A 230,686-nucleotide genomic window follows, 5' to 3' on the forward strand; every position below is an offset into this window, starting at 1 on the left:
TATGACGGCTCTGTCCGCAGTGGATGCGCAATGCCGTAAGGAAAACGCTGGCACTTGCTAAGCGTCACACTGATAGAACAAACCCTTCGGCGGCTATGGGTCAATTTGGCCGCCGAGGTTTTGTCAGCTTGAAATAGCATTCCCTACAAGGCATTCTGTCCGCATCGATTAGGTGTTTATATTACGGGGAGGGTGATATGAGCTTTTCTGAGGCGACGGGACGTCGTATTGATCGGCTGCTGGGCGAGTATGGCGAAAGCCATCAAAATCATCAAAACAAAGCAATCCATTGGGTGTGTGTGCCGGTTATATTCTGGACTGTAACGGCTCTGTTTTGGTCTATCCCGACACCTGTTGGCATGGCAGAGATTTCGCCATGGCTCAACTGGTGTACGCTGGCATTGGGCCTGAGCGTGCTTTATTACCTATCTTTATCATTCACACTTGCGATTGGTATGGCAGTGTTTTCTGCTGTTATGGTCTGGGTTAATGTGACCTATCAGCAGTTAGGGTTTGGGATACCGCTCTGGCAAACTGCACTGGTAATCTTTGTTATGGCATGGGTTGGCCAATTTATCGGCCATCATATTGAAGGGAAAAAACCATCCTTTTTCAAGGATGTGCAGTTCCTTTTGGTTGGACCTGCTTGGCTAATACATTTTATTTACAAAAAAATTGGCATTCCATATTAAAAATTAAAACGCAGTCGTCAAGGCTGTGTTTTTTCTGGGTTGATGTAAACATCACCAATTTCACGAAGGTCCATGCGGCGCAAGTCTGGATGAGAGAGTGGGTCTGCGCAATAAGGTTTTGAATTACCTGTAGATTTTGGTTTGTGAGATGACTTGCCATTCAGCAGGCCCATCAGAAGAGATTTCATTGTCATTTCCTTTGGTTTTGATGAGGCGACAATGCGCCATTTGCTTTAAGAGTGCTATCTGGAATAACTAAACCCCAGTTTAGAATTACTTCTCGGAACCGTACTCGATGAAAAATCTCAGTCAGGTAAGTCTGGCAGGCCTACGTGTTGTTGAAGCTGTGGGCCGTTTGGGCTCACTCAAAAACGCATCAGAAGAGCTAGGTATCACGAGTGGTGCCATTAGCCAGCAATTGCACAAAACAGAGGATCAGTTGGGTCGTCCGCTCTTTTTGAGGGAGCCCGGTGGTTTAAAGTTGACAAACCTTGGAGAGGAAATCTGCAGGGGATTATCGCTTGGCCTCAAACAGATATCACAAGCTGTTGCGCTGGCCGATCGGGATAGAGAAGAAAGCCTGTTCCTCTCAGTTGCGCCGCTTCTGGCAGAAAAATGGTTGGTCTGGCGGTTAAAAAGCTTCATGGAGGCGAACCCGGATATCAATCTGAGGCTGGATGCCAACGACCAACTGATAAACCTCAACCATTCTGACGCGGATGCTTGCGTGCGGGTTCATAAAAGAGCGCCTGAAGATGTTTATTCTGAACGTCTCTGTGAGCATTTTATTTACCCGGTGTGCTCTCCAGAGGTCGCAAGTCGCCTTAAAGACCCGCAGGATCTACTGAGTGAAGGCGTCATTCGCGATTATAACTCCTATTATAAATGGAGCGATTGGTTGGCCCCATTCGGGCTTAAGGAAAGCCAACTGCCTAAAGGCCACGGGTTCTCAAATGCATCGCTTTGCATGGATGCGGCCATTGCCGGGCACGGTGTCTTTTTGGGGTGGGATACATTGGTCGCAAATGCAGTGAAACAAGGCCAACTGGTCATTCCGTTCAAGCATCGTTGCTCAACTGGCCGCTTCTATTGGTTCATCTGTCGGGAAGGTGCGCTGCGCAATCAAAGCGTTAGAAAACTTAGAGATTGGCTGAAAGAAGAAATCGCTCAAACAGCCGTTGAGTATGAAAATCTCTGACGTCGTGAATTCAAAAAGCCCGGCCACTCTAAAGAGCACCGGGCTTTAAAATTTCTATAAGGCTGGATTAACCTGAGATTTTGGAGAAATCAGCAACCTGATGAACCGCTGCGCGGATTTCAGAGAGGATCTTCAGGCGGTTCTCACGAACTTCAGCCTTTTCCGCATTCACATGAATGTTCTCAAAGAAGCCATCCACTGGGCCGCGTAGTTTCGCCAAAGCACCCATTGCACTACCGTAATCCGCAGCTTCAACAAGTGGCTTGATCTCAATTAAAACATCATTCAGAGCGCTGACAAGGTCTTTTTCGGCCTGTTCTTCCAGCAGAGCAGCGTCAGGTTTGCCTTCAAAGGCTTTGCCGTCTTTCTTCTCTTCCGCACGCAAAATGTTTGCAGCACGCTTGTAACCAGCCAGAAGGTTTGCTCCATCTTCAGAGCCAAGCAGAGCAGTCAAAGCTTCAGCCTGTTTCACGATCAACAGTAGATCATCCTGACCGCCAACAGCCAGTACGGCATCAATCATATCATGACGCACGCCTTTGTCTTTCAAGACGACCTTCAGACGCTCCGCAAAGAAGCTCATCAGATCATCGATAAGACCGACTTCCAATGAGGTCTCAGGAATCTTGTCTGAAACATTGGCCAGAACAACATCAGCAGCCTTGGAGACCATGGCAAATATGTCTTTAACAACACTTTCGCCAGCTTCACCCTTGCCAATGAATGGCAAGTCAGACAGGGCGCTCTCACCACGGGCAGCTGCAATGTCAGCAAGGTTACGGCGCAGGCTTTGAACAAGTACATCACGCAATGGCAAGCGTAAATTGTTGTCTAAAATGAGCCGGATCACACCAAGGGCAGCACGGCGCAGTGCAAATGGATCTTTAGAGCCGGTTGGCTTCTCGTCAATCGCCCAGAACCCAGCAAGAATGTCCAGCTTGTCAGCAAGAGCAACAGCGATGGAAACAGGTGCACTTGGAACATCATCGGATGCGCCTGCTGGCTTGTAGTGGTCTTCAATCGCCTGAGCAACAGCAGGTTCTTCACCCTGCGCTTCAGCATAGTAACGACCCATTAGCCCCTGAAGTTCAGTGAACTCAAAGACCATTGCTGAGACGAGATCAGCTTTTGCCAGATGAGCGGCACGTTTGGTCTGCTCAACATCAGCACCAACAAGTGGCGCGATTTCGGCAGCCAAGCGTTCCAGACGTTCAACGCGAGCGGCAACAGTACCCAGCTTCTCATGGAACACGATGTTCTGAAGCTTGGAAACGTTGCTTTCCAGCTGGGTTTTGAGATCAGTTTCCCAGAAGAATTTCGCATCGGAAAGGCGTGCGGAAACAACCTTCTCGTTACCGGCTATGATCGTGCTACCGCCGTCTTTGGCAACGATGTTTGCTGTCAGCGCAAACTTGTTGGAAAGGCTGGAGTTGGCAGGATCACGCAACACAAAGTTTTTCTGGTTCACTTTAATCGTGAGCTGAATGACTTCGTCCGGCAGCTTTAGGAAGCTTTCGTCGTAAGAACCAATGAGAACAGTAGGCCATTCGTTAAGGCCAGCCACTTCTTCCAAAAGGCCTGCATCTTCAACCAGCTCAAGGCCAAGAGCCATTGCAGCATTCTTGGCATCGGTGTCGATGATGTCTTTACGGCGGTCTGCATCCAGAACAACCTTAGCGGCTTCCAGCTTGGACATGTAGTCTGCAAGGCGGCGCACTTCGATTGCATCCGGCGCCATGAAACGGTGACCATATGTGGTCTTGCCAGATACAATGCCGTCAACTTCAAACGGCACAACTTCAGGCTCTTCCGTCTCAGGACCGAAGGTACAAACAACTGAATGCAGCGGGCGTACCCAACGCAGGCTACCAGAGCCCCAGCGCTGGGATTTTGGCCATGGGAAGTTGCGAATGATGCCAGGCATCACATCAGCAACAATGTCCTCAGTTTTGCGGCCAGCTTTCTCAATCACAGCGACGTAGAAATCACCTTTTTTCGGGTCATTGTGGACGTCTGCTTCATCAATTGAAGAAAAACCTGCACCGCGAAGGAAACCCGCCAACGCTTTTTCGGGCGCGCCAACGCGCGGCCCTTTGCGTTCTTCACGTGTTGCTTTGGATGCTGCAGGAAGGCCAGCAATGTGCAATGCCAGACGACGCGGTGTGGCATAGGCTTTAGCGCCTTCATACGTCACACCTGCATCAACAAGAGCATTGGTGAGGAGGGATTTTAAATCCTCCGCCGCACGACGTTGCATACGAGCGGGAATTTCCTCGCTAAAGAGTTCGAGGAGAAGATCGGGCATTGGAGAACGACGCCTTTAACTGGTCAATCAATCGCGAATTCTGGATTGCTTAGTGCCTAGCAATAGTAAAGGACATTGTCACCCCCATCAGGCATGCGAACACTGTTATTGAGCAAAAAACGCGGCATCAACACCTGCCATCAACAGGGGTGTGTACAGTGCAAGCTGTTTCGCTATGCATCAACGTATCGAGCAGACACTCGATCAGACTGACACAACGGAGACTTTCGCCGCACTCCCACTCAGGTTTAATTGCGCCTGGATCTCATTGTGATCATGACTTGAACCGCCCACAATCACATCATAAGCAATGCGCTCAACAACCATCTGGTTGCTTTGAGTATCAAAGATCGCAAGTTCTTCCAGTGGTATGGACAGGTCGGTGATAATGCTTTCTCCAGCCTGGATCGTGAGCCGCTTAAAGCCTTTTAGTTCTCGTGGTGCTCGCTCCACAGAAGATCCTATCGGCGCAATGTAAACCTGCGCCACTTCATCGGCTGTCCTATCGCCCGTATTCGTCACGATGAATTGCACACGGATATTGCCGTTTTGCAGTGTCTCTGGTGGAGTAACCAACAAGTCAGCGTAGGTAAATTGGGTGTAGGACAGGCCATACCCAAACGGATAGGCCGGTGTTACACCATCCCAATCCAGCTTCCGGTAACCGTGCCACATATCGTAGATCACCTTGCGGGCATTGCGATCAAAGTCCGGCAGATCAGCTTCACGCCGAGGAATGACAAAGGGCAGCTTCCCACTTGGTGAGATTTCGCCGGAAAGAACACGGGCAAGCGCCGTTCCACCTTCCATACCTGGATACCACAGCAATACAATCGCAGCCGGTTTGTCCTGCCACTCGTTCATGATGATCGTACCGCCACCCATCACCACAACAACGCAGTTGGAATTCACCGCACATACCTTTTCAATCAACTCCACGTCATGTGGTGGCAATCGCAGGTTTTCTCGATCCCCAGCTCCGTATCCGTCCTCTGTTCTTTGAGAGGCTTTGGGTAGTCCGGCAGATCCACCGCCTCCAAAGGCGCGCAGAAACTGAGAGGCCACCTGCGCTTCTTCGCGATTGCGCGGTTGAGGCAGAACCTGATGGAATTGAGCCGCTAAATCAGAAGGGACATGCTCGCCCTCCCATAAATGGTCATAGCCAACAACTAGGACAACAGCGTCCGCACGTTTTGCGATCTGAACGGCTTTGTTGATGTTCTGGCCTCTGTCCTGCCAGATATCCAGCTTGTGCTTGTAATAGGTTCTAAGGCCAGCCAAAGGCGTAATGACATGTGTCGGCTGTGTATCACTGGTGCCTTTGTCGCCCGTGTTTGCAACGCTTGCCAAGCGACCAATAACCCCAAGCGATTTGATGTCCTTGAAGGGAAGGAGGCCAGCGTCATTTTTCAAAAGGACAATAGATTTTTCCGCAGCCTCTTGCGCCACTTTACGAAATTCAGAGCACCCAACCAGTTTCTTCTGGTAGTCGCCTTTGTGCAGATGCCTCAGTTGTTGCAGGATAAGTCGATAACAAGCGTCCTCCAATGAGGTCTCATCCAACTCGCCCGTATTGAGAGCGTCTTCAAGTTTCTGGTGGAAGTGCAACTGAAACGGCATCTCAAGATCAAGTCCGGCTAGAGCTGCGGCCTTGCCATCGCGAATCCCGAAAATAAAGTCGCTAAGGACGAACCCCTCAAAGCCCCAGTCTTCTTTTAATAGTCCGCTGAGTAGCTCTTTGTTATGTCCGCATAACTCGCCATTTATGGAACTGTAGGATGTCATGACAGCCGCAACACCAGCGTCGACGGCCTTTCTAAAATGTGGGAGGTAGATCTCGTGAAGAGCCCGCTTGCCCACGGTCACATTCAGGGACAGTTTGGAATGCTCCATGGACGCAAGGGCAAAATTCTTCGCGCACGCCATCGCATGCTGCTGCACACCGCGAATAAGAGCTGTTCCCATTTCGCCGATTAAATAGCTGTCTTCACCGTAAGATTCCTGCGCGCGCCCCCAAGCTGGATGACGCATTAGGTTGAGGGCAACGCCACCAAACAGCGTCCCGCCTAACGCGCGCATCTCATATCCCATAACAGAGCCGATCCGTTCTTCCAGCTCTGGATCGAAAGTCGCCGCCCGCGCAATCGTGGTTGGAAAAGTTGTTGCGCCCTTCAGGACGATCCCGCGAGACCCATCTGTGAAATGAATGCCGGGCAGGTGATGTTCTGGCAATGCGCCAGCTGACCATGGAAAGCTATTGTAGCCACTGCTCATCATGTCGCTCAAACCGGGCCAGAATGAAATATCTCCATCACGCATCGCTAGTTTGTCTGCACGGTTGAGGCGGGAAACGATGGCCTGCGCAATTTGCTCATCGCTCAACTTTGGACGCGCCGAAACCGCAGAAACTTCACTTGGCTTCGGATTGGGAGAGACAACAGCGCTGTCATTTTCAAGAGCCTCGACACTATCAGCAGTCATGGAAAGGAAAACTCCGCGAATACACCCCATTTGGATCAGCGGAAGGATACGCAGGCAGCTGGCAACGGGGATTTAAACGACATAACCCAACAAGGGATTGGAGTAATCGTTATCCAATAGGTGCAGCAGAAAGGAAACCTGCGGATTCTCAGCAGGGATGTTTCAAGGAGTCAGGAGGCAAAGCTTGGAGAACACAAAAAATGCCGAGACATTTCTGCCCCGGCATTCAAAAAAGAACTGAGCATGCTCAATCACTAACCGGTATAGCCAACACCGCCCGCTTCGGTCTGCAAGAAGGCGGCACCACACGCTTTGGAAAGCTCGCGAACACGCAGAAGATAACTCTGACGCTCAGTCACAGAAATAACACCGCGTGCATCAAGCAGGTTGAATACATGGGAACATTTAAGGGCTTGGTCGTAAGCTGGTAAAACAACTTTCTGCAGGCCGTCACCTGCCTTGTCCATTGCTTGTGCACTTGCAGCCAACAGGCGCTTACATTCTTCTTCATGATCCTTGAAGTGGCGGAACAGCATTTCAGTATCGGAATGCTCAAAGTTATGACGGGAATATTCCTGCTCAGCCTGCAAGAATACGTCGCCGTAAGTTACTTTTTCATCGCCCTCAAGGCCGTTGAAGTTCAGATCGTACACGTTGTCAACGCCCTGTACATACATGGCAATGCGCTCAAGACCATAGGTCAGCTCGCCAGAAACCGGCTTACATTCAAAACCGGCAACCTGCTGGAAGTAAGTGAACTGAGAGACTTCCATGCCATCACACCAGCATTCCCAACCAAGGCCCCATGCGCCAAGAGTTGGGTTTTCCCAATCATCTTCCACAAAGCGCACATCATGAATTTCGGTGTCGATACCGATGGCGCGAAGACTTGCAAGGTAAAGGTCCTGCAAGTTTGCTGGAGACGGCTTCAGGAGAACCTGAAACTGGTAGTAGTGCTGTAAACGGTTCGGGTTTTCACCATAACGACCATCGGTCGGACGACGGGACGGCTGCACATAAGCAGCTTTCCAAGGGCGTGGACCAAGTGAGCGCAGTGTCGTCGCTGGGTGAGAGGTGCCCGCGCCAACTTCCATGTCGTAAGGCTGCAAAATAACACAGCCCTGATCTGCCCAGAATCTCTGGAGGGTCATAAGAAGACCCTGAAAGGACTTGGTTGGCTGCATATGTGCCGGAACGGCTTCACTAGACATGGGAGTGCTTCCTGAAAATCCAAAATGTGCTGCGCAGAAATAGCGCTAAATCCAAGTTGGGCACAGGTGCCACGTCAAACAAGGAAGGTCAAGCATTCCAGCCGAATGTTTCGCTGTTTACCGCGTATTTAACAGGCTTGGAGTGCAGTTCGCTTGGGTGAATTCTACCAAGCTTTGAGATTATTCGCCTTAATCAACGATGATTAACCCGCACAAAAAGTGTCATGCGGGCGCAGCAAAATGGCAAGTAATCTCGCGCAACCTAGTAGTTGCTGGTAGGGCGGTACTTGCCAGTTACCGGGTCTTGAACCAGACGTGTATATGCTGGATCAACCGTCCGTTTGCGAGCTGTCGCATAGGCTGGCTGCTTGTTAAATGCCATATTGGAAAGCTCTCTTTTGATGGTTTTGTAAAGAGCATAACCGCCTGCAATCAAAGCAACAGTTCCCAAAACTTCAGTCATCTACATTTCCTTCCATCACTTATGTGAAGCCCTATTTTTGTAGGCCAATTTTGTCAATCTTATGGAGATCGCTCAAAGACCGAACTTTGCCCAAAGGCTTCTTTCTTCCAGTGTCGATAATGCGGCGGCGGGTATTGTGCCAGCGGCTTCAGTCAAGCTGCCCTGCAAATTTGCACCGGGTAGAAAGCGGCCCAAAAAGCGTTTTTTGCCGCCAATCATCTTTGTCTTAGTGTCTTTGCCAAAGCGTTCGCGGATGGTGGAGTGGAGATCACCAATGCCATCTACAAGGCCAAGATCCCGCGCCTTAACACCTGTCCAGAACAAACCGGAGAACAGATCTTTGTCGTCACTTAACACGTCACCGCGGCGGCTCTTCACCATGTCGATGAACATCTCATGGATTTCGTGCTGCAATGACTTCAGATGCTCGATATCTTCTTTCACTTCCGGAGCGAATGGATCGAGCGTTACTTTCTTTTCGCCGCTGGTATAAACGCGGCGCTCAACGCCAGCTTTGTCCAATAACTGGGTAAACCCAAAACCAGCAGACACAACACCGATAGAACCGATGATTGAGGACGGATCGACAAGGATGTCGTCTCCGGCCAGCGCAATCATGTAACCGCCAGAAGCTGCTACATCTTCAACAAAAACAAGAACTTGTTTCTCGTTTTCTTCTGCCAGTTGGCGAATACGTTTGAAGATCAGGTGAGATTGAACAGGAGACCCACCGGGAGAGTTGATAGTGAGGGCAACAGCCGGAGCTTCTTTAATGCTAAAAGCAGTTACCAGCGCCTCTTCAACACTGCTCAGGCTCAAGCCTGCCTTCAGTGGAGAGGACATACCAATCGCGCCACTCAAACGAACAACAGGAACAACAGGTTTCACTTCACCCAATTTGCCCGGAAGGTAGGCGCGCAGCTTGTTCAACAACTCTGAAATCTCCTTTGTATCGGTAGTCTGATTGCAACTGGATCACTCTGCTCTCACTCAATATAGGCAGCTATTTGCAACTGAGAAGACCGAGGGGCAAAAGAAATGGAAAAAATAGAAATAAAACCCCTGTGATGTGATCTAGGCAACAAAATTGCGCTAGATCATCATTCAGCTTTGAGGAAAAGCAGGGATTAATCCGTGGTGTCCAGTTCAGCGCGGATCTGCAGCATATCACGCCATGCAAATCGTTTTTCCGCAGGGCTGCGAAGAAGATCGGCAGGGTGATAAGTCGCGATAGCACGGCGTTGCTTGTGCTCGCCGTCAAAGGACAGCCAGCGCCCACGAAGTTTGCGAATGCCATCACGGACACCGCTCAAGGTTTTGGCAGATGCAGCTCCCAGAAAAACAACCAGCTCAGGATCAACCAACTCAATCTGTTGTTGAATGAACGGACGACAAATCTCAGTTTCCTGCGGGGTTGGGGTGCGGTTTCCCGGCGGACGCCATGGCATCACATTGGTGAGATAAACGTTTGACCGATCATAATGAATGGCTTTCAGCATCCGGTCGAGTAAATGACCGGAGCGGCCCACAAACGGCACACCTTGAAGGTCTTCGTCCCGACCCGGTGCTTCGCCAATGAACATGATCTTCGCATTGGGATTACCATCACCAAACACGAGGTTTTTCGCGGTCAAACGCAAGTTACAGCCATCAAATCCAGTGAGGATACGGCGCAAATCATCCATCGTCTTTGCAGAGCTTGCTGCATTGCGGGCAGCTTCAACCGTCTCCGCATCGGGGATAACGGCGCTTCCGTCACCCACAGATGTGGGCAGGGAGGAGGTGACTGAGGCCTCTCTAGCAGCCTTTTGCCGTTCCAGAATTTCCCGCGCAGCTTGTTTCGCTCCGGGAGGGACACCGTTCTCGCGCATATTCCGCGCCATTTCGGCTGGCGAAACGCTGAGGTTCTTTGGTTGGCGTTGAATTGGGATCGGTTGCGAGCTTGCTTGAGCAAGTGGCTGTTGTTGAACAGGTCGTGCCTGTTCCTGCGTTTGCGCAAAGCGGTCCACCGGAGCCTCTTCCAGCGCACAGTCAACACCGACAGCGCTTAGGAACTCCAGATAGGTCTCTATTTCGGCGGCATTTGCGACAGGAACTTCAGACATAGCCATTCACTCATTGTGGCACACAGCACGGCACATGCGAAAGGGTATAACTCTTTTGCAATGCACCATCGGAAGGCAACACGCCATCCCACTCTATATTCAATATGGAGGGCCAAGTGTCCAATGGAAAAACAAGTTTGTGCGGACTCTGTTGGGATCTAACCTTATTCACGCACGCAGAACTGGGGAAATCAGTATTTTCCCTTGCGAAAGCAGGCGATTATGCAGTGGGTGAACCCCACGTTATGCACCTTAAAACGCATTGCACAATAGTATCCGGTCAATTACACAGATATTAAATAAAGTTTTGACGCTTGATGCGCGTAATAGAGGGCGCTGCCACATCATTTGACGCGAAATGGCGTGGCTAAAGTGTGAAGGGAGAATATTATGTCTGAAGGGGAAACTCTGCCAGAGCGTGAATCCATGGAATTTGATGTGGTTGTCGTGGGCGGTGGTCCGGCTGGTCTCTCAGCAGCAATCCGCATCAAGCAGCAGGCGCAGGAGAAGGGCGAAGACATCTCCGTTGTTGTGCTGGAAAAGGGATCTGAGATCGGCGCTCATATTCTGTCGGGTGCTGTGATTGATCCAATCGGGATCGACAAGCTCATTCCAGATTGGCGTAAAGATGAAACTGCACCTATCAAAACGCCAGTAACCGCGGATCAATTTAACCTGCTCGGCCCTGCTGGTGGCATTCGTCTCCCAAATTTCCTCATGCCTAAGTTGATGAATAACCACGGCAATTACATTGTGTCTCTTGGCAATGTTTGTCGCTGGCTCGCGGAAAAAGCAGAAGCGCTCGGTGTGGAAATTTATCCAGGCTTTGCAGCAGCTGAAATGCTTTACGACGAATCCGGCAAAGTAATTGGTGTTGCTACTGGCGATATGGGCGTTGCACGTGACGGGTCTCACAAAGACGGTTACATGCGCGGCATGGCTCTGCTTGGCAAATATACGCTGATTGCAGAAGGCGTGCGCGGCTCTCTTGCCAAAGTCCTGATCGACAAATTTGACCTTGACCGTGATAGTGATCACCCAAAGTTCGGCATTGGTATCAAGGAACTATGGGAAGTTGAACCGTCCAAGCACAGGCCGGGACTGGTGCAGCACTCCATGGGCTGGCCGCTGGACGGCAAAACGCAGGGTGGCTCATTCCTCTACCATCTGGAAGACAATCAGGTTGCGGTTGGGTTTGTTGTAAACCTCAACTACCAGAACCCGCACATCTCTCCGTTTGATGAATTCCAACGCTTCAAAACACATGCCGGCGTGAAAGACGTATTTGAAGGTGGAAAACGCATCTCATACGGCGCACGTGCGATCTCCGAAGGGGGATATCAGTCCGTACCCAAGCTGTCTTTCCCCGGCGGCTTACTCATTGGGTGTTCCGCTGGCTTCGTCAACGTGCCGCGCATTAAAGGCTCACATAACGCAATCCTCTCCGGCATTATAGCCGCAGATATGATTGTGGAGTCGCTGGGCCGCGGCGAGGCACATGAGGAGCTGGACCAGTTCGACAGCGCATGGCGCGGGTCCGCAATCGGCAGGGATCTGTGGAAGGTACGCAATGTAAAGCCTTTGCAAACCAAGTTTGGCAGCCTTCTCGGTATGGCGTTTGGCGGCTTTGATATGTGGACCAATGAGCTGCTTGGCTTCTCGTTCTTTGGCACCATGAAGCATGGTAAAACCGATGCGGCGAGCATGAAGCCTGCGAAGGACTGCAAAAAGATTGATTACCCGAAACCAGACGGGAAGATCTCTTTCGACAAGCTGTCCTCTGTTTTCCTCTCCAACACCAACCACGAGGAAGACCAGCCGATCCATCTCAAGCTGCGTGACGAAACCTTGCAAAAGCTTTCAGAACACGATGTTTATGATGGTCCATCAAACCGTTACTGCCCGGCGGGCGTTTACGAGTGGGTGGAAGAAAACGGCGAGCCACCCCGCTTCCAGATCAATGCACAGAACTGTGTTCACTGCAAAACCTGTGACATCAAAGACCCGAACAGCAACATCACCTGGACCGTTCCAGAAGGCACCGGCGGACCAAACTATCCGAACATGTAAGTTGTGGGATAAGTTAGAGATTACAAAAAAGGCACGGTCATCTGATCGGGTCTTTTTTGTTGGTATTACCCTGAAGAAATTTCGTTCTGGATTTTTAACTAAATTTCTCTTCTAATAGAATGTGTTTCATTGTTATTTTTTTAGGTTTTATTATGTCTCAGCAAGAAAGATATTGGAGAGAACTTGATCAACTGAAAGTACATAATATCTATTTAGCGCTGTATTTTGAAAAGACTTACTACTGGGATTTATGGACCAAAATTATACTTGCTGTTGCCAGCAGCAGTAGTATTGCTGGTTGGGCAATTTGGCAGCAGTTTTCTTTTGTTTGGGGTTTAATTATTGCCACATCTCAAGTTCTAAATGCAGTAAAACCGTTTCTTCCTTATTCGAAACGTTTAAAGGCATTACAAAGTGCTAGCGGTGAACTAGAAGCACTTTTTATTGTTATGGAAGATCGTTGGTTTGAAGTTTCTCAAGGTAATATGAACAATCAGGAAATTCACAAAGTGACAATGGGCTTCAAAGAGAAGAAAAGACAGATAATGCAAAAGCATATGTCTGGCCTAACTCTACCTCACAATAAAAAAATGATGGACGAGGCAGTTGCCAAAGCAGTAGAATATTTCGAGATATTTGGATGACTTCGGAGGCTCTAATGAACAGATTAGGAAAGAATGTTGCTAAGGTGCAAAATGGAGGTACAAGGTGGCTTAAATCCGCCTCTAGTGGCACTCCGATGCCTAAAGTAGTTCCACCCAAAGGCGTTATTTCTCAGAGTGAGAAAATCAGGCCTTCGTCCTCTAAGAAAGCTTCAAGTAAAAACAAGTAATTATGAATTTACTTGAAACTAAGCTAGTGCGCCTTACCCGATCTCTATGTCCAGCCCAAGATCAAGCACCGGTGCTGAGTGGGTGATCCAGCCGGTTGAGATGATATCAACGCCAGCTTCGGCAATCGCCTGAATGGTGGAAAGCGTTACGTTTCCAGAGGCTTCCAGCACAGCCTGACCCTTGTTGATCTTAACAGCCTGCTTCAAAAGCTCTGGCCCCATATTGTCCAGCATCACCACATCTGGCTTGGCTGTCAGGGCGTCCTTCAGCTGTTCCAGTGTATCCACTTCCACCTCAATGCGCACGAGATGACCTGCAAAGGCACGAGCGCTTTTGATGGCGGGAATAACACCTCCGGCAACAGCGATGTGGTTGTCCTTGATCAAGATGGCATCATCCAACCCAAAACGGTGGTTCATGCCGCCGCCACACCGCACCGCATATTTCTCGAAACTACGCAGGCCCGGAGTGGTTTTGCGGGTGCACACCACTGTTGCGTTGGTATGCGTTATTTTGCGTTGAAATGCGTTGGTCGCGCTCGCAACACCAGAAAGGTGGCTGAGGAAATTCAGCGCCACACGTTCCGCTGTCAAAAGCGAGCGGGCAGGGCCATAAATGCGAGCAACAATTGTGCCCGGCTCCAACTTATCCCCGTCCTGCGCCAGGACGCTAACATCAAGGCTCGGATCAACCTGACGAAACGCGGAAAGGGCCAGATCGATGCCAGCTAAAACACCGGCCTGCCGAGCAGCAATAACACCAGTCGCTTTTGCATCTGTTGGAATTGTAGCTTGCGAGGTGATGTCACCCGCACGGCCAAAATCTTCCAGCAGCGCAGCCTTAACGGCATCATCCACCATCAACAAAGAGAGTTCAGGCAAAGCGGGGCGGCTCATAGCATGTCTTCCTTGGCAAGGGCCATCTGTCCAATATCGCTGGCAACGGCTTCATTAGCCAGTGCCTCAATTTTTGAAAGCTTGGTGTAAGAGCGGCTTGCCACATCGCTCTTCTGCGGGAAGTCGGAGCGGAAATGCCCACCACGGCTTTCTTCGCGAAGCAGAGCAGAGCCGGTAATCAGCTTAGCTGCGATGACCATGTTGCGGATGGAATCGCGGCGACACAACTCTTCCGCTTTGTGCAAGCGTGCTAACGTGCTTTGCAAACCTTCTGCGTCACGCACAACCCCAACATGGCGAGACATGAGAGAGCGAACCAGAGAAACCACAGCCCGTTCCTGCGGATTGCGCTTGGACGCCAGATCCTCGCGGTTATCAATTTCGGCCCAATGATGCACCCGGTGGTGCGGCATCAGTGCCTGAATGTCTTCAGCAATACGGGAGGCAAAGACAACAGCTTCCAGCAAGGAGTTGGAGGCAAGGCGGTTTGCCCCATGCGCGCCAGTTGCAGCAACTTCACCGGCAGCCCAAAGATTATCAACGGAGGTCCGGCCAGAGGCATCCGTCATAACACCGCCCATGTGGTAGTGCGCAGCAGGAGCAACAGGGATAAGACCCTTGACCGGATCAATACCAGCTTTCTGACAAGCGGCATAAACGCGGCTGTAATGCTCAGGAAAACTTGCCCCAATCGCCTCGCGGCAATCAAGGAAGGTACTGCGGCCCTCAGTAATTTCAGTATGGATCGCACGGGCAACAACATCACGTGGTGCCAGCTCAAGATCAGGGTGAACACCTTCCATAAAGCGGCGGCCTTCGTTGTTGACCAGAATAGCGCCATCACCGCGAATAGCTTCACTTGCAAGTGGAGCTGGGTCCAAATCAACATTCAGCGCTGTAGGGTGGAACTGCACAAACTCGGCATCGGAGATCAAAGCACCAGCGCGTGCGGCCATAGCAAGGCCATGACCATTCGCTTCGCCCGGATTTGTTGTGGTGCCATAAAGATGGCCAATACCACCAGAGGCCAACACAACCGCTTTGGCTGGAATGGTAATGCGCTGCGTACCACCACGACGGCGGGCCATGATGCCGGTGACATAGCGCCCCTCGGTAATCAGCTGAGACCCGATATAGCCTTCAAGGATACGAATGCTGGGCGTTTTATAAGCTGCTTCAACAAGCGCCTGCATAATGGCTTCACCAGCCATATCACCGCGGACACGAACCACACGGCTGCTGGAGTGGGCTGCCTCGCGGGACAGCGCCAACTTGCCAGCAAGATCCTTGTCAAAAGGAACGCCGTAATCGAGCAGATCATGAATACGCTCGGACGCCTCGCGGGTCATGCCTTCCACGATGGAGGCCGCACAAATGCCGTCACCAGCGATGAGCGTGTCTTGCGTGTGGGAGATGTGGGAATCGCCTTCGGCCACAGCCGCTGCAATTCCGCCTTGAGCCCAGGCAGAGGAGGTTCCAGTACCAATGGGAGCATTGGTAACAATCGTAACTGGTCGCGGCGCAAGCTTGAGCGCACAGAACAGGCCAGCAAGGCCCCCGCCTAAGATTACGACATCATCGACGCCGTTAAGGGCGATCGCAGGGGCGAGAGAGGAACCGAACTGAGACATTACAGATATTATTCCAGACTTAGGGGGATCTGACCGAAAATGCCAACGGCCCCTTTTACAGGCAGCAGGGTGTGCTGACTAATTTGCTGTTAGCCAGCTACACGAAAGCCTCTAGTTCTTCAAGTTGATCATGCGTTCTACGGATGCACGCGCGCGCGCGGCGACACTTTCTTCAACAATCACTTCACCGGACATGTCGACAAGACAATCCAAAATCTTTGCAAGGGTGATGCGCTTCATGTGCGGGCACAGGTTGCAGGGGCGAATGTAATGAACATCCGGCGTGGAAGACGCAACGTTATCAGCCATAGAACACTCGGTGATCATCATCACCTTTTCTGGCTTGTTGTCCTTCACCCAGTCAATCATATGCGCGGTGGAGCCAGCAAAATCGGCTTCCGCAACAACCTCTGGAGTGCATTCAGGGTGCGCGATAATTTTTACATCAGGATCAACCGCGCGGTAATCACGCAGTTCGTCCGCAGTAAATCGCTCATGTACTTCGCAAGAACCCGCGTAAGTCAAAACGTTTACATCGGTCTGATTGTTCACATTGGCAGCAAGATATTGGTCAGGAATCAGAAAAACCGTATCCGCACCCATTGCCTCCACCACCTGCACAGCGTTGGAAGAGGTGCAGCAGATGTCACACTCGGCTTTCACCTCCGCAGAGGTATTGACGTAAGTAACGATAGGAACGCCCGGATTTTCTGCACGCAACCTACGGACATCAGCACCAGTGATGGATTCCGCCAGCGAGCAGCCAGCATCCATATCCGGAATAAGAACGATCTTGTCTGGAGAAAGGATCTTGGAAGTCTCGGCCATGAAGTGCACACCACACTGCACAATCACGTCTGCCTCTGTTTTTCCCGCTTCCTTGGCAAGCTGCAAGCTGTCGCCAACAATATCAGCAACACCGTGGAAAATATCCGGTGTCATGTAATTGTGCGCCAGAATGACGGCGTTGCGCTCTTTCTTCAGTTTGTTAATCGCATGGATGAGGGGAGCAAGCGCAGCCCACTCGATGGCGGGAATGAAATCCTTCACCTTCTCATAAGCGTCCGCCGTCGCAGCAATCACTTCAGGCGTATAAGCCAGATCAGGGCGCGCAACGGGGGCATAACGTTGCTGTGCTGTTAAGCCGGTGCTGGCAGTGATGCCATCAATATTGGAAGCAATGCCATCAATGTTGGCGCTAAGTGTCGTGAAAGACATATGCTTTTCCTCAGGCTTTCCAGTTTTAAACCAGAATGTACTCATTTTGAGTATAAGGGGGTTATAAAAAAATACGGCCGCAAAGCCGGATTAAACCCTTATGCTCATTTTGAGTTTTTATAATACGCTTTGGACTACCGGACAACCTATTCTTTTGCCTGATGCATATGGAAGATGCTGCTCTATTGAATTTTCGGTTTCAAAAGAAGCGCTTAATTCATTAAATTTGTCATGTGCAAATGTAGATAAGGGCTCAAACACGTCCAACCTCAAGGAGATTGGAGTCCCGAGCCCTCATCTGAAATTCAATAGATGTTTCAGTTCTAATTTCGCTGGAACGTAGCTGGACGGGTTACCATCAGCACCTTGATTGACCATGTAATACTGGTTCTCAGAGGTATCAAACACAAGGAAACCATCCTGATCGGCAGGCTTTGTCTGTGTGCCCCATGGAGACTGGATAACAACTTCACCAGCAGGTGCGTAACCGATTGCAGACATACGAACCATCTCAACAGGAACAGTCTTCAACGCACCGGTCAGGCCAGCATCTTTCGCATCAAACATCGCCAGCACTTCTGGAGCCATGCCCAAACGCTTCACAAGACGGGTGTTTTTGGCAGCAACTTCATCAAGACCAACGAGTTCATATTTGGTGTCGAAGGTCTCTTTGCCAATCACGTAAAAATCAGGGCCGGTTTTGCTCATCTGCAACGCAACAACAGAACCAACATTTTTTGCAATGTAGGCATCATCGTAACTGGTGGAATCAACGGAACCCAATGGGCCACTGATAGCTTCTGGCAAGTCTGCGAGCTTATCGCCGGTGATCTTCCAACCAAGGATTGGACGGTCCTTGATGTAAAGCTCAAGTGTTGGCGCGTTCTTTTCAACGCGGGCAGTCAGTTCTGCCTGGCTTTGAATGTCATCTTGTGCAGATGCAGCAAGTGGTGCGCTGACAGCAAAAGCGAGCATGCCCGCTGCAAAGGTTTTACCGAGTGAAAATGTGTGAGTCATCTTTGGCCCCTAACTGTAAATGAGGGAAGTAGGTCACTATCGAAAACAAAGTCAAGCTCACCTGCGTGATACTCTAATAAATTGAAATCTATTAGTATTCTCACATATGAGTGGTTTAAACCTCAGGTTGCTGAGCCGCGAAAGTACTCTACGAATTACTAAGTATTCCAAAAGCTAATAGGTCCCCTCAGTTATTTGAATTATTGTTGATCAGTAATATGGACTAAGCACGCTCTGGTACGCGCTGCATTGCGATAAAATTATTGGAAGACCCACGTACAGGTTCGGACGGAACTAATCTGTGCGTTGGGGAGGAAATTGCCTATGTCCCAAGCGACCCAAGTTGCCGAACGCGCACCCGTTCGGTTTGGACCAAGTGTCCCGCTCATCATCATCAGTGGATGTATCATTGGCATTCTCTCATTTGGACCCCGTTCCACGCTGGGCTTGTTTCTAACTCCTATGTCCAGCGAGTTTGGTTGGGGCAGGGATGTCTTTGCTTTCGCGCTCGCACTGCAAAACCTCGTCTGGGGTGTTGCCCAGCCGTTTGCTGGCATGATGGCTGATAAATATGGAACCGGCAGAACGCTGGTTGTAGGCGCTGTGATTTATGCAGCTGGCCTGTTCCTCATGAGCATGTCCGACACAGGGCTGATGCTTCAGGTCTCGGCTGGTATCCTGATCGGTCTGGGAATTGCCTTCACATCCTTCTCTCTGGTGCTGGCCGCATTCGCGCGCTCCGTTCAGCCCAAATACCACGGCATCGCATTTGGAGTAGGAACAGCTGCAAGCTCCTTTGGACAGTTCCTGTTCGCCCCGCTCGGCCTTGGTTTGATTGAAGGCTTCGGCTGGTCAAATGCACTTGTTTACATGGCGGGTCTTGTCCTCGTTGTGCCGCTGTTCGCCTACATCTTGCGTGGGCGTTCCGCCTCGGTGCCAGAAAACACATCAGACGCACAAGCGGCGATGACCCTTTCCCAAACGTTGGCGCTGGCTTTTAAAACCCGCGACTACATCCTGCTGACCTTCGGCTTCTTTGTCTGTGGGTTCCATGTGGCCTTCATCACGGTTCATATGCCCACCTTCATTGTAGATCAGGGCTTTGACATCTCGTTGGGGGCTTGGGCATTGGCGATGATCGGCCTGTTCAATATTGTCGGCTCCATGTCCTCGGGGATTTTGGGCACCCGCATGCCGAAGCAATATTTGCTGTCGTTCATCTATATCGCTCGCTCTATTGCCATAGCGCTCTACATCACACTGCCAGTGACCGAAACCTCAACGCTCGTCTTCGCTGCGACCATGGGTGTGTTGTGGCTTTCAACAGTGCCGCCGACAAGTGGACTGGTTGCGGTGATGTTCGGACCCCGCTTTATGGCAACGCTGTTTGGTATCGTGTTTTTCTCCCACCAGATCGGGTCCTTTCTCGGTGTCTGGCTGGGCGGTGTGTTCTACGAGCAAAGCGGCAATTACGATGCTATCTGGTGGTTGGGAATCGCGCTGGGAATCTTTGCCGCAATCGTGCATTGGCCGATCCGCGAACAGTCCGCAATGAAGGGTCGACTGGAAGTTCAACCCGCGTAACGTCCCTATAAGTGTAATTAGGTAATAATCTCAGTGAGATAGCTGGGTTTATTACCTAACGTTATTTTCTTGCTTTGGGCATCACCTTCTGCGAGCTTCGGCTTATTGTGATTTCTTGAAAAGGAAAAGCCTGTGAGCGAGTTTGACGCCCTCTGGATTGAAGCAGATGAAAGCGGACGTAAGCCGCTACCAGCCAAGTGGAACAAAGTCACCGTAGATCAGCTCTCTCAGGGCGATGTAACGGTGAAGGTCACGCACACCACGATCAACTACAAAGATGGTCTGGCTTTGGCTGGATCTCCGGGTATCATCCGCAAATTCCCAATGGTTCCGGGCATTGATGTGGTTGGCGAAGTGCTGACCAGCGAGAGCTCACGCTTCAAAGCAGGCGATCAGGTGCTGCTCAACGGCTATGGTGTCGGAGAAGTTCACACCGGGGCCTACGCGCAAGTCGCTCGCCTCAAATCCGAATGCCTGCTGAAGCGCCCGGTCGAGCTATCTGCTGCACGGACGGCTGCCATTGGCACCGCTGGTTACACGGCAATGCTTTGCGTTATGGCGCTGGAAAAATACGGTATCACACCCTCTGACGGTCCTGTTGCAGTGTCCGGCGCATCCGGTGGTGTTGGCACCGTTGCTATTAGCCTTCTTTCCAAACTCGGTTTTGAAGTCATCGCCTTCACAGGCCGAACTGAAGAAGCTGACTTCCTGAAAAGCCTCGGCGCAAGTGAAGTTCTGGATCGCGCTGAGCTGGTTGAGCAGGGCAGGCCAATGGGCAAGGAACGCTGGGCCGCAGCTGTTGATGTGGCAGGCAGCCACACACTGGTAAATTTGCTGGCACAAACCAAATATGGCGGTGCTGTCGCGGCTTGCGGTCTTGCGCAAGGTATGGACATACCAGCCTCTGTCATGCCGTTCATCCTGCGCGGTGTTGCGCTGCTGGGCGTAGATTCCGTCATGGCACCAATGGACAAGCGCGAAGAAGCCTACCGCCGTCTGGTGCGTGATCTCGACCTTGCTAAGCTGGATGCTCTGTCTGAAACAATCAAACTGGCAGATGTAGAAGCGCGCGCGGCCAAGCTGCTCAAAGGGCAAGTCCGCGGACGGACCATCGTAGAAGTTCAATAACCAATACCGCAACCATGAAAAGCGAAAACCCCGCACCAGCTGATGCTGATGTGGGGTTTCTTATTGGTGCGGTCAGGGCGCCAAATTAATTTGCCAACGAGTTGGAGAGCTTAGCTCCACCCACCTCTATAGGTTTTGTAAAAGATGTGTTTTCCGATACGTTTTTTGCGCTGCATAGTCGGAGCCCAGTTCGGGCGAACGTAAGTCGCGTGGTAGTGCGTGGATGCATCAACCTCTGGAATGCTCACTTCACCATTGACGATCTGTTGTGCAATCTTCTTGGCTTTTGCCCAAGGGCCAGCTTCTGTCACGCGCTCTGGAATGCCATCACAGGCAAACGAGAACTGACAGGCATTCTTCTTGCCTTTGTTCTGGTAAACCACACCACATACGCTATTCGGGTAGGTCGGGTTTTTCAGCCGGTTGAGAACAACCTGCGCTACGGCAATCTGCCCATCCCGTGGCTCACTGCGGGCTTCAAAGTAGATAGCCTCCGCAAGACACCGCAGTTCTTGTTTGGAACGTGTCGCCTTTGGCAGAGACCGCATGTACCACCAGTGCGGATTTGTTTTCGCATAGGAAGCAAGTTCGCGGTCAGAAAGCTGAGGCTTTCCCGAAGGGGTGATTGAAACTTTTGGTTTGTTCAACAAGGCATCAAACGGAGCCTTGTCAGTTTGCGGCGTAGCGGGAGCATAAGCTGTTGCCAGCGCAATTCCGTTTTGCTTTGCAATCGAAATCGGCTCAACCTGTTTTGCCTTCTGTGCCATTTGTGTACGGGCAGCGACGGCGGCACGCTTGGCTGCTTTGCCAAGTGGCGAATTATCTGATTGCCCGGTGGTGGAAAGACCAGCAAGCGCATCTCCGCCATAATAGCCGTTAAACGCCATCTGGGGTAACTGAGAAACGAAACGGTCAGAGCTTTTCGGCTTCCCTGCATTCTGGATGAAAGCCACAACACGGCTCGGCAAAGTGCTGCTCTGCATATCGCTTTTGCCAGTGCGGTTTACCGCAAACTGCTGAGTGTCTACTTTTGTAACTGGAATGAAGTATTTGGCAAACTGTCCGCTCTCCCGGTCAGAGACGAACTGCATCCATCGAGGAGTATCCTCATCAAGGGTGCCTGTGAGTGCTGGAATATCCTGATAGGCAACTGGAGACGACACAACCGCCCCAGCTGCAAGGCTTGCAGCTAGAAAAGGGTACTTAAAGTACATGAGGACAGAACGGCGTCCCTCATTCTTTTTGATCCCACGGCCCGACATACGCAATCTACTCCACTCAACGCCCAAAACGCAGCGCATCAAAGCCCCAAACATGGAGCCCACCTTCCGAAGTCGACAGGGTGAGGAAGCCCGAAAAAATCTCTCCCACCCGTCAGTCTTTCGGATGGATGCATTTTTCACTTTTAACCTTGATATAAAGTTAAATTCGTAAAAACCCCAGTAATTCTGCCACACTTCATGCCGCTGACAGCCAGCATATGGTTAATGCGCCGAGGCAGTACTCACCAAAAAACTAGGGCTATTTCATGTCTGGGTGGAGTTTTCAGTTGGGCAAAAACCATAGGATTCAAAAGGCGCAATGCAGTAAATTACACATATGAAATAACGGATGATCACGAGGAGTTCAACACTATCAAAATCTTAACGCGGGCAGGGATAGAGCCACATAATAAATCCACAACTCTGTTCTTTGGGAGAAAAAATGCCGATAAAAATTCTCAAAAAACTGTAGATAACGCAACGGAAGTTAAAGAAAATAGGAATCAGAGCAAGCTGACTCGCAATCCGGGAGCAGGGCGCTCCTTCAAAATATCCCGTCGGAACCGATAGAGCGCAGCAGGGCGTCCGCCAGTTGCGGTTGAGGTGCGACCTGTCTGTTCAACCAACTGTCCGGTTTCAACAAGACGGCGGAAATTTTGCTTATGAAGATGGCGACCAGAGATGGCTTCCACTGTTTGCTGAAGGTCCGTCAGAGTGAATTCAGGCGGCATCAGCTCAAACACCACCGGACGATACTTCAGCTTTGCCCGTAAGCGGGAAAGGGCGGTCGCCAGAATGCGGCGGTGGTCGTGTGCAAGGCCTTCGCCAAGGTCTGGCAAGTCACCCCGTTCAGCAGCTTTAGGCTGTCCATCCCGCAAAGCCTCATACATAAGGCCGGCTCCATACAACAGCTCATAGCGGTCCAGTACACGCTCCTCATCCCATTCCAGCGTTCCGATGCCGAAAGCCAGTTGATAGCGATCTTTGCGGCTGAGTTCCTGAAAAACCCCGCTATCAGGTTCTGGCACTTTGCAGAACCCGTTCATGTTGGGTTGGATGATGCTATCAAGAAGAGCAGGCTGCCCACCTCGCCAATCTTCCCATGGAAAGAAGTCATACCAAGGCCGCCAGCGTGCGCCTTGCTGCGCCAGCAAGCGTTCTGACTCTGGGGTTTGACGGGTAAGCGCCAGATATCCAACAGAGACCATGTGCGGCTCACCCGCTTTGGCCAGTGAGTAGCGATCTCTATCTCCAAACGTATAGAGCTGTTCCACATGTCCAAGATGGAGGGCGGTCTGTTCTTTCACAAAAGCGCGGAGCCCAAGTTCAAACGTTCGGTGGTGGCGAGGATCAAACGGACCAGAGGGCAAACCCAAAAGCTCATCGGGATTTTTTTGCGGCACGGTCAGAACAAAGGGAACCTTGTCCTTTACAGAAACAATGACAGCATTAAGCCCAATGCCGAGCTGAACAGGGGCCATGTCAGCTCCGCTGCGGGCTGCATCTCCTGTCTCAAGTGCTCTGTTCATCTGTGCCATGCTCCGTATGTCAGGCAGGTTGCGCCAAACGACCAATATCCAATGAAAACGGATTACCCTCAAAGGTCTCAGCGCCGCGGCCTATTTCTCTTATAGCTTGTATCATGCGCCCCGCACGCTGCAAGTGGGTGTCTGCCAGTGCAATCAAGCGGGGGTTCGGTGTTGCAACCGGAGAAACTGCCCGTAAATGCAGGGCAAGGTCCTGCTCATTAGCGACAGGCGCACCAGCACAGGCAATGATATAGGCCGCAGCCGTAGACCGGCTCACTCCGGCCCAGCAATGCACAAGCAGAGCCCCCCCAAGCGCAACATCTTGGGAGAATCCCAAAATCTGGGTGACATGCTCAAGGCAAGGGGCAATAAGATCGTCCCGTTCCTCGGCAATATCATTGAACTCCAACACAAGGTGATGCGCTGCCTCAAAACCACCGGGAAGCTGAACGTCTGTGCCCGGAGACACCAGAGACAGGACATGACTTGGCTGTGCTCTAATTAGAGTACCTTCGAGTTTGGAAAGCGGGCAAACATGCAACATCATCTGGCCTGTAATTCAGATTTGCGAGCTTGATCCAGCTCCTCGAACCGAGCCAGAAACGCTTCCTGCGCGGCTTTGGTTGGCAGAGGCACTATGAGGTGCGCCAGAGCGTCCAGTTGCGCATTCGTCACTTTTGCAGGGCGTCCAAAAATCTTGTCGGCTTCATCTTTGCTAAAGCCAGCAAGATGAATTGCTTCCAGATAAGCGCTGATAATATCAGCTTTCTTGGCCAGCTTCGCGATGCTCTTTGGTAACTCTGGCGGCAGCTCGAAAGCCTGGTGGATGGCATGGTGCAGGCGTTCTTCAACCGCCTTATAGGTTCCGCCCATCACATTCTTGAAAGGGGAGATCATATCGCCAACCACATATTCGGGTGCATCATGCAGCAACACCGCCATGCGCCATTGAATTTCCAGATCTGGCTTCAACATCAATGCGATGTCTTCCACCACCACACTGTGCTGGGCAACGGAGAAGGCATGGTCGCCAATCGTCTGCCCGTTCCACCGCGCAACACGAGCCAGACCATGCGCGATGTCAGAAAGTTCCACATCAAGTGGGGAAGGGTCCAACAAATTCAGCCGTCTTCCAGAAAGCATTCGTTGCCATGCACGGGGGGAAGAAGAGGAAAGCTCAGCACACATATGTCAATCAAACCGGTTATCAGGGGTTTAGGGAAGTTTCACGGTATCTCTTATTCTGATGAAGGCCATGCGAAGGTCGCCCAATCCGGAATAGAGGGTGAAAGGCTGATACCCTCACAGGTGAGTGAAACACCTGCATCCATCGCTGTCTTGGCTCTGTCCAACCGCACCATGGCCAGTCCATTAGAACCGGAGGACGACCCGAGCGTACCAACACTTTTTTCGCCTGCCAGAATATCGCTGCCAGCCGCCGGCAGAGCTGCATCAGCCGAAACCTGAATGATCCGCTTGCGCGCTGTGCCTCTGTGCTTCATGCGGGAAACAACTTCCTGCCCAATAAAGCAGCCTTTGGAGAACGCCACGCCGTTGAGGCTGTCCATATCCGTATCATGCGGGAACACATCTGCCAGCTGAAAGTCCAACCCACTTTGCGGAATACCCAAAGCGATGCGATGCGCATCATAATCCGCCTCAGTGGCCGTCTCGATAACTGGGACAGAGGAGATAAAGCGCAGGCCCAAATCAGCATGGCGAGGATCGCGCATTTGGTCGGCAGATAGATCATCGCCCCATTCGGCAACAACGCGAACCGCTTCATCCGCGGATTCAACAGTCACCTTGGCACGCAGCTTATAAAACGCCAGCCGCTTGGCAAACGCATCGGCTTGATCGTCGCTTACATCAATAAAAAACCCCTCAGTCTGTGTGTCAGGGAACACGAAGAAATCCCAGAGGATCTTACCTTGAGGTGTCAACAAAGCGCCAAATGCACTCGTAGCCGGGCCAAGATCACTCACATCACAGCTAATGAGATTTTGGAGGAATTCCTTGGCATCCTCTCCCCAAACCTTCACGAGTTTTCGTGAGGCGAGAGTCGCGCGCATAGATCCCATAGATCTGTCCCTCCAATGAATAAAACAACAAGAGTGTTTCATAACCCATCAGCCATTCTCACACCACGGAAAAAGCAGAATGCCTGTGGGTGAAACAGTCCCATCTGCGAAAATACACATCTGAGAAGAAAGATGCATTCTCAGAATTATAGGACAAGCCTTCACTCGCGGATATGCCAGGCGGCAAGCAGGTCCACCAACACGCCGCATCCGGTCCGAATTTCCCCTATTTACGGCCTGAGCAATTCGCGCAAATTGGAGAAAGAGCCGCCCGAGTGCGCGTTGTTAATCGGTCTTTCACGGAGCATCTGGATAATCAAACTGCAAATAGCTTGGATGCCTAGGTGCTGTTGGATGCGTAAGACTGGATGACAGGCGAGCCAACCATTTTGCCGGGGCGGGTACACAAGAGAATACTGGGGCAGTGGGCCTATGATGAGGCAAAAAGCAGATGCCTCGGAAAACTGGACCGCTCTTCCATTTACGGTGGGTTCCACCTCTACATCTATAAATAAACAAGAATAAGTATGTGAGGGAATTGAAATGGCGAATGTAAAGTCCTCAGCCATCACTGATGGATAAAGCTTACAAGAACCAGCGGCATTTTTACGACCTGACCAGAAAACACTCCCTTCTGGGTCGTGATCACCTGATTACACATCTGACTGCACCACGCGGCAGTACAGTGCTGGAGTTGGGCTGTGGCACAGGTCGTAACCTCATTGAGGCAGCCAAAGCCTATCCAAGCTGTCAGTTCTTCGGTGTCGATATTTCCGAGGAGATGTTGAAGACAGCTCATTCCAATATTCACAAGGCAGACCTTAGTCACCGCATTCATCTGGCGCAGGCTGATGCAACCAGCTTTGATCCCTTTGTGAAGTTTGGCATCGATACGTTTGACCGGGTGTTTCTGTCTTATTGCGTCTCCATGATGCCACCATGGGAAGCTGCTTTGCAAAACGGTGTGAAGCTTCTGGCAAAAGGAGGGCAGCTGTCTGTCGTGGATTTCGGTCAGCAGGACCGCCTGCCTCGCGTGTTCAAGTCACTTCTGGAAAAATGGCTGAGCAGGTTTCATGTTTCACCACGGGCGAACCTGCAAGACGCGATGTATGCATTGGCGACCAAGAGCAACGCAAAGCTGCGTTTCAGCAAACTCTATCGCGGTTATGCCTACTACGCTGAGCTGGACAGCAGTTTTTACACCTGCTTCATGGAGCAACCCACGCAGCTTGATAGGTTGAGTGGCGAAAATGAGAGTATGAAAGAAATTCGCAAGGCGGGATAAGCCTAGGCCTATTAGTCTCCGGCAATAAAGCTGAGCACATCCCCATTCTTTGAAACTTCAAGGCGGTAGAAGGTCCAGGCACCATAATCAAGCATCTCGAAATAATCTGCTGCGGTGACGATCTGGTACATCTCTACTTTTTGGGAAGCACTTAAATCGTGCAGGGGATATCGAGCAAAATAGGGCCAGATATAAGCTTCTTCCTCTGTTCCTTCATTCAGCCGCAGGTAGCCTGCTTCGATAACATCCAGCAAAATTGCAAGAATCTCATAGCCTTCACCATCGCCGGAACTCTCTTTCAAAAAAGTGACGGGATCTCGAACTGGCGTGAAAGAAAGCTCAGGCGGCCGCTCTTGTTTGGCAAACAAAGGCGCAAGCTGTGCAACGTCGCCGCTCCGAGCAATGGCAATGAGCGCAGCGCGGGCCGCTTTCACAGCCTCAGGCAGGTCTGCATCGCCATAAAAGATGTCCAACTTAGGCAGAGGTGGTTCCTCTGAAAAAATCTCATTCAACTCTTCGTCAGAACTGTCTTCCTTGTTGAAATCCTCGCCAAGAAGTGGGAACTGCTCAACTTTGGGGCGTTGAATGCGAATCGTTTCGGTCTTTATTGCCTGTGTTGCCGCCAAAGCAGGAGCGGAGGCGCAAAATAACCCTATGAAGAGTAGGCGAAAATACATGAAGTGCTCCGAAACGGATTAAGGGCCTGTGTGTCGAGACCTAGTTTAAGTGTTTGTTTGGAATCAAGGAAGAAACGGGCAATTGCCTATGCACAAGCTAGTGCGTCCTTAGGGAATATATAAGAAGATCTGACAGGTAACTGGTGAGATTTGGAAGTATGGATACGGACGTTGGACATTGAATTCTTTGTTACAGGACTAATCATTGGGCTGATCACGTCAGCTCCAATTGGCCCTGTGAACGTTTTGGCGATTAGAAGAGCGGTGCATTATGGGTTCTTACCCGGCATGATTGCCGGATTTGGGGCTGTTCTGGCCGATGGCGTATTTGCCTTCGCCGCCGCCTTTGGTGTGACAACCATTGCAGAGTTTGTAACGCACCATGAATTTTATATTCAATCGGTAGGCGGCCTGCTGCTTATTGTTTTTGGCATCAGTGTGTATCGATCGCATCCACACTTAAAAGGTGGCAGCGACGGCGGACCAACCATATGGCGTGGTATGTTTGTGTCCTTTGCCATGACCATCACCAATCCCGGCGCAATTCTCGGTTTTATCGCCATCTTCGGTTCTTTGGGAGATCGCGCGCCCCTGCGAGGGGACTATATCGGGGCTCTGGAGTTGGTTTTTGGCGTGCTAATTGGCGCGCTATGCTGGTGGGCGTGCCTGTCGGCATTCGTTTCAAAATTACGAAGCCGCATGAACGACAATTGGCTTTCCGTAATCAATCACGTCGCTGGTGTAATCCTACTGGTGTTTGCTGCGGTTATCCTCGCTAATGTGGCCAGGATTGCATTCCTCTGAAAACCAGCGCTTTAAAACCGGACAAAATAAAAGCCCCGGAGGATCCGAGGCTTCATGGTCTGACAGATTATGATCTGGATTAGTGCAGGCGGCGCTCCAAAGAGTAATCGCCGCGTTCTACGCGCTGGGGGATTTCCTCTGCAAATTTGGAAACGGCTTCTTCGCCATACAAGGATACCAGATCCATCATCGCGGAAAACAGAGCAGCATGCGCAAGGGCAGTGCTGTCGATACCGTGAGAGAGTCCATCTTCCCAAGCTTCTTGAATGAAGCTTAGAGCCAGTCGGCGAATATCAGCATCAGATGCATCGATCTCTTCTGTAAATTCGCCGGCGATAACGTCGTCCTTGATCATGCTGGCTCTCAGTCCCTCTATGTGCTGCTTCTTTTATTTTGCCATTACACTTAACTGGCAAATCAATCCAAATGAAGCGTCGCATGCCTTATCTGTTAAGCGGAAGTTAACACGCAAAACGGCAGGAACAACCGACTCACTGTTGTTTTGGTAAACTCGTCCAGAGCTTCTGTAGGTTATGGTTAATATTTGTGGCAAAGCCGAGTTATCCAAAACTCGTGCAAAAGTTGTCTGTGGATAACGGTTGCAACCTGATTCTTTGTCAATCGCGGCTGTACTTACCCGTGACCTCTTGTGTGATAATTGCTCCTTCGCCTGCGAATCTGCGAGAGGATTCCACGGCCGCCGGAGTGCAAGTTCTGTAGACGGATGCAAATCCCCGATAGCTTTGGTTAAATCGCTCAACAAGGCGGCGGCGTCTCAGCTCGTTTTGCACTTCAGCACCCAGCAGCGAATACATTCTTTCACGCCATTCTTCTCCTTCAGCGTATCCGCAAAGCGGGCGAAGGTAGTGCAGGGCGCCGAGTATTTCGGAGAGCCGGATGAGCTGCGGCTCATAAGGTGGCTCTTTGAGTTCTGGTTGAGCGGGTTTTGCTGAAGTTTGGCTCGCATCCTGCGCAAATGCAGCAGGTGTAAGGCTAAGACATGCCCCCAAAAACATTGCACCCATGACAGAAGCCCGGCGCAAATTGCGGCCTTGCTTCACAGGTGCCTGTAATGGACCAACGGTTTTGGTGTGTTTAGCCAAGCTTCATCCCAACAACAGTGCGCGTCACAAAATATTCTTCAAGGATGGCCGTCTACCTCCCTCCTGTCCACTAGGGAACCTTGGGGATCTCCGGTTTTCCAATGTTGAGCAAACGCCGCGCCTACTCGCGCTTACATAGGTAACAGAAGTTTCTGAATGTGTTGTTGCATACCGGGAACAAGCGGTAAGTGCATGGAATCTTCCCAAGAGAACCAGGAAAGCTCTTCAGCATCAGAGCCAGCAGAAGCCTTTCCTTGCGCACAAATGCATTTGAAAACATGAATGCGGAAATTCGGATAATTGCTGGTTGCAACAGGGTAGGCGATGGTCCACTCGGTCAGGTTCGTTGCAATAAGCGCAGTCTCTTCCTGTAGCTCTCGTGCGGCAGCCGTTTCAAGGCTTTCACCAGGTTTCACCTTCCCACCGGGAAAACACCACAGCCCCTCAGAGGGTGCATGAGCGCGCTTAATAAGCAGGACTTTATCATTTTGAACGCAGGCAACGCTAATTGCCTCAACGTATTCCGGGGTATTCTGATTGCTCATGAGAAAAGGGCGTCAACATCAGCTTGAGTATTGTCTTCAAGGCCAGCGGTCTCTTCTGGAATATGACCATGAATGATGGAACCTGCTTGAGACAGCAGAGGTCTTATGATTGAAACAGCCTTGTCCTGAACCAGATGAAGCAGTTCACCAGCAATTTCTCCGCCGCCCAGCATCTTCTGGAGCGCGATGACCTCCTGGTCAATCTCGGCAATACACGTTTCCAGAGCCATCCGAAGCCGCTCTTCAACAGCGCCGTAAGCGCGGATAGCCAGCTCTTTCTCGGAAAACTTAGAGGCGCGAAAATGTGTGGTATAGTCCGCCGGTTCCCATGCCAAAACATCTTCGGCGCAATCGGGAATATCAGGAAGCATTTCAAGAAGCATGATCACTTCATTGAAATGGTTAAGATAGTCAGTTGCTAGGCCGGTGGATGGATTGATGTTTGCATGCGTTAAGAGCTCAGGAGAAAGTTCTCCTATGCCAATTTTATCGCAGTACATATCCATTGCAGCCTCCCAGCTTCATAATCTGTCGCGCGGAACCTATCTCTCGATTGGTTGCAATTTTACTAAAATACGAACAGAGTATTCTGCATGTGTGGTAGATATAGCCTTTCAGCGTCTCCGGAAGAAGTCCAAACGCTATTTAAATACATTGAGCAGCCGAATTTTCCACCAAGATACAACATAGCACCGACTCAACCAATTGCACTTGTAAAACAAGAAAATGGTGGGCGCCACTTCGGGTTAGCGCGATGGGGGCTCGTTCCATCCTGGGTAAAAGACCCCGCCAGCTTTACACTATTGCTCAATGCCAGAGCTGAAACACTGGAAGAAAAACCGTCATTTCGCGCAGCAGTCCGCCATCGGCGATGCTTGATGCCTGCAAACGGGTTTTTTGAGTGGCAGCGCAGTGGAAGTGTCAAGCAACCCTATTGGATTGCACCACCCGATGGTCGCCTCCTTGCCTTTGCCGGCCTGTGGGAAACTTACTCCCATCCAGATGGGGGAGATATAGACACTGCAGCGCTGATCACAGTGGATGCAAATACGATGATGAAACCAATTCATCATCGTATGCCGGCCATCATCGCACCAGAGGATTTCGAGGCATGGCTGAGTAACGGTAGTTTCATGGCAAGAGACGCTGTCAAGCTGCTCAAACCAGCTGCTGAGGACCTGCTCGCGGCGACGCCGGTTTCAACTCGCGTCAACAGCGTCATAAATGATGGTCCGTATTTGTGGGATCGGGAAGTGGTAGAAGCCCCACAAAAACCAGTCAAAGCAGAGCCCAAGCCTTCACGGAAAAAGGCTATGGGTGGATCTGGGCCTGACAATGGGCAGTTAGATTTGTTTTAGGTCTTCCGAAGATACTCTTTGGCAATTCAATTCGTTTTCATCAAAGGAAAATCAATGTTGGAATCGCTGAAGGGGAAATCTGTCATCGTTACGGGTGGTTCCAAAGGTATTGGGCTGGGCGTATCGATTGCATTTGCAAAGGCAGGGGCTTTTGTCACCATCGCCGCACGCGGTGAAGAAGCTGGAGCAAATGCGGTTGAGGCCGTTGCACTGGCAGGGGGCACAGTCCAATTCCTCCAATGTGATGTAAGTGATTGGGCATCCGTAGAGAGTGTATTTAACGAGGTCGCCAAGGACTATGGACTGGATATAGTCTGTGCAAACGCGGGCATCTTCCCAAAGCAAACAATAGAGAAAATGCATCCCGATGAGTGGGATCTAGTGTTGGACTCCAACCTCAAGTCCAGTTTCTACTGCGTGAAGGCAGCGCTTCCTCACATGAAAAAGCAAGGGAAGGGGCGCATCGTGCTCACCTCTTCCATCACCGGCCCTATCACGGGAGATGTGGGTTGGTCCCACTACGCAGCCTCAAAAGCCGGACAACTTGGGTTTATGCGCACTGCAGCTTTAGAGCTGGCGCCTCACAACATCACTATCAATTCGATCTTGCCGGGAAACATCAGAACAGAGGCTCTGAATGATCTGGGCGAGGACTATCTCCAAAAGATGGGCAACACGATCCCATTGGGTCGGCTTGGTGCACCAGAAGATATTGCAGGCGCAGCCCTGTTCTTAGCCAGTGACGCAGCCTCTTACATCACTGGTCAGCAAATTGTGGTTGATGGTGGACAGGTGCTCCCGGAAGGACTGGAAGCACCAGATTAGGTAATCTCAGAGAATACGGCCCGGACTGAACATCGTCTTCGGGTCCAGCGCTGCTTTGATGGAGCGCATCATGTTCATCTCGACCGTGCTCTTCACTTCAGCCAGCAGATCCCGCTTCAAAATGCCGATCCCATGTTCGGCTGAGATGGAACCGTTGTAGCTGGCAACAATCCCATGTACGACACGGTTCACATCATCCCACTTGGCAAGGTATTCTGCCTTATCAGCGCCTTTGGGTTGGGTGATGTTAAAGTGTATGTTGCCATCGCCCATATGTCCAAAGGGGACTGGGCGGCATCCCGGTACAGCCTTCAGAACCGCCTCGAGCGCTTCCTCAAGAAACTCGGGAACCTTGGCAACAGGCACAGACACATCGTGCTTGATGGATCCGCCCTCAAACTTTTGCGCCTCAGATAGACCATGACGCAGCCGCCAGAAGTCAGCCGCCTGTGCTTTGCTCTGAGCCAGTAGACCATCACGCAACATGTCAGCTTCAAAAGCTTCGGTGAAGATGGTTTCTGTCAGGCTGGCAATGTCGATGTCTTTGGTTCCCGCAGAAATTTCGATGAGCACATACCATGGGTGTTGCTGTTCAAACGGAAAGCGGGATTGTTCCATGTGGTCACACACAAACTGCATGCCGGACTGAGGCATCAATTCAAAGCCGGTAAGCATGCTACCTGCGTGACTTTTTGCCAATGAAAACAGCGAAAGTGCCTTTGCGGGCGATTCTAAGGCGACCAGAGCAACCTCAATCGAGGCTGGAGCTGGCTGTAATTTGAGGCTGGCACCCGTAATGATCCCCAGAGTGCCCTCTGATCCGATAAATATTTGTTTCAAATCGTAACCAGTATTGTCTTTTCGCAGCGTCCGAAGTCCGTTCCAAACCTCTCCGTTTGCAAGCACAACTTCCAGCCCCAAAACCTGGTCCCGTGTATTGCCGTAAGAGACTACTGCAGTGCCTCCTGCGTTGGTTGCAATGTTGCCGCCAATTTGACAGGAGCCTTGCGATGCGAGCGTGAGTGGAAACAAACACCCATGTTTTTCCGCGGCGTCATGAATGGCTTGCAGCGTGACGCCTGCATCCACGGTCATCGTATATCCTTCAGGATCAATATCACGAATTTTCGTTAATCTAGAAAGGGATAGGACAATTTCGCTTCCATCCGGATTGGGAATTTGCCCGCCAACAAGACCGGTATTTCCACCCTGAGGGACCACCTTTAAATCATGCTGTGCCGCAAGCGTAATGCAGTGTGCAACTTCTGATGTAGAGCCCGGCCGCAGGACCATAGGCGTCGCACCCCGGAACTTGTCTCGCCATTCGGTGAGAAAAGGGGCTTTATCTTGCTCGCTGACGAGCACATTCGCGTCTCCAATAAGAGCTTGAAACGCGGTCACCAAATTTGGATTTGTCATTGTTGCTTCGCAGTGTTGGAAGTTGATCTGTCTCTAACTATCAGATAATGGGAGCACAAGAACACGTCCATGACTGAATTGGACTTTTTTCGGTGGCTTGTAGCCAAATGAACAGTATGCCATAGCATTTTTAATCTGTTCGCTAGATCAAGTGATATTCACTCAGGAGAAAAACATGGCAGAAGCGCAAGGATTGATGGCCGGCAAACGTGGTCTCATCATGGGACTGGCCAACAATCGGTCCATCGCTTGGGGTATTGCGAAAGCACTACACGATGCCGGAGCTGAAATTGCGCTCACCTATCAGGGTGAAGCACTCAAGAAGCGCGTTGAACCATTGGCTCAAAAACTCAATGCAATCGTTGTTGGTGATTGTGACGTCACAGACGAAGCAAGCATTGATGCCGCATTTGAGGTTTTGGAGGAAAAATGGGGGAAGATCGACTTCCTAGTTCACGCGATTGCTTTCTCTGACAAGGATGAGCTGACTGGTCGTTATTTGGACACCAGTGCAGACAACTTTGCAAAGACAATGCAGATTTCCTGTTACTCGCTGGCATCCGTTGCCCGCCGCGCAGAAAAGCTGATGACCGAAGGTGGTTCCATTGTAACTCTCACCTACTACGGTGCAGAGAAGGTTATGCCGAACTACAACGTCATGGGTGTTGCAAAGGCTGCTCTGGAAGCAAGCGTAAAATACCTCGCAGTAGACCTTGGCCCTAAGAAAATCCGCGTTAACGCGATTTCCGCTGGCCCAATCAAAACACTGGCAGCAGCTGGTATCGGCGATTTCCGCTACATCTTGAAATGGAACGAGTACAACGCACCGCTGCGTGAAACCGTAACCATTGATGATGTTGGAAACTCCGCTTTGTACCTCACATCCCACCTGTCCCGTTCCGTCACTGGTGAAACCCACCATGTCGACAGCGGCTACCATGTGGTTGGAATGAAGGCCGTAGACGCACCGGACATCTCCGTCGTCTGATAGCCTTCTCGATGACTATAAATTGAAAGAAAGGCGCTCTTCGGGGCGCCTTTTTTATTGGCTAGGTGGAGACACGGGTCGGCAGCGCCAATCAAGAATATGTGCATAACCCCCTGTCTTCTGGTAGATCTCGCCCCATACGCTATGAAAGAAGCCGCTAGAACTTCGTGAACCTGTGACAACCGCTGGAAGTAATACCTAAATGACAGTCCCAACGATGCCCCTTGCCAAAATCACTCCGACACCGCTGCTGTATGTACGCCATGGTCAGACGGATTGGAATTTGGAAGGTCGGATGCAGGGCGGTCAGGATATCCCCCTTAACGATACAGGGCGCAATCAGGCGCGTCGCAATGGCATGGTCATGAAAGACTTCCTGCCGGATTTGAGTATGAGTTCTGATGATTTTGTGTTCGTTTGCTCGCCTATGATCCGTGCTCGGGAAACCATGGAACTCCTGCGCACAGAGATGGGGCTCGATCCTCAGGATTACAAAATCGATAAGCGCCTTCGGGAAATTACCTTTGGCGAGGTAGAGGGGATGACTGTCCCTGAAATGAAAATCAAACGCCCTGAAGTTATTCAAAATCGCCGCCAAGACAAATGGGGCTACGTTCATCCGGGCGGAGAGAGCTATAAAATGGTCTCTGAACGCATCTATGAATGGATGTCGGAACAGCAAGACCCAATGATTGTTGTCGCCCATGGTGTGGTGATGCGCGTGCTGCGCGGATTGCTCTGTGGGTATGCACCAGCAGAAATTCCAGACCTTGATACCCCGCAGGACCAGTTTCTCCTGTGGCGAGATGGCTCTGAGGCTTGGATTTAGTCGATTGTTGCAAGTCTATGCAGTCAGTTCGGAAAAAATGGAGCAAGTACTGCGAGGCTCTCAATTGACCTCACTTTGGAACCCTCTTAAAACCACTATAAATCTCTTTATGAATTGAGCTGGTAAAGCATGTCCCATAACACCTTTGGTCATCTGTTTCGCGTCACCACTTGGGGCGAGAGCCATGGACCGGCCATTGGCTGTGTCGTTGATGGTTGTCCGCCGCTTCTTCCGATCACTGCCGAAGAGATTCAGGTGTATCTGGACCAACGCAAGCCGGGTCAGAACAAATTCACGACCCAGCGCCGTGAACCGGATCAGGTGAAAATTCTCTCTGGTGTGATGCTGGATGAAGATGGTGTGCAACGGACGACCGGAACACCCGTCTCCCTGATGATCGAGAACACAGACCAGCGTTCCAAAGATTACTCCGAGATCAAAGAGCGCTACCGTCCGGGCCATGCAGATTATTCCTACGACGCCAAGTACGGTATCCGTGATTATCGGGGCGGAGGACGCTCCTCAGCCCGTGAAACCGCATCACGCGTTGCTGCTGGTGGTCTGGCTCGAAAGGTTATTCCAAACATTCTAATCCGTGGCGCGCTTGTGCAAATGGGACCGCACAAGATCAATCGCGACAACTGGGATTGGAATGAGATCCACAACAACCCGTTCTTCTGCCCGGACAAAGAAGCTGCAGTCTTCTTTGAAGAGTATTTGGATGGCATCCGCAAAGCTGGTTCCTCCATTGGCGCCGTCATTGAAGTGGTTGCTGAGAACGTGCCGGTCGGTCTGGGTGCGCCGCTTTATGGCAAGCTGGATCAGGATCTGGCCTCCGCGATGATGTCCATCAACGCCGTAAAAGGTGTTGAGATTGGCAACGGCTTTGAAGCAGCTTGTCTGACGGGCGAGCAAAACGCCGATGAGATGCGAATGGGACCGGATGGTAAGCCAGACTTCCTCACCAACCACGCGGGTGGCGTATTGGGTGGTATCTCCTCAGGCGCACCTGTCTCCGTCCGCTTTGCAGTGAAGCCAACCTCCTCCATCCTCACACCGCGCAAATCCATCACCCGCAGCGGTGATGAGGTGGATGTAATGACCAAAGGCCGCCATGACCCCTGCGTTGGCATTCGCGCCGTCCCTGTTGGCGAGGCTATGATGGCCTGTGTCCTAGCAGATCATGTATTACGCGACAGAGGCCAATGCGGAGAACGCTAAGCCCTTTAAGCGACGACAAACACTCTCATTCCCATCAAAAGGCGCAGGGCACTCCCGCGCCTTTTTTGTTACCCCGATGTTAATTCATGTGCAGATCGCAGTAGTTCTCTAAGTGTTTGTTCACCTCAACTCTGCCTGTGAATACGACCTAGGTAGGAGGCGGTCTCTTTTTTTGAGGTTGCCTCTTGATTTTCACGGGTAAAAGAGCAATTTCAGTATCACTGAAAGTAGCAAATAAAATTTAAAGCCGAGGGGCGAGGAATATGCGCTTGACGAAATGGCTGGAAGAGACCGGAGAAAGCAGAAGTGCCTTTGCACGACGCGCCGGTCTGTCTCCTGCCTCTGTAACAGCACTGTGTAACGATCCAAGCGCTTGGATTTCTCGGGAGATGGCTCAAAAAATCGCTGAAGCGACGAGCCAGCAAGTCACACCCAACGATTTTCTCGGACTAAAAGAAAATAAGGAGTACGTCGTGTCTCAAACAAGAGTGGCCGAAGCCCTCCGTGCTTTTGAAAATGGCGAAATGGTTGTCGTCACCGATGATGATGATCGTGAAAACGAAGGCGATCTGATTGTCGCTGCCAGCATGATCAAGCCTGAGCAGATGGCATTCATCATTCGTCATACCTCAGGCATCGTATGTGCGCCTATGACCTTGGCAGAGGCAAAGCGTTTGCACCTTGCACCAATGGTTGCCAACAATGATGCACCTCTGGCAACGGCTTTTACTGTCTCAGTGGATTATGCACCGGGCCTGACCACAGGCATCTCTGCAGAACAGCGCTGTGCGACTGTGCGAGGCCTTGCGAACCCGAATGCGGGGGCAGCTGATTTCGTTCGCCCCGGTCACGTTTTCCCACTCGTGGCAAAAGAGGGCGGTGTACTCATGCGCTCCGGTCATACAGAGGCGGCTGTTGACCTGTGCAAACTGGCAGGCCTCCCGGAAGTGGGTGTGATCAGTGAGCTGGTCAACGATGACGGCACGGTTAAGCGTGGGGAACAGGTTGATTCCTTCGCCCGTGAGCATAATCTGAAGATGGTCTCTGTTGCTGATCTCATCGCTTGGCGTCAGCGTCACGAAAACCTTGTTCAGCGGGTTGATGAATACGACGTTCAAACGCCAGCCGGTAAGGCGCGCGCGATCGTGTATTCTACTCCATTCGACCATGTTGGCCACTTGGCGCTGGTTTACGGAGATATCCGCGATGGTCAGGATATTCCAGTCAGGCTGCATCTGGAAAACGTGCTTGATGATGTTTTTGGAGGGACCAAACCTCTTGAAGCGATCATGGAAGACTTTGCTAAACGCGGCCGGGGCATTATTGTGTACCTGCGTGAAGGCGCTGTTGGCGTAGCAAGCAAATCTGCCCGCCAGCGGGAAGGTTTGGATGCCGCTGAGCACGAACAGCACGTTTCTGCGCAAGGCCGGTCGGAGGATTGGCGCGAAGTTGGGCTTGGAGCGCAGATCCTGAAGGATCTGGGAGCAAACTCAATCCGCGTCATTGCATCCCGCGAGCGCCACTATGTTGGTCTTGAAGGTTTCGGCCTCAAGGTGGAAGCTACTGAAATACCGGCGGACTAAAAGGATTAGCCCCCGGCACGAATTTGAAAGTGGGCGGGGGCATGTCTAAGTTTGATCTTGATCCGTGGCAGGAAGAGCTGACAACAGCAGAGCCATTTGCTGTTGGATACAAAAAAGGCACAGGTGAGCCCGTCATCTACGGCAGCTTCCTTTTAGGAGCCGCGCTGCTGGGGACGGGCATCGTAACCGGCTCTCCTATCCCGGCACTAGCATCCCTTCCGGTCTTCCTGAGTGTCTACTGGCATTACCCCTACATCGACAAGCGCCCGCAGTTGGGTGCGAAGGAAGAGGGCCTTTATATTGAGCGCATCGGCTTTATTCGCTGGTCTGCGATCTCCGAGCTCTCCATTTATACCAGTGCGATCCGGTCCATGGAGTTTCGCCAACTGCGAATTCAACTGAATGCCCCGTTGAAAGAGTGCATCGCAAAACCAGCACAGCGTTCAATGATGCGCGCATTTATGAGAAAGAACTGGCGACTAAAAAAGGAACAGGTCAGCGCACCTGTCCTTGAAGTGGACCTGCATCATCTTGCGTGTGATCCTGAGAAACTTTTGGAAAGAACTAAGCAATTCTGTCGGAAATGATGATATTTATTTGCAACATGCGACAATAACCAATTTTGATTGAAGATAAACGCCTTCTAAATCTTCGTTTTGCCTGAAACTCGCCTATTCTGTTACAAGACCTTAACATTCTTAATCTAACTTTTATTGGGAAGGACAGGACCCGGAAGGCAAGTTACCATGCAGCTGAACAGATCTGAGTTGGAGAACAACACCTATAGCTTCACAAGCCTTGATAAGGATTGGGGGGCTGATGATGATTATCTATTCAGTTTTGCGTGCATGCCTGGCACAAACGTTTTGCAAATTGCCTGTGGAACCGGTGAACTTTCCTACGCCTTGCACAAGGAAGGTGTTGATGTGGTTGGATTGGACAGAAATCCGCAAAAGATCGCTCAAGCCAATAAGCGTTCAGATGCTGTGAACTGGTTAGAATCTGATGCTCGCACAGTCCGTCTCAATCAACGCTTTGATGCCATCATTATTACCGGCAATGCGTTTCAAGCCTTTCCCACCAATACAGACCAGATCCTTGTTCTCCAAACCATTTCAGCACATCTCAAATCAAATGGAAAATTCGCATTTGGAATGGAAAACCCGAAGGCGCGACCGTGGGAAAAATGGGGCCAGAAAAATAGTCCGCTGACAGTTCGTTCAGTAGATGGCAAGCGTGTCTCGCTCTGGCAGGACACGAACGGGCCGGATAAAAATGGTCTCGTATCTATGAAAACCCACTACAGCAGTGATGGAAAATATTGCTCAATGAGCAAAATCCGTCGCTTTGTGCATCGCGATCATATTCGTGATCTTCTGGAAGCCGTCGGATTAAGAGCTACAGCATCTTATGGTGACTGGTCAGCGACCGATCTGAATGATGCAGCGCCCTACATTATCGTCAGTGGCGGCCTAAACAACTAGAGCGTGCTTCAGAAAAGTGAATCCAGTTCCCAAGAGCCCAATTAAAGGCAAACGACTGCTGTTCCAGAGCTGAAGACGCAGGGCGCCCAACTCTGAAACGCATCAACCAAATTTACATGCCATCAATTATGGTCAGGCTGCATTTAGCTGCGCCGTGCCGGATTTTCGCCACCGGTGCGTATTCTGGGCATGCGAGGAACGACTTCGCTTTTTCCATGCTCGGAAACTCGATGATGACCAAACGATTAGGGGCCCAGAGATCATCTTCGATAATCTCCATATCACCACCACGGGCGCGATAAACACCGCCGTAGCTTTCTGCAATAGGACGCGCCAGAGCTTTATAGTCCTCATAGGTGGCAGGGTCTTCAATCTTGGTGTCGACAACAATATAAGCAACCATATTTATCTCCTAAAATGAGGAGGTAAACTACCAGACTTGAAGAAAACAGCAAATCAATGAGCCGATTTAGGCCGTGTATTTCTAGGGGGAATAGGGCCTTTGCCCTGCTGCTTTTCGAAATAGCGTGGACGTGTCCGGCGAATACCGTAAGGCCCTTGATCACTGAGACGACCATCTGCAAACGTTTTAGTCATTGTTGAGTATATGTGCGGGTCGTGAATCTTTAGTAACAGGCAGATGCAAACTCAGGGCAAATATCAAAGAAGAGACAAAGACGGCGAATTTTGGTTGCTTCGCCGCCATATCAAGAGCGTCGGTTCAAGCGTCTCGTGTTTTTCGCGAGACGCTTGAAGGCCAGAAAGAAATTAACGCTAAGAAGTGCGTTCCAAAAGGGCAACGACCTCTACATGCGGAGAGTAGAGGAACTGGTCAATCGGGACCACCCGCTTGATCTTGAAACCACCATCCAGCAGGGTACGCAAATCGCGAGCAAAACTGGCCGGGCTGCACGAAACCGCGACAATCTTCTTCACTGGTGATTTTGCAAGTTCTTGTGCCTGAGCCATAGCGCCGGCTCGTGGCGGATCAAACACAACGCCATCATAGCCCTTGCCAAAGTTGTCCAACTCCTTGGCAACGATCGGACGGCGGAACAAATCCCGGCGTTCTGAGGTGACTTTCTTGAGGCCTTTAGCGCCGCGCACAGCCTGATCAAAAGCTTTAACTGAGGAGGCCTCGCCTTCAACAGCATGCACATTGGTTTTTTGCGCAATCTTGAAGCTCAAAGTGCCCGCACCGCAGAACAGATCTGCAACGCGTTTACAGCCAGAAAGGCCCTCTTCGATCAACTCGCCCATAGTCTGTTCAGCGCTAAGAACGGCCTGAATAAACCCGCCAGCTGGAATTGGAACGGAAATGCCGCTCATATCCAGCAAGGGCTGGCGAATTTCAATAATCGTCTCACCATCAACGCTCAGGCGTGCCAGATCAATCGCAACAGCTTGCTGGGACAAATCGAAGTAATGCTTCTCTTTGTTCTTGCCCATACCATCGATTGCAAGGTCCAGCCCGTTCAAGGTGGTTGTAACTGTAAACTTCAGCTCATCTTTATGATTGAGAATTTGACCCGCCAGCTTACGAAGGCTCGGAACAGCTTTCATAATCTCAGGCGCAATCACAGGGCATTCTTCAATATCGACAAGCATGTTGGATTTGGCAGTGTGGTAGCCAAACAAAATCTTGTGGCCAGCTTTAACTGCGGCAAAAACAGCCCGGCGGCGGCTGCGGTTCTGGCACAATACAACATCATCAACGGGTGCTTCGATCGCGCGTGCGGCGAGTGCATCAATCACTTGCTGACGTTTGAAGGCCTTGTAAGACGCTTCACCCATATGTTGCAAGGAGCAGCCCCCGCAGGTGCCATAGTGCTTACAAATTGGGGCGATGCGCTGCTCGCTCGGCTCAAGGACTTCCTGCAATTCGCCTCGTTGGCCCAACACTTTGGCGCTAACAAGCTCGCCTTCAAGTGTATAGGGAACAAAGATCTGACCGGACTCGGTATCAGCAACGCCATCCCCTTTATGGGCAAGGCGTGAAATGCGGAGGGTTTCTATAGTGGCTTCGGGCTTCTTAGACATGGCACAGCGTTTACAGCCCTCCGCCAAGACATGCAATCCGTTTATCCAATTGGCAGCAGACACTCGTGGATTTGATAGAGAGTTAGCTCAGTTGCTTGCGGCAAGCCATAAGATATTCCGAATTGCCGTCACCCCCTTTGATAGGGGAGGATGTCACACCAATAACGGACCAGTTCGGTTGTTCATTCATCCAGTCTTGAAGCTCCTGCGCAATCTGCTCGGCAATACCTGGAGCAACAAGACCGCCCCTGCCGAGGCGATCCCGGCCAGCCTCGAACTGTGGCTTCACCAGAAAAACGCCCAGGGCTCCATCCTCTGCAAGCTCCAGCGCGGGTGGAAGCGCGAGTTTGAGGGAGATGAAACTCACATCAGATACAAGGAATTGAGGAACCTGACCTTCCAGATCATCCAGTGTCAACGCCCGTGCATTCAATCCATCCTTGCGGATAACACGGCGGTTTTTGGCGATCCTGGGTGCAAGCTGATCATGCCCCACATCAATCGCATGCACAACTTTTGCATGCTTCTCCAGCAATACCTGCGTAAAACCGCCAGTCGATGCTCCAATATCCAGACAGATCTTATCATCTGGTGAGAGGCTGAACTCTTCCAGTGCCTTGAGAAGTTTGAGAGCCGCGCGGGAGACGTAATGCACAGCGGGATCATCGATTGAGACTTTGTGCCCCTCCAGAACCTTCTGTGAAGGCTTCTTGGCAGGGGTGCCGTCGATAAAAACAGTATTTCGCAAAACTGCATCGCGCGCACGGGCACGTGTTTCAAAGTAACTGTGTTGAACAAGGAACTGATCAAGCCGCATAGATCACCTAAGCATTAGGAAGTGTGGTCAGGTTGCGGGCATCAAAGCCCGAAGCAACCAGCTAATGCATTTAACAGCTTGTCGGAGAAAAGCAAATTACCATAGCGCATCCAAAGGAATGCGGAGGCAGTGATCAGTAGACCACCAAGAACAGCCGTACCAGCATATAAAACTGCATGATCTTTCATAAGGTCTATCCAAAAAAGGGTGCCTGAAATCCCAGACACCCTAAACTTAACTTAGCTATCAAGCAACTTTCTGATTTTAGGAAGCGCTGTTTCCTCAGGTTCCTGATAGCTGATGGTTCCCACAAAATCCAAATCACCATTCAGCATGTAAACTGCTGCAGTGTGGTCCATGGTGTAATCACCGTCTTCAAGTGGAACTTTTCTCGCATATACGCGGTAGTCTTTAACGACTTTTTTCACTTGGTCGACAGAGCCAGTCAGTGGAATAAAGTGATCGCCGAATGCTGCCACGTAGTCCGCAATGACATCTGGAGTATCGCGTTCTGGGTCAACACTTACAAAAACAAAATTCAGATCGTCTGCCTTAGGACCCAATTTCTCAATCCACCCCGACATATCGGAAAGAGTTGTCGGGCATACGTCAGGACAGTAGGTGAAGCCGAAAAACATCAAAGTCGGTTTTCCGTTTAGGTTCTTGTCCGTAAAGATCTGCCCCTTGCCATCTACCAATTCAAATGGACCACCAATCTGGACAAGATTCCCTTGAGGGATGTCGTCCTGTGTCCATTTTGTTACTGTCACAGCGGAGACAGCAGCTACCAAAAGAGCAACCGCAGCCCAGGCTCCGTATCGAATTGTTTTTGCGACGTTCATTTTAATTTACCCGTGCACAGATAGCTTGAATTAGTGTTTCATTTTACCGGACTTGGCACCCAGTTTCATAACCGGGAAGGTAACTTCAACAGGACCGGCTTTTTCAAACTCAAGAGTCACCTTGAGGTCTTCGCCCATTTTGAAAGCCTGATTCAGGCCTAGGAACATCACATGGTAGCTGCCTGGCTTCAGCTCAAGGGTTTCGCCAGCAGGAATAACAACGCCGTCTTCCAACTTGCGCATCTTCATAACGCCGTCATTCATGGACATTTCATGAATTTCGGTGCGCTTAGCATAGCCAGAAACAGCACCAGTCAAGTGAGCATCCTCTGCACCATTGTTGGTGATGGTCACAAATGCGCCGCCGCCTTTTGCTTTAGGTGGTGTTGCACGTGTCCATGCGTCTTTGATGGTCAGATCACCATGCTGAATGCTATGGGCAAAGGATGCTGAACCGGAGAATGCAACGAGAGCAGCAGCAACGAAAAGAGCAGGTATTTTCATAGTTTTCATCCAAGAAATTACACCCTACCTCAAGTATGCGGGCAGGGGAGATCAGTCAAATCAGGTTTTAAGTAGGATTGGGGTAAAACTAGACGACTGGTGGGGCTCGGATGAGGAAATTTCGACCACGGAGGCTTTGTATATTTCCACGAACACTTTCAAGGGAGAGAGAACCAGCGACCACAAGGGTGGGATTTTGCCAGTTCTCAGGTTCGAACGATAAATACGTAGCCTGTTTGGACGTATGCGGGCACATGTACGTGCAATCGCAGCCTATTCCCAACGGATTTTGAGTGTGAGTAGAGCCTTCGATCTTTGCAATCTGCGAGCCGCCCGAAGGGGCGCAGAGTTGCATGAGGCTTGCAGCTGTAGGATCAGCTGATGCAGCGGAAAGGCTCAGGGCGAGCAGAAACACACGCGCCAGCATCGCAATGCTGGCGAGATAGACGAGTGGATACCGTTCCGCCCGTAAAATCCCAAGTGTATTCGTACGCTTGACCATAAGGTTCTTCTTAGTTGCAAAGGTCCAATGTGTCTACTGCTTACAGGATTGTTACTCAGTCTTATCCTGCTTCTCACTAATTATAAGCGGACTCTCTTCCTCATCATTGCGATTTGGCAAATCACCCACCTCTTCTGAGGCCATTCCTTCTACGGGCTCGTAGGCCGGGAACTCTTCAGGCGGAATAACGTACGGATCTTCCATATCTAGTGGATCCGGCGTTAAGACTGCGCCCATGTTGGACGTCGCACCGTATTCGAAATCTGTTTTTTCCAGATCTTCATCAGCAGGACGGATAAACAGACGGCTGACAACGAAGAGCGCCAGCGCCACCTCCACAATGGCGACCCAGGCAAATAGTCCGTTTGGTCCAATGCTGAACATCAACCCAGCAGCAAGGGTCGGGCCGATCATTGAGCCGATTCCATTCGACATCAAAACACCGGAAGATGTTTCAACGTAATCTTCAGGTTCCACATAATCGAAGGCGTGTGCCGCGACAATTGCATAGGTTGGCTGACTGGCCATTCCCAACACGATGAAGATACTGAACGTGGTCCAGAAATTTCCGGTTTCCAGCAAGAACATCAGGATGGCAGCAAGGGCCGCGCAAATACCCAAAAGGAGAATGATGAAACGCCGGTCAACGCGGTCTGACAGGCGGCCAATAGGCCACTGCGTAACCGCGCCGCCCAAAACAATGGCCGCCGCAAAATAGGCGGCCTCATTAATGCTGTAGCCAACTTGCGTGGCATATAGGGGAGCCAGTGCCCAAAGGGAACTGTTGGCAAGACCAATCAGCAAACAGCCAATCAACGCCACTGCAGATGTTTGGTAGAGCCGGACTGGCCTGAAACGCACCAGCGTAATTGGAGCGGGTTGCGCTGCATGGGTTAGGACAACAGGCACAACCGCCACACTCACAAAGATAGAGGCAATCGCGAAGGGAACGAATGTGGTGATCTCGAAGCCGACAACCATCAGCTGGCCGCTCATCGTCGCAGCAAGATAGCAAATAATGTAGAGTGACATCACAGTGCCGCGGTTGTCGTTGGTGGCGCGATCGTTCAGCCAGCTTTCTACTGTGAGGTTGATGCCGGCAAAACAAACCCCTGTAATCGCACGGAAAAGGGCCCATGCGATAGGGTCGATCATAATCGGGTGCAACAATGCAGCGCCCGACATGAGCGAAACCAAGGCGGCAAACGCCCGAATGTGCCCAGCTCGTAAAATGAGATAGGGCCCGAAGAAGCAGCCAATTACGAAACCGACATAAAAACTCGACGAAATGAGACCGATCTGGAGGTCACCAAACCCAGCCAAACCCGCTCTGAGGGGGATGATCGTCGAAGAAAGTCCGTGCCCGGCCAATAGCAGGACTGTGGACAGCATCAAGGACGCAAAGGTTGCAAGCAGCAGGATCATGCGCGTACCAGCCAACGAAGTAAAACTGGCCTCACACTACATATCATTTGCAAAAATAAAACAGGAGAAGCAGCGAAAGCTGCCCTTCCGGTAGTTTTTTGCGGAGTTATGAATACAACTGCGGAACGCTAAATAAGCCTTAACGGCAAATCCGTAGCTTTACCAATGGCCTCAAAAACTCGATGAACTATGCCATCTGCATCTAGCATAGCATTTTTGTACATCAACTCCGGTTTTGCATGATCTTGGAAAACGTCGGGTAAGATCATGCTGCGGATCTTAAGAGAGCCATCCAGCAATCCGTTGTCAGAAAGGAATTGCAGAACCTGACTGCCAAACCCGCCGATAGAGCCTTCCTCAACGGTAATAAGGACATCATGTTCCTTAGCCAGACGGCCAATCATGTCAGTATCCAAAGGCTTCGCAAAGCGGGCATCTGCAACCGTGGTCGAAAGGCCAGCGGCATCAAGAATATCAGCTGCTTTCAAAGCTTCCTGCAAGCGTCCACCGAAGGAGAGCAGGGCGATACGAGAGCCTTCTTTAACAATGCGGCCCTTGCCGATTTCGAGCGGAACGCCTTCTTCCGGTAGGTCGATGCCGATGCCTTCGCCGCGTGGGTAACGGAACGCAATCGGGCCTTCATCATAAGCCGCGGCGGTTGAAACCATATGCACCAGCTCAGCCTCATCACCCGGAGACATAACCACCATGCCCGGAAGGCAGGAGAGGAATGCGGTATCGAACGAGCCTGCATGTGTTGCGCCATCAGCACCAACAAGGCCAGCACGGTCAATCGGGAAACGGACTGGCAGCTTTTGGATCGCCACATCATGCACAACCTGATCGTATCCGCGCTGAAGGAACGTGGAATAGATCGCGCAAAATGGCTTGAAGCCTTCAGAGGCAAGTCCGGCAGAAAAAGTCACAGCGTGCTGCTCTGCAATGCCAACGTCAAACATGCGTGTAGGATGAACTTTCTCGAAGACATCAAGGCCTGTACCATCCGGCATAGCCGCAGTAATGCCGACGATCTTCTCATCCTTATTCGCTTCCGCAATCAGTGCATTGGCAAAGACGCGCGTGAATGCGGGTGCATTCGGCTTTGGCTTGGACTGTTCGCCTGTGACAACATCAAACTTGGCAACTGCATGATACTTGTTGCTGGCGTTTTCTGCTGGCAGGTAGCCTTTGCCCTTCTGTGTCACCACATGAACAAGGATCGGCCCCTCTTTTGCATCCCGAACGTTTTTCAACACAGGAAGCAGGTGGTCCAGATTGTGTCCATCTACCGGGCCAACATAGTAAAAGCCTAGCTCTTCAAACAGTGTGCCACCAGTAAAGAAACTGCGGGCAAATTCTTCTGCCTGCGCTGCTTTTTCCTGCAATGGTTTAGGAAGCGCACTGGCAACTTGCTTTGCTGCTTCTCTAAAGCCTTTGTAGGTCTTGCCGGAAACAAGGCGAGCCAGACTTGCTGAAAGCGCACCTACAGGTGGTGCAATGGACATATCGTTATCGTTGAGAATGACAATAAGCCGAGAATTCAACGCACCGGCGTTGTTCATAGCTTCATAAGCCATACCAGCAGACATCGCGCCATCGCCGATAACGGCAATTACGTTGTTGTCACCGCCAGCGAGATCGCGGGCTACAGCCATGCCAAGGCCTGCGGAAATTGATGTGGAGGAATGTCCGGCACCAAATGGGTCGTATTCGCTCTCGGTCCGTTTGGTGAAGCCGCTCAAGCCACCGCCTTGACGCAAGCTGCGGATTCGATCAGCACGGCCAGTGAGAATCTTGTGCGGATAACATTGGTGACCAACATCCCAGATCAGACGATCTTCAGGAGTGTTAAAAACGTGGTGAAGCGCGACAGTCAGTTCGACGACGCCGAGACCGGCTCCTAAATGCCCTCCCGTGACAGAAACAGCTTCCACCATCTCCTCTCGCAATTCTGCAGCAACTTGCTGAAGGCGGTCTTCAGGGACCTTTTTGAGATCAGACGGATTACGAATTTGATCAAGCAGGGACATCTGGGTCTTCTTAAGTCTATTGACTATGTGGCAGCTTTATACGGATCCATCCGAGTATGGCAAGTGAACCAAATTCGGACCAATGCGACGTTCTTCCGTAGTTGGTCACGATTATAGCAACGTTGCTCTAGGCGCAATTACCTGCCACCAATAATTAATTGTTTATGCTAAGGCCATTTGCCTAATGTAGAGCGCAAATCTTTTGTCATTAGGGGAAGAGGGCGTATTTTTTTTCATTTACGTGCATTAATTACTGTTTTGTCACCCCATGGGGTGATGCAATCTGCGACGAAACGTCCTATGTCGAGTGTGTGGTCGATGGGGCCACGTGCACAGTGATCGACTTGGGACTACGGTTTTCGTAGTCCCCTTTTTTTTGTCTAATCCAATATCATTGGATGAGTGAAGAATATTTTCTGATTTAAACTAGACCACGTAACCAGTAATACGATTAACCAGCGCGTTTGTAGTCTCTGTCACCAAAGTATATTCAGTGAAATATCTCAGCTTAAGTATTATGTGTCGGAGAACTTATTTTCGGCGACAGGAAACACTGGTTGTTCTATCCAAGAGATTGCTACTGGCATAACTTAGCAGGCTAAGAAATTAGAGATCACGAATTGTTTATTTTGGAAGTAGAACAGTGCTGTTCGCAAAGCCGAGCCCAAAACCCCGCAAAGTGCGGGGTCTGTTGAAAAATATCGAATGCTGAACAGCGTTAGTCGCCTAATGGTTCGGTCGCAACCGCAGCACCAGCGGAATTCATTTGGATTTTTTCTACTTTTTCTTCGGCTGCTTTGAGCAAGCCATCACATTTTTCACGCAATGCTTCACCGCGAGAGTAGAGTTCAATGCTCTTCTCTAACGGAACGTTACCTTGCTCCAGATTTCGAACAATGGTTTCCAGCTCAGCGAGGGCCTGCTCAAAGGATAAGGTTTCAATGGAACCGGTTGCTTCTTCTGTCACCAAAACGTCCTCATTCGATTGGGAGCAACAACACTCCCCGATTAGTAATCCATCAATGTCATTACATGAGCCGCCGCTGATCGCGCAAGACCTTCCAGATCATACCCACCTTCTAATAGGGAAACAACACGGCCTTCACAGCAACCATCAGCAATCTCAATGAGCTTACTGGTCGCCCAGGCAAAATCCAGTTCCGTCAAACGAAGACCGCCCAACGGATCGCGTTCATGAGCATCAAACCCGGCTGAAATAATGATCAGATCGGGCGAGAAAGCGCGAATACGCGGCAAAATAACATAATCCAGAGCCTCTCTGAATTGGGTACCATCATCGCCTGCACTCAGCGGCGCGTTGACAATAGTGTTATGTTCACCGGTCTCATTCATCGCGCCAGTACCGGGAAAAAGGGGCATCTGGTGCGTGGATGTGTACATCACAGTTGGATCGTTCCAGAATATTTCCTGTGTACCATTGCCGTGGTGGACGTCGAAATCCATAATCGCGACGCGCTCAACACCATAAACATCCTGCGCATAGCGGGCAGCGATTGCAGCGTTGTTGAAGAGACAAAAGCCCGAGGTTACAGCTGTCTCAGCATGGTGTCCGGGGGGGCGACATGCTGCAAAGGCGTTGGAAACCCGTTTGCCCATCACCTCATCAACGCAGCGCGTGGCCCCGCCAACCGCGCGCATGGCAGCTTCCCAACTGCCCGGCGAAAGGTTCGTGTCCAGCGCAAACTCGACCAGACCTTCCTCAGGATTCATGTTGTGGATGGAATTGATGTAATCAGAGCTGTGCACACGAGCAATATCCAGAAACGTACCAAATGGTGCAATGTCACGATCAAGCATAAAGAAACGCTCGTTCTCCAACATGCGATCAATCGCCCGCAAACGGTCAGGCCGTTCTGGATGGCCTAGAGGGGTCAAATGATTTAAAAAAGCCTGATGGTGCAGCAGCAATGTACTCAAAATATTATACCCGTAAATGATGAAGCTGGCACATGACAGGCCGCCAAATAGGCGGAAATATGCGTCAAACTTCAACCCAATGAGAAACAGGGCGAAACTAACCATAGGACTCCACAATGGAGAGCGGTCTGTCAATCGTTCAACCGGTGAGTTTGCCTTGGCAATTGGGATTAGGCAGGGATCTGGAATACGAAACCAGGCCTTTAAGAACTGAGAAAAATCACCATGTGTCCGGACAAGAAAAATCCGGAGTGCGCGACTAGCGCGCTACCCCGGATAAAGGTGCGAGCAAACTATGTTGCTCGGGGGGAGGTCCGCTGCATCTCTATGAAATACATGAGTGTTATACTGAGCTAATGCGTTAAGTTTGCACGCATATTTTTCGCCGAACCCTTAGATTAGTATTGGGTAAAACGCGGCGCTATGCTGCTCTAACTTCAAGGTGTTGCATAAATACAATAAATACTTGAATAAACCCAAAGTATTCAGGGGGAGTTATCCTGTGTTCTGAAATGGTTGTTTCAAGATATTCGAGATGACTTATGATTATTCTTTGAAGTTAGGCGGCTAAACTTCAAGAAATAGCTGTTTAGCCTCGCGGTGCTGCTGCTCTTTCAAGCCGATCATTGATGGCTTCACCAAGTCCATGAAAAGGAATTGGCATGACTGCAATTTTACCGTCTACGCCCAAATCTGCTTCACGTAATGCCGTAAACAGGCGTGCTGCAGCCTCTGTCAAGTCTCCTGATTCGCTCAAATGCACCAATCGGGAAGCTTGATCTGACCCTTCAGGCAGGGTGCTGCCAAAGGTAATGAGGGATTCCCCTGCATCCACACTTTGTGCATTCAGGCGAATATGAGAGTTTGGTGCATAGTGAGAGGTCAGCATACCCGGAGCTGGTGGGGCGCTGTCATCAGTTCCAGCGCGAGCCAAAGGTTCACCGAGAACCGCTTCAATTGCTTCGCGGGAAAGTCCGCCGGGTCGAAGCAGCGTAGGGCGCTCACCCAAAAGAGAAATAATGGTTGATTCAACGCCAACCGGTGTCGCACCCGAGTCGATGATATATGACAAGTGAACTTTAAGATCGTTGATAACATCATCTGCCGTTGTACCGCTGATACGACCAGACAAATTGGCAGAGGGCGCGGCAAGAGGCAGTCCTGTTGCCCTGCAAAGCGCCTGCATAACTTGGGAACGTGGTACGCGCAAAGCGATGCTCTCAAGACCTGCGGTAGCCAGATCAGAGACTGGGCTGGTTACGCGCTTAGGCAACACAAGAGTGAGTGGCCCGGGCCAGAAGGCGTTTGCAAGCTTCAAAGCTCTGTCATCAAATAAAGCGTGGATTTGTGCGGCTTCTAAGCAATCCACATGCGAGATTAGCGGGTTGAAGCTTGGACGTCCCTTGGCCTCATATATGCTGGCACAGGCTGTGCCGCTGGTTGCATTCGCTGCAAGCCCATAAACTGTCTCGGTCGGTATGGCGACGAGCTTGCCATCACGCAGTGCATTGCAAATCTCTTGAAAAATTTGCATGTCTTCTAACTGCGTCTCTGATGGGTCCAGCCTCCAGCGTTTCATACCTTTTCTTTCTTTATAAGACGAATGTAGGGACCTACCTGCCTTTAAGGGATGCTTGACGTATAGGTTAATCGCACTACTGTCCCCAACAGGCAAATATCTGTAGCGGCGTTTTGATGGCCAAAAGCCATTTCGTCAAGCTGCTAGAGGGGAGGAAGACAAAATGTATCGTGCACCGCTAAGCGAAATTGCATTTACACTGAAAGAAGTGGCTGGTTTGGGACAGCTGCAGGCGCAGCCCGGACAGGAGGAGCTCTCAGATGATCTGGTTGAAGCTATCCTTGGAGAAGCTGCGCGTTTCGCCCAAGAGGAAATCGCGCCACTCAACCGTGTTGGGGATGAAAACCCTGCTCAGTTGATCAATGGCAGTGTAAAAACCTCGCCGGGCTGGAAAGAAGCATACACAAGCTGGCGTTTAGGTGGCTGGAATGCACTGACAGGCAACCCGGAATATGGCGGGCAGGGCCTGCCAAATATGCTGCATGTGGCCGTATTTGAAATGTGGAACTCCGGTTCTATGGCTTTCACATTGTGCCCAACACTCACCATTGGGGCCGTAGAGGCCATCGATAAACACGGCGCGCCGGAGCTCAAAGCCAAGTACCTTGAAAAACTCACCAGCGGTGAGTGGACTGGCACCATGAATCTGACAGAGCCACAGGCTGGTTCTGACCTGAATGCACTGCGCGCCAAAGCCGTGCCACAAGCTGATGGCTCCTATAAAATTTCCGGTCAGAAGATCTTCATCACCTATGGCGATCATGACATGACGGAGAACGTGATCCATTTGGTGCTGGCGCGTTTGCCGGATGCGCCAGCTGGAACACGAGGTATCTCTTTGTTCGCGGTGCCGAAGTATTTTGTCAATGAGGATGGAAGCCTTGGTGATCTGAATGACGTGACAGTCGCAGGTGTAGAGCACAAACTCGGCATCCACGCTTCTCCAACCTGTACCATGTCATATGGTGACAATGGCGGCGCTATCGGCTGGGTGATTGGTGAAGAGAACAAGGGCTTGGCCTGTATGTTCACCATGATGAACAACGCCCGTCTCGCTGTGGGTGTGCAGGGCCTTGGAATTGCAGAACGCGCTTTTCAGGAAGCACTGGCGTATGCATTGGATCGCAAGCAAGGCCGCGGCGTTGGGTCGAAAACCGATGGTATGGACCCAATCGCGGTTCACCCGGATATCAAGCGCACATTGCTCTCCATGAAGTCACAGACACAAGTCGCCCGTGCGATTTGTTATGCCTGTGCCCATGCGCTTGATATGTCCAAAATGGTTGAGGATGCAGAGCAGAAGAAGTTCTGGACGGAACGCGCTGGTCTCCTCACACCAATCGCCAAAGCACTGTCTACAGATATCGGCGTCGACGTTGCGTCGCTTGGGGTGCAGGTCCACGGCGGTATGGGCTTCATCGAGGAAACTGGTGCCGCTCAGCATCTGCGTGATGCGCGCATTGCGCCAATTTATGAGGGCACCAACGCCATCCAGTCCATCGATCTTGTTATGCGTAAGCTGCCAATGTCCGGTGGAGATCAGATCCGCAGCCTGATTGCGGAGATCAGAGCAATCGCCGTGGAGGTGAACGCTGATAACACCGGAAAACTAGGGGACTTGGGTCCAAAGCTAGATGCTGCCATTGTGGATCTGGAAACAGCAACTGAATGGATGCTGGCAGCGCAGGCCGACGGCAAGGTCTCCGAGGCGCTCGCCGGTGCAACACCATATCTGCGTCTGGCTGGCATCACTCTTGGTGCAGGTCTGCTCGCGAAAGGCGCATTGGCGTCCAAAAGCGAGACGGAAGCACTGAAGAAGCCGCGTTATCTGATGGCCCGCAGCTTTGCTGAGACCGTGCTTGGCGAAAGCGCACCGCTCAAAGATGATGTTACCCGCGCAGCAGAAGCTATTCTGGCGTTCGATGCTGCTGAACTTGCTTGAAACAAATGAGACGAAGTGGGGTGAGGCAAAACGTGCTTCACCCATTTAGTTTTGGAGAAATATATGATCAGCATTGAGCGCGATGGCGCAGTCCAGATCATCCGTATGGATCGCGTAGAAAAGAAGAATGCACTCACCCAAGCCATGTACATGGACATGGCCGAAGCCCTGAAGTCGGAGGATGAAAGCATTCGCTGTCATGTGATGCTTGGGCGTCCCGGTGTGTTTACGGCAGGCAATGACATTGCAGATTTTCTGAAGGCAGCTATGTCGGGCGAAGGCTTGGAAGCTGGCGGCGTAGGCAAGTTCCTTGGCGCACTGCATCAGCCATCCAAGCCAGTCATTGCAGGTGTAGATGGCCCGGCAATCGGTGTTGGAACAACCATGTTGCTTCATTTTGATATGGTGTTTGCTACGGAAAATGCTTTGTTCAAGACGCCTTTCACTGATCTGGGCATCATCCCGGAGGCTGGTTCTACACTGATCGGTCCGCAGATCATGGGGTATCACAAGGCCTTCGAAATGCTTGCACTTGGTGAGAGCTTCACTGCTGAAATGGCCCGGGAAGCTGGCTTCGTCAATCACGTGGTTAAGCCGGAAGAGCTGGAAGAGCGTGTGATGGCGATCGCTCAAAAAGTGGCCTCCAAACCACAAAATGCTTTACGCATCTCTCGCGAACTTTTGCGCGGAAAGCGCGAGCCGCTTAATGAGCGTATCTTTGAAGAAATCGCAATGTTTGCAGAACTTCTCAAATCTGATGAAGCGCGGGAAGCCTTCATGAAGTTCATGAGTAAAGCCTAAGCGGCAACTGTGCGGAGGACCTCTCCGCACATCATTTTGGGATCATTGGGGGAAGCATGGAAAGTTTGAAGGGTAAAACACTGTTCATCACGGGGGCCTCTCGTGGGATTGGTCTGGCAATTGGCAAACGCGCTGCTCGCGACGGTGCCAATATTGTTATTGCCGCAAAAACGGCAGAGCCCCACCCAAAACTGGAAGGTACCATCTACACCGCAGCCAAAGAGATAGAAGAGGCTGGTGGGCAGGCCCTGCCTTTGGTGGTTGACGTGCGCGATGAAGAAAGCGTAGCAAACGCCATGAAAGCCGCCGCTGAGAAGTTTGGCGGCATAGATATCGTGGTCAACAACGCCAGTGCGATCAACCTTAGCCCAGTTCAGAAGATTGATATGAAGCGGTTTGATCTCATGCATCAGATCAACACTCGTGGCACCCTTTTATGCTCCAAGCTCGCTATCCCGTATCTTAAGGAAGCCGAGAATCCGCACGTTCTGATGCTCTCCCCGCCATTGGATATGCAGGAGAAGTGGTTCAAGAACCATACACCGTACTCAATTGCAAAATACGGTATGAGTCTCGTGGTCCTTGGCTTGGCAGGAGAATTGCGGTCTAAGAAAATTGCAGTGAATGCACTCTGGCCGCGAACCACAATTGCTACTGCTGCAGTGAAGAACCTGCTGGGCGGTGATATGATGATCCAAGCAAGCCGCACACCGGATATTCTGGCAGACGCAGCGCACCTGATCTTCACAAAGCCGTCTGGAGAGACAACCGGTAACTTCTTTATCGACGACACGCTTTTGGCAGAAAACGGCGTGAGTGACTTCGGCAAGTACCGCGTGGACCCAACAGTGGATCTTGCTCCGGATTTCTTTGTCCCTGAGGACAGTGTGCCACCAGTAAGCTTGAAAGCTGTTGAGGCATAGGCAACAAAAAAGGCGGGGTAACCAACCCGCCTTTGCTTTATCTGGATGGAGTTTTAAGAGCTGATTGCCTTAATCAAACTCTGACCCGCGAGCTGTGTAAGGCTTTACTTCTTTCCACGCTCTCATAAGGTTCGCCAGTTCTTGATCAGTTTGCTCTGGCAACACAATCTCAAGGCCCACAAGAAGGTCACCATGGCCGCCTTCTTTTTTAGGAAGGCCTTTGCCTTTGAGACGCATGGTTTTGCCGCTGCTGGTGTTCTCTGGAATTGTCAGGTTAACAGCACCACTAAGGGTCGGAATGCGCACTTTGCCGCCAAGCACTGCTTCATAAAGGGTAAGCGGTACATCCACACGGATATCAGAACCATTCACCTTGAACAGCTTGTGGGTAGAAATCCGCATTTCAACCAAGGCATCACCAGCCTGACCGCTTTTTGCTGATCCAAAACCTTGACCCTTCAGGCGAATTTTGTCGCCATCCTGAGTTCCAGCAGGAATCTTCACATTCACAGTCTTACCGCTTGGAAGCTTGACTTGCACTTTACCGTGGTGGGTCAGGTCCTCAAGTGTAACGCGAGCCATAATATTTGCATCGGCGCCTTTTGTCGGCCCGGCATGGAAATTGGATTCCCCGGTGCTGCGACGCTTGCCGCCACCAAAGCCACCTAGAATATCGTTTAGAATATCGTCAAACCCGCCAGCATCCTGTTGCCCACCGTGAGAACCCTGCTCGAACTTGAAGCCGCCAGGGCCGCCGCGATGTCCCGCATTGCGGAAACCGGAAAAGCCGCCATCACCGCCAGGTCCGCCGTAAAACTTTGGCTTACCTTCGCCGTCGATTTCACCGCGATCGAACTGTGCTCGTTTTTCCTTGTCGCCAATGATCTCATAGGCTTGGTTCGCTTCTGAAAAGCGCTCCTTCGCCTTGGGGTCATCCGTATTCTGGTCTGGATGATACTTCTTGGCTAGCGTCCGAAAAGCGCTCTTGATCTCCGCTTCGCTGGCATTTTTGCTTATACCAAGAATAGAATAAGGATCTCTCATCATCGTCCATCAAATAGAAAAAGGGGCAGTTTACAATTCACCCAATACATAAACACGCAAACGGATACGTGCAAGCTGCGCGAGCGGAACTTAGCTAATCAGAGGTGAGTATTTCAGTACTTTTGATCATGACTGAGTGATTTCAGTTGTGTGCACTGTGACAGGAGGCGTTATTGAGCTGCTATTTGCTCTGCCTGAAAAGGGGCCAGTTGGATGATTTTCATCTTTTGATGAACATCTGGGCAACTTCTGCCTTGGTAGGCCCGAACACCGCCAACCGTATTGGCACTTGTTACAAAATCAGTGCAGCCTGCAATGCTGCCTGTTTTGTCAACAGAAAGGAGCGATGTGATTGTGCCGCTGTTGCCACTGATCGGGTTTATCCACGCCATTGGTGCAAAACCACTAGGTGTTGTTGCGTTATCAGTGAGTGCAGCTTCAATGGTATTTGTAATGATCGTTCTGTCGGTACGGTGGATTTCGCTCTCCGCGACCTTTTGCTTGGTATCAACTGCCTCGGTTAGATTGAGGGGATCTTGATACTGATCATTATTCACGGATATTGACATTTGAGTGCAGGCAGGAAGAGCAAGCAAGATAGCGACCAGCGTATAACGCGACTGACGCACACTTATAAATTTGCTATATGAACCTGCCATATTACTAAAAGAGCCTCTGGTTATATCCGTTGCTCCAACGAATTATGGATCACACAGGATTGGTGGATCCTAAAGGACTATTAACTATGAATAGTGACATCCAAGATCTGGAAGAAAAGTTTACAAATAGTTACTCGGAAAACATCGAGGTTCCTTTTCAACTGTTTGGTGAATGGCTTGCCCTTGCAGAAAAGAACGAGCCTAATGATCCAAATGCCATGTCAGTTGCGACTGTAGATGATGATGGCATGCCAAATGTACGGATGTTACTCCTTAAAGGTTACAGTCCACAAGGTTTTGTGTTTTATACGAATTTTGAAAGCACAAAGGGTCAGGAAATTCTTAACCACCCTAAGGTTGCGCTTTGTTTTCATTGGAAAAGTCTTCGCAGACAAGTGCGGGTTCGCGGCAATATTATTCGCGTAACTGAAGATCAGGCAGACGAATACTACACATCACGGCCACGAAAAAGCCGCATTGGTGCTTGGGCCTCCAAACAATCACGCCCATTGGAAAGCCGATTTGCGCTTGAAAAAGAAGTTGCAAGGTATGCAGCTAAATACGCAATTGGTGATATTCCGCGCCCGGATTATTGGAGCGGTTGCGTTTTGCAACCAACGGAAATCGAATTCTGGCACGATCGCGCGTTTCGTCTTCACGATAGGTTTGTGTTTAAAAGAGAAAGCCCGACTGACGATTGGGGCAAAGTCCGCCTCTACCCATAAGGGTAGGCAACGCGGCAAAAAATAAGGCGGCTCGCAGTAATGCGGGACGCCTTTTTTTATGAATACGACTGCTTTTTTGAAGGCAGTTCGTTCTGGAGGTATCTGCCCGACCTAAATCAGAACAGGCCCTCATTCGCGATTTGATGTGCAGTTGGTACGCATGAATCTACGCTTGCAGCAGTGCTCTCCTGCGATGAGGCTGAGAGCTCATAAATTCAAACAACACCCACCACATCAGTCTGTCGGAAGAGGGTATTGCTCCTGGACCTTTGGCTGTTGATCCTCTTTTTGCTTACCGCAGCAGCAGTTTGCAGCGTTCACAGCTTGAATGCCCACCGGACGGTAGTGTCTGTCCAGATCAGGTTTTGCGGTTTTCTTTTGGTTCTCAGTCGTTCCGAAGGCCATGTGCGTGCGTCCCCTTGGGACAAATTGTGTTGCAAAATATGTGGAGTTCACTCGGTCTAATAAAAGCCCTGTGACCCAATGTGAGCGTCAGTTCGTATGTAAGAGTGATACTCAAGTTGGGTGGGAATATGTTAGAACCAAAAATTCCAAAAAATCCAATCTAATTTAAAGGGGCTAATTCCATAAGAAAGTCAGCAGGTTGGATGCATCGGACATGCCGTTAACCTTTTTGATAAGCAGTGCTTGCAAAATTCATTATATTATACAAAAGGATGAGGAATAGCCGTCGAATTTTTCGCCAATTTTTCAAGGCAGCTTATTAATCTGATGTGCAGTTTTGGGTGACATTTGGCCGCAATTTTGACGGCAATAAACCTGACAAAAACCTGTGCATTTATTGGGCTGTTCTGAACAAAGTTATAGCTTAGAGATACTCAATAACCCTTGCCGCATGGTGATCCCTGTATTAAGGCGGATATCAAGGCAAAGCCTAATCCGTTTCGTGTGTCACATGGCCTGTGATCTGCTATTTGCTGCACCCCATAATTGAGCCGCTACAGGCGCTGAAGGAAAATGAAAATGAACGTGCGCGCCGTGTTGTTTGATCGTGACGGGACCCTGATCGATTTCGATAAAACCTGGGGCACAGTTTTGCGCTATGTTCTTATGGATTTAGCTGAGGGAAATGAGCAGGTGGCTCATGAGCTGGGGGACCTTTCCGGGTTCGATATGAAGACACTCACTTGCTTACCCGGTAGCCCAATTCTGACGAACCCGCCAAGTGGCTACAGCGAGTCGTGGGCAGAGCATCTCGGGGTTGAATTCAACAAAGTGTTTCTGGATCGGATCGAAGACCTTATTCTGGATCACGCAGCTGAATGTGTTTCTGCGTTTGACGATACTGTTTCATCCATTGAAACGATGGCTGCAGCCGGTTTGCCGATCGGTTTGGCAACAAATGGCACTGAAGCGAGCGCGATTGCTCAGCTAAAAAAGCTTGGCATATTGAACCTCTTCACGTTTGTTGTTGGCTACGACAGCGGCCATGGTGAAAAACCTGAGCCGGGTCAGTTACTCGGATTTGCAGAGCACACAGGTATTGAGCCTCAGCAAATTGCTATGGTTGGGGATAGTCTCCACGACATGCATGCGGCACAGAAAGCAGGCATGCTGCGCGTTGCCGTAACCACAGGCGCTCTGACAGCAGAAGAGCTGAAAGGCCATTGTGACCATCTGCTGGATAGCCTGACGGAACTTGTAGATCTGATCGGCCTCAACCGCACGGCAGCTGTTCTACCTGCATGAGCGGTACGGCGGTGCTCGCGTCCTGTAAAGCATAAACCGTAAACAGTGACGCGTATTTTCAAAAGGTGGATCCGGGTTTTTGCTACGGATGCACTTGGAGCCGACATTAAGAAGCAACTGCGCGTTATTATTGGAGTCATTCAACCCTCGGTAATTCTGAACTGGTATAATCAAGTATCGCAAAATAAAGAGCTGTAACCTCACGTAGGAACAGGTAGTCTGCTTTTGCTACTATTTGGGATAGAGAAAGAGTGAGAGAGAATGACTCTGCGATTGCCTTTACGACATTCACGTACTGCGCAGCGCAGTCGGCGCATAGGTGCTATTGCAATCCCGTTTCTTATTCTCTCTGTGGCAGGTCACTACTTCGAGTTATTTGATACGGAAGTGCTACTGGTTTTGCTCCTTCTCGGTTTTTTTATGGGTGCCACTGCAATTGTTTTGGCAGTCATAGCTGTGGTGGATCTGTGGAAGGATGGCGGCAAAGGCTTCTTCAACAGCTTGCTTGGCACCTTCTACGGCTCAATCGTTTTACTCCCGTTGTTTGTCGCAACAGTAGGGCTCTATCTGTTCCCACCCTTGAATGACATCTCTACAGACTTGAGTGAGCCGCCAGCCCTTGTTGCAGGTGAGCGTATTGGGGGTACGATTGAATCCAATATGCAGATTATGCAAAAAGCCAGCTATCCTGACATCGTCCCACGCCGCTTTCGTCTGCCACCACCGGAACTGCACAACGCGGCTTCAAGCGTTGCCTCCAGTATGGGGTGGGAGGTTATCTATGAGCTTCCGGCAGGTTTTCCAGATGAGCCAACGTATCTGCTCATGGAAGCACGGATGCCATACTTCTCCCTAAGAGATGATGTTGCGATCCGTATTCAGCCGGACAGAGTAGGGACGCTTTTAGATATTCGCTCAGCCTCTCGCTTTGGCAGCCATGATTTCGGGACCAATGCGCGCCGGATCAGAACGTTCCTTTCAAATCTAGATAAGGTTCTGCTGCAAAGCTACGGCATTACTGCAAGTGTTGAAGAGACAGGGCTTGTTCTGGAAGAGGGGGGAGCGCCACGGTTCAACAATGGGTCCGTAGCATTAGAAGTGCCGTTTGAATTACCACCGTCTTTCGCTCGTTTGTTTAAAGAAAGAGGTGGTGCGCCTATGCCAGCGCAAAAGCCGTCGTTCTAAAACGCATTCCGTTTGGCATGATGCAATCAAAAAATCACAAAGCATACCCTAAAAACAACATAACCAGCGCCGGGGAAGCGCTGGTTATAGAAGCTTGTGTGAACATTGAGTAGCGCTCTAAAGCTATCGCGAAACTCTCTTCGAATTCTTTGAACAAGGGGGATGTTCTCGAATTCTGTAATTTCAATATGCAATAATTTATAGCATGCGTGTGTGATAATTGTCACGTACAAACAAAAAAATACGCCCATTTACGGGCGTACTCTTGATAACTGGTAATATCTCTTCAAATTCAGGCAGTTGTCTGCACACGTAAGTCCGCGAATACATCTTCCAAACGTGTAACTGCGTCCTGAACCGTCGATTTTGGACAGGCCAGATTGAATCTCAGGAACGTTTCGCCGCCTTTACCAAACGTGCGACCGATGTTGACGGCGATCTTCGCTTGTTTCTGAATGCGCGATACAATCTCGTCAAACGGCAAATCCACACCAGCAAAGTCGACCCACTGCAGGTACGTGCTTGCCATACGCATAACCTTCGCGCCCGGAATAGCCGCTTCCAGCCCTTCAATCAGCAGCTCCTGATTTGCAGCGATATAGCCGCACAGCTCGGTCAGCCATTCGTCGCCATGGTTATAGGCTTCAGTGGTTGCCTGTGAGCCAAGAGGAGTGGAATGCACACCGCAAGCCGTTGCAACTGCGCGGTACTGGTCCCGCAGCTCTTTGTTGCTGATGATGCAAGCTGCTGTTGCGAATCCAGCAAGATTGAAGGTCTTGGAGGCAGATGTAAACGTAATCGTCCGCTCCGCAATTGCTTCAGAAAGGGTTGCTGTCACAACGTGCTTGGAGCCATCCAGAATGAGATCGTGGTGGATCTCGTCAGAGATGATGAGAATGTTGCGCTCAAGACAGAACTCACAGATCTGCGTGAGCTCCTCAGAAGTCCAGACACGACCGCCCGGATTGTGCGGGCTACAAAGCAGGAGGATCTTAGTGCGCTCATCAACCTGGTCAGCCAGGCTGTCAAAGTCCATGTAATAAGCACCGTCGCGCTCAATCAGTTGGCTTTCGACCAAACGGCGATTGTTGTCACGCACAGCACGGCCAAACGCATGGTACACCGGAGAGAAGACCAGAACGCCATCACCTTCCTCAGAAAAAGCCTGAATGGCCATGGAGTAACCAGCCACAACGCCCGGTGTGGTGGAAATCCAGTCTGGGTTGACAGCAAACTGATGGCGACGGTCCATCCAGGAGATAATGGCATCTTTATAAGGTGCATCGTTTCCGTAATAACCGTTAATGCCGAGTTCTGCCGCACGCGCAACCATGTCATTCACGGCTTGTGGCGGACGAAAGTCCATATCAGCAACCCACATTGGCAAGCCGTCATCACAGCTGATGCCATAACGGCTTTCCATTTCATCCCATTTCAGAGAATGAGTGTTTCTGCGATCAATCTTCTGGTCAAAAATACTAGTCATTACATCTCGATGGTGTTGGAGAGGTCGAGACCTCTCGATGGGTTAAACCTACTGCTGTTTCCAAGCGAGCCTTATGCCCCCTAGGTCAGTTTGAATTTTGCGGCGAGTGTAACCTTGCCGTCGCACATGACAACCCCACGGTCAATTAAGTCATCGAGTTGTGCAAGAACGTTTAAAGCAGCTGCCCCATGCAGCTTGGAATCCACATCTGTGTAGATCGCTTTCACCATGCACATAACATCGTCATCGCCTTCTTTCAGGCGGGCAAGAATGGCGTCGGAGCGCATCTGGCGGTGCTGCTTAAGCTGTTTCAGGAAGACAGGTGGGTTGTTGACCTCACCCCCATGCGAAGGGAAATAGCGTGTCTCGCGTCGGGCAATCAGCTTATCCAGTGAGGCCATATAGGCGTTCATAGAACCATCAGGGGGCGCCACAATAGTGGTCGACCACGCCATAACATGGTCACCGGGAAGCATCACGCCATGCTCTGGAAGCGCAAATGACAGGTGATTCTCCGTATGTCCAGGTGTTGCAACCACCTCAATCACCACACCATCAACAGAGATTTTGGCCCCGTCTTGTAACTCCTCATCAGGTATGAAGTCCTTTTGAGAGCTGGCATCCATAGGCGTTTCTGCCATATCTGCGAAGGAAACGGCTCGTCTGTGAGGACCGCAACCCATAACCGGAGCGCCCGTCTTTTCCTTCAAGGGGCCAGCCAAGGGGGAGTGGTCCACGTGGGTATGGCTCACCAGAATGGCTTTAACAGGTCGGGTCCCGATAGCTCTCATCAGAGCATCAAGGTGATCCATATCTATTGGGCCCGGATCAACGACAATCACCTCATTGCGGCCCACAAGAAAACTGTTAGTACCTGCAAACGTTAGGGGACCTGCATTGTTACATGTGACCCGCGCAAGCTCATCGGTTATTGGCACAAGCTCGCCATGTCGGGCATCAAAGTCACGATTAAAATTCATCTTACTCATCTCAGGTCCCTCCCGTTACCTACATAAATAAGCCTTTGGCAAATAAGAGGCAATGGCAACAAAGTGAGATTGATGCACGACTTTCTGCTCAGGTCCTGCTTCCGCAGGTTAGGTGGGCTCTTCAAGGAAAAGGGTGTCTTTCATTTTTTTATTGCAATTAAGAATGATTTGCAAATAGACTGATTGAAGAAATAGGATGATCTGTAAAAATCAAGTGGTATCCTTTTTTAAACAGCTCAGGACGAAGATAGGTGGCCTAAGCAAAAGTGGTCACGATTGGAAAACTGCAAGGGATGACGGGCTCGAAAGTGAGCTCAAGTATTTTTGGAAAGTTGGACTTTATGCGTTATTTGACTGCAGTATTTTCTGCTCTGATCCTGATGGGAAGCGCCGCCCTTATAAGTGTGTCGAGCTCTGCTGCAAAAACTCCAATCAATGCTGTCGCAACAGTTGGCATGGTCGCGGATGCCGTGCGCGCTATTGGGGGGGAGCATGTGAAAGTTGATGCTCTCATGGGAACGGGCATAGACCCGCACTCCTACCGTCAGACCCGTTCAGATGTCGTCAAAATGGGCCGGTCCGATGTAATCTTCGCCAATGGCCTTTATCTGGAAGCGCAGATGGAAGATCTGCTGCTGAAGCTACAGGAACGCAAACCCGTTTTCTTCATTGGGGAAGCCATAGAGCCTGTTAAGCTGGAAGGCTCAACGGCCTATTCAGATCGGTTTGACCCCCATGTCTGGATGAGCCCAACCCTGTGGCAGGGCGCAGTTGCCTCTGTCACACAGGCCTTCATCTCTATGGATCCAGAAAACGAAGAGGATTACCAAAACAATGCGGTTGCCTATCTCGCGGAAATTCAGGAGCTGTCTGAATACGGCGCCAAAATTCTGAAGACCGTCCCAAAAAATCGCCGTGTTCTGGTAACCGCACATGATGCCTTCACGTATCTTGGTCGGGATTTTGATCTGGAAGTGGTTGGCATTCAGGGCATCTCCACAAACTCAGAGGCAGGCCTGCAACGGATCGAAATGCTGGTTAAACTTCTTGTTGATCGCAAAGTTACTGCCGTTTTTGTTGAATCTTCCGTATCAGAACGCAACGTGCGGGCTTTGGTGGAAGGCGCTGCTGCCAGAGGGCACACTGTGGAGGTTGGCGGAGAGCTGTTCTCGGACGCAATGGGCCAGTCCAATACCTATGAAGGCACGTATATAGGAATGATCGATCACAACATGACGACTGTCACTCGTGCGCTGGGTGGTGAAGCGCCACTTCAGGGCATGCAAGGCAAACTGGGAGCTGGACACTAAAATGCATAACGTAAAAACGCCCGGCTTGCAGTTGCACGACGCCAACGCACCGCAGAAAATAAAGCCCGAGGACCAACCCTTTGCAGTTCAGGGTCTCACAGTTGCCTATCACCATAAACCAGTGCTTTGGGGCGTGTCTTACTCCGCACCAAAGGGATGCCTCACAGCAATTATCGGTCCAAACGGAGCAGGTAAGTCAACCTTCCTTAAGGCGGCCCTTGGCCTGATCCCTAAGCTGTCCGGCGATACCACTGTTTTTGGCACGCCAATCAAGAAAGCGCTGAAAAGGATCGCCTATGTGCCTCAGCGCTCCGCAGTGGATTGGGACTTCCCCGCCACCGCGATTGATGTGGTTTTGATGGGCCTATACGGACAAATCGGTTGGTTCCGTTGGCCATCTCGCAAACACCGCGAGAAGGCTCTGGAGTGCTTGAAGTCCGTTGGTATGGAGGATTTTGCCAAGCGTCAGATTGGCCAGCTATCCGGCGGCCAGCAGCAACGCGTTTTCCTTGCCCGCGCGTTGGCGCAGGATGCGGAAATGTACCTCATGGATGAGCCATTCGCAGGTGTCGATGCTGCCACCGAAAAAGCCATCGTCATGGTTCTCCGTAAACTCGTTGAGGATGGCAAAACCGTGCTGGTTGTGCATCATGATCTGGAAACAGTGCGGGATTATTTCTCCCACATTCTGTTGCTGAACGGTCAACACATCGCAGATGGTCCAGTTGAAACCACCTTTACCTCTGAAAACCTGCAGAAGGCTTATGGCGGACGACTGGCAAGCACACAGCTGGCTGGCTTGTCCCAAGCGTCAGGCGCATAGGGCAAAGTCATGGAACAGTTCTTTGCCGCCCTCACTTTGTCCGCAGGTTATAATACCGCCCTTGTGTGCGTTGGAGCCGCGCTCCTTGGCGCAGCCAGCGGTGCCATTGGCGTCTTCGTTCTCCTGAGAAAACGAACGCTGGTCTCAGACGCGATCAGCCATGCCACACTTCCCGGCGTTGCTCTGGCGTTCATTATCGCACAAACCTACTTCGACAGTGGTCGCTCCCTGCCGGTCCTCCTGTTTGGAGCGGCTTTATCAGCAGGCATCGGTGTTCTGGCCGTTGACTGGATCAAAACGCACACACGCCTGACGGAAGACGCCGCCATTGGCACCGTGCTCTCCACGTTTTTTGCCGTGGGTATGGTTCTGCTGACGGTCATTCAATCCATGTCCATCGCTGGGCAGGCTGGTCTGGAAGGGTTCCTCCTTGGCGCGACCTCCGGCATGTTGAAGTCCGAAGCAATGACCATCGCCGTTGCCGCTGGGCTGGTTGGCCTGGCCGTTGTGTTGCGCATGAAAGAGTTCTCACTACTCTGCTTTGACGAAGGCTTTGCCGCCGCCACCGGTTACAACGTCCGCTGGTTGGATCGCACGCTTCTTTTGCTCCTGCTCGGTATTGTCGTCATCGGTCTCAAAACCGTTGGTCTGGTGCTCATCATCGCCCTTGCGATTATCCCACCTGTTGCGGCTCGTTTCTGGACAGATCGTGTCCCGGTTCTGGTCGCTATCTCAGCTGGTATAGGCGCATCTGGAAGCTTTATCGGTGCAGCGCTTTCTGCAAGCGCGCCCAACATGCCAACCGGTGGTTTGATTGTGCTGGTGCTTTTCAGCTTCTTCGTGGTCTCTCTGCTGATCTCACCCGTTCGAGGCATTCTTGCAGCAGCGATCAAGCACTACCGCTTTCAGCGCATCGTGCATCTGCGTCAGGGCTTGCTTGCCATCGCCCATAATGAACCGGTTCTGGAACCTCTCACCCGCTCCATTCTGCGTCGTGGCGGTTTCATGAGCGGTGACGGACAGTCAACCATCAAAGGCCAGTCCGAAGCGCGCGTGATTGAACGGGACCAGAAACTTTGGAACCTCTACCGCGAAATGCATCCTGAGGAATCTCATGCTCTGGCAGATTGGTCTCTAAAGCCAATCGGCAAAGTGCTCCCGGCAGATACGGTCAAAGCCCTTGAAGACGAATTGAGCCCGCACATCGTTTGCACATCACAAACACCAAGGGGAGGACAACACTAATGGATATTTTCCTTCAGTTCGACCTTCCAAGTATCTTGCTCGGCTCTCTGGCAGCGCTGGCTTGCGGTCTGCTCGGCAACTTCCTTGTGTTGCGCAAACAAGCGCTGATGGGAGACGCGATCTCTCACGTTGTTCTGCCCGGCATTGTTCTTGGCTTTCTGGTCTCACACGAGACTGGCTCTTGGGCCATGATGATCGGGGCAGGGGCGGCGGCTATCTTCGCTGTGTTGCTCATTGAGTTGATCCGGCGCATTGGCAATGTAGAACCCGGCGCGGCCATGGGCGTGGTTTTTACCACCATGTTTGCAGCGGGTGTTGTGGTTCTGGAGCAAACTGGAACTGCAGGCGTTCATCTGGATGTGGAGCACGCCCTCTACGGCAATCTGGAAAGTGCAATCTGGCTGGATGCGTACACGCTCTCGGACCTTTGGAACTTAGAGGCTCTGGCCACCTTACCAGACAGCATCAAGCAATTGTTCGTGGTCAACTTATTGGTCATCGCGTTTGTTGTTCTGTTCTTCAAAGAGCTGAAGATCACCAGCTTTGATCCATTGCTTTCCGCAAGCCTTGGCTTCTCACCAAAATGGCTTGGCTTGTCCTTGATCGTCATGGTCGCGATTGCGGCAGTAGCAGCCTTCAGTGCAGTTGGCTCAATTCTGGTGATTGCCATGTTCATCTGCCCGGCAGCCACAGCACGTATGTTAACCGATAACCTGAAGGTGCAGCTATTCATCTCCGGCATTGCCTCTCTATCCGCTGGGCTATTTGGCTACTTGTTGGCCGCGTTCGGTCCATCGATGCTCGGTTATGAGATTTCAGTTTCTGCTGCTGGAATGATCGCGGTTGTTGCAGGTTTGCAGCAAGTGCTCGCTATGTTGTTTGCCCCTCATTACGGAGTTGTTGTTCGACGTCGTAAACAAAGAGCGCACATCAACCTCTGACCTAATAATGATCACTGATTTAACGACGGGAGGCATCGGTAATGGTGTCTCCTTTTTTTTGTTTATCAAATAGATAATGCTTTGAATTCCTCTGTAATTCCTTTGTAATTTCTCGGTTAAATTACAGAAGTACAAATACAACATTGCGGAGATGACTAATAATAGGCTATTCTCCGTAAGTTAATCTAATATTTTGTCATTGGCCTGTCACCGGTTGGATTTAGCTGACCGGGTGATAGGACTTGAAGGCGTCGAATTTATTTTCGACGTTACGCTCGCTATTTGTCTCTTTTTCTTTGAGGTTTTTTTTATGACTATCTCTCGTCGTTCAGTACTTAAAGGCACGGCTGTTGCGTCTGCAGTTGTTGCTGCTCCTGCAATCTTGAAAGCCTCCGATGCTCTTGCCTCTTCTGGTCAGGTGAATGTGTTCGCATGGGGCGATTACATTCAGGAAAACATGATTAAGAAATTTGAAGGTGAGACAGGTATTAAGATCAACCTGTCCACTTACGGATCCAACGATGAAGCTGAGCAGAAGCTGAAAGCAGCTGGTGGCAAAGGCTTTGATGTTATCTTCCCATCCATCACCAACGGCCCAAATTACTATGCGGATGGTCTGCTCGCTCCACTTGACGAGAATAAGCTGAAGCTTGACGCTCTCGTGCCATCCATGCTGCGCGACAGTGTAGACCTTGGCGGTACATACCGTGGCAAGCGTATGCTGCTGCCATTCGACTGGGGCACAGAAGCGGTACTGTTTGACAGCTCTGTTTTCCCGCTGGCTGATGATGAAGTTTCCTTCGGCTCCCTTTGGGCACCAGAAGCAAAGGGCAAAGCAACATTCCGTCAGAATTCTGCACTGATCGGCACCGGCCTTTACCTTGATGCCATCGGCAAAATTAAATCTAACCGTATGCTGGATGTCTACAAGACTGAGGATGATGCTCGCCGCGTATGGGATGAAGTTGCACAGTTTATCATTGACAACAAAGCAAACGTTGCTGCGTTCTGGAACAATGCAACAGAGGCCACAAACGCCTTCAAGCAGGCTGGCGCATCTATTGGTCAGACATGGGATACAACAGGCCTGTTGCTGAACCGTGAAGATGCTAAGTGGAAGTACCGCATGCCTAAAGAAGGTGGCATGACTTGGATGGATTCCATGGGTGTTCCAAGTGGGGCTGAAAATGTTGAGCAGGCATATGCCTTGATCAATGCAATGCTTACACCTCAAATGGCCGGGTTACTCTGTGCCAATACTGGTTACAACTCTTCTGTTGCCGGCGCCGCAGAATTTGCAGGTGATAATTACAAGAAACAGTTTATGGCCACCTACAACTCCGACAACCTTGGTAACCTTTGGTGGTGGCAGGCTGAAACTCCTTGGTTCACACCTCTGCGTCAGGAATATGTAGATAAAATCACCAACGCCTAACACCGTTAAAAGCAAAGCGCGGCCTCCGTCGCGCTTTGCATATCAGCTCGGTCCCCGTTTCAGCAGTTTTTTTGATGGCCACATGTCGTTGATGCTGACAGATCCTGCAGTGCGCTTTGATAAAAGGCGAGAGGGACTTTGCTGAAAGTTCAGGCGATCAAGCCCACTCCTGTATAAATCAAGAAGTAATAGACACATGATGCGCGGCAACGATGTAATTCTCGATAAGCTTTCTATGAGATTTGGCGACTTTACCGCCGTAGAGCCCACCGACCTCAAAATTAATGCTGGTGAGTTTTTCTCTATTCTCGGCCCTTCAGGTTGCGGAAAAACAACCATTCTTCGTATGATTTCAGGCTTTCTCACTCCTTCCCAAGGTCGCGTTGTTATTGGCGAGGCTGATATGTCCGGTATCCGCCCTAACGCCCGCCCAACGGCCTTGATCTTCCAGAACCTTGCTTTGTTTCCGCTCATGAGCGTTCGAGACAATGTTGCGTTTGGGCTGGAAGCACGCGGCATGGCGAAAAAACTTCGTCAGGAAAAGGCTCAGGAGCTGCTGTCCCTCGTCGCATTGGAAGAACAAGGCGATAAACTGCCAACCCAACTTTCCGGCGGTCAGCGCCAGCGTGTCGCCATCGCCCGTGCCTTGGCCGTTGAGCCTTCCGTTCTGCTGCTGGATGAGCCGCTTTCTGCATTGGATTTGAAACTCCGCCAGCACATGCGCGCAGAGCTGAAAGAGCTGCAGCGCAAAACCGGTGTGACGTTCATCTACATCACCCACGATCAAGGCGAAGCGCTAACCATGTCAGACCGTGTTGCTGTCATGAACAAAGGCGTTGTGGAGCAAGTCGCCAGCTCCGATGAAATCTATGCCCACCCGGCAACGCCTTTTGTCGCCAGCTTTGTCGGCGAGCAAAACATCATCAAGGGCAAAGTGATTGGCCAGCAAAACGGGTATGCCGTGATGGAAACACCACTTGGCAATCTCCTTGGCCAAAACACCCATGGTGTGAGCGCAGGCGAAGAGGCAATCCTGTTTGTGCGTCCAGAGCGCCTGTCGCTGCAAGAAAAAGACGGCCAGCAGAATGGTCTCTCCGCAATATTGGAGCGCCGCGATCTGGAAGGGCCTTTTGTTAACCTGCATATGCGGGCAGGGGACCAGCCATTGGCAATCCATCTCACCAACGTTAATCAGTCCCAGCAGGCCCTCGGGTCAAACCAGAAGCTTTGGTTTGCAGCGCAAGATGCAGTGGTGATGCGTCCCGGAGAACTGGCAAGTGAATAGTCTAATCAAAAGCTATGGTAAGGGGCTGACTGCACTCTTCATCGGCATAACAGGCCTTTGGATTGTGACGCTGATCATCCTTCCGCAAATTTCCATGATAGACCGCGCGTTCACCTATGAAGATAGAGGCGGAGCTGCTGCAACACTGTCACTGAAAATCGATCGCGCCTATTCAGAGGTGTTCCAGATCAACACCAGTTTGGATGTACTTCAGGCCGAAAGAGCCAACTTGGCGGCAGGCGAGGAGACGTCCAAAACGCAAGAGAGTGTATCCGCGCTCAATCCATTTGGCACACCAGCTCCAACCCCTGCTCCTTCCAATGAAACGTCATTGTTAAACCCGTTTGGTGCTCCGCCCGTTGCTGGCACAAATGGACCAACGCGGACGGTTGTGGAGATTGAGGCCGAGGAAGCTCCCCTACTGGCGAAGAAGAGCGAACTGCAAACTCGCATCGACACGCTGGAAGTCGAAGAAAAGTCCACCACGCAAACCGTGGGTAAGGACACGTCTTACTCCTTGCGAAACTTCACGCAAATGAGTGGAACTCATTTTGAGATCTTCCTGTCCACCATCGTCTATGCGCTATGTGTGACCCTGATTGCGTTTGCTCTGTGTTATCCAGTGGCTTATGCCGTTGCCACCACCACCAGTAAAAACAAAGTCGCTATTCTTATGCTTGGCCTGTTGATCCCTTACGCGATCAATGAGCTGTTGCGCATATTTGCATGGGTCATGATCCTTGAGAAGCAGGGCGTCCTGAACGCTGTGCTCGACATGCTGGGCATCATTGACATTCAAATGGGAGAGGGCTTCCGATTTGTAGCGTCTAATGGGGCCGTATTCACGGTCATGGTCTACGCTTATGTGCTGTTTATGGTCTTCCCGATCTACAACACCATTGATACGCTGGATAAAAACCAGATTGAAGCGGCGCGAGATCTTGGTGCCTCCACCTTCCGCATCCATTGGCGGGTGGTTCTACCGCACGCAAAACCGGGCATTGCAGTTGGTGCAATCATGACCTTCATGCTGTCAGCAGGCTCTATTGCTGTGCCGGAAATTGTGGGCCGGGGTCTGCACCCCGATTGGTTCTCGCAGGTGATCTACCGCCGTTTCTTTGAAGCAGACAGCTGGAATCAGGGTGCCGCTTACTCCATGACGCTCCTAGTTGCTTGTATTGTTTTTGTTCTCATCACTATGGCGGTCTTCCGCGTTGGAATTCGGGATATCGCAAAATGACCACACTACCTCTTGTCAAAAATAGCAGTGCAGGTTCAAGCTCTAAGCGAGATCCAATCGACTGGTCTGGCGCGGTTTTGAACGGCTACCTGCTGATCTTCTTTGCCTATATGTTCCTTCCCATGATCTTCATGGTGGTTGCGGCCTTTAACGCAGCTCCAACACCATCGGTAACAGACTGGCAGGGCTTTACGCTCAAGTGGTTTGCACAGCTGGCCAATGAACAGCGTTTCATCACAGGGCTTGGGCACTCCTTGGTCATCGCATTTGGTGTGATTGTCATCTCCATTCCGTTGGGGCTGGCTGGGGCACTGTTGCTGACACGGCTGCAAACCAGGGGCATAACACTGCTCTATACTGTGCTGGTCTCACCCATCCTCACACCGGGCATCGTGCTTGGTGCGACAACCATGATCTTCTGGCGCGATGCATTTGGCGTGGATGCGGGCTTGCTCACGGCAACAATCGCTCAGTCCAGCTTCATCGCCTCCTATTGCATGCTGATGTTCATGGCGCGCTTGCAACGGCAGGATCTGGCACTGGAAGAAGCGGCACTGGATTTAGGCGCATCCTCATTCCTGGTGTTCCGTCGGATCACATTGCCTTTCCTCATGCCAACGGTTCTGACTGCCGCAGCCCTTGCCTTCTTGCAGAGCATTGAAAACTACAACACCACCTTCTTTGCGATCGGGCCAAGCTGGACACTGGTGACGGAAATCGGAGCGCGTATGCGATTTGGTATATCCCCTGTCATCAATGTCATCGGCGTTCTCTTTGTAGCAATTACGATTATTGCTGCTACAGTCTACGTGTTGGCGAGCCGCAGGAAGAACCGCGGCTGACAAAATGCATCCGGGGGAATGATGACATCAGGCGAAATGGGCGTGCTGGAGCCATTTTCATTGTGTAAAGCAGAAGTGCTCCTGCCTGCTTCTGCTCAAAGCGCATATGCATATGTTCTGGAGCAAATCGACGCCTGGTGGCCTGCTGAATACAGGTTCTCTCCCGACGGTGTTCTGGGAATTGAACCCCTCGTTGGGGGCGCTTGTTTTGAGGATGTGGAAGATGGTCGCCGGTTGATTTGGGGGACCATTCAAGACTTGGAGGAGGGGGCGAAGATCGTTCTCTCCTGGCAGATCTCTCCCAACCGCCTGCTGATTGACACACCCGAAAAAGCCGGAGTGGTCACAATTCACTTCCATGATGTTGAAGGTGGCACCGAAGTGAAACTGGTGCATAGTCATTTTGAGCGTTACGGCGAAGGATGGCGCGACTATTTACGCGCCATGAATTCTAGCGTGGGCTGGGCGTATTGCCTGAATAAATTGAAAACGGCTATTTCCCATACCTAGGAGGTTTTATGAGGCTCAAATTTCGGTGTCTGCCAGAGCTTCATGGACATATTCCAGAGCCTGTTCTGGCCAAATCAGCACTCCCAGATTGGTTGAAGGATATTCCCTCAACAGTGCCAAGTGAGCTTTTGGGAAATGAACAGGTGCGTACGCTCAAACATTGCCCGCCCATTATTGACGGCTTCTCAACCGGCATCCTCTTCAAGCTGCCGTGTGATGTTGTGGTCAAAGACGGCGAATTCTCCTGGCACTGGCCAAAACCAGTCTCACCCAACGCACAGCAAACCCGCTCCCCAATCGGCCTGCATGTACCAGAGCAAGCCACAGGCGCACCATTGGGCACACGCCCGGATGATTTCATCATCAAACTCAACAACTTCTGGAGCGTAGAAGCGCCCGATGGTGTGTCCTTACTGTTCACACATCCACTCAACCGCGAAGAGCTGCCCTTCCGCACATTGGCTGGTATCGTGGATTGTGACCGGTTCAAAGGTGGCTTTGTTCACTTCCCGGCCCTCTGGAGACAACCGGAATTTGAAGGCACACTGGAAGCTGGAACACCAATCGCACAAGCCTTCCCGTTCAAACGCGAAAGTCTGGAACTGGACTGCGGCGGGATGGATGTGAGTGAGTTTGAGGCCCATCAAAACATGCAAAACGAACTGCAGGCTGAACCGGGTCACTACAGAAAATCTGTAAGGGCGTCGCGCTCAACACCTGCCTAACCCAAAAACTGCTTGGAATTGAGCGGCACACGGCCAGATGACCCCTGACTCATGAGTTTGAGTAGCTCAGGCCGTATGCCCGGATTGTTGGCAAAAAGCCGGCGCAGCATTCCTATGCCGTCCTCATTCCCCTGCATCTGCATAGCTTCTGCAGCTCCAATGATATTCTCTGCATCATTGTCATAGTCAGCGCGTTTTTGAAACGCGGACAGAGCAAGGTCAGGCACTTCCAGATGCAACGCAATGCGAGCAAGGTTCAATAGGCCATCTGCATCCTCCGGGAACGCAACCGTATACTCGGCAAACCCATTCAGGGCGTCATGAAAGTGTTCCAGATCCAGATAAGCTGCCGCCCGCTCAAACATCGCTCCTTTGTGATTGGGGGACATTTCCAGTGTCTTGGTAAAGGTCTCAATGGCCAAACTGTTATTGCCCGCTTTTCTACGCACCAAACCAAGATTGTACCAGAGGCTCGGATTCATGCCGTCATCTTCGAGCAGGTCATGAATGAGTTTTTCCGCAAGACCCCAATCTTCTTGTTGGAAAGCGGTTTCTAAACCGAGCAGCACATCTTCCATTTCAAAACCTCGCAAAACGACTTTACTATCTCATTTAAGGACGCTGATAATTGAAAGGTAATGACTAAGCAGAATAGGTCACGATCTCATTAATGAGCTGGTCCATACGCACTATGGATGAGGGGCGTGTAACAAGAACAACCCAGTCAGGCCTTATTCTCCCAAATCAATTATCTCCGCTCAGCACCTGTTCGGCTTGATTTGTTGAACCTGCTAAAGATATAACCCCATCAATCCGCAAAGCATTTCAGACTGGGCGTCATTTAGATATTTGATAGGCCAGAAAGTAAGTTGCTCTTCATTTTCCAGTCGTCCCCTTGGGAAAACGACAGGAATGAACAGCCTGCGTCGCGTGATTGTCATGCTGGCTCTGGTAAGGTCTCGGCCAGTTTGAATATAAAAACAGGTGTAAACGCAAAGCGGCGTTGAGAAAGTGGCAGTTATGTCCCCGGATAGGAATAAGGATGAGCAGCAGGTAAATCAGGAGCCCTTACGTATGGGCCTCAACAGGCAGGCGGTTTATCGCAAGCCCGTTGATGTGCGCTGGGTTCTTCTTGCGGCTGCTTCAATCTTCGCACTTTTTTCCATCGCCTTTCAGGTGCCTGTCTGGGCGTCCTTCTTCGCTTTTGCGCTGATTTTTGTCCTTGTCATCGGCGGCGGTATGAAAAGCCGTACCAAACTCAAAGCCCCAAGCGGTGTCAGCCGTAAAGAGGTCAGCGAGATTGTGGATCGCGGCATGAAGTCTGCCGTAAACGCATTGCCTGATCCTTGTTTTGTCGTCGATTACCGTGGCACCACGCAATATGTAAACCTTGCAGCTCAGCGTCGGTTTGGAACGATTGCGGTCGGTGACCCGCTCTCCTTCCGCATTCGCGCACCATCCCTTCTGGAAGCTTTGGACCGCGTTTCCAATGGTGGGTCCACTGAGGTTATTGACTGGGCAGAGAAAGTTCCGATGGAGCTTTGGTTGGAAGCGCACATCGCACCGCTGTGGTCCGTCTCCAGCGGAAATCTCGCCGTCCCGCGTGGCCGTCCCGGTCTCATTCTTGTTGTCATTCGCGATCTGACAGAGGCGCGCCGTCTCGAGCGTATGCGGGCAGATTTTGTCGCCAACGCCTCTCACGAGTTGCGGACGCCGTTGGCATCCCTCACAGGTTTCATTGAAACGTTGCAAGGCCCGGCCAAAGATGATCCAAAAGCGCAGGAGCAGTTCCTCGGCATCATGCTCAATCAGGCCGAGCGTATGCGCCGCTTGATTGATGACCTGCTGTCCTTGTCCCGCATTGAGATGAAAGTTCACGTTCAGCCAGAAACCCTCGTGGATCTCGGGCAAATCATGCGCCATTCCGTCGAATCTTTGTTACCTGTCGCCACAGAACTGGGTGTGGAACTGAATGTGACAATGCCAGATGAGCCTGCTGAAATTCGCGGCGAGAATGATGAACTGGTGCAGGTCTTCAACAATCTGGTCGAAAACGCTTTGAAATATGGTTCCAGCGGCAAGCGAGTCGATGTGACGTGCCGTTTGGATCCTGATTCCACCGAAACACCGCACTGGATTGCTGAAGTTCGTGACTTTGGCCCCGGTATCGATCCAGAGCATCTGCCACGATTGACCGAGCGTTTCTATCGTGTTGACGTGGTCACTTCCCGCCAGATGAAGGGAACGGGCTTAGGCCTTGCCATTGTTAAACACATTTTGACACGCCACCGCGCACGCCTCGAAATTGAGAGCAAACCAGAGCAGGGTGCATGCTTCCGTGTGTTCATACCCGGTGCCGTAATTTATGACGAAAATGAATTAGATTAAAAATACATAATAAAATCAAATGCTTACGATGTCATAAAACTGATACTCAACGTTCATATAACCATCACAGCCGAAGGGTAATTTACCGCTGACTCGCAGCCGGGGCGCTGTGAGATGAATGTAGTTTAACAGTTTCTAAAACCAGAACTCCCAAGGAGACTTCAGGTGAATATCAAGGCATTCGCAAGCGTAGCAGCTCTGGCTCTCGCAGGTACCATTGTTGCAGGTTCCGCACAGGCTCGTGACCAGATCCAGATTGTTGGGTCTTCCACAGTGTTCCCATTTGCGACAGCAGTTGCTGAGCAATTTGGTCAAAAAACCACTTTCAAAACACCAGTTGTTGAATCCACTGGCTCAGGTGGTGGCATCAAGCTCTTCTGTGAAGGTGTTGGCGAAAACACCCCTGACATCACCAATGCTTCCCGCCGTATGAAGGCCAAGGAGCTGGTTAAGTGTAATGAAGCTGGCGTAACTCCAGTTGAAGTGACCGTTGGTTTCGACGGCATCGTTCTTGCAAATTCTAAGGCCGGCACTCAGCTGGACCTGACACTCTCTCAGATCTTCCTTGCTCTTGCTAAGGAAGTTCCAGTAGACGGCAAGCTGGTTGCAAACCCTTACAACAACTGGTCCGACATTGATCCTGCTCTTCCAAATAGCAAAATCGAAGTTCTCGGCCCACCACCAACATCCGGTACACGTGATGCATTCGCTGAGCTGGCAATGGCTGGCGGCTGTAAAATGCTCCCAGGTGCGAAAGAACTCGGCCTGAAGAAAAAAGCGTGTCACGTAATCCGTGAAGATGGCGCCTACATCGAAGCTGGTGAAAACGACAACCTGATCGTTCAGAAACTGGATGCAAACCCGAATGCACTTGGCATCTTCGGTTTCTCCTTCCTCGATCAGAACGCTGACAAGATCCAGGGCACCAACATTGCCGGTATTGCGCCAACATTTGATGCAATTGCTGCAGGTGACTACCCAGTATCTCGCTCTTTGTACTTTTACATCAAAAAAGAGCATGTTGGCGTGATCCCGGGTATCGCAGAATACCTGGCTGAATTCACCAATGAAGACACTTGGGGTGACGAAGGTTACCTGGCAGACAAGGGACTTATCCCACTGCCAACATCAGACCGTGAAGCAATTTCCAAATCTGCTTCTGCTCTGACTGCACTCGCATTCTAATTGCTTGTGACATGAGGCGATCAGCCGAGTGCTGGTCGCCTTACCTTCTTCGTTAAAGTTCCATCGCGTATTCCCGAAAAGTGGACACGATTTTCGGAAAATGAATTCGCGCTTACACCAAAGCCCAAATATGGCGCATCAGGCGTCCTAGATAAGGCGGCACAAAGAAATGTTCTGGACTTACGCTGCGCTCCTCCTTCTGGTGTTTGTTGCTTCAAACTTTTACGGGCGTCTTCGGGCGGCTCAAGTTGCGGGCAATCAGCTTTCAGTTCTCCATTCTCGGCCAAGCTACCACGGTGGTTATCTGGCGATCCTTTCAACATTACCTGCACTTGCTGTGCTGCTTGTATGGGCAATCATCGAACCGCGCCTGCTGGATACAATGGTGATCAACGCCAGTGCTGATGTTGTTGAACAGCTGTCAAAACCTGAACTTCAAGCCTATCTGCGCGATGCCCGCGCAATCGCATTTGGCGGGATCGTCGGGTTTACAGATGCCGGAAAAGAGCAAGCTGCCGAGGTGTTTAAATCCCTTGCCGCAACCTCGCTCTTCCTTAAAACGGCTCTCATTATTGTGCTGATCAGTGCTGGTCTCTGGTACGGTACTAAGTCCATCAGACCAACAATGCGGGCTCGCCATTTTGTTGAACGCACCATCATGGGGTTGCTGATCCTGTGTTCTGCTGTTGCGATCTTCACCACAATCGGCATCGTGCTGTCCCTGATTTTCGAAAGCCTGATGTTCTTCCGTCAAATTCCTATTCTGGATTTTGTGTTTGGCATGCACTGGAGCCCACAAAGCGCCTTTGAGGGCGCTGGCTCTGAAACAGCTGAAGTAAACACCGAGATTTTCGGAGCGATCCCACTGTTGATGGGCACCATGCTCATCACCGCAATCGCTATTTCTGTGGCGGCCCCTGTTGGATTGCTCTCCGCCATCTACCTTTCAGATTACGCAAGCGGTCCGGTTCGGGCAGTCGCAAAACCGATGCTGGAAATTCTGGCAGGTATACCAACCGTTGTTTATGGCTTCTTCGCCGCGCTAACGGTTGCTCCCTTCATTCGTGGGTGGGGCGAAAGTATCGGGCTCTCGGTGAGTTCAGAATCTGCGCTCGCAGCTGGTCTTGTTATGGGCATCATGATTATCCCGTTCGTCTCCTCCCTTTCAGATGATGTGATCAACGCAGTGCCTCAGTCTCTTCGGGACGGATCAGCCGGTCTGGGCGCGACCAAGTCAGAAACCATCCGCCGCGTGGTGTTGCCTGCAGCGCTTCCGGGCATCGTATCAGCGCTTATTCTGGCGATCTCCCGCGCGATTGGCGAGACTATGATTGTGGTGATGGCCGCGGGTCTTGCTGCAAACATGACAGTCAATCCGCTTCAGGCTGTAACCACAGTCACCGTGCAGATCGTAACATTGCTGGTCGGTGACCAGGAGTTCGACAGCGCAAAAACACTGGCAGCCTTTGCTCTTGGCTTGCTGCTTTTCTGTATCACACTAGCTCTCAACATCTTCGCTCTGCGCGTTGTGAAGAAATATAGGGAACAGTATGACTAATATCGCTCAGGAAATTGCCGGAGCAGCCATTCCTGATGTTCATGGCGGCGTTCCAACCGGCGTTCATACAACGGATGAAGCACGTCTGCGCCTTAAAAAGCGGTACAGCCTAGAAGCGCGCTTCAAGGCCTATGGCATGGGTGCAATCGCTCTTGCCGCAACCTTCTTGTTTCTGCTGATGTTCACGATTGTTGGATCTGGTCTGCCAGCCTTCACCTACAATTACGTGAATGTGCCGTTGAACCTGAGCCCGGATAAAGTTGACCCTGCGAATCCGGCAGGGGCCAGCTATAACAAAATCATTCGCGAGGGGCTAAAAGCTGAGCTGCCATTTGCATCAAACCGCAAAAACCGCCGCACGCTGTATTCCCTTGTGTCGTCGGGTGCAAACATCACTCTGCAAAAGCAGGTGGTCGCTGATACCTCTCTGCTCGGAGACACGGGCCCTGTTGCAATTCCGCTCTCCGATTTTGCCGACCTTTATGTCAAAGGCCTGATCACTCAAAAATCCGAGATTGAGACAACGGGCGCAGCAACGGTAAGCGGAACAGAAGGTCAGGTGACAATCACCTCTGAGAAGCCTGAGTTTGAAAAAATCCTTGGATCTCTTCAGAACTATTTGAAACAGGAAATCGAACTCCTCGCAGGTAAGATTGAAGCCCGTGGCCGCTCTGAATATAGCGTCAAAGCCAAGATTGATAATCTCACGGCTCGCCTGCAATCCGAAAGTGACCCGCTTGTTGCAAGGCGTCTTAAAGCCGAAATTAAAGGCAACAAAGCCTCCTTAGAGACAATCATCAGGTCTTTGGCGTCGCAAAGAGCTGGCTTGGCCACTTTGAAAACCCGCAGTGCCAACATCAATCAGGGTGAAACTCTGAATGCAAATATGCCAAGCTACTTTGTAACTATGAATGGCGGCACGGTTAAGGTTGAAAAAGTCAGCCCGAACAGCATCACAGGACAAGCCTTTATTCCTCTTCAATCCGCAGCTGCTGCAAAGGCCGGGCAGTGGGGTATTGAAGAGATCGAGACACCTGAATCCTTCCGCAAATTCTCCGATAAAGAAATAGCTTATACGGATTACCTTGTCTCCAAAGGCGCGGTTGAAAATGAATGGAACTCCATCTTCTTCACGTCGGGCGCAAGCCGTGAGCCGGAGATGGCGGGTATTTGGGGCGCAGCCGTTGGCTCCTTCTGGACCATGTTGGTTACGTTGTCTCTATCCTTCCCGATCGGTGTATCAGCTGCAATCTACCTTGAGGAGTTTGCTCCCAAAAACCGCTGGACCCAGCTGATTGAGGTCAACATCAACAACCTTGCTGCCGTGCCATCCATCGTGTTTGGCCTGCTCGGTTTGGCGGTGTTCCTCAACGTCTTCGGGTTGCCAAGATCGGCTCCGGTTGTGGGCGGTATGGTGCTGGCGCTGATGACCCTGCCAACGATCATCATCGCATCACGTGCAGCTCTTCAGGCAGTCCCGCCCTCCATCCGCGAAGCTGCCTTGGGTGTAGGAGCCTCCCGCTTGCAGGCTGTGTTCCACCACGTTTTGCCACTGGCAATGCCGGGCATTCTGACAGGGACCATCATCGGCATGGCACAGGCCTTGGGTGAAACCGCACCGCTTCTGATGATCGGCATGGTGGCCTTTATCGTGGACATTCCGGTAAGCCCGGTTGATCCATCAACAGTGCTGCCAGTGCAAATCTTCATGTGGGCGGATTTCCCGGAACCCGCCTTCCAGCAGAAAACATCTGCCGCGATCATGGTGCTTTTAGGCTTCCTGATCTCAATGAATGCAATGGCAATTGTTCTGCGCAAACGCTTTGAGCGCCGCTGGTGATTTGAAAGGCAACATCATGACAATGGAAATGACCACGAACACAGAGAGTGCAATGAAAACCGACCTGTATGCCGCGCCAGCCGTCTCTGCTGAAGGCGAAACACTCAAAATGCGTGGCCGTAATGTAAACGTGTTTTACGGTGAGAAACAGGCACTCTTCGGAGTGGATCTGGACGTGCGCAAGAACCAGGTAACAGCCCTCATCGGCCCGTCTGGTTGTGGTAAATCCACCTTCCTGCGCTGTATGAACCGGATGAACGACACCATTGCTATCTGCCGCGTCGAAGGTGACATTCTTCTCGATAATGATGATGTCTATGATCCGCGTATCGATGTGGTTGAACTGCGTGCCCGCGTTGGCATGGTCTTTCAAAAGCCCAATCCGTTCCCGAAATCCATCTTTGAAAATGTTGCCTACGGGCCCCGCATTCATGGCCTCGCCCAGAGCAAGAGCGAGCTGGAAGAAATCGTCGCGAACTCATTGCAGCGAGCTGGTTTGTTTGCGGAAGTCAAAGACAGATTGGACGAGCCGGGCACAAGTCTTTCCGGCGGTCAGCAGCAGCGCTTGTGTATTGCACGCGCCATTGCGGTGTCTCCCGAAGTGATCCTGATGGATGAGCCGTGTTCTTCGCTGGACCCGATCGCCACTGCCAAAGTGGAGGAACTGATTGATGAGTTACGCCTCAATTACACAATCGTAATCGTAACCCACTCCATGCAGCAGGCAGCGCGTGTGTCACAGCGGACAGCTTTCTTCCATATGGGGACTTTGGTTGAGGAAGGTCTGACGACTGAAATCTTCACAAACCCCAAAGACCAGCGCACACAGGATTACATCACTGGCCGTTTCGGTTAAGAATAGAAACTGCTCTAAGGAAATCATCCAATGAAAGATCATATCGTCTCTGCTTTTGGCGAGGAACTCAAAGAGTTAGCCGGACGCGTTGTTGAGATGGGCGGCCTTGCCGAAACACTGGTGCATGATGCTGTGACCGGCCTACTCAGGCAGGATCGTGAACTGGCAGCGCGCACCATCGCAGCTGATCAACGCCTCGACAACATGCAGGCAGAGCTTGAAGAGCTGTGTATCTCCGTAATCGCACGCCGCCAGCCAATGGCAAGTGATCTGCGTGTGATCATTGCGGCCATGCGGATCTCGAACGATCTTGAGCGCGTTGGTGACATGGCAAAGAACATTGGCAAGCGAACCCTCGCGATTGAGACAGATTTCTCCAACAAACAGCTCGCTGTTGGTGTGGAACATATGTCTGATCTCGCTCTTGAGCAGCTCAAGGCCGTTTTGGATGCCTACACCTCGGGTGATCTTGAGGTTGTTCAGCGCGTGCATCAACGTGACGACGAGGTTGATGCGCTGTACACATCCCTGTTCCGTCAGCTGCTGACCTACATGATGGAAGATCCTCGCTCAATTACCATGTGTGCACATTTGCTGTTTTGTGCGAAGAACATTGAGCGTATTGGGGACCACGCAACAAACATTGCGGAAAACATCTATTACATGGTTTCTGGTAATCATCTGCCAACAGAGCGTCCCAAAACGGACGAACTTACACAGAGCGCCGCTGTTTAGGGTGTATTTGCACAAGCGGGTGCCGGTTTTTGGATAAGAATGCGCTGAAAATGCGTATTCCCAAAAAAGAAGCACCGTGTTTGGTTAGAATACGCATGACGAAAAGAGTATCGCAGCCTGCCCAAGCCATTTCAGGCATGCTGCTTTGAAACAGAAGGTGCAGAGAGCACTTTAGTATGCCTAAAATATTGATTGTAGAAGACGAAGAACCGTTGAGCTTGCTGCTACGCTACAACCTGGAAGCAGAAGGCTACACTGTGGGCGTATGCGCAAGAGGGGACGAGGCTGAAATCCTGCTTCAGGAAAGCCAGCCGGACCTTCTTCTGCTGGACTGGATGCTTCCCGGCCTCTCCGGAATTGAACTCTGCCGCCGGTTACGGGCACGGTCTGAAACGGAACGCATGCCAATCATCATGCTGACAGCGCGCGGTGAGGAATCCGAGCGTATTCGCGGCTTGGCGACAGGCGCGGATGACTACGTGGTTAAACCGTTTTCTGTTCCTGAGCTGATGGCTCGTGTCCGCGCCATTTTCCGCCGTGCAAATCCCGAGGTGGTCTCCACGCTTCTTAAATCTGGAGATATCGAGCTGGACCGCGAAACGCACCGTGTTCGCAGAATGGGCAGTGAGATCCACTTAGGGCCAACAGAGTTCCGCTTGCTGGAATTCCTGATGAGCGCGCCGGGCCGTGTTTACTCACGCGAGCAGCTTTTGGACCGTGTTTGGGGCCATGATGTGTACGTGGATGAACGCACAGTTGACGTCCATGTGGGCCGCCTTCGCAAAGCCATCAACAAAGGCCGCATGAAGGATCCAATCAGGACAGTGCGTGGCGCAGGTTACGCGTTCAACGATCAGTTTGCTATCGGGTAATGCTGAGTAATTACTGACAGGTTATAAAGCCGCCTAAGGGCGGTTTTTGTGGCCCAGTCGCCTCATGCCGCAACGGACAACAAAAAGCCGGGCAAATGACCCGGCTTCTCAATCTTATATATCTGTTTGATCAGCTGGCGCGGCGGCTACGACGATCGCTCACTGGTTGATACGCGATGCTGCGGTGATGGGCGCAGTAAGGTGTGCCTGCATCAGACTGACGACCACAGAAGTAAAAGTCATCAGAACTCGGGTCACCAATTGGCCACTTACAAGTCCGCTCATTCAAAGTCAGAATGGACGCCCGTTCTGACGGAGGAATGAAAATATCTGGTGCGGGCATTTGCGCAAGTTCGGCCCGGATCATTTCAATTGGTTCAATTTTAAGGGCTGTAGCCCCAGCAACAGTTGGCTGAATAGGACGAGGTGAAGGAGTACTTATCGCAGCAACGGCGATTGTTTCTGTTACGCTCGGTTTTGCAGGAGAAACTGGCCGGGCAGCAGGTGCTGCGGCTTTTCTCGCTTTAGTTGCGGCGCCACCAGATTTGGCGCGGCCTGATAATCCAAGGCGGTGAACCTTGCCGATGACGGCGTTCCGGGTGACGCTACCCAGTTCGCCAGCGATCTGGCTTGCGCTCAGTCCGTCTGCCCAAAGCTTGCTTAGTAACTCTACACGTTCTGCTGTCCAGCTCATTAAAGGGCCCCGTCTTCCTTCAGTGGCGTGCAAAACAGCATTCGCTCAGCCCGGATAAATCCGACCTTGCCGCTTACCTGAGCGTGTGTGCTTGCAGCGTTTAGTAACTACGAGATGGTGTGTAACTCTTATCGCACACTACTATATGGGCGTCGAGGCGAGCAATAACCTTAAAGAATTGAGGTGGGGATGACTCTGGTTTTCCCCAGAATTGCCGCGCTACTACTTACCTATTACAGCCCTCTTGCAGTGGGAGAAGATTACCAATCCATGGATTGGGAGGTGTCTCTTAAGTCAGATCCTATAGCAATCTTTCCAACATAAAGTAAGAGCTGACGACCTTACTCCATTGATATTTATTACATATATTAATCAGGAAAAAACAACTGGTAATAATTACTAGTTAAACAGGTAATTCATGAGGCCTTTGTAGATTTATACCAGCAGCGCCACCTCATACTACACGTATGAGGTGTGTTGAATAAACCTTAAGTGTACTGGAAAAAATCTGGTCATAGGGAACCGTATTAACCCACCACTCGGCCCTACAAAGATGCCACAATGGCGCCTTCCAAGTGGTGCGGCCAAGACTGGTTGATGTCGTTGGTAGCCCAAGGGGCACACGGTAATTCCTGAACTATAATAACCTATTGCTGCCTAATAGGTGTTATTGACAGCCCATACGGAACACGGTTTATATGTTGCTTCGTTTACAGCCCAAACGCCATATGGCGTTTTTTTGTTTCTTGACCAGATAACTGGAATTTTTTGAGTAAATAACAGCTCAATCCATGAGGAGTTAAAAATGACGACTTCGTCGCTAATGCAGACTTATGCCCGTTCTGAACTTTCGTTCGAGCGTGGGGAAGGTGTCTGGCTGATTGCGGCTGATGGTCGACGATACATGGATTGTGCATCTGGTATTGCGGTTTCCGGTCTTGGTCATGCCCATCCCAAATTGGTTGAAGCGCTCAAAGCGCAGGCTGAAAAGCTTTGGCATGTCACCAACCTTTATACCATTCCAGAAGGCGAGACGCTGGCAAAGCTTCTCACAGACAACACCTTCGCTGATGTGGTTTTCTTTTGCAATTCAGGAACAGAAGCAATCGAAGGGGCGATGAAGACAGCCCGCCGCTACCATTTTGCCAAGGGTAATCCCGAGCGGACGCGTATCATCACCTTTGAAAATGCGTTCCACGGCAGAACCATGGCAGCACTGGCCGCTGGTGGTCAGCAAAAATACCTCGAAGGTTTTGGTCCTGCCCCGGAAGGGTTCGATCAGGTGCCTGTTGGCGACCTTGATGCCGTTAAGAAACTGGTTGGCCCGGAAACAGCCGCGATCATGCTTGAACCTGTTCAGGGCGAAGGCGGTGTGCGCACCATGGATCCAGCTTTCTTAAAAGGTCTGCGCGAGATCTGTGACGAGAATGGTCTGTTGCTGATCTATGACGAAATCCAGACCGGTGTTGGCAGAACAGGCAAACTCTTTGCGCATGAATGGGCCGGTGTTGAACCCGATATCATGGCGATTGCAAAAGGCATCGGCGGCGGTTTCCCGGTGGGCGCGTTCCTTTCAACCAGCGAGGCTGCAAGCGGCATGGCTCCGGGCGCGCACGGCACCACATTTGGCGGCAACCCACTTGCTATGGCTGTTGGCAATGCCGTTCTGGGTGTCGTTCTGGAACCCGGCTTTATGGAAGCGGTTCAGGAAAAAGGTCTGCTGCTGAAGCAAAAACTGGCCTGTGTTGTGGATGAATACAGCCGGGTGTTTGAGCTGGTACGCGGCGAAGGCCTGATGCTTGGCCTTAAATGCAAAGTGGCAAACACCGAGCTTTTGGTTCACATGCGCAACAACGGCCTGCTGCCTGTTGGCGCTGGCGATAACGTTTTGCGTATTATGCCGCCCATGACTATTACCGCTGAAGAAATTGATGTGCTCGTAGAAAAGATTGAAGCCGCTGCTGCGGACATGGAAAACGAGCTGAAAATTGAAGAGATTGCAAAATGAACACTTTGACCAAACCACAGCACTTTCTTGATATCAGCGAATATTCCACTGCCGACCTCCGCAAAATTATGGAGGCTTCCAAGCAGATCAAGTCCACCAGAAACGGCGTAAACCGCGGGCAGGGGCCTCTTGCAGGTAAAGTCCTTGCCATGGTCTTTGAGCAACCCTCCACAAGAACTCGCATCTCGTTTGATGTTGGCATGCGCGAGCTGGGCGGCGAGACCTTGATGCTGACTGGCGCAGAAATGCAGCTCGGTCGCGGCGAGTCTATTCCCGATACCGCCCGCGTGCTCTCTCGCTTTGTAGACATGATCATGATCCGCATGTTGGATCATGATGCCGTTAAAGAATTGGCAGAATACGCAACTGTGCCGGTTATCAATGGTTTGACGAAGGTCTCGCATCCCTGTCAGATCATGGCAGACATCCTGACATTTGAAGAACACCGCGGCAGGATTAAGGGTAAAACCGTTTCCTGGGTGGGCGATAGTAACAACGTTCTTTACTCTTGGATCGAAGCGGCTGCAAAATTTGACTTTAAAATTAACGTGGCCGCACCAAATGAACTGACAGTACCGCTTGACTGGATCGAAAAGGCCTATAAAGCCGGTGCTGAACTCTCAGTATCAGACGATCCGTTTGCTGCTGTAAAAAACAGTGATTGTGTTATCACCGATTGCTGGGTTTCCATGGGTGATGCGGACGAAGAATCCCGTCACAACATGTTGGCCGCCTATCAGGTGAATGAACGCCTGATGAGCCAAGCCAATGACAGTGCTTTGTTCATGCACTGCCTCCCTGCACATCGTGGGGAAGAAGTGACGAATGAGGTGATGGACGGCCCGCAATCTGTGGTATTCGACGAGGCAGAAAACCGTCTCCACGCGCAAAAAGGCATTATGGCGTGGTGCATGGGTGCTTTGCCTGAAGGATAAAAAAATATATGACAAGTACACCTGCTCAGCCAACCCCTGCTGGCGTTGATGCCGTTGTTCCCTTTACCGTTGAAGCGCTGGATATACGTGGCCGGGTCATCAATATGGGGCCGGTTCTGAACAGTATACTGGCACGCCATCAGTACCCGGGCCCTGTCAACAAGCTGCTGTCAAAGGCAATTGTTCTGACAGCCATGCTCGGCAGCACGTTGAAGTTTGAAGGGCGTTTGACCCTTCAGGCTCAATCTGATGGTGCCGTTTCCATGCTGGTTGTTGATTTCAACGCACCGGACGGCTTGCGGGCTATGGCGCAGTTTGATGCTGCCAAGGTTGCTGATGTTGCAAGCCAAGACGGTTTCAAACCAGATCATCTGTTAGGCAAAGGCCATCTTGCTTTCACCATTGATCAAGGCGCGCACACCAGTCGCTATCAGGGCATTGTTGTTCTGGATGGAACAACCCTTGAAGAAGCAGCTCACGAGTACTTCCAAAAGTCCGAACAGATCCCAACTCTCCTTCGTCTGGGTGTTGCAGAAATGCTGACCAAATCCGAAGAAGGTGGCGCAGATCATTCCTGGACTGCTGGCGGCATTATGGTTCAGTTCCTGCCGCAATCTCCAGACCGCATGAAGCAGGCAGACATTCACCCAGGTGACGCGCCAGAAGGCCATGAACATCACGCAATGGATGAAGATGATGCCTGGATTGAAGCACGGTCTCTGGCCGAGACTGTCAAGGACGATGAACTCACCGATCCAAACCTGACCGTTGAAGGGTTGCTGTACCGCTTGTTCCACGAGCATGGCGCGTCTGTGTATACGCCGCAGAATGTCTCCGACAAATGCTCCTGCTCAGCAGAAAAAATCACAGCAATGATACAGAGCTTTTCTGAGGAAGACAAAACCGAGATGAAGGCAGAAGGAATGGTTCACATCAAATGTGACTTCTGCTCCATGGACTATGAGCTGGATGCCAACAAGGTGTTCAAGGACTGATCAACGCAAGAAACAGCTGATCCTTTCAAAGCAATGGCTTACTAAAAAACGCTGTCAGAACATTCTCTGACAGCGTTTTTTAGTAAGCCATTGCTTGATAAAGGAATTTTACCCTAAATGCGGTCAAAAATGGAACCCATCCGCGGACTAAACAAGCGATCATAGGTTTTCATCAGGTAGTTATCGGTCATCCCGGCAATATGATCGCAGATCACACGCATATCCTCACCAGCATCCTCGTACTTTTTGTAGGTCGCTTCCGGCAGAAAATTCTTTGGCTCACTTTGCAGAACCTCGAAGACCGCAACTACCATTTTTTGCCCCTTAAACTCCAACTGCTGAACACTCGCAGATTTGATAACCTTCTCATATACAAAGCTTTTCAGGCATTCCAAAAGAGTCTCGATATGATCAGGAAGGGCAGCTTTAAACCTCAGGTGCGGCTCGTTGAATACCTCATTCTCAGCAATGTAAACGTTGGAAATGAGATGTCCGACAAGCTGGCTAATCCGCATCTTGCGCATGTTCACTTCACTTCGGAAGAGGTGTTCCACAATCCCGTCAAACCCATTGGAATTCTGCTTTCCGGGATGTTGCTTGTTTAACTCATTGATAAACGATTGAAATTGCTCAGGCTTTACGAACGCGCGAAACTGCTGCTCGCTCACCATGTTCAGTGCAATGGCATCCTCAAAGTCATGAACGCCATAAGCAATATCATCCGCCAGATCCATAATGGAGCAATCAAAGGATTTGTAGGAGGTCTTGCCGTGCTCACCTTTCTTAGCCATCACGCGCGTAAACTCGCTGCGATCAGAAGCACTTAGCGGATCTAAGATCCAGTCAACAACCTCCGCCTCGCTATCAAGATAACACTTGGGCGGTCTTGCACTCTTACGATCAATCAACCGCAACGAGGTCGGAACCGGATTTAGCACCGGTGTACTTCCGGTATTGGTAGCAGAGAAGGGAGCAGGATATTTCAACGTGCCGAGCAACGTACTCCGTGTGAAGTTAAGCCCATGATCTTTCGACATTTTCTCCAGTTTAGAGATCAGCCGCAAAGTCTGTCCATTGCCCTCAAACCCACCAAAATCCCTCATGCAGTAGTTCAACGCCACCTCACCACCATGCTCAAATGGAGGATGCCCAAGGTCATGACAGTAAGAGATCACCTGCACTTGTGTCTGACTTGGCAAGTACTTAGCACCCGCATGGCTTTTATGATTGTGCTCCAAACTGCGAATAAGCCCAGATGCAATTTGTGCAACTTCCAGAGTATGGGTCAAACGCGTGCGATAAAAATCACTATCCCCCAAATTGAGGATCTGGGTTTTGCCCTGCAACCGACGAAACGCATGTGAATGAACGATCCGGCCAAAATCTATCTCCGCCGTGCTACGCCCATCATTTGTTGAGGAGCTGGATTTCTCCTGCCGTTCACTCCAATCAATCCCCACTGTAATTCCCCCAAAGCTTTATCAAGCTATTGATAGCAAAATGCCCCACCAATTTGGCAGGGCATGAAATTTCACCGGTATTTAGTCTTTAAGAAGATTTCCAAAAAAAGCGGCGGTTTCCTTGGCAGCCTGCTCAATGTTCCCCTTCCATGTGGCAGGAGAAGCACCACGTGGAGCAAGGTCGTGATTGCCATCTTCAAGCCAATGGAGACGAACAAACTCCGGCAATTCAACCGCTTCCACATCAAGCTGGCAGCCCATCTGGTCACGATCCCCTTGCGCGATCAAAATAGGCCGTTGAGACTTTTGCAGTGGCTCAAAGCGCCAATCAGCAAGTTCTTTCTTGGCAGAGGTGTGGAACGGGTACCCAAGGCACACGATACCCACAACTCGCGCCGGCAAACTCTCAGAACCAGCCAGCATAGCCGCAACGCGCCCACCCATGGATTTTCCACCAATTAAAACAGGGCCTTCTGTTTCTTCAGCGATGGCTTGAACCACATTCTGGTATTCACTAATGAGCTTGTCAGCACGTGGAGGAGGCGCCTTCTTGCCAGTCTCACGTCGTTTAGCCATATAGCCAAACTCGAACCTAGCAACGGCAATGCCGTTCTGTGCAGCTGCGTCCGCAAAGCGGTTCATAAAATTGGCATCCATCGGCGCACCGGCACCATGAGCCAGAATAAGGGTGCCTAAGCAGTCCCCTTCAGGACGTGTCCATAAAATCTCTGTCATGCTGGCATTTTAGCGCTTCTTTCATACTAAAAGTGACAGGAAATTTACTTGTCCCCGCCTTCGATACTGCCCATATTAAGAATATCTAATATAATTGCGCCGATATCGCACGGGAATGGAATTGGAATACATCATGGAAGAAGGCACAATTCGCTTAGGGATATTTGCAGGTGCGTTCCTTGTGTTCGCCCTTCTGGAAATATTTATCCCCCGGCGTTCAGAGTCTCAAGAGCGGCCACGGCGCTGGTCAACCAACCTTATTCTCTCTGTGATCAATACTTTGATGCTGCGCTTTGCCCTGCCGATTGCAGCGGTCTCAACAGCGTATTGGGCACAAACCAACGACTTCGGTCTTGCAAATTGGTTCGACCTAAACGCCTTTGTTGCTGGCACAATTGCATTTTTTGCACTGGACTTCGCAGTCTGGGCGATGCACGTCGCCAGCCACAAAATCCCGTTCCTTTGGCACATGCACAAAGTTCACCACACAGATCCGCGCTTTGATGTGACAACGGCCCTTCGGTTCCACCCAATGGAAATTGCCCTATCCATGCTGTGGAAGGTTGGCGTTGTCGCACTGCTCGGTGCTCCCGTTCTTTCAGTGGTTATTTTTGAGGTGGTTCTCAATGCAGCAGCCATGTTCAACCATGCCAACATCAAACTCCCGGACCGGGCTGATCGTGTTCTGAGATGGGTGATTGTAACGCCGGATATGCACCGTATTCACCATTCAACGCGCCCAATTGAGACCGATAGCAACTACGGTTTCAACTTCCCGTGGTGGGACAGAGTGTTCTCGACCTACACACAGGATCCCAAAGGTGGGCAGGAGAATATTGTCTTCGGCCTTAAGGAGTTTCAAGGCAAGGAACCACGTCAACTTGGATGGTCTTTGTTGTTACCTTTCAAAGCCTTGACACATGTGCAGGGCTGGCTCACCAGCAAGGTCAACAAGGATGGAACCCCAAAAGCAGGCTAGGCTCTAAAAGAACCCGCGAGGGAAATAACGCAAGTAAAGCTCACCCAATCTTCCATTGGTTTGAAGGCGGGAGAGACCAAGATTGATCGCGTTCAACGTCTTGGTGTTTCCCGCTTTTGTTGCAATAGCAAGCCCACCGCCAAAGTAGCCCGGATCTAACCAGGGGCCTCCGGCGAACTTACAACAACTCTCTGCCGCTTTTGTATCCAGCCAAAACGACAAACGCATTCCATCACCAAACAAGGCATCAACTTCGGAGCTGATGATCGCTTTGCGTGCAAGCTCTTCACTATCAAAGGGAACTGGAATGGCGTCCTGGAAAAACCTTTCCAAAAAGGCCTCATGCCGAGAGCCAATAACAACAGCAATTTTCTTGCTTTCCATCGTATCTGGGAGCGGGTTCAAGCTACTATTTTTTGTGATCACGAACCGACCCGGAAACCGCATGTAAACTCGTGAAAACTGCAGTTGGTTCAAGATGTCTGGAGTAATCGTTAGACCTGCAATAATCGCGTCTGCTTCTCCGTTCACAACCGTGTTGGCAAGGTGTCCAAAGGGTCTGATCTCGAGGCTACAGGCAATTTTGAGGTTTTGGCAAATTTCCCGTGCCAGATCAATGTTGTACCCCATCAGGCGTTGTTCACTGTCGCGAAACACAAAAGGCGGGAAATCATCAGCCGCAACAAACCTGATTTTCTCGGGTGCCTTACCTGTCGAGCTAATCCCGGACTGGCCTCCAGAAAAAATCGGAATGGTGATCGTGGAGTTTTTTCTTCGCTCTAAGTTGGCTGCCGACATCCCTTCTTTTCCAGGGGCTAATAAAGGAGAGCTCCGGGAATCCTCCCGTTCAATTGTGCCATTCGCATTCTGTGCCACAGCATCTGAAGCTGCAATAAAGAGTGGCTGGGCGATACCGCCAACAAGCAATATGAAGAATGCAAGGAAACGCAAAAGCTGTCCAATCCTGTTTAAAATATGGCGCTAGCCTAACGGGAAATTCTCAAGGAGATACTAAGTGAATGTCTGCGAGAGGAAAAGACCTGCAACCGCATATCAACCTCCCCAATTAACAGGAGAGGAGATTGATGGGCAGGAAAACAGAGTTGGTATGAACGCACCACTTTCCGTACGCCAAGCAAACACGCTGCGTTCTCTCTCCTTGTCTATTGGGTGCGTTGAAAACCAAACCTCATTGCAAGCAAGCCAAGCTCTTAAAAAGAGAATGGTCTCGATTAACCCGCTGGAAGAACATATTGAAAATGCGGGATATTCCCATGGATATTTGGGAGAGGGGCATCGACCAGAGTACAAAAACATCCGTAAAAAAACTCAAACCCGTTATGTCCCTGAATTTCTCAAATATGATAATGCGTTGGAACGGGATGTCCTTCTGCAATGCAATTGCTCAGAAGCTTTGATTTCATTTGCACAAACGCGCATGGAGAAAAGCTGCACCAGTGTCAGCCACTATCTGATTGAGCAGGGTTTTCTGGACGTGGCAGTTTTTTATTGGGGCGTATCTGGGCGGATGAATATTCGCTTTGCGCAGGCCGGTAGCTTGTCTTCCATCGCACCAATTGATGACAAGTTAAAGCCATTTGAGACGGAAGGCATTCTCTTCGTTCCGGCATTGGATTTGAATCAAAAGGTGGTCTTTGCAGCGGCTCCCTTAGGGCATCAGCTGGGGGCCTTTGAAAAAGCACTTAGTCACTTTGACGAGGCAACTCACAAAATTGTACTTGTCATTCCGCAATATCAAGAAGTGCTTACGGTCACCACCGCCAGCTCCAACGCATTGGCCAATGATGACCTGTCCATGTCAGCGTTGAACCGGTTTATGCCATCGCAACGCAAGCTTCTTACAATCTCACCGGTCATTTTTCTTGGTGCGCTCGGCTTTGCCTCTGAGCATCTCTATTGGTTAGGCATGGCCTTGTTGACGATTTCGCTCGGTGCAATTGGCATCCTTCGCTTGGCTTCGGCATTTTCATATTCAGACAAAGACGAGATCAAAGTTCCCAATATCACGAACTGGCCACAGTATACTGTGCTGGTTCCTCTCTACAAAGAAGCTGCCATCTGCCGACAGTTGGTCGATGCTCTGGAGGCATTGGACTATCCCAAAGAAGCTTTGGATATCATTTTTCTTGTCGAGCAAGAGGATGATCTCACCCAGAAACACTTGCGGAAGCTGCTCAAAATGAGCATGCGAATGATCGTTCTTCCGTCCGGAAAACCACAAACCAAACCCAGAGCGCTTTCAGTCGGATTAGCCGCAACCAAAAGTGAGTTTGTGACCGTTTTTGATGCAGAAGACCGGCCAGAGCCGCAACAACTCAAAAAAGCTATTTGCCAGTTCGCGTTGGAGGGACATGATGTTTCCTGCTTGCAGGCCTCTCTGTCCATCGATCATGCTGAAGATAAATGGCTGGTACGCCAGTTCGCGTTTGAGTATTCCGCGCTGTTTGATGTGTTCCTGCCATTCCTATCACGGCGCAATCTTTTGCTGCCACTTGGCGGAACATCCAACCACTTCAGAGTGAGCGCTTTGCGCAAAGTTGGTGGATGGGACCCTTTCAACGTGACAGAAGATGCTGATCTGGCAGTCCGTTTTGCCCGACATGGTTTTAATACCAAAACGTTGAAGAGCACGACTTATGAGGAAGCGCCGCTCACGTTGACTGCATGGTTACACCAGAGAACCAGGTGGCACAAAGGGTGGATACAAACACTCGCTGTCCACCTGCGCAATCCAGTTTTGACCTACCAGCAATTGGGTTTCAAGAACTTCGCCATGTTATTGTTGATGTTTATGGGCGGAATGTTGTGCCTTTGGGCGGCCCCACTAACAGTAGTCGCATTCACTCGCATTCTCTGGAACTATCATCAGATAGGCGCTGAAGCGCTGAATGGCTTTAGCATCTATGCTCTGTTCTGCTTTTTATTCGGCTTGGGAGGCACCGTCGCAACCGTCCTTCAAGGCAGTGCGAAAAGGAAATTCCGACCAACATTACTCGAGATCCTGAGTATACCGCTCTATTGGGTGTTGGGATGTATTGCCTCTTACAAAGCGCTTATCGAGTTTTTCGTTAAACCGCATTATTGGCGTAAAACCGAACACGGTGTTGCTCAGCAAAGAGGCAAACAACACGAAGGCTAATTGTTCCGTTCAATGGAAGGCCTTAAACGGCCATCCCATATCGAGTGCATTCATCGTTTGAGAGCAAGGCATCCCATCATAAAACTGGGTTAAAGCCCTCAAAAATATAGTGGGATCATCAGCTGCAAGCGCAAACAAGGTCATGGAGCTACGGACCTTCATGCTGTCGATCTCACCAAGAATTTGACGAGAGGTCAGTGCTCTCTGATTGAGGAGCAGCTCACAACAGCCCCGCAGGCGGGTCGTCAGCATTGGGTTTGACAAGTATGTTTGTGCTTCGGAAAGATCCTCAATGCCATAAAAGTGCGCTGTGGAGGATCGACCAAGTCGCCGGAGTTGTGGAAAGATGAACCAGATCCAGTGGCTTGTCTTTTTGCCGTTAGATAGTTCGCGAACAACTTCGCCATAAACCGGATCTTGTGCAATCACAAAACGCGTGAGGTCGTCCCTCATTGCTCTAACCATATCCATACCTCTGAACCGGATAACTCTTGCATTTGCACTATGCGAGGTTTTGCAGACTTAGAAACAATCGCCATTCAGGGTATTAAGAGCAGCAGCCAGAATATTCTGGTTCCCTGGGACGATGGAAAACCTAGCACTCCGTGAGAATTCACCAGTAAAAAAATCGATGAAACAGAGTATGGAGCGGGTGAAGGGAATTGAACCCTCGTCTTAAGCTTGGGAAGCTTCTGCTCTACCATTGAGCTACACCCGCATGCAAACTTCATAATATTGTGCAAATTTATGATAGGTCTTGTGGATATCGTCAAGCCTCTGAAAACTAAGAAGTAAGTTAGGTAGTATATTTTGTAGGTTACTACTCCTAGTTCTTGTTGGTTTCTTCATTCCTACATACCTATTTTGAATTGGCCTTTTTCAACTTGAAACTGCCCGATATATTCTTAGGGTGGGCGAAATGCTTAAGTGAGGTGTAGGTGTCAAAATGCGGGCTAAGTTGCGATCCATAATTGAAAGCCGTAATTGGGAATACACAATCATAAGTATTATTGTTTTGAATGCGGTCGTCTTGGGTCTTGATACAAGCCAAATGCTTATTGCGCATTATGGCGAGGCACTACATTTACTTGATGAAGTTATTCTCGGGATCTTTGTTGTCGAATTAACGCTTCGCATCATAGCGTTCGGACCTAAGTTCTTCAAAGGCCCTTGGAATCTCTTTGATTTCTTCATTATCAGTATTGCAGCTATTCCTGCTACCGGCCCTGCCACCATTCTTCGGTCGCTGAGAATTCTTCGTATCCTGCGGTTGATCTCGGTCGTTCCATCTTTGAGAAGTGTTATTGGTGGTTTGATTGCTGCACTGCCGGGAATGGGCTCTATTGTCCTGTTAATGGCACTGGTATTTTACGTGTTCTCCGTCATGGCGACGCGGCTCTATGGAATTGTCTTCCCGGAATGGTTCGGGTCAATCGGCGCATCAGCCTATTCTCTGTTTCAGATTATGACTCTGGAAAGCTGGAGTATGGGCATCGTACGTCCGGTCATGGAAGTTTACCCAAATGCCTGGATGTTCTTTATTCCTTTCATCCTGTGTACGGCCTTCACTGTGTTGAATCTATTTATTGGTATCATTGTAGCGGCCATGCAGCAGGAGCATGAAAAGGACCTGGAGGAAGATCGCATTAACGTCCATGAAGAAACACGGCAGGTGCTGTTCGAACTGAAAGAACTAAAAGATGAGCTGAAAGAAGGGCTCGCACAGCTTAAAAAAGACCGTTAGCAATCTGCCAATGTTGAAGGGAAAGCTTGGAAGACACCACGAAAAGTGGATCAAGTTTCTCATGGTTTTAAGCCGGAAAATGGTAAGGGTGCTGCACATTATCAAGTTTGCTGAAGTTTTGTTGATCAGGTGCGTGTGGATTGCGAGTGCCACTGTGTAGGCACTCCGCAAAAAAAGCCCTAAGACAGCAACATATCTAATAGGATACGATATGTTTGACGCAAAACTTCGCCGCTATATTGATCCCCCGCTCAACAAAATGGGCAAGGGGCTCGCAGAGCTCGGGATTACAGCTAATGCTGTTACCTTTGTCGGGTTGGGTTTTGGGTTGGCAGCAGCAGCTGCCGTCGCTATTGGCCATTACAACACGGCCTTGCTGTTCATCTTGCTCAACCGGTTCGCAGATGGTCTGGACGGAGCAATCGCACGGGCAGCAGGATCAACGGACCTCGGCGGGTTTTACGACATCACCTTCGACTTCATATTTTATGGGGCAATTCCACTAGCATTCGGATTTGTTGCACCAGAGCAGAACGCTTTAGCAGCGGCCGCACTTCTTTTCAGTTTTTACATTAACGGTTCCACCTTCCTCGCATTTGCGACATTGGCACAAAAGCTAAGTATCAAAACCTCTTTGCGAGGTAAAAAGTCGTTTTACTACCTTGGTGGGCTGGCTGAAGGATTTGAAACCATTGGTGTATTCGTCGCATTTTGTCTATTTCCCTCTTATTTTTCATGGGTTGCGTGGATTTTTGCTGTGATCTGCACACTTTCGGCAATTTCTCGGGTTTTCATGGTTCGGCATATGGTCTTGAACCGTTCTAATACGTCTTCATGAGATAGCTGGTCTTGCGAAGAAGTGGCAGAAAAGGTTAGACTTTTGAGAAATGGGATGCGTACCGCTGCGAGCAATCGCAGCTGATTAGTCCTCAAAAATGGGTTGTGCTATGTATCGTGCCGTTACCCGAGATATACAAATCACTGTGGAACCGTATTATCTTGCCGATGAATCTACCCCGGAAGATGATCAGTTCTTTTGGGCCTATACAGTATCAATTGAGAACCAGGGGGAAAAAGCAGTTCAGCTGCGTTCTCGCCATTGGCACATCATTGATGCGAATGGGCATTCTCAAGAGGTCAATGGGGCAGGGGTTGTTGGTGAGGAGCCGGTTATAGAGCCGGGAAACTCGTTCCAGTATACATCTGGCTGCCCGCTCAACACATCCTCTGGCATTATGACGGGCAACTACCGCATGCAAACGCAAGAAGGCGAGTTCTTTGCCGCAAAGATACCAGCCTTTTCTCTAGACCTGCCGGATATGATTAAGACAGTGCATTAAGCGGGCAGAATATCTGCCCGCGAAAGTCATCATGTATTCAAGCGCGTTCCCGAAACGTGGAGCCGAACTTCGGACCGGAACACGCGTGATAACAAATAGGCCGCTCGGGCTATCCAGATGGATAGCAAACCGCATTATTGCGTGCGGAAACGCGCTTGTGCGCCTCGCTCAATCGCTGCAATAGTCAACTTGTCCAGCTTTAGATGATCGCGCAGCAATTGCAGCATACGCACTTCTTCCAGGCTAACCCGCAAATCAGCAGCCGCAATTTCAACACCCAGTGCATAGGCCGTGTCATGCAGCTTTGATGGCAGTGAATCAGCAACAAGCGCCAGTGTGTCAGTCATGCCGTTTTCGCCGGAAAGGCGCTCAGCACACTGCATTGTAATGCCTACCAGCGTGTTGTCATCAAAGTCTTTGAAAACCGGGAGAATGCCAACAATATCACCAAGCTGACGCAGTTCAGCATCGCTCATAGCGCTATCAGCAGCTGATACCATCACCATGACATGAATCAGGGCTTCTTCTACGCTTAGAAATCTATCCATCGTCCCTACATCCCCCCAAAGCAAGTTGCTTTGCGTTTTGGTTTATCCTGTTAAGCATCGCGCCAAATCTCTCAGCAGCGCTCGACGCTTGCAAGAGGTAGGATAGGATCGCGCCTCATACAAGAGGTTGGAGCCGAATATCAAAGAACTATCATTGACGCGGGCTCCAGTTTTACATAAGTTCGCGCTGCTTTCCGAGCTGAATTTTATGCAGCGGAAAGAGAAACTCATTTACAACTTATTCTCCAAAAACGGATCTCAAAATCCATGTCTATGAACAGTTTGCCTCATCTCGATCTCAACCTTGAACTCATCGAGGCGGCCAAGGTATCTAAAGCCTGGCCGTTTGAAGAAGCGCGCAAACTGCTCAAACGGTTGGAGAAGAAACCCAAGGACATACCGGTTCTGTTTGAGACCGGCTATGGCCCTTCTGGTTTGCCACACATGGGAACCTTTGGCGAAGTTGCCCGCACAACAATGGTGCGCACCGCCTTCCGTCTACTGACCGAAGACAAGGTTCCAACAAAATTGCTTTGCTTTTCTGATGATATGGACGGCTTCCGTAAAGTGCCGACCAACGTTCCTAATCAGGAAATGCTGGCGGCGTTTATCGGCAAACCACTGACCAAAGTGCCAGACCCATTCTCAAATGAATACACAAGCTTTGCAGCCGCGAACAACGCAAAGCTGATGGCGTTCCTTGATAAATTTGGGTTTGAATACGAATTTGCCTCTTCAACCGAATACTACGAGAGTGGTCGGTTTGATGCTGCGCTTCTACGCATGTTGGCAGTCTACGACAAGGTCATGGCGATCATCCTGCCAACACTGGGCGAAGAGCGTCAGGCAACGTATTCTCCGTTCCTGCCGATTTGCCCGCGTACAGGCATTGTTCTTCAGGTGCCCATGGTCGAGCGCAATGTCGAAAAGGGCACTGTGACCTACATTGACCCTGAAACGGGTGAACATGTTGAAACACTCGTTACCGGTGGTCACGTCAAATGTCAGTGGAAAGCCGACTGGGCGATGCGTTGGTATGCGCTGGGTGTTGACTACGAGATGGCCGGTAAAGACTTGATTGACAGTGTGAGCTTGTCCGGCAAAATCTGTAAGGTTCTGGGCGGTCCTGCTCCGGAAGGCTTCAACTACGAACTGTTCCTGGATGACAAAGGCCAGAAGATTTCCAAGTCCAAAGGCAATGGCCTGACAATGGAAGAATGGTTGCAGTATGCCTCTCAGGAGAGCCTGTCTCTGTTCAACTTTCAGAAACCGAAAACAGCGAAAAAGCTCTACTTTGACGTCATTCCGAAAGCGGTTGATGAGTACTGCACCTTCCTGTCTAAGTTCGACAATATGGATGCAGCACAGAAGCTGATGAACCCTGTCTGGCACATCCACTACGGCACACCGCCGAAAGAAGAGATGCCAATCTCCTTCGCGATGCTGCTCAATCTTGTTTCTGCTTCAAATGCAGTCAACAGCGATGTGCTGTGGGCGTTTATTTCCCGCTACGCACCAGGCACCACACCAGCGACACACAAAATGCTGGATGAGCTGGTTGGCTACGCAATCCGTTACTTCGACGATTTCGTAAAACCAACGAAGGTCTTCAAGCCGGCAGATGAAGTCGAAATTGAAATGCTGCAGAAACTGGATGCTGTTCTTGCCGATCTGCCTGTTGATACCGATGGTGCAGATATCCAGACCGCTATCTACGACATTGGTCGTAATATTGAGCGTTATCAGAACACAGTAAAACTAGGACCAGATGGTCGTCCAGGCGTTGCGCAATCGTTCTTTTCTGCGATTTATCAAGTACTTCTGGGACAAGAAAAAGGCCCTCGCTTTGGGTCTTTTATCGCCCTCTACGGTATTCCAGAAACACGTAGTTTGATTACAAAAGCACTTGCAGGCGAGCTGTCTGCGTGATGAATTAGCCCCCTCAACAGAGGGGGCTTTTTTTATGGCTTTTCCAAGCTGGCTCACTTGGGCACTTCTTCCGATCTATATTGTGGAAGGCTTACGTGCTCGGGCCAATTCTTTAAGACTATCACCAGCACCGGGTCCGCAAATTGGCGAGATTGCCGGTATGGGCCAAGAAATCAATTTACTTGTCGTCGGAGATTCGTCCGTTGCAGGCATCGGGCTGGATCATACATCCAATGGCCTCACTTGCCAGATGGCTCATAAACTGGCTCAAACCACAGGCCGACCTGTTAAATGGCGTGCTGCAGGCAATAACTCAGCAACTTCGGGCCAATTGCGTGATGTGGTTGTACCCAACCTGCCATATACGGATTACACCCATATCTACATCAGCATCGGCTTTAATGATCTGAAGAATTTCCGCTCCGGCACAGCGTGGAAGAAGGGCTTCGGCGAGCTGATCTATGCCTTGCGGACCAAATATCCCCATGCGCGGCTGTACTGGTCCAACCTCATGTCCCCGTTGAGCGTGCCAGCTTTATCATGGGCACTCGGGGCGGTTTTAGAGCCACGCCGCCGGATGATCAACAGTGTGGGGACTCAGCTATGCCATGAGCGGGGGGCCACTGCCATATCGGTTACACCGGGCATCACCGCGGAAGGGTTTTGCCCGGATGGGGTCCATGCAGCGCCAATCGGCAACCAGCAATGGGCAGATCATGTGGTCAAGGAGATCCTTGATCGTAATCTGCTAGGGCTGGAAGATCAGGATGAAGTAGAAAATAAACAACACCAGATGGACAGCGCCTTGTAAGGCGTTCGTCCTCGATCCTGTAAAGGTGATCATACTTAGTATCAGGGTGAGAAGGAGCAGGATCATATCCGTGTCTTTCACGCCCAATACGATGTGAATATCAAAGATGCCAGCCGCGATGAGTACGGCTGGCACCGTCAACCCAATGGTTGCCAGAGCCGAGCCCAGACAGATGTTCACAGAGCGTTGTAAACGGTTTGCCAGCGCCGCGCGGAAACTCCCTAAGCCTTCCGGTGTCAAAACCAGCAAGGCGACCAGAACGCCGCCAAAGGCAGCTGGCATGCCAAAGCCGGCGATCCCAAAATCAACCAGAACCGCGAACTTCTTGGAAAGCAACACGATCGGCAGCATGGTCATGATCAGAAAGGCTGCATGGTATCCCGTGGAGTAGATCTCAAGGTCGTGGTCGTGATCATCCTCATCCTTTGCGTGTTTCTCATCCTCGTCCTCGTCCTTTGCCATTAGAAACGACAGAGCGACCCCTGAATGTGGCTTCGGTTGAATAAAGAAGGATTTGTGCCGAATGCTCTGGGTCGCAAGAAACACTACATAAAGTGCGCTGATCATCAAGGCGAACGAGATTTGTTGACCGGTTGAAAGGGAAGGGTCAGCGGTGGACGTCGTATATCGCGGAAGGATCAGAGAGAATGTTGCAAGTGGAATGAGAACAGAAAGGAAGGAGCGCGCACCTTGGGTGTTAAAGGGCTGTTCCCCGTACTTCAAACCACCGAGGAGTAGGCTGACCCCGACCATACCGTTGAGCACAATGTTGAGCACAGCCAACATGGTATCACGCGCCAGTGGCTCATTGCTGTCACCTGTCAGCATGATGGAGACAATCAGCGACACCTCAATGCCAATGACTGACAGCGTCAGAATGAGCGTCCCGTAAGGCTCGCCAAGTTTAACAGCAAGACAATCAGCATGGCGCACCACGCCAAAAGCGCACCACAGCATCACGCCAAAGAGCCAGAAAAAATAAAACATTTGCATTACGAGACCAGACGAAGCCTGTAATAAATCGTTCCCAGCTAGAAAGAAAATGATTGTTGTTGCGGCGCCTGCCGAAAAGCAGGCCTCTCGCTTTAATATGCTCCAAAACCCTGACATTATTTAATTTTTCTCCAAGGGTTCTAATAAGGTGTTACTGCGGTATTTGCGTACTTGCCTCAGTCGTTTCGCGAGGTCGCCAAATTATGTTGGGTTCACCTGCCATCACCAGCGGCGTGGAAGATGTGCTGTGGTCTTCCAGTTCCTTCAGCGAATTGACCAGCGTAGCTGTCTCATCCTCGCTCAATTGAACCAGCTTCGAGCGCCAAATGCCTTGCTCTGACCTGCGGGCTTTTTCGGCAATTATTTTCAAAGCTCTTGGCGCATCAGCACCGGCCTTCGCCCACCCATTTTTCACCAGCCAAGTGGCGAGATCATGTTTGCCAACGCTGCATGTCGCGATGAGTTCGTCCTGCTGTTCAGTTTTCATGTCAGCACATGTCACACGCTTTTGCCCTATGAAAGCACGTAGGGCGGTGCGTGCGCGAATACCACAAGGCCACTTATCGCCTGCTTTGCTTGGGCATGTAGTGCTTAATGGGACAGCTTGAATATGATGCAGTTGAATGCGGCGTTTTTTGTCGCTCAGCGTAGCTCCGTCCAATGCTACCGGATGAAAGAGCACCAGCTCTTTTGGCGGAGGACCGGCTGGTTTTCGAGGAGCCTTGACGTGGGCAATCCGCTGAAGGGGGCCACTCACCTCCGGAGCAGGCGTGAATGTACCGCCAACATTGCGAAGCGCGCTAGGGTGTTTAACCGGAGTTGTCGGGATCTTGGCTTCCGCTTCCTTGTGTGCTGCCAGCTGAGCGGCGCCCAGTTGAGCCTGCTGCAAATCTGTTTCTGCTTTTTGAACAGCGACTGGAAAGCTGGAAGGGCGATAAAGCGTGCGGGCATTGCCGCGTAAGGCCGGATCAGAATAAAAATCTATCAGCGCATAAAAACCAGCTGCGCTAAGGAGCAAAACTCCTGATATGAAAAGGGTTGTCTTGGTAATCCGCATAAGCGCCCTGTATGCTTACTGGCTCACCCATAAAACCCTTGCCGCCCAAACCAAATCAGAACTTTGGATCACCCGCGGACTATCTTCCGGAGTTACCCTTCGAAATTCATAGCGCTCGTTGGTTTGCCTCTGCAGCACGCCGCAGTGAATTTCTCTGTCTTTGGTTTGCATTAATACGTGATCATTCCGCCGCAAGGAACTCTCGGGAGAGACGATGAGAAAGTTTCCTTCCTCGTAGTATGGTTCAAAACTATTACTCGAAACCTCTAATGCGAAGAATTTCTCGCCTTGCGGACTGGGGAAAATAAAACTCTCGCAGAAATTATCCAGCTGGAATTTAGAGATCTTGGCTGGGTCAATCTCCATCAAATCGTTGGTGGTACACAAATACGCTGGAAATGCCCTGTAAAGAATACCAGAGGTATCCGTATTGTCTTGCACCAGATTAGCAAAATCAACGAAGGACATCTGGGTGACTTCCAGAACCTTAGAAAGGGATTCTGTAGAAGGCCAACGCGGTCTGCCATCACCGGCGAACCTCTTGGAAGGATTGAAGGAAGTCGGATCAAGACCGGCCCGACGCGCCAAACCGGAGGGGCTGAGCTGATGCCGTTGCGCCAGATTATCCAGAGCCTCCCACAAAGTCTCGTGACTTAACATCTTACCTCCAAAAGCAGTTTATCCTGCTGTAGGTGCCATCGCTTACAACGCAGCGGCACAGCGGCACCGGAGCTCGAAAAAGAATTCTATATGTGGTGAATAAAATCCTATTGCAAGCTTTAGGCGTAAGAGAGGGGTTGCCAGTCACCGAAATCTGCCTGTAAGAGCATGACTTCAGTTGAGTATGCGTCTCTCCTGAAAGGCAATCCCATATGTCCCTTATATTCAAGATCGCGCCCACGGCTCTTTGGCAAGCAGCTGAAGAGGCGGGAGTATTCCTTGGTGCGCCCATCGATCTGACTGATGGCTTCATTCATTTCTCCAGCTTAAAAACTGTAAAAGAGACCGCAGCACGCCATTTTGCAGGGCAGGATGATTTGCTTCTAATTGCGGTTGAAGCCGATGATTTTTCACATGGACAAATGAAGTGGGAAGTCTCCAGAGGTGGGGACTTGTTCCCGCATCTATACGGAGAGTTTCCGGTTGCGAAAGCAAAATGGGTTAAGCCTTTGCCCCTGAATGCAGAAGGCAATCACGAGTTCCCGGAGCTGTAAATGTCTATCGAAGATCTGATCACCAAAGTCGGCATTAAAGCGCTCCATTGCCTTGATCCTGAAACCTCGCACAACGCCACGATCAAAATGTTGGCAACTGGGTTGGCTCCAACCTTCGGTCAGGTTGAAGACAAAGCTCTTGAGTACAAATGGGGCGACCTGACCTTCAAAAATCCGGTTGGCATGGCAGCAGGCTTTGACAAAAACGCAGAGGCCATCGTCCCGCTCATGAAGCTCGGTTTTGGTCATGTTGAAGTGGGAACTGTAACGCCGCTGCCGCAGGAAGGTAATCCGCGCCCTCGGAATTTCCGCCTCAGTGCTGACCGAGCCGTCATCAACCGCTATGGCTTCAACAATGAAGGCCATGATGTTGTTTATGACCGCATCAGCAAGACAGGACGCAAGCAAGGCGTGCTTGGCATCAACATTGGCGCCAACAAGCTCTCTGAGGACCGTGTTGCTGATTATGTGAAGGGTATTGAGCGCTTTGCAGAACTGGCTGACTATCTGACTGCCAACATTTCCTCACCCAACACACCGGGTCTGCGTGATTTGCAGGAGAGGGACGCACTCTCCCATCTTCTCGCAACCATTATGGCCGCACGGGATAGTCAGCAGGATCGTCTAGGCCGCAAAGTACCTGTGTTGCTCAAGATAGCACCTGATGTAACTGAAGAAGCGATCAAGGAGATCGCTGAGGTCGTCCTGACCAACAATGTGGATGGCATGATCGTTTCCAACACAACGATCTCTCGCCCCTCCACCTTGAAGGATACGGCGCAGGCAAAAGAAGCGGGTGGGCTGTCTGGAGCTCCGCTGTTTGACCGGGCCACGATCGCATTGGCAAAAACCAGAATGGCCGTCGGCCCTGACCTGCCACTCTTCGGTGTGGGTGGGGTGGATACGCCGGAAAAGGCAGCGGCGAAGATCTTCGCAGGCGCCAATCAGATCCAACTGTATTCAGGCATGGTTTATGAGGGGCAGACGCTGGTCAAGAAAATCAATCATCACCTGTCCAGACTTGTTGCCGCGCGCGGTGTCGCCAACCTGCAGGAACTGGTTGGCATCGATACTGATATTTGGGCGTCGAAGTCTCTGGACTAAACAAGCTTCACCAAAATTTAAAAAGGCTGGTCCTTCAGTGAAGGGGCCAGCCTTTTGCGTTTTAGATCTCTTGCAGCTTACCGAAGTACTGCCGTTCTCTGAAATAACATAGATAACTCAGGCTCAAACCGCGTACTCCGAAGAACACCAGCAGGGCGAACCACAGGCCGTGGTTTCCATAGATCGGGAAGAGCACATAATAAGCGGCAAGGAACAGCAGTGTTGAAACAACAACGGAGTTCCGCATGTCGCTGGACCATGTGGCTCCAATAAACACACCATCCATCTGAAAGGCGAGGGTGCCGACCAGTGGTGTAATCGCTGCCCAGAACATATAGGTCCGTGCAGTCTCGCGCACCTCCACATTCACCGTCAGCAGATCAATCACCGCACCGCCCGCAAACCACAACACAAAGGCAGCGGCGAAGGAAAGGCCAAACCCCCATCCAACAGAGAGGCGAAGCGCCTTGCGGAACGCACCACGTTGTTTTGCGCCAACGGCTTGCCCAATCACCTGTTCAGCAGCCGATGCGGTTCCATCAAGGAAAAACGCCGCCACCAGAATAAATTTCTGCAGCACTGCGTTCGCAGCAAGCACAACATCGCCTTGCGCCGCGCTGCGTGAGGTGAAGAAACCAAACGCAAACAGCATCACCAGCGAGCGGATCATGATGTCCCGGTTGAGAACCAGCATGGGCCGCAGTTTTTCCCAGATGATGATCTGAGAAAATGTTGGAAACGGAGTTCCAGCGAGCTCTCGTTTAATCAGGAAAATCCCAAGCCCAAACGTGGCCATTTCTGCAATAAATGTTGCAACGGCAACACCGGGAATTCCCCACTCAAAAACAAGCACAAGTACGATGGAAAGCACCATATTGATGACATTGAGGAAGGTCTGAATAAGCAAACCAATCCCTGCCTTACCCAACCCAAGATACCAGCCAAGAATGGAATAGTTTGCCAGCACAAACGGCGCGGAAAAGGCGCGAATGGAAAAGTATGTTGCCGCCGCATTCTGAACGGCTTGCGTGCCACCAATAAGGGGAAGCCCAAAGGTGAGAAGAGGCCACTGCAGAAAAATCACGACAATGCCGCCAATCAATCCCAGCAGGAGTGCGCGGCCAAGGACGGCGCGCAGCTCGTTACCATTGCTGGCACCCAACGCTTGCGCAGCAAGGCCGGTGGTACCTGCACGTAGAAAATAGAAGAACGAGCCAATCACATCAAACAGCACACTGCCAACGGCAAGCCCGCCCAGCAGCGCTGCATCATGCAATTGTCCAATAACAGCTGTATCAACCAGACCCAGCAAAGGCGTGGAGATGTAAGCAAGGGTCATTGGGATGGCGAGCGCTAGAAAGGAGCGGTTCGTCACCTTGAGACTTGTGTTCACGCTGAAAACCTTCAAAAGTACGAGAGCATCTGACTGTAAGTGGCTCTATACAGACTAGAGAAAAACAACCAGAGGATTGTTCTTATTTATTTGTTCTATTTTTGTCCAGAACGTAATTGGTGACTGGCGAATAGAATTGCGTGAAAATGAGAGAGTGTTGCTCCTGTGAAGCTGCCAGTTGTCCGCCATCCAGCCTACACCGCAGACATTCCATCAAACCATCGCTTTCCCATGGGCAAGTATGAAGCCGTTGCGCAGGAACTCCGTGCTCTGGATGCAAATGGAGAGATGTTTGAGCAGCATGTGCCCGATCCGATCCGCCCAGAAGACCTGCTGCGTGTTCATGCCCGTGAGTATGTGGAGCAAGTGCTGAGTTGCACCGTTCCGGCCCTAGTCGCGCGCGAAATTGGCTTCCCGATGTCCCAAAGCGTGTCTTTCCGTGCGCAATGCGCGACCGGTGGCTCTTTGCTCACAGCAATTCTGGCGATGGAATACGGCGTGGCCTGCAACACAGCCGGAGGTTCTCACCATGCTCGCATCGCGCAGGGAGCTGGGTTCTGCGTTTTCAATGATGTCGCTGTCGCTGCACGTGCGTTGCAAGCTATGCGAATGGTGCGGAACGTATTGATCATTGACCTGGACGTGCATCAAGGAGATGGCACAGCAGATATTTTCGCTCATGACGCCAGTGTCTTCACCCTGTCCCTGCATTCAGAGAAAAACTACCCAGTCCGCAAAAAAGCGTCCACGTTGGATGTACCTCTCAAAGATGAGATGGAGGATGAGGAGTATCTGAGTATTCTGAAAGCAACGCTGAAGACGGTATTGAAAACGTTCAAGGCGGATATCGTATTCTTCAATGCTGGCGTGGACCCGCACAAGGAGGACCGATTGGGCCGCTTGGCTTTAACTGATGACGGCTTACAGGCAAGAGAAGAATTAGTATTCGATTTTGTGCGCAATGAAGGTTTGCCGTTGGCTGGAGTACTCGGAGGTGGTTATTCGAATAATCTTAGACTATTGGCTAAACGACACTGTATCCTGCATCGTGTGGCGGCAAAGTACTTGTGATTTCAACACAAGCTTGTTTTGTTTAAAGTTTTCCCGAAACTGTATATTTCAAATAGTCAATTGAAATGGATAATTGTGTCTTGCTATCTCTAAAAAAATACGCAGTATCCCATCTTGATGTGCAAGCGACTTGCATAGTCAATTGGAGAGACGGATGGCTGGTGTGGTTACCAACAGAAACGTTGTGCTGGATTCTGCTGAATGCATGATCCGGGAAAGCAATTTGTCGGGCTTAAACCTCAAACAGCTTGCAAGCATGAGTGGGACTAATGAACAGGATATTGCTGTTATGTTCCCGGCAAATCATGAGATCGAACTGGCTGTATTACAGCGCTATATAGATCGGTTCCTGCAGATCCTCGGTGACCCTACTAGACAGATCTTCCATTTCCGCAGAGCATTGGATACGTACATAGCCGCTTTTCAGGCCGGTATGACAGATGGTGGTGAACTCTTCATCTCAGCAGTGCTGGGGGATAAGAACGAAGACCTACCTGTCGCCCTTCAGGAGCTGGCGGCAACCTTTGCAAGACGCAATCGCGTTTGGCTGGCAGATCTGTTGGAATACAGCGGCAATTGGACCTCTGAAGAAGCATTGGTCAAATCAGACTTTGTGCTGGCTGCAATGGAAGTTGCAGTCCTGATGGGCCATACCAGCGAAAATCCTGAGATCTTCGCCAATCTGTCCTTAAACATCCATCACATCTGCATGCAGTAACTGCCTTTGCGGGGCTAAGTGACTTACCGTCCACGCCAGTTCATCAAGCGGGACAAGACCCACAACGGCACCACCACAATTGCGCCGAGGAAGAAGTAAGAACCAAAGCGCTCAATTGCGGCAAAACCCATATTCCAGATCCGCACAAAGAAATCCTGCACGGCATAGACGAGCCCAAGAGGCGAAAAGTCCAGAGAAGCCAGAATAATACCGACAATCAAAGATAGAAAAATCAATCGAATGAGAACCCGGCTCGGGCTGTCACCTAAAAATCGGTTGAACCTGTCGTTAGACATCAATTTCTCCGCTACAAATAACTTTCCCTTATATAGGGAGGCTCTCGGCAAATTCATATGCCCTGCGGCATATTTAGCTTCTCCGCACATAATAGCATGGCCAAGACTTTTCTTTGTGCGCATGACCCGTAAATTGGGGGCCAAAGTTTTAAAAATAAAAACGAGGTACTCATGCGGGCTTTAACCTATCACAAAAGCAACGATCAGTTTGTTCTGGCCCAATTGGATAAACCTGCGCCCTCTGCTGATGAGGTGCTGGTTAAAGTTGTTGCCGCTGGCTTGAACCCGGTCGATGCCAAAATCCATAAATGGTGCGGCGGTGCACGAGATATGGATGATACATGGGTTCCGGGACTAGACGTGTCCGGCATCATCGAAGCAGTCGGTGCAAATGTTGAAGGCTGGTCCATGGGGGATGCTGTCCTGTATCACGGCAACATGTTCAAACCCTGCGGCGGCTTTGCGCAATATGCGCTTGCTGACGCTGATGCGCTGATACCGCACCCCGATGTGGATCCGGTAATTGCAGCTGCAACCCCATGCGCTGGTTGGACGGCGTGGCGCGCGCTCACCCATAAGCTTCAGATCGAAAACCGCAAATCCCTGCTTGTTCTGGGCGGCTCTGGTGGGACTGGCGGTTTTGCCATTCAGATCGCGAGATATTTTGGTGTTGAGACGATCCTTGCCACATGTTCAGAACAAAACGCGGACTATGTCACCTCGCTGGGCGCAACCCGTACGATTGATTACAACTGGGAAGACGTACTGAGCACCGTCTATGAGAACACCGCAAGACAAGGCGTCGAAGTCGCGTTCGATACAGTGGGCGGTGACAATGATATCCTCGCAGCAAACTGCCTTGGTTTTGAAGGACACATGGTTGAACTGGTAGGCGTAGTGCGTCCTCCAATCTACAACGGCGCATTTCTGAAGGGCCTCAGCTTCCATCAACTCAGCTTGGGCTCTGCCTACCGAGGAGGCACGAAAGCCAAAGCGGATCTGGTAAAAGCAGGAGCAGCCTTCTCCAAACTGTTGGAAGCGGGAGAAATAACAGTGCCTAGACTTCAGCAAGTGAGCCTTGAAGAGGCTGGGGACGCGCTAAAAACCATACGCAACCAACGCACTGTCGGCAAGATTGTCTTGAAAATGTAAGCCCACGCGCTCTAATCTGCCCGCAGACTAAAAGGAGGTTGGTTGAAGAAAACTAACCTCCAAAATACGGTGAGACAGGGATATGAACGAGTTTGTATATTGTTTGGTGCCAGCCGAAAAAGCCGATTTTGACTTGCTCGCAGATATCCGTCAAAAAGCCATGAAGGAGAACATGGAAGCTAACGGCCTGTTCGACCATGCACTTTACCGGCGATATTTCGAAGAGTCCTTCAATCCGGCCTCAACCTGGAAAATCGTTGAAGACAGTGAGGTCCTAGGTTTTTACGTCCTCTGGGATAAAGAGGATTACCTCTATCTAGAGCGTCTCTATTTCTTACCAAAAGCCCAAGGCCGTGGCATAGGGGCTGGTGCTTTAAACACCCTAAAACAACAGGCAAAACAGCAGGGCAAACTAATCAAACTGGAGGTCCTCCCAAAAAGCCGAGCAAACGACTTCTACTTGCGTCATGCGTTTAGGCTAACAGAGACCAACAGTACTGAGAATACCTATGAGTGGGGGTGTTCGAGGAGACCGCCGTGTAATTATGCGACACGTGAAGTAAGGATGATCTTTGTGAGTGAGATCCTTCCTGAGCCAGCAACACAACTGTCATGCCGGACAAGCGAAGCGTAGATCCGGTATCCAGAGCTAAAGGAGCTAAAATTTAATTTGGCATGACTTCCCACTGCTTATCAATACGAATATACTTCTTCTCTGCATCTCCCGAGAGCTGAGCTGAAAATTCGAATTGATTAGTTCTAGGGTTGAGAGTTTTTTGACTATCTAGCAACGTGGCGCCGAGGGGGAGAATTTTTAGTTCAGTGAGTTCGGCTTCGAGCACTCTCTCCCAGTCAAACTCACTATGAGAAAAGCCAGCTCCCCCAAGTGAGTTCAGCAATTTTCCGAATAAGTAAGTATTGTGTTCAATGGCACCTAACTGTTTCAGGAGGTCAGCTTGATCATCAAACGCACTCAGAATACAAGCTGCTGCGTCATGGCTATATCCGTCGGAAACCATATCTCTTAGCAAATAAATGATAATTGAGTAAGTACCTGCAAAAGTTTGGATATCTGGCCTAAGTCCAAAAAAATCATCGTTATCATCAATGAAGCGTTGTCTCGTTTTTTTAACACCTAAGAGCTTTAATACAGTTCTTAGTTGAAGAATGGGGCTTCCAAAGCTAATTGAGAACGTCTTACTGTTGGATAAGTGTAATTTAACGCGTTTTTCAGCAAATACCTTTTCATGTTTTGTTCCTTTAATGTCTTCACGAGCAAATTTATTAGTATTTTGTAGACGTAAGTCAATAAGTTATATGTCTATATCTTGGCGATTATCAAGTGTTAGAGAAATGAGTATTCGCTCTTTATTGAATACTATTTTCTCGTTATCTCCAATTCTCTGTTTTTTAATGTTATCTTCAAATGTCTTATCTTGTTGCTTGATTTGAAATTGAATCTTATTAATAGTAAGTTTCGCACCGTATAGGGCTAATGCGCCTGCAATTATTGTTGCAAGCGGTGATAATATGATTTCATAATTTTTGAAGTCGATAATTTGTGGCTCGGTCTGACTTAACGTAAAGCCTAAGATCAGAAAGCCGACCACTACCCCAAAGAAAAATACCAGCGTCTTCAATTAGATGATTCCCATAAAACTCATCATTGATACTTTATTCAATCATAGTCCGTGAAAGGTTGAGCGGCAAAAACATTAGTCCCTGTATGCAGAGCCCCCCCAAAAAAAACGCCGGCAAGACTAATCCCACCGGCGCTTCTCAATCTAAATTGCAGGCCGGATGTTTCCACCCGGCCAAACTAGTATCACTCAGCAGCTTCTTTAAGCGCTGCTGCTGGGGCGAACTTGCCGTAGAAGGTCTCGCCTTTTCCTGCCATGGCCCGCAGTTGAGCGTTTGGTTCAAAGCGATCGCCCCACTTGGCGGCCAGCTTGTCACAGCGCTCAACAAATTCTTTGGTGCCAATACCGTCGATGTAAGACAGTGTGCCACCAGAGAACGGTGCAAAGCCGAAGCCGAGAATAGAGCCAACATCGGCTTCACGAACGTCTGTCAGGCAGTTCTCTTCAAACACGCGTGCAGTTTCAAGAGCCTGAATACCGAGCAGACGGTTCTTCAGTTCCTCAATGTCGAATTCATCCGCAGGCTTGGATGGACCGGTGATGTCGGTAATACCGGGCCACAGAGCCTTGTCCTTGCCTTTGTAATCGTAAAAGCCCTTGAGATTCTTACGGCCAAAGCGTTCTTGCTTGGCAACCATCTCATCAAGAATGGTGTCAAATCCACTGGAAGGATAAGCATCGCCAAGGTCTTTCTTGGTGGCTTCCTTAATCTTCCAGGCAAGGTCCAATGCAACTTCATCACCAAGGGAAAGCGGACCAACAGGCATACCTGCCATCTTGCCAGCATTCTCGATCATGGCAGCTGGAACACCGTCAGAAAGCATCATAATGCCTTCACGAACGTAGGTGCCAACAACACGGGAGGTGTAGAAACCACGGCTGTCATTGACAACAATCGGGGTTTTCTTGATCGCCTTCACGTAGTCCAGAGCAACCGCAGTCGCTTTGTCCTCGGTCTTCTCACCAAGAATGATCTCAACCAGCATCATCTTGTCCACTGGGGAGAAGAAGTGAATGCCGATGAAGTTAGCAGGACGAGAAGAGGCTTCTGCCAGAGAGGTGATCGGAAGCGTAGAGGTGTTGGACGCATAGATCGCATTAGCAGGCATGGCCGCTTCTGCTTTCTCAGTCACAGCCCGCTTGACTTCACGGTCCTCAAACACAGCTTCAATCACCAAATCAACATCGGCAAGGGCGCTGTAGTCGGTTGTTGCAGTGATGAGGCTGAGAAGTTTCTCTTTTTTCTCAGCAGTGGATTTGCTGCGCTTGATAGCTTTGTCCATCAGGCCTTCAGAGTAAGCTTTACCCTTATCGGCAGCTTCCTGAGCCTGATCGATCAGCACAACTTCAAGACCAGCTTTCGCGCTCACATAAGCAATGCCAGCACCCATCATGCCAGCGCCAAGCACGCCAACTTTTTTGATGGAAGTCTCCGCAACACCGGCAGGACGACGTGCACCTTTGTTCAATTCCTGCATGGAAACGAACAGGGAGCGAACCATCGCAGCTGCTTCTTTGCTCTGCATGACATGCGCAAAGTAACGGCTCTCAATGGTCAGGCCAGCGTCCATCGGCACCATCAGGCCTTCAACTACGGCGTGCAACATGTAGCGTGCGCCCGGGTAGTTGTCGTAGGTGTTCTGGCGGTAGATCGCATTTGCAGCAGGCCAGAATTGCATACCGGAAGGGGAGTAAACCTTACCGGTTGGAATTTTGAAGCCCTTCTTGTCCCAAGGCTGCGCCGCATCAACGCCGTCCGCCAACATCTTCTTGGCAGCAGCAACCAGCTCAGCTTCCGGGGCAACAGCTTCAATCAGTTTCAGGCGCATGGCCTTCTTGGCATCAAGGGTCTGACCCATCAACAAGAACTGTAGGCCACCCTGCAAATCGCCAACCATACGCATAACACGCTGCGTACCACCAGCACCGGGAAACAGGCCAACCTTAACTTCAGGCAGGGCCATTTTCAGGGGCTCTTCAGAGCCAATGCGCTTATGACAGGCCAGAGCCAGCTCGGTCCCGCCGCCCATACAAACGCCGTTTATGGCAGCGACATACGGCTTGCCAGAGGTCTCCAGCTTGCGGAACACCTGAGACAGCTTGCGAGAGCCGTCAAACAGTTCCTTCGCAGCCCCTTCTGCATCAACTGCCTGACGTTTTTTAAAGGTCGAAAGCAGTTTGCCAATCATGCTCAGATCAGCGCCAGCAGAGAATGCTTTTTTGCCAGAAGCAACAACAACGCCCTTGATCGCATCATCAGCGGAAACGTCGTCGATGATTTTGTCCAACTCAAGAATGACGCTTTCGTCAAACACGTTCATGGGCTTTGAAGGTGAATCCCATGTCAGAACCGCAAAACCGTCTGCATCCGTTTCAAGGGTAAAGTGTGTGTAAGTCATGTTCGTCTCTCCCCTTAAACCCGCTCAATGATTGTTGCAGTGCCCATACCAGCACCAATACACAGCGTCACAAGAGCAATGTTCTTGTCTTGACGCTCCAACTCATCCAGCACAGTCCCAAGGATCATTGCACCGGTTGCACCAAGTGGGTGACCCATCGCAATTGCACCGCCGTTTACGTTCATGTTGGCGTGGTCAACGTCAAAGGCCTGCATGTAACGCAGAACAACAGCCGCGAAAGCCTCGTTCAGCTCAAACAGATCGATATCGCCAATTTCCATGCCTGCGTTTTTCAAAAGCTTCTTGGTCACATCAACAGGACCGGTCAGCATCAATGCCGGATCGGAGCCAATGTTTGCAAAAGCCTTAAGCCGCGCGCGCGGCTTAAGGCCGTAAGCGTCCCCAATTTCCTTGGTGCCGAGCAATATGGCAGAGGCCCCATCCACAATACCGGAGGAGTTACCAGCATGGTGCATGTGGTTGATTTTCTCAATCTCAGGGTGCGCCTGAATACCAACTGCGTTAAAGCCGCCCATGCTCCCCATCATTTCAAAGGATGGATTCAAACCTGCAAGAGACTGCATGTTTGTTTCAGGGCGCATGTGTTCGTCGTGATCCAGAATAGTCAGACCGTTGATGTCACGCACAGCAACGACAGAGTTCGCAAAGCGACCTTCGTCCCAGGCCATTTTCGCCCGCTTCTGGCTTTCTACCGAATAAGCATCCACGTCATCACGGCTAAACCCGTATTTGGTGGAGATCAGATCTGCAGAAACGCCCTGCGGCATAAAGTAGGCCGGCAGCGCAACTTGTGGATCTGTAGGCCATGGCCCGCCAGAAGCACCAAGGCCAACGCGGCTCATCGCTTCCACGCCGCCAGCAATGACCAGATTGTTCTGACCGGACATGATTTGGGCAGCACCCAGATTGACCGCATCAAGACCCGAGGCACAAAAACGACTGACCTGAATACCCGGTACACTGGTGTCATATTTAGCCGCAAATACAGCAGCACGTGCAATGTCAGAGCCAGCGTCCCCAACAGGGTCAACACAGCCCAGCACAACATCATCTACAAGCTTGGTATCAAGGTCATTGCGGTCCCGGATAGCTTCTAAAGCGTTCGCTGCAAGGCGCGCTGTTGAGACTTCGTGCAAGGAACCGTTTTGTTTGCCGCGCCCGCGTGGGGTACGAACATGGTCGAATATAAGGGCGTCTGCCATAATGTCCTCCGCAAAAATTAGTGGTCAGTTGGTGTAGGCAAGGGGTGGCCGGGCATCAGCTCATAAGGGGCAACCCAACCGGGCAGTGCCTTAATGCGCAAAAGCCATGCATTCACGTTTGAATAAGGGCCAAAGTCCACACCAATCTCTTCTGGCCAAAACAGGTATCCGCAAACCGAAAGGTCCGCGATTGTTGGGCGATTTCCAACAAGGAAACTTTTGTTTTCAAGGCGCTGGTCCAGCACTTTCAAAGCGGCATTGGCGCGCCCTTCAAAAAAGCGGGTCACGTCCGTTTCACCGGTCTTTGCCATAGCGCGCAAAAAGCGAAGGGTCGCCACATAGTTTGTCAGCTTGTGGTTGTCCCAAAACAGCCAACGCAGAATTTCCCGGCGCTCTTCCTCAGTGTCCCAGCCAAATGTGCCAAGCTGCTGGGCAAGGTATTCCAGTATCACAGCAGACTGCGTCAGCTGTGTTTCCCCGTGTTTAAGCACGGGAATCTCACCCATCTCATTCTGATCATTACGAAAATCTTGTGCGCGCGTAGCACCATTAAAAAAGTCCACCCATATCGGGGTCCATGATGCTTTAGAAAGTTCCAGCATCAGCGCAACCTTGTAGGCATTGCCACTTTGCGCAAAACACTGAAGGTCATATTCCGCCATATCGCACTCCAAATAGTCGTTACTAAAATATATCAGATGGAGAATAAGGCACTGCAGAGGTCTGAGAAAGGACCCAGACCTCTGATTGCGATAAAGTGATCAGAACGCGTCCGCGTCCAGGCTCATCATGGTGTCAGAACCGGTGGAAATGCGTGCCAGATGTGCTGATGATTCCGGCATAATACGTTCCATGAAGAACGTACCCAGAGTCAGTTTGGTCTTCAGCCAATCTTCCTTGCCATCCGCCCCGGCCGCGATTTTTGCGTTCGCAGCAACCGCGATTTTGCACCACATGTAGCCAAGCGCAACCAGACCGAACAGGTGCATGTAATCGTTGGAGCCAGCCCCTGCATTATCAGGGTTCTTCATGGCGTTTTGCATAAACCACATGGTCGCGGCCTGCTGATCTTTCAAAGCTTGCTTCAATGCGCTGATGTAAACGGAAAGCTCTTCGTTACCTTCGTGCTCTTTGATAAAGCCGCCGACTTCCTTGAACCATGCCTGCACAGCGCGGCCACCGTTTGCTGGCAACTTACGGCCAACAAGGTCAAGGGATTGAATGCCGTTGGCACCTTCATAAATCATGGCAATACGAGCGTCGCGAACGAACTGCTCCATACCCCATTCTTGGATATAGCCGTGACCACCGTAAATCTGCTGCGCCATCACTGCATTATCAAAACCCTTGTCGGTGATAACGCCTTTGATAACAGGGGTGAGTAGACCCATCATGTCGTCAGATGCCTGCTTTTCAGCATCATCTTCAGAAAGGTGAGAGACATCCCCGTGCAGGGCGGTCCACATGTAAAGAGCACGAGCCGCTTCGTTAAAGGAGCGGATGGTCATCAACACGCGGCGTACATCTGGGTGCACGATGATTGGATCAGCCGGTTTGTCTGGTGCCTTCGGGCCAGTGAGGGAGCGCCCCTGCAACCGGTCCTTCGCATAGGTCACAGCGTTCTGGTAAGCCACTTCTGACTGGGACAGACCCTGAATACCAACGCCGAGACGCGCTTCGTTCATCATCACGAACATCGCGCGCAGACCCTTGTTTTTCTCACCAACGAGATAACCGGTCGCGTCGTCGTAGTTCATGAGACAAGTTGCGTTGCCATGGATACCCATCTTCTCTTCGATGGACCCACAGGAAACGCCGTTCATTTCACCCGGATTACCATCAGCATCCAGCTTTTTCTTCGGCACAACAAACAGGGAAATACCCTTGGTGCCTTCTGGGGCGCCCTCAATACGGGCAATGACCAGATGAATGATATTCTCGGCCAGATCATTATCACCAGCTGAAATGAAGATCTTTGTGCCGGATAGCTTGTAAGATCCATCTGCCTGCGGAACAGCTTTGGTGCGCAGTAGACCCAGATCCGTCCCACAATGTGGTTCGGTCAGGTTCATGGTGCCGGTCCATTCACCAGTTGCCATCTTTGGCAGGTAGGTGTCTTTGATCTCGTCATTTGCATGAGTATGGAGAGCAGCCATAGCTCCAGCTGTCAGGCCCGGATACATGGCAAACGCCATGTTTGCCGAACAGATATACTCATTGACGATACCCGTGAAAATTGCGGGAAGGGCCTGTCCGCCATACTGCTCAGGAACGGAGAGGCTGCCCCAACCAGCTTCCACGTAGGCTTTGTAGGCTTCTTTAAACCCTGGAGGCGTTGAGACCGAGCCATCTTCATGCCGGGTACAACCGTTTTTATCGCCAGAACGGTTCAGCGGCTGCACGATCTCCTCGGAGAACTTTGCGCCTTCCTTCAAAATGGCTTCAACCAAATCTGGTGTTGCCTCGGAGAACCCAGGTAAGTTTGAGTGTTTTTCATAACCCAAAACGTCTTTGAGCAAAAAGAGAGTGTCTTCGACGGGTGCACTATAACTTGGCATAGCAATTTTTCCTTCAGGCCAACCCTAGAGGTACAGCTTAACGTTTGCGTAAACGTCAACTTGAGACCGAATATAGAACGACCTCGCGTTCACGGCAAGTTATACCCAAGTGTAATTTCGTAGGGGGAGTTACGTAAGTGCGGAATTCTGCCATTCCGTGCACGTTAACTTCCCTGTGAAATCTTGTTGACCCTGCCTTTGGCACTATGAAAGTGATGAGTTAGCTCTGTCTGCCCCTCAATTTTGAAGGGAAAATGCCTCATGAAAACGAGAATCGCCCGCCTTGGAGAATTGAATGACACGACTGCCCTCAACACGCTTCGCCCAGCCTTGATCGAAAAAGAAGGAGAGCAGGGCAGTTCCGGTAATTCCAGCCAGATGCGAGCGACGCGCACTCCAGTCCAGACAAGACTTACACAAAGGGCGGCGCTTGGTTTCGTTCGAAGGCAACACGAGACCTAGATCGGTGAAGAAAGACCGGCCCGATGAGCTGAGGACTAGTTTTTCATCTTCCTCAACCAAAAACTCGCGGGCAATAAGACTGTCATATGCCTGTACGCCATATTCACCAGCAAGGTGATTGTAACAAACCCGCGCCTTGCGAAGCTCAGGCTCCCTCGGCCCAGTCCGAACTCTCGTCATACCGCTGCGCATAGCGATCCCGCTCATGGCTTCCAACAGGGCAGCCACATCTGCATCTGCTAAGCTGTAGTATTTGTGGCGACCTTGTTTGCGCAAACTTACCAACCCGGCATCCGCCATTCGGGAAAGATGAAAGCTGGACGTTTGCGGCGTCACGCCCGCTTCCTGCGCCAGCTCACTGGCCGTCAGGGCAACTCCGGTCATCAGGGCCTGAAGCATATTGGCCCGCGCTGGATCACCAATAAGCGCAGCTATCGCAGCGATGTTTGGTCCTTCTTTCATCTCAACCCTCCGTCAATTGTAGTTCGATCATGATCGAAGCAATTGCGCAGCACAAGATGATATTTATCGCGAACGGATCAAACGAAAAGGACCACATCGATGCTGACCTGTATTATTCGCTACCAGATAGACCCTACCAAAAAGGCTGAGTTCATGCAGTATTCCCGCAACTGGGGGGAGGCAATTCCACGGTGTGGCGCGGACCTGACCGGATATTATGCGCCTCATGAAGGCTCAACAACGTTGGCCTATGGCATCTACAATGTGCAAAATCTTGCGCACTACGAGGACTACAGGGCCAAACTCGCACAAGACCCGTTGGGACAAGAAAACTACGAATTTGCCATGCGGGAAAAGTTCATCCTGAAAGAAGACAGGACTTTCCTGGCATTGGCTTCCAGCCCGCACGCAATCAAATAAGCCGTATTCTGGAAAAATGAGCCCAGTTTTCGGATAGGAAGACACCAAGAACAATATTCTTTAGCCGCCCAGCAGAAGACGAGATACCGAAAAATGATAGCAGTTATTTTTGAAGTTGAACCCTACGCCGACCACAAAGCCAGTTATTTGGAGGTGGCAGCCACAATTAAACCTGATCTCGAAAAAATACAGGGATTTATCTCTGTGGAGCGATTTCAGAGCCTCACGAACCCTGAAAAAATTTTATCACTGTCATTTTTTGAGGATGAGGATGCGGTAAAACGCTGGAAAGCTCAGGAAAATCATCAGGACGCGCAATATATCGGAAAGACTAAGTATTTTCGGAAATACCGCATCCGTGTCACCAGTGTCCTAAGAGATTATGGATTGGACAATACCGCAGATAGCTGATGTTCGAGCAATATTCCCGCGCATAGATGAATAAAATTAAATCTATGCTGAATGACTAGATGAGTGCGCTCTGCAGAACGAAATTTTGGCAGGGGTGGGGATAAAGACCCCACCTCGCATCAGGCAGAGTATCAGCCTTTTTTCTGCTTCAGCATGCCGTCAACAATGTCGACAGTTCGCTGCAAGTCTTCAATCGCTTCCTCAATATTGGAACGTTGACCTTCCAAAATATTGATCTGTTCCTTGAAGCGATCCAGCGCAACCTGCAACTGAGTGACTTGCCCATCACGTAGATCATAAAGATCAAGCATGTCACGAATTTCGGAGAGTGAAAATCCAACACGCTTGCCCATCAAAACCAGCTTCAAGCGGGCACGGTCGCGGCGGTTGTAAATACGGTTTAACCCGTCACGCTTAGGGTTCAGGAGGCCCTTGTCTTCGTAAAACCGAAGAGTGCGGAGGGTAATGTCAAATTCTTTTGCCAGGTCACCAATGGAGAACTGGGTTTTTTTGCCTGTACCCAGTTCATTGGCAACAACATCAACAATCATCTCGTTGATATGAAGGGCTTCGCTCATCTGCTCGACCTGTTCTTCTTTGTTTGTGCAACACTGCCTGCAAAATGCGGCTGTTGTATATAAGTGCGCGCTAAATAATGCACTGCGCAATTTCTACGAAGTTTATACAGTGGCAAGATCGCCCAGGTCTAGCGAAAGCGGAGCACCAAACTTGAGTTCTCTTGGATCTGAACACGAATAATTTTCATGAGTTTGTTCCAGAACCCCTAAAATTTGATGGATACGCCGTAATTTTCAACATGAACTCACAATCGTTAAGAGCTCTACACGCAGAATTTGAGTTATTAACCCGCTATTTACCCTAACGAGTAAAAAAATGGTCCCACGAGTTATGAGAGCGGTCCAAACCGCAAAGTGATTCGCTTCTTGATCAATTCCTGAACGGCGTAAAGTTATCGCCATGCTTTTTAAAGCTGCGGCGGATCAAGTGAGCTGAGACCTTTGAGATGGACCGGGCAGTTTATGGGGCCCTACAGGCATGTCTTGGAATAAACCAGAATTTGGAAAATCCGCTACAGACACGTCCTTTGAAGAAGGGCTGGATGCAGACCACGCTAAGTGGTTGGAGGAATGTGGAATGGCGCAACAAAATCCTGCAAGAGCACGGCATGCGACCCACGCTTCCTATTCTGATCAACCGTATTCAGGTGAGCAATACGCTGAGAGGCCTGCCGCGCCGGATCACGGTCAATATGGGATGCAACGCCCAAATACCCCTGAAGAGGCCATGAACGAGGTTGCGCAGGCTCTGGGCCGTTTGATGAATGCAGACCAGAACAGACACCCTCGAACTTATGCAGCGCCTGCTGGCCACCACCATGCGCCGCAGCAGCACGCACCTCAGGGCCCGAATTTTCCGTCACGCGATACTCAACGAGATCCTTGGCACCGATCCGACTTGCGCTCTGGTCTGGATCATTCTGCAAGCCCGAACACTTATGAAGATCGTTATGATCCTGCAATGGATCAGGGCCTCTATGCGCGAGCTGGTGTTTCTCGAGATCCATTATCACATCCGCGCCCACCGTTTGCGCGAGGTCAAGCACAACAGCCGGTTTCTCGTGAACCACACTACAACGCTTATGCACAGCCACAGCCAACACCGCCATATGCGGAGCCGTCAACGCGGCCATATGCGGAGCCAATGTCGCGCCAAGCTGTGTTTACGTCAGAGCCAGCGCCGCAGGAGGCTGTTCGCCATTTTGCGCCAGAACCTGCGTTGAAAGCGGATGTAGCTGCAAAAACCGGTGAGAACACACGTGTGAAGCGCATCAGTTCTGTTCTGGATGCGCTCAATGCACTGGATGATCGCCTCAATTCCCTTGCTCATAATGAGAATGAAAAAGGGAAAGGTGTTCCGACCAGTTCTGCTCATGCACCTGCTGAAATTGTTGAGAAAAACGTTTCTCAACCGAAGATGCCTCAGTATGGGTTTGAAGCTGCTTCTGCACCGCAACAAACGCAGCATCAGGCATATCCTTATCCGCCGGTGACACAGGCCGATCCGCAGTTTAACCGCGTCCCTGCACCACATGGTGTTAACCAACGGTCGCCTCAGGAACCAGCTGCGCCAATGCAGCAAGATACCGCAGCTCCAATTGCTGAGCTGAACACCATGATTAACGGCCACTTCAAGCAGCTGGCCGGGCAAATTGATACATTGCGCGAGCCAGACGAAGAGCGCTTTGAGCAGCTGCAAGATGGCATGGAAACGCAGATGAACAGCCTGCGTGATGATATGATGGAGCGAACCTCCGATAATCGCACGCAGCTCTCAGAAATTATCGGTCGTCTGCGCGATGAAGAGGGCAATGGCCGTCTTTTGAAGGAATTGCGTCATGAACTGGAATTGATGCGCTCATCCCTGTCCAGCACTGATATTGAAGACGGCCTCAAAGCGCTGGGTCTGGCGCATGAATCCATTCAAACCCGTCTGCAGGACCTTGCGGACAAGAATGTTGATCCGGGCATCTTTGAAAGCCTGACCGACCGCATGGCTGATGTGGAAGCGCAGATCCGCCAGTTACCGCGTGTCGATCAGTTAACGTCACTGGAAAACCGCTTGTCCTCCATGGGAGATCGCCTGGAAGATGTTCTGCATCGCTCCGGCGCCGCTGGTCTTGAAGTGGTGCGTGATGAAATTTCGCAGCTTAGAAAAGTGATCGATCGGCTGGATTCGGGCCGCATGATCCATGATGTGGATCAGCGCATCCGCTTCCTGACCGCCCGTATGGATGAACTGGACCATTTTTCTGCAATCCAGCGCGACATCCAATCCCGTTTGAGCAATGTTGAAACCCGCATGCCGGATGGCGAGACCATGGACCGCCTTCATGGCCGTCTGGACTCTATCTCCAACATTTTGGCTGAGGGCCACGAAAACACCGGTGGTAATGATCAGCTGAACCGGCTGGAAGAGCGCTTGTCCACCATTGGCGTTCAGCTTGACCGGATGGAGAAGACACCAGAGCCTACAGCTGGGTTTGATCAGGCATTCAATTCCATAGAAGGGCGCCTCGACCACCTTTGCGTCAAAGTGGATGGCATCGAAGGCCGCTTGGCAGATGCCCCATTTGAAGTCGCTTTGAACGAGAATGAAAGCGCAGCGCTGGCTCGTTTGGAACAGCGCGTGATGTCTCTCACTCAAATGGTGGAGAACGGTTCATCAAGTGGATCTTCAGACAAAGCTCTGTCCATAGTCCGAGCCGAAATTTCTGAGTTGCGCGGCCACATTGGGGCTCTTGCAACGTCTGGAGATATCGAAGCACAGCTGCACGAACTTGCCTCAACCATCTCCAAACCGTCTGGTCTGACCTCGGATGTCGAAATCGACCGCCTGGAACAACAGATCGTCGCTCTCTCACAACAGCTGGATGCCTCGCAGTCTCACTTCGGGTCATTGGGCAATCTGGAAAACAGCGTTGGCTCCATTGAGCAGGAAATCAAAGGCCTGCACACGGACATGGTGGGCAAAGCGCAACAGATCGCACAGGATGCTGTCAAAGCAGCAACCGATAAACTTGCTCTGGGCAATACCGACCATCAAGGCGAAGCTGTTGAAGCTGCGATCTCTGCTCTGCGTCTTGATTTACAGTCTCTTCTGGAAGCATCTGGCCAGAAAAAAGACACCGATCATCATGCATTGCAGGATGTGCGCGATGTTCTGGGCACGATCTCCAATCGCCTGGAAAATCTGGAAAGCATCCGCAACGCAATTGGTGATACTGAAATTTCTCAGGAACACCAAAAGCTTGTTGGCGATAACCAGATCGGTAGCATTTTGGGTGCCTTTACCAAAGGCAAAAAAGCAAATGCCGCTGCTGGCCTTGTAAACTTGAGTGAAGCGAACGAGCCGCGCAATCGGAAAGCCGATTTCATTGCCGCTGCTCGCCGCGCAGCAAAAGCTGCGGCTAAGGAAGCAAAAGAGGCAAAGAAAGAAGGCACCGCGCCTGCAAACGGCAACAGCAAAGCGCCAGAGCGCGCGCGTCGTCTTCGCGATTATATCAGCCCAACTCGCACTGAAAATGTTGAAGTTCCTGAAAAACTACGCTCCAAAAAAGCAGCGGCTACAGAAAAGGTTCTGAGCCAGTTACAGATTGTCGAAGAACCTGTCGTTCTCAGCGCTGAAGATATGGTTGTCGCTACCGACACACTTGTGAAAGAGCCAATCAACCTTTCCGCCGGTTCAGTTGAAGTGGGTGATGAGGGAATTGATAAAACGAGCAGGACGAAAGAAAGCGCAACCAATCGCCGCCGTGCGATTATGCTGGCAGCTGCTGCTCTCTTACTGACCATTGGCACGTTGCAGGCTTTCAACTCTGGTATCTTCTCCAGCTCAGACAGCGTTGACACTGCAGGCGCTGATGTAAAACCAAGCATCATGGCGCCAAATTCCGTTATGCCGGGTAAGGACAATTCCTCCTTGCTCAGCGGCGGTGTGGATGCAGTGGTCGCACCTGATGTTGTGAGCCGTGCATCCTTAGCCCGGCCTGAAACGGAACTGCCGAGTCCGGTGAGTTCCACGAGCATTTGGCAGACCGGAACCACATCCGCGCCATCTGAACCAACCAAAGATATTGTATTTGGCAAGGCAACTCAGATTAAGCCTGCCGACAGAACTGCTTCGATCAACACCGCGATTGAAACGAACCAGATCGCAACTGGATCAGCGACCAGCACAGCAGGTACCCCGCCGCAACAGATGGCTTCTGTAGATTTCCAGAGTATGGCTGAGCCGGTTGTCATGCAGCCTCCAGTGCAACAGGTTGCGCCAACGGTTCATGATCTGCCATATGCGATTGGCCCTGCAGACCTGCGTCAGGCAGCAATCTCTGGTGATGCTGCAGCTCAGTTTGAGGTGGCTCGTCGTTACACAGAAGGCAACCTTGTTCCCTCCAACCTCAATGCGGCTGCGCAATGGTACAGAAAATCAGCGGCTCAGGGTCTGGCTCCGGCGCAATACCGTCTTGGCAGTTTCTATGAAAAAGGCAGAGGTCTGGAAATAGACCTTGGCAAAGCCCGTGACTGGTATTCTCTGGCCGCAGGGCAGGGCAATATCAAAGCCATGCACAACCTTGCAGTGCTTTATGTAGAAGGCATTGACGGCCCGCCAAACTTTGATGAAGCCGTAAAGTGGTTCCGCATTGCTGCCGACTATGGCGTTGCAGACAGCAAGTTCAACCTCGCGATCCTTGCAGCACGCGGCCTTGGCATGAAGCAGAACCTAGTGGAAAGCTATAAATGGTTTGCCCTCGCTGCGGAGCTAGGTGATGAAGATGCAGCCACGAAACGCAATGAAGTGGCGGCCAGTCTGACCAAACGCGAGTTGACCAAAGCATTAGAGTCCGTGGCCAACTTCAAGATTAAGGCTGTAGACCCGATCAGCAACAAGGTTGAGCTCAACAGCAAGTGGTCTGGTACCCCAAAAACCACAGTGTCACAGGCAAACGTGCCAGCGGTGAAAAAATTACAGCAAGCACTGCTAACAATGGGGTACGATCCTGGTAATCCAGATGGCGTGATGGGACCGAACACCCGTCGTGCGATCAAAAGCTTACAAGCACGCCTTGGAATGGCAGCAACAGGTGAACCTGATAAACGTTTCTTGATGGCACTGGCCTCCCAGACCATCTAATTTGACGTTACTAGGGGATTTCTGGTTAGATTTGCACTTGTTGCTCCGCATCGATTGACAGAGCGTCTGGAATGGCGCTTAACACTCTACAATATTGTTGGATAAAAGGTGACACGGGGCGCACAAGTCAGGTCATCTGTGTTTACCCGCGGTGCCATCTTGCAAATCTATTTACCCATCGCAGAATTACCGATTAATGTCTTCATGATTTTCGCTATGGGCGGAACCGTGGGGTTCCTCTCTGGCTTGTTCGGTATTGGCGGAGGCTTCTTGCTCACGCCGCTGCTCATCTTCTCCGGTATTCCGCCTGCTGTGTCTGTAGCGACAGTCACAACACAGATCGTGGCCTCCTCAGGCTCTGGTGTTTTGTCGTACTGGCGCAAATCTGCCATCGATTTCAAACTCGGCTCAGTGTTGCTATGCTCCGGTATTGTCGGCTCGGCCTTAGGCGTATGGCTCTTCGGCATCCTGCGAAGTCTGGGTCAGCTGGATCTGGTGATCTCGCTGTCCTACGTCACCTTCCTTGGGACAATCGGTGTGTTGATGCTTGGCGAGTCTGTCAAAGCCATCATGCGCCGCAAAAGCGGTAAGAAACCAGTCGGGCGCAAACCCGGACAGCACAACTGGGTGCATGGCCTGCCGTTTAAAGTTCGTTTCCGCCGGTCCAAGCTCTATGTGAGTGTCATCCCGATCTTCGTCATTGGCAGTTCCATCGGTTTCCTCGGCTCCGTTCTGGGCATCGGTGGCGGTTTCATGATGGTGCCGGCACTCATCTACCTTCTGCGCGTACCAGCCAACATCGTAATCGGCACATCCTTGTTCCAAATCCTCGGAACCATGGCTGTTGCCACATTCCTGCACGCCATTAACACGCAATCCGTTGATATTGTGCTGGCGCTGACCCTGATGATTGGCGGTGTGATCGGTGCTCAGTTTGGCGCTCAGATCGGGCAGGGCATGCGCGGCGAACACCTGCGCCTCGGCCTTGGTCTGCTGGTACTGCTTGTTGGCTTGCGCTTCGCCTACAATCTCATCGTGGAACCCACAGACCTCTACTCAGTCAGTGTGATTGAGGAGCCGGTTAAATGAGGTCTCCAATCCAGGTCCTGAGCTACGTTCTGGCTCTCTCCTCTCTCTATCTGTTTGCAGCAACACCTTCCTACGCTGAAAAGTTGGTCTCTGCAGTATCCTCCAACAATGTGGCGATCACCTCCAACTTCACCGGCACCCAGATTCTGGTCTATGGTGAGATTGCTAGAGACGCAGAGACTGTCTCCCGCTCCGGCGGTCAAGATATTGTCGTGGTCGTGGAAGGCCCGTTAGAGCGTGTCACCACATGGCGTAAGGATCGTATCGTTGGCCTCTGGATCAACGCGACCTCACAAACCTACATCGCAGTGCCCAGCTTCTACGCAGTTCACACAACGGATGATTTGAGAAACGTCGCCTCAGAGGATTGGTTGAAACAGTACCGCATTGGCTTGGAAAATCTTCCTCTGGCAGCTCTTGGCTCACGCGCACCTGCAGCAGAACGGAAAGCCTTTAAGGAAGCGTTTTTGCGCTCTCGCGTGAAGGCCGGGCTTTACTCGCAAATGTCCAAGACTATCGATTTTTTGAGCCCAACCCTCTTTTCCACCAAGATTGACTTGCCTGCTATCATCCCGACAGGGAAGTACAAGGTCACCACTTTCCTGTTCAGCGGGGATGTTCTGCTGGATAAGCAGGAGCAATCGCTCACAGTTGCCAAAAAGGGTTTTGAGCAAGTCACTTTCAGCCTGTCACGGCAACACCCAGCGATTTACGGCCTGATCGCCATCATGCTCGCATTGTTCACTGGCTGGCTCGCAGGTGTGATCTTCAAGAAAGATTAGAGACTGTCGCTTCTCATATGAAGCGCACGAGGTCGCGGCGAGCGATCCATATAATTCCGGTAAACAAAAGGCGCTCGTTTGAGCGCCTTACTTCATTTATCCGCCAGCAGCTTTGACGCTGTGAAGGGGAACAAACGCCCGTTCCCGAGCATGAAGACCGAGAACCGGCGCGCCTCGAAGATGTCAGAAAACGCCTTATCCATCACATTCAAACCACCGGTCAACGCGCCAAAGGCTGGCAGAATGAGCCGATTGCCATTGGTTGCAAAACAGAACCGGCGAATGGTGCGGCCCATCCGGCGCACTTTGGCGGCAGGATGCAAATGCCCGCAGATCTCTCCGCGTTCAACGCCTTGTTTTGGCTCATGGCGAAAGTTCAGTGAATTGAGGCTAAGCTCGTTATACCGCTCGCCCTGAATATGGCAGGCAATCTTCGGATCATGGTTGCCGGTAATCCAGATCCACTCGCGCCCCAGCTGCATGGTGGTCAGCATGGCAAGGTAAGCTGCTGGCATCCGTTCTGAGCTGTCGCAATCGTGGAAGCTGTCACCAAGGCAAATAACGCGGCGTGGATCAAACAGGTCCACAAGCGTGGCGAGTTTTTCAAGTGTTGCGGCAGTGTCGTAAGGCGGCAACATCAAGCCTTTGCTCTTGGCGATGCTGGCTGCCTTTTCAAGGTGGAGATCAGAAACAACCAATGTCCGTTCTTCTGGCCACCACATAGCGCCGCTGTCATGCAGGCCTACAAGTTCTCTTGCGAGCGACAAGTCGTGGCAAACAGGAATAGGTTGGCGAATACTCGGTTCTACTCGTTGCTGCAACTGACTGTTGGGTCTCAAAATTGGGCCTCCAAAACCAGATCTTCTGCTGCATCTGCCAGCAGCGCGTCGGTCGCGCTACCAAATATAGACTCTTTTCCAATTTCCAGAAGAACAGGAACAGCCAATGGTGAGACGCGCTCCAAAGCACTATGCGTGATTCTTTTGTCTATACGAGAAAGAAAGCGTCCTAAACGAGAGATATCCAAGAGTCCTGTAGAGGCATCGGTCCAGGTTGCCTGTAAAAGCACGTGTTCGGGCTCGTGGTCATGTAGTACGTTATAAATAAGGTCCGTATTTATAGTTATTTGCCGTCCGGTTTTTTCTTTGCCGGGGTGACGTTTTTCCACGAGACCAGAGATCATCGCGCAATTTCTAAAGGTGCGCTTCATCAAATTACTTTCCGCAAGCCATGCGTCTAGGTCATCACCCAGCATATCTTCTTCAAATAAATCATCCAGCAGCAGTGTGCCCGCCTGTATGGCAAGCCCCAGATCCCGAAGACCCCAGAGCGCCAGAGAGTACTCAGTGGCCACAAATCCAAGCGGGTGTAATCCGGCGCGCTCCAACCTGCGTGTCAAAAGCATTCCCAGTGTTTGGTGGGCCAATCTGCCCTCAAACGGGTAACACACCAGATAGTGCTTATCGTTGCGCGGAAAGGTCTCTACTAACAGACGGTCGTACTCTGGCAGTTGTGATTTTTTTCTTTGCATGGTTAACCAATCGTGAACCTGACCGGGCAAAGAAGGCCATGTGTGCCTATCAGATAGCAGAGTGCGGACGCCATCTGCCAGATAGGTGCTGAGGGGAAACTTGCCACCTTGGTAGGAGGGAATTTTGGGATCACTCGAGGAGCTGCGCGAAACATAGGCCTCGCTCTCTTTCAGGCCCTCAAATTTCAACACCTGACCTGCGAAAACGAAAGTATCGCCGACGGCCAACTGTTCAATAAACCATTCTTCAATCTCGCCCAGAATTTTTCCACCAAAACCCAATGGGCGTTTGGTGTTTGGCCCGCGCGGTTTCACCTGCCTGACTTTCAGTGTAGCTGCATCCAGTATGGTTCCGGAGTTTAACCGGTATTGCTGAGCAAACTGTGGATTGGAGACCCGATAGAGGCCGTCTTTTGTCTGCCTAAGTTTGGCGTATCTGTCATAGACCTTGAGCGCATATCCGCCCGTTGCTACAAATTCGACAACTTGTCTGAAGAGATCAAACTCTAAATAGCGATAGGTCTGGCAACTGATGACTTCTTCATAAAGCCGGTCAGGATCAAACGGAGCAGCGCAGGCCACACACATGATGTGCTGCGCCAAAACATCAAGCCCGCCATCCCGAAGGGGAGGAGTATCTTGCTCCCCTGCTTCAGAGGCTTCGAGCGCAGCTTGACATTCCAACACCTCAAAAAGGTTGGAGGGAACAAGAATTGCCTTGGAGGCTTCATTCATACGGTGGTTCGCGCGGCCAATGCGCTGCGCCAGACGGCTCGCCCCTTTAGGCGCGCCCACGTTGATCACCAGATCAATGTCGCCCCAGTCAATGCCCAGATCCAGTGAAGACGTGCAGACAACGGCCTTCAACTGACCCGCCGCCATATGGGCTTCAACTTTACGCCGCTGCCCTACATCCAGCGACCCGTGATGAAGCGCGATCGCGAGCGTGTCCTCATTGATGCGCCACAGTTCTTGAAACAGCCGTTCAGCTTGGGATCGCGTATTCACAAACACCAGTGTGGTGGTGTGCGCTTTGATCTCCTCATAAATCTCCGGCAAGGCATATAGGCAGGAATGACCAGACCACGGCAGCCGCGCTTGTGTCTCCAAAATACTGATGTGAGGTTTCGCACCGCCTTTGGCTTGCACAATCTCGGCAAGATGCGTGTCTTGCGAAAGCGGTTGCTCCACCAGATAGGCCCGTAAATCTTTTGGATGCGCAATTGTTGCAGAAAGACCGATACAGCGCAGATGAGGAGCCAGCTTACGCAAACGTGTCAGCGCCAATGCCAGCATGTCCCCCCGCTTGGAGGTCACCAGTTCATGCAGCTCATCCAGAATAACAAACTGCAAGTCAGCGAAGAGGCGCTTTGCGTTCTGATCGGACAAAAGCAGAGAAATCTGCTCAGGCGTGGTCATTAGGATATCCGGCGGAATGCGTTTTTGCCGTTGTTTTTTGTGGCTCGGCGTATCGCCGCTTCGCGTTTCCAGCTTTATCGAAAGCCCCATCTCCTCAATGGGCACTTCCAGATTGCGATGAATATCCGTCGCCAATGCTTTCAAAGGAGATATGTAAAGCGTGTGAAGACTACCAAAGCCAGAGGCTTGCGCGCTACCGCGCTTTCGCTTGTCTCCCTCCTTGCGCAAATGCAGATCAACCAGACTTGGCAGAAAGCCAGCCAGAGTTTTACCGCCGCCGGTTGGAGCAATCAGAAGTGCAGAAGCTCCGGAGGAGACCTTCTCAAAAAGCTCCAGCTGATGCGCGCGCGGCGCCCAGCCACGATCACAAAACCAATCCTCAAAAACGGATGGAAGCTGAGGAATGTCGGCCATAGAAGCCACAAGGAAATCCTGAACACGAGAAATAAGCTGGCGCACTGTGCCATCAATGATTGCATGTGCCAATCAGAAACGGGGCAAACCAAGAACATTATAAAGCAGGTTACCGCGAAGGAGGATAAACGGGCATTGCTCCGCCATTATGGGCCAATGCAGGAGATTTATTCTGTGATGGGATAAACAAACCCTCCTAAAAACCGGAAAATACCGGTGAAATCTGTTTCCTTCTGAAAAAAGGACTGGCAAACTGAGACCCATCCACGGCATATATGCGATATAGGATCAATTAGGTTGCCTTCGTGAAAAAAGCAGGCACATCAATAAGCTGGGAAAAGGGGCGGTCAAAATGAGTGTTCAAGACGAAACAGAACTAATGCTCTCCGAGTTGTTTGATAGCTATGCAGACGGGTATGAGGATTACGACACCAGCGCGATTGCAGAGTGCTTTGCGTTTCCGTGTATCGTCTGGCAGCAAGATGGTGGCCACGTCTTCAATGATAAGGTTGAACTGAGCGAAAATATTGAAGCGCTCCTCGAAGTGCTCCGCGAGCATGATGTCACCTCCACCATCTACGAGGTCGTCTCCTCTCACATCTCCGGTTCAACAGCGAGCGTTAGTCTCGACTGGCAACAGGAAGATGAAGATGGCGAAGCGGTATTCGACTTCACTTGCCACTATCTCCTCATCAACATTGATGGGCTTTGGAAGATCGCAAGCATCATAAACGAGCCTGCCTGATCTGGTAATGCCTCTGAGATTTTGAAGTTTTGAAGCTCCCGGCTGTGATGGTTCGGGAGTTTTTCTATTTCCTTTCAGGAAAAACGCGTTCAACGCAAGCCAACGCACAAAACCTTTCAAGCCAAATTCCAGTCAAAAAGTAAGTCCGACTTTGCCTTATGCCCGCAGTTCAGACGAACAGCGCGTTTTTGTGAACGGATCTGCAAAACCTGACCATTGAATTAAATGAGTATTTCCCTGAGGATAGCCGCAATTGAACGCAGTGGGGAAAGCTGATGTCTGTGCAGATCGATTATTTCTATACACACCTGTCGCCTTGGGCCTTTTTCGGGCATCAGGAATTTATGCGGATCGCGGATAAACACAATGTGTCCGTGGTGTATCGCCCGGTCAATTTAGGGATCTTATTCCCGCTCACAGGCGGTCTGCCATTGGGCAAGCGCCATCCGGCACGCCAGCACTACCGCTTTATCGAGATGCAACGCTGGTCAGAAAAGCGTGGCGTTTCAGTCAATTACAAGCCTGCTTATTTCCCGACAAATACCCTTCTTGCAGATACTGTCGGTGTGACACTGCAACAACAGGGCGGCCCGACTGGCACTTATTCCCAAAAAACCTTCGAGGCTGTTTGGAAAAAAGAACAGGATATAGCAGAGGAAAAAGTGATCTCTGACATTTTGACATCACTTGATTTAGATGCTGCAAAAATAGTAGCCACGTCGAAAACCCCAGAGATTCAAGAGGCTTACGCTGAAAATGCGCATCTGGCAGAAAATGCGGGCGTTGTTGGCTCTCCAACTTATCTTCTAAATTCAGAACCGTTTTGGGGACAAGATCGTCTGGAACTGCTGGAAGATGCGTTGATAAGTGGACGTGCCCCCTTCCAAACTCTCTAGATACTCCCATCTCTAGCATAAGGTTCAACACTACCAGATTGCTGCTACAGTGATCTGGTAATCTGTGTTGCAGTCACGCCAAATGACTGGTGTTGAGCAGTAAGCTATTGATGTGAAATGGATATGGGGAAGAACCGTGAAACGATCAATTCTTGTAGGTGGGATATTTGTGGTGAACGCGCTGCTTGGTGTGTCTGCTGTATACGCACAAAGTGAACCAGATGTTCCCATCAGATTTGAAATGCAGGAAACGGATAAAGGCCTCATCCGCCTTGATACTCAAACGGGGATAGTGTCCCTGTGCGAGAAAAAGGGCGCACACCTGATCTGCCAACCCTCAGTCGATGGAATCAAAACTTACGAAGATGAAATTACACGATTAGAGGTCGATAATAGCCATTTAAGACAAGAGCTTACGCGAATTTCTGAGGTGCTAGCTGTCTTGACCGTAAATGCAAACAACGCCGCGAAAGAAACCAGTAACGGCCTCAAACTCTCTGCTACCTCTTCCAATGAAGAAGGTTGGCTCGGAAAAGAAGAAGAAAAAAAACTAAACGATGCGCTTGAATTCACCGAAAACGCCATGCGCCGTTTTTTCAGCGTTGTTGAAGAAATGAAAGACGATTTCCAGAACGAAGATACAGATAAGCCAGCGAACTGAGTGTGGGCATAAAAAAACCGCCTTCAAACGAAGGCGGTTCTTAAAATATTGTTTTTAGTGACTTACTGGCTCTGTAAAGCTGCCAGTGCAGTGCGGATATCTTCTGTAAGCGGCACTGTTTTGCGGCTGTTGAGATCCATGCTGATAGACACCTGATCACACACAGCTGCCAGACGCTTGGTCCGCGCTTCAAAAAGGTGATGGCGAATTGTGAAGGTGTTTTCCTGAACGCCAGTAAGCGTTGTGATCACTTCACCCATATCACCCTGCTTCAGCGGGCTGATCCAGGAAAGCTTCTGTTCCAGCGCAACACGGCCATATTCGTTCTCATCCAACCAAGCAGTGTTCATCGGAGTCCGCTCCCAAATATGGGCCGCAGCATCTGAGAAGCAGGCAAGTGCAAATGCATCCTCTGCTTTATTCTCAGCGTTAAGGTTGCGCGGAAGAACGGTTGCACGACCAGTAAGCACCGCGCCGCTCTTGAACAGATCGTCAGCAGTCGGCTTGCCGGAAAATGGACTTGGGGTTATGCCACGAGGAACAGCGTTCTTCGAGATATTCTCCTCAACGTCCTTAAACCGGGCGCGTAATTGCTTGGCAGAAGTAGGGTTTGGCGTGTACCCATCAATCGCAGTCGCGCAGATTTCCCCGGTGGAACCTTCGATCATCTCATGCACAACAGAGAGCATGTGAGGGCCGTCAAAAGCGACGTAAGACTTAACTTTGATCAAAGATGCGGCGACCAGTTCAGCGTGGTAACGCACATGACGAACCCGTCGTGCTCCAACCAATGTTTCACTAAAACCGGTCAACATTCTGAACTGGCGGTCAGCTTCTTCAAATTTGGAGAAGTAAAACTGCACGTTCAAATGGTCGTTCTCGTCGCATTCCCATGTATTCACAAACGAGAGAAGTGTTTCTAAGCTTGCCATATTCAACCCTTTGTGCAGCCTCGGTTCTCTTGCGCGACTATGATATCACTATAATCTGTAATCAGATCAGGTCGAACCGAATTTCGTCCTAAGAAAGTTATCTATCCTTTGGTTGCTCAGCTTGGCAAGAGCAAGATCAAAACTTTGAAACACATGACATCCATGGGGATAAACCTCGAGTGATGTCTCAACACCGGCATATTTCAACCTAGACGCGAGAAAAATTGTATCATCCAACAGCGGATCTTCTGTACCAACACTTAGGAGCGTTGGTGGCATTCCTTCCAAGCGGGCATACAGCGGGGATATCTGCGGGTCTCTTGGATCTTCTTCTCCAAGTAGAAAATGACGCGCAAACATCTTCAAATCACGTGTTGTTGGAAAGAGCATTTCCTCACCCCAAAGCCTTGCTGACGGCGTCAGCGCAATGTCATACCAACCTGCGGTCAGAACCAGTGCTTTGAAGGGCACCATTCCATGTTTATCACGTAGCCGCAATGCTGAGCTAAGAGCCAGAGTTGCGCCTGCGCTTTCTCCACCAAGTGCAAAACTGTTCCAGCCGTAGGTGCTTGCGCCTTGATTTAGCGCCCAATGGCAAGCTGCCTCGCAATCATCAGGCCCTTGCGGATAAGGATGCTCTGGAGCGAGCCGGTAATCTACTGAAAGTATATCAAGACCACTGCTATTAGCATAGGCTTCAAGTAACGGGTCCTGAAATGAAGCTGCGCCAAAGACGAATCCCCCACCATGAAAGTGGATGAAAACGCCTCCATTACTGTTATTTTTGGCTCTAAACAAACGCATAGGAATGCTGCCGTGTGGGCCTTGAGCTTCCAATTCTATTGCGTTTTCAGAATAAGTAGGGATAGGAATGGCGCCTATTCCTTGTAGTCGCCGTTCGCGGGTAACAGAAGGAGGGAAACTCCAAGGATCTGGAAGAGCTCTCAGCTGCTCTGTCAGTTCTTTGTTAAAGGCCTTTGCCTCCGAAGCAATTTCTTGGCTTATGGACTGAGGAGCAAAATTCTCGACCATGTAGTGTCTCCAAAAAAAGTATAAAATGCTAAAAATGTGTAGAGGAGTTGTCGCCCAAACCGCCGCATAAGACAACGATGTAATTTAAAGGGACAGGATACAGGCATGTCAGGCTGGTCAAAGACGAAGAAAGGCTGCGAAGTCTGGACGATAGACACCAATAATGTGCAACTGTCCCAATCTATGGGGCGGCTGGTCTTTATGACGGAGGGCTTCGGCTTTTATGAGATGACCAATGAAATCCGAGAGTGGGTGAAGTCTCTGGACTTAAAAGATGGTTTGCTTACCTTGTTTGTACGCCATACCTCCGCATCTATCACCATCCAAGAAAATGCTGACCCAACAGTCCTGCAAGATCTGTTGAAAGCCTTGCGGATGCTTGCGCCTGAAGAGGGCGGTTGGCTTCATGATGATGAGGGGCCAGATGACATGCCAGCACACATTAAGACCATGTTGACTGGAGTATCTCTCCAAATACCTGTCGTGGAAGGCGAATTGGATTTGGGAACGTGGCAGGGCATTTATCTGGCTGAGCATCGCAGAGCGCCACACCGGCGCTCCATGACCCTGCATTATCTGGGAACGTAATACTCAGGCAGGATTAATCAATCCAGCATTGCGGCGATGACACTCACAAACCATAGGCCAACGGCGACTGCCATCGCTTTCTTGGAAAACTCATGATAGGCAATGCGCAGTGCATCGCTTTGCAATTGGTCAGGGTCTTGTAGTCCGCCCGGATCCTCTTGTCCTTTGACAAATACCCAGGCTTCATCTCCATCATTTTTCCCGGTAGGCATATGCCAGGCTTTATAGATGAGCACTCCGCTCAGGGCGATTGCAAGCATAGCCCCACTTCGAAAAGAGCTGGTTGGGTCAAAGCTTAGGGCAGCCATCACCAGGAGCACTCCAAGACAATAAAATCCGCAAATGCGAGCAACGCTGGCGTGGGCAGCGCGTTGTAAAGCGTCCATAGGTTTCTCCTAGGCTTCTGTTGGAGACAAACTATAGACACAGTAGTATTGAGTTCAGCTTATCGCAGGAAGTAAATTGGAATTGACGTAAACAGATTGCAAACGACCTGCATGACCAATAACAGTTTAATTAGATATTTCAGAAAATCACATCTCAAGAACCATTAGTTCTTCATCATTGCCATTGTCACTAATACTAGGGCCATCAGATGTCAGGTCTCTTCCATTTGGTTGATGTAGTACTTTTACAGCGTGAGCACTTCGCTCATCTTTTGATAAAGTGCCATAAGAAAGCGCAATACCTGTGGTGAAACTGACGATAACACCCAGCAGTCCACCCATCTCTGCAGGTAGACCAAACCAGAAACCGGTCGAGTCTGTCATGACCGCCAGTGCATAGAGCAGAGTTACTCCGACACCAGAAAAGATAGCGCCATAGGCAGCAACAGCTTGGAACCTATTCCACCAGCAAGAAAGAACGAGAACGGGAAAGAATGCGGAGGCTGCAAGAGACATTGAAAATGCAAGCCCGTCCAGAATGCGGAAACTGTCTGTCAACGCTAGGTACGTAACAAGCGTACAGGCAGCCAGCACGACCACACGGGCAAGAACTATTTTCTGGTTCAGCGACGCACGCGGCAAAACCAGAACTTCAACCACATCACGGGAAAGAGTTGTTGAGAGCACCATGAGCAGCGCAGAACAACTCGCCAGTGATGCCGCAACAATTCCCGACCTCACAAGAGCTGCAATGAGTCCGCTCTGGCTGCCTTGCACCAACGCATTTGGCCCGAGCAAGCTTTGAAGCCGTTCATCGGCGAGAAGCAAGGGATAGGCCGATCCGATGACGACAAGCAGCAGGAGGAAAGAAAGGGAATAACCTGCCGCTCGGCGCGAGTCCGAAGACGTCTCCGTATGCATATATTTGCTGAGCAGGTGAGGGAGGCTTGCCACGCCTACCGCAAAAAAGAGAGCTGTGGCGATAAGAGGCCATAACCCGCCTGCATAGGGACCAGACAATAAGAACCAGCCGACACTGGTGTTTTCCAGATCAATAAGAGCGATCAGCTGATCAAGCAACGAACCTTCAATTGTGGTTGTGAAGCCTGTGGTTTCGATCAAAGCTGGAGAGGTGAGCTGATCAAGCCCAAGAAGGATTGCTGGAGAAAGACAGGCAAACACCATCAGCACGGCCTGTAAAGCCTGCGTCCAGACAGCGCCGCTCATACCACCCAAAACGACCGAAGCCAGAAGCGTTAGAGCTAACAACAAGACGCCTGTCGAGGCGGGAGCATTGAGAGAGGTCGCGAGAACCTGCCCCCCGATCAGCAATTCAGTGCTTAACAAGGGCAAAATAATGAGAACAAGCACGCCAGCTGTCGCCAATCGCAATGTATTGCTCTGGAAACGCACGCCAAGAAACTCGGGGATCGTAGCCGAACCAAACTTACGCAAGGGAGAAGCAAGCAAGACAGCGCACAAAACGAAACTACTCGCCCAGCCCAAAACGATTGGGAAGCTCACATAGTTAGGCAGATGCGTCAGAGCAAAAAACAACGGGAAAAAACTACCACCCACAAAACAGGCGGCAAGCGTCATTCCAGTCATGCCAGCTGGTACATTTTTTCCGGCCCAATGAAATTCAGTCAGCCTCATGGTTCGGGCCAATACGCCCACCAATGCAAACACGATCAATGGAAGTAATGCCATCAGAGCTTCTATGAGGACAGCAACAACGCCTGCTTTCTCCATAACGGCCAACAATCCGGTCAGCAGAAACAGGGCGAGAGCAAACAAGGCAAGTGCGAGAGTTGCGCGGCGATATTGAGAGGTCTGCGGGCCTAGGTTGGAAAGTGTCATGGCTTGGTCCCTCGGCGCCGTGCAACGCTGGCGTTATCTTCATCCAGACGATCTTGAGCACCACAGAACCAGGAGGTCAGGATGCTCGCTATAAAGAAGAAAAAACAAGCCCATAGGTAACTGCTGGAGATCGAGTTGAGAATGTCACTAAGCCCCTCAATCATTTCCGCTTGGCTTTGGCTGGGTGAACCGAAGTAGAGCACCAGAACAATAAAGAGGGACCAAAGTGTTAGCGTAGCAGCCATGAGGGCACGTGTTTTCGTCCAATAAGCAACTCTGTTTGGTGTACGCACCCGTCCCTCCAGCAATGGAAATTTAACGTATACATACTCTACCCGTCGCAGGCCGAACCGCTAGACTAAAATTACGCACCCCAATATTAATCCCCAACCCTCAGGGCAATACCGGTGCATTTCACGCAACCCCATACCCATACTTTGGGCGCAACTTCTGAGTTCTATGCATACGGGGCAGCAATATCTTAATGATTACTGATGGTTTTGTGATAAAAAGCGTGAGATGGGTGAAAACAATCAACTTCATGCTTGCCAGCACCTCCTGCATTCGCATAATGCTTTTGTATAGGGGGTTGCGACCAGTTGAAGCTTTTAAGATTCACGGGTCGCAAAAGATCTATCGTAACGCGTTAAGGGAGAGACTGAAAAATGCTCAATCTCTTAAGGCGTCGAAAACTGTTCATCTAGTGGCGTGTGTCGATGAGACGGATCGTTGGCCACAAGAAACAGTCCACGACAAGAAATGGAGGAGCACAGCGTGCAAAACGCGGTCCACCGCTTTATTATCGCTGATGACCACCCGCTATTCCGTGGGGCAATGCGTCAAACAATCGAGAAAAAGTTTGCATCAGTTAAAATCATTGAGGCTGGGAGCCTTGATGAAGTAACCGCAGCACTCGATCGAGAAGAAGACGTAGACTTGATCCTTTTGGATCTGTCCATGCCCGGAATGCGAGGGTTTTCTGGTTTGATGTACTTGCGTGCTCAATATGTGGGCGTGCCGATTGTTGTCGTTTCTGGTACAGAAGATCCGACCACAATCCGTAGCGCTATTGAGTTTGGCGCGTCAGGGTACATTCCAAAATCACTTGGTATTGAAGTCATTCAAGACGGTGTTTCAGTTGTTCTGGAAGGGGGCGTATGGATCCCTCCGGATATCGACCTGAACACGGTAGATGAAGCGACTAAGATGGCACAGCGCTTGGCATCTCTCACACCACAACAGGTGCGAGTGTTAATGATGCTGTCACAAGGCTTGCTGAACAAACAGATCGCCTATGAACTGTCTGTATCAGAAGCGACTGTGAAAGCGCACGTTTCTGCGATCTTGCAAAAGCTTGGCGTAGAAAGTCGTACGCAGGCAGTTATTGCAGCGGCCAAGATTGAAGCTGGCCAGTGGCAAAGCATCGCGGGTTAATAGCCTAATCAGCTACTATGAAATCAAAAGGCGCTCAATTGAGCGCCTTTTTTGTATTTAGAAACGGACCTGTAAGGATCACTCTCCCAAAGCTGCTTTGCAGCGCATCAGGTGAGCTCTGAGTACAGCAGGTTTCAAGGGCTTGTGGATCATGTCCATGTCTTTGTCGGTCGCCTCGGCACGAACCTCGGCTGTCCGGTCTGCAGTAATGAGCATTGCGGGGAAGTGGACGCCAAACTTCCAGCGCAGGTGCACCACAGCTTCAATGCCAGTTCCCTGATCCAGATGGTAATCTGCCAGAATGATATCCGGTTGAGCTTTGCTGGCGTAGATTACTTTTGCTGCTTCCTGTGTGTTTGCAGCTGTAATGACGTTACACTTCCACGTCCGCAGTAATGCCTCCATGCCCTCAAGGATCTGTGGTTCGTTATCGATGGCAAGTACATTAAGACCCGCCAGCTGACTGACAATCGCACGCGGTTGAGCTTGCTTTTCAACCACAGGCACGCTCATGGTTTCCTTCATTGCAACAGAGAAACAAGACCCTTTGTCATCCTGAGACTTGAGAGAGACTTTGAGATTAAGAACCGTGCTGATACGGTCCACAATAGATAGTCCCAGACCAAGTCCAGAGGCAATCCGTGCGCCATCATCCAAGCGGCGAAACTCTTTGAAGATCAGCTCTTGCTGGCGCTCTGGAATACCAATGCCGCTATCATAGACACTCAGGTTGACCATGTTGTTCTTGGCCTTCCGTACCCCAACAACCACCCCGCCATGCGTCGTGTACTTTAAGCCGTTGGAGATGAGGTTCTGTAACAGCCGGCGCAACAACCGCCGATCAGAGCGAACGCATACATCAGTGGCCCGGATCTTGAGCTTGAGCCCTTTCTCCTTGGCAATTGGCGTAAATTCGACGCGTAGCGGGTTGAGAATGTCATCCAGTCGGAAGGCCGAGATCTCAGGTTTAAACGTGCGGGTATCCAGACGGGAAATGTCTAAAACAGCACCGATGATTTCTTCAACGGACTCCAGTGAGGCCTCAATGTTGCTGACAAGCTTACGATCCTCTGGATCTCCATCGGTAAAGCGATCTGTCAACGTTGAAGAATACAAACGCGCTGCATTGAGTGGTTGCAATATATCGTGGCTGGCAGCGGCGAGAAAGCGTGTCTTGTCTTGATAGGCCAGTTCTGCCGTCTTCTTGGCAGTTTCCAGCTGCTCGTTGACCTTGGTGAGTTCTTCTGTCCGGTCACGAACGCGCTGTTCCAGATTTTCGTTTGCGCGTGCCAGCGCCTCTTCGGCAAACACACGCTCTGTAATGTCGGTATAACTCGTCACCAACCCGCCAAAAGGCATAGGGCTTGTTCTCACTTCAAGAACGGTGCCATTGGTGACTAGGTGTTCCTGATAGGTTTCCTGACGATTGATAAAGTTGTGCATGCGCAAACCAACGATCTCATCAACATCACCATCTCCAAACTCACCAGCCTCTGCGATGTACCGAATGATCTCCTCAAGCGATATGCCAACCTGACCAAACTTGGCGGGGAGCATGAGCATCTCGCGGTACTGGCGGTTCCAACAGATGAGGCGGAGGTCTTTGTCGTAAACCGATATTCCCTGACGCACCTGATCCAACGCAATTTGCAGCAGGTCACGGTTATACTGAATTGCCTCTGTCGCATCATCAAGCAGCTTGATTGCTTCTTGCGTCCCCGGATCCCGGCGTTTGAGCAAAAGAGAGAGTACAAGCCGCGCAGAGGCGGATCCGATGGCACTGGCCAAGAGTTGCTCGCAGAACCGAAGGATGACAACATCCGCTTCCTCATGACTGTCAATCTGAATACGGTGTTCGGCGGCATAGGTGTCAAAAGACCGCTGGGTGCGCTCCTCGCCCACATAACGGGAGATCGTTGCTTGCAGATCACCAATCGTCACAGCGGTCCGCAATTTACGCAGAGTAGGGGGTGGCATCATGCCTGTTGGCACGAATGTGTTCGCCTGTATTCGTTCAATAGCAGTTGGTTGGCGGGAAAGAGAAAATACAATAAAACAGGTCAGACCAACCAGAAGGCTCCAAAATACACCATGCACAAACGGGTCGAGATCGAGATAAAACAGCGCTTCAGGTTTTAAAGCTCCTATTCCCCATGGGCCATATTCTAAAATGTTGCTGCCAAAAATGTTTTCGCGCGCAAAAACCGGTAGCAGCAGAGTGTAAAACCAAACCGCAAAGCCTGTTGTCATGCTTGCAATAGCACCGCGAGCATTGGCTCTGCGCCAGATGAGGCCGCCGATAAAGGCCGGTGCAAACTGGGCGATTGCTGCGAAAGAGAGCAGCCCAATGGAAGAGAGCGCCGCGCTGTCGCCTGCAACACGATAATAGACGTAACTTCCCAATATGACGAGGAAGATGGACATACGCCGGACGCCAAGCAGCATCTGGCTCATATCCTCTCCAGACGTGGAGATAATTTCGTCCTCGCTGCGGCGGCGCAGAATAATTGGCATCACCAAATCATTGGAGACCATGATAGCCAAAGCAACCGTGGTCACAATGACCATAGCGGTCGCGGCTGAGAGCCCTCCAATGAATACAAGGAGAGCCAACCAATCGGCGTCATAAGCGCGAGGCAGAGCCAATACAAACATGTCTGGGTTGACGGTGTTGCCAAGAATGGTAAGCCCGGCTAGCGCAATTGGAACCACAAACAGGTTGATGGCAATAAGGTAAGTTGGGAACAACCATGCAGCCCGCTTCAACTCTGCTTCGCTGTTGTACTCTGTTACGGTCACATGAAATTGGCGGGGAAGTAACACAATAGAGAACATCGACAGAAGGATAATGGTAGCCCACTTGCTGATATTCACATTCGTGAACAGATCCTGTGAGCTGCTTGTGTTTGCAAAGGATGCGTGGAGCAAATCCCAAGGCCCATCAAACAGCACAAACGTAACCCAAACTCCAATTGCCAGAAACGCGATCAGCTTAACGACTGCTTCTGTGGCAATGGAAAGCATCAAGCCTTCCTGATGCTCAGTGGCATCAATATGCCGAGTTCCAAAAAGCCATGTGAACACAGCCATGAAAATGGCGATCAGGAGCGTTTCGTCACCGAAGATTGAGATGCTAGTATCTTCAAGAGACAAAAGCGGATGCAAAACAATAGTGCCAACGGAAAGATCAAGCGCTTTTAGCTGGAGCGCAATGTAAGGGATCATGCCAACAAACGCGATAAGCGTTACGATTGCGCCGACCAATGGATTCTTACCGTATCGAGCGGCAATGAAATCAGCAATTGACGTGATCTTTTCAGCTTTCGCCAGTTTGATGACTCGCAGCACCAAACGGTATCCGAAAGCAAATACGATGATCGGACCGAGATAGATCGCGATAAATTCAAAGCCGTTACGAGAGGCTGAGCCGACAGAACCGAAAAATGTCCATGAAGTACAGTAGACGGACAGCGAGAGCGCATAGATCAGCGGTCTACCGTTGCTTTTCTTGGGGCGGGATTTCGCAATTTTATCCCCATAACTCGCAATTACAAACAACAGTAGAATATATGCCAAAGCGACAAGGACTACGATCCAACCTTGAAGCATGTTTCCCCCGTCGGACAAAAGTGCCCGTTACTTCCATTAAATGTTTTTGGTCTCTCAATATTGCACAGTTGACTGATCTTTCGTGAAAGGCAAGAGTCCTGTGTGATGAATTGCGTCCGTGGTAAGTGCGTAATTTTTCTGACCTCTACGAAAGGGTATGAGTTGGGACAGCAACCTAATCCGGCTGTAAAGAGTGAGAAGGGTGCCTTTGAGAATATCGATAAGGTGTTGTTGGATAATCCGAGCTGGATCAGGCGGATCTACGGGGTTTTCTTTAAAAAATCCGATCTGGATACCTTGGAAAAGCTCAAGACTTACCTTGAGCGGAGTGCTGCTTATCTCACCTACAAGAATGTACAGGAGTATTCACGTTCACGGGCTGGCGTTCATTGGAATATGCTGTTGGATGACGGTGAATTTCAAATAGCTTTGGAAAAGTCACAGTGGATTACTTTTGCCATTTCTGCTGAGTTGGTTGGCGAAATGGTGCTGATCGTCCTGCGTCAGAAAACACAGACCGACCCGCAGGATCTGGCTGGCACATTAGGTGTCATTCTCAAACAGATTTTGGAGGAGCACTCCAGGTTATCATCTGGTCTGTCAGTTGAGTGGATCAATTCAACCAATAGTATCCTGCAGAAAATGCGTACAGGCGCACTTGTGCCGCCTAAGTTGGTTTCCGATATCGCAACAGCACATGTTCCCAAGATCTTCGCGAGCCTTCCTGTACATAAACGGATACCCGGATATGATGAGTTGCTATTACTCAATGGACTGCATTTGAACCTCCTGCAGTTGCAACATGAGTTTACGATTAAGGCGAACTACAAGGCTTTGGCTAAGGCCGCTCTAGCCAGTCAAAGTCGCTCTCCTGATCCTGATCTGTAAGAATATGCTTGGCGGCCGGGCGTTGATCGAAATTTGCGGGTTTTGCGACTCGTTCATTTCTGATTGCTGAATTCAATAGGATGTGTTCCTGAATGATGCTGCGGTGGAAAACCACGCAGAACCGTACGCAAACCCTGCGACATATACGCGCCGCATAAGGAAACTCGCTTACTACTTTAGGTTTAATAATGGCGGGTGATTGAGCTTGGGATTTGGAAGATTAGGTTAGTGCTGAGGAGAGTTTAAAATTCTGCTTAGATAAACTAACCCAAGGGATTGGTGGTGTTTTGGCCGACCAATCTAATGCGACTAATGAATAACACGTTGAAATTCTGAATTACACAATAGAACTTGTACAATTTTAAGTTTTAACTCTGAGTTTGCCTTTCCTAATATATCAATATTGAAGGGGTAGTTAATCGATAAACCAAAGGGAACTAGGTGATTGACCTAGCTTCAACCATGAGATAGCAGGTTAGTCAAAATACCCATCTAGTTACTCGATTAGTTAAGCGTTCGGGTACGCCTATAACAAAGCTAGGATACTCAAATGGTCTCCTCTTCGTGCTTGCACAGCGTATTGGATACGGCCGTTAATGGCATTATCGTTATAAATGATAAGGGAACGATCCTTATCTATAATCGTGCCTGTGAAGCCCTTTTTGGATACAAGAGCGATGAAGCTGTAGGACAAAACGTCAAATTGTTGATGCCGAGCAGAATAGCTGCAGAGCATGATGATTATCTCAAAAAATACATTGATACGCGTGAAGCGAAGGTCATTGGTATTGGCCGGGACGTTATTGGTCGCCAGAAAGACGGGACTGAGTTTCCGCTGGAACTGTCTGTCGGCGAAGCGGTTACTGAAACCGGACGACAGTTTATTGGTGTCCTGAGAGACCTCCGTGCCACTAAAGAGTATGAGGAGCGCCTACGCGTCCTCCAATCAAATCTAGTTACTATGACACGTGTGAATGCCCTTGATGAAATGGGGGCTGCAATTGCGCATGAGGTCAATCAACCGCTCACAGCACTCATGCTCTATCTACAGACTGCAGCACGCCGGGCGCGGGCTTCTGAAAACTCAGACGAAGCTCTCTTAAGCTTGATGGACAAAGCTGTTAGAGAGGCTGAACGGGCAGGTCATATCATCCAGCGCATGCGTACATTTGTTGAGCGGCAGGCTCCCCAGTCCATCGGAACTGGGTTGGCATCGCTGATTGACGACTGTCTTGAGCTGGTGAAAATCGGGCATGAAGCTGATGACGTCGAGTTCTTCTCTACATTTGTTGACTACGAATACCAGCTAGAGTTGGATTCAGTTCAGATACAACAAATTCTGGTTAATTTAATCCGAAATGCAGGCGAGGCTGTAAAGGGCCAGCCTGTAAAGCAAGTAGTTGTTTCAGTCGAACGGGACGATAGATGCGTCCTTGTTAAGGTCACGGACACTGGTTCCGGAATTGAAGAGGAAGCATTGTCGCACCTTTTCAAGGCATTTACTGGGACAAAGCGGCGCGGTTTAGGTATTGGACTTGCGATTTCCAGAAGTATAGCTCAAAACCATGGGGGCGATTTACTTGTAGAACCCTACAAGGAAGGTAAAGGTGCAACCTTCACTTTACGGCTCCCTGTAAACTCAAAAGCAGCAAGCTGAAAAGAAGCTGTTGCTTAGAACAACAAGAATAAGGACCTGAGCAATCATGACTATGCCGTCTGTGATCCATATTGTTGACGACGACCCTTCGGTTCGCGACGCGCTTTCTCTGCTTTTTGAAACAGAAGGCTTCCGCGTCAGATCCTTTGCGAATGCTGAAGAGTTCCTTGGTGGTGTCGAAGAAGAAACGCCAAACTGTGTGCTTCTCGATGTTCATATGCCTGGCCGGTCCGGTATTGATATTCTGAAGACGTTGAATGGTGAAAAATTCCCAGCTCCAATCTTTATCATTTCCGGCCAGGGCGATATCCCAATGGCTGTTGAAGCGATCAAATTCGGCGCTTACGACTTTATTGAAAAGCCATTCGATGTTGAATCCATCATCTCACGCGTTCGTGAAGCAGTTTCCAGAAGCACCCAATCTGCTGGTTCTTCCAGCTTTACGTTCCCGGGCGCAGAAACTTTGACGCCACGTGAACGTCAGGTTCTGACAGAAATTACGGCTGGTTCTTCCAACAAAGAAGCTGGCCGTAACCTGAAAATTTCCCCGCGTACCGTTGAAGTTCACCGTGCACGTATCATGGAAAAACTCGGTGCTCGCAATGCAGCAGATCTTGTTCGTATCGTGCTGACAGGTGAAGCGCCAGCTGCATAAAGCTGCATTACCTAAAATTTGAAGCACGCTATACTTTTGGCCAAACTTGCCACCCGAGCGTGTTACTACGCATTACAAGGCCCCAGTGCTTGTTTATGGTGACTGGTGAGACAAAGTGCTGCACCTTGGCACTTTGTCTCACGAGACATGAGAACAACTCTGGGGTTTGTTGTGATCTATTTAGTGGAAGATGATGCCTCCGTACGTGATGCGATAGCTGAAATGTTCGAGAGTCTAGAGCTCTGTTGTGCAGCCTTTGCTGATGGAGAATCATTCCTGCGCGGTGCATCTCCGAACGTAGATGATACTGTTTTTGTAGACCTCCATCTTCCCGGTGTTGCTGGAGCTGACCTGATTAAGAAGGTTGCTGCTTTGGATGAGGCGCCACAAATTGTCGCAATCAGCGGCCAGCCTCTTTGGAAAATCAGCAGAGAACTACCAAAAATCACTTCAACGCCTGTTGTTCGTAAGCCTTTGAAAGAACAGGACTTATTGATATTTATCCAAACTTGATCTATCGCAAAAAATCGTTTGCGGCAGATCAAACGAAAAAAATCTAAACAAGCTGCTTAAGGTTTAATACGTATTTAGGCGTTGCGTTCTTACTAGTAAGTCTGCTTCAACGGCTTTGACAAACAATGACGGATGTTTGTCTCGGCCAATAGGCATTTAGAGATTATGCGAATAACTCTCGTTACTTGCCAGGTACGATGTTTGCGGAGTATTCCGATAGGAGGGATTATGGTATCGGCCACATTGACAAAACTTAGCAATCTTGATGGCCAAGCACCACTCGGCGTTTGTCAGGAAAATTTTAAGCAACTGGACGGAAATGGTAAGAACATAGGCCGGAAGCAGCGACTTTCCTCCCACGACGTATTGTTTTACGAAGGCGATAAAGCAGAACGTATCTACGAAGTCGTTCGTGGTGTGATGATGCTGTACAAACTTCTGCCGGACGGGCGTAGGCAGGTTGTATACGTACTGCGCGAAGGCGATATGCTTGGTTTCTCCAATCGTGAATTCTCTGACTGTACAGCTGAAGCGCTGACAGATGTTGAACTTCAGGTTTTTGAAAGCCGAGAGATTTCAACATCTCCGATGATGCAGCATTATGTAAATCGTTGCCTGCTGTCGCAGATGGAAGTTCTGCATGAACATACAGTTCTGTTAGGTCGTAAATCTGCCTTGGAACGTGTTTCTACTTTCCTTATGAGCCTTGTACCAAACCGTGGTGGTCACGGATGTCAGGGCCCTAAAGAAGAAGGTAAGCCAGATACCAAGACTGTTGCATTATCCATGACACGTCAGGAAATTGCTGATTATCTTGGCCTCACCATCGAAACTGTAAGTCGTGTGATTTCTCAGTTGAAGCGTCGTGGTCTCATCAAAGTTGAAAAGCAAGACAGCATTCACATCGCAAATATTTGCGGAATATGCCAGCTGACCGGCATGCACTAAACTTGGTTACCTCTCTCAAATATAAGGCGCTGAATGAGCACCGCCTTTTTAGATATTTGAGTACTAAAAAGCAGCCTTCTCAGGCTGCTTTTGTCGTTTTCGGACTTACACAGCAACCGAGTGACGTGCTTGCTGTGTTGCAAGATAGGTGTCAAATGCAGACGCAACAACACGGACATAACGACGTCCAGCTGCTGTTACAGTGACTTCATTGCCATCAAGCGTAGCAATCCCGTCGGCAATCATGTCTTTCAATGCATCTGGGATACCTGCAAACTCAGCAGCTGGCAGGCTATGCTTTTCAGCTGCTTCACCAAAATCGACGCTGTAGTAGGTCATCAACTGCATGATGATTTCGGCACGGCACAAATCCACCTTGTCAACGACAATACCTTTTTTGATCGGTAGCTCGCCAGCAACAACCATGCGTTCCCATTCACGGGCGGACGGTGTGGTCTGCACATATCCCTGAGGCAGGAAACCAATGGAGCTGCAACCAAAACCGATCAGGCAATCTGCGCTATCTGTGGTGTAACCTTGGAAGTTACGACGGAGCCGGCCTTCCTTAAGGGCGATCGCCATCTCATCAGTTGGAAGTGCAAAATGATCCAGACCGATGACTTCGTAACCAGCATCAACAAGGGCATCACGAGAAACGTCTGAAAGCGAGATACGCTCTCTCGCACCCGGCAAGTTTTCTTCTTTGATCAGCTGCTGATGCTTTTTGAACCACGGAACGTGCGCGTACCCAAAGAGCGCGACGCGGCCTGGAGCCAATGTCTTTGTGTATTCGACAGTCTGGCGGATAGTCTCTTCTGACTGGCCGGGTAGCCCGTACATCAAGTCGAAGTTGATATCAGTCAGGCCAACATTGCGAAGTGCGGTAACTGCTCGCTCTACTGTTTTGAGAGGTTGGATTCGACCAATCTGTTTTTGAACATTTTCATCGAAATCCTGAACACCGAGGCTTGTGCGTGTAATGCCAGCCATCCTGAGTGTTTCGGCCAGATAATCGCCAACGGTTCTTGGGTCGAGTTCGATGGCATGTTCAATGTCATCAGTGAAGACGAAATTGGCTTTCAGCTTCTCGACAATCTTGAGGAACGCTTCCCGAGGGACCAGACTTGGCGTACCGCCACCCCAATGGATGTGGTGAACTTCACGACCGGTTCCCAACTTAGTCAGCACAAGGTCAATCTCTTGGAGCATAAGCTCGACATAAGCCAGAACCGGCTGGATCTTCTTTGTCGCCTTCGTATTACATCCGCAATAATGGCACATTTCCTGACAAAATGGCACGTGCAGGTATAAAGACAACGGCGTATCACTTGGGATACTCTCCAGCCAATCTCCATAAAGAGAAGGCGTAACAGCTTCACTGAAGTGAGGAGCTGTAGGGTAGGAGGTGTAACGTGGTACGTTCAGCGACGCATATTTTTGCTCAAGATCGGTCATGTCGCCAAGATACGCATATTGACTATTCGTACTTTGATCCCTGTCAACATCCAGGGATTTTTAGAAAACTCCAGTGCATTCAATGAATTCAGGTGTATTTGTAAATAATTCAAACGCAGATTGTTTGCCAGATGTATTGGTTTTTTGAATCAAGACTGACCGTATATATGGCAACTTGTATCTCTGCATTGCCACAATTGCACAGCAGAGAGGCCAGCCATGCACATTAGATAGCAGCTGGAAACACTCCTAATTTTCCTCGGGTTAGGTACGGTTGGTGTCTTGGTTTTTGAGGCGCTGCCATGGGGCTTTCCTAGTGCCTTGGCCATGACAACAGCCCTTGCACAAGAACGTAGTGCAGCGATGGAGCGGATCATGTTTGTTTAGTTTGTGCGGCTGGGCCGGAGCAAATCTCATCAACCTATTCTCGCGCAAGAGCTGAAGCAAAAGGCACGCCTCAATTATTGCTTACTCGTGGTACCTCAGTTGGCCACCATATCGGAAAGCTGGGGCCCAGAGAGTTAAAGCCAATGATCGAGATCTTGCTTGTCATATTTGTGATCAGTCTCTCGGTCGCGCTGATAGGGGCGCTGCTGGTATCCTGGGTACTATCAATTTCATTCGGCAAAGTTCTTTTGGCGTTTGCTCCGGGCGGAATGGAAGCAATTTTGTTGATTTCCGTCCTGTTGGACATTGATCCTGCTTTGTAACAGCTTGCCCGGTTGATGGGGCTGCTCGCGTTCTTGCCCTTAATAACGGGCTGGGTGCTTGGGCCAGTGCCGCCCAAACTACGCAAATCCGATGGCGTTGGGTAGAAAACACGCCAAAACTGCGGTTTTTCAGGAGATGAGAAAGGGGCGTGGGAGTGCATTTTGTGCGCTGTTACATTGCTTGGATTGTAAAACGATTTCCTGTTGATTCTACGTATGCATGTATAGGCAAATTCGCCTATACATTTGGGCTCGTTTTAGGAAGAATTCACGCAACACAACGCAGCCTACGACAATTCGTCACAATCAGCTGTAATTCATTGTAACATATGAATTATTGTCCAAAATTGTACTCGCAGTTAAGAATTAGAGTAATTTTATTTTTTTTGTTCGAGTTCTTTTTGATATGTATCAAGGGCGGGGCAATTTGCCACCCATAGAACTACCCTCAGGTTGTCCTATCTGGACGAACTTTGTTACTTTTAATGGGGCAACATCATGGGTGAGCGGAAAGTCAAAGTTCTGTCGCTTGAGGAAGGCGGTTTCTCCGTACTTCTTTTGGCTGCAGCGATTTTCTGTCTGATCGTCGCAGGGAAAACCTGGGATCAGGTCTTGGCATTTCATGCTAGTTTGATTGCACTTGCATCAATCGCTGGTATTTTCTTTATTTTCCGCCGGTATTTCGACGGAAACAACAGTCCGGCACCACGAGAAATCAATGGTAAGCCGAACTACAATATGGGGCCCGTGAAATTTTCCACGTGGGCCTCTGTTTTCTGGGGTATCGCTGGCTTTTCGGTTGGTGTGATCATTGCATCGCAGCTGGCATTTCCAGCGCTGAATTTTGATCTGCCGTGGACTACTTTTGGACGTCTTCGTCCATTACATACCTCGGCTGTGATTTTCGCATTCGGCGGCAACGTGCTCATTGCTACGTCGTTCTACGTTGTGCAACGCACTTGTCAGGCCCGTTTGCCTGGTACAATCGCCCCATGGTTTGTTGTTCTTGGTTACAATCTGTTTATCGTCGTTGCGGGTACAGGTTACCTTCTCGGTGTTACGCAGGGTAAAGAATACGCTGAACCGGAATGGTACGCTGACTGGTTGCTGACAGTTGTTTGGGTCGCATACCTTCTGGTGTTCCTGGGTTCCATATGGCGCCGCAAAGAGCCTCATATCTATGTAGCGAACTGGTTTTATCTTGCGTTCATCGTAACAATTGCTGTTTTGCACTTGTTCAATAACGCATCCATTCCAGTCAGTATCTACTCCACCAAATCCTATATTGTTTGGGGTGGTGTGCAAGATGCGATGGTGCAATGGTGGTACGGCCATAACGCTGTGGGCTTCTTCCTGACAGCTGGCTTCCTTGCGATCATGTACTACTTCATTCCGAAGCGTGCAGAGCGTCCGGTTTACTCTTACCGTTTGTCAATCGTGCACTTCTGGGCGCTGATCTTCCTATACATCTGGGCTGGTCCACACCACTTGCACTACACGTCTCTGCCTCAGTGGGCAGGTACTCTTGGCATGACCTTCTCCATCATCCTCTGGATGCCGTCTTGGGGCGGTATGATCAACGGTCTTATGACTTTGTCCGGCGCTTGGGATAAGCTGCGGACTGATCCGGTCCTGCGTATGATGGTTGTATCTGTTGCGTTCTACGGAATGGCAACATTCGAAGGCCCGTTGATGTCTATTCGTGCAGTGAACTCTTTGTCTCACTACACAGATTGGACCATTGGTCACGTACATGCAGGAGCGCTTGGTTGGGTTGGTTACATTTCCTTCGGTGCTCTGTACTGCTTGGTTCCGTGGCTTTACCATAAATCATTGTACTCTCTGCGCCTCGTAAACTGGCACTTCTGGATCTCGACGCTCGGTATCGTGTTCTACATCTGTTCGATGTGGGTCTCCGGTATCATGCAAGGTCTGATGTGGCGTGCATACGATAGCCTTGGCTTCCTTGAGTACTCCTTCATCGATACTGTTGACGCAATGTACCCGTTCTATGTCATGCGTGCATTCGGTGGCCTTCTGTTCCTCGCAGGTGCTGTCATTATGGCCTATAACCTCGTGATGACAGTTCGTGTTGGTGAAGTTGTCGAGAGTGCAGCCGCAGGCCAGCCTGCTATGGCTCCAGCGGAATAATCGGGAGATCACGAATGTCTGCTTGGAAAAAACACCAAATCTTCGAGACGAACTCGTTGTTCCTGCTTATTGGTATCGTCATAATGATCTCAATCGGTGGTCTTGTGGAGATTGTGCCGCTTTTTTACCTAAAGAGCACAATTGAAAAAGTAGAGGGCATGCGCCCTTACACCCCGCTTGAGCTCACAGGGCGCAACATCTTTGTGCGTGAAGGCTGTTATGCTTGTCACTCGCAACAGATCCGTCCACTGCGCGATGAACTGGAGCGCTATGGCAACTACTCTTTGGCAGCGGAATCTATGTACGATCGTCCGTTCCAGTGGGGTTCAAAGCGTACTGGTCCTGATCTGGCACGTGTTGGTGGTAAGTACTCCGACGAATGGCAGCGCGATCATCTTGTCGACCCGCGCTCGGTATCTCCAACCTCGGTAATGCCTGGTTATCCATTCCTCTTGGAAGCCAAGGTTAATGTCCGTGAGATGCAAAACCACCTGAAGGTGAATGCAATCTACGGCGTTCCATACACTGAGGAACAGATAGCGGCTGCTAAACAGGATCTTCTGGCACAGGCGAAGCCTGATAGTGATGCAGCTGAAGGTTTTGAGGAGCGTTATCCCACGGCCCAGATCCGTGACTTCGATGGTAATCCATCAGAGGTAACAGAAATGGATGCTCTTGTTGCTTATCTGCAAATGCTGGGCACTCTCGTAGATTTTAATCTCTACGATGAAAAAGCTGACCTACGCTAAAGGAGAAAATGATGGATTCCACTTACACATTTCTTGCTAACTTTGCGCAGACAGGTGGCTTGCTCTATTTCGTGGTGATTTTTGCAGGTGTATTGGTTTACGCCCTGTGGCCTAGCAATAAGGAGCGTTTTGACGACGCTTCGCATGTCCCGCTGCGGGAGGACGACTAATGGCTGATTACAAAAAGGAAATCGACCAAGTTACTGGGGTCGAGACCACAGGCCATGAATGGGATGGACTGAAAGAGCTTAACAACCCACTTCCAAAGTGGTGGCTCTATATGTTTTACGCGTCGATTGTCTGGTCAGTGGGCTACTGGATTCTAATGCCGAGCTGGCCCCTCCTTAATGGCTATACTGAAGGTCTTTTGGGAACCAACCAACGTGCTGCTGTTCTTCAGGAGTTTGAAGTTGCAAACGCTGAACGAGCGCTGACGGGTGAGAAGCTTATGGCAGCTTCCCTGGAAGAAATACGTGATACTCCGGCGTTGCTGGAGTTTGCTATGGCTCAGGGTAACGTGGCATTTGGTGATAATTGTGCTCCTTGTCATGGTGCTGGCGCGACTGGTTTTGATGGTTATCCAAACCTTCAGGACGATAACTGGATCTGGGGTGGCGATCTAGACGCCATCGCAACAACCATTTCCTACGGCGTTCGCGCAGAGCATGATGAAACCCGTTATGCTGAAATGCCAGCATTTGGGCGTGATGAGCTGCTTTCTGAAGAAGAAATCACGCAGGTGGCCAATTACGTTGGTTCCTTGTCTGGTCTTCCATCCGAAAGTGGAGTTGATCTGGAAGCTGGTAAAGTTGTTTACGAAGACAACTGTGCTGCTTGTCACCAGGACAACGCTAAAGGTGACCTCGAAATGGGTTCTCCGAACCTGCTTGCTCCGACTTACCTTTATGGCAAGTCTGTAGAGGCAATCAAAGCGCAGGTTACTGCGCCACGTCACGGCGTAATGCCAAACTGGATCGATCGTCTGGGTGAGACCACAGTGAAATCACTGGCTGTGTACGTTCACTCTCTTGGCGGCGGCCAGTAAGGCTCCCAAGGTACAATTTCGAAATAGACGAGGACGCGTAAGTGTCCTCGTTTCGCTTGCACAGTGCACATCGCCAACTGAGGAAGACGTTATGTCTAGCCAAGTTGAACCCATCGATAATGAAGAAGATGAAGCCTGGTTTGCGTCAGCGGCTAAAGTTTACCCCATGGATGTAAACGGTCGTTTTCGTAAAATAAAATGGGCCATCCTTTTTATTACTCTTGGAATATACTATTTTACGCCGTTTATCCGTTGGGATAGGGGGCCTCTTCTTCCTGATCAAGCTGTTCTTGTCGATTTTGAAAGAAAGCGTGGTTACTTTTTCTTTTTAGAAATCTGGCCACAGGAAGTTTACTATCTTACAGGTCTTCTGATTCTTGCAGCTGTCGGCCTTTTCTTGATGAACGCGATTGCTGGTCGTTTGTGGTGTGGTTATTTATGCCCGCAAACGGTCTGGACAGACCTATTCTTTAAAATTGAAAGCCTCATTGAGGGTGATCGCCGCAAGCGTATTGCTCTGGATAAAGAGCCTTGGTCTGCAAGCAAGATCCTGAAGAAAGGCACTAAGCATTTTTTATGGATAATGGTTGCCTGGTGGACAGGTGGGGCGTGGGTTCTCTATTTTTCTGACGCCCCGACGTTAGTTTACGATCTGGCAACCGGAGCGGCAGCGTTCTCTGTTTATCTTTGGATTGGCATTCTGACCTTCACCACATATTCCCTCGCCGGGCATATGCGCGAGCAGGTTTGCGTTTACATGTGTCCATGGCCACGTATTCAGGCCGCTCTCACCGATGAGCACGCGTTGAACGTCACATACCGGTATGATCGTGGTGAGCCGCGCGGTCACCTGAAAGAAAGCAAGAAGCGTACTGCTGAGGGTCTTCCTGCAGGTGATTGTATTGATTGTAACCAGTGCTACTTTGCATGTCCGACCGGTGTCGACATCCGTAAGGGTGCACAGCTGGATTGTATTCAGTGTGGTCTGTGTATTGATGCTTGTGATTCAATCATGACAAAGGTTGGGAAACCAACTGGTCTGATCGCCTATGACACAGATGATAACATCGAACGCCGTGAAAAAGGCGAAGAGCCTGTCTACCGCCTTATTAGACCACGTACGGTTATCTATGCTGCCATTATCCTGCTGATTATGGGTGCAATGCTCTATGCGCAGCTGAACCGCAGTATGACAGGTCTGTCAGTCGTTCATGATCGCAACCCGCTTTATGTCCAACAAAATGACGGTTCGTTCCGAAATGGTTATTCTTTGAGATTGTTGAATAAACATAACAAGGAGCAATATTTCACGTTGAGTGTTGAGGGGATGCCAGTTGGAACTAAACTGGAAGTTGTTGGGGTTAGTAAAGACGGTGTAGCTGCCGCAAATGCGACTAAGTTACAGTTAGGCGTCGATGCAGATACAACACGTTCTGTAAGGGCGTTGGTCTTTTCACCATCTGGTGAGGCATTGCCTGCATCGCGACCAATGGGCTTCAAGTTGATAGACATGGAGACTGGTGAAACCACATTGATTGAAGACTTCTTCCGTGCACCAGGTACGTAGGCTCTTCAGTTTATTGTGAAAACACCTAAATAACTCTTGTGGTAAGGGGACCAGCCCTTACCACAATCCTTAAAGGCCAAAATAGAGTTGCTCGCCCCCCGAAATCCCATGAGCAATTCAAAAGGAGCTAGGAAATGACAATGGCTGTAGATGATAAGTCTCAACGCGAACCGCGGAAATTTACTGGCCGCATGTTTCTGTTTTGCATCGTTGGTTTCTTCGGCCTTATCTTTGTATCGAACGGCATTATGATGTACCTTGCTATCGGCACGTTTCCGGGCCTGGAGGTCGAAAGTTCTTACAAGGCGGGTCAACGCTATAATAGAGAACTGGCTAAAGTCAGAGCACAGGCTAAGCTGAACTGGAAAGTGAATGCTGCTATTGAACGCAATAACGATGGTTCTGCCCTTATTCGCGTTATTGCAAAAGATAAGCTTGGTGTTCCGATTACTGGTGAACTGGTTACAGTCATGTTGCACCGGCCGGCCATCACTGCTGCGGATCAGGATTTACGCCTTGCTGAACGCTCTGCTGGTGAATACATGGCAAATGCAATGGACATTCAAGCTGGTAACTGGAATGTGGTGGTTGAAATCGCAGATCCTGATGGCGGCGAACTGCCAATCTTCCGGTCCAAGAACAAGATTTATTTCGCTAAGTAGGGCAGTATAGCCATGACTGCGCCTGAGAGAGATTGGGCTGCATTCGTAACCAACTCCGATGACGGCAAGGCTCACATGGATCTTGCTGTAGACGGTATTACGTGTGCTGCTTGTATGTATGAAATTGAACGCGGCCTTCAAAAAATTGATGGCGTCGAAAAAGCACGCGTAAACCTGTCATCTCATCGGTTGTCTGTTGATTGGGATGGAGATAAAACCAATCCATCTCCGATCGTCGATCTCCTGCAAAAGCTTGGTTACAAGGCGTATCCTTTTGACCCGGCTCAGGTGAAGTCGCGCGGCGATACAGCGGGTAAAGAGATACTCCGTGCCTTGGCTGTTGCTGGCTTTGCCGCCATGAATATCATGTTGCTGTCAATCTCCATCTGGTCCGGCAACGCCACAGACATTGATCCAGAAACCCGCTCGTTTTTTCACTGGATTTCTGCGTTCATAGCGCTCCCAACCGTTATTTATTCCGGGCGGATCTTTTACCGCAGCGCCTACATGGCAGTCAGAACGCGCCGTGTGAATATGGATGTTCCCATCACAATTGGAGTGTTGCTGGCAACAGGCCTATCAGTCGTGCAAACGATTCAGGAAGCTCAACATGCGTATTACGACAGCGCTGTAATGCTTCTGTTCTTCCTCTTGGTTGGTCGCTATTTCGATCATCTGATGCGCCGGAAAACTCGTTCATTTGCCGAAAACCTCGCAACACTTAAAGCGGAGAGCGCTGCCAAAATCATGGAGGATGGCAGCGTTAAAGACATGCCGCTGTCCAAATTGGGTGTCGGTGATAAGGTTTTGGTACGCGCCGGAGAGCGGATCTCTGTTGATGGCAGACTTTCAAAAGGAACGTCAGAGGTAGATCAAAGCCTCGTAACCGGCGAAACTCTTCTGCAGCCAGTCGGGCAGGGGGATTTTGTCTACGCAGGTACCATGAATACCTATGGTGTTTTGGAGGTGGAAGTTACTGCCGCTGCAAAAGGCACTTTGCTGGATGAAGTGAATAAACTTCTGGAAACGGCCATGGAAGGTCGATCCACCTACGTGAAGGTCGCGGACCGCGCCTCACAACTTTACGCACCAGTCGTACATGTGGCAGCATTGCTGACGCTGGTCGGTTGGATCCTATGGGGAATGGACTGGCAACCAGCTTTGGTCATTGCCATTTCGGTGCTTATCATCACGTGCCCTTGTGCCTTAGGTCTCGCTATTCCAGCTGTGCAAGTTGTTGCCAGTGGCCTGTTCTTTAAAGAACGCGTACTCTTAAATGCGGGGGACGCTATTGAAAGACTTGCTGGTGCAGATACGATCGTCTTCGATAAGACGGGTACTCTAACGCTTCCAGATGTAGCGCTTGCAAAGGATCACGGCCTTTCAGAGCGTGAGTTGCAATTAGCTGGACGTTTGGCTCTATCGTCCTCTCATCCGCTTTCTCTAGCGGTCGCAAGAGCTACAGGCGTGCTTCAAATCTTGTCGGATGCCAAAGAAACCGCCGGCAAGGGTGTCGAAGCCCTGTATGACGGCGAGTATTTGAAATTGGGCTCACCTACGTTTTGTGGTGTGTCTGATGAGCAGCTCTCACAAGCGCAGGCACAACGACCTGATGCATCCTTTGTGGCGTTCCAGCAAGGCGAGAATAAGCCGAACCTTCTCCCTGTCGGTCAGTTCATGAGAGACGGCGCTGTAGAGACGGTTCAGAAACTGAAGAGCGCTGGATATACAATCGAAATCCTGAGCGGAGACCATGCAGGTGCAGTCAAGTACGCTGCGGATCTTTTGGGTATCGCTGATTGGAAAGCGGGTATGAAGCCGCAGGACAAGATTGACCGGATCGAAGAGCTGAAGGGGCAGGGGTGCAAGGTTTTGATGGTGGGGGATGGTTTAAATGATGCACCGTCGCTTGCTGCTGCAAATGTCTCCATGTCCCCGGTCTCGGCAGTGCACGTCAGCCAAGCGGCCGCCGATGCTGTGTTCCTGGGGGATAGTCTTGCACCCGTCATGAGTGCGCTACGGATCTCTCGTAAGGCTCGGTTCGTTATGAACCAGAATCTGGCTATATCTATTATTTATAACCTGTTCGCAGTGCCTTTTGCGGTGCTTGGTTTTGTCACACCCCTCGTTGCGGCCTTGGCTATGTCGGGTTCTTCCATTATCGTAACACTTAATGCAGTTCGCCTGAGAATGGTGGCAGGCACATCATCGAAGCCCAAGCGGGAGGCTTGAAAAGAACAATGGAAGTCTTAATCTACCTCATTCCAATTGCGTTGGTTCTCGGCGGTGCAGGATTGATAGCGTTTTTATGGTCTTTAAAGTCCGGGCAATACGACGATATGGAAGGCCCTAAGTGGCGTATTCTTGATGATGGAGATTTACAGGAGAACAGCGCTCCGGTGAAAGCTGAGCAGCGCAAGGTCTCCTGAAAATAGCCTCTAAAAACCTAACAGTTTATTCACATAAAAAGGCCGGCTTTGAAAGCCGGCCTTTTTATGTGTCAAAGCGTTGGTAATTAACCGCCAGCGAATTGATAAACAGCTTGTCCAGTTCCTGCATCCAAATCTTCTTCAGCTGGAGCATCAGTGAGCGGAAGACCGAGGGTTTGCCAAACATCCACAAGTGCATCACGAAGATGAGCGATCAGCGCGTCATTGTGAACAGGGCCTGGAGTAATGCGCAGGCGCTCAGTACCACGTGGAACCGTTGGATAATTGATTGGCTGAATGTAGATGCCATGCTTATCAAGCAGCATATCCGTTGCTTGCTTACAAAGATCAGGATCAGCAACCAGTACTGGAATGATGTGGGTGTCAGAGGCCATCACTGGCAAACCAGCTGCGGAAAGCACATCTTTCGTACGCTGTGCCTGACGCTGTTGTCCTTCACGTTCAATGCCAGAAACTTTGAGGTGCTTGATGGAAGCAGTCGCCGCTGCTGCAAGTCCCGGAGGGATAGCTGTGGTGAAGATAAAGCCCGGCGCATAGGAGCGAACCGCATCAATAATGGTCTGGGAAGCAGTAATGTAACCACCCATCACACCAAATGCTTTTGCTAAAGTTCCCTCGATGATGTCCATGCGATCCATAACACCATCACGCTCACTGATACCGCCGCCGCGTGGTCCGTACATGCCAACAGCGTGCACTTCGTCAATGTAGGTCATAGCGTTGTATTTGTCTGCAAGGTCAGCAATACGCTCAATCGGAGCAATGTCACCATCCATGGAGTAAACAGATTCAAAGACGATCAGCTTAGCGCGGTCATTACCAGCAGCTTTCAGCAAATCCTCAAGATGTTCCAGATCGTTATGGCGCCAAACTTTCTTGGAAGTCCCTGCGCCGCGAACACCCGCAATCATTGATGCGTGGTTCAGCTGATCAGACAGGATCAAACAATCAGGAAGCAGTTTCGCGATGGTGGAAATTGATGCTTCATTTGAAACAAAGCCACTGGAGAAAACCAGAGCGCCTTCTTTGCCGTGGAGGTCAGCAAGTTCTTCCTCAAGCTGTACCAGAGGGTAGTTAGTGCCGGAGATGTTGCGAGTACCACCTGCACCAGCACCCATGCGCTTTACAGTTTCAGTCATCGCTTCGATTACGGCTGGATGTTGCCCCATCCCCAGGTAGTCGTTCGAACACCAAATGACGATTTCACGAAGGTTCTGGTTTTCTTTGCGCCAAAGAGCATGAGGGTGACGGCCTGCAATGCGTTCCAGATTAGCAAATACGCGGTACCTTTTTTCGTCCTTCAAAGAAGCAATCGCCTCATCGAAGATTTCTTGGTAGTCCATTTTTTGCCCCTTATACTGCGGCGGTATTTTATTCGGCGATACTTTAGATTTAACCTAAACTTAGCGGCTATCCTTGGTCCTGTCGAAGGACACATTGACGCGGCCCCAAGTTTTACGGATTTATCAAAGGATATTTTCAGATACGCACATAAGCCTATATATAGCAGTGACGGTCTTTGACATAGAACTATAACCCTGCAGTCTTGCAATTTGTTTTGTTCTCTGCCACACCTTGTAATTAATAACTGAATTTTTGTTCTAATTGGATTGGGTTACGTGAAAGTGGCCGGAGCTTATTTGCGTGAGTATTGACCTGTCATCCCTCTCTTTTCTGGTGGTTGAAGATAGTGCTTATATGCGCACTATTCTGCGGACGATGTTGCAAGGGTTTGGCGCTCGCAAAATTGTAGAAGCAGAAGACGGGGCGTCCGGCCTTGAAGCGATGGATCGCTCAAATCCGGATATCTTGATTATTGACTGGGTTATGCCAATTCTAGATGGCGCGGATATGGTGCGAATGATCCGCAACCCAAATAATCCTTATGCATACATTCCTATAATCATGGTGACGGCTCATACAGAACGCAGCCGGATCATTGAGGCTAGAAAGCTTGGTATTCATGAGCTGCTGTGTAAGCCAATCTCGGCCAAAGCACTGTATCAACGGATCGCATCTATTATTCTTCAACCAAGAGATTTTGTGAAAACAGCTGGTTACTTTGGGCCAGCCCCACGCGAAATTCGTGGGCCTAAGAAAAGCTGGAATGATACTAAGTCAGCAGTTAGCCAAGCGCCGGCAACAATGATTTGACGTAGCCATTTGAATTTTCCGAAAAATATGAAAAATTCCCTCGGAGGTATCATTTAACCTCCAAGGTAAGTTTGGGTGTTATTTAGAGCGCTATCAACCTCTGAACAGCGCTTTCCCACTTTTCAGGGGGCAGGCTTGTCACGAGGCGAATGAGCTGAGCAAACTCAGCTTCTTCCAGCTGATAGCGTAGCATCTGCAATTCTGCTTCGGAAAATTTGCTCGTCGCGCTTATTGGAATATCTGCGTCTATTACTGCTTGAATCATTCTCACCCCCTTGTCTTCGGCAACATGCAAACCAGTTCGCCTAGACATATATCGTCGTACAAGTGCGCTTGGCAGGCATACCCTCTCTCCCAAGATTAGCTAAATTCAGCTATGTGGAAAACAGCCCCAATATGCCCCCAAGACCTAAGAAAACTCGCAGGACTCAAAACATAAGTAAACCAACCCCAAGGTGAAATATGGTAGTTTTGTGGCGCGTTGTTTCTTAGTCACACTGCCGTAAAGGCATTGGTATATCAAGGATGCGATGGTAATTATATTTCAACATTGAGATATTTAAATATAAAATACAGACAGAAAATTTTCATGTAGCAGCGATTTTTCAACCGTGACTAGTTCATAGTTAGCAGTGCACGTTAACGTTTCCGCACTCTGCAAGAAACTCATTCTAGGCAGAGTTGTAAATCGTTCCATTTTACGAAGGATTTTGGAGCGCAAATTTCTTGCATTAATGGAGAATAGAAGCGTGTAAGCACGCCAATTACGCCGTCAGAGACGAATTGAAGTCATGAATTCATTGGAAACTGGTGCTGCCGGAGAGATTCGAACTCTCGACCTCTCCCTTACCAAGGGAGTGCTCTACCCCTGAGCTACGGCAGCATCGCTGATATGAAAAGCATAGGGTATGCTTCTCATTTTCTTCCAAGATTGCGGATTTTGCAACGAGGTTACTGTCCCGTGAGTAATACCCTCGGAACGAGGAGGCTTATGTCATAACCTTTTTAAACCTGCAAGGGGTTTTGTTGGTAGGTCTGTGGAAACTGAATATCATAGGGATTTGAAAGTATTGCCATATATTTGTGGTGCTCTGAAGCTCTTGGCATCAACCAGTTCCTCGTGTACCTGTTGGGCATGACAGATTCAAAGAAAACTGAGCATGCCGGGAAGGCTGAGGAAGCTGCGGCTAAGCCTAAGAAAGACCCCAAAGCTGAGCGCTTGGCAGAAGCTTTGCGCGCCAATTTGCGTCGTAGAAAGCAAGCAGCTAAACGCAGCAAGGACGAGGGTTAAGGGCTGCGAGAACCCTCATCTAAAGGCGATGTGCTTACGTTAAGCATTAATGCAGCAATTTCTCTTAAATTGGACGTAATCTGTGAAAACAGCTAGATACTGATGTTTTTGGGCGTAATATTACGTCGCGAACTTGGTGAAAGTGACCAGTTTGAGAAATATTAGTAAGATCTATTGGGGAAAACCAGTGGGGAATAAACAAGGCTAAGAGCATGCCTTGCTTATGCCACAGCCCTAATGTTAGTGGACACAATCAATTCCTCTTCAAAATTGTGTTTCCATCAGCGGGTATTTATTGGGGTATTAGAAGTATGGACAAAATTCGTATTGTTGGCGGCAATCAGCTCAACGGTGTTATTCCGATCTCAGGCGCGAAAAATGCTGCGCTGCCTTTGATGATCGCGTCGCTGTTGTGCGAAGATACATTAACACTGGAAAATGTGCCCCGGCTGCGCGATGTCGCACTTCTGACTCAGATTCTTTCAAATCACGGTGTTGATTATTCTGTTGATGGCAAGCGCGTTGGTCAGGATGTTATGACCGGTCAGACCGTGCACCTCAACGCAAGTAATATTGTTGATACAACAGCTCCTTATGAGCTTGTCTCCAAAATGCGGGCGAGTTTCTGGGTTATCGGTCCATTGCTGGCACGTATGCACACTGCTCGAGTCTCTCTTCCAGGCGGTTGTGCAATTGGGACGCGCCCGGTTGATTTCTTCATTGATGGCCTCAAAGCATTGGGCGCTGAGATTGAGATGGACCGCGGCTATGTTCAGGCAGACGCAAAAGGTGGCCTTAAAGGTGGCCGCGTTGTTTTCCCGAAAACATCTGTTGGCGCAACACACACGGTGATGATGGCCGCGACGCTGGCAAAGGGTGAAAGCGTTATTGAAAACGCCGCTCAAGAGCCAGAAGTTACTGATCTTGCGAACTGTCTCATTGGTATGGGCGCAAAGATTGAAGGGGCTGGCACTGATACAATTCACATTCAAGGCGTTGATAGTCTGGGTGCACACCGCCATCCTGTGATCCCGGATCGGATCGAGACGGGCACCTACGCAATGGCTGTTGCTATGACCGGCGGTGAAGTGACACTGGAAGGTGCACGCGGCGATCTTCTGGAAGGTGCTTTGGATATCCTGCGCCAGACCGGAACTGAGATCACCGAGACAAACGTGGGTCTCAAAGTGCGCCGCAACGGTGGCGGCATTAACCCTGTTGATATTTCAACGGCGCCTTTCCCAGGCTTCCCAACAGATTTGCAGGCGCAATTTATGGCGTTGATGACCCGCTCAAAGGGTGTCAGCAAAATCACAGAGAACATCTTCGAAAACCGCTTCATGCATGTGCAGGAGCTTGCACGTCTGGGCGCAAAAATCACGATGGACGGGCAAGTCGCTTCTGTTGAAGGCGTAGAGACTTTGCACGGTGCGCAGGTGATGGCGACGGATCTACGCGCTTCTGTTTCCCTTGTTATTGCAGGGCTTGCCGCTGAAGGTGAAACAACAGTCAGCCGTGTTTATCATTTGGATCGTGGATTTGAACAGTTGGAAGAAAAACTCTCCCGCTGTGGTGCGGTAATCGAGCGAATCTCGGCCTAAGGCAATCACAGCTTTTTTAATTTGGAACCCGGTCTGAAGCTCAGGCCGGGTTTTTTCTTGGTCTTTCGATTCTTAAAGTGCGTGGAAAGGCGTCTGCTGCTTGAAATCCACTCCATTCGCTCATAGATGTTTTTCTATAAATTGTTGTAATAGTAAGGCTGTCTCGCTCTCTCCTGAGAGATGCCGCAAAGAAATGCTGCAAGGATCTGACATGAAACAAGTGAAACCAATGAAGTTGATGGCGCTGGATCAGGAAGATTTACAGATCATTTCTTCCATGGTGCAGGATAGTGTTCTGAAACTAGCAGATATCCAATACCTGCCTGCCGAGCGTCGTCTGGTTTTGACCATGAATCGGTATCTTTGGGAAACCGATGAAAACAACAAACGCCAGAAAATGCGGGCCCGTTCGGTTCTGTCTATTTCTCGGGTAGATGCTGTAAGAGCACAAAAAATCAATCAAACCAACAAGGACATGGTTTTGTCTTTGCTCTGTGTTTTGTTTGAAGAGACAAATGCACCGGCTGGCCAGTTGAAGCTTGAGTTTTCTGGCGGGGCTGTTATTGCAGCATCGATTGAGTGTATTGAAGCACAACTTGCAGATCTTGGTGAAGTTTGGGAAACGGAAAACAGACCTGAACATCATCTGGAAAGCTAGTTGGAAACAACAAGGCTCTTTTGGTGGACACTTAGATAGTCTATTAGCTTATTCTGCCTAATAGAAATTGGAACACACCCTTGCGGATGAAGATGCATCCCAAGGCATTACATAAATTGGGACGATACTGTGGCTATAAAGCTCTCCTCAAAATCTGAAGGTTTCAACGATGAAATTCGTACCCTGCTTGGAAGCAAGCGGGAAACTTCAGAGGACGTGGATCATATCGTGCGGGATATCCTGAAGGATGTTGAAACGCGCGGTGATGCTGCCGTGCTCGATTACACCAATAAGTTTGATCGCATGACGGTCAAATCTATGGACGAGCTCATAGTAACTGAAGCGGAGATAGAAGCTGCCGTTGCGCAGATTCCCGCAACAACGCTGGCAGCTTTGCAGCTTGCCCATGATCGTATCCGGTCCCACCATCAAAAACAGCTCCCGGAAAGCTACACCTATACAGATGCGATTGGCGTAGAGCTGGGCGCAATCTGGACCGCAGTTGAGGCTGTTGGGGTATACGTTCCAGGTGGTATCGCAAGCTATCCATCCTCCGTTCTTATGAACGTCGTGCCGGCAAAGGTTGCCGGTGTCGAGCGCATCGTGATGGTTGTGCCAAGCCCGGATAATGTGCTCAACCCACTGGTCCTTGCCGCGGCAAAGATGGCAGGTGTCTCTGAGATTTACCGCATTGGCGGTGCTCAGGCTGTTGGCGCTCTGGCCTACGGGACTGAAACAATTACACCGGTCTCCAAAATTGTTGGCCCGGGCAACGCCTTCGTGTCCGCTGCAAAGCGCCGCGTATTCGGAACAGTTGGCATTGATATGATTGCCGGACCTTCTGAAATCCTCGTGGTCGCCGATAAAGATAACAACCCGGACTGGGTTGCTATTGATCTCCTGTCACAAGCCGAGCATGATCCAGTGGCACAGTCCATTTTGATTACCGACAGTGAAGAGCTTGCCATCGCAGTGGAAGAAGCTGTTGAACGGCAGTTGGTAACGCTGCCACGCGCGGATGTTGCACGTCAGAGCTGGACTGATTATGGAGCGATCATCACCGTTGATACGCTCGATGATGCAATGGTGCTGTCCAACCGCTTTGCACCGGAACATCTTGAGCTCTGCGTCGAGGACCCTGATGCCTTGCTTCCGAAAATGCGCAACGCAGGAGCGGTTTTCGTAGGCCGCTACACACCAGAAGCTATCGGTGACTATGTGGGCGGGTCAAACCACGTTTTGCCTACAGCGCGCTCTGCTAAGTTCTCCTCCGGCTTATCTACTTTGGAATTTGTTAAGCGAACATCATTGCTTAGATGTAATCCTGATAATCTGGCGCAGATTGGACCTGCAGCGGTGACACTGGCTGAAGTTGAAGGCCTGCAAGCCCATGGGCGTTCTATTTCAATCCGCTTAAATCGCTAGATTGCAACATTAGGTATCACTTGTAGAAAAGATTGCTCGATGAACAAGGAAGTCCCTGTAAACGAAGAACAGAGACAAAAAGGTGGGGAGCGCCTTTTTGAAGTGGTCCTTGACGCCTATTCTATTGTCCGTGCCGATAAAGATGTTGAGAGAGAACGGAAAATTGCAATTTTTGATCTGGTGGAGGAGAATCAGTTTTCACCGGAAGGGCCGGATCTGGGGCCTTATCGCCTAGATCTGGCGATGATCAAAAAGAAACTGGTGCTGAGTATTCGGGATGAAATTGGAAGCGAGATTTCAACCCATATTTTATCGCTCACACCTTTCCGGAAAATTATAAAAGACTACTTCATGATTTGTGAGAGCTACTACGATGCCATTCGTAGCGCCTCTCCCAGACAGATTGAAGCAATTGATATGGGACGTCGTGGTTTGCATGACGACGGCGCCGTTATCCTGGAAGAACGGTTGAAAGGGAAGATCACCATCGATCATAAAACGGCACGGCGTCTGTTTACGCTCATCTGCGCTTTGCAGCACCGGGGGTAAATATGGTCCCAGCCATTTCCCAGCCAAGTTCGGTCCTATTCATCTGTAGGATGAACGCCGTTCGTTCGCCTATGGCAGAAGGGCTGACAAAACTTCTGTTTCCAAAACAGATTTATGTACGGTCTTGTGGTGTTTTTTCAGGTGAGCGTGATCCCTTTGTGGATTCGGTGATGGATGAACTTGGTATGGACCTGAGTGATCATCATCCCAAAACCTTTGAGGATCTGGCTGAAGATGGATTTGACCTTATCGTGTCGTTGGCACCAGAAGCACATCACATGGCTTTAGAGCTGACAAGAACCCAATCAGTTGATATTGAGTACTGGCCGACAATTGACCCGACAGTGGCGACTGGTAGCCGTGCGCAGATCATGGATGCCTACAGATCGGTCCGAGATACGCTGAAGCGAAAAATTGAGAAGCGGATGCAATAAGCCACTGAAAATGCAAAATTCGTTGCTTCTCTATGTGTTTTCCACCCAAAACAGGGAATAAGCGGTAAAACTCGTCAAACTGCCCTCCAAGAAATGGAGGAAGACTGTTCACTTTTGACGAGTTATCCGGTACGTTCCGCGAAAATTCCATTCAACAAATCAGGAATCCTAATGGCTAAAGAAGAAATGCTGGAGTTTCCAGGCGTCGTCGTCGAACTCCTTCCTAATGCGACCTTTCGTGTAAAGCTTGAAAACGAACACGAAATTATCGCACACACAGCTGGTCGTATGCGTAAGAACCGTATTCGTGTTTTGGCTGGTGATAAGGTGCTAGTTGAAATGACACCATATGATCTGACCAAGGGTCGTATCACTTACCGCTACAAATAAGCGACACTCAGATTGTAGGTTCGGTAATGTGAACCTGCTTTTTTAGCTCTGGCCGATTCAATTTCGGGGAACTGGAACATATGACCAAAGAACTGCCGTTAGTATTGGCCTCAGGGTCTCCACGTCGTCTGGCGTTGCTTCAGCAGATTGGTATTGAACCAGACTTCCTGTTGCCAGCAGATATTGATGAGACGCCGGTGCGTGGGGAAAGCCCGCGCGCGTTGGCGCAACGCCTTGCTCGTGGCAAAGCTGCTGCGGCGCGTGTTATGGTTGATCGCGATGAGGCGAAAGCCCATTCCATCGTGTTGGGATCAGACACCGTTGTTGCTGTTGGACGCCGCATACTCCCGAAAGCTGAGAGCAAGGAACAGGCAAGCGTTTGTCTCCAATTGCTCTCTGGGCGTATGCACAAGGTCTATACCGGTGTGTGTGTTAACATGCCGGACGGTGTGGTGCGCTCCAAACTCGTTGAAACGCGGGTGCGGTTCCGCCGTCTTTCCACGCAGGATACTGAAAACTATCTTGCTTCTGGTGAGTGGCGCGGCAAAGCAGGCGGCTATGCTATTCAGGGGCTCGCAGGCTCGTTTATTGCACGTGTGGTCGGCTCATACCCAAGCGTTGTTGGTCTGCCGCTGCTGGAGACCGCAAGCCTCTTACAGAGCGTTGGCTATCCAATTCAGAATATGTGGGATGATGATGCCGTTCCAGCGGCCTGAGAAGGCTGTCACACGCTAACGGGCAAATCCACCAACTGTCTGCACGAATTTCGGTGAGAGGCTCGCCAGAGCGTTCCTAAGCTCATAGCTAGGTTTTCCGTAGACAGTCATGGACGAAGGGTGCAGAGCATCCATAAACTCGTGCGCATAGCTGTTGGAAAGCCAGTTGAGATGCAGCAATGCTGCATTGCTGTCTTTGAAGCTGGAAAAGATCTCGCAGAACTGTCCATCCTCGCTGAGGTACCAGACATAAGCGCTTGTATTGCCTTGCAGGTGTTGCACAGCCTTGACCATCTCAACCATAAGACCCTCAAAGGTCTTGGGGTCAGTTGTTGCGAGACGTGCTGTGAGGATCCATGAGACTTCGCTATTCATTCTACGTTTCCCCTACAATCGCCAGATACTTTGAAAATCGTCAGGAACTCAAAGTAGGTATCTGGAGATGATCTTATGCTTTTCTTCAACTGCTGCAAAGTTGTTTGCCTCCAAGCTGATTAATAGCTGATACTAAGGTGAGTATTTTCTGATGTGAAGTTCTCGCATGACGTTTTTACTGTGACCCGGATTAGGAATACGTGTTGCCTTGGTGAACTTGCCACTTGATGCCTTGCGGAAATCCCATTAGATGCTCTCTTCAGAAAAACTTTCGTGAAACTGCCGAGAATGAACGTGTAGTTGGATCTATTGGAAAGCTGATAGGGTAAAGTCATGACGAAACCTTCGACGAAATTGGCAGCATGCCCAATCTGCAATAAACCTGCACAGGAGAGCGCAAAACCGTTTTGCTCCGAACGGTGCAGGCAGGTTGATCTCAACAAGTGGTTGAATGGCAGTTATTCTGTGCCTGCTGTTGAGGAAGAGTTCAGCGAAGACGATATTTCTGAGTTAGAAAATTCACGTATGTTGCACTGAGGTTTTGGGGATAAATAATTCCAAAAGTTGGATGGTTTCCGGGATATCACCTTAAGTTTGGGAATGAATTCGACGGTTTCTATAAGATTAACTAATTGATATATAAATGAAAACATAAATAGTGCCGTCTTTTTGACTAGCCGCCAAAAGGCTTAACGTTAAAAAAGTCAGTGCCTGAAATATTTTTCAATTAGGTGGCGAAATATATCGCGTTTGGTCTTGTGCCTGTCACAGTTATGGGCAATTGTACCGAGCGTGTTCTTGGGAGGTTTGCGCGAATTTTGAGATTCTCGTATAGCCGTCTCGTTAAATTGCTTGGGGCAATTGGATAAAGGCAAGATCTATGAAAAAGCATCTCTTAGGCGCAACAGCGCTTCTTTTGTCTTTTGGCGTTTCCGCGCCGGCTATGGCAGATTTCAATCTGACCATTTTGCATACGAATGATTTCCATTCCCGCATTGAGCCTATCAACAAGTACGATTCTACTTGTTCTGCAAAGGACGATGCTAAAGGCAAGTGTCTGGGTGGCACTGCACGTTTGGAAACAGCAATCAAAGAGCGCCGCGCTGCAGCTGGCAACTCCATCCTCGTGGATGGTGGCGATCAGTTCCAGGGCTCGTTGTTTTACACCTACTACAAGGGTAAAGTTGCTGCTGAATTCATGAACGCTCTGGGTTACGACGCTATGACCGTTGGCAACCATGAATTTGACGATGGCCCAGAAGTTCTTCGCGGCTTCATGGATGCTGTTAAGTTCCCAGTTCTTCTTGCAAATGCTGACGTTTCCAAAGAAGCTAAACTTGCAGACGTTCTTATGCCAACAACAATTGTTGAGCGCGGCGGCGAGAAAATCGGCTTTATCGGTCTGACACCAGATGACACAGCTGACCTTGCAAGCCCGGGCAAAAACGTTGAGTTCTTTGATCCAATCAAAGCGGCAACAACTCAGGTTGCAAACCTGAAGGCTGAAGGCGTCAACAAAATCATTGTGCTGTCTCACTCTGGTTATGGCGTCGACCAAAAAGTTGCAGCAGCTGTTGCTGGCATCGACGTTATCGTCGGCGGTCACACCAACACCTTGTTGTCCAATACCAATGACCGCGCTGAAGGTCCTTACCCGACTTGGGTTGATGGTCCAGACGGAAAGAAAACCGCGATCGTTTCTGCATACGCTTACGGCAAATTTCTCGGTGAGCTGAATGTTAAGTTCAACGACGAAGGCGACGTGATCGAAGCTTCTGGTGAGCCAATCATCCTGGATGCAAAGATTGCTGAAAACGAGCAGATCAAAGCACGTATCGCTGAGTTGGCTGGTCCACTTGACGAGATCCGCACTGAAATCATCGGCGCAACTACAGCTCCAGTTGATGGAGACCGCAAGTCTTGCCGCGCACGCGAGTGTGAAATGGGTGTTCTCGTAGCGGATGCTATGCTGGCAGCAACCAAAGACAAGGGCGTAGAAATCGCAATCACCAACGGTGGCGGTTTGCGTGCATCTATCGACGCTGGCGAAGTGTCCATGGGTGAAGCTCTTGCAGTGCTTCCATTCCAGAACACTCTGGCAACTTTCGAGCTTCAGGGTAAGTTCATCAAGGTTGCTTTGGAAAACGGCCTGTCCAAGTACGAAGATGGCGCTGGGCGCTTCCCACAGGTTGCTGGTCTGAAATACACCTTCGACGCATCTAAGCCTGCTGGCGAGCGTATCGTTGCTGTGACACTTGCTGATGGCTCTGCAATCGATGCAGATAAAGTCTACAAAATGGCAACCAACAACTACGTTCGTAACGGCGGTGATGGCTACAAGATCTTCGCTGCTGAAGGCAAAAACGCATACGACTTCGGTCCAGGCCTTGAGTTCGTTCTTGCTAACTACCTGAAAGCACAGGATGGTGCATACCAGCCTAAGCTTGATGGCCGTATCACTGATGCAACAGCTAAATAATTAACAGTTGTTACTCAGCGCATAAATTAAACCGGGGGCCTCGCCTCCGGTTTTTTCGTTCATCCACCTTTAAACAAGATGTTACCTCTGATGCTTAACTCAGGCTTGCAGTAGCAAGCGATCCCACACTACAACAAGTATCGGTAGGCAGATGGGGTGAGACTGGTGGACGAGTGCAGCGCAAACAATGAACTGTCAAAGCTCATTGCGCAATTTCATAGCCAAAAACCCATTCGATCATGGTCCATGCTCATTTCCATATTTGGAGATTGTGTCGCGCCACGAGGTGGCGAGCTCTGGATGGGAAATCTCGTTGACTTGATGCAAAAGATCGGCGTGAGTTCGGGCGTGGTCCGGACTGCCATGTCGCGTCTGGCTGCAGATGGATGGTTGGAACGCACCCGTATTGGCCGCAACTCATTTTACAGACTGACATCCATGGGCCGCGAAGCTTTTGATCTCGCCTCTCCACGCATTTATGCGCGTGGAGCTGTCGAGTGGAGCGGAGACTGGGTCATGGCCCTTTTGAGCGAGGGAGAAGACCGAGCCAGCAGCAGAGAGACCTTGCTTTCTCAAGGGTTTGGCGCATTGGCCCCCAATGTTTTGGTAAAACCAGACAGAGGCGAGGAGCTCCCGACCTCAACCCCGCTCATTATGTATATGCGCTCCAGATCAGCAGCCGGTATGGATACCCAACTTGCAGGGCAGGCGTGGACACTGGATGCATTGCAGGCAGGATATGAGAGCTTCATCAAGACCTATCAAGCGCTGTACAACCTTCTTCAGCATGACAAGGCCTCGTCAAACCTGATAGCACCGGAAACGGCTCTCCTCATCCGAATAATGCTGATTCACGACCTCCGAAGATTGGTTCTAAGAGACCCGGATTTACCGACTGAGGCCCTGCCACGTCAGTGGAGCGGAAACGTTGCGCGCGAGATGGCAGCTGAAATCTACAATGCACTCAAAGACCTCGGCGAAATCTGGCTCGATTCTAACGGCAAGAATGCAGCAGGCACTTTACCTTCTCCATCACCAGTATTTTTCGAACGGTTCCAACCTTTGTAATCACTAGCGAATTTAGAATTACCCTAAAATACATCAGTAAATGTTACGGAAAATACTTGTCGACGTGATATTCTGTGACATATTGAAGCGGAATTGAACATTGGTGTGCTCTTGGGAGGGACGGAACCTATGTACACGCAGGCATTGAATACAGCTGTTGCTGAGGTCGAGAACGAAGACGAGACAAAGCTGGCGGCGTTTCAGGCAAAAATTGATCGTGAAGAGAAGATTGAGCCGAATGACTGGATGCCAGCGGCTTATCGCAAGACGCTCATCCGTCAGATGTCCCAGCATGCGCATTCCGAAGTTGTTGGTATGCTACCGGAAGGCAACTGGGTAACCCGTGCGCCGTCGTTGATGCGCAAAGCGGCGTTGCTCGCCAAAATTCAGGATGAAGGCGGACATGGCCTCTACTTGTATTCGGCAACAGAAACACTGGGTGTTTCCCGTGAGGAGTTGGTTGATCAGCTTCATTCCGGCAAAGCGAAATACTCTTCCATCTTCAACTATCCAACATTGAACTGGGCTGATGTGGGTGCTGTTGGCTGGCTGGTTGATGGCGCTGCCATTATGAACCAGATCCCGCTATGCCGATGTTCTTACGGCCCATATTCTCGTGCCATGATCCGCATTTGTAAGGAAGAGAGCTTTCACCAGCGTCAGGGTTACGAGCTGCTCCTGACTATGATGAAAGGCACGCCTGAACAGAAGGAAATGGTTCAGGATGCGGTCAATCGCCTGTGGTGGCCAGCGCTGATGATGTTTGGTCCATCAGATGCAGAATCTGCACATTCTGCCTCCAGCATGAAGTGGAAGATCAAGCGGTTCACCAACGACGAGCTACGTCAGAAGTTTGTCGATGCGACAGTCCCGCAAGCAAAAGTTCTCGGCATCAGCCTTCCAGATCCTGACCTCAAATTTAATGAGGCAGCAGGTCAGTGGGAGCACGGCGAACCGAACTGGGATGAGTTCCACAACACCATCAAAGGCAATGGCGTCTGCAACAAGCAGCGGATGAAAGATCGTATCAAAGCACATGAAGACGGTGCATGGGTGCGTGAGGCTGCGCGGGCGTATGCCGCAAAGCAATCTGCAAAGAAATCAGCTGCTTAAGCGTATTCCCGAGAAGTGCATAGGCACGAGCGGATAAGACGACGCGACTGAAACAGACAGAAGCAGTTTGGTACATGTGGAGCAAATGCAAACTGCTTATGGGAGGGATTAAGATGAGCGAACAAGCAACACCGATTTGGGAAGTATTCATCAGAGCACGCAACGGCATGTCTCACCGTCATGCTGGGTCAATCCATGCAGCCGATGCAGAAATGGCATTGCAAGCAGCGCGAGATGTTTACACGCGCCGCGGCGAAGGCCTGTCTATCTGGGTGGTTCCATCCAATGCCATCACGGCCAATGATCCAGATGATAAAGGTATGATGTTTGAGCCAACAGCTTCAAAGATCTATCGCCATCCTACTTTTTACAAACTGCCCGACGAAGTCGGCAACATGTGAGGGAGCTGGAAATGAGCAATACACCTCTTTTCACATACACCATGCGGCTTGCGGACGATTCCGCCATCCTGTGTCAGCGCCTGAGTGAGTGGTGCGGTCATGCATCCCATCTGGAAGAAGACATCGCGCTCACCAACGTTGCGCTTGATCTGATTGGCCATGCTAGAGCCCTGTATTCCTACGCAGGTGAGCAAGAAGGCAAAGGCCGGGATGAGGATGCTATGTGCTTTTACCGCGTTGAGCGGGAGTACACCAATCTCCTTCTGGTGGAGCAGCCAAACGACGATTTTGCCTATGCAATCCTGCGCCAGTTCTTGTTTTCAGCCTTCATGCATCCTTTCTGGGAAGCCATGATAGCCTCAAAAGATGAGCAACTCTCGGCACTTGCAGCAAAGGCTGAGAAGGAAGTGGCTTACCATCTGCGCCATTCAGCTGAGTGGGTGATCCGTCTGGGCGATGGCACGGAAGAAAGCCATAACCGTGCTTGTGATGCGCTTGAAACTCTTTGGATGTACACCGGCGAACTGTTCGAATGCGACACTGTAGTATCATCATTGGTTGCACAAGGCGTTGCCATTGATCCGCTCTCCATCAAGCATATTTGGGATGAAACCGTAAACACAGTGCTGGCGAGAGCCAATCTGGAACGGCCAGACCAAAGCTGGATGCAGACAGGTGGCCGCAAGGGCGAACACTCCGAGCATTTGGGGCACATCTTAGCGCCAATGCAGTACTTACAGCGCTCGTTTCCGAACGCTATCTGGTAGGCGTGGAGTAGGTAATTATGATGGAACACCAACAGCTTGGCAGTGATCTTGAGCAAATGGCATGGGATGCTGTACGCACCGTGCCAGATCCAGAAGTGCCCGTGCTCACCATTGAGGATCTGGGAGTTCTCAGAGGCGTGCGCGTTGGCGGCAATGGTGATGTAGAGGTGACTATTACACCGACCTACACCGGTTGCCCGGCTATGGGCATTTTCACGCTGGATATTGAGGCTGCTCTGCTGTCTGCTGGCTTTGAACATGTAAGCGTTAAAACCGTGTTGCATCCCGCATGGACAACGGATTGGCTTACGCCAGAAGCTCGCGAGAAATTAAGGGCTTACGGCATCGCTCCACCAAACGGCAAAGCATCACGTCGCGCTTTGTTTGGCGAGGAGCAGGTTCATTGCCCGCAATGCAATTCCATCAATACCACTCGCATTTCCGAATTTGGCTCAACAGCTTGCAAAGCGCTTTACCGCTGCGATGAATGCCTGGAGCCTTTTGATTATTTCAAGTGCATTTAACCGAGTAAACGCAACGGTTTAGATGTAAGGGAGAGGGAACCATGTCACCACGGTTTCACAGATTGAAGATCAAGTCAGTTCATCAGGAGACGCAGGACGCTGTCTCAATAGCCTTCGATGTGCCTGAGGACCTGAAAGAAGATTATGCTTTTATTCCAGGCCAGTACCTGACCCTTCGCGAGATTATCGCAGGGGAGGATACCCGCCGGTCTTACTCCATTTGCTCTGCACCGCAGGGGGAAGACCTGAAGGTCGCCATCAAAAAAGTTGAAGGTGGACGGTTCTCCAGCTTCGCATTGGGTCATGCCTCAAAAGGGCAGGAAATTGATGTGATGACGCCTATGGGCCGTTTCAATCTGCCCAGAGGAACCACTGAGGAACCAAGGGTTTACGCCGCTTTTGCAGCGGGGTCCGGCATTACGCCAATCATGTCTATGATCAAAGCTGTGTTGGAAGACGAGCCGCAAAGTCAGTTCTTTTTGTACTACGGTAACAAGACTTCGCAGTCTGTCATCTTCAAAGATCAACTGGATGATCTGAAAGATCGGTTCATGGGCCGTTTTTCAGTATTCCATATTCTGTCCCGCGAAGAGCAGGAACTAAGCCTATTCAACGGTCGCTTAACTGCTGAAAAGACTGAGGAATTGCTGACCAAGACCGTTGGCGAGGCCAGCATTGATCATGTCTTCCTGTGTGGGCCCGGCAACATGATCGACGCGGCCAAGGAAACCTGCCTTAAACTCGGCATTCCGCTGGAACATATCCACAACGAGCTGTTTGCACCGGCTGAAGGTGGTGATCCACATGCGGCGCATATTGCCAAGGATTACAAGGCTGTAGATCACAACGCCAAGGTCTCCATGATCGTTGATGGCGCCCGTCATGAACTAACCTTACAGCCGGGCGAAACCATCATTGATGGTGCGTTGCGGGTCGGTGTGGAAGCGCCATTCTCCTGCAAAGGTGGAATGTGCTGTACATGCCGCGCAAAGGTTGTTTCGGGTGAAGTTGATATGGCCGTCAACTATTCTCTGGAACCCTGGGAGATTGAGCAGGGGTATGTGCTCACCTGTCAGTCCAGGCCGAAAAGCGCAAGTGTTATAGTCGATTACGACGATATATAGCCAAGTCGCACGTGTTTGCGTTGGTTTGAAAGGAAAAGCCGGAATTTGCGTTGTTCCGGCTTTTTTTGCGTTCTTATGTCAGGTCTTGTGACTTATGCGGCTTTGGCAACAGGGACTGGGAAAATCTGATCGTACGTCCAGTTGTAAACGAAGGCGTAAACCAGAAAGAACAAAGCAAAACTGATGTCCAGCAATAACGCCTGAACAAAACTCAACTGCAGCCACCACATAATGGCAACCACACCAAAACCGAGCAGGCCAGCTTCAAACAACACTGCATGCATCATGCGCAGGGGGATAGTTCTTGGCTTGGTCCCACGGTTGGTCACATACCATTTATCGAAGAACCAGTTGTAAACGAGGTTCCAGCTCATCGCGAGTAAGGACATCATCAGACCAAGTGTTCCGAGCGCTCGCATGGAGTGACCTGTAATCCAGCTTCCAAAAATCGCGACGATCGAAAGGGCGATCACCTCAAACAACACTGTGTGGCGAATACGATCCCAAATACTTCTCATGTCTCACCTATCTATCCTAGTAGCTTTCTGGATAGGTATATTGAAACTATCTTTCTGGCAAGGTTTATTTTAGAAGCATGGTAAACCCGCTGCGAGGATCTCCATGACCAAAAGCTATCCACTCTCTGAAATGTTGGTGCAGATGCAAAAGAACTGGCCAGAGGGTGTTTCCCTGGAAACGGAACTGTTCTTGAGCATGAGCCGCTTTAGCGAGGTGCTAGATCAGAATTGTACGCAGGTGCTGGAGGAGTTCGATCTCACCAACGGCGCATTTGAAGCGCTGGTTGCACTGCGGGGCAGACCTGAACCGAGGCAAATGTCTCCCAGCGAGCTTTATCGCTCGTTGCTCATGACGTCCGGCGGCATGACCAAAATCCTCAAACAGCTGGAAACAGACGGCCTGATAAACCGCGTCGCCCACAAAACGGACAAACGCAGCTCCATGGTGCAGCTCACCGAAAAGGGCAAGGATCTGGCAGAACGCGCCATGCAAAAAGTCATGGCCGGCGATCGCCGCGTCATCTACCAAAACCTATCCCCAGAAGAAGTCCAAACCCTCCGCGACACCCTGCTGACAGTTGTTACCAAATTGGGGGTGTAGAAGGAAATCAAAGGAAATGAGGTTGGAAAATATTGGGAGGACATCGTGACTGATAAGGCTTTGCAAGCAAAGAGGAAGCACCACCATGTATGGGCAAAGCACCTTCGCCGTTGGTCTCCAAACGGGGTGGAAGTGCACCATACAACCATAAAACGGAAATTTGCATTTAATAGCGTTCTCGGGTTGGCCATGCAGATGGATTTCTACCAGATAACTCCCTTAGCTCAGGAACATATTGACTTAATTAAAGCTATTTCGGCAACATGTCCTGAAGAACTACAAAAACGACACCTGTCCTATCTAGATGATTTTCTGAAGATTCAAGTTGGTGAGGAACTTATCAAGCAGTTGGGCATCAACAGTGACGAAACCCAACAGGCACTTTGGGTAATGAAGTGTAATTCTCTGGAAAATCTTCATACTGCTCATGAAAATGAAGCGCTCCCCCTATTAGAAGCACTTATAAAGGGGGAACTTTCAATTTTAGCTGACGACCAGAAGATGAATTATTTCCTGAGTTTTCTCGGGCAGCAAATTTGGCGAACAAAAGCCCAAAAAGATAAGGTAATTTCTGCTCTTACTGTATCTCCACAACAGAGCTACATGCGAAAAATGACGGAGCAGGCATGGTGGTTTATAAGTTACATGTATGGGACGAATACTGGCCTGGATCTGTGTCGTAACCGCCACAGGGATACGCACTCTTTACTGGTTAACAATACAGATACACCTTTCGTAACCTCTGATCAGCCTGTCATCAATGTGCACTCTGATTTGAGTGATGCAAGAGTGGCAATCGATCATGTTGATTACTATTTCCCGATTTCTCCAAATATTGCTTACACAGTTTGCGAATCAAATCAGTTTCCTGCTGGAAAAACTAACGTCTCAGAGGCCGCCGTGCATGAATTGAATATTAAAATGGCTAAGCAAGCCAATACTCACATATTCGGTAACTGTGCTGAAGTCTTAAACCCTTTGAAACAATACGTTGGAAGCCGCCAAAGAAGGTTCACACCCTCCGCGACACCCTGCTAACCGTCGTTACCAAGTTGGGGGTTTAGGGGGGAATTAAAGTGTGTACTCGATATCTACTAAGCAACTCCCTCGAAATTTCGTTTTCCAATTTGACCTCGCAATCCAACCAATCTGCATGTTCCAACACGGCCTATTTCCTTGCCTCAAATAGCTGGATTGAATTTTTGAGGGAGTCAGCATCCTCTGGGGGAACTCATGGGAAATGAGGTGTCCTTGGAGGCGTCAGACGGATGGAGTATTATTCTAAATCCCGCCAGTTTTGCTTGGTTCTTCTTATGGGAAGCTCTAGTAATTCTGCCAATATCCTGCTCATTGGCAGGCAAAAATCCTCTCGTCGGTCAAAACAAATTGAAAAGCTGATCGGACAACTTCATGACCTTGGATTTTCAGTCTGGAGATATGCAAGCAGAGGTGGGAATGAAGACCGGACTAAGAGCTCATTTCAAAACTTAAAAGCTACCTGTAAGCAAAAAATAGAGCAGGCAATTTACGCCAAGTACTCGTCGTATCCCGGCTGGCTGGATTACCTGTCACCAAGCAGATCAGATACGATGATGTGGGCCACCGAACTCAAGAAAACACTTGGGCAATGCGAGAAAGGGAAAACCTTCATCATCCTTTCTCATTCGCGAGGAGGCCGCATTGGCACATACACAGACAACCTTCCCATAATCAAAGGTCATATCTGTTTTGGCTACCCGTTTTTGAACCCGGAGGATGGATTTGGTCTAAGCAGAGTCCGGCACCTGAAAACAATAAAAACCCCCACACTCATAATTCAAGGGCGGCAGGATATATATGGCGGTGAGGAAGTCGCTCAGCTCTATCGGTTCTCACAAGGCACCAGTTTGCACTTCGTTGATTCAGAACATGATTACAGCTGTGTTTCCGACGAGGATTCTGCGGAAATTTCAAAGAAGGTGTTCTCGTTCCTCAACACGCTTGGAATGCCGTTGCCAAACGCCTGCCAATCCAAACTGGAACTCTCAGCTTGATTGGCAGGCGCGGAAATCTGTTGGCATCAACAAACGGGCCTACATCATGCCCGCAGCTTTAACGGCCTTCACACTATCGCGTTGGTCCATCAGCGTCTGGAACGCATGGAACTTAGGTAACGGAGTGATATCAACGCCATCGCTCTTGAGCCACGAACTGACCACGTAAAGGTAGGCATCAGCAATGCTGAACGTGTCTCCAAGCACATAAGGACCGGCAATCAGGTTCTCTTCCACATAGGCACAACAGGCTGTCATGGTTTCTTGCACCTTGGAGCGCATATCATCCCAGCTTTCCTGCTTGTCCGCCCAACGTGCACCGCGCAGCTTATGGGCGTGGGCCACATGCATGGTGGACGCGAGATAGTACATCACTTCGCGCATTTTAGCAGCCTTGTAAGGATCAGTTGGCACCAAACCAGCATCCGGGGCCATCGCTGCAACATAGTCAAGCAGCGCACCGGCTTCCGTCAGGATGCCTTGATCCGTCACCAGCACAGGCACTCTGCCTTTTGGGTTGACCTTCAAGAGCTCTGGTCGGCTCACATCTGGATTTTTAAAATCAATCTTATGCGTGGTGTAAGAAAGCTTCGCTTCTTCAAGCGCAATGGCGACGGCAATAGAGATAGTGCCTGGAGCGTAATAGAGTTGCATGGATCACATATCGTTGGAGGGGAAATGGTACGGGCTAATAGATTACACGTAGAGTTTGAGTGCCGCAATTGCCATTGTCAACGCAATCCTAGTGAGATTTCAATATCTTCGCCGGGTTGCCAACCACAGTTGCACCAGCAGGTACATCCCTTGTCACCACACTGCCTGCACCCACAATGGCTTCATCACCAATGGTCACACCGGGCATTAAGATGGCGCTCCCACCAATCCAGACGCGCTCGCCGATTGTGACCGGCTTGGCGATCTCCAATCCAGCAATGCGTTTTACCGGGTCTTTGTGGTGCTGAGCGCAGTAAATCTGCACGTTTGGCCCCAGCATTGTTTGTGCGCCAATGTGCACGGCTGCGGTATCCAAAATAGTACATCCCGCATTCAAAAACACCCGCTCACCAAAGTGAATGTTGATGCCATAAGCGCAGTGAAACGGCGCCTCAATCAATGTGGTCTCTGGGCAAGTTCCCAAAACATCGCGAAGGGCAGGGCTGACCCAGCCGCGTTTATCTGGATGCAATGTCGTATGTTCATGCACGGCTCGGTGTGCGGCCTGGCGAATGAGCTCAAGCTCATCATCGATGCAGGTATACCATTCACCCGCTTCCATTTTCTCGCGTTCAGTTGTCATGATGGGGGCAGGGCTCCAGTTTCTTATAGCAGCAGCATTCATAGGCGCGATGCATGCGTGTTGGCTATAAGTTTGAGGAGCTTGGCCTGAGTCTGCAAGACTAATAAGAGGTATCCCCGGAAAGTGGCCCGGGCAGCGTCAAACAAGGGCCTTTCGCCCGAAGGTCAGCTGGCGGGCTGGGGTGGAATAGACTGAGAGCCGTTAAGCAGGATATTCACCACCAGATCTGCATAGCCCTCACGGCTCAAATCACGATTGGGCTTGAACCACAGATACGACCAGTTGAGCATACCAAACAGGCTCATGGTTACAGGTTTCACCAGCGCATCCCCATCACTGAGCTGCGGATTGGTCTCCGCAACTGCACTGGCGAATATGGCAACCAGCTTGCGCTCCAGCTCAATAATCCGCTGTTTTTTCTCGACAGGCAAAAAGGAAAGCTCGTTGATCTGCAGCTTATGTTCACTATCTGCATCCTCATAGGCCAGCAGCAGGGTACGACTGAGCGCCCGCAACCGGTCCAGCGGTGTTTGTTCTCGGGCTGCTGCGGCCTCCACAGCTTCCACAAGCTCGTCAAGGTGCGTGCCGATGATGTCCACCAGCAACGTCTCCTTGTTCTCATAGTAGTGGTAAAGAAGCGCCTTGGAGAAGCCGCAGATCTTCGCGATCTGCGCCATCGATGTTTTGTCGTAGCCATGCTGCGCAAAGGCGCGCGCCGATAGCTTTAAGATGGATTTGCGTTTGTCGTCGTAATCCGCTGCTCTGGTGCGCGCCATTGTATAGTCCGTTATTCTTCCTTGGGCCGCAGGTCTACAACCCGCTTCGCCTTACCTTGGCTTCGTTCTATGGAGTTTGGCAGGCCTACGTCTACCCCAACCGAGATTCCAATGTTGTTTTTCACATGAACCGCCAGTTCCTTAGCACTTGCTGCCCTATCTGCATCAGAGCGGGCCGCCTCTGTGGCTTCCAGTTTAACCAACAGCTTGTCCATGCGGCCTACGCGGTGCAGTTCAATCTGGTAATGCGGGGAGAGCCCCTCACAGCGCAACATCTGTTCTTCGATCTGCGTTGGGAATACATTCACGCCGCGCACAATCATCATATCATCTGAACGACCGGTGATCTTTTCCATACGGCGCATCTTGCGGGCCGTTCCCGGCAGCAAACGCGTCAGATCACGGGTGCGATAACGGATAACAGGCAAGCCTTCCTTGGTGAGCGTGGTGAATACCAACTCGCCCTCAGACCCGTCTGGCAAGACTTCACCCGTTACCGGATCAATGATCTCCGGATAGAAGTGATCCTCCCAGATGTGCAGGCCGTCCTTGGTCTCCACACACTCCTGCGCAACGCCGGGACCCATAACCTCGGACAATCCGTAAATGTCCACCGCGTGCATATCAAACGCTTGTTCGATCTCCTCACGCATGGCGTTGGTCCATGGCTCAGCCCCAAAGATGCCGATCTTGATGGAGCTCTTACGCGGGTCCAGCCCTTCTTTGCGGTACTCATCCAAAATGGAGAGCATGTAAGAGGGGGTTACCATGATGATCTCGGGTTTGAAATCCTCGATCAACCGCACCTGACGCTCTGTCATACCGCCAGATATGGGAATGACTGTACAGCCCGCCGCTTCAGCGCCGTAATGAGCACCAAGGCCGCCCGTAAACAGGCCGTAGCCATAGGCGATATGCACTTTATCGCCTGCCTTACCGCCAGCGGCACGAATAGAGCGGGCAACGACACCGGCCCAGGTCTCAATATCCTTCTTGGTGTAGCCAACAACGGTCGGTTTTCCGGTGGTGCCAGAAGACGCGTGGATGCGGGAAATTTCCTCCTGCGGCACAGCAAACATACCAAACGGGTAATTGTCGCGCAGATCCTGTTTTGTCGTAAACGGGAACTTGGCAAGATCGGATAACTCTTTCAGGTCATCCGGGTGCACACCTGCTGCATCAAATCTCGTTTTGTACAGCTCCACGTTCTCATAGGCATGTTTAAGCGACCAGCGCATGCGCTCCAGCTGTAAAGCTGCAAGCTCCTCGCGGCTGGCTGTCTCAATAGGGTCTAGATCAGACCTACGTTCAATAACATCCAACATTTTCTCCTCCTCAAATGCTGGTAGGAATTAAAAAATCAAGGCGTTAACTCGATATGGACACCCTTGATGGTGCGTGAGTTTCCGCGAAATTCTGCAATCCGTGCGCCGTCCTGATTGCACACGTGAATATCGTAGATGCCGGAGCGACCCTGAACGGTCACTTCAACGGCAGCGGCTGTCAAAACATCCCCCTCAAAAGCGGGTGCCAGATAGGTGATGGAGCACTGAAACGCGACAACACGTTGGTTGTGGCTGTTACAGGCAAAAGCAAAAGCGCTGTCTGCAAGCGTAAAAATATAGCCGCCGTGACATGTTTTGTGGCCATTGGTCATACTGGGCAGCACGGTCATGGAGAGAGACGCCCGTCCCGGCGCAATCTCCTTCAGTTCCATACCCAAAGCGCGGGTGGCTTCGTCTTCCGTCCACATGGAGGCCGCAACGGCCTCCGCCAGGTTCTGTTTGTCCATCATCGCTTGCCTGAATAGTTAGGAACACGCTTGTCCATAAAGGCAGTTACACCCTCCAGATAATCCGGTGTCCGGCCAGCTTCACCCTGATAATCCCGTTCCAGATCAAGCTGTTCGTCCAGCGTGTTATCTTCAGAAGCAATCAGCGCTTGCTTGATCAAACCAAGACCAATGGTTGGCCCAACAGAAAGTTGCTGCGTTAAAGTGGTTGCCTCCTCAAGGAAGGTTTCAGCGCTGGCAGCCTTCCAGATCATGCCCCAGTCTTCCGCCTGTTGAGCACCAATTGGCATTCCCAATAGGGCAAGGCCACGAGCACGGGCAGAGCCAACAAGGCGCGGCAGGAAGTAAGTGCCACCAGAATCCGGCACCAGACCAATCTTGGCAAACGCCTGAATAAATTTGGCTTTTTCAGAGGCGATAACAATGTCACACGCCATCGCAATGTTAGCGCCCGCGCCAGCTGCTACACCGTTTACAGCACACACAACAGGAATACTTAGAGACTTCAGCCTGCGAATGAGTGGGTTGTAAAAATCCCCAATCGTTTGGGTGAGATCAGGCGGCGGAGCATCAGCGCTGGGCTTGACGCGATCCCCCAGATCCTGACCGGCGCAAAATCCTTTGCCACTGGCGGTCAGCAAGATAGCACGGCACGTCTCATCCCCGTCCGCTGCTTCAAGTGCCGCAAAGAGTGCGCGATGCATCTCCTCGTTAAATGAGTTCAGCTTATCCGGGCGGTTCAGCGTGATCACGTGGTAGGTGTCATTCACCTCCACCAGAATGCTCTGCTCAGAAACGACGCTCAATTCGCTCATTGTCTCTCCCTCCAGTTAGGTCAGTCAGCAAAGCCTAAGTGAACCACCAAAACGCTCCCGATGAACTTCTAAATTCATGAGGAGAGCCCTCTGGAAAACCTAATCACTTCGTAGGCTGGTCGATGGTCCTAGCAAATTTTACTTGAAATGACTGACCGGTCGGTTAATTATTGACTGGAAGTGAAACCGCTGTCAATCGGCATTCAACTAACACCTTGGTCGAAGAAACGCTGCGGTAGTCCTAGGTCATTCGAGGAGGAATGATGAGTAAATTTTTTGAGGCACACAAAGCCACTCTTTTCCAAGCGGTAAAGACAAGTAAATCTCGCGACTACTGGTCGGCTTATCCTGAGATCGCTTCGGGCAAAATCTATGGCGAGACGGCCAAGGATGATCAGGCGGCAGAATTTGAAGCGCTGCTAGGCAACCCGTTCAAGCTGGATCAGCCAACCAATGGCAACTGGACCGGTGCAGAAACGTCGCCCTATGGCAAAAAGCTGGGCGTCACTTACGAGGATGCCTCTGCTGAGGACATCATTGCTGCCTCTAAAGCAGCCGGCAAAAGCTGGGGCAGTGCCTCTGTTGAAGAGCGTGTCGGCGTTGCGTTGGAGATGCTGGAGCGCATCAACAAAAAGTCGTTCCTCATTGCCAATGCCGTCATGCACACCTCTGGTCAGGCCTTCATGATGGCGTTTCAGGCAGGTGGCCCGCACGCACAAGACCGTGGTCTGGAAGCCGTGGCCTACGCCTATGACGCGATGACCCAGACACCAAATGAAGTGACTTGGACAAAGCCGCAAGGCAAACACGATCCAATCGTGCTGGACAAAAAATTCCGCGTCGTCCCACGCGGTGTCGCGCTGGTGATTGGCTGTGCAACCTTCCCAACTTGGAACTCTTATCCGGGCATGTTCGCAAGCATGGTGACTGGCAACGCCGTCATCATCAAACCACACCCGATGGCGATCCTGCCGATGGCAATTAGCATCAAAATTGGCCGTGATGTGCTCAAAGAAGCTGGCTTTGATCCTAACGTTCTGATGCTGGCCGCCGACACCGTAGATGATCCCAAAACCAAGGACTTCGTCATCTCTGATGATGTGAACATCATCGACTTCACCGGGTCCAATGCCTTTGGTCAGTGGGTTCGCGACAATGCAGGCAACGCGCAGGTTTACACCGAAGAAGCTGGCGTGAACGCCATCACCATCCACTCCACCGATAACCTGCGCGGCATGGCAAGCAATATCGCGTTCTCCCTGTCGCTTTACTCCGGTCAGATGTGCACCACACCACAGAACATCTTCATTCCGCGCGATGGTATCCAAACCAACGACGGCAAGAAGAGCTTTGACGACGTGGCAGACGCTATCAAGATCTCCCTCGATAAACTTCTGGGTGATCCAGCCCGGGCCGCAGCTATTCTGGGTGCAGTCCAAAACCCGGCAACGCTGGAACGTGTTGAAGCTGCTGGCAAACTGGGCAAAGTTGTTCGTGGATCACAAGCCGTTGACGGCATGGACGGTGCACGCTCTGCAACGCCTACTGTTGTGGCTGTCGATGCCAAGAATGAAGAAGCCTACATGCAGGAGCGCTTTGGCCCGATCTCCTTCCTCATCGCGTGTGATGATATTGAGGATGCCATTGCACGTGCAGCAGGCTCAGCCAAAAGCCACGGTGCAATCACAGCAGCGCTTTATTCCACCAATGAAGACGTGATTGATGCTGCAACGGAAGCTTATGCATGGGGCGGAGCGCCACTTTCCATAAACCTGACCGGCAACATCTACGTCAACCAGTCAGCAGCATACTCTGACTTCCACGTCACAGGCGCAAACCCATCAGGCAACGCAAGCCTGACAGACGGGGCCTATGTAGCAAACCGCTTCCGCATCGCAACAGTCCGCCGCCAGGCATCAATGGCGTAACACTGCCGCCTATCCAATATGCGAATAAGAAAAGGGCCGGTGCACAATGCATCGGCCCTTTTGTGGTTTTGAAAAGTTACTGCGACTGAGAGCGTTTGGCATGCAATGCAAAACGCTCAGGCCGCGAAGAGCGGCCCGCCGGCTGTCCGGCGCGTGTGCGCAGGCCCTTGCAAAGCAAGGAATAGCCGTGAGCTTAAAGTAATTAGAGCAAGTTACACAATAGCTTGCTCTAAACGTTTGCCAGCTCGCGGGCTTTTGCGACTTCATCGGTTGCCGCTTCTGCAAGTTCGAGGGCTTTCAGGCCGTCGAACCCATTGGGAGACATTGCAGTGTCGTTGATGAGCGCATCAACAAAGGCTGCAAGCTCGATGCGGTAAGCCGCTTCATAACGCTCCATGAAGAAGTCCATGAGGGGTTCGCTCGTGTAACCTTCGCCATTGGCGACAGTCACAGAGGTGGTGCGCATATTTTCAGCTGATACCATGCCTTTGGAGCCATGCACTTCAACGCGCTGGTCGTAGCCGTAAGTTGCCCGGCGAGAGTTGGTGATGGTGCAGATCTTGCCGCTTGCGGTTTTCAGCGTCGCAGTTGCTGTGTCCACATCGCCAGCCTCACCAATCTCTTTGGAGACAAGCGCACTACCCATTGCGTTCACTTCAATAACTTCTTCGCCAAGCAGGAAGCGAGCCATGTCAAAGTCATGGATCATCATGTCTTTGAACAGACCGCCAGAGCGCTTCACATAGTCAACCGGTGGCGGGGAAGGATCACGGGAGGTGATCTGAACCAACTCAACGTCCCCAATCACACCAGCTTCAATCTGACGCTTAACCTCGGCAAAGTTCGGGTCAAAACGACGGTTGAAACCAACCATGAGCTTTGTACCGGTATCGCTAACAACCTTCAGGCATTCACGAACGCGATCACCATCCAGATGGATAGGCTTTTCACAGAAGATCGCTTTGCCAGCACGGGCAGCTTGTTCAATTTGTTCTGCATGCAGATCCGTTGGCGTCGCGATGATCACAGCGTCGATCTCTGGATCATTCATGATCGCATCCAGACTATCCACACGAGCACCGGTCAGCGCTGCAATTTCATTGCCCGCAGCTTCAAACGGGTCAAAAACGGCAACCAGTTTGGCGTTGCCCAGCTGGCTAACAGCTTTTGCATGGGTCTTGCCTATACGGCCAGCTCCCAAAAGGCCAATTGAAATAGTCATAGTGTATCTTTCAAAAAAAAACGATGTTATGCGTTTGCTGGTTTTGCGTCGCGTTGCGCAATCCAGTCATGGTCTGGGTGGTTCTGGAAGCGCCATTTGCGCATCGGACCAGCCATAACATTCAGGTAGTACATCTCGTAGCCGTAAGGCGATCCACATGGATGGTGGCCTTTTGGCACAAGAACAACATCCCCGCTGGAAACCGCCATGGTCTCATCCAGTTCACCATCTTCGGTAAAGACGCGCTGGAAGCCGAAACCCTGATCCGGGTTGAGACGGTGGTAATACGTCTCTTCCAGATAAGTCATGTTCGGGAAGTTGTCTTCATCATGACGATGCGGAGGGTAGGACGACCAGTTGCCCTGAGGGGTGTAAACCTCGGTCACCAGCAGGCTCTCTGCAAAATCTTGATCTTCCATCGCAATCGGGTGGATGTGGCGGGTGTTTCCGCCAATTCCGCGTTCCACGCTTGGAATGTCATCCGGGCCAATCACGCGGGCAGGGTAGCTGCCGTCTTTGGCAGGGGCGGTGCACACAGCCAGCGTCAGTTTGGTGACAGCTGTTGCACTCCACTCAGCACCAGCAGGGACATACACACACCACGGCTTCACACGGTCAAACACATTCATGCGCTCACCAAGAGTACCGAAATTATTGCCGTCGGATATGATGTTGGCTTTGCCTTCCACGATCACGAGGATCGCTTCCTTACCCACCATCAGTTCGCTGGCGCTTGCGCCTGCTTCCAAATGGTAAAGGCCAAAGCCAACGTAACCCCAATTGGCAGATTCTGGCGTAATGTCGTGCACCTTGCCATCTTTGCCTGATGGTTTTACGAGAAGCTTGCTCATGCTGTAACCTCTTGATCAAGACCAGCGCTCACAGCCATCTCGCGAAGTGCCTTCAGGCCCATGCTCTGGTAGGTAAACGGATTGCGTTGATCAGGATCCTGCTCTGCTTCAATCACAAGCCAGCCTTCATAGCCGTGCTCTGCCGCGATTTTAAGGACAGGTTCAAAATCAACACCGCCTTCGACATCACCGGGTACGGTGAACACGCCGCGGCGAACACCTTCAAGGAAGCTGAGGCCTTCGCCTTCAACCTGATCACGGATAGCCGGACGAACGTTCTTTGCATGCAGGTGGCGCACGCGTGCCATATGCTTTTTGGCAACTTCAACGGGGTCAGCGCCGCCAAACCAGGCATGGCCGGTATCCAGCAGCAGGTAGGTGTTCGGACCAGTCACGTCCATAAAGCGGTCGATCTCATCACCCGTTTGCACAACAGTGCCCATGTGGTGATGATAAACGAGTGAGATGCCTTGCTCAGCGCAGTAAGTTGCAACAGCTTCCACATCCGCGCCAAATTTCTCCCAGCTGTCATCGGCAAGCATAGGCTTGTCAGAAAGCGCAGTATCGTCAGCACCGTGGATGGCGTTGGAAGTCTCACAGGTGATGCACACCTTACAGCCCATGGCTTTGAGAAGATCGAGGTGAGGCTGGATGGCCTTCTTCTCGTCTTCAACACTATGAGCCAGCAGGTTGAGAGAGTGCCAGCCGGACACGAAAGCAAGGCCATGCGGGTCGAGCGCAGCTTTTAAAGCAGCTGGCTCGGTTGGCATTTTGTGGCCTTTTTCGATGCCGTCAAAACCAATCTCGCCAGCTTCACGCAGACACTGCTCCAGCGAAATGTGGGCACCGAGCGTAAGATCATCGTCGTTGCTCCATGCAATTGGGTTTGTTCCATAACGGATCATTGGCTTTAGTCTCCCAAACGCTGATCAGCCAGCGCTAACTCATAACCCTTACGGGCTTCATTGACTTCTTTGCGTGCAGACACTTCTGGCACAGCCACATCCCACCAATTGCCACCGGCTTGGGTGGTTGGCAGCGGGTCCGTGTCAATCACGATGCAATAGGATTTAGGGCTTGCTTTGGCGCGTTCCATAGCCTCAGCAAGTTCATCGAGGTTTGAGACATGCTCGGAGGTCGCTCCCATAGCGCCGGCATGAGCTGCAAAGTCGATGTTGGATGGCTCAACGTGGAAAGCATCATCAAGCAGATTGTTGAAGTTCTCACCACCGGTTGCCATTTGCAAACGGTTGATACAGGCGTACCCACGGTTATCAAGCAGAACCACGGTGATCTTCTGACCCAGCATGACGGAAGTCGCCAGCTCGGAGTTCATCATCATGTAGCTGCCATCACCAACCATCACGATAACTTCGTGATCCGGCTTTGCCATCTTCACGCCAAGACCGCCGGCAATTTCATAACCCATGCAGGAGAAGCCGTATTCCACATGGTAACCACCTGGTTTGGCTGTCTTCCAAAGCTTATGCAGTTCCCCCGGCAGGCCACCAGCAGCACACACAACAGTTGTGTTCTCAGTGGTTGAGCGCTGAACAACACCAATCACCTGCGCATCAGTTGGCAAGTCGTTGCCGGTAGGAGCCGCCGTCGCAGCTTCAACACAAGACATCCACTCAGTCAGATGTGCTTCGGTCTCAGTCGTGGCTTTCCAGTTTCCCAGCTGTTCACTCAAGGAGCGCAGGCCAACACGGGCATCACACACCAAAGGAAGGGCATTGTGCTTGCCAGTGTCATAGGAAGCCGCGTTCAGCTGTAAGATACGCCGGTCAGGGTTCTTGAACAAAGACCAGGAGCCGGTGGTAAAGTCCTGCAGGCGGGTGCCAACAGCAAGGATGAGGTCGGCCTCTTCAGCAACAGCATTTGCCGCAGAAGAACCCGTTACACCAACACTGCCAAGGTTTAGCGCATGATCCCAAGGCAGAGCAGATTTGCCCGCCTGAGTTTCTGCAACTGGCACAGTGTGCGTCTCAGCAAAGCGCTTCAGCTCTTCGGTTGCCAGCGAGTAGTGCACGCCGCCGCCAGCAATGATCATCGGGTTTTTAGCGGTGCGAAGAGCTGCAACAGCATTTGCCAACTCATCTGCATCAGGGGCAGGGCGGCGGAACGAGAGCGTGCGCTCTTCAAAGAAGCTGAGCGGCCAGTCGTAAGCCTGTGCCTGAACATCCTGACACATAGACAGTGTAACCGGACCACACTCAACAGGGTCAGTCAAAACGGCCATAGCGCGCGGCAGAGCTGTCAAAAGCTGTTCAGGACGCTGAATACGGTCGAAGTAACGGCTCACAGGGCGGAAACAGTCACTAGCACTCACGGTGCCGTCCTGAAAATCCTCAACCTGCTGCAGAACAGGGTCCGGCGCACGGTTTGCAAACACATCACCTGGCAACATCAAAACCGGCAAACGGTTCACATGCGCCAGAGCCGCAGCCGTCACCATGTTGGTGGCGCCCGGTCCAATGGAGGTGGTCACAGCCATCGCACGGCGGCGATTGGAGGCTTTTGCATAGGCGATGGCAGCGTGTGCCATGCCTTGCTCATTGTGACCGCGATAGGTCTTCAGCTTGTCTTGAACGTGATAAAGCGCTTCACCAAGACCAGCCACGTTCCCATGTCCGAAAATCGCCCAAACACCAGCAATGAAGCTGTCTCCCTCAGGCGTTTTCTGGGCTGCTAGATAGCGAACCAGAGCCTGTGCGGCTGTTAGTCTGATCGTGCTCATGCAACTTCTTTCTTATTTGCTCGGGCCTGCTCCCAGACAGTTCCGAGGCCTTCAAACTTAGCAGCCATATTTGCAACGGCTTGCGCATCGGTGATTTGCCCGCCAAGCCACTTTTCAGCAGCCTCGGCAAAAATTGTTCGGCCAACCGCAAAGCCTTTAACAAGGTCATAGCGTGCGGCAACTTCAAAGCTTGCCGCCAGCTCTTCAGCAGGGGCGTCCAGACCAAGAACAACAATGCCGCGGCACCAAGGGTCGTTCTTTTTCACAGCAGCACAAGTTTTTTCCCAGCCAGCATCCGTTTTAAGCGGCTCCAGTTTCCACCAGTCCGGGTAAACTCCCAGATCATAGAAACGCTGGATGATGGTCGCTGTTGTCTCTTCATCAACCGGACCAACTTTGGACGGAATGACTTCTAGCAAGAACTCAAGACTATTTTCACGGCAGGCGTGCGCCAGACGGACAATGGTCTCTTCGTGGTTGGCTTTCATCGCATCGCTGTCATCAGGATGGTAGAAGCACAGCACCTTGACCACATGTTCGGCTGGCCATTCAGCCAGCTGAGTGCCCAGATCGGGGCCAATTTCCAGCTCAAGCGGACGAGACCCCGGCAATTCAACCGGGCGGCCAATCCAAAGGCCAGAACCTGTTGCCCTAAACAGAGCTTCCTCACCAAGACGGCCATCGCATAAAATGCCGTAACCACTGCCGCCAGCACGAACCTGCTGAGCAGCTTTGAGGCAGAGCTCTTTAAACTCAGGGATCTTATCGGCAGAGGCGCCAACCTTGGCAGCCATGTCTTCCAGCTGTAAGCGATGATCGAAGGCAAACACCTTCATGCTGGACCAATCGCCCTTGCGGTTTGTGGACCAGTGGATCTGCTCAAGCATCTTGTCTTTGCGCAGGGCCCGCTCAGACGCACCGTTCTTAAGGAACCACTGCAACTCTTCCCAGCTTGGGTAAGCAGGCGCGCAGCCATGACGAGATACCGCAAAAGCACCACAGGCATTGGCGTAGGTGAGGGTGGTTTCCCAGACCTCATCTTTCAACCAGCCACGCAGCAACCCAGACATAAAGCCATCGCCCGCGCCAAGCACGTTGAACACTTCAATTGGGAAGCCCGGACCAGAACGGCCATCATCAAGGTTTTTGCCAATCGCATCTTCAAACACAACAGCGCCCATCGGGCCGCGTTTGCACACGAGTGCAGCCTTGCTCACGCCGCGCACAGCATTGAGGGCTTCAAGTGTGTTCGTTGACCCGCCAGCGATGTGGAACTCTTCTTCCGTCCCTACAATCAAGTCGAACAGGTGTAAGTGGCTTAAAAGCTTTGCAGTCACGTCAGCAGAGGCGATAAACCGCTCTTCGCCGTCACCATGACCAGCTAAACCCCAAAGGTTTGGACGGTAATCAATGTCCAATGCAGTGCGAGCACCATTCTCCTTGGCAAGACGCAGCGCTTTTAAAACAGCAGCTTCAGTCTTGGGGTTGGAAAGGTGTGTGCCTGTTACTGTGATACAGCCCGCTTGCGCAATAAACTCAGGATCAATGTCGTCTTCGCACAATGCCATGTCAGCACAGTTTTCGCGGTAAAAGATCAGCGGAAACTGCTCTTTGTCGCGAATGCCAAGAATAACAAGAGCAGTCAAACGCTCTTTGTCAGTGACAAGACCGTCGACGCAAACGCCTTCCTTAACAAGCTGCTCCCGGATGAAGCGTCCCATATGCTCATCGCCCACGCGGGAAATAAGAGCAGACTTCAATCCGAGGCGGGCTGTGCCCACCGACATGTTCGTAGGTGAGCCGCCGACATACTTTTTAAAAGAAGACATGTCTTCAAGCCGGCTGCCTACCTGTGTCCCGTACAGGTCAACCGAAGACCGGCCGATTGTGATGACATCTAGCGATTTCAAGGGTATCTCCCAAACAACTATTAGCTATAATTGAAAGATTACATATTCCAAAAGTATTCACAAGTGGAATATCTGTTCAAAAATGGAATGCGTGGCATTCCAAAAATCATGATGCATTCATTCCGTTATGGCGTGAGCGCGTTCCATTTGATTCCCAAGCGGTATTCTAAGAGAGGGACGTCCACTTTCTCGCATCTCCAACGGCCACAGCAATGGAGGATGCCAGACACATGGTTGTGGAGAGCGAGCGAAACGCCCCGTGTTCCGCCTCATTCACTTCCAATACAGTGGAAGAAACACGGGCAACAGGAGACAAAACACTGTCTGTCAGAGAGATGACAGAGACGCCTCTACCGTATGCTTTACTCGCGAACTCAACAACCTCTGGAGAATAGGGGCTGAAGGTGGCAACAAACAGGGCATCCGTTTCATCGATGAACTGAATGCGCTCCTCAAGAATGCCGCCAGTTCCTTCCAGAAGGTTCGTCCGCACACCCATTTTGCCAAGCGTATAATGCAAGTAACTGACAACTGGAAAAGCACGGCGCAACCCAAGTAAATGTATGTTTTCTGCGGCTGCCAGCGCATCAATGGCCTTTTGAAGGGCCGTCGTATCCACTTGTCGCAGCAATTCATCTAAGGACTGTTTGGAGCGTTCCACAAAGTTTCCAAGGATGCTGCCCGGAGTATTCGTGCCGCTCTCCCGGATTTTGGTCAGGCGCTCAGTATATTCGGAGCTGCGTCCAACCAGCTGGCCCTGGAAGATCTGCTGCATCTGAGAAAAGCCGTCAAATCCCAGTGTTTGCGCAAACCGGACAAGTGTGGAGGGCTGCACACCAGCAGCACTCGCAATTTCAGCCGTTGTGCCGAGGGCGATTCTGTCTGGATTCGCCAAAGCGTATCGCGCGCACTGCAGAAGACGCTTCGGCATGCTGTCCGAAAGAATACTTATACGCGTCTTGAGACTCTCATAATCTGAAGGAACGTCAGGGCTTAGGGCTTCTAAATTCTGTGTCATAAAAAAAGGCTATTCCAAAACTTGAAAAACAGCAATGTATGTTCTATAAATTTAGAATGAATTTTCTGAATTAGAATAATTTGGATAAGTTCTGCGATCATGGAGCCGGTCACACGCGCTCCACTTGGTCTCACATCATAAGGCAATCTGATCTTGTCAGATTTGCCGATACCAGGTTCTTCTTGGTAGGGTGTGGGATGCTGCTTTTGCCCGTGGGACGGCTGAGCACAATTATATATGCGGCAACGCAATCTGAAGTTTGGTGTTTGTGGACGAGATAAACATCAGATTCTTAAGGGGAAACCCTGTTTTAAAATTGGCATCCGCCAATCTTGGGAGGTTTAAATGAAAAAGACTTTACGTGCGTTCGTAGCGGCAGCTGCGATCATGGCTGCTCCTGCGGCAATGGCAACCGACATCATCGTTGTTAGCCACGGTCAGGCAAACGATCCATTCTGGTCTGTTGTTAAAAACGGCGTAGACAAAGCAGCCAAAGACAGCGGCGCAAATGTCTCCTACCGTGCTCCTGAAACATTTGACATGGTTGCTATGAGCCAGCTGATTGATGCAGCGGTTGTGCAGGAGCCGGATGGGATTGTTGTTTCCATTCCAGATGGTGATGCGCTCGGACCGTCAATCACCAAAGCTGTTGAAGCTGGCATTCCAGTTATCTCCATGAACTCCGGTAGTGATGTTGCTGGCAAGCTCGGTGCACTTTTACATGTAGGTCAGGACGAATATGACGCTGGTAAAGCTGCTGGTGCAAAACTGGCTGAGATGGGCGGTAAAACCGGCATCTGTGTGAACCAGGAAGTTGGCAACGTTTCTCTTGACCTGCGTTGTGATGGTTTTGCTGCTGGTTTCGGTGGTGCTGTGACTGTTGTTCCAACTGGCAACGATCCGGCAGAAGTTGAAGCAAAAATCAAAGCGGCTCTGGAATCCAACGATGACATCGACACCATCATGGCACTCGGTGCATCCCTCGTAGGTGAACCTGCTGTTGCCGCTGTTGAAGCTGTTGGCAAAAACGGTTCTGTAAACATCGCGACATTCGACATGTCCCCAGGCTTCCTGACTGCAGTGGCTGAAGGTAACGCAGCGTTTGCGATCGACCAGCAGCAGTTCCTGCAGGGCTACCTGCCTGTTATCTTCCTTGCTTTGAATGCTGAGTACGGCCTCATCCCGGGTGGCGACGTTCCATCTGGTCCAAACCTCATCACTGCAGACAAAGCAGCCCAGGTTGTTGAGCTGTCCGCTAAAGGCATCCGTTAAGGAGCTTTGCTATGAGAGGGATGGGCTCCATCCCTCTCACCTATGCAAACTGAGGTAAATAATATGTCCGATCTTGCTGTTGAGAGCGCGGACGAAAGAGTAAAAAAAATCTCGTTCATCTCCCGGCTTATGAAGCGCCCAGAACTTGGTGCTCTTGCAGGGTTAGCTCTCGTAACGCTCTTTTTCATTTTCACTGCAGACCCTAAAATGTTCACCCTTGCGGGGATCATGAACTTTATGACACCAGCGTCTCAGCTGGGTATTCTGGCAATCGGGGCCGCTCTGCTCATGATTGGCGGCGAGTTTGATCTCTCCGTTGGCTCGATGGTTGCCTTTACTGGCCTCATCTTCGGCGCAGCCATGGTGACATTTGAGTTGCCTCTTTATGCTGCGATTATCGTCACATTTATGGTTGCGGCGGCAATGGGGGCGATTAACGGCCAGATCGTTATTCGCACAGGCTTGCCATCCTTCATCGTAACTCTGGCGTTTTTGTTCATCCTGCGCGGCCTGTCTCTGGTCGGCCTTAAAGCCGCAACTGGTGGCTCCACTCAGCTGCGAGGTGTCCGCGAAAAAGTTCAAGGCAGCTGGCTTGCTGATTTCTTCAGCGGTGAAGCCTTTACGCCTTTGTTCCATCAGCTCGCAGAAGCTGGTTGGATCGATACCTTCAAATCCGGCAAGCCGAAAGTAGATGGCATTCCGGTTGAGATCCTCTGGTTCATGTTACTTGCAGGCGTTGCAACCTGGATCTTGCTCCGCTCCCGGTTCGGCAGCTGGATTTTTGCGACAGGCGGCGACAGCAATGCAGCCAGCAACTCTGGTGTGCCAGTGCGCAAAGTGAAGATGTACCTCTTCATGTTCACCGCATGTTGTGCAGCATTGGTCGCAATTCTGACTGTGATGGATGCAGGCTCTACAGATGCCCGCCGTGGTTTCCAAAAAGAGTTTGAAGCTATCATCGCAGCTGTCATCGGGGGCTGTTTGCTCACCGGTGGGTATGGGTCTGCAATCGGTGCGTTCTTCGGCTCCATCATCTTCGGTATGGTGCTCATCGGTCTCAGCTACACCAACATCGATCAGGACTGGTACCTGGTTTTCCTCGGGTCTATGTTGCTTATCGCGGTGTTGTTTAACAACATGATCCGCAAGCGCGTAACAGGGGAGCGTTGATCATGTCCCAACCTATTGTTGAGATGAAAGACATCCAGAAGCACTTCGGTTCTGTGATTGCTTTGGCTGGCGTTTCCTTCACTGTCATGCCCGGCGAAGTCCATTGTTTGCTGGGTGATAACGGCGCTGGTAAATCCACGTTCATCAAAACCATGTCTGGCGTTCATAAGCCAAGCAAAGGTGAGATCTTCGTGGATGGAAAAAAGCAAGTCTTTGAAAGCCCGCGTGATGCCATGAACGCAGGCATTGCAACGGTTCATCAGGACCTTGCTATGATCCCGCTCATGTCCATCACCCGTAATTTCTGGCTGGGTCATGAACCAACCAAAAGCTTCGGGCCGCTCAAGTATTACGATCTGAAAAAAGCCAATGCTGTCACCATGGAAGAAATGGCAAAAATGGGCATTCGCCTGCGTGAGCCAGATCAGGCCGTGGGCACATTGTCTGGTGGTGAGCGGCAAACAGTTGCCATCGCACGCGCCGTTTACTTTGGCGCAAAAGTGCTGATCCTTGATGAGCCTACCTCTGCTCTTGGTGTGCGCCAGACCTCTAATGTGCTGGCAACCATGGATAAGGTTCGCAAAAAAGGCGTGGGTGTCGTGTTTATCTCTCACAATGTGCGCCATGCGATGGCGGTGGGAGATCGCTTCACGGTTCTAAACCGAGGCAAAACTCTTGGCACCGCCAAAAAAGGCGAGATCAATGCTGAGGAACTGCAAGACTTGATGGCCGGTGGGCAGGAGCTCGCCAGCTTGGAAGCATCGTTGGGCGGTACCGTTTAAAGCGGACACGAACCCACGGAAGACTGAGGAGCGGCATTACCCAATCGTGCCGCTTCTCCATTATATCAATGCCCGCAATAAATGGGCGCTTTCAGGACAACTGAGATGGAAAAAATCGGCGTAGGTCTGATTGGAACCGGGTACATGGGCAAATGCCATGCTTTGGCATGGAATGCTGTTTCCGGTGTGTTTGGCGGTGAGTTAAAGCCAGAACTGGTAACTCTTGCTGAAGTGAACGAAGAGCTCGCGGCAGCGCGGGCAAAAGACTTTGGCTTTGCCAAGTCAACGGGCAACTGGCGCGATATGCTGTCGGACCCTGATATACAGATTATTTCCATCACGACGCCCAACCAGTTCCATCCGGAAATGGCCATTGAGGCGCTGGAAGCTGGCAAGCACGTCTACTGCGAAAAGCCTATGGCACCATCGTTTGCTGATGCGCGAAAAATGCTGGAAGCTGCTCGCAAATCCGGCAAAAAAACCTTCCTTGGGTACAACTACATTCAAAACCCAATGATGCGCCGCATCCGCGATCTGTTGAAGGCCGGTGAAACTGGGGAAGTCTTGCAAGTCCGTCTGGAAATGGACGAAGACTTCATGGCCAACCCGGCCGATGAGTGGGGCATCAAAAGCGGTGCGACCTCCGGTTACGGTGCGCTGGATGATTTCGGCGTACATACACTGTCTCTGCTCAGCGCTCTGGATCTCGGTATTGAGAAAGTCATGTGCCACATGACCAAGCCATACGCGACCCGTAAGGATGCAGCAGGCAACGACAAAGCCGTTGAGACCTATGACGCGGCCACTGTGCTGTTTGAGCTTGCAAATGGCGGCAACGGTACGCTCCAGCTCAACCGCTCCGCATGGGGCCGGAAGGGCCGCATTGCCGTGCAGATCTTCGGGTCCAAAGGCTCAATCCTGTATGATCAGGAACGCATGAACGAAATGCAGGTCTACAAAGCAGAAGGCGATGTGGCGGGGCAGGGCTTCACAACTGTTCTGGCAGGTCCGGTACATGCACCTTATGACCGCTTCATCCCAGCTGCAGGGCATGGCCTCGGCTTTAATGATCTCAAGATCATCGAGGTCAACGAGATCCTGAAGAGCTTGCAGGGTCAAGACAGCCATCTGATTGATTTTGAAAAAGGGATCGCCATTGAAGGCCTCGTGCACGCAATGGCAAAATCTCATGAGCAATCTGGATGGGTGGATGTAAACTCAGCGCTGGTAACTGCCTGAAGTGACTGAAATGGAAGATGCACGGGTGTGCGTGCATCTTCATCTCCTACCTAGCAAAGAAAAGTATGTAAGCCCCTAAAAGGTTTTGGGAAAACTTTTCAAGAGCGCTGGACAGGAGAAAGTTCCCACCCTATAACACGCTCACATTCGCGGGACAGAAAACATCTTGGCCTCAGCGATAGTGCCCGAATAGCTCAGTTGGTAGAGCAGCGGATTGAAAATTCGCGTGTCGGTGGTTCAAATCCGCCTTCGGGCACCATTTATCTCCCCAATAAATTGATGCTCTCGATGTTGGTTATCTGGCCTTCCTTCGTGGTTCGACAAGTTAATCCTCTGAGTTTGATGCTTTTGTTCCTCCTAAGTTCAACTGCCTGATACGGCCTAGGCATATTTGTTAGCCGTCGGCTGGAGCAGCCGTCAGTCATAACGAACACAGAGGCTTGCAGTCTCCTTAGGTGTTCGCAGTAGGCATTTGAACTTCGCGCTCAATACAGTCAGCTGAAAAGGACAGCGCTTTCGCGAAGGAGGCGACACTGTTGATCTTCAGGTGTGGCAGCTGAAACTCGGCGAGCTCCGTGAGTGGCGCTAACTGGCTGGCTTCGGTATCGAATGTAATGACAGGAAGATATGCAGTCTGTAGGGCATAGGAACTTGGATTAGAGCTGCGTAGAGTAAGTCCGCGCTTATCCGATGTTCCTCAGAGGCTTGATATGAAAAGCCCGGGCATTACGCCCGGACTGGTTGTCGTTGGTAGATTAAATGTTCACACCGTGGCTTGAGGCAAGTGGTCCAAGCCCACCAGCAAAGCCTGCGCCAACCGCTTTAAACTTCCAGTCTTCATTGTGACGGTAGAGTTCGCCGAAAATCAACGCGGTTTCAACGGAGTAATCTTCGCTGAGGTCGTAGCGAACAATCTCAGCTTCTCCGGCTTGGTTTATCACGCGGATAAAAGCGTTCTCAACCTGTCCAAAGTTCTGCTTACGCGCTTCGGCTTCATGAATAGTGACCGAGAAAACGATCTTTTTGACATCAGCTGGAACTTTGGTCAGGTTAACTTTAACCTGCTCATCGTCTCCGTCGCCTTCGCCAGTACGATTGTCGCCCATGTGCAAGACAGAGCCGTCAGCGCCTTCTTTGTTGTTGTAAAACACAAAGTCACTGTCGGAGCGGACTTTGCCATTGTCGCCACAGATGAAAACAGAGGCGTCCAGATCAAAATCAACACCATCGGTGGCCCGTGAATCCCAGCCAAGCCCAATGGTTACAGCGCTGAGGCCCGGAGCCTCTTTAGTGAGAGAAACATTCCCACCCTTTTGTAGTGATACAGCCATTTCAATTTCCTCTAATCAAATATTGACGCCAAATTGGGAACACATAGCTTGCAAGCCGCCGGCGTATCCCTGACCCACAGCCCGGAATTTCCATTCGCCGTTATGGCGATAAAGTTCACCGAAGACCATGGCGGTTTCTGTCGAGTAGTCCTCGGACAGGTCGTAGCGTACAACCTCGGCGGAGGTTTGCTCGTTGACAACACGAATAAAGGCGTTCTCAACCTGACCGAAGCTTTGCTTGCGTTCTGCACCTTCGTGAATTGTCACGCTGATGGCTACTTTTTGAACGTCCTGCGGAATCTTCGACAAATCGACCTTGATTTTCTCATCATCCCCATCGCCTTCACCGGTACGGTTGTCACCGGTGTGACTGACGGAGCTGCAGGTGGAGTTCATCTGGTTATAGAAAATGAAGTCCGCTTCTGAGCGTACTTTTCCGCTTTCTTCCAGCAAGAATGCTGAGGCATCCAGATCAAACTCCTTACCGTCTGTAGAGCGTGGATCCCATCCAAGGCCGATAATGGTTTTCGTCAGACCGGGTGCTTCTTTGGTGAGTGAAAGGTTTTGACCTTTCGACAATGACAAAGCCATTTGTAATTCCCCTTGATTTAATTAGCCGACAAAGAGTGTGCTGTATTGGAACGAAATGAAAGCAACATAGCCAGCAGTGAAGAGCCCACCAGTTAATCGGCCAAAGCTTTTCATGAAGAACAAGAAACCCGCAAAGATGGCAGTGACCACCACGACCGCAGGGATGTCGAACGTTAAGAAGTCCGGTGCTGCTACAAGTGGTTTTACAATTGCAGTCAGCGCGACGATGGAAAGGATGTTGAAGATATTTGAGCCAACAATTCCACCAATGATCATATCCGAGTGGCCCTTGCGCGCGGCTGCCAGGCAAGTTGAAAGCTCCGGTAAAGACGTGCCGAAAGCAACAACGGTCATCCCGATGACAGCTTCCCTTACGCCGAGCGCTACACCACCAGCGACTGCGCCTCGAACAAGAACCTCGGAGCCAACAACCATTGCGCCAAAGCCGAGAGCAAGCGTTAGAATCGCTTTGCCCATGCCACTGAAGTCAGCTTCTTCATCAGCATCCTCGTCGTCGTCCCCAAGGCTGTCATTCATGTACTGGTAGATAACGTAGCCAATAATACCAGCGAACATCAGGAGGCCCATGAGCCGGGTGAAGGTTCCCGTTATAACACCGCCGACCAGAACAACAGTCGCGATGATCATAACAATGGTGTCAATGCGCACACGTGATCGATCAATTGCAATTGGCATGATCATGGCGGAAATCCCGATCACCATGAAGACGTTTGCAATGTTTGACCCCACCACATTCCCAAGGGAAATGCCCGCGAACCCGGACAGGTTTGCATTGATGGATGTGAATAATTCCGGAGCTGAAGTTCCAAATGCTACGATGGTAGCCGCAATGAAAAGCTTTGATAGGCCAGATTTCTCAGCGATCCAGGCTGCTGCTTCAATGGTCCAGTCGCCTCCCTTAATCAGGAGAAAAAGCCCAAATCCAATAGCCCCGATTGCGAGAACCCCGAGTTCATAACTCGCGAGAGAATGCATGTAATTACGATCTTTCTAGTGAAGGAAATTGGGCAGTAAGCTGCCCAATTTTTTGGTTAAATGCCGAACTCTTGCGCATCTAAATTGAGTTCTTTGCAGATGTCCCGCACAGTGGCTTTTTCATCATCATCGAAATCTCCGTCTGATGCACCGATGGCGCATGCAACGCGAACAAGGAGACGAGCTTGATCATCTTTACCCTTGAGCTGTGCAATTGCCTTCAGAGCTTCACCACGACCGATGATCTGATCGAACTCAAAGCCTTCAATGAACTTGTTAAAGCTTGCGATGACTTTAGGTGTCTCGAAATGCTTGAGTTCATCTGACCGTTGAAGGAAAGCAACCATCTTCTGTTTTTCATCAGAAGACACGTTTCCATCTGCTGCTGCAATCATTGCGCAGGCGGCAATAACCGCATCGAGGAACGTTTGGTTGCGAAATTTGGAGACCTCTGCGGAGAGAGCAGCGCGGGCGCTAGCCCCTTTGGCACGCAGCCGTTCAAAGAATGTTTCTGACATTAAATTACCCTAACTGCATCATCGATGATGTCTTTTGCGGTTCTACCCTGGCAAGGCGTACCATGAGCCGTCATAGTCCAGCCGCCATTTTCTTTTGACATTGAAGCCATAACAACACCGGTATGACGCCCTTTTTCTTTAAGGTCATAGCGGCAGATTTCTTGGTTTTTAGTGTGGTCAACCAACCGTGCAAATGCGTTCTCAACTTCGTCAAACGATTGTCCACGAAATGAGTTCACAGTAAAGACGAGGTGTTCCACGTTAGCCGGCAATTTGGCAAGGTCTACGTAGATGACTTCATCATCGCCGTCACCTTCGCCTGTGAGATTGTCTCCGCCGTGCTTGATTGATCCATCACGCGAATTTAGCTGTTGGAAAAAGACAAGATCAATAGCGGCTTTGTTCTTATCAAACAGAACTGCGGACGCATCCAGATCGATTTCGCTGGCGCCGCCACCGAACATTTTCTTAAGGAAACCACCCTTTTGTTCAACTGGATCCCATCCAAGGCCCATGAAGATTTTGGTAAGTCCGGGGCTTTCTTTGGTTAAAGAAAGCGGCTTCCCTTTTGTAAGGCTAATCGCCATTGTTCATTCCTTTAAAATTGAGGAGCGTAATGCACACTGGCATCCTTGAGCTCCTCGTAAGCTTTGTTGATATCTTTGATGCGTGATGTAGCCAGGGCGACCATCTCTTGAGGCGCTCCCGTAGCAATTAGACGATCCGGGTGGTTTTCTTTAACTTTTGCAAGCCAAGCATTGCGAACTTCATCCGCAGCTGCATCCGGATGAACTTCGAGTACAATGCTGGCATTCCAGGCATCGGGAATATGGCGTGCCTTCAGCCACTCGAAGCGGGATTGAGAAATGCCAAAGATCTCGGCAACCTCTTCCAAAAAGTTTTCTTCATCTGCGTGATAAACGCCATCAGCCATTGCAATGTGAAACAGTGCATCCATCACATCGCAGCGTCGGTTATCTGCGTGTTCACCTTCGCCCAAAAGTTTGTGTATTTGCCCCGCATAGCTTTGGTATCCAGACACATCTTGCCTGCATAGGTTAAAAACGCGAATGGCGTTTCCTTCTTCCTCAGGCGGAATTTCAACGATTGCGCGGAAAACAATCACTTCTGAGTTCGTCACCAAACCATCTGCTTTGGCTAGCTTTGCACATAATGCGATTAAGGCGATTGAAAAGGCTACACTGTCTTCCCCTTGGCCAAACCGGGGGAGTATGTTCCCTACATCGCTCAAAAAAAGCTCGATATAGCGCAGTAACTTTTGCCAGAAATTCTCTGGAGGTTGAGCTGCGGGAGAAAGGCTTTCCGACATTAATAACCCTTAAGGTTCAATCGAAGTTTCGACTTTTCACAAAGTTTAACTTGCACAATCTTTGTGGCGAAAAACATCAAAATCGATGCCTTTTGCGACGCGTTCCTGTGGATTAATGTCGCAGGCTTATTTGCGGCCTGCCACCCATTTCATACCCCAACCGTAAGCTTCGTCCATTTGGCGATGTCCCTTGAAGAAGCGATTTTCGCGATTTACACGAATTTGACCGCCTTCATTTTCAAGAAGAGCAACTGCACACATCCCATCACGAGAACCATGTTCATTCATGCGCACTTCAATTTCCGGCTGGTCGGGGACGAGGATACGTATCGCGCCATCAGTCTCACGCCAATCTGGGCTGCCTTCATAAATGAAAGCGTAAACGAGCACGCGCCGTAATTTGCTCCATTGTTCGCCGTTAATCTCGAGCCACTCGCCGTCCGTAGTCGCGCCGGTGCGGTCATCTCCATTAAGAAAAGCGTAGGGAAAGCTAGAGTAGTTCCCGAAAGTATTTCCCAGTGCCTGAACAGCCGTCACTGTACCATCGATACCTTCCACGAAGGCGCCAACGTCGAGGTCAATCCCGCTTTTACCCATCCCGAACAGGCCACTGGACTTCTTTTTCTGGTTCCAATTCAGATTTACGCGGATCTTTCCAAATCTTCCGTCTTCCTTTTTGAGGGAAATACGGCTTTCGTTTTTTGTTAGTGAAACCTTGGAGAGATTAACTTTGGGCGGCGCTACTGTTTTGGGTGCCGGGCTGGGTCTGGTGACTGGCGCATCGGAGGGAGCTGCAACTTCGATGCCGAAATGTTCAGCAATCGCCTTCAGACCACCATTGAATCCCTGTCCGACGTGCCGGATTTTCCAAGCGCCGTTGCGCTTATAAATCTCTGCAAGGATCAAGGCACGCTCTTCTCGGCCTTCACAAGAAATTTCGATGTGGGTACTGTCAAGCGAAAGCGCCAAACGCCCGTTTAGCGCAGAAAATGGATTTGTATCGTCTGTCGTTGCAGTGAAAACAATTTTTTCAGCATCCTGGGGGATCTGGCTCAGGTTTAGAAAAAACGTTGCCCCGGTGCTGGTCTGCTCAAATTTCACGGCACCATCTGAGATGCTGGGCTGGTTATAAAAGCACATGTCGCCGTCGCCGCGTACTTTGCCCCCAGAGTAAATCTGGAGCGCGGTTATATCAATATTTGAGCCAGCAGGAAATTCAACATGAACATTTGTGTTCGGATTGCCAATCGAGGTATTTGCCCCCATAGGTAACGACATCATTATTTCCCGCTCTACCAATTTAATACAAACAAATATATGGCTACGAAATATAGAATATCAATCAAATAGGCTGCACCCAATGTCAAATTCAATTTAACCAGTGATAAAATTATTGAAGTGCGACGTTCCAGCTTTGATCTGCAAAGCCGCAAAGGTGACTAAATAGACGTCTAACACCGCTCAGGGAGCATTCAGATTCGGATCTGTAATACGCGTATAGTATTCATCAATACCCTCCTGTAGGAAGTTACGTGGCTATTTTTAAAAAGGGATTATTGCGTGTGGAAAGCTTAGATTATTGTGCACCGTCTCCAACCGGAACCGCAGAGTACGCTTTTCGAACGGGTAAGCTGGAACTGAGGATTGATCGCGTTGATGTGGAAAATTTGTTTGTTCTAGCCGAACGACAAAACCCTAAACGCGCCTTTCTTTTTGTTTCTACAGTTTTAGGGCGCCATATCCCGGTCACTCCCTCCAAACATCGTGATGCACTTTGGGCTCTGACTGAGAAAACACAACCGCTCCTGCTGGATGGCCCGATCTTTGTTATGGGGTATGCTGAAACTGCGGTAGGAATTGGCGCGGGTATTTTCGATTGTTTACACCAGAAGCTTCCTGATCGAAAGATTGGCTATCTCCACACGACGCGCCACGTAATGAGAAATGCATTACCTTGGTTCACAATCATTGAAGGTCACAGCCATGCGCAAGATCACAATATTATGCGCCCGGACGAATCCTATTGTGAATTTGGACCGCAAAGCACTCTTGTGTTGGTTGATGATGAAACGACGACCGGAAACACCTTTGCTCAATTGGCTGAAGGTTTGTATGCGCAAGGTGCAAAATTTGGCCGTATAATTCTGGTGACATTGACAGACTGGTCAGATGATCGTGCACGGGCTTGTGTTGAGGCTGTTACCGGCGGCACAGAAACTGTTGCGGTGTCACTCATGTCTGGCAGCTGGGTCTGGAAACAAGACGATAGCGCCAAACTTCCCAAACTGCCCGCAGTTGCGGCGGCAAAGTGCCCTCCTTGGGAGTCGGATTCTTGCTCCAGTTTTAGCTCACCCCGGAATGGACTAAAAGGAGACGAGATGTCCGGTGGTGACCATCTTCTCTCTACTTTGCCAGTCCCACCGATGGGTGATCGTGATAAACGGATTTTGGTGATCGGAACGGGCGAGCATGTTTGGCAACCGTTTCTGTACGCCGAGGCAGTCGAGCAGGTCTCCCCTGATACACGTCAGGTTGGCTTCATTGCAACCACCCGATCACCTATCTTATCTGGGCCAGCGATCGAGCATAAAATAACCTTTCCGGATCATTTTGGGATAGGGCTGGACATGTACTTGCACAATGTAGAGCCAGATGATTGGGACCGAATAGTGCTATTCACCGAAACGACCATTGAGGGGGTCCACCCCATATTGCGCCGTGCTCTAGGCAAAGGGCATATCGTAGATAAAGATGGTCAAGTGTTTGAAATGATGAACTTTTAGTATGACGATGTCCCCCATTGTGTTCACAGATCTGGATGATACCCTTTTCCAAACCGCTGGAAAAATGAGTGTTGATCCCAGCCCGCACCTGATAGCTTCACACGCTACAAACGGCAAACATTCTTACATGAACGAGGCTCAATCAGCCATGTTCAATTGGCTCAATGTGACCACACGCCTTATCCCAGTGACTGCTCGCTCTACAGATGCGCTGGAACGCTGTGTACTGCCTTTTTCTGATTATAAGATAGCCTCTAACGGCGCTGTAATTCTGAGGGAGGATGGGACACTTGACCCAGAGTGGTTTGATCGTACCCGGAACATTTCTGCCGCTAAATCGGAGTTTTTGGAGTTCATACAAAACGTCGTCACTGAGCGCGCTCAAGCGTCACAGCTGCGTCACTGGATCGTTTATGAACAACAGCTTCCTATCTACTTCTGCGTAAAGTCGAACGGCGACGAAGCTTGGCTAGACGAGCAGCAATCGGTCCTGGATGAAGTTGTCGGCGATCAGCTTTTTTGCCACCGAAACGGCAACAATCTGGCCTACATGCCACATGAGATTTCGAAACACTCAGCCGTGGAGTATCTGATCAAGGAAATAGCGGGGAGTGATCGCCGCCCAATTTGGGGTATGGGTGATAGCCTGACCGATTTGCCGTTTATGGAAGCTTGCCAGATGATGGTTGTTCCATCCGGTAGCCAAACCCACAATGCACTGGAAACGCTCCCAAAGAGGGGCGTCTGACAGTGCTAGATAACGCCATTTTAAGCTCCGGAACCTACCATCCATCTGACGTTTTGTTCCTGCTCAAGCAGGTCGCTATCGAGCCTACGCCGGTGGACGAAAAAGAACGACTGATTCAGACGGGTGCTGCTCATTACTCTGAAATGATTTCGCAGGAGCGCCGGCCTGATGAACATTATCTGGAGCTTTTTGAGCAGGCACGCAGTCGTGGTGACGTCCGCATAGCACGGGAAATTGTTGGGCTTGCAAAGGCCATCAAAATGCGGATTGCCAAGGGCGAACTGGATGCGCAGATAACTTTGTGTTCCTTGGTGCGCGCAGGTGTTCCCTATGGTGTGCTGCTGCATCGCGAACTTAAAGCCACGGGCGTTGATTGCCAGCATTACGGGGTTTCTATCATCCGCGATAAAGGCCTTGATACCAATGCAATGCGCTATATTACAAGCCGTCGTAATATAGATGGCATCCTCTTTGTGGATGGCTGGACCGGCAAGGGTGCCATATCTCGCGAGCTGGAAACCAGTTGGCAGGCATTTGCGGGTACCAATCCTGAACTTGTTGTGCTGGCGGACCCGTCTGGGTTTGCAACCATGTCAGGTTCACATGAGGATTGGCTCATTCCCTCAGGCATTCTAGGTGCCAACATCTCAGGGCTGATTAGTCGGTCTATTCTATCAAAGGATCTCATCGCACCCGGTGATTTTCATGGATACATTCCGGTGAACCATCTGGCAGACATCGATGTGAGCCGAGCCTTCGTGGACCGGATTTCCAGCCTTTGCGAGACAGAGCGTGAGAGTTGCGGCGCAATCATCAATGGTCCGACGACACTCAAGCAGTTACGCCAGAATACGATGCATTGTGTGCATCTGGTTGCAAAACTAAATCAGGTGGACAATCTCAACCGGATAAAACCTGGGATTTCTGAAGCAACCCGCGCAATTTTGCGGCGTAAACCCAAGAAAGTCTATATTCGTTCGCAGGAAGACGAAGATTTGAGTGCCTTGATACATCTGTGCCAAACAGGCCAGGTTCCCCTTGAGGTATCCCCCACACTGACTGGTCCTTTTCGGGCGATTACATTAATTGAGAAGATGTCGTAATGGTTGATTTCCACCACATGTTCTCAGCATACGGTCTCGGCGCTACACTTTATGTGCCGATCATCCATCACAAAGTACCAGATATCCTTACTGGCAGGACAAATAGTCCAGCCTCTTCTGTTGTTCTTTGTCTCGAAGATGCGCTTGCAGAAAGTGATGTTGAACGTGCAGTAGGGACACTGCGTGAGCTTCTTCCTCAAATTAACCAGAGTTCAGACCTTCGAGTTTTTGTTCGTCCGAGATCGCTGAGCATGGGACATCGTTTGGCATCCTTCAAAAACATAGACCGAATTGAAGGGTTCGTTGCGCCAAAGGTGCGTCCGGATACAACAGCTGATTGGATGCAGTTGGTCTCCTCTGCGGGATTGGCCATCATGCCTACACTGGAGTCTGCCGACTATTTTGATCCAGGCTGCATTGTAGCCTTTAGAGATGTCCTAAGCGATTATGATCACAGGCTTGTTTCTGCAGTCCGCCTTGGCGGCAATGACTTCCTGGGAGCGCTGGGTCTACGCCGGGAACGTGGGATGACATCTTGGGAGGGGCCACTTGGATGGGTGCTTTCAATGTGCTCGTCTATGCTGATTTCTGCCGGGTATCCCGTTGCTGCTCCCGTGTTCGATATTATCGACGATCCGGACACCTTAAGACGTGAAGTTCAGCGCGATGTAGCTGCGGGTTTCGTGTCAAAAACGGTTATCCATCCATGTCAGGTTCCCATAATAGTTGAAGGCATGAAAGTATCTGAGCAGGAGTTGCAGCAAGCAAAGGCAATTATCGAAAAGGACGCCTTAGCCGTTTTTCAAATTGGTGGTGCAATGTGTGAACCTGCTACTCACAGCAACTGGGCCCGGCGAGTTCTCGCTCGTGAACGCATTTTTGGCTGCAAATCCGCTTCTTCACCCGGCATTCCGATGCGCGTGTGTGTGTAGAGTTTGCTCGGGGAATTAGAACTATGGAGTTAAGCGGATTTAGCTGCTGAAACTGGCGCAATGCCAACAACAGAACAACCAGACGTCCCCGTCAAAAGTCCAAGCCAGCTTTTAAAGCCCGAATTACCAACCAATTTTCCGTGGACCTTCCAAAAGAAAAGGCGCCCGTTTCTGAGCGCCTTGTTCTACACAGGTAAGCTGCCAAATCCCTGCTTCCAATAGATGAGCGCGCCTTTGTCGGCGGTGGTTCGTATGGCGCATACTCGCCCAATGACTATGGAATGAGAGCCTCTTCGAATCATAAAGGTGTACAGCCGTTACCCGGCCCGGAGCGGCGTTACCACGGGTGTGCTGGAAACCGGGTCCGCATATACGCTCGTCTTTATGTCATAGACTGCATGGACGAGGGAGGGGCTGACAATTTCATTGGGCCCGCCCTCTGCGTAAATCCCGCCATCGCGCATTACCACAAGATGATCTGCATAACGGGAGGCCTGCGCAATATCATGCAGCACAACAACAACCGTCCTGCCTTCTTCATTCAGCTTTTGCAGCAGATCCAGCGTTTCGTATTGGTAGCGAATATCCAGATAACTGGTAGGCTCATCGAGCATAATGTAAGGCGTATCCTGTGCCAGACACATTGCAATAAACGCCCGCTGACGTTGACCGCCGGACAGGTCCTTCAGGGCTCTGTCTTTGAAAGCATCAAGGCCAGAGGTGTGCAAAGCGTCCTGCACAATCTCCACATCCTGTCTGCTACGAATGCCAAGAAGGGATTGGTGCGGTGCGCGGCCATATCCAACCAGTTGCTCCACGCTAATGCCAGTTGGAACCACAGGGCTCTGCGGTAAAAAGGCAATCTTGCGTGCAACGGTTTTTGCAGGCAAGCGATGAACATCTTCACCATCAACAGTGATGCATCCGCTCTTCAATTTATTGATCTGCCCGATGGTCTTCAGCAGTGTTGATTTTCCGCAACCATTTGGGCCGATCAATGCAGCATAACTGCCCGTTTGGATCGTCAAGCCAATGCTCTTAAGCGAAAAGCCTTCATATCCGGAAGACACGTTAGAAAGAACGATGCTCATACGGACTGTCCTTTTTCTGATCTGCTCATGATCCAAATGAAGTAAGGCGCGCCAAGCATCGCGCTTAAGATACCTGCGGAAACCTCAATGGGGGGAGCGACAGCACGCCCGACTGCATCCGCAACAACAACCAGCAAAGCCCCAACAAGAGCTGCCGTTGGTAAGAGAATACGATGCTGACCGCCCACAAGAGACCGGCTGATATGAGGTGATATCAAGCCGATAAATCCGATAACACCAACCACACCGACTGAAATACTGGCGAGCAACGTGGCAACACCCAGCAGCAAAACGCGCATCTTCCCTGTGTTTTGACCAAGGCCCTGCGCGGTCTGATCTCCCAGTTGTTGCAAATCCAGCTGATAGGAAAGCGTCATGGTGATGCCCATCAACGTCAGCAGCGGTATCCACATGGATTGTACATGCACCCAGGTCCGCGCCCAGAGTGAACCTGTGAGCCAGACAAGAGGGTTGGAGATTTCCAGCGTAGCAGCGGTGACGAGAAGATAATCCACACCCGCATCGCACACCATGCCAACCGCAATACCAACAAGCGCTAATCGGGCAGGGGAGACTTGCCGTACATGCGCACTAAACAAGACGATAACAGCAGCAACAATACCGCCCAATGCCGCCGCCACTGGCAGGTAGGTAACTGGCATTTCTGGCAAAAACATAACTGACCCAAGCGCGGCTAAGGCTGCGCCGGAATTGATGCCCATAATCTTTGGGCTCGCCAACGGATTGCGTATGATCGCCTGCACAATAACACCGGAAACCGCAAGGCTGGCCCCAGCAAGAAATGCAATCAAAGTGCGCGGCAATCGCGACTTCCAGATGATGTAAGTCTGTTTGTCGCCCTCAAGCCCGAACAGGGTGTTGAGGATGACATCCAACGAAATGTGAACTGCACCCAGACCAAGGCTCAACAGGCCAGCACAAATGCACATAAACAACAGCAGCAGCTGTATGCGAAATGTCTTGGTGCTGCGGTGGGCGCGTAAATCAACCCGCCATTGTGGAGCAGATGTGCCCGCAATCATGCTCATCAATCAATCTCCTTGGCGGTGATCGTGAGGTAAAGGAAGTAGGGCGCACCAATCAAGGCAGAGACAACGCCAACAGCGGTCTCCTCGGGAAAGTTGATGAGTTTGGAAACACCATCGGCCATCAGCATAAGCGAAGCCCCGCCAACAATAACGGCCGGAACAAGAACGCGGTGGTCTGTTCCAAACGCAGCGCGGCACAAATGCGGAATGATAAGACCAACAAACATGACTGGTCCGGCAGTTGCAACAGAAACACCGGTCAAAATTGCAGCCAGTAAAATACCAAGAAACAATGTAAAGCGTGGGTCTGATCCAAGCCCTTTGGAGGCAGCCTCTCCAAGCGCCATCAGGTTGAGTTTGTGGGACATGAAAAACGTGATCACGCTTCCACCAACACACCAAAGCAACAGCGGGCTCGCCTGCTTCCAACGCACATCGGAGATATCGCCCGTGGTCCATAGAATGATGGACCGGGCAAGCTCGTCATCCAGCGTAAACGTAAAGCGCACCAGTGCAAACGCAAAGGCACTTACGGCCACGCCGGAAAGGATAAGCCGCAGAGCGCTCAATGTTCCTTTAAAGCCGCCAGCAAGGGTAAGCGTTACCCCTCCGGCAAGGGCAGCGCCAAGCACGGCCATCGTGTCCACGTTGAAAATCATCAAGGACGGGAACACCAACCCAATGGCAATGCCAAGAGCCGCGCCCTGATTGATCCCCAAAATGGAAGGAGAGGAAAGCGGATTGCGGGTTGTCGCCTGCAACAACAGTCCGGCAAGGCTCAGGTTCGCGCCAATCAAGGCGGCGATGAGAGTACGCGGGACGCGGATATCGCGCAGGACAGTAAGGCTCTGCTCATCAAGTTGGGAAAAGATCGCGCCCAAAACTTGATAAAAGCCAATATCTTGTCGGCCACCTGTGGCAAGGGAGAGCGCCGCTCCACAAAGCAACGCTACCCCCATTAGGCTCCAGTACATGGCAAGGAAAGGCATGTGTTTGGCTTCTGCTCAGTTCTGAACTTGTTTCATGATGTTCAGCAGGTCGCGCGCTGTCGTTTCAGCTGCTACCATGCCCCGCAGACGAGACCAGACATGCGCCTCAACATAGAAGACCCTGTTGTTTTTAACTGCGGTGATACCTTCATAAAGGGCTTCACCCTTCCAGCCATCAGCGAAGGATGGATTTGCATAGCGGCCCAAAATGAGAATGTCAGGGTTCACAGTGGAGAGCTGCTCCAGAGAGGTCTTCACGTAGTTGGATTCGTAAACCGCCCCTTCCGTTGGTGCCATGCCGCTGGTAAAGCCAAAGCTCTTCAGCAGTGAACCATTATAAGAAACCGGTGAGTGCAACCACAGGCCTTTGGCATTTGCCACACCAAACTGAATCTTGTAGTTGCCTGCATCCTTAAACTGCGCACCAATCTCAGCGATTTTCGCCTTATGGGCATCAACGCGAGCTTTCATCTCATCCGGTTTGCCAACGGCAGCGCCAATCGTTTCCAGCTGAGCAATCGCAGAAGGGTAATCACCGCCAAGGCTGTCAAATACAACAGTTGGTGCGATCTCGGAGAGGGTATCGTAAGCAGCAGTATGACGGGTTTTATCCGCGATGATCAGATCAGGGTTGAGAGAGGCAATCACCTCAAGGCTTGGTGTCTTGCGCGTGCCAACGGAAACCCAGTCCTCCCCGATCTTATCAGTATAAGCGCTGCTGATACGCTCACGCTTCTTGTCATCGGCTATACCAACCGGAACAACACCAACCGCCGCCAAGGCGTCAACAAAGCTAAATTCCAAAACAACAATACGCTGCGGCTGATCTGGAACCGTGGTGGTTCCGAGCTCATGTTTCACGTCCCGTGCTGAGGCGTTGAAAGACAGCATTGCAGAAATCGCACCCGCAACCACAGCAGTTATCATGTTGTTTTTCATAGATCGGCCTTCTCAAGTAATGCGTATTCTACAAAAAATAGATCCGGCAAGCGGCTAAGAATACGTGCGAAAACAAAGGACTAAAACAGGTTGCCTGGGCTTGGTGACAGGTAACCTGATTCAGAACAGCAAAAACAAAGGTTGTAATCGCGAGCTATTGTATACTTGAGAAATTTAGTCAAGTTTAAATTGGAGTTATTTACTCATATTTAAAAGAGGCGCGAGCTGAAACCTCGACTTCGAGGCTCGGCTCGCACAAAAATCAAGTGGCTCCCTGTTCTTGCAAGTCATCCACTTCCATTTCTTTAGCCACTTCTTCATCCGACAGAATAATCGTTTGCGGGGTCGCTGTTCGGGTCGGAGCAGAAGGCACAAACACACTCTTTTCGCTGTCAGCCACTGCAGAACGTTGTGTGAGACGCCAGAGTGTAAAGGCCAGAATAAGAGCATGTGCCCCCAAGGTGGTCATGAACAACCCAGTAGGCCCGAATATACCCATCAACACACCGCCGATAAGCGGCCCAGCCATGGAGCCGATACCCAACATCAACAACAAACCACCACTGGTCTGCATGGCATCCCCCGCATCCGCATGGTCGTTCGCATGGGCAACAAGCACAGGGTGGAAGGTGTAAATGGCTGCGCCGAATATAACGGCGGATGTAATGGCTATGCTTGCGTTGCTGGTGTCTGCAAACAGGAAGACGCTATCGGCAGCAAGGGCCACAAGGGCAAGTGCAACCACGACAAAACGACGATCTGTCCTGTCCGAGATCATGCCAATCGGCACCTGCGCAAAGGCACCGGCCAAGATGGACGAACTCACAAAGAGCGTAATGCTGGCAATTGGCAGTCCTATTTTATCGCCGTACACCGCAGCAAGCGTTCCAAAGCTGCCATTGGAAACACCGGTCAAAGTAACAGCAACCACCGCGACAGGAGAGTTCCGCCAAAGACGCTTCAGATCCAGTTTCACCTGAGCAAGCGGTGCAGGAGCGGGCGTTTTGGTGACCGCTGTTGGGATCATGGCCACAACATAGAACATTGCCGCAATGACAAAGAACTCAAAACCGCTGATTGGACCAAGAGAAAGAACAACCTGCCCACACGTGGTCGCAGCAAGATTGACCATTGTGTAGGTGCCAAAAATCACACCGCGGTTACTTGGGTCAGAGCGTTCAGTCAGCCAGCTCTCCACAATCATGGCCGCACCTGCAAACGCAAACCCGGCAACAGACCTGAAAACAACCCAGGCGATTGGCGTCACAAACAACGAAGATGCAAGCACAGAAAGACAGGCCAGTGTCGCCATTACACCAAAGGCCCGAATATGCCCGGCACGTTGCACGACCTTAGGAACAGTTAGGCACCCGCTCACATAACCGATGGCCCAACCTGTACCAAGCAGACCCAGAGTAAACGAGGAGAAACCCTCAAACGTACCACGAAGCGGCAAAAGCATGCCGGTTACACCGCCAGCGAAAAACAAGAAGGCGGAACCAAGAAGCAAAGAGGCGATAGGAAGCAAAAACTGACGCATGGCGACTACTCAGGAAAAAGAAAAACGTGGCTGGAAATGGACTCACAGTCGCAGATAAAAGCACAGAGCCTCGTGAAACGCGATCATCATTCAGCGCATCGCGTTGGTTGAGAACACCTTTCAGCCAAACAGGGGATTACATGCAACAGAGTGCGGGGGAGTAGACCGGAAGAGTTGTGTAAATGAAAATGCGCAATGCATATATTTATTCATCCGAAATTTTTACCAAAAAGACATGTGATTTATTCGCAGAATGACTACCAAAAGCAATTCGAATTTAAATTAATGAAATTAATTCAATTAGTTACGATGTTAACGGCTCATCACCTGAAAAATTGTAATTGAAGTGGCAAAAAAGCGGCGAAAATGTCACAGAACTGTGCAGCTTGCTCATTAATCCACCAAAACAGTCAAAAAGAAAGTGGAGACTTGCCATTGCCTCTGCTAATTGTACCCCCAGAAAATGCTAGTTATTGTTGAATTACGGTTTTCTCCCGGTTTTTAGAATTAATATTAGGCCTGCTCGGTGGTTATGGACGCACAACATGTAAATCCAGAATATTCTTCTCATAAGAATATATTTGGTAAAATAAATATAGCCTCAATTTGGTTTGTTTTTGCAGTACTTGGTTTTCATGCAGTTGTTTATACAATTGCGTCGTCATTAGTTGCTTATAATTTACCATTAGATGCTGTGGAATCTCTCTATTGGGGGAAAGAGTGGCAGCTAGGTTACTTCAAGCATCCTCCAATGTCTGCTTGGATGATTGATGCTGTTGTACAGATTTTCGGGCGTTCAGACTGGCTTATCTTTGGTGCAGCTGAAGTTTGCACCATACTCGCAATCCTGCCTGTTGTTCTCATCGTCCGTGAACGCTTTGGCGCAAAAGTCGGTGGCTATACAGCTCTCGCTGCTTTCCTTAGCCATTTTACGACTCTGTCCGCTGTCGAATATAACGTAAATATGGGTTTCCTGCCGTTCTGGGGTTGGATGATCTATACATTTTTGAAGGCCGAGGAAAAGGATACCCTGTTGTGGTGGACATTATTTGGTCTGATCAGCGCAGGTGGTATGCTTGGAAAATACACTGCTGCGATTTTCCTTATGAGTGCAACCCTATGGGTATTGCTTAAGCGGAGGGATCTGCTTGTAAGGCCGGGTCCTTACATTGCCGCGTTCGTGTTTTTGATCGCGCTCTCTCCCCATCTCGTCTGGTTGGTCAAATCGGATTTCGTCCTGATTGAGTACGCCCTGAACCGTACGGGCAGCGGAGACGTTGCGTGGTACCAGCATATCACCATGCCACTTAGGTATGTTGGTGAGTTTATCTATTCCGTTGCGCCAATGCTTGTCGCTCTTGCCATAGCAGCAGGATGGAGCCGCATAAAGTCGCTAGGTTCTGAAGATGCCATTGCCGCCGCACGTCTTGTCTGGTCGGATCCTTTCCTGTTTGCTGCCGTTGGACCAGTACTGGTAATTTCTGCGCTCTCCTTAGGTCTTGGCGCAAATATTAAAACAGTCTGGTCCATGCCGCTGGGCGTTGTTTTTGCCGGGTGTATAGGTGTCGCCGCAGCACATTTGGAAGCAAGTAAGAGTACGGTCAAACAACGTTTTCTAATTTCGTGGGGCGTGATTTATGGAACCCTGCTCATTGTCTTTGTTGCGATCATGGTCATCGCTCCGTTTGTGAAGAAGTACCCGAAACGGATGTTGCATGATGGGCCAGCTCTGGCTCGTATAGTCGAGGACCTTTGGGCAAAGCACGAAACCAAACCATTTGAATATCTTGTAGGAGATCATTGGCCAGGTGGGTCAGTCGCTTGGTACACACCTTCACGGCCTTCGTTCTTTGAACGCGCAAACCTCTCCTACTCTCCTTGGATTGATGTGGAAGACATGCAGTCAAAAGGCGCTGTGTATGTGGACTACAAAAACCCCACTGATGCCATCTCTGGAATGTGCGTCGTTGATGCCCAGAAAATACTCTGGCCAGCTCCCGGTGGCCGAATTTACAAAAAACACCCTGAAGTTTGGATCGCAGTTTTGAAGCCGTCAGTTGGACCTAATGCTGTTGAATGTGCAGGAATAAAGAAATGAGTGAGAACACGTTAACGCTCGCGGTTCCTGTTTTTAACGAGTCTGAATCCTTGGAAGTTTTTCACCAGCGTCTTGGGGCCGCTGCAGAGAAACTCATCCGCGATTTTGGACTTAAAGTTGAAATCCTCTATGTGGATGACGGCAGCAGTGATGGCAGCGTAGACATTATAAACCGTCTGCCAAGCGGGTCTTTCAGCGTAAAGACGATCTGTTTCAGCCGGAATTTTGGCAAGGAAGCTACACTTGTTGCTGCAATCGAAGGCTGCAAAAAAGGTGCGATCGTCTTCCTTGATAGCGATGGCCAGCACCCACCAGAGATGCTTCCTGAGTTCGTGCGTCGTTGGAAGGTAGACGGCAATGATGTCGTTTACGCCGTTCACAACAAGCGTCAAGACCATCCCATCAAACAAAAGATGGTTGGCATTTTCTATCGTCTGATCAACGCGGGCAGCCGCTTTGAAATCCCTGCCAATGCTGCGGATTACAAATTGTTGTCGCCGCGCGCATTGGAAGCTCTGAAATCCTGTCAGGAGCGTGTTCGCTTTTTCAAGGGTCTCTCTACATGGATCGGCTTTAAGCAAAGTGCGATCGAATATGAGCCGGAAGCTCGTATTTCCGGTACGACCAAATGGAACTTTCTCAAGCTCCTGAGCTTGTCGTCAGAAGGCATAATTTCCTTCTCAACCGTCCCGCTCAGAGCCACCATGTTCGTAGGGGTTGCAATCGCAATTCCAGCCTCTCTCTATGGGGTCTGGATTGTGCTTTCAGCACTTTTACTCGGCAATGATGTGCCAGGTTACTCTTCTCTGTTCACCGCAACAGTCTTCCTTGGAGGATTGCAGTTGATCCTTCTCGGCGTGGTGGGGGAGTATGTCGGCCACATGTTGCGAGAGCTCAAAGATCGCCCAATTTACATCGTTGCAGATGAAAGCAGCCAACCAGCCAAGACCCCAGAGGTTGCTGATGCGCTTGGTAGCTGACGATTACGCCTACACCTCCGAAATCAGCAAGAGCATTTTGTATCTGCTGGAAAATGAGAGGATACAGGGCACCTCCTGTATGGTTGTCACACAGGCTTGGAAGAAAGATGTTGGAGCGCTCAAGGCCTTAAAGGAGCGCAAGCCGGAACTCCAGATCGGGCTGCATATTACCATGACGGGTGATTGGCTTAAACCATGCGGAAACGCTCTGGATTGGCCCGTCTTCCCAACGATGTTGCAGTTGCTGCTGAAGTCCCATCTGGGGATGTTAAGCACATCGAAGATTGAGGAAGAAATATCCTCTCAGATCCGATTGTTTGTTGCAGATTTTGGGCAACTCCCGGATTTTGTTGACGGTCACGAACACGTCCATCTGTTCCCGCAAATCCGCAAGGCGTGTGTATCGGCACTGCATGCAGCTTGTTTTACGGGATGGGTGCGCCAGTGTGGTGGTCCGTTAAAGGGCGTTTTGAAGCGGCCTTTCCGTGTTAAGTCCTTGTTCCTGAATTACCTCAGTTGGTCTTTCAAGAGAGCAGCAGATCGCAATGGAATAAGCTACAATCAGGACTTTGCAGGCATCTACGACTTCTCGCTAGAAAGTGACTTCACAAACCTGCTGCAAACTTGGCGGGAAACCGCAACAGATGACAGCGTGTGCATGTGTCACCCAGGCGTTGCACAGTCCTCCTCCAACACACCAGATCCAATAGCAGACTCCAGAGAACGCGAATTGCGTGTTCTTTCCGGTGCAGCGCGTCACTAACTTGCTGGTGGGCAGGCAAGTCAATCAGTTGGCGAGGTAAGTGGCCCTAATTATGCAGTGCAAGTGGCTTGCCCAAATCACTGTTTGCCTGATACGCCTTGAACAGGCGACAGCACAGACCCCGCAACAAACAGAGTTTCATGAAAAAAGTTCAACGCTCCCTCTGGTTCTATCTTAGCACCTTCATTGTTGCGTATGCCCTGATGCAAACCGCTACCAATATTCTGGTGTTTCACTACGGAATTAAATCGGCTTTGAGCGTATTGGCGGAGCTAGGTGTACCTGTTTTAATTGTTGCCGGTCTTTACGTGCATAAAGAGAAAAAAGCCCCTGCTGGATCGCAGTATTGGGCGCTTTTTGTTGGGTCTCTCACATGCAGTATCCCAATTAGCATGGTGGCGAAAAATATAGTGCTAACGGGAAGCGTAGCTGGAGATCTGGCAGGACCTTTTCAAGCCATGCAATACAATGCAATGGGTCTCCTCTTCATCATTGATCTCGTCATTCGTGCGCTTGCTTTCGGGCTTGGTTATGGCTTTTGTGCAAGATTTATTTTTGACGCTATGCAGAAGACTCGAGACACCACTTAACCCCCGCAAAAATCCCGAATTACCCTCGCGATCATAAGGCCTCAGAGGTGATTCTGTGGTCTGTTCCAGCGTGCCCACATTCTGTGTTCTACAGAGAACGCTCCTGATTTTTGCTTGCTAACACGACTTAGCAGGTGTTTAATGAGGACAGATCATAGATCCATAAGCCAATTCGGGGGCTGAAAATGGGCCAGAAGTGCTACGCCGGTATTGATGTGGGCTCTGCCAGCGCACGTGTGGGTATCTTTAATGAAAATGGAGAGCGGCTGGCGTTTGCCGTCAAGCCAATCAAACAGTTTCATAGCCGCGCGAACTTTGTAGAGCAGTCCTCGAAGGATATCTGGGCGCGCATTTGTGAAGCGATGCAGGAAGCTGTCAGTCTTGCGGGCGTATCTGCGCAGGATATCCGCTCCATTGGCGTTGATGCCACGTGCTCACTGGTAGCCGTTGGCGAGAATGAAACATCCATCTCCACAGCAGAAAACGGCGATACTGAGCAAGATATCATCATGTGGATGGATCATCGCGCGGACAGTGAAACCGCCGCGATCAATGCCACAGGAGATGATGCTCTCAAGTATGTTGGCGGTGAAGTCTCCATCGAGATGGAGCTTCCCAAAATCCTCTGGCTCAAAACCCATTATCCAGATCGCTATGCCAAGGTGACCCGTTTCTTTGATCTGGCTGATTATTTGGTCTGGCGGGCAACAGGTGAAGATGCAGCCAGCACCTGTACACTCACTTGCAAATGGAACTATCTGGCCCATGAAGGCCGCTTCCCGGAAGATATGTTAGCGCAGGTCGGACTGGAAGATCTGCCGCAAAAGGTCCCGGCAAAGGTGCTTGAACTGGGAGACGCCGCAGGCACGCTCACCGCAAAAGCTGCTGCCGATCTGGGCCTTCCAGAAGGTATACCCGTCGCCAGCGGCATCATTGACGCACATGCAGGCGGTCTGGCACTCATCGGCGCAGAACCGGATGGCGGCCTCGCCATCATAAGCGGCACCTCCAATTGCCATATGATTGTGAACAAGCAGCCAGTCATGGTGCCGGGTGTCTGGGGACCTTATTGGGGCGCGATGTTGCCGGGCTATTGGCTGGGTGAGGGCGGACAAAGCGCTGCTGGCTCCTTGGTGGATTGGACCCTTCAGCAATGCGAGGCTTACGATGAGCTGAAGAGCACCGCTGTAGAACAAGGCCTCCACGAGATCGCACTCCTCAACAACTGGGTGCTGGATCTGGAAAGCCGCGAACCTAATCCGACCGCTGGCTTGCATGTCCTGTCAGATCATCACGGCAACCGCTCACCTTGTGCCAACCCGCATGCCCGCGGTGTTGTCTCTGGTCTGACGCTAGAAACAGGCCGGGATGGTATGGCACGTCTCTATCTGGCGACCTTGCAGGCCATTGCTTATGGCACCCGTCATATCATTGAGGAAATGACGAAGGCAGGGCACAGCATAACCAAAATCTTCATGTGCGGCGGGGCAACAAAAAACCCGATCTGGTTGCGAGAGTACGCCAACATCACAGGGAGAGATATCCAGCTGGCGGAAGAGGAAGATGCTGTCACTTTGGGTGCAGCAATACTGGGCGCTGTGGCTTGTGGTGACTTTGCAGATATTCCCCAAGCAAGCGCAAAACTGGTGCGTGTTGGAGGCATGGTGAAAACGGTTAAAAATACTCAACCATTCCACGCGGCTAAATATCAGGTCTACCTCAACCTCATTGATAATCAGGCGCATCACAAAGCGCTCATGGAACAAGCAATCTCATAAGAACAAGTGTTCGGGAGGACATATCGTGCTGAACCTACCTATCAGTCCTGCACCGATCACAGCAGGTCCCAAAGAAATCTTGATGGTCACTAACGCGGACCTGCGCGAATCTGCCAATGTTCCGTGCTGGCCGGTGTGTGCCGATTACGCAAACCGGCTGGAAAAGGAGCTGGATGCGCAGGGCTATAAGCTCAAACGTGCTCATGATTTTGATGAAACGAAAGGCCATGGCTTTATCTCCTCGCAAAAAGAAGGCTCCGCCCTGTTTGCGAGGATTGATCCTGAAGCCCCGCTGATCGTCCTGCTCACCGCATGGCAATACTCGCACCACATCGCGCCCTCTCTTGCCAAACACAAAGGGCCTGTCCTTCTGCTGGCCAACTTTGATGGTACATGGCCGGGCTTGGTGGGTATGCTCTGCATGGCTGGGTCTCTCACCAGTTTAGGGGTGGACTACTCTCGGCTATGGTCGCAGAGCTTTGAAGATGACCTGTTCAAACAAGGCCTTGCCACATGGTTGAAGGATGGCAAGCTCACCCACGACACCACCTACCTGCAGTCGGTCACCAAGGACCATCAGGTTCTGGAAACAGAAGCCGGTAAAGCAGGTCAGCAGGTTGGGGAGTACATCCTCAAACACAAAGCAATCCTTGGTCTGTTTGATAGTTTCTGCATGGGCATGATGAATGGCTTCTTCCCGGTCAAAGCCCTCACAGATATTGGCATGCCTTTAGAAAGCCTCTCCCAATCCGCATTGCTGGTGGAAATGGAAAAAGTGCCTCAGTCCATGCGCGAAGAGTGCCTCAAGTTCTATGAGGACCGCGGCATGACCTTCAAGTTCGGCAAGGATGATGCAACCGAGTTGACGCGTGAGCAGGTGCTGGAACAGTGCGCCATGATGATCGCCATGGCCCGCTTCACCACCCGCTTTGGCCTCTCCGCAGTTGGCGTTCAGTATCAGCAGGGCCTCAAGGACAGCTGTGCCGCCTCTGACTTTGCAGAGGGCGCAATTGGGTCAACCGAACGCTTCCCGATCCCCGATGAAGACGGCTCCATCATCTGGGAAGGCAAACCGATCCCTTGTGTCAATGAGGTGGATATGGGCACCGCCATTCCGCAGACAATGCTGTGGCGTCTTCTGGATGCGATGGGCTTGCCTGCTGAAACCACACTGCACGATGTGCGCTGGGGCAGTGAGTTTGAAGGCACGTTCTACTGGGACTTTGAGATCTCCGGTTCAGTTCCGTTTGAACACCTCAAAGGCGGTATTGCCGGTGCAACTGGCTACCGCCAGCCAGCCATGTACTTCCCCAAAGGTGGTTCCAGCATTGCAGGACAGTGTAAAGCTGGCGCGTTCGTCTGGGCCCGCGCACATTATGAGGGCACGGATGTCATCATGCATATCGGGACTGGGCATGCGGTTGAATTGCCGGAAGATGAGTTCGAGCGCCGCAGAAAGGCAACCACTTATGAGTGGCCGCTGATGAACTGCACGCTGGACGGTATCAACCGGGATGAGCTTATGGCTGGTCATCAATCCAACCACATTACAGTTGCGTATGTGCCGGACAATAAACTGCAGGATGTTTTGCGGGCGTTTGTTGCGCAGGCACTCACGCAGGGTATTTCTGTGCAAATTGCAGGTGAAGCAAAGAACTTGCTGTAACGGCATGTGGGATGCAGGATATCCACCATGGAAGCCCTGCATCCCACACATTCCACTTGGCAATCTCGGAGTTGCTGACTACCAATCGTGAAATTGTCTGTGTTCAGAGCGGAAAACGGAGCTATGGCGAAAAAGCCGGATGAAATTGCAAAAGCGCTTGGCGTTTCCATCACGACTGTTCGTCTCGTTCTGGGCGGCAAAGCGGAAAAGTACCGCATCAGCAAGGCAACACAGGCCCGCATCAATGAGTATGTGGCGGAGCATGGTGTCAAGTTTGACTTGACTGCCCGCAGCCTTAAGCTCAAACGCACCAACACTTTTGGTCTGATCATCCCGCGCCTGTCCAACCCGTTCTTTGCCAAACTCTCGGAGGAGCTGGAACACCGCTGCCGCAAACAGGGTTATCAGCTCATCATAAGCTGTTCCAACTCTGATGAAGAGACGGAGAAAACACTGGTAAACGGTCTGGTTCAACGCAATGTAGATGGCCTGTTTGTGGTCTCCTCAACGGTGCAGAGCCAGCAGTATCTTGGCAAAACCATTTCCAAACCCCTTGTGTTCTTGGATAGGGGATACGGGCAAACAAAAGCGCCGGTCATCACCTCTAGCAACTTTGAAGGCGGTAAAGACCTTAGCACCGCTATCTCGGCCTATGCTGAGGGTGAACCAGTGTATTTCCTCATCGGCGGGTGCCAGCAACCCACCATCATGGAACGTGCGCGCGGGTATGCGCAGGTTATGCCGGAGGGCCAGAAAGCAGGTTGGATAATCAATTCTGAGCGGAACAGGACGTCTGACGGTGAACAGATGATGCTGGCCCTATGGGATAAACTGGGCAAAGCACCCCAAAATCTAATGGTGTCCTCTCTACCCGTTCTGGAAGGCGCTCTTGCTGTCCTGCGTGGAAAACTGGGCCATATTCCAGCTGACATGCGGTTGGCTACATTTGATGAAAACCAAATGCTGGATTTTCTGCCCAATGAAATCTGGTCGCTCAAACAGAACGAAGCAGAATGGGCAACAGCTGCCCTTCAAGCGATGAAAGAGACCTTAGAGGGCGAAACGCCATCCGGCAAAACGATCATGACCTCTCTGATCCATCGTAGCCGCGACAACTCTGTTAAAGTGTGATCCGAATTATCATTTTGTTTTGAACATTTTTTGAAGCGAAATGCCATTCTAACTCTGCCCACTATTAGAACTAAAACAACCATAGAACCGGAACCCATTTCTTTCCCCAAGCGTAACAGTTATATTCAAGGGTATCTGACGCAGACAAAATAGTTACTCTGTCAGTGACATAGCACTCCATAAATTCCTGAAACAAAGCTGGGAGTACGTAGATGGATACGATTGGGCCTATTAATAATCGCATAAGCCGTTTCTTCATTGATGTGGATGCCAGAAACTGGTCCTCAGTTGAGGCGGCGCTGACAGGTCGCGTCCATCTGGATTATTCCTCTTTCGGGGCAGGCGAGCCTGTTGACCTTACTCCAGCAGAAATCACAACAGCATGGAAAGCGCTGTTGCCGGGGTTTGACCAAACGCATCATCAGATCGGCAATGCACTGATTGAGTCCAAAGAACAAAAGGCGACGGCACGAGTTCATGTGACGGCCACGCATTTTATCGATGGCGCTGAAGGCGGTGACATCTGGGTCGTTTACGGGACCTACGATATTGGCGTCGTGCATGAGGCGGGGACGTGGAAAATCAACAAAATCAAGTTCAATTTCAAGTTTCAGGATGGAAATCTGGAACTGCCGGTCCTGGCACAAACACGGGCAGACGAAAAATCTGAAGAGTGAGCACTGGCGTGTTCTCGCAAAGTGCTTACAAACACGGGTAAATGAGGTGCGCTCACTGGCCAACGGAATTATAATTAAGCCGTGGATTTCTATGCTCGGACCGAAAGGATGCGCAACGGTCCTTCTCCTCATTACCATGTGCGCTGGGCCAGCTCTGGCGCAGGATAAAGCCAAGCAGAACGAAAAGTTCTTTCCCGGTATTATTGGAGAGGACAATCGCGAAATCATCGACACCTGGGACCCTCCCTGGAATGTCATTGGCCGCGTGAACGTCGCCGGGTTTCGGTCGCGGTCCATGTGTTCAGGAACGCTTGTCTCCAGCCGAATGGTGATCACCGCAGCCCATTGCCTGTACAATGCCCGCACCGGCAAATCGCACGTACCCTCTACAATCAACTTTGTTGCTGGTGTCAGGCGCGATCAATACGTGGCCCACGCCAATGCTGCCTGTGTTTACACTTTGGATGGCTATAAGTTCACAAGCCGCCCAACACTCAAGCAAGCCACGCAGGATGTCGGCGTGATCGTGCTGTCAAAACCACTCGACCTAAACCCTTTTCCGGTTCTCAAGCAGCTACCAACCACGAAAACAAAACAAAGTCTAAAGCTGACGAGTGCGGGATATGCAAGAGACAGGCCTTACCTGCTTGCGGCAGATAAAAACTGTAAACTCTTGCAAGATCGCGGCAATCTCTGGCTCACCAACTGCGATACCAATTATGGTGGTTCAGGAGGTCCGGTTTTGGTGAAAGAGGAGGGGGCACTAAAGCTTGCAGCTATCATGGTCGCTTCGGCCCAAAACAAGTTCTCAATCGCAGTTCCAAAGAACGTCTGGTCTCACCTGCTTGACAAAACCACCTGCCCAAAACCCTCTCCCTAAATGGCAGTCTTGGCACCTAACTCATTGCGACATTTAAATACCTCTCCCGCACATCAATAATGCAGCGTTGGCGGGAGGAGCTTGCCACTTCGTGCGGAGCAAACTCAGATTCAACCGTATCCAGCAGGTCGACAACGCGCGCAAGCAAGGACCGCTGCTCTGCTGACATATGCTCAGGGGAGCATTGGGTCATTCGTTCAATGAACCGAACACCAGCTTGTTTGAGAAAAATAGTTTCCGGCTGACCATCCCGCGTGCAAATACCGTAGGTGCCATTTAGGAAATGACCCCATGCAGCATCGAGCTGGGCGGTGTCCATTTGTTGGGCGATCTCAGGATAAAGCGCATTAAGCTCTGCACCCAAACGACCTGAAAAAAATATGGATTTGGCAGTCTCGAAACGACCGCAGAAGTAGTCCTTCGCACGCTGCTCATTTGTCAGATCAAACCGATGAACATCCTCAACCCACCTCTGATGCGTTTTAAGGTGAAACCGGTAAAGCTCTCGCTCCTGAAACTCTTTGATAAAAGAGACACAAAGAGAGCTGTTGGTGAAGAGATAAGAGGCAGACGGCACAACTCGTTGGTCCAGCAATGTCTGCCAGTCATTTGTTGAAAGACCAAGCACATCAAGAAACGCTTGTTCCTCATAGAAGTTGGAATAAAGGTAATTGAGCAACATGAAAGAACCCCGCAGCAAATGCTCGACAATACGTATTTGCTAGGTCTATCGCAGATCGCTCAGCCAATGGTTCGATCCTGATCGAACTAAACTGCCTTATCCAGCCTCTCATATTTGGTGCGAACGCGCAGACCAGCACAAAGCAATGACCTGCAAAATCTCTCGTACTCCTGTCAAAAAAGTGAGGCGAGGGCTGGCGTTGCCCCATGACATTCTGTAAGACCCAATCCAATAACAGTTTCAGTAGATTTTGCGCTCTAGTGTATTCCCGAAACGATCCGACGGATTTTCGGGAAAATACGCTTGAAACACGCGCGCCGGACAGAATGGCTTCAAATCTGCGGTTCAACGATTATGCAGGACTTTGCCTGCAAAAGGAGGCTCTATGAGCGGAGCGGGCAATGAGCCATATCTGGCACGCCGTACATTTGCGATCATCTCGCACCCGGATGCTGGTAAAACCACGCTGACAGAAAAACTGCTGCTCGGCGGTGGTGCGATCCGTGCTGCGGGTCAGGTGCGTGCTCGTGGCGAACGTCGCCGTGCGCGCTCTGATTGGATGAAGATCGAGCAGGAACGCGGCATCTCCGTTTCAAGTTCCGTGATGACGTTTGAGCGTGATGGCATTATCTTCAACCTGCTGGATACGCCGGGCCACGAAGATTTCTCCGAGGACACCTACCGCACACTGACCGCAGTTGATGCGGCTATCATGGTGATTGACGCTGCAAAGGGGATTGAAACCCAAACCCGCAAACTGTTTGAAGTTTGCCGCCTGCGCGATATTCCAATCATCACGTTCATCAACAAGATCGACCGTGAAGGTCGCCACCCGATGGAAGTCATTGACGAAATTCAAGAGGCATTGGCTCTTGATGTAACGCCGATGAGCTGGCCTGTTGGCATGGGCTCTGACTTCTTCGGCGTTTACGATCATATCGGCAACCGCTACTTCACCTCCACAGAAGGCCGTGGCGGCGCGTTGGACACCATCAAAAAGGTTGAAGGTCTGGAAGACCCTGAGCTTGTTGGTGAGTTGTTTGACAACATCCGCGAAGAGCTGGAAGAAAACGTGGAACTGGGCGGCGTAGGCTACCCTGAGTTTGACCGCAAAAGCTTCCTTGAAGGCCACCTGACCCCGGTCTTCTTCGGCTCAGCTCTGCGCGATTACGGTATTGATCAACTTCTGGACTTTATCGCAGCCTACGCACCATCGCCTCATTCTCAGCCAGCAACAGGTGGCCGCACCATCACGCCGGTCGAGAAAAAGGTAACGGGCTTCGTGTTCAAGGTTCAGGCCAACATGGACCCCAAACACCGTGACCGCATTGCCTTCGTGCGTCTGTGTTCTGGTACATTCAAACGCGGTATGAAGCTCAAGCACGTGCGTGCTGGGAAGCTAATCACCGTATCCGCGCCTATCTTCTTCTTTGCGGAAGAACGTGAGATCGCGGAAAAAGCCTATCCGGGTGATGTGATCGGCGTGCCAAACCATGGCCAGTTGCGTGTCGGCGATACTTTGTCTGAGGGCGAGGAAATCCACGTCACCGGCCTGCCAGCGTTCGCACCGGAAATTCTGCGCCGTGTGCGTCTGACAGATACGATGCGCGTCAAACAGATGCGCCGCGGTTTGGAAGATCTGGCGGAAGAAGGTCTTGTGCAGATCTTCAAACCCGCCATTGGCACCAACTGGATTGTGGGTGTGGTTGGCGTGCTTCAGCTAGATGTTGTACTGGATCGCTTGAAAACCGAATACCAGACAGAAATCGGGTTTGAGATCGCCATGTACAACACGGCGCGTTGGATCGAATGTGAAGACAGGGCCAAGCTTGATAAGTTCCTTGAGGCCAACCGCGCACATGTGGCACTGGACCGGGATGACAAGCCAGTTTACCTCTTCAAAAACGCTTGGGAAGTAACCTACGTGGGCGAAAAGAACCCAGACATCGGTTTCCGCGAAACGCGTGAAATCGTGCATACCTCTTAAGGCGGCAAGGACTATACGATGATTGATTCAGCTCTCGATACACTACTGCTGCCTTTTGAAGAAGGGAACCTTGATTTCTTCAAGGACGCCAAACCAGAAGATAAAGCACTCTTCCTGCGCGCGCGCATGGGCTTTGCCATGAACGGCATCGACAAAGACCGTTTGGTTTGCGAGCAGACCTTTGCGCCAGACAGAGACAATCTGGAACGCGCTGGGTTCAACGTGGCACCGCAGGTTGAAGGCCAGTACCCGCTTGTGTTGCTGCTGCCTCCGCGCCAGCGTGATGAAGCCCGCGCCCAGATGGCAAAGGCTGTTAAGTCCGCGCTCAACGGCGGCATTGTTGTTGCCAGTGTATCGAATACCGAAGGCGCAAAGACAGCGCAGAGCGATCTCACCAAACTGGCGGGCAATGCAGGCAAAATCTCCAAAAACAAATGCCGTGTGTTCTGGTCGGAAATCACACCGGAAACCGTAGATCACGAGCTGGTGGAAGAATGGTCCAAACTGGATGCCCCTCGCGAAATTATGGAGGGTGAATTCATCAGCCGTCCGGGCGTATTCGCATGGGATCATCTGGACAGAGCCTCTCAGCTGCTCGTCTCCGTTTTGCCAGAAAAACTGGCAGGGCGCGGCGCTGATCTGGGCTGTGGCTTTGGCTACCTGAGCCGAGAAGTTGCCAAGCGCGAGAAGGTCAAAGGCATTGATCTGTATGACGCTGAAAAGCGCGCGCTGGATCTGGCTGAGCAGAACCTGAAGGGCAAAACCGGAGACGTCGAGCTCGACTTTTTCTGGCAGGATGCGACCACGAAACTCGCCCGTACCTATGATTTTGTCTTCACCAACCCGCCGTTCCACGCTGGTGGAAAGCAGGACAGAGTTGATATCGGGCAGGAGTTCATCAAATCCGCCGCGCGCAGCTTGCGTCCATCCGGTCATCTTTGGCTGGTTGCCAACCGCCATCTGCCCTATGAAGAAACGCTGAGTAAAGTGTTTGCTTCCTTTGAGATCATGGCCTCCCAGAACGGCTACAAAGTCATCCGTGCGATTAAAGCGAACAAGTAGCCTTTGGCAACACGCAACACGACTTCAAGGAACCTAAGGTTTAAACATGAGACTGGTGAAACTTCTGGCGAATTTGGGATACGGCAGCCGCAAAGAAATGCAGATTGCCATCCGCAACGGCTGGGTCACGGATAAAGAGGGCAACCGCCTCAAGGCAGAGAGCAAACTGCCACATGAGGAGATCCTGTTTGACGATGAGCCGCTGGACCCGCCAGAAGGCTGCATCATCCTGCTCAACAAACCTTTAGGCTACACGTGCTCTATGAAGGACCGTGGGCGGCTGGTGTTTGACCTGCTGCCAGAGCGCTACCGCGTCCGCAAACCGGCTCTATCCTTCGTGGGCAGACTGGACAAGGACACCACAGGCCTGCTGCTGTTCACCGATAACGGCAAGTTCCTGCATGAGGTCATCTCCCCCAAAGCCGATGTTGCCAAGGTCTATGAGGTGGAACTCGACCGCCCAATGACAGGCGGGGAAGCCGATCAGTTTTCCTCCGGGGAATTGGTACTGGAAAATGATACGCACCCGCTCAAACCTGCGGAACTGGAAACCCTGACAGAGACCACAGCACGCCTCACGCTACACGAAGGCCGTTACCATCAGGTCCGCCGCATGTTTGCTGCCACCGGCAACCACGTGAACAAACTCCACCGCGCCCAACTCGGCAACCTCACGCTAGACGGCGTAGAAGAAGGCCAATGGAAACTGCTGGGCACAGCCGATATCGACACGATCTTTGGTAAGGATAGCTAATCTAACGCCCGCTAAAAACCGGTTCAAAAGCAGGGCCGGTTGCTCAAGATGGGCGCACTGCGGAAAGTGCGCCACATCTTTTTTCCTTGCAATGCCGTGAGTTATCTCACAAAGGCAGAACTGGAATGCAGATGTAAACATCCTGCTTTTCCATGCCTGAGGACATATTCGGGTAAAGCTGGAAGCAAGGCTTGTTTTCAGGCTCATAGCCACTGGTTGGCAGCCACTCACCAAACATAACTTCCCATGCTGCCTGAGATTCATGGTGGGCAATCTTAAAATGCCCGTAAGCGTATTTGCCACCAGCAACGCTCATCTTGCCCACTTCACCGGAAACGTCCACATCCCGATCCAACGTGATGCAGGAACTGAACCGCATCAAGTCGCTGTCTGTCACGTCTGGGTCATCGTGGAACATGCAAAGCGTCTCCGCACCGGCAATCAATCCACGCGGCCCCGCCCAGCTCATCAGCTTGCCCCATGTCTCGCCAAAGATCTCGGGGGTCTTTTGAAAATCCCCCGTACTGCGCACATAGGCAACGTTTCGCGGTTCCAAAGTTTTGACAGTTATATCCAAAGCTTTCATGGTCTGTACTCTCTCCTCAACCAACTCTTGTGTGTGTTGATCAAGATAAAGATCCACCGCAGTTCCGGCTTTACCGATCCTGCTTTGTATTTGACTAATCTTGCTATTGAGCAGGGCGTCCTTGCGCCACGCACTGGCGCTCATGCCAAAGTTAGCTTGAAACGCCCGTGCAAACGAGGAGGAGGACGCAAAGCCCAAATCCAGCGCCACCTCGGTAATGGAAATACCCTGATTTTGCCTTAATCGCCGCGCCGCCTTCTCCAGCCGAACCCGATTGGTAAACTGGTTGACGGTTTCACCCGTCATAGCTTTAAAAATACGATGGAAATGGAAACTGGAGAAACTGGCCGCATCTGCAATCTGCGCCAGCGAAAGATCCAGCTGAATATTCCCCTCAATGAAATCAATAGCCCGATTAATCCGCTGAATATAAATCTTCTGCTGCTGACTAAGAGGGGACATTAAATTCACCGGGTGTGTTTGAAGTGTATTTGGGGGGAATGCGGATCACCAGCTTTTCTTTCAGAGTGAAGCGAGCAAAGGCAATCAATAAGTTTACTAGAAATATAACGCTAGCAACTTAATACAAGCTTGAGTTTCTAATATTTCAAATTGGATAAGGTATATTTAGCTGAAATTATACAAACTGTTATCTTTGGTAGCTAGCCCTGTGTGGGATGTTTATTTAGGAATTTTTTGTGTCTACTCTCCAAATCATGACTGTTAAGGATGTTTATGAGATTGTGAATAATGATCAAGTTTGTCCTGAATTGCTAATCTATGTGTTGGGATTATGGGTATTCCAACAATGTGAAGATATGACTGGATACCGGAAAAAATATATTTTTGATGATCGTGCTGTTTGCAATCATGGAGAAGATAATTGGACAGGGGAAATTTGCCACATACTACTAAAACTAGGTATGATGAAGTCTTCACACATGTCGCATACTTTTGTAACAGCATGGCGCCCATGGAATCCATTAACAGTTACTTATGATGAAACCATCGTACCTCGAGATGAGCTGATAGCAGCAATATATTATATGAAATATCAATACCAGATTGATGATGCGAAAGAGCTTCGACATAAACCATTTCAAACTATCGGTGAAATTGATCAGATACCTCGTTTTGAAATTCCAAAGGTGCTGAGCGCTAAGTTTTCGGGCAATTACAGGCTTTGGATTGGGCGGGTTGCTTCAACTGTTTTTGTAAAGCTCAACTTAGCTCATTATAACAAAGACACTGGTTTTCAGTTGAATGATACAGTAGATCCAATTAATGCCTTTATTTACAAAGGCCTAATAGAATGGGATCAGACAAAACTAACGCAGCCGTCGTGAAATCGATTTCTTATTCCGTCATGTTTTCTAATTCTTCATATTATGTGCTCTAAGAACTCACCCCAGCCTCACTTCATCTGCTCCTTAATCCATTCAATGCGGACCGCGAACTTCTCTTCATAACGTTGAGTGGAGAGGAGGTTGCCGAGGAGGATTTGGTTGGGGGTTCGAACGCAGACGATGTAAAGCTCTGTGTCCAGTGCTGCAAACCACAGGATCGGCATCCACAGTAGCCAGCACAACACCTCAACATAAACGTATCCATCGGATTGAATGCGGACCCACTCCACAAACCAGAAGATTGCTAGGCCATATAGAAGTGTGAGGGATGTCATCAAAAGCCCTGCGCCAAGCCCGCGAAACAAGCCTTTGCGCGCCCATTGGATCAATGCCAGATAGACGCCCCATAAATTGAAAAGCGTCAGGATGCGAAAGAAAAACAGCCTTCTGAATAACCAACGAAAAACCATGAAATTGCCTTAGGAGGTGTTGAGCCGATGTCTGCGGATCTATCCTAAAAGGCGTGTTTTAACCGAGCAATAACGCGGCAAAGATGTTTGTAGCAACTCAACCCACGCGCTCCCCGTTCGTCTGTTAAACCGCCATTTCCCATTCCTTAGCCTTCCTGTGCGAGAGTTTCGCTCAAAGCTCTGTCAGGATAGGTGGCTGCAAACCGTGGTGTTTTCTCAAAAACTGGAGTCTCTTTATAAGCTGAAGGTTGAGGTGTTTCTCTTCAGTCAGTTCATCTTGTTGTTCGGGTCTTTGGTGTTGCCCGGCCAAACGCTGGAGCAGCATATCTTCAGCTTGTTTTACAGCTTCAACATTGCCACCGGCCTGCTTATCACGCTCAAAAAGAAGATGTTCCGCCGCATAATAACGGTGTTGCTGGCGTGCTCTCTTACGCTGCTCCTGCTGGATGCTCCGGTTTTTCCTGCTGTTGACCGGCTTGTTCCGCAGATCGTCATATACTTTGTATTTCACAGCATCGTCGCGGTGGTGTTGATTGAGCAAATGCTCTTAACCAAAGATGAGAACTACCGCGTCGTACTGGGCGTGCTGAGTGGCTACATTTCAATTGGTATGGTCTCGTTCTTCCTCTTTATACTTATAGAGCACATGTCTCCGGGTTCCTTCAAAGGGCTGCCTGTTGAGGACGTGAATTCACATTCTCAGGAGGAAGCGTTGATGTATGCGGCCTTCATCACACTAATGACTATTGGCTATGGAGATATCGTGCCGCTGACGCCCATCGCCCGCAAAGCAGCCATCATCGTCGGGCTGGCAGGGCAGTTCTATATGGTCGTGCTCACTGCCATTATCGTTGGTAAGTTTTTGAAATTCAGAGAGCCGCATCGCAAAGATTGAAAATACAAAATTGGAATAGTTTAATTGGTCTTTGTGAAAGGTGAACGGCTTTAACATGCACCCAAATTATCTGCTGCCGCGCCAACTGGAAGGTCGCCCATGCCAATGTTCTCCATGGATAATATGCGGAAGCTGAAGAAGTTTAGCTCGTTGGCAACCGG

General features: G+C 50.6%; 221 protein-coding genes, 3 tRNA genes and 2 pseudogenes (2 of these 226 running past the window's edge). 126 read left to right on the forward strand and 100 right to left on the reverse strand.

Annotated features, from left to right (window positions below; genetic code table 11):
- Both BLS62_RS07275 and BLS62_RS07280 read left to right on the forward strand, forming a co-directional pair.
- Window positions 1-61 carry the end of an NADP-dependent malic enzyme gene (locus tag BLS62_RS07275; RefSeq protein ID WP_093178771.1) on the forward strand. The gene continues 2,249 nt to the left of window position 1, outside the view, so the window shows 61 of its 2,310 coding nt (coding positions 2,250-2,310); its start codon lies beyond the left edge, outside the window; it ends in the stop codon at window positions 59-61.
- Window positions 62-197: 136 nt separating this feature from the next.
- Window positions 198-692, forward strand: a complete 495-nt coding sequence (locus tag BLS62_RS07280; protein ID WP_093178774.1) for an Mpo1 family 2-hydroxy fatty acid dioxygenase — start codon at window positions 198-200, stop codon at window positions 690-692.
- Window positions 693-709: 17 nt separating this feature from the next.
- Here the strand turns inward: BLS62_RS07280 and BLS62_RS31340 are convergent, their stop codons facing one another.
- A complete protein-coding gene (locus BLS62_RS31340; protein ID WP_200798624.1) occupies window positions 710-880 on the reverse strand; it encodes a hypothetical protein in 171 nt (56 codons plus the stop codon).
- A gap of 107 nt (window positions 881-987) precedes the next feature.
- Between BLS62_RS31340 and BLS62_RS07285 the strand changes: the two genes are divergently transcribed.
- Complete coding sequence (locus tag BLS62_RS07285; RefSeq protein WP_093178777.1) at window positions 988-1,890, forward strand: LysR substrate-binding domain-containing protein; 903 nt, start codon at window positions 988-990, stop codon at window positions 1,888-1,890.
- A 67-nt stretch (window positions 1,891-1,957) separates the two neighbouring features.
- On the opposite strand, the gene glyS is transcribed toward BLS62_RS07285, so the two are convergent.
- From glyS to BLS62_RS07315, 6 genes are all read right to left on the reverse strand, one after another.
- Window positions 1,958-4,195 (reverse strand): glycine--tRNA ligase subunit beta, encoded by a 2,238-nt coding sequence (gene glyS, locus BLS62_RS07290; RefSeq protein ID WP_093178780.1) that lies wholly within the window; start codon window positions 4,193-4,195, stop codon window positions 1,958-1,960.
- 204 nt (window positions 4,196-4,399) lie between these two features.
- A complete protein-coding gene (locus BLS62_RS07295; RefSeq protein ID WP_093178783.1) occupies window positions 4,400-6,676 on the reverse strand; it encodes a beta-glucosidase family protein in 2,277 nt (758 codons plus the stop codon).
- A 254-nt stretch (window positions 6,677-6,930) separates the two neighbouring features.
- The gene (locus BLS62_RS07300) at window positions 6,931-7,887 is read right to left on the reverse strand and encodes a glycine--tRNA ligase subunit alpha (RefSeq protein WP_093178786.1); all 957 of its coding nucleotides are present in this window, start codon (window positions 7,885-7,887) and stop codon (window positions 6,931-6,933) included.
- Between the two features lie 262 nt (window positions 7,888-8,149).
- Window positions 8,150-8,350 (reverse strand): hypothetical protein, encoded by a 201-nt coding sequence (locus BLS62_RS07305; protein WP_093178789.1) that lies wholly within the window; start codon window positions 8,348-8,350, stop codon window positions 8,150-8,152.
- Window positions 8,351-8,422: 72 nt separating this feature from the next.
- Complete coding sequence (locus BLS62_RS07310; RefSeq protein ID WP_093178792.1) at window positions 8,423-9,283, reverse strand: S49 family peptidase; 861 nt, start codon at window positions 9,281-9,283, stop codon at window positions 8,423-8,425.
- 194 nt (window positions 9,284-9,477) lie between these two features.
- Window positions 9,478-10,455, reverse strand: a complete 978-nt coding sequence (locus tag BLS62_RS07315; RefSeq protein WP_208990728.1) for a uracil-DNA glycosylase — start codon at window positions 10,453-10,455, stop codon at window positions 9,478-9,480.
- A 390-nt stretch (window positions 10,456-10,845) separates the two neighbouring features.
- On the opposite strand from BLS62_RS07315, the gene BLS62_RS07320 reads away from it, so the two are divergent.
- Together BLS62_RS07320 and BLS62_RS07325 are read left to right on the forward strand one after the other, a co-directional pair.
- Entirely contained in the window at window positions 10,846-12,525 is a 1,680-nt protein-coding gene (locus BLS62_RS07320) for an electron transfer flavoprotein-ubiquinone oxidoreductase (RefSeq protein WP_093178798.1), read from the forward strand.
- Window positions 12,526-12,677: 152 nt separating this feature from the next.
- Window positions 12,678-13,169, forward strand: a complete 492-nt coding sequence (locus BLS62_RS07325; protein WP_143521530.1) for a hypothetical protein — start codon at window positions 12,678-12,680, stop codon at window positions 13,167-13,169.
- A gap of 221 nt (window positions 13,170-13,390) precedes the next feature.
- On the opposite strand, the gene nadC is transcribed toward BLS62_RS07325, so the two are convergent.
- The 4 genes from nadC to BLS62_RS07350 all read right to left on the reverse strand — a co-directional run bounded on the left by nadC (window position 13,391) and on the right by BLS62_RS07350 (window position 18,120).
- Window positions 13,391-14,254 carry a carboxylating nicotinate-nucleotide diphosphorylase gene (gene nadC, locus BLS62_RS07335; protein WP_093178807.1) on the reverse strand — a complete coding sequence of 288 codons (864 nt, stop codon included), beginning with the start codon at window positions 14,252-14,254 and terminating at the stop codon, window positions 13,391-13,393.
- On the reverse strand, window positions 14,251-15,885 hold the full coding sequence (locus BLS62_RS07340) for an L-aspartate oxidase (RefSeq protein ID WP_093178810.1): 1,635 nt from the start codon (window positions 15,883-15,885) through the stop codon (window positions 14,251-14,253). The genes nadC and BLS62_RS07340 overlap by 4 nt, the downstream gene beginning before the upstream one ends.
- Window positions 15,886-15,996: 111 nt before the next feature.
- Window positions 15,997-17,103, reverse strand: a complete 1,107-nt coding sequence (gene nadA / locus BLS62_RS07345; RefSeq protein ID WP_093178813.1) for a quinolinate synthase NadA — start codon at window positions 17,101-17,103, stop codon at window positions 15,997-15,999.
- Window positions 17,104-17,397: 294 nt separating this feature from the next.
- Window positions 17,398-18,120, reverse strand: coding sequence for a hypothetical protein (locus tag BLS62_RS07350; protein ID WP_093178816.1), 723 nt, complete (start codon window positions 18,118-18,120; stop codon window positions 17,398-17,400).
- A gap of 324 nt (window positions 18,121-18,444) precedes the next feature.
- On the opposite strand from BLS62_RS07350, the gene BLS62_RS07355 reads away from it, so the two are divergent.
- Both BLS62_RS07355 and BLS62_RS07360 read left to right on the forward strand, forming a co-directional pair.
- The gene (locus BLS62_RS07355; protein WP_093178819.1) at window positions 18,445-19,704 is read left to right on the forward strand and encodes an MFS transporter; all 1,260 of its coding nucleotides are present in this window, start codon (window positions 18,445-18,447) and stop codon (window positions 19,702-19,704) included.
- Between the two features lie 132 nt (window positions 19,705-19,836).
- Window positions 19,837-20,832, forward strand: coding sequence for an acrylyl-CoA reductase (NADPH) (locus BLS62_RS07360; protein WP_093178822.1), 996 nt, complete (start codon window positions 19,837-19,839; stop codon window positions 20,830-20,832).
- A gap of 110 nt (window positions 20,833-20,942) precedes the next feature.
- Here the strand turns inward: BLS62_RS07360 and BLS62_RS07365 are convergent, their stop codons facing one another.
- From BLS62_RS07365 to BLS62_RS07385, 5 genes are all read right to left on the reverse strand, one after another.
- Window positions 20,943-22,148, reverse strand: coding sequence for a cell wall hydrolase (locus tag BLS62_RS07365; RefSeq protein ID WP_208990729.1), 1,206 nt, complete (start codon window positions 22,146-22,148; stop codon window positions 20,943-20,945).
- A gap of 449 nt (window positions 22,149-22,597) precedes the next feature.
- Window positions 22,598-23,623: an NUDIX hydrolase gene (locus BLS62_RS07370; protein ID WP_093188570.1), complete on the reverse strand. Its 1,026-nt coding sequence runs from the start codon at window positions 23,621-23,623 to the stop codon at window positions 22,598-22,600.
- A 19-nt stretch (window positions 23,624-23,642) separates the two neighbouring features.
- Complete coding sequence (locus BLS62_RS07375; RefSeq protein ID WP_093188573.1) at window positions 23,643-24,167, reverse strand: tyrosine phosphatase family protein; 525 nt, start codon at window positions 24,165-24,167, stop codon at window positions 23,643-23,645.
- Entirely contained in the window at window positions 24,167-24,811 is a 645-nt protein-coding gene (locus BLS62_RS07380) for a YfbR-like 5'-deoxynucleotidase (RefSeq protein WP_093178825.1), read from the reverse strand. Before BLS62_RS07380 ends, BLS62_RS07375 begins: the two co-directional genes overlap by 1 nt.
- 50 nt (window positions 24,812-24,861) lie before the next feature.
- A complete protein-coding gene (locus tag BLS62_RS07385) occupies window positions 24,862-25,704 on the reverse strand; it encodes a CAF17-like 4Fe-4S cluster assembly/insertion protein YgfZ (RefSeq protein ID WP_200798483.1) in 843 nt (280 codons plus the stop codon).
- A 574-nt stretch (window positions 25,705-26,278) separates the two neighbouring features.
- On the opposite strand from BLS62_RS07385, the gene BLS62_RS07395 reads away from it, so the two are divergent.
- Window positions 26,279-26,989, forward strand: a complete 711-nt coding sequence (locus tag BLS62_RS07395; RefSeq protein WP_208990730.1) for a class I SAM-dependent methyltransferase — start codon at window positions 26,279-26,281, stop codon at window positions 26,987-26,989.
- An 11-nt stretch (window positions 26,990-27,000) separates the two neighbouring features.
- Here BLS62_RS07395 and BLS62_RS07400 read toward each other — a convergent pair whose 3' ends face one another.
- Window positions 27,001-27,666, reverse strand: a complete 666-nt coding sequence (locus tag BLS62_RS07400; protein WP_208990731.1) for a hypothetical protein — start codon at window positions 27,664-27,666, stop codon at window positions 27,001-27,003.
- 171 nt (window positions 27,667-27,837) lie between these two features.
- Here BLS62_RS07400 and BLS62_RS07405 point away from each other — a divergent pair, with 171 nt between their 5' ends.
- Window positions 27,838-28,470: a LysE family translocator gene (locus tag BLS62_RS07405; protein ID WP_208990732.1), complete on the forward strand. Its 633-nt coding sequence runs from the start codon at window positions 27,838-27,840 to the stop codon at window positions 28,468-28,470.
- 79 nt (window positions 28,471-28,549) lie between these two features.
- On the opposite strand, the gene BLS62_RS07410 is transcribed toward BLS62_RS07405, so the two are convergent.
- The 4 genes from BLS62_RS07410 to BLS62_RS07425 form a co-directional block, all read right to left on the reverse strand.
- Window positions 28,550-28,825: a hypothetical protein gene (locus tag BLS62_RS07410; RefSeq protein ID WP_093178831.1), complete on the reverse strand. Its 276-nt coding sequence runs from the start codon at window positions 28,823-28,825 to the stop codon at window positions 28,550-28,552.
- A 262-nt stretch (window positions 28,826-29,087) separates the two neighbouring features.
- Window positions 29,088-29,573 carry a TIGR02301 family protein gene (locus BLS62_RS07415; protein ID WP_244283554.1) on the reverse strand — a complete coding sequence of 162 codons (486 nt, stop codon included), beginning with the start codon at window positions 29,571-29,573 and terminating at the stop codon, window positions 29,088-29,090.
- A 131-nt stretch (window positions 29,574-29,704) separates the two neighbouring features.
- Window positions 29,705-30,118 (reverse strand): NUDIX hydrolase, encoded by a 414-nt coding sequence (locus tag BLS62_RS07420; RefSeq protein ID WP_093178833.1) that lies wholly within the window; start codon window positions 30,116-30,118, stop codon window positions 29,705-29,707.
- Entirely contained in the window at window positions 30,115-30,624 is a 510-nt protein-coding gene (locus BLS62_RS07425; protein ID WP_093178836.1) for a hypothetical protein, read from the reverse strand. Before BLS62_RS07425 ends, BLS62_RS07420 begins: the two co-directional genes overlap by 4 nt.
- An 87-nt stretch (window positions 30,625-30,711) precedes the next feature.
- On the opposite strand from BLS62_RS07425, the gene BLS62_RS07430 reads away from it, so the two are divergent.
- Together BLS62_RS07430 and fabG are read left to right on the forward strand one after the other, a co-directional pair.
- On the forward strand, window positions 30,712-31,476 hold the full coding sequence (locus BLS62_RS07430; RefSeq protein WP_093178839.1) for an SOS response-associated peptidase: 765 nt from the start codon (window positions 30,712-30,714) through the stop codon (window positions 31,474-31,476).
- 54 nt (window positions 31,477-31,530) lie between these two features.
- A complete protein-coding gene (gene fabG, locus BLS62_RS07435; RefSeq protein WP_093178842.1) occupies window positions 31,531-32,301 on the forward strand; it encodes a 3-oxoacyl-ACP reductase FabG in 771 nt (256 codons plus the stop codon).
- 6 nt (window positions 32,302-32,307) lie between these two features.
- Here fabG and BLS62_RS07440 read toward each other — a convergent pair whose 3' ends face one another.
- Window positions 32,308-33,720 (reverse strand): FAD-binding oxidoreductase, encoded by a 1,413-nt coding sequence (locus BLS62_RS07440; RefSeq protein ID WP_093178845.1) that lies wholly within the window; start codon window positions 33,718-33,720, stop codon window positions 32,308-32,310.
- Between the two features lie 175 nt (window positions 33,721-33,895).
- Between BLS62_RS07440 and fabI the strand changes: the two genes are divergently transcribed.
- The 6 genes from fabI (at window position 33,896) to BLS62_RS07470 (ending at window position 39,825) form a co-directional block, all read left to right on the forward strand.
- Window positions 33,896-34,708, forward strand: a complete 813-nt coding sequence (gene fabI / locus BLS62_RS07445; protein ID WP_093178848.1) for an enoyl-ACP reductase FabI — start codon at window positions 33,896-33,898, stop codon at window positions 34,706-34,708.
- A gap of 202 nt (window positions 34,709-34,910) precedes the next feature.
- The gene (locus tag BLS62_RS07450; RefSeq protein ID WP_093178851.1) at window positions 34,911-35,537 is read left to right on the forward strand and encodes a histidine phosphatase family protein; all 627 of its coding nucleotides are present in this window, start codon (window positions 34,911-34,913) and stop codon (window positions 35,535-35,537) included.
- Window positions 35,538-35,666: 129 nt separating this feature from the next.
- Complete coding sequence (gene aroC, locus BLS62_RS07455; protein ID WP_093178854.1) at window positions 35,667-36,758, forward strand: chorismate synthase; 1,092 nt, start codon at window positions 35,667-35,669, stop codon at window positions 36,756-36,758.
- Between the two features lie 263 nt (window positions 36,759-37,021).
- Entirely contained in the window at window positions 37,022-38,341 is a 1,320-nt protein-coding gene (ribB, locus tag BLS62_RS07460) for a 3,4-dihydroxy-2-butanone-4-phosphate synthase (RefSeq protein WP_093178857.1), read from the forward strand.
- A gap of 41 nt (window positions 38,342-38,382) precedes the next feature.
- The gene (locus tag BLS62_RS07465) at window positions 38,383-38,928 is read left to right on the forward strand and encodes a hypothetical protein (RefSeq protein WP_093178860.1); all 546 of its coding nucleotides are present in this window, start codon (window positions 38,383-38,385) and stop codon (window positions 38,926-38,928) included.
- A 159-nt stretch (window positions 38,929-39,087) separates the two neighbouring features.
- Window positions 39,088-39,825, forward strand: a complete 738-nt coding sequence (locus BLS62_RS07470; RefSeq protein WP_093178863.1) for a class I SAM-dependent methyltransferase — start codon at window positions 39,088-39,090, stop codon at window positions 39,823-39,825.
- Between the two features lie 112 nt (window positions 39,826-39,937).
- On the opposite strand, the gene BLS62_RS07475 is transcribed toward BLS62_RS07470, so the two are convergent.
- From BLS62_RS07475 to BLS62_RS07525, 12 genes are all read right to left on the reverse strand, one after another.
- Window positions 39,938-40,228, reverse strand: coding sequence for a DUF1330 domain-containing protein (locus BLS62_RS07475; RefSeq protein ID WP_093178867.1), 291 nt, complete (start codon window positions 40,226-40,228; stop codon window positions 39,938-39,940).
- A gap of 371 nt (window positions 40,229-40,599) precedes the next feature.
- A complete protein-coding gene (locus BLS62_RS07480) occupies window positions 40,600-41,865 on the reverse strand; it encodes a class I SAM-dependent RNA methyltransferase (protein WP_093178870.1) in 1,266 nt (421 codons plus the stop codon).
- Window positions 41,866-41,947: 82 nt separating this feature from the next.
- Entirely contained in the window at window positions 41,948-42,682 is a 735-nt protein-coding gene (locus BLS62_RS07485; RefSeq protein WP_093178873.1) for a TlyA family RNA methyltransferase, read from the reverse strand.
- 41 nt (window positions 42,683-42,723) lie between these two features.
- The gene (locus BLS62_RS31345) at window positions 42,724-42,870 is read right to left on the reverse strand and encodes a hypothetical protein (RefSeq protein WP_200798484.1); all 147 of its coding nucleotides are present in this window, start codon (window positions 42,868-42,870) and stop codon (window positions 42,724-42,726) included.
- 51 nt (window positions 42,871-42,921) lie between these two features.
- A complete protein-coding gene (locus BLS62_RS07490; protein WP_093178876.1) occupies window positions 42,922-43,524 on the reverse strand; it encodes an SCO family protein in 603 nt (200 codons plus the stop codon).
- A gap of 30 nt (window positions 43,525-43,554) precedes the next feature.
- Window positions 43,555-44,028 carry a copper chaperone PCu(A)C gene (locus tag BLS62_RS07495; RefSeq protein WP_208990733.1) on the reverse strand — a complete coding sequence of 158 codons (474 nt, stop codon included), beginning with the start codon at window positions 44,026-44,028 and terminating at the stop codon, window positions 43,555-43,557.
- Window positions 44,029-44,116: 88 nt separating this feature from the next.
- On the reverse strand, window positions 44,117-44,530 hold the full coding sequence (locus BLS62_RS07500) for a hypothetical protein (RefSeq protein ID WP_093178880.1): 414 nt from the start codon (window positions 44,528-44,530) through the stop codon (window positions 44,117-44,119).
- A 51-nt stretch (window positions 44,531-44,581) separates the two neighbouring features.
- The gene (locus tag BLS62_RS07505) at window positions 44,582-45,955 is read right to left on the reverse strand and encodes an MFS transporter (RefSeq protein WP_093178883.1); all 1,374 of its coding nucleotides are present in this window, start codon (window positions 45,953-45,955) and stop codon (window positions 44,582-44,584) included.
- Window positions 45,956-46,083: 128 nt separating this feature from the next.
- Window positions 46,084-47,985 carry a 1-deoxy-D-xylulose-5-phosphate synthase gene (gene dxs / locus BLS62_RS07510; RefSeq protein ID WP_093178885.1) on the reverse strand — a complete coding sequence of 634 codons (1,902 nt, stop codon included), beginning with the start codon at window positions 47,983-47,985 and terminating at the stop codon, window positions 46,084-46,086.
- Window positions 47,986-48,703: 718 nt separating this feature from the next.
- On the reverse strand, window positions 48,704-48,955 hold the full coding sequence (locus tag BLS62_RS07515; protein ID WP_093178888.1) for an exodeoxyribonuclease VII small subunit: 252 nt from the start codon (window positions 48,953-48,955) through the stop codon (window positions 48,704-48,706).
- A 38-nt stretch (window positions 48,956-48,993) separates the two neighbouring features.
- A complete protein-coding gene (locus BLS62_RS07520; protein WP_093188585.1) occupies window positions 48,994-49,914 on the reverse strand; it encodes a histone deacetylase family protein in 921 nt (306 codons plus the stop codon).
- 598 nt (window positions 49,915-50,512) lie between these two features.
- A complete protein-coding gene (locus BLS62_RS07525; RefSeq protein ID WP_093178891.1) occupies window positions 50,513-51,502 on the reverse strand; it encodes an L-threonylcarbamoyladenylate synthase in 990 nt (329 codons plus the stop codon).
- A gap of 163 nt (window positions 51,503-51,665) precedes the next feature.
- Between BLS62_RS07525 and BLS62_RS07530 the strand changes: the two genes are divergently transcribed.
- Genes BLS62_RS07530 through BLS62_RS07540 form a run of 3 tightly spaced genes read left to right on the forward strand, consistent with a single transcriptional unit; the run spans window position 51,666 to window position 55,168 of the window.
- Window positions 51,666-53,444 (forward strand): acyl-CoA dehydrogenase, encoded by a 1,779-nt coding sequence (locus BLS62_RS07530; protein ID WP_093178894.1) that lies wholly within the window; start codon window positions 51,666-51,668, stop codon window positions 53,442-53,444.
- Window positions 53,445-53,495: 51 nt separating this feature from the next.
- Window positions 53,496-54,245, forward strand: a complete 750-nt coding sequence (locus BLS62_RS07535; RefSeq protein WP_208990734.1) for a crotonase/enoyl-CoA hydratase family protein — start codon at window positions 53,496-53,498, stop codon at window positions 54,243-54,245.
- Between the two features lie 56 nt (window positions 54,246-54,301).
- The gene (locus tag BLS62_RS07540) at window positions 54,302-55,168 is read left to right on the forward strand and encodes an SDR family oxidoreductase (protein ID WP_093178900.1); all 867 of its coding nucleotides are present in this window, start codon (window positions 54,302-54,304) and stop codon (window positions 55,166-55,168) included.
- A gap of 69 nt (window positions 55,169-55,237) precedes the next feature.
- On the opposite strand, the gene BLS62_RS07545 is transcribed toward BLS62_RS07540, so the two are convergent.
- Complete coding sequence (locus tag BLS62_RS07545) at window positions 55,238-56,212, reverse strand: DnaJ C-terminal domain-containing protein (RefSeq protein ID WP_093178903.1); 975 nt, start codon at window positions 56,210-56,212, stop codon at window positions 55,238-55,240.
- 170 nt (window positions 56,213-56,382) lie between these two features.
- Entirely contained in the window at window positions 56,383-56,769 is a 387-nt protein-coding gene (locus BLS62_RS07550; protein ID WP_208990735.1) for an RT0821/Lpp0805 family surface protein, read from the reverse strand.
- A 209-nt stretch (window positions 56,770-56,978) separates the two neighbouring features.
- On the opposite strand from BLS62_RS07550, the gene pdxH reads away from it, so the two are divergent.
- The 3 genes from pdxH (at window position 56,979) to BLS62_RS07565 (ending at window position 60,491) form a co-directional block, all read left to right on the forward strand.
- Window positions 56,979-57,596, forward strand: coding sequence for a pyridoxamine 5'-phosphate oxidase (gene pdxH / locus BLS62_RS07555; protein WP_244283629.1), 618 nt, complete (start codon window positions 56,979-56,981; stop codon window positions 57,594-57,596).
- 984 nt (window positions 57,597-58,580) lie between these two features.
- Entirely contained in the window at window positions 58,581-59,306 is a 726-nt protein-coding gene (locus BLS62_RS07560) for an HAD family hydrolase (protein ID WP_208990736.1), read from the forward strand.
- 261 nt (window positions 59,307-59,567) lie between these two features.
- The gene (locus BLS62_RS07565; protein ID WP_093178914.1) at window positions 59,568-60,491 is read left to right on the forward strand and encodes a DUF1499 domain-containing protein; all 924 of its coding nucleotides are present in this window, start codon (window positions 59,568-59,570) and stop codon (window positions 60,489-60,491) included.
- Window positions 60,492-60,783: 292 nt separating this feature from the next.
- Here BLS62_RS07565 and BLS62_RS07570 read toward each other — a convergent pair whose 3' ends face one another.
- Both BLS62_RS07570 and BLS62_RS07575 read right to left on the reverse strand, forming a co-directional pair.
- Complete coding sequence (locus tag BLS62_RS07570) at window positions 60,784-61,977, reverse strand: MalY/PatB family protein (protein WP_093178916.1); 1,194 nt, start codon at window positions 61,975-61,977, stop codon at window positions 60,784-60,786.
- An 80-nt stretch (window positions 61,978-62,057) separates the two neighbouring features.
- A complete protein-coding gene (locus BLS62_RS07575; protein ID WP_093178919.1) occupies window positions 62,058-62,966 on the reverse strand; it encodes an MBL fold metallo-hydrolase in 909 nt (302 codons plus the stop codon).
- Between the two features lie 341 nt (window positions 62,967-63,307).
- Between BLS62_RS07575 and BLS62_RS07580 the strand changes: the two genes are divergently transcribed.
- The 10 genes from BLS62_RS07580 (at window position 63,308) to BLS62_RS07625 (ending at window position 73,322) form a co-directional block, all read left to right on the forward strand.
- A complete protein-coding gene (locus tag BLS62_RS07580) occupies window positions 63,308-64,276 on the forward strand; it encodes a metal ABC transporter solute-binding protein, Zn/Mn family (RefSeq protein WP_093188587.1) in 969 nt (322 codons plus the stop codon).
- A 1-nt stretch (window position 64,277) separates the two neighbouring features.
- A complete protein-coding gene (locus BLS62_RS07585) occupies window positions 64,278-65,099 on the forward strand; it encodes a metal ABC transporter ATP-binding protein (RefSeq protein ID WP_093178922.1) in 822 nt (273 codons plus the stop codon).
- A gap of 9 nt (window positions 65,100-65,108) precedes the next feature.
- Complete coding sequence (locus tag BLS62_RS07590; RefSeq protein ID WP_093178925.1) at window positions 65,109-66,344, forward strand: metal ABC transporter permease; 1,236 nt, start codon at window positions 65,109-65,111, stop codon at window positions 66,342-66,344.
- A complete protein-coding gene (locus tag BLS62_RS07595; protein ID WP_093178928.1) occupies window positions 66,344-67,285 on the forward strand; it encodes a metal ABC transporter permease in 942 nt (313 codons plus the stop codon). The genes BLS62_RS07590 and BLS62_RS07595 overlap by 1 nt, the downstream gene beginning before the upstream one ends.
- 310 nt (window positions 67,286-67,595) lie before the next feature.
- Window positions 67,596-68,720, forward strand: coding sequence for an extracellular solute-binding protein (locus tag BLS62_RS07600; protein ID WP_093178931.1), 1,125 nt, complete (start codon window positions 67,596-67,598; stop codon window positions 68,718-68,720).
- A gap of 199 nt (window positions 68,721-68,919) precedes the next feature.
- The gene (locus tag BLS62_RS07605) at window positions 68,920-70,005 is read left to right on the forward strand and encodes an ABC transporter ATP-binding protein (RefSeq protein WP_093188590.1); all 1,086 of its coding nucleotides are present in this window, start codon (window positions 68,920-68,922) and stop codon (window positions 70,003-70,005) included.
- Entirely contained in the window at window positions 69,998-71,245 is a 1,248-nt protein-coding gene (locus tag BLS62_RS07610) for an ABC transporter permease (RefSeq protein WP_208990737.1), read from the forward strand. Before BLS62_RS07605 ends, BLS62_RS07610 begins: the two co-directional genes overlap by 8 nt.
- Window positions 71,242-72,087 carry an ABC transporter permease gene (locus BLS62_RS07615; RefSeq protein WP_093178933.1) on the forward strand — a complete coding sequence of 282 codons (846 nt, stop codon included), beginning with the start codon at window positions 71,242-71,244 and terminating at the stop codon, window positions 72,085-72,087. The genes BLS62_RS07610 and BLS62_RS07615 overlap by 4 nt, the downstream gene beginning before the upstream one ends.
- A gap of 21 nt (window positions 72,088-72,108) precedes the next feature.
- Complete coding sequence (locus BLS62_RS07620; protein ID WP_093188595.1) at window positions 72,109-72,597, forward strand: SRPBCC family protein; 489 nt, start codon at window positions 72,109-72,111, stop codon at window positions 72,595-72,597.
- Between the two features lie 8 nt (window positions 72,598-72,605).
- Entirely contained in the window at window positions 72,606-73,322 is a 717-nt protein-coding gene (locus BLS62_RS07625; RefSeq protein ID WP_093178936.1) for a hypothetical protein, read from the forward strand.
- Here the strand turns inward: BLS62_RS07625 and BLS62_RS07630 are convergent.
- Window positions 73,319-73,900: a tetratricopeptide repeat protein gene (locus tag BLS62_RS07630; protein ID WP_093178938.1), complete on the reverse strand. Its 582-nt coding sequence runs from the start codon at window positions 73,898-73,900 to the stop codon at window positions 73,319-73,321. The two genes, BLS62_RS07625 and BLS62_RS07630, sit on opposite strands and share 4 nt — an antisense overlap.
- Window positions 73,901-74,342: 442 nt before the next feature.
- Between BLS62_RS07630 and BLS62_RS07635 the strand changes: the two genes are divergently transcribed.
- From BLS62_RS07635 to phoB, 8 genes and pseudogenes are all read left to right on the forward strand, one after another.
- Window positions 74,343-75,710, forward strand: a complete 1,368-nt coding sequence (locus tag BLS62_RS07635) for an ATP-binding protein (RefSeq protein WP_093178941.1) — start codon at window positions 74,343-74,345, stop codon at window positions 75,708-75,710.
- 165 nt (window positions 75,711-75,875) lie between these two features.
- On the forward strand, window positions 75,876-76,895 hold the full coding sequence (locus tag BLS62_RS07640) for a PstS family phosphate ABC transporter substrate-binding protein (protein WP_093178943.1): 1,020 nt from the start codon (window positions 75,876-75,878) through the stop codon (window positions 76,893-76,895).
- A 169-nt stretch (window positions 76,896-77,064) separates the two neighbouring features.
- Window positions 77,065-78,453: a phosphate ABC transporter permease subunit PstC gene (pstC, locus tag BLS62_RS07645; protein WP_093178946.1), complete on the forward strand. Its 1,389-nt coding sequence runs from the start codon at window positions 77,065-77,067 to the stop codon at window positions 78,451-78,453.
- Window positions 78,446-78,952 (forward strand): annotated as a pseudogene (locus tag BLS62_RS32810) (DUF3333 domain-containing protein); the annotation flags it as partial. The gene pstC and the pseudogene BLS62_RS32810, both read left to right, overlap by 8 nt.
- A gap of 522 nt (window positions 78,953-79,474) precedes the next feature.
- Window positions 79,475-80,293: pseudogene (gene pstA, locus BLS62_RS32815) on the forward strand (phosphate ABC transporter permease PstA); the annotation flags it as partial.
- 52 nt (window positions 80,294-80,345) lie between these two features.
- On the forward strand, window positions 80,346-81,149 hold the full coding sequence (pstB, locus tag BLS62_RS07655) for a phosphate ABC transporter ATP-binding protein PstB (protein WP_093188598.1): 804 nt from the start codon (window positions 80,346-80,348) through the stop codon (window positions 81,147-81,149).
- A 30-nt stretch (window positions 81,150-81,179) separates the two neighbouring features.
- A complete protein-coding gene (phoU, locus tag BLS62_RS07660; RefSeq protein WP_093178951.1) occupies window positions 81,180-81,884 on the forward strand; it encodes a phosphate signaling complex protein PhoU in 705 nt (234 codons plus the stop codon).
- 176 nt (window positions 81,885-82,060) lie between these two features.
- Window positions 82,061-82,756: a phosphate regulon transcriptional regulator PhoB gene (phoB, locus tag BLS62_RS07665; protein ID WP_093178954.1), complete on the forward strand. Its 696-nt coding sequence runs from the start codon at window positions 82,061-82,063 to the stop codon at window positions 82,754-82,756.
- Between the two features lie 130 nt (window positions 82,757-82,886).
- Here the strand turns inward: phoB and BLS62_RS07670 are convergent, their stop codons facing one another.
- Entirely contained in the window at window positions 82,887-83,450 is a 564-nt protein-coding gene (locus BLS62_RS07670; protein ID WP_093178957.1) for a GcrA family cell cycle regulator, read from the reverse strand.
- Window positions 83,451-84,255: 805 nt separating this feature from the next.
- Between BLS62_RS07670 and BLS62_RS07675 the strand changes: the two genes are divergently transcribed.
- The 3 genes from BLS62_RS07675 to BLS62_RS07685 are packed head-to-tail and all read left to right on the forward strand — an operon-like array spanning window position 84,256 to window position 87,388.
- Window positions 84,256-85,458 (forward strand): aspartate aminotransferase family protein, encoded by a 1,203-nt coding sequence (locus tag BLS62_RS07675; protein ID WP_093178959.1) that lies wholly within the window; start codon window positions 84,256-84,258, stop codon window positions 85,456-85,458.
- A complete protein-coding gene (gene argF / locus BLS62_RS07680; RefSeq protein WP_093178962.1) occupies window positions 85,455-86,393 on the forward strand; it encodes an ornithine carbamoyltransferase in 939 nt (312 codons plus the stop codon). The genes BLS62_RS07675 and argF overlap by 4 nt, the downstream gene beginning before the upstream one ends.
- Window positions 86,394-86,401: 8 nt before the next feature.
- Window positions 86,402-87,388, forward strand: a complete 987-nt coding sequence (locus tag BLS62_RS07685; RefSeq protein WP_093178965.1) for an Hsp33 family molecular chaperone — start codon at window positions 86,402-86,404, stop codon at window positions 87,386-87,388.
- A gap of 113 nt (window positions 87,389-87,501) precedes the next feature.
- Here BLS62_RS07685 and BLS62_RS07690 read toward each other — a convergent pair whose 3' ends face one another.
- Together BLS62_RS07690 and BLS62_RS07695 are read right to left on the reverse strand one after the other, a co-directional pair.
- On the reverse strand, window positions 87,502-88,848 hold the full coding sequence (locus BLS62_RS07690) for an anti-phage deoxyguanosine triphosphatase (protein WP_200798486.1): 1,347 nt from the start codon (window positions 88,846-88,848) through the stop codon (window positions 87,502-87,504).
- An 81-nt stretch (window positions 88,849-88,929) separates the two neighbouring features.
- Window positions 88,930-89,583, reverse strand: a complete 654-nt coding sequence (locus tag BLS62_RS07695; protein WP_093178967.1) for an alpha/beta fold hydrolase — start codon at window positions 89,581-89,583, stop codon at window positions 88,930-88,932.
- A 133-nt stretch (window positions 89,584-89,716) separates the two neighbouring features.
- On the opposite strand from BLS62_RS07695, the gene BLS62_RS07700 reads away from it, so the two are divergent.
- Window positions 89,717-90,562 carry a sterol desaturase family protein gene (locus BLS62_RS07700; protein WP_093188603.1) on the forward strand — a complete coding sequence of 282 codons (846 nt, stop codon included), beginning with the start codon at window positions 89,717-89,719 and terminating at the stop codon, window positions 90,560-90,562.
- Window positions 90,563-90,565: 3 nt separating this feature from the next.
- On the opposite strand, the gene BLS62_RS07705 is transcribed toward BLS62_RS07700, so the two are convergent.
- Window positions 90,566-91,360 (reverse strand): transporter substrate-binding domain-containing protein, encoded by a 795-nt coding sequence (locus tag BLS62_RS07705; protein ID WP_208990738.1) that lies wholly within the window; start codon window positions 91,358-91,360, stop codon window positions 90,566-90,568.
- Between the two features lie 310 nt (window positions 91,361-91,670).
- Between BLS62_RS07705 and BLS62_RS07710 the strand changes: the two genes are divergently transcribed.
- Complete coding sequence (locus BLS62_RS07710; protein ID WP_093178970.1) at window positions 91,671-93,722, forward strand: glycosyltransferase; 2,052 nt, start codon at window positions 91,671-91,673, stop codon at window positions 93,720-93,722.
- A gap of 9 nt (window positions 93,723-93,731) precedes the next feature.
- Here BLS62_RS07710 and BLS62_RS07715 read toward each other — a convergent pair whose 3' ends face one another.
- Window positions 93,732-94,187 (reverse strand): DUF1810 domain-containing protein, encoded by a 456-nt coding sequence (locus BLS62_RS07715; RefSeq protein ID WP_093178972.1) that lies wholly within the window; start codon window positions 94,185-94,187, stop codon window positions 93,732-93,734.
- A 179-nt stretch (window positions 94,188-94,366) separates the two neighbouring features.
- Window positions 94,367-94,440 (reverse strand) — tRNA-Gly (locus tag BLS62_RS07720).
- Window positions 94,441-94,668: 228 nt separating this feature from the next.
- Here BLS62_RS07720 and BLS62_RS07725 point away from each other — a divergent pair.
- The 3 genes from BLS62_RS07725 (at window position 94,669) to apaG (ending at window position 96,806) form a co-directional block, all read left to right on the forward strand.
- A complete protein-coding gene (locus tag BLS62_RS07725; RefSeq protein WP_093178974.1) occupies window positions 94,669-95,466 on the forward strand; it encodes an ion transporter in 798 nt (265 codons plus the stop codon).
- A 211-nt stretch (window positions 95,467-95,677) separates the two neighbouring features.
- Complete coding sequence (locus BLS62_RS07730) at window positions 95,678-96,304, forward strand: CDP-alcohol phosphatidyltransferase family protein (RefSeq protein WP_093178977.1); 627 nt, start codon at window positions 95,678-95,680, stop codon at window positions 96,302-96,304.
- A 109-nt stretch (window positions 96,305-96,413) separates the two neighbouring features.
- Complete coding sequence (apaG, locus tag BLS62_RS07735; RefSeq protein ID WP_093178980.1) at window positions 96,414-96,806, forward strand: Co2+/Mg2+ efflux protein ApaG; 393 nt, start codon at window positions 96,414-96,416, stop codon at window positions 96,804-96,806.
- Between the two features lie 134 nt (window positions 96,807-96,940).
- On the opposite strand, the gene BLS62_RS07740 is transcribed toward apaG, so the two are convergent.
- Window positions 96,941-97,354, reverse strand: a complete 414-nt coding sequence (locus BLS62_RS07740) for a tellurite resistance TerB family protein (protein WP_093178983.1) — start codon at window positions 97,352-97,354, stop codon at window positions 96,941-96,943.
- 267 nt (window positions 97,355-97,621) lie between these two features.
- Here BLS62_RS07740 and BLS62_RS07745 point away from each other — a divergent pair, with 267 nt between their 5' ends.
- Together BLS62_RS07745 and BLS62_RS07750 are read left to right on the forward strand one after the other, a co-directional pair.
- Window positions 97,622-99,283, forward strand: a complete 1,662-nt coding sequence (locus BLS62_RS07745; RefSeq protein ID WP_093178986.1) for a lysine--tRNA ligase — start codon at window positions 97,622-97,624, stop codon at window positions 99,281-99,283.
- 34 nt (window positions 99,284-99,317) lie between these two features.
- Window positions 99,318-100,094 carry an SGNH/GDSL hydrolase family protein gene (locus BLS62_RS07750; protein WP_093178989.1) on the forward strand — a complete coding sequence of 259 codons (777 nt, stop codon included), beginning with the start codon at window positions 99,318-99,320 and terminating at the stop codon, window positions 100,092-100,094.
- Here BLS62_RS07750 and BLS62_RS07755 read toward each other — a convergent pair.
- The 3 genes from BLS62_RS07755 to BLS62_RS07765 all read right to left on the reverse strand — a co-directional run bounded on the left by BLS62_RS07755 (window position 100,032) and on the right by BLS62_RS07765 (window position 102,804).
- Entirely contained in the window at window positions 100,032-101,087 is a 1,056-nt protein-coding gene (locus tag BLS62_RS07755; protein ID WP_244283556.1) for a calcium:cation antiporter, read from the reverse strand. The genes BLS62_RS07750 and BLS62_RS07755 overlap by 63 nt on opposite strands.
- A 151-nt stretch (window positions 101,088-101,238) precedes the next feature.
- On the reverse strand, window positions 101,239-102,105 hold the full coding sequence (locus BLS62_RS07760) for a thermonuclease family protein (RefSeq protein WP_208990739.1): 867 nt from the start codon (window positions 102,103-102,105) through the stop codon (window positions 101,239-101,241).
- Between the two features lie 54 nt (window positions 102,106-102,159).
- Window positions 102,160-102,804, reverse strand: a complete 645-nt coding sequence (locus BLS62_RS07765) for a S24 family peptidase (protein ID WP_093178998.1) — start codon at window positions 102,802-102,804, stop codon at window positions 102,160-102,162.
- 212 nt (window positions 102,805-103,016) lie between these two features.
- Between BLS62_RS07765 and BLS62_RS07770 the strand changes: the two genes are divergently transcribed.
- Complete coding sequence (locus tag BLS62_RS07770; protein WP_093179000.1) at window positions 103,017-103,358, forward strand: DUF952 domain-containing protein; 342 nt, start codon at window positions 103,017-103,019, stop codon at window positions 103,356-103,358.
- Entirely contained in the window at window positions 103,359-104,462 is a 1,104-nt protein-coding gene (locus tag BLS62_RS07775; RefSeq protein WP_093179003.1) for a quinone-dependent dihydroorotate dehydrogenase, read from the forward strand.
- Window positions 104,463-104,523: 61 nt separating this feature from the next.
- Here the strand turns inward: BLS62_RS07775 and BLS62_RS07780 are convergent, their stop codons facing one another.
- Window positions 104,524-105,855: an MATE family efflux transporter gene (locus BLS62_RS07780; protein WP_244283557.1), complete on the reverse strand. Its 1,332-nt coding sequence runs from the start codon at window positions 105,853-105,855 to the stop codon at window positions 104,524-104,526.
- Between the two features lie 231 nt (window positions 105,856-106,086).
- Between BLS62_RS07780 and BLS62_RS07785 the strand changes: the two genes are divergently transcribed.
- On the forward strand, window positions 106,087-106,926 hold the full coding sequence (locus tag BLS62_RS07785; protein WP_093188611.1) for a histone deacetylase family protein: 840 nt from the start codon (window positions 106,087-106,089) through the stop codon (window positions 106,924-106,926).
- Window positions 106,927-107,080: 154 nt separating this feature from the next.
- Window positions 107,081-107,644 (forward strand): transcriptional regulator, encoded by a 564-nt coding sequence (locus tag BLS62_RS07790; protein ID WP_093179005.1) that lies wholly within the window; start codon window positions 107,081-107,083, stop codon window positions 107,642-107,644.
- Between the two features lie 23 nt (window positions 107,645-107,667).
- Here the strand turns inward: BLS62_RS07790 and BLS62_RS07795 are convergent, their stop codons facing one another.
- Window positions 107,668-107,940, reverse strand: a complete 273-nt coding sequence (locus BLS62_RS07795; RefSeq protein WP_093179008.1) for a DUF6460 domain-containing protein — start codon at window positions 107,938-107,940, stop codon at window positions 107,668-107,670.
- 171 nt (window positions 107,941-108,111) lie between these two features.
- Here BLS62_RS07795 and BLS62_RS07800 point away from each other — a divergent pair, with 171 nt between their 5' ends.
- Together BLS62_RS07800 and BLS62_RS07805 are read left to right on the forward strand one after the other, a co-directional pair.
- The gene (locus BLS62_RS07800; protein ID WP_093179011.1) at window positions 108,112-109,092 is read left to right on the forward strand and encodes an alcohol dehydrogenase catalytic domain-containing protein; all 981 of its coding nucleotides are present in this window, start codon (window positions 108,112-108,114) and stop codon (window positions 109,090-109,092) included.
- Window positions 109,093-109,174: 82 nt separating this feature from the next.
- Complete coding sequence (locus tag BLS62_RS07805) at window positions 109,175-109,726, forward strand: GNAT family N-acetyltransferase (RefSeq protein ID WP_093179014.1); 552 nt, start codon at window positions 109,175-109,177, stop codon at window positions 109,724-109,726.
- A 31-nt stretch (window positions 109,727-109,757) separates the two neighbouring features.
- On the opposite strand, the gene BLS62_RS07810 is transcribed toward BLS62_RS07805, so the two are convergent.
- The 7 genes from BLS62_RS07810 to BLS62_RS07840 all read right to left on the reverse strand — a co-directional run bounded on the left by BLS62_RS07810 (window position 109,758) and on the right by BLS62_RS07840 (window position 117,836).
- Complete coding sequence (locus BLS62_RS07810) at window positions 109,758-110,111, reverse strand: hypothetical protein (RefSeq protein ID WP_093179017.1); 354 nt, start codon at window positions 110,109-110,111, stop codon at window positions 109,758-109,760.
- Between the two features lie 294 nt (window positions 110,112-110,405).
- A complete protein-coding gene (locus BLS62_RS07815) occupies window positions 110,406-110,732 on the reverse strand; it encodes a hypothetical protein (protein ID WP_093179020.1) in 327 nt (108 codons plus the stop codon).
- A gap of 185 nt (window positions 110,733-110,917) precedes the next feature.
- A complete protein-coding gene (locus tag BLS62_RS07820) occupies window positions 110,918-113,131 on the reverse strand; it encodes a 3-hydroxyacyl-CoA dehydrogenase NAD-binding domain-containing protein (protein ID WP_093179022.1) in 2,214 nt (737 codons plus the stop codon).
- Window positions 113,132-113,145: 14 nt separating this feature from the next.
- Window positions 113,146-114,354: an acetyl-CoA C-acetyltransferase gene (locus BLS62_RS07825; RefSeq protein ID WP_093179025.1), complete on the reverse strand. Its 1,209-nt coding sequence runs from the start codon at window positions 114,352-114,354 to the stop codon at window positions 113,146-113,148.
- Window positions 114,355-114,371: 17 nt separating this feature from the next.
- The gene (locus BLS62_RS07830; RefSeq protein ID WP_093179028.1) at window positions 114,372-115,016 is read right to left on the reverse strand and encodes a glutathione S-transferase family protein; all 645 of its coding nucleotides are present in this window, start codon (window positions 115,014-115,016) and stop codon (window positions 114,372-114,374) included.
- Between the two features lie 99 nt (window positions 115,017-115,115).
- Entirely contained in the window at window positions 115,116-116,912 is a 1,797-nt protein-coding gene (locus tag BLS62_RS07835; RefSeq protein ID WP_093179031.1) for an acyl-CoA dehydrogenase C-terminal domain-containing protein, read from the reverse strand.
- Window positions 116,913-117,149: 237 nt separating this feature from the next.
- Window positions 117,150-117,836, reverse strand: a complete 687-nt coding sequence (locus BLS62_RS07840; protein WP_093179033.1) for an ArsR/SmtB family transcription factor — start codon at window positions 117,834-117,836, stop codon at window positions 117,150-117,152.
- A 99-nt stretch (window positions 117,837-117,935) separates the two neighbouring features.
- Here BLS62_RS07840 and BLS62_RS07845 point away from each other — a divergent pair, with 99 nt between their 5' ends.
- Both BLS62_RS07845 and BLS62_RS07850 read left to right on the forward strand, forming a co-directional pair.
- Window positions 117,936-118,256, forward strand: a complete 321-nt coding sequence (locus BLS62_RS07845; RefSeq protein ID WP_093179035.1) for an NIPSNAP family protein — start codon at window positions 117,936-117,938, stop codon at window positions 118,254-118,256.
- Window positions 118,257-118,349: 93 nt separating this feature from the next.
- Window positions 118,350-118,667, forward strand: a complete 318-nt coding sequence (locus tag BLS62_RS07850) for an antibiotic biosynthesis monooxygenase family protein (protein ID WP_093179037.1) — start codon at window positions 118,350-118,352, stop codon at window positions 118,665-118,667.
- A 131-nt stretch (window positions 118,668-118,798) separates the two neighbouring features.
- Here BLS62_RS07850 and BLS62_RS07855 read toward each other — a convergent pair whose 3' ends face one another.
- The gene (locus tag BLS62_RS07855) at window positions 118,799-119,245 is read right to left on the reverse strand and encodes a MerR family transcriptional regulator (RefSeq protein WP_093179039.1); all 447 of its coding nucleotides are present in this window, start codon (window positions 119,243-119,245) and stop codon (window positions 118,799-118,801) included.
- Between the two features lie 478 nt (window positions 119,246-119,723).
- Between BLS62_RS07855 and BLS62_RS07860 the strand changes: the two genes are divergently transcribed.
- The 3 genes from BLS62_RS07860 (at window position 119,724) to BLS62_RS07870 (ending at window position 126,250) form a co-directional block, all read left to right on the forward strand.
- Entirely contained in the window at window positions 119,724-124,379 is a 4,656-nt protein-coding gene (locus tag BLS62_RS07860) for a peptidoglycan-binding protein (protein ID WP_093179042.1), read from the forward strand.
- A 159-nt stretch (window positions 124,380-124,538) separates the two neighbouring features.
- Window positions 124,539-125,468, forward strand: coding sequence for a sulfite exporter TauE/SafE family protein (locus BLS62_RS07865; RefSeq protein ID WP_093188613.1), 930 nt, complete (start codon window positions 124,539-124,541; stop codon window positions 125,466-125,468).
- The gene (locus BLS62_RS07870) at window positions 125,465-126,250 is read left to right on the forward strand and encodes a TIGR02186 family protein (protein ID WP_093179045.1); all 786 of its coding nucleotides are present in this window, start codon (window positions 125,465-125,467) and stop codon (window positions 126,248-126,250) included. The genes BLS62_RS07865 and BLS62_RS07870 overlap by 4 nt, the downstream gene beginning before the upstream one ends.
- Before the next feature lie 92 nt (window positions 126,251-126,342).
- On the opposite strand, the gene pdeM is transcribed toward BLS62_RS07870, so the two are convergent.
- Both pdeM and BLS62_RS07880 read right to left on the reverse strand, forming a co-directional pair.
- Window positions 126,343-127,047, reverse strand: a complete 705-nt coding sequence (pdeM, locus tag BLS62_RS07875; protein ID WP_280141885.1) for a ligase-associated DNA damage response endonuclease PdeM — start codon at window positions 127,045-127,047, stop codon at window positions 126,343-126,345.
- 38 nt (window positions 127,048-127,085) lie between these two features.
- The gene (locus tag BLS62_RS07880; protein ID WP_093179048.1) at window positions 127,086-129,614 is read right to left on the reverse strand and encodes a ligase-associated DNA damage response DEXH box helicase; all 2,529 of its coding nucleotides are present in this window, start codon (window positions 129,612-129,614) and stop codon (window positions 127,086-127,088) included.
- Between the two features lie 352 nt (window positions 129,615-129,966).
- Between BLS62_RS07880 and BLS62_RS07885 the strand changes: the two genes are divergently transcribed.
- From BLS62_RS07885 to BLS62_RS07895, 3 genes are all read left to right on the forward strand, one after another.
- Window positions 129,967-130,359: a DUF4440 domain-containing protein gene (locus BLS62_RS07885; protein WP_093179051.1), complete on the forward strand. Its 393-nt coding sequence runs from the start codon at window positions 129,967-129,969 to the stop codon at window positions 130,357-130,359.
- 275 nt (window positions 130,360-130,634) lie between these two features.
- Entirely contained in the window at window positions 130,635-131,255 is a 621-nt protein-coding gene (locus BLS62_RS07890) for a 2-hydroxychromene-2-carboxylate isomerase (RefSeq protein ID WP_093179054.1), read from the forward strand.
- Between the two features lie 136 nt (window positions 131,256-131,391).
- A complete protein-coding gene (locus BLS62_RS07895; RefSeq protein WP_208990740.1) occupies window positions 131,392-131,916 on the forward strand; it encodes a hypothetical protein in 525 nt (174 codons plus the stop codon).
- 62 nt (window positions 131,917-131,978) lie between these two features.
- Here the strand turns inward: BLS62_RS07895 and BLS62_RS07900 are convergent, their stop codons facing one another.
- Together BLS62_RS07900 and BLS62_RS07905 are read right to left on the reverse strand one after the other, a co-directional pair.
- Window positions 131,979-132,848, reverse strand: coding sequence for an acyl-CoA thioesterase (locus BLS62_RS07900; protein WP_093179057.1), 870 nt, complete (start codon window positions 132,846-132,848; stop codon window positions 131,979-131,981).
- 66 nt (window positions 132,849-132,914) lie between these two features.
- Window positions 132,915-133,955, reverse strand: coding sequence for an alpha/beta hydrolase (locus BLS62_RS07905; protein WP_208990741.1), 1,041 nt, complete (start codon window positions 133,953-133,955; stop codon window positions 132,915-132,917).
- A gap of 108 nt (window positions 133,956-134,063) precedes the next feature.
- Here BLS62_RS07905 and BLS62_RS07910 point away from each other — a divergent pair, with 108 nt between their 5' ends.
- Window positions 134,064-134,468, forward strand: coding sequence for a secondary thiamine-phosphate synthase enzyme YjbQ (locus BLS62_RS07910; protein WP_208991132.1), 405 nt, complete (start codon window positions 134,064-134,066; stop codon window positions 134,466-134,468).
- 17 nt (window positions 134,469-134,485) lie between these two features.
- Here the strand turns inward: BLS62_RS07910 and BLS62_RS07915 are convergent, their stop codons facing one another.
- From BLS62_RS07915 to BLS62_RS07925, 3 genes are all read right to left on the reverse strand, one after another.
- A complete protein-coding gene (locus tag BLS62_RS07915) occupies window positions 134,486-134,854 on the reverse strand; it encodes a hypothetical protein (protein ID WP_093179066.1) in 369 nt (122 codons plus the stop codon).
- 147 nt (window positions 134,855-135,001) lie between these two features.
- Window positions 135,002-136,714 carry a sodium:solute symporter family transporter gene (locus tag BLS62_RS07920; RefSeq protein WP_093179068.1) on the reverse strand — a complete coding sequence of 571 codons (1,713 nt, stop codon included), beginning with the start codon at window positions 136,712-136,714 and terminating at the stop codon, window positions 135,002-135,004.
- Window positions 136,711-137,007: a hypothetical protein gene (locus BLS62_RS07925; protein ID WP_093179071.1), complete on the reverse strand. Its 297-nt coding sequence runs from the start codon at window positions 137,005-137,007 to the stop codon at window positions 136,711-136,713. The genes BLS62_RS07920 and BLS62_RS07925 overlap by 4 nt, the downstream gene beginning before the upstream one ends.
- A 466-nt stretch (window positions 137,008-137,473) precedes the next feature.
- Between BLS62_RS07925 and BLS62_RS07930 the strand changes: the two genes are divergently transcribed.
- Window positions 137,474-138,148 (forward strand): response regulator, encoded by a 675-nt coding sequence (locus tag BLS62_RS07930; protein WP_093179074.1) that lies wholly within the window; start codon window positions 137,474-137,476, stop codon window positions 138,146-138,148.
- A 78-nt stretch (window positions 138,149-138,226) separates the two neighbouring features.
- On the opposite strand, the gene BLS62_RS07935 is transcribed toward BLS62_RS07930, so the two are convergent.
- Complete coding sequence (locus tag BLS62_RS07935; RefSeq protein ID WP_208990742.1) at window positions 138,227-141,757, reverse strand: PAS domain-containing hybrid sensor histidine kinase/response regulator; 3,531 nt, start codon at window positions 141,755-141,757, stop codon at window positions 138,227-138,229.
- Window positions 141,758-141,862: 105 nt separating this feature from the next.
- On the opposite strand from BLS62_RS07935, the gene BLS62_RS07940 reads away from it, so the two are divergent.
- The 5 genes from BLS62_RS07940 (at window position 141,863) to BLS62_RS07960 (ending at window position 146,418) form a co-directional block, all read left to right on the forward strand.
- Window positions 141,863-142,645 (forward strand): hypothetical protein, encoded by a 783-nt coding sequence (locus BLS62_RS07940; RefSeq protein ID WP_208990743.1) that lies wholly within the window; start codon window positions 141,863-141,865, stop codon window positions 142,643-142,645.
- Window positions 142,646-143,195: 550 nt separating this feature from the next.
- Window positions 143,196-144,302, forward strand: coding sequence for a PAS domain-containing sensor histidine kinase (locus BLS62_RS07945; protein ID WP_093179077.1), 1,107 nt, complete (start codon window positions 143,196-143,198; stop codon window positions 144,300-144,302).
- Between the two features lie 52 nt (window positions 144,303-144,354).
- Window positions 144,355-144,957 (forward strand): response regulator transcription factor, encoded by a 603-nt coding sequence (locus BLS62_RS07950; RefSeq protein ID WP_200798583.1) that lies wholly within the window; start codon window positions 144,355-144,357, stop codon window positions 144,955-144,957.
- Between the two features lie 183 nt (window positions 144,958-145,140).
- Window positions 145,141-145,470: a response regulator gene (locus BLS62_RS07955; protein WP_208990744.1), complete on the forward strand. Its 330-nt coding sequence runs from the start codon at window positions 145,141-145,143 to the stop codon at window positions 145,468-145,470.
- Between the two features lie 228 nt (window positions 145,471-145,698).
- Window positions 145,699-146,418 carry a Crp/Fnr family transcriptional regulator gene (locus BLS62_RS07960; RefSeq protein WP_093179084.1) on the forward strand — a complete coding sequence of 240 codons (720 nt, stop codon included), beginning with the start codon at window positions 145,699-145,701 and terminating at the stop codon, window positions 146,416-146,418.
- Window positions 146,419-146,523: 105 nt separating this feature from the next.
- Here the strand turns inward: BLS62_RS07960 and hemN are convergent, their stop codons facing one another.
- Window positions 146,524-147,873, reverse strand: a complete 1,350-nt coding sequence (gene hemN, locus BLS62_RS07965; RefSeq protein ID WP_093179087.1) for an oxygen-independent coproporphyrinogen III oxidase — start codon at window positions 147,871-147,873, stop codon at window positions 146,524-146,526.
- 530 nt (window positions 147,874-148,403) lie between these two features.
- Between hemN and BLS62_RS31645 the strand changes: the two genes are divergently transcribed.
- From BLS62_RS31645 to ccoS, 9 genes are all read left to right on the forward strand, one after another.
- A complete protein-coding gene (locus BLS62_RS31645) occupies window positions 148,404-148,583 on the forward strand; it encodes an AbrB family transcriptional regulator (protein WP_244283559.1) in 180 nt (59 codons plus the stop codon).
- Window positions 148,584-149,081: 498 nt separating this feature from the next.
- Window positions 149,082-150,734 (forward strand): cytochrome-c oxidase, cbb3-type subunit I, encoded by a 1,653-nt coding sequence (gene ccoN / locus BLS62_RS07975; RefSeq protein ID WP_093179090.1) that lies wholly within the window; start codon window positions 149,082-149,084, stop codon window positions 150,732-150,734.
- A gap of 14 nt (window positions 150,735-150,748) precedes the next feature.
- The gene (gene ccoO, locus BLS62_RS07980) at window positions 150,749-151,483 is read left to right on the forward strand and encodes a cytochrome-c oxidase, cbb3-type subunit II (protein WP_093179093.1); all 735 of its coding nucleotides are present in this window, start codon (window positions 150,749-150,751) and stop codon (window positions 151,481-151,483) included.
- A gap of 11 nt (window positions 151,484-151,494) precedes the next feature.
- Window positions 151,495-151,653 carry a cbb3-type cytochrome c oxidase subunit 3 gene (locus BLS62_RS07985; RefSeq protein WP_093188624.1) on the forward strand — a complete coding sequence of 53 codons (159 nt, stop codon included), beginning with the start codon at window positions 151,495-151,497 and terminating at the stop codon, window positions 151,651-151,653.
- Window positions 151,653-152,528, forward strand: coding sequence for a cytochrome-c oxidase, cbb3-type subunit III (ccoP, locus tag BLS62_RS07990; RefSeq protein ID WP_093179096.1), 876 nt, complete (start codon window positions 151,653-151,655; stop codon window positions 152,526-152,528). Before BLS62_RS07985 ends, ccoP begins: the two co-directional genes overlap by 1 nt.
- Before the next feature lie 166 nt (window positions 152,529-152,694).
- Window positions 152,695-154,095: a cytochrome c oxidase accessory protein CcoG gene (gene ccoG, locus BLS62_RS07995; protein WP_093188625.1), complete on the forward strand. Its 1,401-nt coding sequence runs from the start codon at window positions 152,695-152,697 to the stop codon at window positions 154,093-154,095.
- 134 nt (window positions 154,096-154,229) lie between these two features.
- Complete coding sequence (locus BLS62_RS08000; protein WP_093179098.1) at window positions 154,230-154,757, forward strand: FixH family protein; 528 nt, start codon at window positions 154,230-154,232, stop codon at window positions 154,755-154,757.
- Window positions 154,758-154,769: 12 nt separating this feature from the next.
- Window positions 154,770-156,989: a cation-translocating P-type ATPase gene (locus BLS62_RS08005; RefSeq protein ID WP_093179101.1), complete on the forward strand. Its 2,220-nt coding sequence runs from the start codon at window positions 154,770-154,772 to the stop codon at window positions 156,987-156,989.
- 8 nt (window positions 156,990-156,997) lie between these two features.
- Complete coding sequence (ccoS, locus tag BLS62_RS08010; RefSeq protein ID WP_093179104.1) at window positions 156,998-157,186, forward strand: cbb3-type cytochrome oxidase assembly protein CcoS; 189 nt, start codon at window positions 156,998-157,000, stop codon at window positions 157,184-157,186.
- Between the two features lie 86 nt (window positions 157,187-157,272).
- On the opposite strand, the gene hemA is transcribed toward ccoS, so the two are convergent.
- Window positions 157,273-158,550 carry a 5-aminolevulinate synthase gene (gene hemA, locus BLS62_RS08015; RefSeq protein ID WP_093179107.1) on the reverse strand — a complete coding sequence of 426 codons (1,278 nt, stop codon included), beginning with the start codon at window positions 158,548-158,550 and terminating at the stop codon, window positions 157,273-157,275.
- A gap of 301 nt (window positions 158,551-158,851) precedes the next feature.
- On the opposite strand from hemA, the gene BLS62_RS08020 reads away from it, so the two are divergent.
- A complete protein-coding gene (locus BLS62_RS08020) occupies window positions 158,852-159,361 on the forward strand; it encodes a response regulator (RefSeq protein ID WP_208990747.1) in 510 nt (169 codons plus the stop codon).
- Window positions 159,362-159,443: 82 nt separating this feature from the next.
- On the opposite strand, the gene BLS62_RS08025 is transcribed toward BLS62_RS08020, so the two are convergent.
- A complete protein-coding gene (locus BLS62_RS08025) occupies window positions 159,444-159,626 on the reverse strand; it encodes a hypothetical protein (protein ID WP_093179110.1) in 183 nt (60 codons plus the stop codon).
- Window positions 159,627-160,169: 543 nt separating this feature from the next.
- Window positions 160,170-160,244 (reverse strand) — tRNA-Thr (locus tag BLS62_RS08030).
- 252 nt (window positions 160,245-160,496) lie between these two features.
- Here BLS62_RS08030 and BLS62_RS08035 point away from each other — a divergent pair.
- The 8 genes from BLS62_RS08035 to BLS62_RS08070 all read left to right on the forward strand — a co-directional run bounded on the left by BLS62_RS08035 (window position 160,497) and on the right by BLS62_RS08070 (window position 166,425).
- Entirely contained in the window at window positions 160,497-160,652 is a 156-nt protein-coding gene (locus BLS62_RS08035; RefSeq protein WP_200798625.1) for a hypothetical protein, read from the forward strand.
- A gap of 311 nt (window positions 160,653-160,963) precedes the next feature.
- Window positions 160,964-162,253: a UDP-N-acetylglucosamine 1-carboxyvinyltransferase gene (gene murA / locus BLS62_RS08040; protein WP_093179116.1), complete on the forward strand. Its 1,290-nt coding sequence runs from the start codon at window positions 160,964-160,966 to the stop codon at window positions 162,251-162,253.
- A 211-nt stretch (window positions 162,254-162,464) separates the two neighbouring features.
- A complete protein-coding gene (locus BLS62_RS08045) occupies window positions 162,465-162,911 on the forward strand; it encodes a DUF2948 family protein (RefSeq protein ID WP_093188627.1) in 447 nt (148 codons plus the stop codon).
- Window positions 162,912-163,040: 129 nt separating this feature from the next.
- Window positions 163,041-164,336 carry a histidinol dehydrogenase gene (hisD, locus tag BLS62_RS08050; RefSeq protein ID WP_093179120.1) on the forward strand — a complete coding sequence of 432 codons (1,296 nt, stop codon included), beginning with the start codon at window positions 163,041-163,043 and terminating at the stop codon, window positions 164,334-164,336.
- Between the two features lie 39 nt (window positions 164,337-164,375).
- Window positions 164,376-164,885 carry a UPF0262 family protein gene (locus BLS62_RS08055; protein ID WP_093179124.1) on the forward strand — a complete coding sequence of 170 codons (510 nt, stop codon included), beginning with the start codon at window positions 164,376-164,378 and terminating at the stop codon, window positions 164,883-164,885.
- A gap of 2 nt (window positions 164,886-164,887) precedes the next feature.
- Entirely contained in the window at window positions 164,888-165,319 is a 432-nt protein-coding gene (locus tag BLS62_RS08060; protein ID WP_200798487.1) for an arsenate-mycothiol transferase ArsC, read from the forward strand.
- A 171-nt stretch (window positions 165,320-165,490) separates the two neighbouring features.
- Window positions 165,491-165,709: a translation initiation factor IF-1 gene (gene infA / locus BLS62_RS08065; RefSeq protein ID WP_093179127.1), complete on the forward strand. Its 219-nt coding sequence runs from the start codon at window positions 165,491-165,493 to the stop codon at window positions 165,707-165,709.
- 80 nt (window positions 165,710-165,789) lie between these two features.
- Entirely contained in the window at window positions 165,790-166,425 is a 636-nt protein-coding gene (locus BLS62_RS08070; RefSeq protein ID WP_093179130.1) for a Maf family nucleotide pyrophosphatase, read from the forward strand.
- Between the two features lie 15 nt (window positions 166,426-166,440).
- On the opposite strand, the gene BLS62_RS08075 is transcribed toward BLS62_RS08070, so the two are convergent.
- The gene (locus BLS62_RS08075) at window positions 166,441-166,800 is read right to left on the reverse strand and encodes a hypothetical protein (RefSeq protein ID WP_093179133.1); all 360 of its coding nucleotides are present in this window, start codon (window positions 166,798-166,800) and stop codon (window positions 166,441-166,443) included.
- Between the two features lie 333 nt (window positions 166,801-167,133).
- Here BLS62_RS08075 and yacG point away from each other — a divergent pair, with 333 nt between their 5' ends.
- From yacG to paaE, 8 genes are all read left to right on the forward strand, one after another.
- On the forward strand, window positions 167,134-167,337 hold the full coding sequence (yacG, locus tag BLS62_RS08080; protein WP_093179136.1) for a DNA gyrase inhibitor YacG: 204 nt from the start codon (window positions 167,134-167,136) through the stop codon (window positions 167,335-167,337).
- A 343-nt stretch (window positions 167,338-167,680) separates the two neighbouring features.
- Window positions 167,681-169,279, forward strand: a complete 1,599-nt coding sequence (locus tag BLS62_RS08085) for a bifunctional metallophosphatase/5'-nucleotidase (RefSeq protein ID WP_093179139.1) — start codon at window positions 167,681-167,683, stop codon at window positions 169,277-169,279.
- A gap of 165 nt (window positions 169,280-169,444) precedes the next feature.
- Window positions 169,445-170,347, forward strand: coding sequence for a PaaX family transcriptional regulator (locus tag BLS62_RS08090; RefSeq protein ID WP_208990748.1), 903 nt, complete (start codon window positions 169,445-169,447; stop codon window positions 170,345-170,347).
- 129 nt (window positions 170,348-170,476) lie between these two features.
- Window positions 170,477-171,460 carry a 1,2-phenylacetyl-CoA epoxidase subunit PaaA gene (paaA, locus tag BLS62_RS08095; protein WP_093179142.1) on the forward strand — a complete coding sequence of 328 codons (984 nt, stop codon included), beginning with the start codon at window positions 170,477-170,479 and terminating at the stop codon, window positions 171,458-171,460.
- 113 nt (window positions 171,461-171,573) lie between these two features.
- The gene (paaB, locus tag BLS62_RS08100) at window positions 171,574-171,861 is read left to right on the forward strand and encodes a 1,2-phenylacetyl-CoA epoxidase subunit PaaB (protein ID WP_093179145.1); all 288 of its coding nucleotides are present in this window, start codon (window positions 171,574-171,576) and stop codon (window positions 171,859-171,861) included.
- 11 nt (window positions 171,862-171,872) lie between these two features.
- Window positions 171,873-172,628, forward strand: coding sequence for a 1,2-phenylacetyl-CoA epoxidase subunit PaaC (gene paaC / locus BLS62_RS08105; RefSeq protein WP_093179148.1), 756 nt, complete (start codon window positions 171,873-171,875; stop codon window positions 172,626-172,628).
- A 17-nt stretch (window positions 172,629-172,645) separates the two neighbouring features.
- The gene (gene paaD / locus BLS62_RS08110; RefSeq protein WP_208990749.1) at window positions 172,646-173,152 is read left to right on the forward strand and encodes a 1,2-phenylacetyl-CoA epoxidase subunit PaaD; all 507 of its coding nucleotides are present in this window, start codon (window positions 172,646-172,648) and stop codon (window positions 173,150-173,152) included.
- Window positions 173,153-173,193: 41 nt separating this feature from the next.
- Complete coding sequence (paaE, locus tag BLS62_RS08115; protein ID WP_093179154.1) at window positions 173,194-174,276, forward strand: 1,2-phenylacetyl-CoA epoxidase subunit PaaE; 1,083 nt, start codon at window positions 173,194-173,196, stop codon at window positions 174,274-174,276.
- A gap of 92 nt (window positions 174,277-174,368) precedes the next feature.
- Here paaE and BLS62_RS08120 read toward each other — a convergent pair whose 3' ends face one another.
- Window positions 174,369-174,794 (reverse strand): PACE efflux transporter, encoded by a 426-nt coding sequence (locus BLS62_RS08120; RefSeq protein WP_093179157.1) that lies wholly within the window; start codon window positions 174,792-174,794, stop codon window positions 174,369-174,371.
- A 103-nt stretch (window positions 174,795-174,897) separates the two neighbouring features.
- On the opposite strand from BLS62_RS08120, the gene BLS62_RS08125 reads away from it, so the two are divergent.
- The 3 genes from BLS62_RS08125 (at window position 174,898) to BLS62_RS08135 (ending at window position 177,428) form a co-directional block, all read left to right on the forward strand.
- Window positions 174,898-175,395 carry a MarR family winged helix-turn-helix transcriptional regulator gene (locus tag BLS62_RS08125; protein ID WP_093179161.1) on the forward strand — a complete coding sequence of 166 codons (498 nt, stop codon included), beginning with the start codon at window positions 174,898-174,900 and terminating at the stop codon, window positions 175,393-175,395.
- 45 nt (window positions 175,396-175,440) lie between these two features.
- Entirely contained in the window at window positions 175,441-176,433 is a 993-nt protein-coding gene (locus BLS62_RS08130) for a DUF4238 domain-containing protein (protein ID WP_159436508.1), read from the forward strand.
- 230 nt (window positions 176,434-176,663) lie between these two features.
- Window positions 176,664-177,428, forward strand: a complete 765-nt coding sequence (locus BLS62_RS08135; RefSeq protein ID WP_093179166.1) for an alpha/beta family hydrolase — start codon at window positions 176,664-176,666, stop codon at window positions 177,426-177,428.
- Window positions 177,429-177,467: 39 nt separating this feature from the next.
- On the opposite strand, the gene BLS62_RS08140 is transcribed toward BLS62_RS08135, so the two are convergent.
- The 6 genes from BLS62_RS08140 to paaG form a co-directional block, all read right to left on the reverse strand.
- Window positions 177,468-178,082 (reverse strand): glutathione S-transferase family protein, encoded by a 615-nt coding sequence (locus BLS62_RS08140; protein WP_093179169.1) that lies wholly within the window; start codon window positions 178,080-178,082, stop codon window positions 177,468-177,470.
- A gap of 88 nt (window positions 178,083-178,170) precedes the next feature.
- Window positions 178,171-178,728: a sugar O-acetyltransferase gene (locus BLS62_RS08145; RefSeq protein WP_093188630.1), complete on the reverse strand. Its 558-nt coding sequence runs from the start codon at window positions 178,726-178,728 to the stop codon at window positions 178,171-178,173.
- 161 nt (window positions 178,729-178,889) lie between these two features.
- Complete coding sequence (locus BLS62_RS08150) at window positions 178,890-179,501, reverse strand: TetR/AcrR family transcriptional regulator (RefSeq protein ID WP_093179172.1); 612 nt, start codon at window positions 179,499-179,501, stop codon at window positions 178,890-178,892.
- Between the two features lie 11 nt (window positions 179,502-179,512).
- Window positions 179,513-180,826 (reverse strand): phenylacetate--CoA ligase PaaK, encoded by a 1,314-nt coding sequence (gene paaK, locus BLS62_RS08155; RefSeq protein WP_093179174.1) that lies wholly within the window; start codon window positions 180,824-180,826, stop codon window positions 179,513-179,515.
- Window positions 180,827-180,861: 35 nt separating this feature from the next.
- The gene (gene paaI, locus BLS62_RS08160) at window positions 180,862-181,293 is read right to left on the reverse strand and encodes a hydroxyphenylacetyl-CoA thioesterase PaaI (RefSeq protein WP_093188631.1); all 432 of its coding nucleotides are present in this window, start codon (window positions 181,291-181,293) and stop codon (window positions 180,862-180,864) included.
- Window positions 181,293-182,108: a 2-(1,2-epoxy-1,2-dihydrophenyl)acetyl-CoA isomerase PaaG gene (paaG, locus tag BLS62_RS08165; protein ID WP_200798489.1), complete on the reverse strand. Its 816-nt coding sequence runs from the start codon at window positions 182,106-182,108 to the stop codon at window positions 181,293-181,295. The genes paaI and paaG overlap by 1 nt, the downstream gene beginning before the upstream one ends.
- Before the next feature lie 263 nt (window positions 182,109-182,371).
- On the opposite strand from paaG, the gene paaN reads away from it, so the two are divergent.
- On the forward strand, window positions 182,372-184,036 hold the full coding sequence (gene paaN / locus BLS62_RS08170) for a phenylacetic acid degradation protein PaaN (protein WP_093179180.1): 1,665 nt from the start codon (window positions 182,372-182,374) through the stop codon (window positions 184,034-184,036).
- A 229-nt stretch (window positions 184,037-184,265) separates the two neighbouring features.
- Here paaN and iolG read toward each other — a convergent pair whose 3' ends face one another.
- From iolG to BLS62_RS08200, 6 genes are all read right to left on the reverse strand, one after another.
- Window positions 184,266-185,258 carry an inositol 2-dehydrogenase gene (iolG, locus tag BLS62_RS08175; protein WP_093179182.1) on the reverse strand — a complete coding sequence of 331 codons (993 nt, stop codon included), beginning with the start codon at window positions 185,256-185,258 and terminating at the stop codon, window positions 184,266-184,268.
- Between the two features lie 26 nt (window positions 185,259-185,284).
- Entirely contained in the window at window positions 185,285-186,109 is an 825-nt protein-coding gene (gene iolB, locus BLS62_RS08180; RefSeq protein WP_093179185.1) for a 5-deoxy-glucuronate isomerase, read from the reverse strand.
- Complete coding sequence (gene iolE, locus BLS62_RS08185) at window positions 186,106-187,014, reverse strand: myo-inosose-2 dehydratase (protein WP_093179188.1); 909 nt, start codon at window positions 187,012-187,014, stop codon at window positions 186,106-186,108. The genes iolB and iolE overlap by 4 nt, the downstream gene beginning before the upstream one ends.
- 5 nt (window positions 187,015-187,019) lie before the next feature.
- Window positions 187,020-188,849: a 3D-(3,5/4)-trihydroxycyclohexane-1,2-dione acylhydrolase (decyclizing) gene (gene iolD / locus BLS62_RS08190; RefSeq protein WP_093179191.1), complete on the reverse strand. Its 1,830-nt coding sequence runs from the start codon at window positions 188,847-188,849 to the stop codon at window positions 187,020-187,022.
- The gene (gene iolC / locus BLS62_RS08195) at window positions 188,846-190,759 is read right to left on the reverse strand and encodes a bifunctional 5-dehydro-2-deoxygluconokinase/5-dehydro-2-deoxyphosphogluconate aldolase (RefSeq protein WP_093179194.1); all 1,914 of its coding nucleotides are present in this window, start codon (window positions 190,757-190,759) and stop codon (window positions 188,846-188,848) included. Before iolC ends, iolD begins: the two co-directional genes overlap by 4 nt.
- Window positions 190,760-190,925: 166 nt before the next feature.
- The gene (locus BLS62_RS08200; RefSeq protein WP_093179197.1) at window positions 190,926-191,777 is read right to left on the reverse strand and encodes a MurR/RpiR family transcriptional regulator; all 852 of its coding nucleotides are present in this window, start codon (window positions 191,775-191,777) and stop codon (window positions 190,926-190,928) included.
- A 345-nt stretch (window positions 191,778-192,122) separates the two neighbouring features.
- Here BLS62_RS08200 and BLS62_RS08205 point away from each other — a divergent pair, with 345 nt between their 5' ends.
- The 5 genes from BLS62_RS08205 to BLS62_RS08225 all read left to right on the forward strand — a co-directional run bounded on the left by BLS62_RS08205 (window position 192,123) and on the right by BLS62_RS08225 (window position 196,499).
- Window positions 192,123-193,049, forward strand: coding sequence for a sugar ABC transporter substrate-binding protein (locus BLS62_RS08205; protein WP_093179200.1), 927 nt, complete (start codon window positions 192,123-192,125; stop codon window positions 193,047-193,049).
- 42 nt (window positions 193,050-193,091) lie between these two features.
- Complete coding sequence (locus BLS62_RS08210; protein ID WP_208990751.1) at window positions 193,092-194,219, forward strand: ABC transporter permease; 1,128 nt, start codon at window positions 193,092-193,094, stop codon at window positions 194,217-194,219.
- Between the two features lie 2 nt (window positions 194,220-194,221).
- Entirely contained in the window at window positions 194,222-195,001 is a 780-nt protein-coding gene (locus BLS62_RS08215; protein ID WP_093179206.1) for an ATP-binding cassette domain-containing protein, read from the forward strand.
- Window positions 195,002-195,106: 105 nt separating this feature from the next.
- Window positions 195,107-196,240, forward strand: a complete 1,134-nt coding sequence (locus BLS62_RS08220; RefSeq protein ID WP_093179210.1) for a Gfo/Idh/MocA family protein — start codon at window positions 195,107-195,109, stop codon at window positions 196,238-196,240.
- 183 nt (window positions 196,241-196,423) lie between these two features.
- Window positions 196,424-196,499 (forward strand) — tRNA-Phe (locus BLS62_RS08225).
- 496 nt (window positions 196,500-196,995) lie between these two features.
- Here BLS62_RS08225 and BLS62_RS08230 read toward each other — a convergent pair.
- The 7 genes from BLS62_RS08230 to BLS62_RS08260 all read right to left on the reverse strand — a co-directional run bounded on the left by BLS62_RS08230 (window position 196,996) and on the right by BLS62_RS08260 (window position 202,305).
- A complete protein-coding gene (locus BLS62_RS08230) occupies window positions 196,996-197,571 on the reverse strand; it encodes a TerD family protein (protein ID WP_093179212.1) in 576 nt (191 codons plus the stop codon).
- A 15-nt stretch (window positions 197,572-197,586) separates the two neighbouring features.
- Window positions 197,587-198,162, reverse strand: coding sequence for a TerD family protein (locus tag BLS62_RS08235; RefSeq protein WP_093179215.1), 576 nt, complete (start codon window positions 198,160-198,162; stop codon window positions 197,587-197,589).
- A gap of 21 nt (window positions 198,163-198,183) precedes the next feature.
- Window positions 198,184-199,158 carry a calcium/sodium antiporter gene (locus BLS62_RS08240; RefSeq protein ID WP_093179218.1) on the reverse strand — a complete coding sequence of 325 codons (975 nt, stop codon included), beginning with the start codon at window positions 199,156-199,158 and terminating at the stop codon, window positions 198,184-198,186.
- Between the two features lie 56 nt (window positions 199,159-199,214).
- On the reverse strand, window positions 199,215-199,676 hold the full coding sequence (locus tag BLS62_RS08245) for a tellurite resistance TerB family protein (protein ID WP_093179221.1): 462 nt from the start codon (window positions 199,674-199,676) through the stop codon (window positions 199,215-199,217).
- A complete protein-coding gene (locus tag BLS62_RS08250) occupies window positions 199,676-200,263 on the reverse strand; it encodes a TerD family protein (RefSeq protein WP_093179224.1) in 588 nt (195 codons plus the stop codon). Before BLS62_RS08250 ends, BLS62_RS08245 begins: the two co-directional genes overlap by 1 nt.
- Before the next feature lie 11 nt (window positions 200,264-200,274).
- Complete coding sequence (locus BLS62_RS08255; RefSeq protein ID WP_093179227.1) at window positions 200,275-201,006, reverse strand: molecular chaperone DjiA; 732 nt, start codon at window positions 201,004-201,006, stop codon at window positions 200,275-200,277.
- 126 nt (window positions 201,007-201,132) lie between these two features.
- Complete coding sequence (locus BLS62_RS08260) at window positions 201,133-202,305, reverse strand: TerD family protein (protein WP_200798490.1); 1,173 nt, start codon at window positions 202,303-202,305, stop codon at window positions 201,133-201,135.
- Between the two features lie 233 nt (window positions 202,306-202,538).
- Here BLS62_RS08260 and BLS62_RS08265 point away from each other — a divergent pair, with 233 nt between their 5' ends.
- Genes BLS62_RS08265 through BLS62_RS08280 form a run of 4 tightly spaced genes read left to right on the forward strand, consistent with a single transcriptional unit; the run spans window position 202,539 to window position 206,572 of the window.
- Complete coding sequence (locus BLS62_RS08265) at window positions 202,539-203,789, forward strand: phosphoribosyltransferase domain-containing protein (protein WP_093179233.1); 1,251 nt, start codon at window positions 202,539-202,541, stop codon at window positions 203,787-203,789.
- A gap of 1 nt (window position 203,790) precedes the next feature.
- Entirely contained in the window at window positions 203,791-204,537 is a 747-nt protein-coding gene (locus tag BLS62_RS08270; RefSeq protein ID WP_093179236.1) for an HAD family hydrolase, read from the forward strand.
- Between the two features lie 2 nt (window positions 204,538-204,539).
- Window positions 204,540-205,640, forward strand: coding sequence for a cysteine protease StiP domain-containing protein (locus tag BLS62_RS08275; protein ID WP_200798491.1), 1,101 nt, complete (start codon window positions 204,540-204,542; stop codon window positions 205,638-205,640).
- On the forward strand, window positions 205,640-206,572 hold the full coding sequence (locus BLS62_RS08280; protein ID WP_093179241.1) for an HpcH/HpaI aldolase/citrate lyase family protein: 933 nt from the start codon (window positions 205,640-205,642) through the stop codon (window positions 206,570-206,572). The genes BLS62_RS08275 and BLS62_RS08280 overlap by 1 nt, the downstream gene beginning before the upstream one ends.
- A 317-nt stretch (window positions 206,573-206,889) precedes the next feature.
- Here BLS62_RS08280 and BLS62_RS08285 read toward each other — a convergent pair whose 3' ends face one another.
- From BLS62_RS08285 to BLS62_RS08305, 5 genes are all read right to left on the reverse strand, one after another.
- On the reverse strand, window positions 206,890-207,663 hold the full coding sequence (locus tag BLS62_RS08285; RefSeq protein WP_093179243.1) for an ABC transporter ATP-binding protein: 774 nt from the start codon (window positions 207,661-207,663) through the stop codon (window positions 206,890-206,892).
- Window positions 207,660-208,712, reverse strand: coding sequence for a FecCD family ABC transporter permease (locus BLS62_RS08290; RefSeq protein WP_093179246.1), 1,053 nt, complete (start codon window positions 208,710-208,712; stop codon window positions 207,660-207,662). The genes BLS62_RS08285 and BLS62_RS08290 overlap by 4 nt, the downstream gene beginning before the upstream one ends.
- Window positions 208,712-209,701, reverse strand: a complete 990-nt coding sequence (locus BLS62_RS08295) for a FecCD family ABC transporter permease (RefSeq protein WP_093179249.1) — start codon at window positions 209,699-209,701, stop codon at window positions 208,712-208,714. The genes BLS62_RS08290 and BLS62_RS08295 overlap by 1 nt, the downstream gene beginning before the upstream one ends.
- A gap of 15 nt (window positions 209,702-209,716) precedes the next feature.
- Entirely contained in the window at window positions 209,717-210,640 is a 924-nt protein-coding gene (locus BLS62_RS08300) for an ABC transporter substrate-binding protein (protein ID WP_093179252.1), read from the reverse strand.
- Between the two features lie 262 nt (window positions 210,641-210,902).
- Entirely contained in the window at window positions 210,903-212,180 is a 1,278-nt protein-coding gene (locus tag BLS62_RS08305) for an MFS transporter (RefSeq protein WP_093179255.1), read from the reverse strand.
- A gap of 751 nt (window positions 212,181-212,931) precedes the next feature.
- Between BLS62_RS08305 and BLS62_RS08310 the strand changes: the two genes are divergently transcribed.
- The 9 genes from BLS62_RS08310 to BLS62_RS08350 all read left to right on the forward strand — a co-directional run bounded on the left by BLS62_RS08310 (window position 212,932) and on the right by BLS62_RS08350 (window position 222,743).
- Complete coding sequence (locus BLS62_RS08310; RefSeq protein WP_159436509.1) at window positions 212,932-214,278, forward strand: glycosyltransferase family 39 protein; 1,347 nt, start codon at window positions 212,932-212,934, stop codon at window positions 214,276-214,278.
- Window positions 214,275-215,258, forward strand: coding sequence for a glycosyltransferase family 2 protein (locus tag BLS62_RS08315; RefSeq protein ID WP_093179260.1), 984 nt, complete (start codon window positions 214,275-214,277; stop codon window positions 215,256-215,258). The genes BLS62_RS08310 and BLS62_RS08315 overlap by 4 nt, the downstream gene beginning before the upstream one ends.
- Window positions 215,242-216,021, forward strand: a complete 780-nt coding sequence (locus BLS62_RS08320) for a ChbG/HpnK family deacetylase (RefSeq protein WP_159436510.1) — start codon at window positions 215,242-215,244, stop codon at window positions 216,019-216,021. Before BLS62_RS08315 ends, BLS62_RS08320 begins: the two co-directional genes overlap by 17 nt.
- A 140-nt stretch (window positions 216,022-216,161) precedes the next feature.
- Window positions 216,162-216,611, forward strand: a complete 450-nt coding sequence (locus BLS62_RS08325; protein ID WP_093179265.1) for an ABZJ_00895 family protein — start codon at window positions 216,162-216,164, stop codon at window positions 216,609-216,611.
- Window positions 216,612-216,796: 185 nt separating this feature from the next.
- Window positions 216,797-218,389: an FGGY-family carbohydrate kinase gene (locus BLS62_RS08330; RefSeq protein ID WP_093179267.1), complete on the forward strand. Its 1,593-nt coding sequence runs from the start codon at window positions 216,797-216,799 to the stop codon at window positions 218,387-218,389.
- Between the two features lie 25 nt (window positions 218,390-218,414).
- Entirely contained in the window at window positions 218,415-220,055 is a 1,641-nt protein-coding gene (locus BLS62_RS08335) for a signal transduction protein (protein ID WP_200798492.1), read from the forward strand.
- 123 nt (window positions 220,056-220,178) lie between these two features.
- Window positions 220,179-221,186, forward strand: coding sequence for a LacI family DNA-binding transcriptional regulator (locus BLS62_RS08340; protein WP_093179270.1), 1,008 nt, complete (start codon window positions 220,179-220,181; stop codon window positions 221,184-221,186).
- 212 nt (window positions 221,187-221,398) lie between these two features.
- Window positions 221,399-221,863 (forward strand): nuclear transport factor 2 family protein, encoded by a 465-nt coding sequence (locus BLS62_RS08345; RefSeq protein ID WP_093179273.1) that lies wholly within the window; start codon window positions 221,399-221,401, stop codon window positions 221,861-221,863.
- A 91-nt stretch (window positions 221,864-221,954) separates the two neighbouring features.
- A complete protein-coding gene (locus BLS62_RS08350; protein WP_159436511.1) occupies window positions 221,955-222,743 on the forward strand; it encodes a trypsin-like serine peptidase in 789 nt (262 codons plus the stop codon).
- A 16-nt stretch (window positions 222,744-222,759) separates the two neighbouring features.
- Here BLS62_RS08350 and BLS62_RS08355 read toward each other — a convergent pair whose 3' ends face one another.
- Complete coding sequence (locus BLS62_RS08355; RefSeq protein ID WP_093179279.1) at window positions 222,760-223,425, reverse strand: DUF6058 family natural product biosynthesis protein; 666 nt, start codon at window positions 223,423-223,425, stop codon at window positions 222,760-222,762.
- A 385-nt stretch (window positions 223,426-223,810) separates the two neighbouring features.
- Between BLS62_RS08355 and BLS62_RS08360 the strand changes: the two genes are divergently transcribed.
- From BLS62_RS08360 to BLS62_RS08370, 3 genes are read left to right on the forward strand one after another with little or no spacing between them, the layout of a single operon-like run.
- The gene (locus BLS62_RS08360; protein WP_093179282.1) at window positions 223,811-225,412 is read left to right on the forward strand and encodes a peptide chain release factor 3; all 1,602 of its coding nucleotides are present in this window, start codon (window positions 223,811-223,813) and stop codon (window positions 225,410-225,412) included.
- 18 nt (window positions 225,413-225,430) lie between these two features.
- Complete coding sequence (locus tag BLS62_RS08365) at window positions 225,431-226,474, forward strand: class I SAM-dependent methyltransferase (RefSeq protein WP_093179286.1); 1,044 nt, start codon at window positions 225,431-225,433, stop codon at window positions 226,472-226,474.
- Between the two features lie 46 nt (window positions 226,475-226,520).
- Window positions 226,521-227,228 (forward strand): pseudouridine synthase, encoded by a 708-nt coding sequence (locus BLS62_RS08370; protein ID WP_093179289.1) that lies wholly within the window; start codon window positions 226,521-226,523, stop codon window positions 227,226-227,228.
- A 106-nt stretch (window positions 227,229-227,334) separates the two neighbouring features.
- Here BLS62_RS08370 and BLS62_RS08375 read toward each other — a convergent pair whose 3' ends face one another.
- Complete coding sequence (locus BLS62_RS08375) at window positions 227,335-228,276, reverse strand: AraC family transcriptional regulator (RefSeq protein ID WP_093179292.1); 942 nt, start codon at window positions 228,274-228,276, stop codon at window positions 227,335-227,337.
- A gap of 236 nt (window positions 228,277-228,512) precedes the next feature.
- On the opposite strand from BLS62_RS08375, the gene BLS62_RS08380 reads away from it, so the two are divergent.
- On the forward strand, window positions 228,513-229,160 hold the full coding sequence (locus tag BLS62_RS08380; RefSeq protein WP_143521531.1) for a hypothetical protein: 648 nt from the start codon (window positions 228,513-228,515) through the stop codon (window positions 229,158-229,160).
- Window positions 229,161-229,228: 68 nt separating this feature from the next.
- Here BLS62_RS08380 and BLS62_RS08385 read toward each other — a convergent pair whose 3' ends face one another.
- Entirely contained in the window at window positions 229,229-229,630 is a 402-nt protein-coding gene (locus tag BLS62_RS08385) for a hypothetical protein (protein ID WP_093179296.1), read from the reverse strand.
- Between the two features lie 205 nt (window positions 229,631-229,835).
- On the opposite strand from BLS62_RS08385, the gene BLS62_RS08390 reads away from it, so the two are divergent.
- Both BLS62_RS08390 and BLS62_RS08395 read left to right on the forward strand, forming a co-directional pair.
- Window positions 229,836-230,525 (forward strand): potassium channel family protein, encoded by a 690-nt coding sequence (locus BLS62_RS08390; protein WP_208990752.1) that lies wholly within the window; start codon window positions 229,836-229,838, stop codon window positions 230,523-230,525.
- Window positions 230,526-230,624: 99 nt separating this feature from the next.
- Window positions 230,625-230,686, forward strand: partial view of a carboxymuconolactone decarboxylase family protein gene (locus BLS62_RS08395; RefSeq protein WP_093179299.1) — the start only. It continues 259 nt past the right edge of the window; the window shows 62 of its 321 coding nt (coding positions 1-62); its start codon is at window positions 230,625-230,627; the stop codon falls past the right edge of the window.

This window comes from Pseudovibrio sp. Tun.PSC04-5.I4 (assembly GCF_900104145.1).
Lineage (GTDB): Bacteria > Pseudomonadota > Alphaproteobacteria > Rhizobiales > Stappiaceae > Pseudovibrio.

Coding starts and splice junctions, on each gene's coding strand:
- BLS62_RS07280 (WP_093178774.1), top strand. CDS start 198: ATGAGCTTTTCTGAGGCGACGGGACGTCGTATTGATCGGCTGCTGGGC.
- BLS62_RS31340 (WP_200798624.1), bottom strand. CDS start 880: ATGAAATCTCTTCTGATGGGCCTGCTGAATGGCAAGTCATCTCACAAA.
- BLS62_RS07285 (WP_093178777.1), top strand. CDS start 988: ATGAAAAATCTCAGTCAGGTAAGTCTGGCAGGCCTACGTGTTGTTGAA.
- glyS (WP_093178780.1), bottom strand. CDS start 4,195: ATGCCCGATCTTCTCCTCGAACTCTTTAGCGAGGAAATTCCCGCTCGT.
- BLS62_RS07295 (WP_093178783.1), bottom strand. CDS start 6,676: ATGACTGCTGATAGTGTCGAGGCTCTTGAAAATGACAGCGCTGTTGTC.
- BLS62_RS07300 (WP_093178786.1), bottom strand. CDS start 7,887: ATGTCTAGTGAAGCCGTTCCGGCACATATGCAGCCAACCAAGTCCTTT.
- BLS62_RS07305 (WP_093178789.1), bottom strand. CDS start 8,350: ATGACTGAAGTTTTGGGAACTGTTGCTTTGATTGCAGGCGGTTATGCT.
- BLS62_RS07315 (WP_208990728.1), bottom strand. CDS start 10,455: ATGTCTGAAGTTCCTGTCGCAAATGCCGCCGAAATAGAGACCTATCTG.
- BLS62_RS07320 (WP_093178798.1), top strand. CDS start 10,846: ATGTCTGAAGGGGAAACTCTGCCAGAGCGTGAATCCATGGAATTTGAT.
- BLS62_RS07325 (WP_143521530.1), top strand. CDS start 12,678: ATGTCTCAGCAAGAAAGATATTGGAGAGAACTTGATCAACTGAAAGTA.
- nadC (WP_093178807.1), bottom strand. CDS start 14,254: ATGAGCCGCCCCGCTTTGCCTGAACTCTCTTTGTTGATGGTGGATGAT.
- BLS62_RS07340 (WP_093178810.1), bottom strand. CDS start 15,885: ATGTCTCAGTTCGGTTCCTCTCTCGCCCCTGCGATCGCCCTTAACGGC.
- nadA (WP_093178813.1), bottom strand. CDS start 17,103: ATGTCTTTCACGACACTTAGCGCCAACATTGATGGCATTGCTTCCAAT.
- BLS62_RS07350 (WP_093178816.1), bottom strand. CDS start 18,120: ATGACTCACACATTTTCACTCGGTAAAACCTTTGCAGCGGGCATGCTC.
- BLS62_RS07355 (WP_093178819.1), top strand. CDS start 18,445: ATGTCCCAAGCGACCCAAGTTGCCGAACGCGCACCCGTTCGGTTTGGA.
- BLS62_RS07365 (WP_208990729.1), bottom strand. CDS start 22,148: ATGTTTGGGGCTTTGATGCGCTGCGTTTTGGGCGTTGAGTGGAGTAGA.
- BLS62_RS07370 (WP_093188570.1), bottom strand. CDS start 23,623: ATGAACAGAGCACTTGAGACAGGAGATGCAGCCCGCAGCGGAGCTGAC.
- BLS62_RS07375 (WP_093188573.1), bottom strand. CDS start 24,167: ATGTTGCATGTTTGCCCGCTTTCCAAACTCGAAGGTACTCTAATTAGA.
- BLS62_RS07380 (WP_093178825.1), bottom strand. CDS start 24,811: ATGTGTGCTGAGCTTTCCTCTTCTTCCCCCCGTGCATGGCAACGAATG.
- BLS62_RS07385 (WP_200798483.1), bottom strand. CDS start 25,704: ATGGGATCTATGCGCGCGACTCTCGCCTCACGAAAACTCGTGAAGGTT.
- BLS62_RS07395 (WP_208990730.1), top strand. CDS start 26,279: ATGGATAAAGCTTACAAGAACCAGCGGCATTTTTACGACCTGACCAGA.
- BLS62_RS07400 (WP_208990731.1), bottom strand. CDS start 27,666: ATGTATTTTCGCCTACTCTTCATAGGGTTATTTTGCGCCTCCGCTCCT.
- BLS62_RS07410 (WP_093178831.1), bottom strand. CDS start 28,825: ATGATCAAGGACGACGTTATCGCCGGCGAATTTACAGAAGAGATCGAT.
- BLS62_RS07420 (WP_093178833.1), bottom strand. CDS start 30,118: ATGAGCAATCAGAATACCCCGGAATACGTTGAGGCAATTAGCGTTGCC.
- BLS62_RS07425 (WP_093178836.1), bottom strand. CDS start 30,624: ATGGATATGTACTGCGATAAAATTGGCATAGGAGAACTTTCTCCTGAG.
- BLS62_RS07430 (WP_093178839.1), top strand. CDS start 30,712: ATGTGTGGTAGATATAGCCTTTCAGCGTCTCCGGAAGAAGTCCAAACG.
- fabG (WP_093178842.1), top strand. CDS start 31,531: ATGTTGGAATCGCTGAAGGGGAAATCTGTCATCGTTACGGGTGGTTCC.
- BLS62_RS07440 (WP_093178845.1), bottom strand. CDS start 33,720: ATGACAAATCCAAATTTGGTGACCGCGTTTCAAGCTCTTATTGGAGAC.
- fabI (WP_093178848.1), top strand. CDS start 33,896: ATGGCAGAAGCGCAAGGATTGATGGCCGGCAAACGTGGTCTCATCATG.
- BLS62_RS07450 (WP_093178851.1), top strand. CDS start 34,911: ATGACAGTCCCAACGATGCCCCTTGCCAAAATCACTCCGACACCGCTG.
- aroC (WP_093178854.1), top strand. CDS start 35,667: ATGTCCCATAACACCTTTGGTCATCTGTTTCGCGTCACCACTTGGGGC.
- ribB (WP_093178857.1), top strand. CDS start 37,022: ATGCGCTTGACGAAATGGCTGGAAGAGACCGGAGAAAGCAGAAGTGCC.
- BLS62_RS07465 (WP_093178860.1), top strand. CDS start 38,383: ATGTCTAAGTTTGATCTTGATCCGTGGCAGGAAGAGCTGACAACAGCA.
- BLS62_RS07470 (WP_093178863.1), top strand. CDS start 39,088: ATGCAGCTGAACAGATCTGAGTTGGAGAACAACACCTATAGCTTCACA.
- BLS62_RS07475 (WP_093178867.1), bottom strand. CDS start 40,228: ATGGTTGCTTATATTGTTGTCGACACCAAGATTGAAGACCCTGCCACC.
- BLS62_RS07480 (WP_093178870.1), bottom strand. CDS start 41,865: ATGTCTAAGAAGCCCGAAGCCACTATAGAAACCCTCCGCATTTCACGC.
- BLS62_RS07485 (WP_093178873.1), bottom strand. CDS start 42,682: ATGCGGCTTGATCAGTTCCTTGTTCAACACAGTTACTTTGAAACACGT.
- BLS62_RS31345 (WP_200798484.1), bottom strand. CDS start 42,870: ATGAAAGATCATGCAGTTTTATATGCTGGTACGGCTGTTCTTGGTGGT.
- BLS62_RS07490 (WP_093178876.1), bottom strand. CDS start 43,524: ATGAACGTCGCAAAAACAATTCGATACGGAGCCTGGGCTGCGGTTGCT.
- BLS62_RS07495 (WP_208990733.1), bottom strand. CDS start 44,028: ATGAAAATACCTGCTCTTTTCGTTGCTGCTGCTCTCGTTGCATTCTCC.
- BLS62_RS07500 (WP_093178880.1), bottom strand. CDS start 44,530: ATGGTCAAGCGTACGAATACACTTGGGATTTTACGGGCGGAACGGTAT.
- BLS62_RS07505 (WP_093178883.1), bottom strand. CDS start 45,955: ATGATCCTGCTGCTTGCAACCTTTGCGTCCTTGATGCTGTCCACAGTC.
- dxs (WP_093178885.1), bottom strand. CDS start 47,985: ATGTCCCTGCTTGATCAAATTCGTAATCCGTCTGATCTCAAAAAGGTC.
- BLS62_RS07525 (WP_093178891.1), bottom strand. CDS start 51,502: ATGAAACGCTGGAGGCTGGACCCATCAGAGACGCAGTTAGAAGACATG.
- BLS62_RS07530 (WP_093178894.1), top strand. CDS start 51,666: ATGTATCGTGCACCGCTAAGCGAAATTGCATTTACACTGAAAGAAGTG.
- BLS62_RS07540 (WP_093178900.1), top strand. CDS start 54,302: ATGGAAAGTTTGAAGGGTAAAACACTGTTCATCACGGGGGCCTCTCGT.
- BLS62_RS07545 (WP_093178903.1), bottom strand. CDS start 56,212: ATGAGAGATCCTTATTCTATTCTTGGTATAAGCAAAAATGCCAGCGAA.
- BLS62_RS07560 (WP_208990736.1), top strand. CDS start 58,581: ATGAACGTGCGCGCCGTGTTGTTTGATCGTGACGGGACCCTGATCGAT.
- BLS62_RS07565 (WP_093178914.1), top strand. CDS start 59,568: ATGACTCTGCGATTGCCTTTACGACATTCACGTACTGCGCAGCGCAGT.
- BLS62_RS07570 (WP_093178916.1), bottom strand. CDS start 61,977: ATGACTAGTATTTTTGACCAGAAGATTGATCGCAGAAACACTCATTCT.
- BLS62_RS07575 (WP_093178919.1), bottom strand. CDS start 62,966: ATGAGTAAGATGAATTTTAATCGTGACTTTGATGCCCGACATGGCGAG.
- BLS62_RS07580 (WP_093188587.1), top strand. CDS start 63,308: ATGCGTTATTTGACTGCAGTATTTTCTGCTCTGATCCTGATGGGAAGC.
- BLS62_RS07585 (WP_093178922.1), top strand. CDS start 64,278: ATGCATAACGTAAAAACGCCCGGCTTGCAGTTGCACGACGCCAACGCA.
- BLS62_RS07590 (WP_093178925.1), top strand. CDS start 65,109: ATGGAACAGTTCTTTGCCGCCCTCACTTTGTCCGCAGGTTATAATACC.
- BLS62_RS07595 (WP_093178928.1), top strand. CDS start 66,344: ATGGATATTTTCCTTCAGTTCGACCTTCCAAGTATCTTGCTCGGCTCT.
- BLS62_RS07600 (WP_093178931.1), top strand. CDS start 67,596: ATGACTATCTCTCGTCGTTCAGTACTTAAAGGCACGGCTGTTGCGTCT.
- BLS62_RS07605 (WP_093188590.1), top strand. CDS start 68,920: ATGCGCGGCAACGATGTAATTCTCGATAAGCTTTCTATGAGATTTGGC.
- BLS62_RS07615 (WP_093178933.1), top strand. CDS start 71,242: ATGACCACACTACCTCTTGTCAAAAATAGCAGTGCAGGTTCAAGCTCT.
- BLS62_RS07620 (WP_093188595.1), top strand. CDS start 72,109: ATGACATCAGGCGAAATGGGCGTGCTGGAGCCATTTTCATTGTGTAAA.
- BLS62_RS07625 (WP_093178936.1), top strand. CDS start 72,606: ATGAGGCTCAAATTTCGGTGTCTGCCAGAGCTTCATGGACATATTCCA.
- BLS62_RS07630 (WP_093178938.1), bottom strand. CDS start 73,900: ATGGAAGATGTGCTGCTCGGTTTAGAAACCGCTTTCCAACAAGAAGAT.
- BLS62_RS07635 (WP_093178941.1), top strand. CDS start 74,343: ATGTCCCCGGATAGGAATAAGGATGAGCAGCAGGTAAATCAGGAGCCC.
- pstC (WP_093178946.1), top strand. CDS start 77,065: ATGTTCTGGACTTACGCTGCGCTCCTCCTTCTGGTGTTTGTTGCTTCA.
- pstB (WP_093188598.1), top strand. CDS start 80,346: ATGAAAACCGACCTGTATGCCGCGCCAGCCGTCTCTGCTGAAGGCGAA.
- phoU (WP_093178951.1), top strand. CDS start 81,180: ATGAAAGATCATATCGTCTCTGCTTTTGGCGAGGAACTCAAAGAGTTA.
- phoB (WP_093178954.1), top strand. CDS start 82,061: ATGCCTAAAATATTGATTGTAGAAGACGAAGAACCGTTGAGCTTGCTG.
- BLS62_RS07670 (WP_093178957.1), bottom strand. CDS start 83,450: ATGAGCTGGACAGCAGAACGTGTAGAGTTACTAAGCAAGCTTTGGGCA.
- BLS62_RS07675 (WP_093178959.1), top strand. CDS start 84,256: ATGACGACTTCGTCGCTAATGCAGACTTATGCCCGTTCTGAACTTTCG.
- argF (WP_093178962.1), top strand. CDS start 85,455: ATGAACACTTTGACCAAACCACAGCACTTTCTTGATATCAGCGAATAT.
- BLS62_RS07685 (WP_093178965.1), top strand. CDS start 86,402: ATGACAAGTACACCTGCTCAGCCAACCCCTGCTGGCGTTGATGCCGTT.
- BLS62_RS07695 (WP_093178967.1), bottom strand. CDS start 89,583: ATGACAGAGATTTTATGGACACGTCCTGAAGGGGACTGCTTAGGCACC.
- BLS62_RS07700 (WP_093188603.1), top strand. CDS start 89,717: ATGGAAGAAGGCACAATTCGCTTAGGGATATTTGCAGGTGCGTTCCTT.
- BLS62_RS07705 (WP_208990738.1), bottom strand. CDS start 91,360: ATGTCGGCAGCCAACTTAGAGCGAAGAAAAAACTCCACGATCACCATT.
- BLS62_RS07710 (WP_093178970.1), top strand. CDS start 91,671: ATGAACGCACCACTTTCCGTACGCCAAGCAAACACGCTGCGTTCTCTC.
- BLS62_RS07715 (WP_093178972.1), bottom strand. CDS start 94,187: ATGGTTAGAGCAATGAGGGACGACCTCACGCGTTTTGTGATTGCACAA.
- BLS62_RS07725 (WP_093178974.1), top strand. CDS start 94,669: ATGCGGGCTAAGTTGCGATCCATAATTGAAAGCCGTAATTGGGAATAC.
- BLS62_RS07730 (WP_093178977.1), top strand. CDS start 95,678: ATGTTTGACGCAAAACTTCGCCGCTATATTGATCCCCCGCTCAACAAA.
- apaG (WP_093178980.1), top strand. CDS start 96,414: ATGTATCGTGCCGTTACCCGAGATATACAAATCACTGTGGAACCGTAT.
- BLS62_RS07740 (WP_093178983.1), bottom strand. CDS start 97,354: ATGGATAGATTTCTAAGCGTAGAAGAAGCCCTGATTCATGTCATGGTG.
- BLS62_RS07745 (WP_093178986.1), top strand. CDS start 97,622: ATGTCTATGAACAGTTTGCCTCATCTCGATCTCAACCTTGAACTCATC.
- BLS62_RS07750 (WP_093178989.1), top strand. CDS start 99,318: ATGGCTTTTCCAAGCTGGCTCACTTGGGCACTTCTTCCGATCTATATT.
- BLS62_RS07755 (WP_244283556.1), bottom strand. CDS start 101,087: ATGCAAATGTTTTATTTTTTCTGGCTCTTTGGCGTGATGCTGTGGTGC.
- BLS62_RS07765 (WP_093178998.1), bottom strand. CDS start 102,804: ATGTTAAGTCACGAGACTTTGTGGGAGGCTCTGGATAATCTGGCGCAA.
- BLS62_RS07770 (WP_093179000.1), top strand. CDS start 103,017: ATGTCCCTTATATTCAAGATCGCGCCCACGGCTCTTTGGCAAGCAGCT.
- BLS62_RS07775 (WP_093179003.1), top strand. CDS start 103,359: ATGTCTATCGAAGATCTGATCACCAAAGTCGGCATTAAAGCGCTCCAT.
- BLS62_RS07785 (WP_093188611.1), top strand. CDS start 106,087: ATGGGCAAGTATGAAGCCGTTGCGCAGGAACTCCGTGCTCTGGATGCA.
- BLS62_RS07790 (WP_093179005.1), top strand. CDS start 107,081: ATGGCTGGTGTGGTTACCAACAGAAACGTTGTGCTGGATTCTGCTGAA.
- BLS62_RS07795 (WP_093179008.1), bottom strand. CDS start 107,940: ATGTCTAACGACAGGTTCAACCGATTTTTAGGTGACAGCCCGAGCCGG.
- BLS62_RS07800 (WP_093179011.1), top strand. CDS start 108,112: ATGCGGGCTTTAACCTATCACAAAAGCAACGATCAGTTTGTTCTGGCC.
- BLS62_RS07805 (WP_093179014.1), top strand. CDS start 109,175: ATGAACGAGTTTGTATATTGTTTGGTGCCAGCCGAAAAAGCCGATTTT.
- BLS62_RS07810 (WP_093179017.1), bottom strand. CDS start 110,111: ATGGTTTCCGACGGATATAGCCATGACGCAGCAGCTTGTATTCTGAGT.
- BLS62_RS07820 (WP_093179022.1), bottom strand. CDS start 113,131: ATGACTTACACACACTTTACCCTTGAAACGGATGCAGACGGTTTTGCG.
- BLS62_RS07825 (WP_093179025.1), bottom strand. CDS start 114,354: ATGGCAGACGCCCTTATATTCGACCATGTTCGTACCCCACGCGGGCGC.
- BLS62_RS07830 (WP_093179028.1), bottom strand. CDS start 115,016: ATGGCGGAATATGACCTTCAGTGTTTTGCGCAAAGTGGCAATGCCTAC.
- BLS62_RS07835 (WP_093179031.1), bottom strand. CDS start 116,912: ATGCCAAGTTATAGTGCACCCGTCGAAGACACTCTCTTTTTGCTCAAA.
- BLS62_RS07840 (WP_093179033.1), bottom strand. CDS start 117,836: ATGAAAGAAGGACCAAACATCGCTGCGATAGCTGCGCTTATTGGTGAT.
- BLS62_RS07845 (WP_093179035.1), top strand. CDS start 117,936: ATGCTGACCTGTATTATTCGCTACCAGATAGACCCTACCAAAAAGGCT.
- BLS62_RS07850 (WP_093179037.1), top strand. CDS start 118,350: ATGATAGCAGTTATTTTTGAAGTTGAACCCTACGCCGACCACAAAGCC.
- BLS62_RS07855 (WP_093179039.1), bottom strand. CDS start 119,245: ATGAGCGAAGCCCTTCATATCAACGAGATGATTGTTGATGTTGTTGCC.
- BLS62_RS07860 (WP_093179042.1), top strand. CDS start 119,724: ATGTCTTGGAATAAACCAGAATTTGGAAAATCCGCTACAGACACGTCC.
- BLS62_RS07870 (WP_093179045.1), top strand. CDS start 125,465: ATGAGGTCTCCAATCCAGGTCCTGAGCTACGTTCTGGCTCTCTCCTCT.
- BLS62_RS07880 (WP_093179048.1), bottom strand. CDS start 129,614: ATGGCCGACATTCCTCAGCTTCCATCCGTTTTTGAGGATTGGTTTTGT.
- BLS62_RS07885 (WP_093179051.1), top strand. CDS start 129,967: ATGAGTGTTCAAGACGAAACAGAACTAATGCTCTCCGAGTTGTTTGAT.
- BLS62_RS07890 (WP_093179054.1), top strand. CDS start 130,635: ATGTCTGTGCAGATCGATTATTTCTATACACACCTGTCGCCTTGGGCC.
- BLS62_RS07900 (WP_093179057.1), bottom strand. CDS start 132,848: ATGGCAAGCTTAGAAACACTTCTCTCGTTTGTGAATACATGGGAATGC.
- BLS62_RS07910 (WP_208991132.1), top strand. CDS start 134,064: ATGGGGCGGCTGGTCTTTATGACGGAGGGCTTCGGCTTTTATGAGATG.
- BLS62_RS07915 (WP_093179066.1), bottom strand. CDS start 134,854: ATGGACGCTTTACAACGCGCTGCCCACGCCAGCGTTGCTCGCATTTGC.
- BLS62_RS07920 (WP_093179068.1), bottom strand. CDS start 136,714: ATGACACTTTCCAACCTAGGCCCGCAGACCTCTCAATATCGCCGCGCA.
- BLS62_RS07930 (WP_093179074.1), top strand. CDS start 137,474: ATGGAGGAGCACAGCGTGCAAAACGCGGTCCACCGCTTTATTATCGCT.
- BLS62_RS07935 (WP_208990742.1), bottom strand. CDS start 141,757: ATGCTTCAAGGTTGGATCGTAGTCCTTGTCGCTTTGGCATATATTCTA.
- BLS62_RS07940 (WP_208990743.1), top strand. CDS start 141,863: ATGAATTGCGTCCGTGGTAAGTGCGTAATTTTTCTGACCTCTACGAAA.
- BLS62_RS07945 (WP_093179077.1), top strand. CDS start 143,196: ATGGTCTCCTCTTCGTGCTTGCACAGCGTATTGGATACGGCCGTTAAT.
- BLS62_RS07950 (WP_200798583.1), top strand. CDS start 144,355: ATGCCGTCTGTGATCCATATTGTTGACGACGACCCTTCGGTTCGCGAC.
- BLS62_RS07960 (WP_093179084.1), top strand. CDS start 145,699: ATGGTATCGGCCACATTGACAAAACTTAGCAATCTTGATGGCCAAGCA.
- hemN (WP_093179087.1), bottom strand. CDS start 147,873: ATGACCGATCTTGAGCAAAAATATGCGTCGCTGAACGTACCACGTTAC.
- BLS62_RS31645 (WP_244283559.1), top strand. CDS start 148,404: ATGATCGAGATCTTGCTTGTCATATTTGTGATCAGTCTCTCGGTCGCG.
- ccoN (WP_093179090.1), top strand. CDS start 149,082: ATGGGTGAGCGGAAAGTCAAAGTTCTGTCGCTTGAGGAAGGCGGTTTC.
- ccoO (WP_093179093.1), top strand. CDS start 150,749: ATGTCTGCTTGGAAAAAACACCAAATCTTCGAGACGAACTCGTTGTTC.
- BLS62_RS07985 (WP_093188624.1), top strand. CDS start 151,495: ATGGATTCCACTTACACATTTCTTGCTAACTTTGCGCAGACAGGTGGC.
- ccoP (WP_093179096.1), top strand. CDS start 151,653: ATGGCTGATTACAAAAAGGAAATCGACCAAGTTACTGGGGTCGAGACC.
- ccoG (WP_093188625.1), top strand. CDS start 152,695: ATGGATGTAAACGGTCGTTTTCGTAAAATAAAATGGGCCATCCTTTTT.
- BLS62_RS08000 (WP_093179098.1), top strand. CDS start 154,230: ATGACAATGGCTGTAGATGATAAGTCTCAACGCGAACCGCGGAAATTT.
- BLS62_RS08005 (WP_093179101.1), top strand. CDS start 154,770: ATGACTGCGCCTGAGAGAGATTGGGCTGCATTCGTAACCAACTCCGAT.
- ccoS (WP_093179104.1), top strand. CDS start 156,998: ATGGAAGTCTTAATCTACCTCATTCCAATTGCGTTGGTTCTCGGCGGT.
- hemA (WP_093179107.1), bottom strand. CDS start 158,550: ATGGACTACCAAGAAATCTTCGATGAGGCGATTGCTTCTTTGAAGGAC.
- BLS62_RS08025 (WP_093179110.1), bottom strand. CDS start 159,626: ATGATTCAAGCAGTAATAGACGCAGATATTCCAATAAGCGCGACGAGC.
- BLS62_RS08035 (WP_200798625.1), top strand. CDS start 160,497: ATGACAGATTCAAAGAAAACTGAGCATGCCGGGAAGGCTGAGGAAGCT.
- murA (WP_093179116.1), top strand. CDS start 160,964: ATGGACAAAATTCGTATTGTTGGCGGCAATCAGCTCAACGGTGTTATT.
- BLS62_RS08045 (WP_093188627.1), top strand. CDS start 162,465: ATGAAACAAGTGAAACCAATGAAGTTGATGGCGCTGGATCAGGAAGAT.
- BLS62_RS08055 (WP_093179124.1), top strand. CDS start 164,376: ATGAACAAGGAAGTCCCTGTAAACGAAGAACAGAGACAAAAAGGTGGG.
- BLS62_RS08060 (WP_200798487.1), top strand. CDS start 164,888: ATGGTCCCAGCCATTTCCCAGCCAAGTTCGGTCCTATTCATCTGTAGG.
- infA (WP_093179127.1), top strand. CDS start 165,491: ATGGCTAAAGAAGAAATGCTGGAGTTTCCAGGCGTCGTCGTCGAACTC.
- BLS62_RS08070 (WP_093179130.1), top strand. CDS start 165,790: ATGACCAAAGAACTGCCGTTAGTATTGGCCTCAGGGTCTCCACGTCGT.
- BLS62_RS08075 (WP_093179133.1), bottom strand. CDS start 166,800: ATGAATAGCGAAGTCTCATGGATCCTCACAGCACGTCTCGCAACAACT.
- yacG (WP_093179136.1), top strand. CDS start 167,134: ATGACGAAACCTTCGACGAAATTGGCAGCATGCCCAATCTGCAATAAA.
- BLS62_RS08085 (WP_093179139.1), top strand. CDS start 167,681: ATGAAAAAGCATCTCTTAGGCGCAACAGCGCTTCTTTTGTCTTTTGGC.
- paaA (WP_093179142.1), top strand. CDS start 170,477: ATGTACACGCAGGCATTGAATACAGCTGTTGCTGAGGTCGAGAACGAA.
- paaB (WP_093179145.1), top strand. CDS start 171,574: ATGAGCGAACAAGCAACACCGATTTGGGAAGTATTCATCAGAGCACGC.
- paaC (WP_093179148.1), top strand. CDS start 171,873: ATGAGCAATACACCTCTTTTCACATACACCATGCGGCTTGCGGACGAT.
- paaD (WP_208990749.1), top strand. CDS start 172,646: ATGATGGAACACCAACAGCTTGGCAGTGATCTTGAGCAAATGGCATGG.
- paaE (WP_093179154.1), top strand. CDS start 173,194: ATGTCACCACGGTTTCACAGATTGAAGATCAAGTCAGTTCATCAGGAG.
- BLS62_RS08120 (WP_093179157.1), bottom strand. CDS start 174,794: ATGAGAAGTATTTGGGATCGTATTCGCCACACAGTGTTGTTTGAGGTG.
- BLS62_RS08125 (WP_093179161.1), top strand. CDS start 174,898: ATGACCAAAAGCTATCCACTCTCTGAAATGTTGGTGCAGATGCAAAAG.
- BLS62_RS08135 (WP_093179166.1), top strand. CDS start 176,664: ATGGAGTATTATTCTAAATCCCGCCAGTTTTGCTTGGTTCTTCTTATG.
- BLS62_RS08140 (WP_093179169.1), bottom strand. CDS start 178,082: ATGCAACTCTATTACGCTCCAGGCACTATCTCTATTGCCGTCGCCATT.
- BLS62_RS08150 (WP_093179172.1), bottom strand. CDS start 179,501: ATGGCGCGCACCAGAGCAGCGGATTACGACGACAAACGCAAATCCATC.
- paaK (WP_093179174.1), bottom strand. CDS start 180,826: ATGTTGGATGTTATTGAACGTAGGTCTGATCTAGACCCTATTGAGACA.
- paaI (WP_093188631.1), bottom strand. CDS start 181,293: ATGGACAAACAGAACCTGGCGGAGGCCGTTGCGGCCTCCATGTGGACG.
- paaG (WP_200798489.1), bottom strand. CDS start 182,108: ATGAGCGAATTGAGCGTCGTTTCTGAGCAGAGCATTCTGGTGGAGGTG.
- paaN (WP_093179180.1), top strand. CDS start 182,372: ATGAGTAAATTTTTTGAGGCACACAAAGCCACTCTTTTCCAAGCGGTA.
- iolG (WP_093179182.1), bottom strand. CDS start 185,258: ATGACTATTTCAATTGGCCTTTTGGGAGCTGGCCGTATAGGCAAGACC.
- iolB (WP_093179185.1), bottom strand. CDS start 186,109: ATGAGCAAGCTTCTCGTAAAACCATCAGGCAAAGATGGCAAGGTGCAC.
- iolE (WP_093179188.1), bottom strand. CDS start 187,014: ATGATCCGTTATGGAACAAACCCAATTGCATGGAGCAACGACGATGAT.
- iolD (WP_093179191.1), bottom strand. CDS start 188,849: ATGAGCACGATCAGACTAACAGCCGCACAGGCTCTGGTTCGCTATCTA.
- BLS62_RS08200 (WP_093179197.1), bottom strand. CDS start 191,777: ATGACACAGAATTTAGAAGCCCTAAGCCCTGACGTTCCTTCAGATTAT.
- BLS62_RS08205 (WP_093179200.1), top strand. CDS start 192,123: ATGAAAAAGACTTTACGTGCGTTCGTAGCGGCAGCTGCGATCATGGCT.
- BLS62_RS08210 (WP_208990751.1), top strand. CDS start 193,092: ATGCAAACTGAGGTAAATAATATGTCCGATCTTGCTGTTGAGAGCGCG.
- BLS62_RS08215 (WP_093179206.1), top strand. CDS start 194,222: ATGTCCCAACCTATTGTTGAGATGAAAGACATCCAGAAGCACTTCGGT.
- BLS62_RS08220 (WP_093179210.1), top strand. CDS start 195,107: ATGGAAAAAATCGGCGTAGGTCTGATTGGAACCGGGTACATGGGCAAA.
- BLS62_RS08230 (WP_093179212.1), bottom strand. CDS start 197,571: ATGGCTGTATCACTACAAAAGGGTGGGAATGTTTCTCTCACTAAAGAG.
- BLS62_RS08235 (WP_093179215.1), bottom strand. CDS start 198,162: ATGGCTTTGTCATTGTCGAAAGGTCAAAACCTTTCACTCACCAAAGAA.
- BLS62_RS08240 (WP_093179218.1), bottom strand. CDS start 199,158: ATGCATTCTCTCGCGAGTTATGAACTCGGGGTTCTCGCAATCGGGGCT.
- BLS62_RS08245 (WP_093179221.1), bottom strand. CDS start 199,676: ATGTCAGAAACATTCTTTGAACGGCTGCGTGCCAAAGGGGCTAGCGCC.
- BLS62_RS08250 (WP_093179224.1), bottom strand. CDS start 200,263: ATGGCGATTAGCCTTACAAAAGGGAAGCCGCTTTCTTTAACCAAAGAA.
- BLS62_RS08255 (WP_093179227.1), bottom strand. CDS start 201,006: ATGTCGGAAAGCCTTTCTCCCGCAGCTCAACCTCCAGAGAATTTCTGG.
- BLS62_RS08270 (WP_093179236.1), top strand. CDS start 203,791: ATGACGATGTCCCCCATTGTGTTCACAGATCTGGATGATACCCTTTTC.
- BLS62_RS08280 (WP_093179241.1), top strand. CDS start 205,640: ATGGTTGATTTCCACCACATGTTCTCAGCATACGGTCTCGGCGCTACA.
- BLS62_RS08285 (WP_093179243.1), bottom strand. CDS start 207,663: ATGAGCATCGTTCTTTCTAACGTGTCTTCCGGATATGAAGGCTTTTCG.
- BLS62_RS08290 (WP_093179246.1), bottom strand. CDS start 208,712: ATGAGCATGATTGCGGGCACATCTGCTCCACAATGGCGGGTTGATTTA.
- BLS62_RS08295 (WP_093179249.1), bottom strand. CDS start 209,701: ATGCCTTTCCTTGCCATGTACTGGAGCCTAATGGGGGTAGCGTTGCTT.
- BLS62_RS08300 (WP_093179252.1), bottom strand. CDS start 210,640: ATGAAAAACAACATGATAACTGCTGTGGTTGCGGGTGCGATTTCTGCA.
- BLS62_RS08305 (WP_093179255.1), bottom strand. CDS start 212,180: ATGCGTCAGTTTTTGCTTCCTATCGCCTCTTTGCTTCTTGGTTCCGCC.
- BLS62_RS08310 (WP_159436509.1), top strand. CDS start 212,932: ATGTCTGCTTGGATGATTGATGCTGTTGTACAGATTTTCGGGCGTTCA.
- BLS62_RS08315 (WP_093179260.1), top strand. CDS start 214,275: ATGAGTGAGAACACGTTAACGCTCGCGGTTCCTGTTTTTAACGAGTCT.
- BLS62_RS08320 (WP_159436510.1), top strand. CDS start 215,242: ATGCGCTTGGTAGCTGACGATTACGCCTACACCTCCGAAATCAGCAAG.
- BLS62_RS08325 (WP_093179265.1), top strand. CDS start 216,162: ATGAAAAAAGTTCAACGCTCCCTCTGGTTCTATCTTAGCACCTTCATT.
- BLS62_RS08330 (WP_093179267.1), top strand. CDS start 216,797: ATGGGCCAGAAGTGCTACGCCGGTATTGATGTGGGCTCTGCCAGCGCA.
- BLS62_RS08340 (WP_093179270.1), top strand. CDS start 220,179: ATGGCGAAAAAGCCGGATGAAATTGCAAAAGCGCTTGGCGTTTCCATC.
- BLS62_RS08345 (WP_093179273.1), top strand. CDS start 221,399: ATGGATACGATTGGGCCTATTAATAATCGCATAAGCCGTTTCTTCATT.
- BLS62_RS08350 (WP_159436511.1), top strand. CDS start 221,955: ATGCTCGGACCGAAAGGATGCGCAACGGTCCTTCTCCTCATTACCATG.
- BLS62_RS08355 (WP_093179279.1), bottom strand. CDS start 223,425: ATGTTGCTCAATTACCTTTATTCCAACTTCTATGAGGAACAAGCGTTT.
- BLS62_RS08360 (WP_093179282.1), top strand. CDS start 223,811: ATGAGCGGAGCGGGCAATGAGCCATATCTGGCACGCCGTACATTTGCG.
- BLS62_RS08365 (WP_093179286.1), top strand. CDS start 225,431: ATGATTGATTCAGCTCTCGATACACTACTGCTGCCTTTTGAAGAAGGG.
- BLS62_RS08370 (WP_093179289.1), top strand. CDS start 226,521: ATGAGACTGGTGAAACTTCTGGCGAATTTGGGATACGGCAGCCGCAAA.
- BLS62_RS08375 (WP_093179292.1), bottom strand. CDS start 228,276: ATGTCCCCTCTTAGTCAGCAGCAGAAGATTTATATTCAGCGGATTAAT.
- BLS62_RS08385 (WP_093179296.1), bottom strand. CDS start 229,630: ATGGTTTTTCGTTGGTTATTCAGAAGGCTGTTTTTCTTTCGCATCCTG.